At 53.9% G+C, this 228,945-nt stretch carries 210 protein-coding genes, 7 tRNA genes, 1 other RNA gene, 1 riboswitch and 1 other annotated feature (2 of these 220 only partly in view); of the genes, 102 read left to right on the top strand and 116 right to left on the bottom strand.

Going from position 1 to position 228,945, the window contains the following annotated elements:
* On the bottom strand, positions 1-524 hold the 5' portion of the coding sequence (locus ACI2J2_RS13065) for a helix-turn-helix transcriptional regulator (RefSeq protein ID WP_209636661.1). The gene continues 262 nt to the left of window position 1, outside the view; only the first 524 of its 786 coding nucleotides appear in the window; it begins with the start codon at positions 522-524; its stop codon lies off the left edge, out of view.
* A 115-nt stretch (positions 525-639) separates the two neighbouring features.
* Here ACI2J2_RS13065 and ACI2J2_RS13060 point away from each other — a divergent pair, with 115 nt between their 5' ends.
* Positions 640-1,410 (top strand): class I SAM-dependent methyltransferase, encoded by a 771-nt coding sequence (locus tag ACI2J2_RS13060; protein WP_404760193.1) that lies wholly within the window; start codon positions 640-642, stop codon positions 1,408-1,410.
* 102 nt (positions 1,411-1,512) lie between these two features.
* Here ACI2J2_RS13060 and aqpZ read toward each other — a convergent pair whose 3' ends face one another.
* Positions 1,513-2,208 carry an aquaporin Z gene (aqpZ, locus tag ACI2J2_RS13055; RefSeq protein WP_037423302.1) on the bottom strand — a complete coding sequence of 232 codons (696 nt, stop codon included), beginning with the start codon at positions 2,206-2,208 and terminating at the stop codon, positions 1,513-1,515.
* A gap of 444 nt (positions 2,209-2,652) precedes the next feature.
* Between aqpZ and ACI2J2_RS13050 the strand changes: the two genes are divergently transcribed.
* Positions 2,653-4,017, top strand: coding sequence for an esterase-like activity of phytase family protein (locus ACI2J2_RS13050; protein WP_404760192.1), 1,365 nt, complete (start codon positions 2,653-2,655; stop codon positions 4,015-4,017).
* Between the two features lie 32 nt (positions 4,018-4,049).
* Here the strand turns inward: ACI2J2_RS13050 and ACI2J2_RS13045 are convergent, their stop codons facing one another.
* Positions 4,050-5,228 carry a low temperature requirement protein A gene (locus ACI2J2_RS13045; RefSeq protein ID WP_265554686.1) on the bottom strand — a complete coding sequence of 393 codons (1,179 nt, stop codon included), beginning with the start codon at positions 5,226-5,228 and terminating at the stop codon, positions 4,050-4,052.
* 308 nt (positions 5,229-5,536) lie between these two features.
* On the opposite strand from ACI2J2_RS13045, the gene ACI2J2_RS13040 reads away from it, so the two are divergent.
* Positions 5,537-5,821 (top strand): DUF1471 domain-containing protein, encoded by a 285-nt coding sequence (locus ACI2J2_RS13040; RefSeq protein ID WP_209636653.1) that lies wholly within the window; start codon positions 5,537-5,539, stop codon positions 5,819-5,821.
* A gap of 246 nt (positions 5,822-6,067) precedes the next feature.
* A complete protein-coding gene (locus ACI2J2_RS13035; protein ID WP_404760191.1) occupies positions 6,068-6,625 on the top strand; it encodes a class I SAM-dependent methyltransferase in 558 nt (185 codons plus the stop codon).
* Here the strand turns inward: ACI2J2_RS13035 and ACI2J2_RS13030 are convergent, their stop codons facing one another.
* The gene (locus ACI2J2_RS13030; RefSeq protein WP_209636649.1) at positions 6,626-7,087 is read right to left on the bottom strand and encodes a GNAT family N-acetyltransferase; all 462 of its coding nucleotides are present in this window, start codon (positions 7,085-7,087) and stop codon (positions 6,626-6,628) included.
* Positions 7,088-7,307: 220 nt separating this feature from the next.
* Between ACI2J2_RS13030 and ACI2J2_RS13025 the strand changes: the two genes are divergently transcribed.
* The 4 genes from ACI2J2_RS13025 (at position 7,308) to aroL (ending at position 11,788) form a co-directional block, all read left to right on the top strand.
* Positions 7,308-8,423, top strand: a complete 1,116-nt coding sequence (locus tag ACI2J2_RS13025) for an ABC transporter substrate-binding protein (protein WP_404760190.1) — start codon at positions 7,308-7,310, stop codon at positions 8,421-8,423.
* On the top strand, positions 8,416-10,539 hold the full coding sequence (locus tag ACI2J2_RS13020; protein ID WP_404760189.1) for a TonB-dependent siderophore receptor: 2,124 nt from the start codon (positions 8,416-8,418) through the stop codon (positions 10,537-10,539). The genes ACI2J2_RS13025 and ACI2J2_RS13020 overlap by 8 nt, the downstream gene beginning before the upstream one ends.
* A 90-nt stretch (positions 10,540-10,629) precedes the next feature.
* Entirely contained in the window at positions 10,630-11,148 is a 519-nt protein-coding gene (locus tag ACI2J2_RS13015) for a GNAT family N-acetyltransferase (protein WP_404760188.1), read from the top strand.
* Positions 11,149-11,263: 115 nt separating this feature from the next.
* Entirely contained in the window at positions 11,264-11,788 is a 525-nt protein-coding gene (aroL, locus tag ACI2J2_RS13010; protein ID WP_037423282.1) for a shikimate kinase AroL, read from the top strand.
* Between the two features lie 109 nt (positions 11,789-11,897).
* Here the strand turns inward: aroL and ACI2J2_RS13005 are convergent, their stop codons facing one another.
* The gene (locus ACI2J2_RS13005) at positions 11,898-12,647 is read right to left on the bottom strand and encodes a helix-turn-helix domain-containing protein (protein ID WP_209636641.1); all 750 of its coding nucleotides are present in this window, start codon (positions 12,645-12,647) and stop codon (positions 11,898-11,900) included.
* A 101-nt stretch (positions 12,648-12,748) separates the two neighbouring features.
* Between ACI2J2_RS13005 and ACI2J2_RS13000 the strand changes: the two genes are divergently transcribed.
* The 3 genes from ACI2J2_RS13000 to ppnP all read left to right on the top strand — a co-directional run bounded on the left by ACI2J2_RS13000 (position 12,749) and on the right by ppnP (position 13,966).
* Positions 12,749-13,153, top strand: coding sequence for a nuclear transport factor 2 family protein (locus ACI2J2_RS13000; protein WP_404760187.1), 405 nt, complete (start codon positions 12,749-12,751; stop codon positions 13,151-13,153).
* A 46-nt stretch (positions 13,154-13,199) separates the two neighbouring features.
* Positions 13,200-13,400 carry a YaiA family protein gene (locus ACI2J2_RS12995; protein WP_037423273.1) on the top strand — a complete coding sequence of 67 codons (201 nt, stop codon included), beginning with the start codon at positions 13,200-13,202 and terminating at the stop codon, positions 13,398-13,400.
* 275 nt (positions 13,401-13,675) lie between these two features.
* On the top strand, positions 13,676-13,966 hold the full coding sequence (ppnP, locus tag ACI2J2_RS12990; protein WP_044548616.1) for a pyrimidine/purine nucleoside phosphorylase: 291 nt from the start codon (positions 13,676-13,678) through the stop codon (positions 13,964-13,966).
* Between the two features lie 179 nt (positions 13,967-14,145).
* Here ppnP and rdgC read toward each other — a convergent pair whose 3' ends face one another.
* Both rdgC and ACI2J2_RS12980 read right to left on the bottom strand, forming a co-directional pair.
* Entirely contained in the window at positions 14,146-15,057 is a 912-nt protein-coding gene (gene rdgC, locus ACI2J2_RS12985; protein ID WP_006321205.1) for a recombination-associated protein RdgC, read from the bottom strand.
* Between the two features lie 88 nt (positions 15,058-15,145).
* Positions 15,146-17,758: an ATP-binding protein gene (locus tag ACI2J2_RS12980; RefSeq protein ID WP_404760186.1), complete on the bottom strand. Its 2,613-nt coding sequence runs from the start codon at positions 17,756-17,758 to the stop codon at positions 15,146-15,148.
* A gap of 141 nt (positions 17,759-17,899) precedes the next feature.
* On the opposite strand from ACI2J2_RS12980, the gene ACI2J2_RS12975 reads away from it, so the two are divergent.
* The 6 genes from ACI2J2_RS12975 to ACI2J2_RS12950 all read left to right on the top strand — a co-directional run bounded on the left by ACI2J2_RS12975 (position 17,900) and on the right by ACI2J2_RS12950 (position 24,282).
* Positions 17,900-19,420 carry a sugar ABC transporter ATP-binding protein gene (locus ACI2J2_RS12975; protein WP_209636632.1) on the top strand — a complete coding sequence of 507 codons (1,521 nt, stop codon included), beginning with the start codon at positions 17,900-17,902 and terminating at the stop codon, positions 19,418-19,420.
* 32 nt (positions 19,421-19,452) lie between these two features.
* Positions 19,453-20,442: an ABC transporter permease subunit gene (locus ACI2J2_RS12970; protein ID WP_209636630.1), complete on the top strand. Its 990-nt coding sequence runs from the start codon at positions 19,453-19,455 to the stop codon at positions 20,440-20,442.
* Positions 20,443-20,583: 141 nt separating this feature from the next.
* On the top strand, positions 20,584-21,525 hold the full coding sequence (locus ACI2J2_RS12965) for an ABC transporter substrate-binding protein (protein ID WP_265554668.1): 942 nt from the start codon (positions 20,584-20,586) through the stop codon (positions 21,523-21,525).
* Positions 21,526-21,710: 185 nt separating this feature from the next.
* Positions 21,711-22,397: a D-lyxose/D-mannose family sugar isomerase gene (locus ACI2J2_RS12960; protein WP_209636625.1), complete on the top strand. Its 687-nt coding sequence runs from the start codon at positions 21,711-21,713 to the stop codon at positions 22,395-22,397.
* A gap of 11 nt (positions 22,398-22,408) precedes the next feature.
* Positions 22,409-23,269, top strand: coding sequence for a ketose 1,6-bisphosphate aldolase (locus tag ACI2J2_RS12955; RefSeq protein WP_209636623.1), 861 nt, complete (start codon positions 22,409-22,411; stop codon positions 23,267-23,269).
* Positions 23,269-24,282 (top strand): carbohydrate kinase family protein, encoded by a 1,014-nt coding sequence (locus ACI2J2_RS12950; protein ID WP_404760185.1) that lies wholly within the window; start codon positions 23,269-23,271, stop codon positions 24,280-24,282. Before ACI2J2_RS12955 ends, ACI2J2_RS12950 begins: the two co-directional genes overlap by 1 nt.
* Here ACI2J2_RS12950 and ACI2J2_RS12945 read toward each other — a convergent pair.
* Positions 24,257-24,997, bottom strand: a complete 741-nt coding sequence (locus ACI2J2_RS12945; RefSeq protein ID WP_209636619.1) for a response regulator — start codon at positions 24,995-24,997, stop codon at positions 24,257-24,259. The genes ACI2J2_RS12950 and ACI2J2_RS12945 overlap by 26 nt on opposite strands.
* A gap of 210 nt (positions 24,998-25,207) precedes the next feature.
* Between ACI2J2_RS12945 and mak the strand changes: the two genes are divergently transcribed.
* The 3 genes from mak to ACI2J2_RS12930 all read left to right on the top strand — a co-directional run bounded on the left by mak (position 25,208) and on the right by ACI2J2_RS12930 (position 26,835).
* Positions 25,208-26,116, top strand: coding sequence for a fructokinase (mak, locus tag ACI2J2_RS12940; protein WP_404760184.1), 909 nt, complete (start codon positions 25,208-25,210; stop codon positions 26,114-26,116).
* A gap of 102 nt (positions 26,117-26,218) precedes the next feature.
* Entirely contained in the window at positions 26,219-26,452 is a 234-nt protein-coding gene (locus ACI2J2_RS12935) for a type II toxin-antitoxin system Phd/YefM family antitoxin (protein ID WP_209636615.1), read from the top strand.
* Positions 26,449-26,835 (top strand): type II toxin-antitoxin system VapC family toxin, encoded by a 387-nt coding sequence (locus ACI2J2_RS12930; RefSeq protein WP_265554654.1) that lies wholly within the window; start codon positions 26,449-26,451, stop codon positions 26,833-26,835. The genes ACI2J2_RS12935 and ACI2J2_RS12930 overlap by 4 nt, the downstream gene beginning before the upstream one ends.
* On the opposite strand, the gene licT is transcribed toward ACI2J2_RS12930, so the two are convergent.
* The 3 genes from licT to sbcD all read right to left on the bottom strand — a co-directional run bounded on the left by licT (position 26,832) and on the right by sbcD (position 32,354).
* On the bottom strand, positions 26,832-27,680 hold the full coding sequence (licT, locus tag ACI2J2_RS12925) for a BglG family transcription antiterminator LicT (RefSeq protein ID WP_209636611.1): 849 nt from the start codon (positions 27,678-27,680) through the stop codon (positions 26,832-26,834). The two genes, ACI2J2_RS12930 and licT, sit on opposite strands and share 4 nt — an antisense overlap.
* Before the next feature lie 193 nt (positions 27,681-27,873).
* Positions 27,874-31,125 (bottom strand): exonuclease subunit SbcC, encoded by a 3,252-nt coding sequence (gene sbcC, locus ACI2J2_RS12920; RefSeq protein WP_404760183.1) that lies wholly within the window; start codon positions 31,123-31,125, stop codon positions 27,874-27,876.
* Positions 31,122-32,354 carry an exonuclease subunit SbcD gene (sbcD, locus tag ACI2J2_RS12915; protein WP_404760182.1) on the bottom strand — a complete coding sequence of 411 codons (1,233 nt, stop codon included), beginning with the start codon at positions 32,352-32,354 and terminating at the stop codon, positions 31,122-31,124. Before sbcD ends, sbcC begins: the two co-directional genes overlap by 4 nt.
* A 215-nt stretch (positions 32,355-32,569) precedes the next feature.
* Here sbcD and phoB point away from each other — a divergent pair, with 215 nt between their 5' ends.
* The 5 genes from phoB (at position 32,570) to proY (ending at position 38,952) form a co-directional block, all read left to right on the top strand.
* A complete protein-coding gene (phoB, locus tag ACI2J2_RS12910; RefSeq protein WP_004949222.1) occupies positions 32,570-33,259 on the top strand; it encodes a phosphate response regulator transcription factor PhoB in 690 nt (229 codons plus the stop codon).
* Positions 33,260-33,283: 24 nt separating this feature from the next.
* A complete protein-coding gene (gene phoR, locus ACI2J2_RS12905) occupies positions 33,284-34,600 on the top strand; it encodes a phosphate regulon sensor histidine kinase PhoR (RefSeq protein ID WP_209636604.1) in 1,317 nt (438 codons plus the stop codon).
* Between the two features lie 15 nt (positions 34,601-34,615).
* On the top strand, positions 34,616-35,554 hold the full coding sequence (locus ACI2J2_RS12900) for a PstS family phosphate ABC transporter substrate-binding protein (protein WP_404760181.1): 939 nt from the start codon (positions 34,616-34,618) through the stop codon (positions 35,552-35,554).
* Positions 35,555-36,154: 600 nt separating this feature from the next.
* Positions 36,155-37,474 (top strand): branched-chain amino acid transport system II carrier protein, encoded by a 1,320-nt coding sequence (brnQ, locus tag ACI2J2_RS12895; protein ID WP_209636599.1) that lies wholly within the window; start codon positions 36,155-36,157, stop codon positions 37,472-37,474.
* 71 nt (positions 37,475-37,545) lie between these two features.
* A complete protein-coding gene (gene proY, locus ACI2J2_RS12890; RefSeq protein ID WP_209636597.1) occupies positions 37,546-38,952 on the top strand; it encodes a proline-specific permease ProY in 1,407 nt (468 codons plus the stop codon).
* Positions 38,953-39,492: 540 nt separating this feature from the next.
* Here the strand turns inward: proY and ACI2J2_RS12885 are convergent.
* Together ACI2J2_RS12885 and ACI2J2_RS12880 are read right to left on the bottom strand one after the other, a co-directional pair.
* Positions 39,493-39,756 carry a hypothetical protein gene (locus tag ACI2J2_RS12885; protein ID WP_404760180.1) on the bottom strand — a complete coding sequence of 88 codons (264 nt, stop codon included), beginning with the start codon at positions 39,754-39,756 and terminating at the stop codon, positions 39,493-39,495.
* Between the two features lie 131 nt (positions 39,757-39,887).
* Complete coding sequence (locus ACI2J2_RS12880; protein ID WP_404760179.1) at positions 39,888-41,144, bottom strand: mechanosensitive ion channel family protein; 1,257 nt, start codon at positions 41,142-41,144, stop codon at positions 39,888-39,890.
* 247 nt (positions 41,145-41,391) lie between these two features.
* On the opposite strand from ACI2J2_RS12880, the gene malZ reads away from it, so the two are divergent.
* A complete protein-coding gene (malZ, locus tag ACI2J2_RS12875) occupies positions 41,392-43,215 on the top strand; it encodes a maltodextrin glucosidase (protein WP_404760178.1) in 1,824 nt (607 codons plus the stop codon).
* 65 nt (positions 43,216-43,280) lie between these two features.
* On the opposite strand, the gene ggt is transcribed toward malZ, so the two are convergent.
* The 3 genes from ggt to ACI2J2_RS12860 all read right to left on the bottom strand — a co-directional run bounded on the left by ggt (position 43,281) and on the right by ACI2J2_RS12860 (position 46,687).
* On the bottom strand, positions 43,281-45,044 hold the full coding sequence (gene ggt / locus ACI2J2_RS12870) for a gamma-glutamyltransferase (RefSeq protein ID WP_404760177.1): 1,764 nt from the start codon (positions 45,042-45,044) through the stop codon (positions 43,281-43,283).
* Positions 45,045-45,273: 229 nt separating this feature from the next.
* Positions 45,274-45,876: a peroxiredoxin C gene (locus tag ACI2J2_RS12865; RefSeq protein ID WP_012005499.1), complete on the bottom strand. Its 603-nt coding sequence runs from the start codon at positions 45,874-45,876 to the stop codon at positions 45,274-45,276.
* A gap of 229 nt (positions 45,877-46,105) precedes the next feature.
* The gene (locus tag ACI2J2_RS12860; protein ID WP_404760176.1) at positions 46,106-46,687 is read right to left on the bottom strand and encodes an ACP phosphodiesterase; all 582 of its coding nucleotides are present in this window, start codon (positions 46,685-46,687) and stop codon (positions 46,106-46,108) included.
* A gap of 246 nt (positions 46,688-46,933) precedes the next feature.
* On the opposite strand from ACI2J2_RS12860, the gene queA reads away from it, so the two are divergent.
* The gene (gene queA / locus ACI2J2_RS12855; RefSeq protein WP_404760175.1) at positions 46,934-48,010 is read left to right on the top strand and encodes a tRNA preQ1(34) S-adenosylmethionine ribosyltransferase-isomerase QueA; all 1,077 of its coding nucleotides are present in this window, start codon (positions 46,934-46,936) and stop codon (positions 48,008-48,010) included.
* Between the two features lie 381 nt (positions 48,011-48,391).
* Here queA and ACI2J2_RS12850 read toward each other — a convergent pair whose 3' ends face one another.
* Entirely contained in the window at positions 48,392-49,615 is a 1,224-nt protein-coding gene (locus ACI2J2_RS12850; protein WP_404760174.1) for an O-antigen ligase family protein, read from the bottom strand.
* A gap of 538 nt (positions 49,616-50,153) precedes the next feature.
* Between ACI2J2_RS12850 and tgt the strand changes: the two genes are divergently transcribed.
* The 4 genes from tgt to secF all read left to right on the top strand — a co-directional run bounded on the left by tgt (position 50,154) and on the right by secF (position 54,623).
* Positions 50,154-51,281, top strand: coding sequence for a tRNA guanosine(34) transglycosylase Tgt (tgt, locus tag ACI2J2_RS12845; RefSeq protein WP_209636583.1), 1,128 nt, complete (start codon positions 50,154-50,156; stop codon positions 51,279-51,281).
* A 157-nt stretch (positions 51,282-51,438) separates the two neighbouring features.
* Positions 51,439-51,771, top strand: a complete 333-nt coding sequence (gene yajC / locus ACI2J2_RS12840) for a preprotein translocase subunit YajC (RefSeq protein ID WP_004949246.1) — start codon at positions 51,439-51,441, stop codon at positions 51,769-51,771.
* Between the two features lie 25 nt (positions 51,772-51,796).
* Positions 51,797-53,644, top strand: coding sequence for a protein translocase subunit SecD (secD, locus tag ACI2J2_RS12835; RefSeq protein WP_209636581.1), 1,848 nt, complete (start codon positions 51,797-51,799; stop codon positions 53,642-53,644).
* Between the two features lie 10 nt (positions 53,645-53,654).
* Entirely contained in the window at positions 53,655-54,623 is a 969-nt protein-coding gene (secF, locus tag ACI2J2_RS12830) for a protein translocase subunit SecF (protein ID WP_209636579.1), read from the top strand.
* Positions 54,624-54,704: 81 nt separating this feature from the next.
* On the opposite strand, the gene ttrR is transcribed toward secF, so the two are convergent.
* Together ttrR and ttrS are read right to left on the bottom strand one after the other, a co-directional pair.
* Positions 54,705-55,304 (bottom strand): tetrathionate respiration response regulator TtrR, encoded by a 600-nt coding sequence (gene ttrR, locus ACI2J2_RS12825; protein ID WP_404760173.1) that lies wholly within the window; start codon positions 55,302-55,304, stop codon positions 54,705-54,707.
* A complete protein-coding gene (gene ttrS, locus ACI2J2_RS12820; RefSeq protein WP_404760172.1) occupies positions 55,279-57,036 on the bottom strand; it encodes a tetrathionate respiration histidine kinase TtrS in 1,758 nt (585 codons plus the stop codon). Before ttrS ends, ttrR begins: the two co-directional genes overlap by 26 nt.
* Before the next feature lie 153 nt (positions 57,037-57,189).
* Here ttrS and ttrB point away from each other — a divergent pair, with 153 nt between their 5' ends.
* Genes ttrB through ttrA form a run of 3 tightly spaced genes read left to right on the top strand, consistent with a single transcriptional unit; the run spans position 57,190 to position 62,055 of the window.
* Positions 57,190-57,924, top strand: coding sequence for a tetrathionate reductase subunit TtrB (gene ttrB / locus ACI2J2_RS12815; RefSeq protein ID WP_209636572.1), 735 nt, complete (start codon positions 57,190-57,192; stop codon positions 57,922-57,924).
* A complete protein-coding gene (gene ttrC / locus ACI2J2_RS12810) occupies positions 57,921-58,979 on the top strand; it encodes a tetrathionate reductase subunit TtrC (protein ID WP_404760171.1) in 1,059 nt (352 codons plus the stop codon). Before ttrB ends, ttrC begins: the two co-directional genes overlap by 4 nt.
* Positions 58,972-62,055 (top strand): tetrathionate reductase subunit TtrA, encoded by a 3,084-nt coding sequence (ttrA, locus tag ACI2J2_RS12805; protein ID WP_404760170.1) that lies wholly within the window; start codon positions 58,972-58,974, stop codon positions 62,053-62,055. Before ttrC ends, ttrA begins: the two co-directional genes overlap by 8 nt.
* A gap of 39 nt (positions 62,056-62,094) precedes the next feature.
* On the opposite strand, the gene ACI2J2_RS12800 is transcribed toward ttrA, so the two are convergent.
* Positions 62,095-62,649 carry a DUF3251 domain-containing protein gene (locus tag ACI2J2_RS12800; protein ID WP_209636566.1) on the bottom strand — a complete coding sequence of 185 codons (555 nt, stop codon included), beginning with the start codon at positions 62,647-62,649 and terminating at the stop codon, positions 62,095-62,097.
* A gap of 186 nt (positions 62,650-62,835) precedes the next feature.
* Between ACI2J2_RS12800 and nrdR the strand changes: the two genes are divergently transcribed.
* From nrdR to pgpA, 6 genes are all read left to right on the top strand, one after another.
* The gene (gene nrdR, locus ACI2J2_RS12795) at positions 62,836-63,285 is read left to right on the top strand and encodes a transcriptional regulator NrdR (protein WP_037424287.1); all 450 of its coding nucleotides are present in this window, start codon (positions 62,836-62,838) and stop codon (positions 63,283-63,285) included.
* A gap of 10 nt (positions 63,286-63,295) precedes the next feature.
* A complete protein-coding gene (gene ribD / locus ACI2J2_RS12790) occupies positions 63,296-64,405 on the top strand; it encodes a bifunctional diaminohydroxyphosphoribosylaminopyrimidine deaminase/5-amino-6-(5-phosphoribosylamino)uracil reductase RibD (RefSeq protein WP_404760169.1) in 1,110 nt (369 codons plus the stop codon).
* Positions 64,406-64,648: 243 nt separating this feature from the next.
* Positions 64,649-65,119 (top strand): 6,7-dimethyl-8-ribityllumazine synthase, encoded by a 471-nt coding sequence (gene ribE / locus ACI2J2_RS12785; protein WP_037424293.1) that lies wholly within the window; start codon positions 64,649-64,651, stop codon positions 65,117-65,119.
* A gap of 20 nt (positions 65,120-65,139) precedes the next feature.
* Complete coding sequence (gene nusB / locus ACI2J2_RS12780) at positions 65,140-65,556, top strand: transcription antitermination factor NusB (RefSeq protein ID WP_061806788.1); 417 nt, start codon at positions 65,140-65,142, stop codon at positions 65,554-65,556.
* A gap of 176 nt (positions 65,557-65,732) precedes the next feature.
* Positions 65,733-66,716, top strand: a complete 984-nt coding sequence (gene thiL, locus ACI2J2_RS12775) for a thiamine-phosphate kinase (protein WP_209636562.1) — start codon at positions 65,733-65,735, stop codon at positions 66,714-66,716.
* Positions 66,682-67,212 carry a phosphatidylglycerophosphatase A gene (gene pgpA, locus ACI2J2_RS12770; protein ID WP_404760168.1) on the top strand — a complete coding sequence of 177 codons (531 nt, stop codon included), beginning with the start codon at positions 66,682-66,684 and terminating at the stop codon, positions 67,210-67,212. The genes thiL and pgpA overlap by 35 nt, the downstream gene beginning before the upstream one ends.
* A 204-nt stretch (positions 67,213-67,416) precedes the next feature.
* Here the strand turns inward: pgpA and dxs are convergent, their stop codons facing one another.
* From dxs to xseB, 3 genes are all read right to left on the bottom strand, one after another.
* On the bottom strand, positions 67,417-69,282 hold the full coding sequence (dxs, locus tag ACI2J2_RS12765) for a 1-deoxy-D-xylulose-5-phosphate synthase (RefSeq protein WP_209636559.1): 1,866 nt from the start codon (positions 69,280-69,282) through the stop codon (positions 67,417-67,419).
* A 158-nt stretch (positions 69,283-69,440) separates the two neighbouring features.
* Positions 69,441-70,361, bottom strand: a complete 921-nt coding sequence (gene ispA / locus ACI2J2_RS12760) for a (2E,6E)-farnesyl diphosphate synthase (RefSeq protein WP_037424308.1) — start codon at positions 70,359-70,361, stop codon at positions 69,441-69,443.
* A 5-nt stretch (positions 70,362-70,366) separates the two neighbouring features.
* On the bottom strand, positions 70,367-70,630 hold the full coding sequence (gene xseB / locus ACI2J2_RS12755; protein WP_209636557.1) for an exodeoxyribonuclease VII small subunit: 264 nt from the start codon (positions 70,628-70,630) through the stop codon (positions 70,367-70,369).
* A 232-nt stretch (positions 70,631-70,862) separates the two neighbouring features.
* Between xseB and thiI the strand changes: the two genes are divergently transcribed.
* Complete coding sequence (thiI, locus tag ACI2J2_RS12750) at positions 70,863-72,311, top strand: tRNA uracil 4-sulfurtransferase ThiI (protein ID WP_404760167.1); 1,449 nt, start codon at positions 70,863-70,865, stop codon at positions 72,309-72,311.
* A 155-nt stretch (positions 72,312-72,466) separates the two neighbouring features.
* On the opposite strand, the gene yajL is transcribed toward thiI, so the two are convergent.
* Together yajL and panE are read right to left on the bottom strand one after the other, a co-directional pair.
* Positions 72,467-73,057 (bottom strand): protein deglycase YajL, encoded by a 591-nt coding sequence (yajL, locus tag ACI2J2_RS12745; RefSeq protein ID WP_265554600.1) that lies wholly within the window; start codon positions 73,055-73,057, stop codon positions 72,467-72,469.
* Complete coding sequence (gene panE / locus ACI2J2_RS12740; RefSeq protein ID WP_265554598.1) at positions 73,020-73,931, bottom strand: 2-dehydropantoate 2-reductase; 912 nt, start codon at positions 73,929-73,931, stop codon at positions 73,020-73,022. Before panE ends, yajL begins: the two co-directional genes overlap by 38 nt.
* A gap of 182 nt (positions 73,932-74,113) precedes the next feature.
* Here panE and ACI2J2_RS12735 point away from each other — a divergent pair, with 182 nt between their 5' ends.
* On the top strand, positions 74,114-74,605 hold the full coding sequence (locus tag ACI2J2_RS12735) for a YajQ family cyclic di-GMP-binding protein (protein WP_209636547.1): 492 nt from the start codon (positions 74,114-74,116) through the stop codon (positions 74,603-74,605).
* A 51-nt stretch (positions 74,606-74,656) separates the two neighbouring features.
* On the opposite strand, the gene ACI2J2_RS12730 is transcribed toward ACI2J2_RS12735, so the two are convergent.
* The 8 genes from ACI2J2_RS12730 to ACI2J2_RS12695 all read right to left on the bottom strand — a co-directional run bounded on the left by ACI2J2_RS12730 (position 74,657) and on the right by ACI2J2_RS12695 (position 83,683).
* Entirely contained in the window at positions 74,657-76,021 is a 1,365-nt protein-coding gene (locus ACI2J2_RS12730; RefSeq protein ID WP_209636545.1) for an MFS transporter, read from the bottom strand.
* 317 nt (positions 76,022-76,338) lie between these two features.
* Entirely contained in the window at positions 76,339-77,229 is an 891-nt protein-coding gene (gene cyoE / locus ACI2J2_RS12725) for a heme o synthase (RefSeq protein WP_012005526.1), read from the bottom strand.
* Positions 77,230-77,246: 17 nt separating this feature from the next.
* Positions 77,247-77,585, bottom strand: a complete 339-nt coding sequence (locus tag ACI2J2_RS12720; protein ID WP_012005527.1) for a cytochrome o ubiquinol oxidase subunit IV — start codon at positions 77,583-77,585, stop codon at positions 77,247-77,249.
* Positions 77,582-78,199 (bottom strand): cytochrome o ubiquinol oxidase subunit III, encoded by a 618-nt coding sequence (locus ACI2J2_RS12715; RefSeq protein WP_209636543.1) that lies wholly within the window; start codon positions 78,197-78,199, stop codon positions 77,582-77,584. Before ACI2J2_RS12715 ends, ACI2J2_RS12720 begins: the two co-directional genes overlap by 4 nt.
* The gene (cyoB, locus tag ACI2J2_RS12710) at positions 78,189-80,180 is read right to left on the bottom strand and encodes a cytochrome o ubiquinol oxidase subunit I (RefSeq protein ID WP_209636542.1); all 1,992 of its coding nucleotides are present in this window, start codon (positions 80,178-80,180) and stop codon (positions 78,189-78,191) included. Before cyoB ends, ACI2J2_RS12715 begins: the two co-directional genes overlap by 11 nt.
* 5 nt (positions 80,181-80,185) lie before the next feature.
* Positions 80,186-81,133, bottom strand: coding sequence for a cytochrome o ubiquinol oxidase subunit II (cyoA, locus tag ACI2J2_RS12705; protein WP_209636540.1), 948 nt, complete (start codon positions 81,131-81,133; stop codon positions 80,186-80,188).
* A 439-nt stretch (positions 81,134-81,572) separates the two neighbouring features.
* The gene (ampG, locus tag ACI2J2_RS12700) at positions 81,573-83,051 is read right to left on the bottom strand and encodes a muropeptide MFS transporter AmpG (protein WP_400768503.1); all 1,479 of its coding nucleotides are present in this window, start codon (positions 83,049-83,051) and stop codon (positions 81,573-81,575) included.
* A gap of 53 nt (positions 83,052-83,104) precedes the next feature.
* Positions 83,105-83,683: a lipoprotein gene (locus tag ACI2J2_RS12695; protein ID WP_209636535.1), complete on the bottom strand. Its 579-nt coding sequence runs from the start codon at positions 83,681-83,683 to the stop codon at positions 83,105-83,107.
* A gap of 365 nt (positions 83,684-84,048) precedes the next feature.
* Here ACI2J2_RS12695 and bolA point away from each other — a divergent pair, with 365 nt between their 5' ends.
* From bolA to ACI2J2_RS12650, 9 genes are all read left to right on the top strand, one after another.
* Entirely contained in the window at positions 84,049-84,363 is a 315-nt protein-coding gene (gene bolA / locus ACI2J2_RS12690; protein ID WP_004940361.1) for a transcriptional regulator BolA, read from the top strand.
* A 366-nt stretch (positions 84,364-84,729) separates the two neighbouring features.
* The gene (tig, locus tag ACI2J2_RS12685) at positions 84,730-86,034 is read left to right on the top strand and encodes a trigger factor (RefSeq protein ID WP_044548696.1); all 1,305 of its coding nucleotides are present in this window, start codon (positions 84,730-84,732) and stop codon (positions 86,032-86,034) included.
* A 561-nt stretch (positions 86,035-86,595) separates the two neighbouring features.
* Entirely contained in the window at positions 86,596-87,219 is a 624-nt protein-coding gene (gene clpP, locus ACI2J2_RS12680; RefSeq protein ID WP_020825491.1) for an ATP-dependent Clp endopeptidase proteolytic subunit ClpP, read from the top strand.
* A gap of 162 nt (positions 87,220-87,381) precedes the next feature.
* Positions 87,382-88,653, top strand: a complete 1,272-nt coding sequence (gene clpX / locus ACI2J2_RS12675; RefSeq protein ID WP_182821771.1) for an ATP-dependent protease ATP-binding subunit ClpX — start codon at positions 87,382-87,384, stop codon at positions 88,651-88,653.
* A 194-nt stretch (positions 88,654-88,847) separates the two neighbouring features.
* Entirely contained in the window at positions 88,848-91,202 is a 2,355-nt protein-coding gene (gene lon, locus ACI2J2_RS12670; protein WP_209636533.1) for an endopeptidase La, read from the top strand.
* Between the two features lie 216 nt (positions 91,203-91,418).
* Positions 91,419-91,691: a nucleoid-associated protein HU-beta gene (hupB, locus tag ACI2J2_RS12665; RefSeq protein WP_006319790.1), complete on the top strand. Its 273-nt coding sequence runs from the start codon at positions 91,419-91,421 to the stop codon at positions 91,689-91,691.
* 182 nt (positions 91,692-91,873) lie between these two features.
* Positions 91,874-93,760 (top strand): peptidylprolyl isomerase, encoded by a 1,887-nt coding sequence (ppiD, locus tag ACI2J2_RS12660; RefSeq protein WP_404760166.1) that lies wholly within the window; start codon positions 91,874-91,876, stop codon positions 93,758-93,760.
* Between the two features lie 139 nt (positions 93,761-93,899).
* Positions 93,900-94,289 (top strand): ComEA family DNA-binding protein, encoded by a 390-nt coding sequence (locus ACI2J2_RS12655; protein ID WP_400768484.1) that lies wholly within the window; start codon positions 93,900-93,902, stop codon positions 94,287-94,289.
* 156 nt (positions 94,290-94,445) lie between these two features.
* Positions 94,446-94,862 (top strand): acyl-CoA thioesterase, encoded by a 417-nt coding sequence (locus tag ACI2J2_RS12650; protein WP_400768581.1) that lies wholly within the window; start codon positions 94,446-94,448, stop codon positions 94,860-94,862.
* Positions 94,863-94,975: 113 nt separating this feature from the next.
* Here ACI2J2_RS12650 and queC read toward each other — a convergent pair whose 3' ends face one another.
* Both queC and ACI2J2_RS12640 read right to left on the bottom strand, forming a co-directional pair.
* The gene (gene queC / locus ACI2J2_RS12645; protein WP_265554573.1) at positions 94,976-95,674 is read right to left on the bottom strand and encodes a 7-cyano-7-deazaguanine synthase QueC; all 699 of its coding nucleotides are present in this window, start codon (positions 95,672-95,674) and stop codon (positions 94,976-94,978) included.
* Between the two features lie 116 nt (positions 95,675-95,790).
* Positions 95,791-97,518: an SgrR family transcriptional regulator gene (locus ACI2J2_RS12640; protein WP_400768481.1), complete on the bottom strand. Its 1,728-nt coding sequence runs from the start codon at positions 97,516-97,518 to the stop codon at positions 95,791-95,793.
* Between the two features lie 104 nt (positions 97,519-97,622).
* Here ACI2J2_RS12640 and cof point away from each other — a divergent pair, with 104 nt between their 5' ends.
* Positions 97,623-98,447 (top strand): HMP-PP phosphatase, encoded by an 825-nt coding sequence (cof, locus tag ACI2J2_RS12635; RefSeq protein WP_265554571.1) that lies wholly within the window; start codon positions 97,623-97,625, stop codon positions 98,445-98,447.
* 112 nt (positions 98,448-98,559) lie between these two features.
* On the opposite strand, the gene ACI2J2_RS12630 is transcribed toward cof, so the two are convergent.
* Positions 98,560-99,600: a PLP-dependent cysteine synthase family protein gene (locus ACI2J2_RS12630; RefSeq protein WP_209636920.1), complete on the bottom strand. Its 1,041-nt coding sequence runs from the start codon at positions 99,598-99,600 to the stop codon at positions 98,560-98,562.
* A gap of 123 nt (positions 99,601-99,723) precedes the next feature.
* Between ACI2J2_RS12630 and ACI2J2_RS12625 the strand changes: the two genes are divergently transcribed.
* From ACI2J2_RS12625 to amtB, 5 genes are all read left to right on the top strand, one after another.
* The gene (locus tag ACI2J2_RS12625) at positions 99,724-100,185 is read left to right on the top strand and encodes an Lrp/AsnC family transcriptional regulator (protein WP_061806800.1); all 462 of its coding nucleotides are present in this window, start codon (positions 99,724-99,726) and stop codon (positions 100,183-100,185) included.
* Positions 100,186-100,282: 97 nt separating this feature from the next.
* Positions 100,283-102,058 (top strand): SmdA family multidrug ABC transporter permease/ATP-binding protein, encoded by a 1,776-nt coding sequence (locus tag ACI2J2_RS12620; RefSeq protein ID WP_209636518.1) that lies wholly within the window; start codon positions 100,283-100,285, stop codon positions 102,056-102,058.
* Positions 102,051-103,829 (top strand): SmdB family multidrug efflux ABC transporter permease/ATP-binding protein, encoded by a 1,779-nt coding sequence (locus tag ACI2J2_RS12615; protein WP_209636516.1) that lies wholly within the window; start codon positions 102,051-102,053, stop codon positions 103,827-103,829. Before ACI2J2_RS12620 ends, ACI2J2_RS12615 begins: the two co-directional genes overlap by 8 nt.
* A gap of 297 nt (positions 103,830-104,126) precedes the next feature.
* Positions 104,127-104,465: a P-II family nitrogen regulator gene (gene glnK, locus ACI2J2_RS12610; RefSeq protein ID WP_012005549.1), complete on the top strand. Its 339-nt coding sequence runs from the start codon at positions 104,127-104,129 to the stop codon at positions 104,463-104,465.
* Between the two features lie 36 nt (positions 104,466-104,501).
* Positions 104,502-105,788 (top strand): ammonium transporter AmtB, encoded by a 1,287-nt coding sequence (gene amtB / locus ACI2J2_RS12605; RefSeq protein ID WP_209636515.1) that lies wholly within the window; start codon positions 104,502-104,504, stop codon positions 105,786-105,788.
* Positions 105,789-105,881: 93 nt separating this feature from the next.
* Here the strand turns inward: amtB and tesB are convergent, their stop codons facing one another.
* Positions 105,882-106,745 (bottom strand): acyl-CoA thioesterase II, encoded by an 864-nt coding sequence (gene tesB / locus ACI2J2_RS12600; RefSeq protein WP_209636514.1) that lies wholly within the window; start codon positions 106,743-106,745, stop codon positions 105,882-105,884.
* A 229-nt stretch (positions 106,746-106,974) separates the two neighbouring features.
* Here tesB and ACI2J2_RS12595 point away from each other — a divergent pair, with 229 nt between their 5' ends.
* On the top strand, positions 106,975-107,466 hold the full coding sequence (locus ACI2J2_RS12595; protein ID WP_209636512.1) for a YbaY family lipoprotein: 492 nt from the start codon (positions 106,975-106,977) through the stop codon (positions 107,464-107,466).
* A 65-nt stretch (positions 107,467-107,531) separates the two neighbouring features.
* Here ACI2J2_RS12595 and ACI2J2_RS12590 read toward each other — a convergent pair whose 3' ends face one another.
* Complete coding sequence (locus ACI2J2_RS12590) at positions 107,532-107,846, bottom strand: MGMT family protein (protein WP_245209923.1); 315 nt, start codon at positions 107,844-107,846, stop codon at positions 107,532-107,534.
* Between the two features lie 155 nt (positions 107,847-108,001).
* Between ACI2J2_RS12590 and ffs the strand changes: the two genes are divergently transcribed.
* Positions 108,002-108,098: signal recognition particle sRNA small type (gene ffs, locus ACI2J2_RS12585), an RNA gene on the top strand.
* Between the two features lie 123 nt (positions 108,099-108,221).
* Here the strand turns inward: ffs and ACI2J2_RS12580 are convergent.
* Together ACI2J2_RS12580 and ACI2J2_RS12575 are read right to left on the bottom strand one after the other, a co-directional pair.
* Positions 108,222-109,565, bottom strand: a complete 1,344-nt coding sequence (locus ACI2J2_RS12580; RefSeq protein WP_400768473.1) for an NCS2 family permease — start codon at positions 109,563-109,565, stop codon at positions 108,222-108,224.
* A gap of 97 nt (positions 109,566-109,662) precedes the next feature.
* Entirely contained in the window at positions 109,663-111,450 is a 1,788-nt protein-coding gene (locus ACI2J2_RS12575) for an adenine deaminase (RefSeq protein WP_400768471.1), read from the bottom strand.
* A gap of 138 nt (positions 111,451-111,588) precedes the next feature.
* On the opposite strand from ACI2J2_RS12575, the gene ACI2J2_RS12570 reads away from it, so the two are divergent.
* Positions 111,589-112,518 (top strand): LysR family transcriptional regulator, encoded by a 930-nt coding sequence (locus ACI2J2_RS12570; RefSeq protein ID WP_209636506.1) that lies wholly within the window; start codon positions 111,589-111,591, stop codon positions 112,516-112,518.
* A gap of 79 nt (positions 112,519-112,597) precedes the next feature.
* Here ACI2J2_RS12570 and ACI2J2_RS12565 read toward each other — a convergent pair whose 3' ends face one another.
* The 3 genes from ACI2J2_RS12565 to ACI2J2_RS12555 form a co-directional block, all read right to left on the bottom strand.
* Positions 112,598-112,801, bottom strand: coding sequence for an HHA domain-containing protein (locus tag ACI2J2_RS12565; RefSeq protein WP_044548719.1), 204 nt, complete (start codon positions 112,799-112,801; stop codon positions 112,598-112,600).
* Positions 112,802-112,856: 55 nt separating this feature from the next.
* A complete protein-coding gene (tomB, locus tag ACI2J2_RS12560) occupies positions 112,857-113,225 on the bottom strand; it encodes an Hha toxicity modulator TomB (protein ID WP_004940312.1) in 369 nt (122 codons plus the stop codon).
* 162 nt (positions 113,226-113,387) lie between these two features.
* Positions 113,388-113,714, bottom strand: coding sequence for a hypothetical protein (locus ACI2J2_RS12555; protein ID WP_265554883.1), 327 nt, complete (start codon positions 113,712-113,714; stop codon positions 113,388-113,390).
* A gap of 291 nt (positions 113,715-114,005) precedes the next feature.
* Between ACI2J2_RS12555 and ACI2J2_RS12550 the strand changes: the two genes are divergently transcribed.
* The 4 genes from ACI2J2_RS12550 to ACI2J2_RS12535 are packed head-to-tail and all read left to right on the top strand — an operon-like array spanning position 114,006 to position 116,659.
* A complete protein-coding gene (locus ACI2J2_RS12550) occupies positions 114,006-114,191 on the top strand; it encodes a hypothetical protein (protein WP_209636935.1) in 186 nt (61 codons plus the stop codon).
* Positions 114,188-114,901, top strand: a complete 714-nt coding sequence (locus ACI2J2_RS12545) for a metal ABC transporter ATP-binding protein (RefSeq protein ID WP_209636504.1) — start codon at positions 114,188-114,190, stop codon at positions 114,899-114,901. Before ACI2J2_RS12550 ends, ACI2J2_RS12545 begins: the two co-directional genes overlap by 4 nt.
* A complete protein-coding gene (locus tag ACI2J2_RS12540) occupies positions 114,898-115,755 on the top strand; it encodes a metal ABC transporter permease (protein WP_265554563.1) in 858 nt (285 codons plus the stop codon). The genes ACI2J2_RS12545 and ACI2J2_RS12540 overlap by 4 nt, the downstream gene beginning before the upstream one ends.
* 25 nt (positions 115,756-115,780) lie before the next feature.
* Complete coding sequence (locus ACI2J2_RS12535; RefSeq protein ID WP_400768445.1) at positions 115,781-116,659, top strand: metal ABC transporter solute-binding protein, Zn/Mn family; 879 nt, start codon at positions 115,781-115,783, stop codon at positions 116,657-116,659.
* Positions 116,660-116,768: 109 nt separating this feature from the next.
* On the opposite strand, the gene ykgO is transcribed toward ACI2J2_RS12535, so the two are convergent.
* The 4 genes from ykgO to sdeX form a co-directional block, all read right to left on the bottom strand.
* On the bottom strand, positions 116,769-116,912 hold the full coding sequence (gene ykgO / locus ACI2J2_RS12530) for a type B 50S ribosomal protein L36 (protein WP_037425251.1): 144 nt from the start codon (positions 116,910-116,912) through the stop codon (positions 116,769-116,771).
* Between the two features lie 12 nt (positions 116,913-116,924).
* The gene (locus tag ACI2J2_RS12525; protein ID WP_037425248.1) at positions 116,925-117,182 is read right to left on the bottom strand and encodes a type B 50S ribosomal protein L31; all 258 of its coding nucleotides are present in this window, start codon (positions 117,180-117,182) and stop codon (positions 116,925-116,927) included.
* Positions 117,183-117,362: 180 nt separating this feature from the next.
* On the bottom strand, positions 117,363-120,509 hold the full coding sequence (sdeY, locus tag ACI2J2_RS12520) for a multidrug efflux RND transporter permease subunit SdeY (RefSeq protein WP_209636498.1): 3,147 nt from the start codon (positions 120,507-120,509) through the stop codon (positions 117,363-117,365).
* 17 nt (positions 120,510-120,526) lie between these two features.
* Positions 120,527-121,714: a multidrug efflux RND transporter periplasmic adaptor subunit SdeX gene (gene sdeX / locus ACI2J2_RS12515; RefSeq protein ID WP_209636496.1), complete on the bottom strand. Its 1,188-nt coding sequence runs from the start codon at positions 121,712-121,714 to the stop codon at positions 120,527-120,529.
* Between the two features lie 142 nt (positions 121,715-121,856).
* On the opposite strand from sdeX, the gene acrR reads away from it, so the two are divergent.
* The 3 genes from acrR to mscK all read left to right on the top strand — a co-directional run bounded on the left by acrR (position 121,857) and on the right by mscK (position 126,398).
* Positions 121,857-122,540 (top strand): multidrug efflux transporter transcriptional repressor AcrR, encoded by a 684-nt coding sequence (acrR, locus tag ACI2J2_RS12510; protein WP_209636494.1) that lies wholly within the window; start codon positions 121,857-121,859, stop codon positions 122,538-122,540.
* A gap of 11 nt (positions 122,541-122,551) precedes the next feature.
* Positions 122,552-122,905 carry a DsrE/DsrF/TusD sulfur relay family protein gene (locus ACI2J2_RS12505; protein WP_209636492.1) on the top strand — a complete coding sequence of 118 codons (354 nt, stop codon included), beginning with the start codon at positions 122,552-122,554 and terminating at the stop codon, positions 122,903-122,905.
* Between the two features lie 100 nt (positions 122,906-123,005).
* Positions 123,006-126,398 (top strand): mechanosensitive channel MscK, encoded by a 3,393-nt coding sequence (gene mscK, locus ACI2J2_RS12500; protein WP_209636490.1) that lies wholly within the window; start codon positions 123,006-123,008, stop codon positions 126,396-126,398.
* Positions 126,399-126,438: 40 nt separating this feature from the next.
* Here the strand turns inward: mscK and rsmS are convergent, their stop codons facing one another.
* Complete coding sequence (gene rsmS, locus ACI2J2_RS12495; protein ID WP_020825528.1) at positions 126,439-126,618, bottom strand: pleiotropic regulatory protein RsmS; 180 nt, start codon at positions 126,616-126,618, stop codon at positions 126,439-126,441.
* Between the two features lie 105 nt (positions 126,619-126,723).
* On the bottom strand, positions 126,724-127,260 hold the full coding sequence (gene priC / locus ACI2J2_RS12490; protein ID WP_209636488.1) for a primosomal replication protein PriC: 537 nt from the start codon (positions 127,258-127,260) through the stop codon (positions 126,724-126,726).
* Between the two features lie 151 nt (positions 127,261-127,411).
* Here priC and ACI2J2_RS12485 point away from each other — a divergent pair, with 151 nt between their 5' ends.
* From ACI2J2_RS12485 to ACI2J2_RS12430, 12 genes are all read left to right on the top strand, one after another.
* The gene (locus ACI2J2_RS12485; protein ID WP_265554556.1) at positions 127,412-127,792 is read left to right on the top strand and encodes a DUF454 family protein; all 381 of its coding nucleotides are present in this window, start codon (positions 127,412-127,414) and stop codon (positions 127,790-127,792) included.
* A 192-nt stretch (positions 127,793-127,984) separates the two neighbouring features.
* On the top strand, positions 127,985-128,536 hold the full coding sequence (gene apt, locus ACI2J2_RS12480; protein WP_037425226.1) for an adenine phosphoribosyltransferase: 552 nt from the start codon (positions 127,985-127,987) through the stop codon (positions 128,534-128,536).
* Positions 128,537-128,742: 206 nt separating this feature from the next.
* Positions 128,743-130,695: a DNA polymerase III subunit gamma/tau gene (gene dnaX, locus ACI2J2_RS12475; protein ID WP_400768428.1), complete on the top strand. Its 1,953-nt coding sequence runs from the start codon at positions 128,743-128,745 to the stop codon at positions 130,693-130,695.
* Positions 130,028-130,092, top strand: a sequence feature (DnaX frameshifting element). Its footprint overlaps the gene before it by 65 nt.
* A 41-nt stretch (positions 130,696-130,736) precedes the next feature.
* Positions 130,737-131,066: a YbaB/EbfC family nucleoid-associated protein gene (locus ACI2J2_RS12470; protein ID WP_012005575.1), complete on the top strand. Its 330-nt coding sequence runs from the start codon at positions 130,737-130,739 to the stop codon at positions 131,064-131,066.
* A complete protein-coding gene (gene recR / locus ACI2J2_RS12465) occupies positions 131,066-131,671 on the top strand; it encodes a recombination mediator RecR (protein ID WP_209636481.1) in 606 nt (201 codons plus the stop codon). Before ACI2J2_RS12470 ends, recR begins: the two co-directional genes overlap by 1 nt.
* A gap of 212 nt (positions 131,672-131,883) precedes the next feature.
* A complete protein-coding gene (gene htpG, locus ACI2J2_RS12460) occupies positions 131,884-133,749 on the top strand; it encodes a molecular chaperone HtpG (RefSeq protein ID WP_400768424.1) in 1,866 nt (621 codons plus the stop codon).
* 327 nt (positions 133,750-134,076) lie between these two features.
* Positions 134,077-134,721, top strand: a complete 645-nt coding sequence (adk, locus tag ACI2J2_RS12455) for an adenylate kinase (RefSeq protein ID WP_209636911.1) — start codon at positions 134,077-134,079, stop codon at positions 134,719-134,721.
* Positions 134,722-134,884: 163 nt separating this feature from the next.
* On the top strand, positions 134,885-136,018 hold the full coding sequence (locus ACI2J2_RS12450; protein ID WP_209636479.1) for a sugar diacid recognition domain-containing protein: 1,134 nt from the start codon (positions 134,885-134,887) through the stop codon (positions 136,016-136,018).
* 118 nt (positions 136,019-136,136) lie between these two features.
* Positions 136,137-137,402 carry a GntP family permease gene (locus ACI2J2_RS12445; protein WP_209636477.1) on the top strand — a complete coding sequence of 422 codons (1,266 nt, stop codon included), beginning with the start codon at positions 136,137-136,139 and terminating at the stop codon, positions 137,400-137,402.
* A 9-nt stretch (positions 137,403-137,411) separates the two neighbouring features.
* Positions 137,412-138,560, top strand: a complete 1,149-nt coding sequence (locus ACI2J2_RS12440) for a glycerate kinase (RefSeq protein ID WP_400768419.1) — start codon at positions 137,412-137,414, stop codon at positions 138,558-138,560.
* A 146-nt stretch (positions 138,561-138,706) separates the two neighbouring features.
* Positions 138,707-139,669, top strand: a complete 963-nt coding sequence (gene hemH, locus ACI2J2_RS12435; RefSeq protein ID WP_209636472.1) for a ferrochelatase — start codon at positions 138,707-138,709, stop codon at positions 139,667-139,669.
* 91 nt (positions 139,670-139,760) lie between these two features.
* Complete coding sequence (locus tag ACI2J2_RS12430) at positions 139,761-141,065, top strand: inosine/guanosine kinase (RefSeq protein ID WP_209636470.1); 1,305 nt, start codon at positions 139,761-139,763, stop codon at positions 141,063-141,065.
* A 52-nt stretch (positions 141,066-141,117) separates the two neighbouring features.
* Here ACI2J2_RS12430 and ybaL read toward each other — a convergent pair whose 3' ends face one another.
* Positions 141,118-142,809, bottom strand: coding sequence for a YbaL family putative K(+) efflux transporter (gene ybaL / locus ACI2J2_RS12425; protein ID WP_209636468.1), 1,692 nt, complete (start codon positions 142,807-142,809; stop codon positions 141,118-141,120).
* Between the two features lie 245 nt (positions 142,810-143,054).
* Positions 143,055-144,275 (bottom strand): MFS transporter, encoded by a 1,221-nt coding sequence (locus ACI2J2_RS12420; RefSeq protein ID WP_209636466.1) that lies wholly within the window; start codon positions 144,273-144,275, stop codon positions 143,055-143,057.
* A gap of 180 nt (positions 144,276-144,455) precedes the next feature.
* Here ACI2J2_RS12420 and ushA point away from each other — a divergent pair, with 180 nt between their 5' ends.
* A complete protein-coding gene (gene ushA / locus ACI2J2_RS12415) occupies positions 144,456-146,111 on the top strand; it encodes a bifunctional UDP-sugar hydrolase/5'-nucleotidase UshA (RefSeq protein ID WP_400768414.1) in 1,656 nt (551 codons plus the stop codon).
* 120 nt (positions 146,112-146,231) lie between these two features.
* Here the strand turns inward: ushA and ybaK are convergent, their stop codons facing one another.
* From ybaK to copA, 3 genes are all read right to left on the bottom strand, one after another.
* Positions 146,232-146,711 (bottom strand): Cys-tRNA(Pro)/Cys-tRNA(Cys) deacylase YbaK, encoded by a 480-nt coding sequence (gene ybaK, locus ACI2J2_RS12410; RefSeq protein WP_209636462.1) that lies wholly within the window; start codon positions 146,709-146,711, stop codon positions 146,232-146,234.
* A gap of 225 nt (positions 146,712-146,936) precedes the next feature.
* Positions 146,937-147,740 (bottom strand): TraB/GumN family protein, encoded by an 804-nt coding sequence (locus tag ACI2J2_RS12405; protein ID WP_265554539.1) that lies wholly within the window; start codon positions 147,738-147,740, stop codon positions 146,937-146,939.
* 149 nt (positions 147,741-147,889) lie between these two features.
* Positions 147,890-150,610: a copper-exporting P-type ATPase CopA gene (gene copA / locus ACI2J2_RS12400; protein ID WP_400768410.1), complete on the bottom strand. Its 2,721-nt coding sequence runs from the start codon at positions 150,608-150,610 to the stop codon at positions 147,890-147,892.
* 108 nt (positions 150,611-150,718) lie between these two features.
* Here copA and cueR point away from each other — a divergent pair, with 108 nt between their 5' ends.
* Both cueR and ACI2J2_RS12390 read left to right on the top strand, forming a co-directional pair.
* Positions 150,719-151,126 (top strand): Cu(I)-responsive transcriptional regulator, encoded by a 408-nt coding sequence (cueR, locus tag ACI2J2_RS12395; protein WP_209636456.1) that lies wholly within the window; start codon positions 150,719-150,721, stop codon positions 151,124-151,126.
* Between the two features lie 140 nt (positions 151,127-151,266).
* Positions 151,267-153,036, top strand: coding sequence for a hypothetical protein (locus ACI2J2_RS12390; protein ID WP_400768407.1), 1,770 nt, complete (start codon positions 151,267-151,269; stop codon positions 153,034-153,036).
* A gap of 32 nt (positions 153,037-153,068) precedes the next feature.
* On the opposite strand, the gene ACI2J2_RS12385 is transcribed toward ACI2J2_RS12390, so the two are convergent.
* Both ACI2J2_RS12385 and ACI2J2_RS12380 read right to left on the bottom strand, forming a co-directional pair.
* On the bottom strand, positions 153,069-153,539 hold the full coding sequence (locus ACI2J2_RS12385; protein ID WP_400768404.1) for an NfeD family protein: 471 nt from the start codon (positions 153,537-153,539) through the stop codon (positions 153,069-153,071).
* A gap of 2 nt (positions 153,540-153,541) precedes the next feature.
* Entirely contained in the window at positions 153,542-154,447 is a 906-nt protein-coding gene (locus ACI2J2_RS12380) for an SPFH domain-containing protein (protein WP_037417867.1), read from the bottom strand.
* Positions 154,448-154,687: 240 nt separating this feature from the next.
* Between ACI2J2_RS12380 and cfa the strand changes: the two genes are divergently transcribed.
* Positions 154,688-155,839 carry a cyclopropane fatty acyl phospholipid synthase gene (cfa, locus tag ACI2J2_RS12375; RefSeq protein WP_400768401.1) on the top strand — a complete coding sequence of 384 codons (1,152 nt, stop codon included), beginning with the start codon at positions 154,688-154,690 and terminating at the stop codon, positions 155,837-155,839.
* 271 nt (positions 155,840-156,110) lie between these two features.
* On the opposite strand, the gene ACI2J2_RS12370 is transcribed toward cfa, so the two are convergent.
* From ACI2J2_RS12370 to tesA, 3 genes are all read right to left on the bottom strand, one after another.
* Positions 156,111-156,965 carry a co-chaperone YbbN gene (locus tag ACI2J2_RS12370; RefSeq protein WP_209636448.1) on the bottom strand — a complete coding sequence of 285 codons (855 nt, stop codon included), beginning with the start codon at positions 156,963-156,965 and terminating at the stop codon, positions 156,111-156,113.
* A 79-nt stretch (positions 156,966-157,044) separates the two neighbouring features.
* Positions 157,045-157,821: an SDR family oxidoreductase gene (locus tag ACI2J2_RS12365; RefSeq protein WP_209636446.1), complete on the bottom strand. Its 777-nt coding sequence runs from the start codon at positions 157,819-157,821 to the stop codon at positions 157,045-157,047.
* Between the two features lie 25 nt (positions 157,822-157,846).
* The gene (gene tesA / locus ACI2J2_RS12360; protein ID WP_265554879.1) at positions 157,847-158,485 is read right to left on the bottom strand and encodes a multifunctional acyl-CoA thioesterase I/protease I/lysophospholipase L1; all 639 of its coding nucleotides are present in this window, start codon (positions 158,483-158,485) and stop codon (positions 157,847-157,849) included.
* Here tesA and ybbA point away from each other — a divergent pair.
* The 4 genes from ybbA (at position 158,456) to galE (ending at position 164,479) form a co-directional block, all read left to right on the top strand.
* Positions 158,456-159,142 carry a putative ABC transporter ATP-binding protein YbbA gene (ybbA, locus tag ACI2J2_RS12355; protein WP_265554526.1) on the top strand — a complete coding sequence of 229 codons (687 nt, stop codon included), beginning with the start codon at positions 158,456-158,458 and terminating at the stop codon, positions 159,140-159,142. The genes tesA and ybbA overlap by 30 nt on opposite strands.
* Positions 159,139-161,571, top strand: coding sequence for a putative ABC transporter permease subunit YbbP (gene ybbP, locus ACI2J2_RS12350; RefSeq protein ID WP_400768390.1), 2,433 nt, complete (start codon positions 159,139-159,141; stop codon positions 161,569-161,571). Before ybbA ends, ybbP begins: the two co-directional genes overlap by 4 nt.
* Before the next feature lie 417 nt (positions 161,572-161,988).
* A complete protein-coding gene (locus ACI2J2_RS12345; RefSeq protein ID WP_209636439.1) occupies positions 161,989-163,395 on the top strand; it encodes a sugar porter family MFS transporter in 1,407 nt (468 codons plus the stop codon).
* A 61-nt stretch (positions 163,396-163,456) separates the two neighbouring features.
* Positions 163,457-164,479 (top strand): UDP-glucose 4-epimerase GalE, encoded by a 1,023-nt coding sequence (gene galE / locus ACI2J2_RS12340; RefSeq protein ID WP_400768387.1) that lies wholly within the window; start codon positions 163,457-163,459, stop codon positions 164,477-164,479.
* 187 nt (positions 164,480-164,666) lie between these two features.
* Here galE and purK read toward each other — a convergent pair whose 3' ends face one another.
* From purK to ppiB, 4 genes are all read right to left on the bottom strand, one after another.
* Complete coding sequence (gene purK / locus ACI2J2_RS12335; protein WP_265554520.1) at positions 164,667-165,734, bottom strand: 5-(carboxyamino)imidazole ribonucleotide synthase; 1,068 nt, start codon at positions 165,732-165,734, stop codon at positions 164,667-164,669.
* Entirely contained in the window at positions 165,731-166,255 is a 525-nt protein-coding gene (gene purE, locus ACI2J2_RS12330) for a 5-(carboxyamino)imidazole ribonucleotide mutase (RefSeq protein WP_404760165.1), read from the bottom strand. The genes purK and purE overlap by 4 nt, the downstream gene beginning before the upstream one ends.
* Before the next feature lie 165 nt (positions 166,256-166,420).
* Positions 166,421-167,143 (bottom strand): UDP-2,3-diacylglucosamine diphosphatase, encoded by a 723-nt coding sequence (locus tag ACI2J2_RS12325; RefSeq protein WP_209636432.1) that lies wholly within the window; start codon positions 167,141-167,143, stop codon positions 166,421-166,423.
* A gap of 10 nt (positions 167,144-167,153) precedes the next feature.
* Positions 167,154-167,648 carry a peptidylprolyl isomerase B gene (gene ppiB, locus ACI2J2_RS12320; RefSeq protein ID WP_209636430.1) on the bottom strand — a complete coding sequence of 165 codons (495 nt, stop codon included), beginning with the start codon at positions 167,646-167,648 and terminating at the stop codon, positions 167,154-167,156.
* A 300-nt stretch (positions 167,649-167,948) separates the two neighbouring features.
* On the opposite strand from ppiB, the gene cysS reads away from it, so the two are divergent.
* Positions 167,949-169,334 (top strand): cysteine--tRNA ligase, encoded by a 1,386-nt coding sequence (gene cysS / locus ACI2J2_RS12315; RefSeq protein WP_209636428.1) that lies wholly within the window; start codon positions 167,949-167,951, stop codon positions 169,332-169,334.
* 68 nt (positions 169,335-169,402) lie between these two features.
* On the opposite strand, the gene ybcJ is transcribed toward cysS, so the two are convergent.
* Together ybcJ and folD are read right to left on the bottom strand one after the other, a co-directional pair.
* The gene (ybcJ, locus tag ACI2J2_RS12310; protein ID WP_037417915.1) at positions 169,403-169,615 is read right to left on the bottom strand and encodes a ribosome-associated protein YbcJ; all 213 of its coding nucleotides are present in this window, start codon (positions 169,613-169,615) and stop codon (positions 169,403-169,405) included.
* A 10-nt stretch (positions 169,616-169,625) separates the two neighbouring features.
* A complete protein-coding gene (folD, locus tag ACI2J2_RS12305) occupies positions 169,626-170,492 on the bottom strand; it encodes a bifunctional methylenetetrahydrofolate dehydrogenase/methenyltetrahydrofolate cyclohydrolase FolD (RefSeq protein WP_209636425.1) in 867 nt (288 codons plus the stop codon).
* Between the two features lie 209 nt (positions 170,493-170,701).
* On the opposite strand from folD, the gene ACI2J2_RS12300 reads away from it, so the two are divergent.
* The 4 genes from ACI2J2_RS12300 (at position 170,702) to ACI2J2_RS12285 (ending at position 172,216) form a co-directional block, all read left to right on the top strand.
* Positions 170,702-170,911 carry a hypothetical protein gene (locus tag ACI2J2_RS12300; protein WP_209636423.1) on the top strand — a complete coding sequence of 70 codons (210 nt, stop codon included), beginning with the start codon at positions 170,702-170,704 and terminating at the stop codon, positions 170,909-170,911.
* Positions 170,912-170,934: 23 nt separating this feature from the next.
* Positions 170,935-171,201 (top strand): hypothetical protein, encoded by a 267-nt coding sequence (locus ACI2J2_RS12295; protein ID WP_400768373.1) that lies wholly within the window; start codon positions 170,935-170,937, stop codon positions 171,199-171,201.
* Between the two features lie 146 nt (positions 171,202-171,347).
* Positions 171,348-171,424 (top strand) — tRNA-Arg (locus ACI2J2_RS12290).
* 438 nt (positions 171,425-171,862) lie between these two features.
* A complete protein-coding gene (locus ACI2J2_RS12285) occupies positions 171,863-172,216 on the top strand; it encodes a hypothetical protein (protein ID WP_400768370.1) in 354 nt (117 codons plus the stop codon).
* Positions 172,217-172,431: 215 nt separating this feature from the next.
* On the opposite strand, the gene ACI2J2_RS12280 is transcribed toward ACI2J2_RS12285, so the two are convergent.
* On the bottom strand, positions 172,432-173,121 hold the full coding sequence (locus tag ACI2J2_RS12280) for a VIT family protein (protein WP_400768368.1): 690 nt from the start codon (positions 173,119-173,121) through the stop codon (positions 172,432-172,434).
* 289 nt (positions 173,122-173,410) lie between these two features.
* On the opposite strand from ACI2J2_RS12280, the gene ACI2J2_RS12275 reads away from it, so the two are divergent.
* Positions 173,411-174,955, top strand: a complete 1,545-nt coding sequence (locus tag ACI2J2_RS12275) for a glycosyltransferase family 39 protein (protein ID WP_400768365.1) — start codon at positions 173,411-173,413, stop codon at positions 174,953-174,955.
* Here ACI2J2_RS12275 and ACI2J2_RS12270 read toward each other — a convergent pair.
* Positions 174,940-175,875, bottom strand: coding sequence for a LysR substrate-binding domain-containing protein (locus tag ACI2J2_RS12270; RefSeq protein WP_400768362.1), 936 nt, complete (start codon positions 175,873-175,875; stop codon positions 174,940-174,942). The two genes, ACI2J2_RS12275 and ACI2J2_RS12270, sit on opposite strands and share 16 nt — an antisense overlap.
* A gap of 94 nt (positions 175,876-175,969) precedes the next feature.
* Between ACI2J2_RS12270 and ACI2J2_RS12265 the strand changes: the two genes are divergently transcribed.
* The gene (locus ACI2J2_RS12265) at positions 175,970-176,911 is read left to right on the top strand and encodes an MBL fold metallo-hydrolase (protein ID WP_400768359.1); all 942 of its coding nucleotides are present in this window, start codon (positions 175,970-175,972) and stop codon (positions 176,909-176,911) included.
* 22 nt (positions 176,912-176,933) lie between these two features.
* Here ACI2J2_RS12265 and ACI2J2_RS12260 read toward each other — a convergent pair whose 3' ends face one another.
* Both ACI2J2_RS12260 and ACI2J2_RS12255 read right to left on the bottom strand, forming a co-directional pair.
* A complete protein-coding gene (locus ACI2J2_RS12260) occupies positions 176,934-177,095 on the bottom strand; it encodes a YnfU family zinc-binding protein (RefSeq protein ID WP_265554504.1) in 162 nt (53 codons plus the stop codon).
* 314 nt (positions 177,096-177,409) lie between these two features.
* Positions 177,410-178,471 carry an aldo/keto reductase gene (locus tag ACI2J2_RS12255; RefSeq protein ID WP_400768357.1) on the bottom strand — a complete coding sequence of 354 codons (1,062 nt, stop codon included), beginning with the start codon at positions 178,469-178,471 and terminating at the stop codon, positions 177,410-177,412.
* A 97-nt stretch (positions 178,472-178,568) separates the two neighbouring features.
* Here ACI2J2_RS12255 and ACI2J2_RS12250 point away from each other — a divergent pair, with 97 nt between their 5' ends.
* The 3 genes from ACI2J2_RS12250 to ACI2J2_RS12240 all read left to right on the top strand — a co-directional run bounded on the left by ACI2J2_RS12250 (position 178,569) and on the right by ACI2J2_RS12240 (position 182,201).
* A complete protein-coding gene (locus ACI2J2_RS12250; RefSeq protein WP_265554500.1) occupies positions 178,569-179,480 on the top strand; it encodes a LysR family transcriptional regulator in 912 nt (303 codons plus the stop codon).
* Between the two features lie 129 nt (positions 179,481-179,609).
* Positions 179,610-180,161 carry a flavodoxin family protein gene (locus tag ACI2J2_RS12245; protein WP_209636406.1) on the top strand — a complete coding sequence of 184 codons (552 nt, stop codon included), beginning with the start codon at positions 179,610-179,612 and terminating at the stop codon, positions 180,159-180,161.
* A 591-nt stretch (positions 180,162-180,752) separates the two neighbouring features.
* Positions 180,753-182,201: a GGDEF domain-containing protein gene (locus tag ACI2J2_RS12240; protein ID WP_245209918.1), complete on the top strand. Its 1,449-nt coding sequence runs from the start codon at positions 180,753-180,755 to the stop codon at positions 182,199-182,201.
* 5 nt (positions 182,202-182,206) lie between these two features.
* Here the strand turns inward: ACI2J2_RS12240 and ACI2J2_RS12235 are convergent, their stop codons facing one another.
* On the bottom strand, positions 182,207-182,368 hold the full coding sequence (locus ACI2J2_RS12235; RefSeq protein ID WP_245209914.1) for a YnfU family zinc-binding protein: 162 nt from the start codon (positions 182,366-182,368) through the stop codon (positions 182,207-182,209).
* A 215-nt stretch (positions 182,369-182,583) separates the two neighbouring features.
* Positions 182,584-183,063, bottom strand: coding sequence for a cold-shock protein (locus ACI2J2_RS12230; protein ID WP_404760295.1), 480 nt, complete (start codon positions 183,061-183,063; stop codon positions 182,584-182,586).
* A 166-nt stretch (positions 183,064-183,229) separates the two neighbouring features.
* Between ACI2J2_RS12230 and ACI2J2_RS12225 the strand changes: the two genes are divergently transcribed.
* Positions 183,230-183,739 carry a VOC family protein gene (locus tag ACI2J2_RS12225; protein ID WP_400768352.1) on the top strand — a complete coding sequence of 170 codons (510 nt, stop codon included), beginning with the start codon at positions 183,230-183,232 and terminating at the stop codon, positions 183,737-183,739.
* Positions 183,740-183,769: 30 nt separating this feature from the next.
* Here ACI2J2_RS12225 and ACI2J2_RS12220 read toward each other — a convergent pair whose 3' ends face one another.
* The 5 genes from ACI2J2_RS12220 to ACI2J2_RS12200 all read right to left on the bottom strand — a co-directional run bounded on the left by ACI2J2_RS12220 (position 183,770) and on the right by ACI2J2_RS12200 (position 188,755).
* Positions 183,770-184,600, bottom strand: coding sequence for an amino acid ABC transporter ATP-binding protein (locus ACI2J2_RS12220; protein WP_400768349.1), 831 nt, complete (start codon positions 184,598-184,600; stop codon positions 183,770-183,772).
* 9 nt (positions 184,601-184,609) lie between these two features.
* Positions 184,610-185,497: an amino acid ABC transporter permease gene (locus tag ACI2J2_RS12215; protein ID WP_265554494.1), complete on the bottom strand. Its 888-nt coding sequence runs from the start codon at positions 185,495-185,497 to the stop codon at positions 184,610-184,612.
* A gap of 33 nt (positions 185,498-185,530) precedes the next feature.
* Complete coding sequence (locus ACI2J2_RS12210; RefSeq protein WP_265554492.1) at positions 185,531-186,058, bottom strand: GNAT family N-acetyltransferase; 528 nt, start codon at positions 186,056-186,058, stop codon at positions 185,531-185,533.
* A 23-nt stretch (positions 186,059-186,081) separates the two neighbouring features.
* Positions 186,082-187,407 carry an LLM class flavin-dependent oxidoreductase gene (locus ACI2J2_RS12205; protein ID WP_400768345.1) on the bottom strand — a complete coding sequence of 442 codons (1,326 nt, stop codon included), beginning with the start codon at positions 187,405-187,407 and terminating at the stop codon, positions 186,082-186,084.
* Positions 187,408-187,591: 184 nt separating this feature from the next.
* Positions 187,592-188,755 (bottom strand): M20 peptidase aminoacylase family protein, encoded by a 1,164-nt coding sequence (locus tag ACI2J2_RS12200; protein ID WP_404760164.1) that lies wholly within the window; start codon positions 188,753-188,755, stop codon positions 187,592-187,594.
* A gap of 346 nt (positions 188,756-189,101) precedes the next feature.
* Between ACI2J2_RS12200 and cspE the strand changes: the two genes are divergently transcribed.
* On the top strand, positions 189,102-189,311 hold the full coding sequence (gene cspE, locus ACI2J2_RS12195; RefSeq protein ID WP_002210315.1) for a transcription antiterminator/RNA stability regulator CspE: 210 nt from the start codon (positions 189,102-189,104) through the stop codon (positions 189,309-189,311).
* A gap of 67 nt (positions 189,312-189,378) precedes the next feature.
* On the opposite strand, the gene ACI2J2_RS12190 is transcribed toward cspE, so the two are convergent.
* The 4 genes from ACI2J2_RS12190 to ACI2J2_RS12175 form a co-directional block, all read right to left on the bottom strand.
* Complete coding sequence (locus ACI2J2_RS12190; protein ID WP_209636392.1) at positions 189,379-190,569, bottom strand: multidrug effflux MFS transporter; 1,191 nt, start codon at positions 190,567-190,569, stop codon at positions 189,379-189,381.
* Between the two features lie 5 nt (positions 190,570-190,574).
* Entirely contained in the window at positions 190,575-191,171 is a 597-nt protein-coding gene (locus tag ACI2J2_RS12185; protein WP_209636390.1) for a TetR/AcrR family transcriptional regulator, read from the bottom strand.
* A 303-nt stretch (positions 191,172-191,474) separates the two neighbouring features.
* Entirely contained in the window at positions 191,475-191,858 is a 384-nt protein-coding gene (crcB, locus tag ACI2J2_RS12180) for a fluoride efflux transporter CrcB (protein WP_209636387.1), read from the bottom strand.
* 76 nt (positions 191,859-191,934) lie between these two features.
* A riboswitch (Fluoride riboswitch) is annotated at positions 191,935-191,997 on the bottom strand.
* A 99-nt stretch (positions 191,998-192,096) separates the two neighbouring features.
* The gene (locus tag ACI2J2_RS12175; RefSeq protein ID WP_400768326.1) at positions 192,097-193,158 is read right to left on the bottom strand and encodes a diguanylate cyclase; all 1,062 of its coding nucleotides are present in this window, start codon (positions 193,156-193,158) and stop codon (positions 192,097-192,099) included.
* A 219-nt stretch (positions 193,159-193,377) separates the two neighbouring features.
* Between ACI2J2_RS12175 and tatA the strand changes: the two genes are divergently transcribed.
* Positions 193,378-193,587, top strand: coding sequence for a Sec-independent protein translocase subunit TatA (gene tatA, locus ACI2J2_RS12170; protein ID WP_209636903.1), 210 nt, complete (start codon positions 193,378-193,380; stop codon positions 193,585-193,587).
* 95 nt (positions 193,588-193,682) lie between these two features.
* Here the strand turns inward: tatA and lipA are convergent, their stop codons facing one another.
* From lipA to leuS, 13 genes are all read right to left on the bottom strand, one after another.
* Entirely contained in the window at positions 193,683-194,648 is a 966-nt protein-coding gene (gene lipA / locus ACI2J2_RS12165; RefSeq protein WP_020825611.1) for a lipoyl synthase, read from the bottom strand.
* Positions 194,641-195,309 carry a lipoyl(octanoyl) transferase LipB gene (gene lipB, locus ACI2J2_RS12160; protein WP_209636380.1) on the bottom strand — a complete coding sequence of 223 codons (669 nt, stop codon included), beginning with the start codon at positions 195,307-195,309 and terminating at the stop codon, positions 194,641-194,643. The genes lipA and lipB overlap by 8 nt, the downstream gene beginning before the upstream one ends.
* Before the next feature lie 134 nt (positions 195,310-195,443).
* Positions 195,444-195,707, bottom strand: coding sequence for a DUF493 family protein YbeD (ybeD, locus tag ACI2J2_RS12155; RefSeq protein ID WP_020825613.1), 264 nt, complete (start codon positions 195,705-195,707; stop codon positions 195,444-195,446).
* A gap of 236 nt (positions 195,708-195,943) precedes the next feature.
* Positions 195,944-197,155: a D-alanyl-D-alanine carboxypeptidase DacA gene (dacA, locus tag ACI2J2_RS12150; protein ID WP_037417985.1), complete on the bottom strand. Its 1,212-nt coding sequence runs from the start codon at positions 197,153-197,155 to the stop codon at positions 195,944-195,946.
* A gap of 176 nt (positions 197,156-197,331) precedes the next feature.
* The gene (gene rlpA, locus ACI2J2_RS12145; protein ID WP_209636378.1) at positions 197,332-198,423 is read right to left on the bottom strand and encodes an endolytic peptidoglycan transglycosylase RlpA; all 1,092 of its coding nucleotides are present in this window, start codon (positions 198,421-198,423) and stop codon (positions 197,332-197,334) included.
* A gap of 10 nt (positions 198,424-198,433) precedes the next feature.
* The gene (gene mrdB, locus ACI2J2_RS12140; RefSeq protein ID WP_012005638.1) at positions 198,434-199,546 is read right to left on the bottom strand and encodes a peptidoglycan glycosyltransferase MrdB; all 1,113 of its coding nucleotides are present in this window, start codon (positions 199,544-199,546) and stop codon (positions 198,434-198,436) included.
* A gap of 8 nt (positions 199,547-199,554) precedes the next feature.
* Complete coding sequence (gene mrdA, locus ACI2J2_RS12135; protein ID WP_209636376.1) at positions 199,555-201,450, bottom strand: peptidoglycan DD-transpeptidase MrdA; 1,896 nt, start codon at positions 201,448-201,450, stop codon at positions 199,555-199,557.
* A gap of 38 nt (positions 201,451-201,488) precedes the next feature.
* Complete coding sequence (gene rlmH, locus ACI2J2_RS12130) at positions 201,489-201,959, bottom strand: 23S rRNA (pseudouridine(1915)-N(3))-methyltransferase RlmH (RefSeq protein WP_004949595.1); 471 nt, start codon at positions 201,957-201,959, stop codon at positions 201,489-201,491.
* A gap of 3 nt (positions 201,960-201,962) precedes the next feature.
* Positions 201,963-202,280 carry a ribosome silencing factor gene (rsfS, locus tag ACI2J2_RS12125; protein ID WP_037417998.1) on the bottom strand — a complete coding sequence of 106 codons (318 nt, stop codon included), beginning with the start codon at positions 202,278-202,280 and terminating at the stop codon, positions 201,963-201,965.
* A gap of 188 nt (positions 202,281-202,468) precedes the next feature.
* Positions 202,469-203,131 (bottom strand): nicotinate-nucleotide adenylyltransferase, encoded by a 663-nt coding sequence (nadD, locus tag ACI2J2_RS12120; RefSeq protein WP_209636374.1) that lies wholly within the window; start codon positions 203,129-203,131, stop codon positions 202,469-202,471.
* A complete protein-coding gene (gene holA / locus ACI2J2_RS12115; RefSeq protein ID WP_265554423.1) occupies positions 203,121-204,155 on the bottom strand; it encodes a DNA polymerase III subunit delta in 1,035 nt (344 codons plus the stop codon). The genes nadD and holA overlap by 11 nt, the downstream gene beginning before the upstream one ends.
* Positions 204,152-204,712 (bottom strand): LPS assembly lipoprotein LptE, encoded by a 561-nt coding sequence (gene lptE / locus ACI2J2_RS12110; RefSeq protein WP_265554420.1) that lies wholly within the window; start codon positions 204,710-204,712, stop codon positions 204,152-204,154. Before lptE ends, holA begins: the two co-directional genes overlap by 4 nt.
* Positions 204,713-204,726: 14 nt before the next feature.
* The gene (gene leuS, locus ACI2J2_RS12105; RefSeq protein WP_400768312.1) at positions 204,727-207,309 is read right to left on the bottom strand and encodes a leucine--tRNA ligase; all 2,583 of its coding nucleotides are present in this window, start codon (positions 207,307-207,309) and stop codon (positions 204,727-204,729) included.
* 388 nt (positions 207,310-207,697) lie between these two features.
* Here leuS and ACI2J2_RS12100 point away from each other — a divergent pair, with 388 nt between their 5' ends.
* Entirely contained in the window at positions 207,698-208,180 is a 483-nt protein-coding gene (locus ACI2J2_RS12100; protein WP_209636367.1) for a zinc ribbon-containing protein, read from the top strand.
* A 50-nt stretch (positions 208,181-208,230) separates the two neighbouring features.
* Here the strand turns inward: ACI2J2_RS12100 and ACI2J2_RS12095 are convergent, their stop codons facing one another.
* The 12 genes from ACI2J2_RS12095 to miaB form a co-directional block, all read right to left on the bottom strand.
* On the bottom strand, positions 208,231-208,929 hold the full coding sequence (locus tag ACI2J2_RS12095) for an FMN-dependent NADH-azoreductase (protein ID WP_209636365.1): 699 nt from the start codon (positions 208,927-208,929) through the stop codon (positions 208,231-208,233).
* A gap of 132 nt (positions 208,930-209,061) precedes the next feature.
* Positions 209,062-209,997 (bottom strand): pyrimidine-specific ribonucleoside hydrolase RihA, encoded by a 936-nt coding sequence (gene rihA / locus ACI2J2_RS12090; protein WP_400768307.1) that lies wholly within the window; start codon positions 209,995-209,997, stop codon positions 209,062-209,064.
* Positions 209,998-210,115: 118 nt separating this feature from the next.
* Positions 210,116-210,841: an amino acid ABC transporter ATP-binding protein gene (locus ACI2J2_RS12085; protein WP_209636361.1), complete on the bottom strand. Its 726-nt coding sequence runs from the start codon at positions 210,839-210,841 to the stop codon at positions 210,116-210,118.
* Positions 210,841-211,515 carry a glutamate/aspartate ABC transporter permease GltK gene (gltK, locus tag ACI2J2_RS12080; protein ID WP_209636359.1) on the bottom strand — a complete coding sequence of 225 codons (675 nt, stop codon included), beginning with the start codon at positions 211,513-211,515 and terminating at the stop codon, positions 210,841-210,843. Before gltK ends, ACI2J2_RS12085 begins: the two co-directional genes overlap by 1 nt.
* Positions 211,515-212,255: an amino acid ABC transporter permease gene (locus ACI2J2_RS12075; RefSeq protein ID WP_037418020.1), complete on the bottom strand. Its 741-nt coding sequence runs from the start codon at positions 212,253-212,255 to the stop codon at positions 211,515-211,517. Before ACI2J2_RS12075 ends, gltK begins: the two co-directional genes overlap by 1 nt.
* 212 nt (positions 212,256-212,467) lie before the next feature.
* On the bottom strand, positions 212,468-213,364 hold the full coding sequence (locus tag ACI2J2_RS12070) for an amino acid ABC transporter substrate-binding protein (protein WP_265554414.1): 897 nt from the start codon (positions 213,362-213,364) through the stop codon (positions 212,468-212,470).
* 432 nt (positions 213,365-213,796) lie between these two features.
* A complete protein-coding gene (lnt, locus tag ACI2J2_RS12065; RefSeq protein ID WP_209636355.1) occupies positions 213,797-215,326 on the bottom strand; it encodes an apolipoprotein N-acyltransferase in 1,530 nt (509 codons plus the stop codon).
* Between the two features lie 7 nt (positions 215,327-215,333).
* On the bottom strand, positions 215,334-216,212 hold the full coding sequence (corC, locus tag ACI2J2_RS12060) for a CNNM family magnesium/cobalt transport protein CorC (RefSeq protein ID WP_209636353.1): 879 nt from the start codon (positions 216,210-216,212) through the stop codon (positions 215,334-215,336).
* Positions 216,213-216,296: 84 nt separating this feature from the next.
* Positions 216,297-216,770, bottom strand: a complete 474-nt coding sequence (gene ybeY, locus ACI2J2_RS12055; RefSeq protein ID WP_020825630.1) for an rRNA maturation RNase YbeY — start codon at positions 216,768-216,770, stop codon at positions 216,297-216,299.
* Positions 216,767-217,822, bottom strand: coding sequence for a PhoH family protein (locus ACI2J2_RS12050; protein WP_209636351.1), 1,056 nt, complete (start codon positions 217,820-217,822; stop codon positions 216,767-216,769). The genes ybeY and ACI2J2_RS12050 overlap by 4 nt, the downstream gene beginning before the upstream one ends.
* Positions 217,823-218,038: 216 nt before the next feature.
* Complete coding sequence (locus ACI2J2_RS12045) at positions 218,039-218,374, bottom strand: zinc ribbon domain-containing protein YjdM (protein WP_209636349.1); 336 nt, start codon at positions 218,372-218,374, stop codon at positions 218,039-218,041.
* 255 nt (positions 218,375-218,629) lie between these two features.
* A complete protein-coding gene (gene miaB, locus ACI2J2_RS12040) occupies positions 218,630-220,066 on the bottom strand; it encodes a tRNA (N6-isopentenyl adenosine(37)-C2)-methylthiotransferase MiaB (RefSeq protein WP_400768298.1) in 1,437 nt (478 codons plus the stop codon).
* Positions 220,067-220,388: 322 nt separating this feature from the next.
* On the opposite strand from miaB, the gene ubiF reads away from it, so the two are divergent.
* Positions 220,389-221,570 carry a 3-demethoxyubiquinol 3-hydroxylase gene (gene ubiF / locus ACI2J2_RS12035; RefSeq protein WP_400768295.1) on the top strand — a complete coding sequence of 394 codons (1,182 nt, stop codon included), beginning with the start codon at positions 220,389-220,391 and terminating at the stop codon, positions 221,568-221,570.
* Between the two features lie 107 nt (positions 221,571-221,677).
* Here the strand turns inward: ubiF and ACI2J2_RS12030 are convergent.
* The 11 genes from ACI2J2_RS12030 to nagA form a co-directional block, all read right to left on the bottom strand.
* Positions 221,678-221,752: transfer RNA gene (locus ACI2J2_RS12030), tRNA-Gln, on the bottom strand.
* Between the two features lie 19 nt (positions 221,753-221,771).
* Positions 221,772-221,848: transfer RNA gene (locus ACI2J2_RS12025), tRNA-Met, on the bottom strand.
* A 37-nt stretch (positions 221,849-221,885) separates the two neighbouring features.
* Positions 221,886-221,960: transfer RNA gene (locus ACI2J2_RS12020), tRNA-Gln, on the bottom strand.
* A 40-nt stretch (positions 221,961-222,000) separates the two neighbouring features.
* Positions 222,001-222,075, bottom strand: a tRNA-Gln gene (locus tag ACI2J2_RS12015).
* A gap of 28 nt (positions 222,076-222,103) precedes the next feature.
* A tRNA-Leu gene (locus tag ACI2J2_RS12010) sits at positions 222,104-222,188 on the bottom strand.
* Between the two features lie 8 nt (positions 222,189-222,196).
* Positions 222,197-222,273 (bottom strand) — tRNA-Met (locus ACI2J2_RS12005).
* A 220-nt stretch (positions 222,274-222,493) separates the two neighbouring features.
* Complete coding sequence (gene asnB / locus ACI2J2_RS12000) at positions 222,494-224,158, bottom strand: asparagine synthase B (RefSeq protein WP_209636343.1); 1,665 nt, start codon at positions 224,156-224,158, stop codon at positions 222,494-222,496.
* Positions 224,159-224,447: 289 nt separating this feature from the next.
* The gene (locus tag ACI2J2_RS11995) at positions 224,448-225,902 is read right to left on the bottom strand and encodes a carbohydrate-binding protein (protein ID WP_209636340.1); all 1,455 of its coding nucleotides are present in this window, start codon (positions 225,900-225,902) and stop codon (positions 224,448-224,450) included.
* Positions 225,903-226,081: 179 nt separating this feature from the next.
* A complete protein-coding gene (locus ACI2J2_RS11990) occupies positions 226,082-226,834 on the bottom strand; it encodes an HAD-IIA family hydrolase (protein ID WP_209636339.1) in 753 nt (250 codons plus the stop codon).
* A 67-nt stretch (positions 226,835-226,901) separates the two neighbouring features.
* Positions 226,902-228,122, bottom strand: coding sequence for an N-acetylglucosamine repressor (locus ACI2J2_RS11985; protein ID WP_209636337.1), 1,221 nt, complete (start codon positions 228,120-228,122; stop codon positions 226,902-226,904).
* 148 nt (positions 228,123-228,270) lie between these two features.
* On the bottom strand, positions 228,271-228,945 hold the 3' portion of the coding sequence (nagA, locus tag ACI2J2_RS11980) for an N-acetylglucosamine-6-phosphate deacetylase (RefSeq protein ID WP_209636335.1). Its footprint extends 465 nt past the window's final position; 675 of the gene's 1,140 nt are visible here — the last part of the coding sequence; its start codon lies beyond the right edge, outside the window; its stop codon occupies positions 228,271-228,273.

The raw sequence follows: 228,945 nt of genomic DNA, 5'->3' as shown, positions 1-228,945 counted from the left end.
CGATCTTCCCAGTCGCTGACCAGCGTTTTCGCTAACGGATGGAAAAACATAAAGTGCAGCAGATTGGGCGTGTTGGTTTGGCCCAGCCAGCCGCTGAACAGGCTTTCTGCGGGCGCATTCCAGGCCGCGACATTCCAGGTGATATCCAGGAGATAGCAAGGCACCGCTACCTGATGAACGCTTTGTAAAACCGCACTGTTAGCCATTTCCTGATGCTGTTCTTGTTCGGGATCGGCCACCCGCGCCAGGGTAAATAAATAGTGGCGTTCGGCATGCCCCAAACGGAGCGCTTTGGCAATGCGTGCCAGTGTATGCGGAGAGATGGACACCTCCCGGCCCTGTTCAATCCAGGTATACCACGTGGCACTAATACCGCTGATTTGCGCCAGCTCTTCACGGCGCAGGCCGCTGGTGCGACGGCGTGGTGCGCTGGGTAAACCCAGCATTTCCGGTGTAATACGCTCACGGTGGGCACGCAAAAAGGCACCGAGTGCCTTGGGACCGGATAAGGCTTCTGATTGCATAGACTGGTACCCCTTATACTAGGATAACTGCTCATATTGTACCCGTATATTAAGCTGATTATAGTAACAAAAGTCATCCGGCACAGGCGTAAGCCATACAATAAATGGGGCACATATGAGCAAGAGCAACAGCCATAAAAATGCGGTCGATCGTCAGTTTGGCGAGCAGGCCAGCGCTTATCTGACCAGCGCAGTCCATGCGCAGGGGACGGATTTACAACGACTGGGGTTGCTGCTGGAACCCCATGCCGATGCCAGGCTGCTCGATCTGGGCTGTGGTGCAGGACACGCCAGTTTTACGGCTGCGGCAAAAGTGGCGCAGGTGGTGGCTTACGACTTATCGGTACAGATGCTGGCGGTAGTAAGCCAGGCCGCAGCGGATAAAGGCTTTACTAATATCCAGGTGCAGCAGGGCGTAGCCGAATCACTGCCGTTTGATGATGCCAGCTTTGATCTGGTGATCAGCCGTTATTCGGCGCACCACTGGCATGATGTTGGCCAGGCATTGCGCGAAGTGCGTCGGGTGCTGAAGCCGGGTGGAAAAGCTATCTTTATGGATGTGGTCTCACCAGGGCATCCTTTGTTGGATATCTATCTGCAAACCGTTGAAGTCCTGCGCGATACGTCACATGTCCGCAATTATGCACCGGGCGAATGGCTGGGCTTGATAACAGAATCTGGGTTGCAGGTACGAGAGGTGACGTCAGATCGGTTGTATCTGGAATTTAGCAGCTGGGTGGCGCGCATGCGTACGCCAGAGCATTTCGTTACGGCTATTCGTGCGTTTCAACAAGGGGTTTCTGAAGATGTGCTGCGGCATTTCGCCATCCAGCCAGACGGATCATTTACCAGCGATATCATGATGTTTGAAGTGAGCAGGGGATAAATAACGTCAGGGCAACCAATATACCCTTCCTCTTTCCGCGAGAAATACGCGGAAAACCATCGGATATAGCGGCTGCCCTGACAGAGTATTACCGGGTATAAATTACTTTTTGTCTTCCAACAGGCAGCGATAAATCAGGCCACCGATAGCACCGCCCACTAAGGGGACTAGCCAGAATACCCAAAGCTGTTGCAATGCCCAGGTACCTTGGAAGATGGCCACGCCGGTACTGCGCGCAGGGTTAACAGAAGTATTGGTTACCGGAATACTGATCAAGTGAATCAGCGTTAATGTCAAACCAATCGCTAAGGGAGCAAAACCGGCTGGCGCACGTTTGTCCGTGACACCATGAATAACGATCAGGAAAAATGCTGTCAGCACCAATTCAATGACGATAGCAGATTGCAGAGAATAACCACCCGGTGAGTGTTCACCGTAACCGTTGGAGGCAAAGCCGCCAGCAGTGGCATCGAAACCTGCTTTACCGCTGGCGATTAAATACAACACCGCCGCTGCAGCAATCCCGCCAATCACCTGAGCAATCACGTAAGGAATAACATCTTTTGCGGCGAAACGGCCACCGGCAAATAACCCCACGGTAATGGCTGGGTTAAAATGCCCGCCAGAAATATGGCCAACGGCATAGGCCATTGTTACCACGGTAAGACCAAAAGCGAGTGCGACACCGAGAAAACCAATACCCAGCTGTGGGAATGCTGCTGCTAATACGGCGCTACCACAACCACCGAACACCAACCAAAATGTGCCAAAAAATTCGGCAAAAAGTCGCTTTGACATAGATTCCATCCTACGGAAAATACTAACGGGCGTTAGCACTAAAAACTATAGAACACCTTTTTAAGTTAATGCAGGTTTCTATCAATATTTTCTTAATGCACCTTGAATAACGGTGGATATTAAATCCCTGGGAATTAACTTTGTCTATGCGAATACGGCTATATTTTTCTAATTACGGCGCGTTTGCTGTTTTTTTTATCTTTGTTATAAGAATTTACCCTAAGCTTAAGCGACAGGTTTTTTTTGTTGAAAATAGCTAGCGTTAAATTTTCACTCTCCTATGTTTTTTCCATTGGTTTTGTCCGCGTTAATTGTTAATTCCTATTTGCCATCTTTAATTTTCAAGCCAATTCATGGTATTAGTGGGCTTGTCATAAGATTGTCATGTGGAGCGAATACATTGGCAAACTGCCAAGCCTACATTCTTAATTTTGAGCCATAACCATGAAAATAAAATCGGTTTCACTGTTAATCAGTTCGTTATTCCCTCTGTTGTCCTATGCCGCCACTGACGTTGAGGTTGCACGCTATATTGTCAGTTTTCCTGGTGGTGAGCATGTGAGTTACCAGGGCGCCTTCGCTAAGCACTTCCCACAGGGATTGCCGGTAGGTATCGGCTCGGGTCTGGTATTCAATAGTCGTGAAGGCAATGACCTGCTGTTGACGACAGTGACCGATCGCGGCCCGAATGCCGATGCGCCTACGGTCGGTGAACAGGACGCCAAAATTTTCGCTAACCCTGCTTTCGTTCCGCTGTTGATGGATATTCGTGTCGGTGGGGGGAAGGCGGTTGCCAGCAATTCACGCCCACTGCATGACCAGCAGGGGCCGATTAGCGGGCTGCCGCTGCCGGCAGGTCTGATTGGTTCAACCAATGAAGTTGCGTTGAGTGATACGCTGAAAATCTTGCAGGGCGATCCGCGCGGGCTGGATACCGAAGGCATTACGGCGGATGGAAAAGGCGGTTATTGGCTGTGTGATGAATATGGCCCGTTCCTGATCCATATCGACAATCAGGGCAAGATCCTCGCCAAATACGGCCCGACGCCGGAGCAGGGAGAGCACGCGGTGGCAGGCGGATTGCCGAATATCATCAAATGGCGTCAGCCGAACCGCGGTTTTGAAGGCATCACCCGCCTGCCGGACGGGCGTATTCTGGCGGCGGTGCAGAGCACGCTCGACGTGGACGGCAAGACCAAGAACAAAGCACAGTTTACGCGCTTGGTCAGTTTTGATCCGGCCAGCGGCAAAACGGCGATGTACGGCTACCCGATCGATATCGACAGCTATAAAAAGGCCAAAGACGCCAAAGTGGGTGACATTGTGGCTGTAGACAACCAACACATCCTGTTGGTTGAGCAGGGCAGCGATAAAGACAAGCAGATGATCAACAAGATCTATCTGGTCGATCTCAGTCAGGCGACCGATCTGACGGCCTTCGAAGGCAAGGGCAAAGCGCTGGAGTTTGACGATGCGCAAGCGCTCGCCAGGCGCGACGTGAAGCTGGCGCAGAAGCGTGAAGTGGTCGATCTGCGCAAATTGGGTTGGCAGCAGGAGAAGGTAGAGGGCTTATCGCTGATCGACGATCACACTCTGGCGGTGATTAACGATAACGATTTTGGCCTGCAGGCCAAGCTGTTGGACGCACAGCCCAAGGCGAAGAAAATCGGCGACTATCAGTTGGATAAGCAGGGCAACCTGAGCCTGGACGGTAAAACCGTGTCGGCCCGTATTGAGCTACAACCGCTGGAGAAACCGGAGTCGCTCAGCGAATTGTGGGTGCTGACGCTGCCGCAGCCGCTGAAGTAGAGACGGCAACAGGGGGCCGATGCCCCCTGTTTTTATCCGTGAGTGCCGCTGACCTGCGGCGTCCTGCCTCGTGAAATGCTCTCCCACACCGCGACCGCCACCATAATCAACGTGGTCAAACCGTTCACCATCAGTAAATCGGTGAGGTAGGCGATCGGTGCCAGCACTGCCAGCGCAATGAGCCCCACCAGATGCGATAGGGGAAAGCGACGATAAACCAACCTTTTATACAAGGCGTTAGCGAACAGGTAGATTGCAGGACCGAGGAGCAGTACCGCTGCCGTGACGTTGTTAATATGGCCGTCAGGATGAGCAATCACCAGTTCGTTGGCGACGGCGCAAACGATGATGGCACCGACGAGTATCACGTGAACATAGTGGAAGTTGGCGCCCAGTTGGCCCGGGTTTTCCGCCTGGCTAATGGCGTGACTGCCGGCTTTGCTGCTGGTATCGAAATAAACCCACCACATCGCCAGGCTGCCGAGAAAGGCAACCAGCGAGGCAATCAGTACCGGTGGGTTCCAGGACGTCATTTCGCTAAGGGTCGAACCGGTAATCAGAATGGTTTCACCCAGCGCCACGATCACGAACAATTGGCAGCGCTCCGCCAGGTGATGGCCTTCGATAGTCCATTCGCTACTGCTGTCGGAACGACCGAGTACCGGCAAGCGGAAACCGAACATGGGCGAAACGTATTCGCACAATACGGCTATTGCCCACAGCAACAGCCGGTAGTTGCCTTCCGCCAACCCGCCCAGGATCCAGAACACCGCTGAAATGCACATCCAGCCAAGAATGCGGCGGAAATTTTGTTTTAATGGGTGGCCGATGGGCAGTAGATTTAAGATCACCAGTGAACGCCCAACCTGGATAGCCACGTAAAACAGTGCGAACAGCAGGCCACGCTCGCCAAACGCGTGTGGCAGCGCAGAAGAGGCGAACAACCCCAATAGCATGATGCCGAACAGCAGGATGCGGATAGGGCGAGTATCCGGGTTAAACCAGTTGGTGACCCAAGCGGTGTACTGCCAGGCCAGCCAGACGGCGAACCAAAGCAACAGCGTTTCGAGCGCGCCGGTCAGTGTCAGGTGGTGCAATAGATAGTGAGAGAGCTGGGTAACGGCAAAAACGTAAATCAGATCGAACAGCAGTTCTGAAAATGAAACCGAGGCACCATGGCCATCACGCACACGCAGTAAGGTTTGCGACATAGGGAGTCCTTCCATAATGATAACCTTCAGAAATAGCGTAGTTCAGTCGCGGGTGCTAAGAGAAGAATCTTAAAGATGAGGATTTTTATCGCATTTGGCCAAACGGACTTTTAATTGTCATCTGCCAGGGGTAGAGTGGCAACATTACCCCCGCGTTACCCAGCCAAAGACATATCTGCATGCACTTCCTCCTTATTTTCATCACAATGATTGATGTTCTTTACATTGGATTACGTCTGCTTTCATTGCCTGGTAGATAATTAACTCCACTGATACGAGAAAATAAACAAAAACATCTGGAGTTAATCATGAAACTATTACCTGGCATCGCAGCAGTTCTTTTGGCAGCCGCTTCATTTTCTTCATTTGCAGCGCCGCTGTCATCAGTAAAACAGGTGAATACTGAACAGGCCAGCAGCATGCAAAGCCTTGGCGTAGTGTCGGTTTCCGGCGTTAGTGGCTCTCCAGCCGATGCGGTTCACGCGCTGAAAGAAAAAGCGCAGGCGGATGGTGCCAGCAGTATTCGTATTATCGGGCTGGACACCCCGGGGGATTCCAGCAACTGGCGTGGTAATGCAGAAATATACCGTTAATCGCCTGGCAGTAAATAAACCTCGGTCACTGTAAAGGGTGGCCGATAAAACAAACGGCTGTGGAATATAATCTGACCGGTAATGCTGTTTATTGATTACCTGAAGATTATTTTCGCAGCCTTTTTTTATCTTTTCGTCTGTCGGTTGCATTTCATTACAACTGTGTCGGTGGTTTTAGGAAACATGTTAATGAATACTTAAGGAATTGAGTTCAGATTGGTGGCTACTCAACGTAAGGAGGCCCCAATGTTAAATGCGACACGGCTGCAACTGAAGAACCACTTTAGCTATCTCCAGCAGTTTATGGCTTCACCGCGTACTGTCGGTACGCTGGCGCCTTCTTCCCCTTGGTTATGCCAGGCGATGCTGAATCAGATTGAATGGACCGGGGCACTGTCCATTGCAGAATTAGGCGCGGCTGACGGCGTGTTGACCAAGCGTATATTGGGGCGTATGCGCGCCGATGCCTCGCTTGAGGCCTTTGAAATTCAATCTCATTTTGTGCATCAACTGCGGAAAATTGACGACCGTCGTTTGCAGGTAATGGACCGTTCTGCCGAAGAGATGGCCCGCGATTACGACGTGATATTCTCTTGCCTGCCCTTGTTATCCATCCCGCTTAAAATCAGTATTCGTATTTTGCAACAGGCGCAGCAGTGCTTGCGCGCGCGCAATGGCACGCTGGTGTTGTTTCAATACAGCCATTTGTCGGAAAAGCTGTTGTCTCGCTATTTCCATTGGAAACGGCTACGGGTCGTCCGTAATTTCCCCCCGGCGTTGGTCTATATCTGCACGCCGCGTTAACTAAAGCCTTTTTTCCATCACTACCACGTCGCCGCCATATTGCTGGCGACGCTCAATGGTTTGCCAGCCCCAGCCTGAATACAACGCCTCAGATTTATCGGTAATCAGATGCAGGACAGGGTGGTTGCGCTGGCGCGCCAGTTGCACGATGGCCGCCTCCAGGCGCTGAGCGATACCTTGTCGCCTGTGGTCTGGATGAACAAATACGCCTGCCAGCCAAGGGGAAAGATCCATCCGGTGATGATCGTCACTTGGCCATAGGCTAGCCATACCCAGCGGGCATTCCCCCTCGAGCACCAACAGCGTGGTGTAGTCTTCACTGGGTTGTGCGCACTGTGCAAATCGTTGGCGCGTGCGTTCCAGCGAACCGCCACGCTGGGAGCCCCACTGACCAAATGCCCATGCGGCACAGACGTCGCTAAAATGGGGACATTCCACCAATGGGATAATACGTTGGGTCATCGTTGTTCCTCCTGGATTACCTGCCACGCTAGCCCACCTTTTATTGGATTATCGCCCGATTTTTTAACTTTATAAAACCGTATTTACAGCGGTTTTGCATGTATCAGCGGCGAAACAGCGTCATTCAGCGGATTTAGGCCGCCTGGCGCGGGTTGTGATTGAAAGTGTTAATGAGAGTGATTATCATGCGCGCATCTTCTTACCTTGATCCGGCCTGTTCATGCGCAATCCCCTCGTTTTACTGCTGCTTTCTCTGTTGCTCGGCGTTTTTAGCGTTCAGGCGAAAATGGTGACTGACATTACCGGTCGTCAGGTCGAAGTGCCGGATAACCCGCAACGCATCGTGTTGGGCGAAAGCCGCATGTTGTATACGCTGGCGCTCTTGGAGCCGGGGAATCCCGCTCAGCGTATCGTCGGCTGGCCGGAAGACATGGCGCGTTTTGATGCGCAAAGCTGGCAGCTTTACACACAAAAGTTTCCGCAGATCAAAGCGATCCCTTCTATTAGCAAGGGGAATTTCCGTCAGGTTAATAGCGAAAACCTGATCAAGTTAAAGCCGGATCTGGTGATTCTCGCACGTTACGCGCGGGAAGAGGGTGACAGTGACGTGTTGCTCAATACGCTGAGTAAGGCCGGAATCGCCGTGATCTACGTCGATTTACGGGTCGACTTGCTGAATAACACCCTGCCGAGTGTCCGTTTGCTGGGGGAAGTTCTCAATCGTCAGCAGCGCGCGGAGCAGTTCATCAGCTTCTACCAGCAGCATATGGCGGTGATCCAGCAGCGATTGGCAGGCTACAAGGGGCCAAAACCCAAGGTAATGCTGCATTTGCACCTTGGGCGGCGTGAAACCTGTTGCACTACGGCGGCACATGGCAACCTCGGCGATCTGCTGGCTTTTGCCGGCGGGGACAATATCGCCAATGCCAGCATCAAAGGCGTTTATGGTGAGCTGAACCCGGAAACCATTTTGACCGCTAATCCCGATATCTATATTGCTACCGGCATGGCCGGGCCAGAGGGCAAGCGTTTTTCCGATCTGCGCCTTGGGCCCTTGGTCACCCAGAAGGAAGCTGACGAAAGCTTCCGGATGATCATGCAAAAGCAGCCGATGCTCGCCAACCTGAAAGCGGTAAAAAACCACCAGGCCTGGAGCATCTGGCACAACTTCTATCTCAGCCCTTACCACGTTGTGGCCGTTGAGATGTTCGCTAAAGCTTTCTACCCGGATTTGTTTGCAGACATCAACCCGCAGCAGACCTTTAAGCAGTTATATCAACAATTTTTGCCGTTACCTTTTTCAGGGACTTATTGGAGTCAGTTAAATAATGAATAACACCCAGCGTGGCTGGTGGTGCGCATTGCCTCTGGCGGCCTGTGCATCGGCCCCGGCGTTCAGCGTCGACAAAACAGCAGAAAAGAGTGAAACCCTGGTGGTGGTGGGTCAACCACCATCGGACGGTGTAAAAAGCTACCAGCCGCTGACAAGCGTGACCGGTACCCGTAGCGAAACCTCTCTGCTGAACGTGCCGCAGGCTATCGACGTTGTCCCGCAACAAGTGATTACCGATCAGGCTGTCAGCAGCCTGGACGAGGCGCTGTATAACGTCAGCGGCATCACACAGGCAAACACGTTGGGAGGCACCCAGGACGCGGTAATGAAACGTGGCTTTGGCGATAACCGCGATGGCTCCATTCTGCGCGACGGCGTGCGTTCGGTTCAGGCACGCAACTTTACCCCGACCACTGAGCGGGTTGAGGTATTGAAAGGTCCGGCATCTATGCTATACGGCATGGGCGAGCCGGGCGGGATGATCAATATGATCACCAAAAAGCCGCAGTTGCAGCAGCACACGCATGTGGAAGGGTGGGGCAGCAGCTTTAAAGGCGGCGGCGGCCAGTTAGACGTTACCGGGCCGCTGGGCACCTCAGGTTTTGCCTATCGGATGATTGTCGATCACGATGAAACCGATTACTGGCGCAATTTTGGACGCAATCGCCAAACGGTGATTGCGCCTTCGTTGATGTGGTACGGCGAAAGCACCACGGTGCGTGTGGCTTACGAACATATGGAATACCTGGTGCCCTTTGATCGCGGGACCATCATTGATTCACGCACCGGCAAGCCGGTGAATACGCCGCGCGATCGCCGTTTTGACGAAAGCTATAACGCCACGCGGGGCGATCAGGACAGCGTTACGCTGCAGGTCGATCAGGTACTGAATGAAAGCTGGAAAAGCGCGCTGACCTACGCTTACAGCCGCAATAGCTACAGCGATAATCAGGCACGTGCGCTGGCGCTGAACCCTGATACGGGGGTGTTGTCGCGCCAGGCCGACTCTACGGCCCATGCTGTCAGCCATGCCAACGCGGTACAGCTGACGTTCAATGGCGACGTCGATTGGGGCAAAACCAACCACCAGATGCTGTTCGGGTTTGATTTTGAAGATAACCGCACCTACCGCGGCGACATGATTCGCGGCAAAAAGAACAGCGATTTCAACATCTATAATCCGGTGTATGGCCTGATGCCGACCTCGAATGCCGTCAGCGCCAAAGACAGCGATCAGCGTGAAAACCTCACCAGTTATGGCTGGTTTATGCAGGATTCTATCCAACTGACCGAAAAGTGGTTGGTGATGGGTGGCTTGCGCTATGACGCCTTTGACGTTTTCGCCGGGAAAGGGCGGCCCTTTGTCACCAATACCGACAGTTCCGACAGCAAGCTGATACCGCGTGCCGGGGTGGTCTACAAGCTGACGCCGAATGTCTCGCTGTACAGCAGTTACACCGAATCTTTCAAGCCGAACTCTTCCATTGCCAGCCAGATTGGTTCGCTGCCACCGGAACAAGGCAAGGCCTGGGAGGTGGGGAGTAAGGTTGAGTTGCCAAAGGGTATCACCGGCACGCTGGCGCTGTTTGACATCACTAAACGCAACGTGATGGTCAACGAATTGGTAAATGGTGAAACCGTCACCCGCACTGCAGGACGTGTGCGCTCTCAGGGCGTGGAGTTGGATGTTGCAGGCAACATTACCGATTCATTGAGCCTGATCGGTTCTTATGCTTATACCGATGCGCGGGTGGTGGATGATCCCGACAACAAAGGCAAAGAAATGACCAACGTGGCGCGTCATACTGCCTCGCTGTTTATGACCCAGGATCTGGGATCAACGGGGCTATACAGCGGAGATAACGTGCGCGTGGGTGCAGGTGCACGCTATGTGGGGCGCCGCCCTGGTGATGCCGCCAACAGTTTTAATCTCGACAACTACACTGTTGCCGACGCTTTTGCTGCTTACACTCTACCGGTGAAGGGTTACCAGGTGAAATGGCAGTTAAACGTGAAGAACCTGTTCGACAAAACCTATTACCCGTCCAGCGGTGGCAATTTGCGCGTTGCGGTGGGAGAACCACGTGAAGTGGTGCTGCGTGCCAGCGTCGACTTCTGATTTTACGCACAGGAATGTCTGCCCGGCGGCCGGTATCTGCCGCCGGGTAAATCTGATTAAATAGCCGGCCCTGACGTTAAGGAGAACCCGATGAGCCTGCAAATCCGTTTAGCGCAGCCGCAGGATATCGCTCAGTTGATCGCCGTTGAGCGCTCGGCGGCGCAGCTGTTTCATCAACAGCCTGCCTGGCGTTTTATCGCCGAAGGCCCGGTGATGAGTTCAGAACAGCATGCTGATTTTATTCAGCGGCAACACGAATGGTTGGTTGAAGGCGCGTCAGGAGAGATCGCCGGCTTTATTGCCGTCATACCGCAATCACAGGATTGGCATATCGCCGAGCTGTCGGTAGCCGCCAATTGGCAGCGCCAGGGCATTGGCCGACGTTTGATCGCGGAGGTTGCAGCACAGGCGGCATTGCAAGGCGCACAGAGTTTAACGTTGACGACTTTTATTGATGTGCCCTGGAACGCACCCTATTACCAGCGCCTTGGGTTCAGGCCGATCGCCGCCCAGCAACTCAGTGCGTCATTGAAGCATCAATTGGCTGAAGACAGTGCGCAGGGTTTTGCTGCGGACAGCCGCTGTGCCATGGAATTTACACTGTCGTAAATATTGAAATACAGGCTGATGGCGGTATGATGCAGCAACTACGCCATCGCACGATCTGCACGCCAGATTCTGGCATGCAAACGCAATCACGTCACCGTATAAGGGACAACCCGTAATGACACAAACCATTTTCATGGTCGGCGCTCGCGGAGCCGGTAAAACCACGGTGGGCAATGCACTGGCGTTGGCGCTGGGCTATCAATTCATCGATACCGATCTGTTTATGCAGCAGACCACGCAGATGAGCGTGGCGGAAATGGTCGAAAAAGAAGGTTGGCTGGGGTTTCGCCGCCGTGAAAGCATCGCGCTGCAAACCGTGACGCAACCGTCAACTGTAGTTGCCACCGGCGGTGGTGCAATCCTGGCAGAAGAGAACCGCCGCTTTATGCGTCAGCACGGCACGGTGATTTACCTGCGCTCGCCGGCTGACGTACTGGCACAACGACTGGAAGAATACCCACAAGACGCACAGCGCCCAACCTTGACCGGCCGCCCTATTGCCGAAGAGATGTTGGAAGTGTTGGCCGCTCGCGAAGCCTTGTATCAGGAAGCTGCGCATTACGTGATGGACGGTACCGGCAACCCACAACAGGTGGTGGCTCAGATCCTCGCCGCGTTACAGCGTGAAACGGTAAAGTAATACCTAAAGGGTACGTGCGGGCACACTAGGCTGTGCCCGATTCTCTGCATTTCCCCTGCTTTCCCCGGTGTCGAACCGCCTCACGCGTCTGAGTGTTGGGATGAGGACACTACGAGTGTGCCTGATCGGCTGGGTGCGCTGTAAAATACAGCCCCGGCGTGATGCCAAAACGTTGACGGAAAGCGGCAATGTAGGCACTGACATTCTCGTAACCGTAGTCGCCGGCGATCCGATTGACGGACTCGCCGCGCGACAATGGCTCCAGCGAGCGGATCACCCGGGCTTGTTGGCGCCAGCGGGCGAAAGTGACGCCAGTTTCGCCAATAAAACGGCGGCTCAGGGTGCGGACGCTCAGTCCGGCCCAGGCAGCCCATTCAATCTGGCTCCGGTTGTCAGCAGGATCGTTCAGCAGTGCACGCGCAATTTTCAACAACCGCGCGTCCTGCGGTAGCGGCAGTTGGAGCGGGGCGCTTTCCTGAGCACGGACTTCATCTAACAATACATGCAATAGCCGCCGCTGCGGCGCGTTCAACTTTTGCCCGGCGAAGGGCGTTATGCGTTCCACAAGCGCCTGAATCAACCCGGAGGCGGTACTTAGCCGGGGTTGTTCAGGTAATCCGCCACAGTAAGCTTCCGGCACATACAGACTCCAGCCTGCTACGTTGCCGCACGCCACCGCCTGATGTGCGCAATGAGGGGGCAGCCAGCCAATATTACCCGCGGTCATTGCCCATTGCCGCTCGTGGGTTTCCAGCGCGATCATGCCATGGGTTAACAAATAGATTTGCCCCTCGGTATGTTGATGCCAAGGCGTCAGGTGTTTTTTCTCATGCCAGAGTCGCTCGCTTTGCAGGATCATATTGATTGGCCGATTTACAGTATAAAAAGTCCCAGTGCGCTTATTATGCCACGCTCTGGCCGCGCTATGATCTCCGCTTCATTCAATTCTGGAGATTGCTGATGACCTTGAAGACCCCAGCCGCCATTGTGCTCGACGCCTTGCAGCAGGTGGTTGCTGCCCCGCAGCACCAACCGGCGCTGATCGCTGAATTCTTCCATGCGGATTACCACCAGCAGGTGGATGGTAAAACGCTCGATTATTCGCAGTTTGTACAACATATGGCGTTGCTGAAGCAGCTCACCCGTAGCATGACATTGGTGTTTGTCGCGGTTGCCGGGCAGGGCGACGCGGTGTTGACGCACCATCTGGTACGGGTGGAAAAACGCGATGGCGGCAGTAGCTTGGTCAAGGTGCTGGCGCATTTCACTGTGCGTGACGGAAAAATCAGCGCCTGCGATGAACTGACGCAATTGCTGGAGGGGGAGCACGGCGATCGCGACCTGGGGTCATGCGTGTCGGTCTAAATAGCGCTGCTATACTTAAGCTTGTGGAATCACAGGGGAGATGAGCATGCGCGAAAATGACCGACCTGGTTATCCGAGAACCGCCCGAGTGGTCGCCGTTGACCGGGGCGATCCAAGCTTGCATATGCACCGTTTTGAGGTGCGTACCGATGACATTGAGCCGAACACGCTGCTCAGTGAGCATCCTACCGAGCAGGAAGCGCTTGATGCCAAGCATCGCTACGAAGATCCTGCGCTGGAAGATTAATCGACATCCCCAGAAGCCGGCGCAAGGCCGGTTTCTTTTATTCATTTTTTTGCTAATTGACTGATTAAAATAGCGAATAAAGTTGTATGCCACTTTCTGAATCTGGTATGCGGTGCCTTTTGAAGCCAGGATGCAGAAGGGCTATCTGGCACGTCTCCACTCTGCAGAACTTTACTCTGCGTCTCGATCGCATTTCGCGTGAAAAACCAGTGACAGATCAACCTTAATCCCCCAATATGGATTCCCCATAAAGTTGATTACGCGGGTGCCAGTCTATGCTGAAAGTGAACGAGTATTTTGCCGGAAAAGTGAAGTCTATCGGTTTCGATAGTAGCAGCATCGGCCTTACCAGCGTCGGTGTTATGGAAGAGGGAGAGTACACCTTCAGCACCGCCCAGCCGGAAGAAATGACCGTAATTACCGGCGCGTTGAAAGTGTTGTTGCCGGGCTCGCCGGATTGGCAGGTATTTATGCCGGGTGAGAAGTTCTTCGTACCGGGCCACAGTGAGTTCAACCTGCAGGTTGCCGATGCAACGGCCTATCTGTGCCGCTACTTAAGTAAATAATCCTACCCTTTACTTGACGCCACAGCGCTGTTGGCCGCGCGCACTCACCCCAGTCACTTACTTGCGTAAGTCCCTGGGGTTCTCGCACTTGCCACCTGGCTGCAACTCAAATTAATTTGGGTAGGTTGTTTATTTGGCAAAAGCTGCGCATCTGGAGCAAAGGCGCAGTTTTTGCAGGCTCAACGCTGGGCTTCGCCACCCAGAGCTTCGATGGTGTTCTTGATTAACGCCGCCAGCTCGCTGGTCATCAGGATGAAGTCGGCGTCAAAACGCTGGGCAAAATCGTCACGATCGATGTCGTCATTCTGCTCACGCAGTGCATCAGCAAACTTCAGACGTTTCAACGAGCCGTCGTCCGCCAGGACCAGTTGAATGCGTTCTTGCCAGTCAACCGCCAGTTTGGTCACCAGCTTGCCGGCTTCAATGTGCACCGCAATCTCATCGCTGATCAGGTTCTGTTTTTTGCAGCGAATAACGCCGCCATCTTCCAGAATTGCCTTCAGTTCCGCTTCGTCCTGAATGATAAAGCCCGCAGGCAGTTCGCCGGAGCGTACCCATTCAGTCAGCGTCAGTTCAATTGGGCTTTCCATGGTCAACGGCACCACGGGCAGAGAACCCAGACTTTTGCGCAACAGCGCGAGTGTATCTTCCGCACGCTTGGCGCTAGCAGCATCAACCATGATCAGATCGTTGACGGTGTCTATCCACATAAACGTCTGGTTAAAACGGCTGAAGGCACGTGGCAGCAAGCTGTGCAGCACTTCGTCTTTCAGTGCGTCTTTCTCGGTTTTCTTCAGTTTACGGTGTTGCTCACCTTCCAGGCGTTCAATCTTGGCCTGCAACTCTTGCTTGATGACCGGCGACGGCAGGATTTTTTCTTCCTTGCGCGCACAGATGACGATCTGGCCATTCACTGCATGCGTCAATGCGTCGCTGTGCGAGCCCATCGGGGAGACCCAGCCGGTTTTCGCCATGTCCTGGCTGCCGCACGGGGTGAAAGCAAAGGCGCTGAGCTGTTTTTCCATTTCATCCGCGTTTAGCGCAACTTCGCGGCTCAAACGGTAAACCATCAAATTCTTAAACCACAGCATAATGTTATCCCTGGCTGGGCGTGCATCTGGCACGCTTATTCATCAAAAGCAGGGCGGCATAATAACGAATCAGAGGCGAAAAATCGCCTCATTCCCTCTCAATTGCGTCGTCGACCGCGTTTGAACGACGTGCCCGTTGCAACGCCATCGCCAGCTGACGCTGGCTGAAAGGCTTGCGCAGCAATTCCACATTAGGCAGCGTGTCTTCGTGGTTTCGACGTATATCCTGACCGCTGATCAACAAGGCCGTGATGCGCGGATTAATCTCTCGCGCCAGCCCAATCACCTGTGCGCCGTCCAGCTCGCCCGGTAACATCAGGTCGCTTATCAGTACGCCGATATCCGACGTCTGACGTAACAGCGCCAGTGCTTCATGGCTGTCCGCACAGTCCAGCGTCAGGTAGCCGAGCTGGTGTAGATGTTCACACAACGTATGGCGCACGTCGTTTTCATCTTCCAATACCAGTACCAGGTTGCCGCTGTCGTTATCTTCCTCGGTTGGCAGGGCCGGTGCGTCTATCAGTGCTGGCGTGGGCGCTCGTGGCAACTGCAAGCGCACCAGTGTCCCTTGGCCCGGAGTGGTTTCAATCTGTACCCGGCCACCTGACTGGCGAACAAACCCGTATACCATCGACAGCCCCAGTCCACTGCCGCTGCCCACGGCCTTGGTGGTGAAGAAGGGTTCGAACACCTGCGCTTTGACCTCTTCCGACATGCCACAGCCGGTGTCGATCACCTCTAGCGTCACCATGTCCTGTTTCTTGCCGCCGCTGCGCACCACGCGTTGGTTGTAGGTCCGGATCTTCACTATGCCGCTGCGGCCCTCCATGGCGTCGCGGGCGTTGACCACCAGATTGATCAGCGCATTTTCTAACTGGTTAGCATCAACCCACGCCGGCCAGCCAGGATGCTGAGACTCAATGACCAGGGACAGCGTCGTGGGCAGTGAATGACGTAGCAACTCCTGCAGATTTTCCACCAGCAGGTGAAGCGTGATGGCCTGCGGGTGCAGTGCCTGTTTACGAGAGAACGCCAGCAGTCGCTGGGTGAGCTGTGCCCCGCGTTCGGCAGCCTTCAGTGCGCGAGCGATGCGTTGCTCAGTCTGTGCGTCCTGTGTCTGCTGGGTCGTCAGCTCCAAACTGCCGATAATTACCGCCAACAGGTTATTAAAATCATGCGCCAATCCGCCGGTGAGTTGGCCGACTGCCTTCATTTTTTGACTGTGCAACAGTGCTTCTTCCAACGCTTTACGCTCGGTACGCTCCAGCACCACGTTGACCACGCCACGGTTTGGTACTGGGCTAAAACGCAGCTCGACGGTGCGCCCATCGCTCAGCCTTAGCTCCTGCGGTTGCGGCAGTTCGCTGGAGAGGTTGGCCAACACCGCATCCCAACGCTGGCCGGCCGGAGGTGTCACGTGTTGCAGCAGCTCGCGGTAGTGTTGTCCCCGGTGTAATTGGTGTTCGTTTAATCCCAACAGGAGAGGATATTGCGGGTTCCACACGACCAATTGACCGTCGTTATCAAAGAGTGCGAAGCCGTCGCGCATCGCCAGAAACGTGGTTTCCAACTGAGTGCTTTTCTCTTTCAACAGGCGGGAAGTCTGTTCGAGTGAGGCGGTATTACGTGCAAAAACGTTGAATGCGCGTGCCAGTTCGCCCAATTCATCGCGGCGTTGCAGCGCGGGTACGCTGACATCGCGCTCACCCCGTGCCAACCGCGTCATGGCGTTAGCAATTGCGGTCAGGTTCGAGCCGAGGTTGCGGTAGATATACAACCCGGCGAAACCGGTAATCACCAGCGCCAGCAGCGCAAACAGGCCGATAAATACGCTGATGGAACTGAGTTCATGGTGCGTTTGGTGGGTACGTAGCTCCGATTCGTCCGCCACTTTCTGTACGTAAAGATTGATATCATCGTTGAGCATCGCGACTAACGCTTTGATATGGTAGGTGTAATAGGCCAGGGCGAGATCGCTTTGCTCCAACTCCAGTGTTTCAGGCAGCAACCGTTGTTCATTGTCCCGAAATTGCCGCATTTTCTCATCCACCAACGCATCTGGGCTGTTTTGCGGCCAGTAGGCCATCACGCTATCGAGCTGTTGGGCTGCTGCCTTGGGCGTTGGGGTTTGAATGGCAATGGCCAGCAGCCGATCAATTTGGCTCAGAAGCGGCTGCGAAGGTTGGTTCAAGTTATGGCGCTGGTTAAGGCTGGCGATATGCCGCAGCGTGCTTTGTGACTGATACAGACCGCTGAGAAGAATATTGCGTTGTAAATGCCGCGCGTGGCCGAGATCCAGCATGCGGGTTACACTGGTTTCCAACGCGTTACTGCGGCTGATGATGCGTTTGACCAGGGCCGGTTCACTGTGTGCCAGGGGGGCTTCTGCCAACCGACTGAGTGAAGCCTGTAGCGCCAGCTGAGTCTGTTTCAGTCGAGCGGATTCGCTTTGGTACTCCAGCGCGCCAACCACTTGCGAAAGCCGAATCGCGGCGGTCGCCACGTTTGACGTGTCCCGGCTCAACGCCATACTGCCGTTCATCTCTTTCAGCGTCTGCGCCTGCACCTGTTCCTGCAGCTTGCCCGCATGGTTAAAACCGACGATTGCCACCCCACTGACCATGAGCGTCACCGCCACAACCAGCAGGTTGAACATCAGCAAGCGCCCACGAGCACCGGCAAGGAAAGGCAATCTGCGCATCGTATCTCCCGTAACTGACTGTTCGCAGTATAGATCCCCGTTCCATTAACAATATGACAAAGATGAATGGACGCTGACATTTTGCATTTATTTATGCGTGGTTAACTGCTCTCAATCCGAACCCTAACCTGAGGTATGACGATGAGCGCGATCCCGATTCTGGAAATGCACAACATCGCCAAGCGTTTTGGTCAGTTTTATGCGCTTAAAGGCGTCAATCTGACGGTATATCGCGGGGAAATTCACGCGTTGATGGGGGAAAACGGTGCAGGTAAAAGTACCTTAATGAAAATATTGGCCGGCGCTTATATCGCCAGCAGCGGGGAAATTTTTATCGATGGGCAGCCGTTCGCCATTAAAGGGCCAAAAGATGCCCTGGCAGCAGGCATCACGCTGATTTATCAGGAAATGAACCTTGCACCGAACTTGACGGTGGCAGAGAACATATTTCTGGGCAGCGAGATCCAGCGCGGTGGCCTGGTAAAACGCGGACAGATGTTGCTGGACGCGCAGAAGGTGATCGATCGTTTGGGGGCTCAGTTCAGCGCCGGCGATCGGGTGATGAAATTAACCATCGCCGAGCAGCAACAGGTAGAAATTGCCCGTGCGCTGCATCGCAACAGCCGTATCCTGGTTATGGATGAGCCGACGGCGGCGCTTTCTTCACGTGAGACGCAGCGATTGTTCGAGCTGATCAAGCGCCTGCGTGATGAGGGCATGGCGATTATTTACATCAGCCATCGCATGGCGGAAGTGTATGAACTGTCGGACCGCGTCAGTGTCCTGCGCGACGGCCAATATGTCGGTAGCCTGATGCGCGACAAACTGTCCGCCAGCGAATTGGTGCGCATGATGGTGGGCCGCCCATTAAGTGATTTGTTCAATAAGGAACCGGGCATTGCGGTAGGCGAACCACGCCTGACGCTGCACGGCCTGACCGATGGCAAGAAGGTGAAACCCGTCAGCCTGCAAGTGCGCGCCGGTGAAATTGTTGGCCTTGCCGGGTTGGTAGGCGCCGGGCGATCCGAACTGGCTCAGCTGATATTTGGCGTGCGCAAGGCCAGTGGTGGCACGGTGGAGATTGACGGCACGTTGGCCAATATCCATTCACCGCGCGATGCCATTGCCCTGGGTATCGGTTTTCTTACGGAAAACCGCAAAGAGCAGGGGTTATTCCTCGATCTGGCTGCGCATGAAAATATCGTCATGGCGACACTGGAACGTGACGGCCGCTATGGCCTGCTCAATCGCCGCAAGGCACAGCGTATTTCCAGTGACGCTATCAGCTTGTTGAATATCCGCGTGCCGCATGCCCAGGTACGTGCCGGTGGGCTGTCCGGCGGCAACCAGCAAAAGCTGCTGATTTCACGCTGGGTGGCGATCGGCCCGCGCATTCTGATCCTCGACGAACCGACGCGCGGCGTTGACGTCGGTGCCAAAAGCGAAATTTACCGCATCATGAGCCAGATGGCACAGCAGGGTGTGGCGATCCTGATGATCTCCAGTGAACTGCCTGAAGTGGTCGGTATGAGCGACCGGGTCTACGTGATGCACGAAGGCAGCATCGTTGGGGAACTGAACGGCGGTGATATCAGCCAGGAAAATATTATGGCGCTGGCAACCGGCGTCGACTCCCCTCAGCCGCAGGTGACAACCGCATGAATAATTCTATCCCCACGCTCAAGGAGCCTGCCATGACATCAAATTCGCTGCCGCCAGGTGCAAAGAACCCTACGCTAAAACGGGCATTGCTGGGCGATATGATGCAAACCGTCGGTATCTTGCCGATATTGATCTTGATCGTCGCCGTTTTCGGTTTTGTTGCGCCAAACTTTTTCACTGATGCCAACCTACTGAATATCGCCCGGCAGGCATCAATTAACATCGTATTGGCGGCGGGCATGACCTTTATCATCCTGACCGGCGGTATCGATCTCTCGGTCGGTTCGATGCTGGGCACCACGGCAGTGGTGGCAATGGCCGTCTCATTGATGCCGGGCTTCGCCGGAATGTCAATTCCGCTGGCGCTTCTGGCCGGCTTGGGCATGGGGTTGTTTAACGGTTTCTTGGTGGCCTACGCCGGTTTGCCGCCGTTTATCGTCACGCTCGGGACCTATACCGCACTGCGTGGTGCCGCTTATCTGCTGGCAGACGGTACCACCATTATCAACTCCAATATCAGTTTTGAATGGATCGGCAATGCTTATCTGGGGCCGATCCCTTGGCTGGTGATCATCGCTTTTGCCGTCATTGCGCTGTGCTGGTTTATCCTGCGCCGCACCACGCTGGGCGTACATATCTATGCCGTGGGCGGCAACATCCAGGCGGCGCGTCTGACCGGGATCAAGGTGGGTGCGGTGCTGCTGTTCGTCTACGGTATGAGCGGTTTGCTGTCAGGGCTGGGGGGGATAATGAGTGCCTCACGGCTTTACAGCGCCAACGGCAATCTCGGTATGGGCTATGAGCTGGATGCGATTGCTGCGGTGATCCTCGGCGGTACCAGCTTTGTCGGCGGCATTGGCACCATTACCGGCACGCTGGTGGGGGCGCTGATTATCGCTACCCTCAACAACGGCATGACGCTGATGGGGGTCTCTTACTTCTGGCAATTAGTGATCAAAGGGGCCGTCATCATCATCGCGGTACTGATCGATAAATACCGCACCCGTAATTATCAACACTAATACCCGTTGTCTTTCAAGCGACAGCCGTGCTGGCTGCAGCTTGAAAACCCTAGAGCAAGTTTGAGTGAGTGAGAGAAATCAGTTGGTTAGCGCCCACCGGGGCAGGTTTTTCATAGATTAGAAAATAATGAGGAAAACACTATGCGTTTCAAGCCATTGATTACCGCTTTACTGGTTACCGCTGCGCTCGGCAGTGCGTCGTTGGTGCAGGCAAAAGAGTTGAAATCGATTGGGGTGACGGTAGGGGATTTGGCCAACCCGTTCTTTGTGCAGATCACCAAGGGGGCTGAGCTGAAGGCGCGTGAGCTGGCCGGTGACAAGGTAAACGTCACGCTGGTGTCGAGCGGTTACGATCTTGGTCAGCAGGTGGCGCAGATTGATAACTTTATCGCTGCCAAGGTCGATATGATCATCCTGAACGCTGCGGATTCCAAGGGCATTGGCCCAGCCGTCAAACGCGCCAAGGATGCCGGTATCGTGGTGGTGGCGGTTGACGTGGCGGCCGAAGGTGCCGATGCCACCATTACCTCGGACAACACTCAGGCCGGTGCCATGGCATGTAAATACATCAGCGACCGTCTGAAAGAGAAAGGCAACGTGGTGATCATCAATGGGCCACCGGTATCTGCCGTCCAAAACCGGGTGGAAGGCTGCATGACCGAGCTGAAGAAACACCCAGAGATCAAGTTGCTGTCTTATAACCAGAACGCGAAAGGCAGCCGTGAAGGCGGGCTGGAGATCATGACCGCGTTGCTGGCGGCCAATCCGAAGATTGACGGTGTCTTTGCGATTAACGATCCGACAGCGATCGGTGCCGATCTGGCGGCGAAACAAGCACAACGTAGCGAATTCTTCATCGTTGGCGTAGACGGATCGCCGGACGGCGAGGAAGCGCTTAAACGCGGCAATTCACTGTTTGTGGCGACGCCTGCACAGGATCCCCAGGTTATGGCGGCCAAAGCGGTCGAGATCGGTTATCAAATCCTGCAGGGCAAACCTGCACCGACCGGTCCGGTGCTGATCCCGGTCACCATGATCGATAAAAACAATATTGGCAGCTACAAAGGCTGGACGGTGAAATAACCGTTATACCCTTATCCTTCAAGCTGCCTCTTTGTTGGCTGCCTTTGTTAACCCGAATCACTTACCTGAGTAAGCTCATCGGGATTCACTCAGTTGCCGGCTAGACGCATCTTGAATGATTTTGGGTAGATTTACGGGGCCTGCCAGATCGGGCCCCCCATTCCTTAAGCGCTTCCGGAGGCACCATGAACCGTTCCGCCGTGAATCATATTCTGCAGCAAACCCAGCACTTTTTTGCCCGTTTTGACGTTCAGTTACCCCCTTTTGCCCATTTCAGCCCACCCGTTTGGCGGCAGCTTGATCGCCAGCCGTGGCAAGAGGTGTTCGACCTGAAGCTGGGTTGGGATGTTACGGCGTTCGGCGGCGATGATTTTGCCCGTCAGGGACTGACGTTGTTTACCCTGCGCAATGGTTCACCCGGCGGGCAGCCTTATGCCAAAGGCTATGCGGAAAAGATCATGCATTGCCGCGAAGCGCAGGTAACGCCGATGCATTTTCACTGGCGTAAGCGGGAAGACATCATCAACCGTGGTGGAGGCAACCTGATCGTGGAGTTACACAATGCCGACTCGCAGGAAGCGCTGGCCGATAGCGCCGTGACCGTCACGCTGGACGGTTGCAAACAGACCCACGCTGCCGGTTCGCGGCTGCGGCTGGCACCCGGAGAAAGCATTTGCCTGACGCCAGGTATCTACCACAGTTTTTGGGGGGAGGAGGGCTTTGGCGACGTGCTGGTCGGTGAAGTGTCCACGGTGAACGATGACGACAATGACAACCGTTTCCTGACACCGCTCAAGCGCTTTAGCCAGATCCAAGAAGATCAGCCGCCGCAGTGGTTGTTGTGTAACGACTATTTGCGCTTTATCGATTAAGGAGAACCAGCATGGCATTGATTTCATTGGCTCAGGGGCTGGCACATGCGCGTCAGCAGGGTTATGCGTTAGGTGCGTTCAACGTGCTCGACAGCCACTTCCTGCGGGCCCTGTTTGCAGCAGCGCAGGCGGCACGGTCGCCCTTCATTATTAATATTGCAGAAGTGCACTTTAAATATGTCTCGCTGGAATCTCTGGTGGCGGCGATTAAAAGTGAAGTGGCACAGCATGATATTCCCGTGGTGTTGAATCTCGATCACGGCCTGCATTTCGACGCGGTGGTGCAGGCACTGCGGCTGGGATTCAGCTCTGTGATGTTTGACGGTTCCGGTTTGAGTTACGAAGAGAACGTGCGTCAGACGCAAGAAGTGGTACGCATGTGCCATGCGGTCGGCGTTTCTGTAGAGGCAGAGCTGGGCGCGGTCGGCGGTGACGAAGGCGGTGCGCTGTACGGCGAAGCCGACAGCAATAAATTTACCGATCCGCAGCGGGCGCGTGAATTTGTCGAATTGACCGGAATTGATGCGTTGGCGGTGGCGATTGGCAATGCGCACGGCAAATACAAAGGTGAGCCAAAGCTCGATTTTGAGCGGCTGGCGGCTATTGAGCATCAGGCGGGAATTCCGTTGGTGCTGCACGGCGGTTCTGGCATCAGCGATGCCGATTTCAAACGTGCGATTGGCCTGGGGATTCACAAAATTAATTTCTACACGGGTATGTCACAAGCAGCGCTGGGGGCGGTTGAGCAGCGGATAACGCAACGTCACGCGATTTACGATGAGTTTGCTGAAGTGCTGCTGGCGGTGGAACAGTCGATCGCTGAAGTGGTGCAGCAGCAAATGCATATTTTCGGCAGCGCCGGGCGCCTGTGATGATCCGCCGCGGTATTTTTTCGGCAGGCAACATGCTGGTGGATCATGTGCATCAAATTGCCCACTGGCCACAGCCGGGCTGGCTGGTGGAGATTGAACACAGCCAGCGTGCCACCGGCGGCGCGCCGCTTAATGTGTTGTTGACGCTGGCGCGTATGGAAACCGGTTTACCGCTGGCTGCGCTTGGGCTGATTGGTTGCGACGCCGACGGTGACTACATTTTGCAGATGCTGGCGCAGCACCGGGTCGACAGCAGTTTTGTACGGCGCAGTGAAGCGGCGATGACGTCCATGTCACAAGTGATGACTGAACCGGGTGGGCAGCGGACGTTTTTCCATGCGCTCGGCGCCAATCGGCTGCTGGATCTGGCCGATTTTGACGGACTGTACAGCCAACATAAAATTTTCCATTTAGGCTATTTGTTGCTGCTCGACAGCCTGGATCGCCCGGATGAAGAATTCGGTACGCGTAGCGCACGTCTTTTGGCACAGATGCAGCAACGCGGGTATCAAACCTCACTCGATCTGGTGTCACGCCAAGGGGATCCGCGTTATCGGCCATTGGTGCTGCCCGCGCTGCGCTGGCTGGATTACCTGGTGATCAACGAGTTAGAAGCTGGGGAGTTTACCGGGCTGGCGCTGCGTGCGGCCGACGGCGCGTTGCAACAGCCCTTGATGGCCCAAGCCGCAGAACAATTATTACGGGCCGGTGTGCGGCGGCGGGTGGTGATCCACTGCCCTGAAGGTGCCTACGGGCTGGAAACGTCGGGCGAAGCACGTTGGCAGCCGTCATGGCCAGTGAGTGACGCCGAGATTGTTGGCAGCGTGGGTGCTGGGGATGCCTTCTGTGCCGGAGTGCTGTACGCCAGCCATGAAAACGGGTCTTTGAAGGAGACGTTGCAGCTAGCGCATGCCTGCGCGCGTTTCAATCTCTTGTGCGCCAACGCGATCGATGGCGCACGGCCATTGCCGGAATTGTTGGATTACATCAGACGGCAGCCACAGGCTGGCTGACGTCAGCAGCAAAAACATAACCCAGCCCACGAATGGTGCGGATCAGTTCGGGCTGATGTGGATTGTTTTCGATCTTACGTCGTAAACGCATGATCAAAACGTCGATAGTGCGATCGAACACCTCCAGCGTTTCGCTATGGGTCAGTTCCAGCAGGCGATCGCGGGTTAGCACTTTACGTGCATGTTGTACCAACGCCAGCAGCAAGCCGTATTCGCCCTGGGTGAGGTCAACCGGTTGTCGCTGGGGGTTATGCAATGTGCAGCGGCTTGTGTCCAGGCACCAGCCGTTGAACTGCCAGCCTTCGGGCTTACTCGAGGAGAGCAGGGCCGGCTCCAGCGCCAGTGCGCCGGTACGACGTAATACGGCTTTGGCGCGGGCAACGACCACGCGTGGGTTGAAGGGTTTGGCGATGTAATCGTCGGCGCCCATTTCCAGACCGACCACCACGTCGGACTCGGAACCCAGCCCCGTCAGCATCACTACCGGTAGATCCGGGCGCAGGCGATGGATCTGCTGTAGTACCAGCAAGCCATTGGTATCCGGCAGGATCATATCGAGCAGCACCAGTGCAATATCCGGCTGCTGGTTGATCAAGGTGAGCGCTTCACTGCCCCGGTGGCAGGCGTGGACGGTAAACACGTGCTCATTGAGCACGTCGCAAAGTACGTCACAGATAGCGGGATCGTCATCGACGATCAATACGGCAGGTTTCATCGCTGCTCTCCGGATTATATTATGCGGAAAATGTTATCAATAGGTTAACTGCTTAAATGCAGTGTACCCGATGACCAATTAATAAGCGGCAGACGGACGTGTTCGGATGTGGAAATTGCCATCACCGTCACACTCGGCGGTCATTGAGTGATCCTGGCAACTGAATATATTAGGCTGTGGCAACGTTGTGGTGCATTGAGGAGAAAAATCGTGCGCATTGGTATCGACCTGGGTGGCACCAAAATTGAAGTAATCGCGTTGGCCAATGACGGGCAGGAGCTGTTCCGTCATCGTATTGCCACGCCGCGTCATGACTATCAGCAAACGCTGAATGCCATTACCGGCCTGGTGATGCTGGCGGAAGAGAATACCGGCCAACAGGGCTCCGTCGGTGTCGGCATTCCCGGCACATTGTCGCCTTTTACCGGCCTGGTAAAAAATGCCAATTCGGTGTGGCTGAATGGGCAACCCCTGGATAAAGATTTATCACGAATGCTGGCGCGCGAAGTGCGTATTGCAAACGATGCTAACTGTCTGGCGGTTTCTGAAGCTACCGATGGCGCAGCCGCCGGCAAACAAACGGTGTTTGCCGTCATTATTGGCACCGGCTGTGGTGCTGGGGTGGCAATCAACGGACAGGCGCACTCGGGCGGTAACGGCATATCGGGCGAATGGGGGCATAATCCGCTGCCGTGGCTGGATAGTGACGAACTGCGTTTTCGTGCTGAGGTCCCCTGTTACTGTGGCAAACAAGGCTGTATCGAGACCTTTATTTCCGGCACGGGTTTTGCCACTGACTATGCACGCTTGAGCGGCACCCCGCTCAAAGGGCATGAGATCATGTCCTTGGTGGCACAAGGCGATGCCTTGGCAGAGCAAGCCATCAGCCGTTATGAACTGCGGTTGGCGAAATCGCTGGCGCACGTGATCAATATTTTTGATCCGGACGTGGTGGTATTGGGCGGCGGCATGAGCAATGTGGATCGTTTGTATCAGCACGTACCACAGCTGGTGAAGTCCTGGGTTTTCGGCGGCGAGTGCGAAACCCCGATCCGCAAAGCCGTCCACGGTGATTCCAGCGGCGTGCGTGGTGCAGCCTGGCTGTGGCCACAGCTGTAATCGTTGCAAAAAAGCGCGGGCCTGCTCGCGCTTTAATCAATTCTCTGTACAAAAACTAGACTCTCCTTTATGCTTTAGCTAACTTAGCTAAGGAGGTCGCGTATGCCTATCCAGGCCAATATGCACGAAGCCAAATCTAACCTGAGCCAACTGGCGGATAAAGCCGCACAGGGAGAGACCGTGATTATAGCGAAAGCAGGGAAGCCATATGTTCAGTTGACGGCTATCAAGGGGAAAAACCGCCAACCCGGTGCCGCCAAGGGCAAATTTACCGTGCCGGAGAATTTCAATGACGGCGATGCAGACATTACCGCGCTGTTTGAGGGCGATGAATGAGGCGCCTGCTGCTGGATACTCATGCACTGCTGTGGTGGCTGATAGACGATGCCAGCCTGGGGGAAGGGGCAAGAAAGCAGATCGCCGATCCCGGCAATAGGGTGTTTATCAGTGCGGCCAGCATTTGGGAAATGTCGATTAAGCAGGCGTTGGGTAAGTTGGTGCTGCCGGAGGACATTTTCGAGGTGATTGATGCCGAAGATTTCCTGTCGCTCCCAATGACGGCTTTTCACGGCCAGCAGGCGGGCCAGTTGCCACCGCATCACAACGATCCTTTTGACCGCATGCTGATCGCCCAGGCGCAGGCGGAAGGGTTAACACTGATTTCCGCCGATGCCGTTTTTCCAAGATATGGCATCAGGGTATTTGACGCCCGACGCTAACCCTCTTTCGTCTCGCTTTCGCTGCGTACCCGCTCGATGTGAATAGTCAAAAACATCATCTCTTCGCTGGTTAACTGGTGTTGGTAGTTCTTTTCTATGTGCTGATTAATTTTCCCCGCGCAGGCGAAGGACTCAGGGTATTTCTCTTTCACCACCAGATAGAGCGAATCGTCGTCGCTGTCGACGTAGTTTTTCCCCAGCAGGCGTTGGGCGAAGAACTTGAGGTGGGTAACAAAGCGATGATAACTCAGAGCTTCTTCGTTATAGTCAAAGCGGAAGTGGTATTTGACGATGTTCAAAATCTCCTGCATCACGCGGGTGATGTGCAGGGTGTTATGCATTTCATCATTCAGCTGTGCGTTGACCAGGTGCAGGGCGATAAATCCGGCTTCATCTTCCGGCAGGGCGGTGCCCAGCCGCTGGGCGATCAGCGCCAACGCCTCAAGCCCGACGGCAAACTCGGCCGGGTAGAGTTTTTTGATTTCCCACAGCAGCACGTTTTTAATGTCCAGCCCCTGCGCATGGCGCTGCAACGCAAAGTGGATGTGATCGGTCAGCGTGATGTAGACGATGTTGTGCAGCTTACCTGGCAGGCGCTGGCGGGCGAGGGTGATGATTTTGTCGGCGGTGGTGACGCAAGCCAGTGGGATTTCAGACAACAGCGTTTTAAAACGCTCGGCCATTTCGCTGCCGTTCAGCGTAAAGATCTTCTCGATCAGCTCTTCGTCCAGCAGATCCCCCGCCTTCTTTTTAAAGCCAATACCTTTGCCCATCACCACCGTCTCTTCCTGACGGTCGTCCAGCGTAATCACCACGTTATTATTGAGTATTTTAGCGATCTTCATGGTTCTTCCCGGATGTTTCAGCGCGCTGAAAACGAAAAAACCTGACGCCCGGGAGCGATCCCGTGCGTCAGGTTTTGCCTGTATATCTACAGTAGCAATCCTGTTATCGGTAGTATCATAACCCTTGTCCGCGGCGGCTCAACGCTTTTCGCCAGGGAGTGCCACCGCGGTCACATTTCTCAGCCCAGTCAGGCTATTCCAGCCGGAACTGTGGCTCCAGTCTACTGACGCCGAGGCCGTTGACCTTTTTCACCTTAATTTGCACCGGAATACGGTCTTTCATTGCCTCAACGTGACTGATCACGCCAATGGTTTTCCCCGAGGCATTCAGGCTGTCCAAGGCGTCCAACGCGGTATCGAGGGTTTCTGCATCCAGCGTGCCAAAGCCTTCGTCGAGGAAGAGCGAATCGATACTGGTTTTGTGGCTGACGAGATCGGATAGCGCCAGTGCCAGCGCCAGACTCACCAGGAAACTTTCACCGCCGGACAGGGTGCGGGTATCGCGCAGCGCGTCTGCCTGCCAGGTATCCACCACCAGCAGTTCCAGTGCGTCGCTGGCTTTACGTTGCAGCAAATAGCGTCCGTGCAGTCGGCCAAGCTGGTTATTGGCCAAATACACCAGGTGATCAAGGGTTAACCCCTGAGCAAACTTACGGAATTTGTCGCCCTCTTTGGAGCCGATTAACTGATTGAGATAGCTCCAATCGTCGTACTGCTGCTGGCTCTGGCTGATGTGTTCAAACAGTGACTGTTGATTGATTCGGCGCGCTGCGTCACTGTCTAACTGATTACGCACTTCACCCTGTTGCAGCTGCAAGGTTTTTAACCGTTGTGCCAGCGTTTCCAGGCTCTGGCTCAGGATTTGGGGATCGGCCTGGGTCTCATCCAACCCTTGCGGACGCTGTTGTTGGTGCTGTTGCAGGCTTTCAACAGCCTGTGCCAGCAGTGCACGGGCTTCAACGTGTCGCTGTTGTAATTGCTCTTTGCGGTGTTGCAACTGTTGGCGTTGGGCATCATCAAGCAGAGCGGCATTGAACGCGGCCTCATCACTGAATTCACTGGTGGCTAGCGCCTGCAGCCAGTCTTGTTCCGCCTGTTGAAGCCGTTCGTTTTGTTGCAACAGCTGTTGCTGTAATCCAGCAAGTTGGCCGCTCAGACGATCGCGTTGCTCCTGCGCTTTCTGCCAGTGCTCGGCGGCTTGTTGACTGGCCTGTTCGCAAAGCCCTTGTTTGGCGCGCAACTGTTCGCGCTCCTGCGCGATTTGCCGTTCACCAAACAGGGCAAGCCGCTGTGCACGTTGCTCGCCCAGAGCTTGTTCACCGTCCTGCCACTGTTGCTGCAGGCGCTGCTGTTGTAACAGGGCTTCTGCGAGGCTTTTCTCCAGCAGAATGAAACGCTCGTCCAGCCGCGCCTTGTCTTGCTGTGCCTGTTGCTGCTGTGTTTGCAGTGCGGCTAACTGGTCTTTGGCCTGCTGCACTGCGTGCGACGCTTGTTCGTGTTGCAACAGAGCGGCCTGACCCTGACGCTCTTCGTTGTCGCAGGTGGTTAGCCACTGGCACAGGCGATCGCTGTCCTGAAGGGTAAAGTCAAATGCCAGCGGCGCGGTCAAGCGTTGCCAGTTTTGCTGGTGCTCAACAACGTGCTGCTCATCTTGTGCGATGAGTTGCTGTTGGCGCTGTTGTTGTTCTTTCAGGCTTTCGCAACGGGTACGCAGTTCAGTACCCAGGGTGTACAAGGCCTCAGTTTTGATGCGCATCTCTGCCAGGCGCAATGCGGTCTCGGAAGGTTTTACCGTCTGATACTGCTCAATGGCCGGGTGATTACAAGAGCCACAGAGTGGACAGGGTTCGCCGGTTTGCAGGCGGGCGCGTTCGGCTTCCAGGCTGACAATGCGCTGTTCCAGTTCGAGGGTTTTTTCCACGTCCGACTGGTGTGCTTTTTGTTGTTTATATTGCTGTCGCGTCTCTTCGAGCTGTTTTTCATGTTCGCTGAGCTGCGTCTGACGGGCGGCAAACTCTTTACGTTGTTGCTCCAGACGTTCTCTGACCTGACTAAACAGCGAGGAGAGGGTGAATAACTGCTGGCGCACCGGGCGTAACTCGGCCAGCTCAGCCTGACGTTGACGCAGTGCTGCCAGGGGCGACTGGGCTTCCAGCGCATGTTGCTGTTGCTGCTGCGCCGTCAGCGCGGCGGTGAGGGCGTTAAGCTTTTCCTGATGCTGACCGGCCTGTGCGGTCAACTGGGTTCGCTGAACCTCGAGTTGTTCCAGCGCCGTTTTTTGCTGGGCATACTGCTGTGCGGCGCTATCGCACATCTGTTGCAGTTCGGTCTGCGTTTTCTGTAACTGGGCAATCCGGTTATCGAGCGGGACGACGTGATCGTCGATCAACCGCTGTTGTTCCTGCTGGTGTTCAACATGTGCCTGTAGTTGCACACGGGCTTGTTCCACAGCCTGTTGCAACGGTGCCATCTGGTCGAGCTGCTGCGCCTGCTGCTGCGTCAACTGGGCAATCTGCTGTTGTAGCGTCTGGTGATCGTGACGGCAGCGGTTACGTTCGTTAAGCAACGGCCGCAGTTTTTCTGCCGGTTCGCTGCGTGCCAGTTGCTGTAGTTGCGGTTCTGCTGCGGTTTGCTCTAGCTCCACCGTGTCCAGTTGGCGCTGATATGCCTGTTGTTTTTGCTGCGTTTGCTGCCAAAATTGCAACCAGTTCAACGCCTGCTGCTGCTGACGGGTTTGGTCGCTGAGGGTATTTTCTTGTGTCGCCAATTCAACTAACTGGTTTTCCAGCAGCTGTCGTTGTTCATCATTTAGCAGTTCAATACCGCTGGCGCGTTGATGCAGCGCGTCCAGTTCGACCTTGGCCTGTTTGTGCTGTTCGAAAACCCGCTCCGAAAGCTGGCCGTAGATCTCGGTGCCGGTTAGCTCTTCCAGCAGTTCGGCGCGATCATTGGCATCAGCGTTAAGGAAGGCGGCGAACTGGCCTTGGGACAGCATCATCGATTTGGTGAAGCGCCCGAAATCCAGCCCGGTAATTGCGGCGGTAAGATCCAGTTTGTCGCGCACTTTGTCCGCCAGGATCTTGCCATCTTCACGCAGTGCCAATTCGACTTTAGGAGCCTGCAGGTTACCGTCTGGCGCATTTTTGGCGCGGCGCTGGCTCCAGAATGCGCGATAACCGACACCTTTGACCTCAAACTCGACCTCTGCCAGCGACTCGGCGGTATGGCGTGTCATCAGCTCGTTTTGGCTCGGTGTGACATTCAGGCGCGGCGTCTGGTGGTACAGCGCCAGACAGATGGCGTCCAGCAGGGTGGTTTTACCTGCCCCGGTTGGCCCGGTGATGGCAAACAACCCATTGCTGGCAAAAGGCTCCGCAGTGAAGTCGATTTTCCATTCACCTTGCAGGGAGTTGAGATTTTTTAATCTCAGGCTGAGAATTTTCATTGGCTCGGCTCCTGATCTTGGTGCCTAACGGCTTCGACGACCTGCTGGAACATTTGACTCATGCGTTGCCGGCGATCATCGGCCATATCAGGTTCTTGCGCCAGACGACGTTCGAAGACGTCATTGACGCTCAGTTCGTTAAGCGTTTCTTTGTCCTGTTGTTCAATCGCCTGGCGGCGCTGTTCTTTACTGCGGCGCAGCAACACCACCTCTACGGGCAGTTGATCGGCCAGCAGTTGGATACGGCGCTGAATGTCGCTGAGATAATCCTGCGTAGCGACCTCGATATCCAACCACACCGGCAACTCACCTTGATAATCGGCGAACTGCCGTAATTGGTGCTCGATCTGCGCTAAATCACCCTTAATAAGCTGCATAGGTTGGAAGCTGGGAATGTCCAGCGTACTGACCTGTTGCAAAGTACCTGCGGAGAAATCCACCATGAACACGCTTTTTGCTTTGCCCAATTCGTCGAAACTGAGTGGGATCGGCGAACCGCTGTAGCGAATGTGCTCGGATTTTGCGACGTTCTGCGCACGGTGAATATGCCCCAAGGCGATGTAGTCGGCCGGTGGGAAAGCTTGCGCCGGGAAGGCATCCAGCGTGCCGATATAGATATCGCGCACGGAATCGGACGTGGTGACGCCAACCGTTGTCAGGTGGCCCGTGGCAACGATAGGCAGTGCCAGGCCGAGCGCGTCGCGGCGTGCACAGGCGGCGTGATAAAGCGTCTGGTAATGTTCTGCGATGGCCTCTTGCAGCGCCTGCTGTTTTTGCACGCCTGACTCACCGGCTCGGCTGGTAAGCAGATCTCGCGGGCGTAAGAACGGGATGGCGCACAGCACGGCGCCCGGTTGGCCGTCGCGTTGGTTCAGGACCACGATTTGCTGTTCGGTTTCAGCCTGCGCGTTGGCGATCACCGTCGTATTCAGGCAAGAAAGCAATTCACGCGACTCATTTAAGGTTGCCACGGAATCGTGGTTACCTCCCAGCACCACTAATTGGCAGCCGGTATGTTGCAGCTCTACCACGAAGCGGTTGTACAGTTCGCGGGCATAGCTGGGTGGCGAACCGGTATCGAACAGGTCCCCGGCGACGATCAGTGCATCCACCTGATGTTGCTCGATTTGGTCTATCAGCCAGCGCAGAAAAGCCTGGTGCTCGGCGGCACGGCTTTTGGTGAAAAAGTACTGGCCAAGATGCCAGTCAGAGGTGTGGATCAGGCGCATGACACTCCCGGGGCGATAAGCTAATGGCGGTGATTATAAAGGGCACCGCGGCGGCTGTCGTGACGGAATCATTATGACAACTGAATGATTTTTCTTTGACGTTGGAAATAATCGCTATGCTTACTGCCTATAACAGGGTGTTCTTTTCATAAAAGTGTCATAAAACTGACGCATAATGGCGCCCGCAGATAGCTAACACATTGGCAGGATTGACGATGGCAAGACGCATATTGGTGGTGGAAGACGAAGCGCCGATCCGTGAGATGGTGTGCTTTGTGTTGGAACAGAATGGTTACCAACCGTTGGAAGCCGAGGATTATGACAGTGCCGTGACACGCCTGTCTGAGCCGTTCCCTGATTTAGTGTTGCTCGACTGGATGTTACCCGGGGGGTCCGGCATTCAGTTTATCAAGCATATGAAGCGTGAAGCGCTAACCCGCGATATTCCGGTGATGATGCTGACAGCGCGTGGTGAAGAAGAAGACCGGGTTCGTGGTCTGGAAGTCGGTGCGGATGATTACATCACCAAACCTTTCTCGCCGAAGGAACTGGTGGCACGTATCAAGGCGGTAATGCGCCGTATTTCACCCATGGCAGTGGAAGAAGTGATTGAAATGCAAGGGCTGAGCCTGGACCCTTCCTCACACCGCGTGATGGCCAACGAGCAAGCGCTGGATATGGGGCCGACCGAGTTCAAGCTGTTGCACTTCTTTATGACCCACCCTGAGCGAGTTTATAGCCGCGAACAGTTGCTTAATCACGTCTGGGGCACTAACGTTTATGTGGAAGACCGCACCGTTGACGTGCATATCCGCCGACTCCGTAAGGCGTTAGAGACCACTGGTCATGACAAAATGGTTCAAACCGTTCGGGGCACAGGCTACCGATTCTCAACGCGCTACTGATCGCGCCGCGCTGGAGAATATGCCGTGTTAGAACGTCTATCCTGGAAGAGGCTGGCCCTGGAGCTGGCCCTTTTCTGCCTACCTGCCTTATTACTGGGGCTGATTTTCGGTTATCTGCCCTGGTTGCTGCTTGCCTCCGTGCTGGCTGCGCTGGTGTGGAACTTCTACAACCAACTTAAACTTTCTCACTGGCTGTGGGTTGACCGCAGCATGACACCGCCACCCGGGCGCTGGAGCTGGGAACCGCTGTTTTACGGCTTATACCAGATGCAACAGCGAAACCGTCGCCGACGTCGTGAGCTGGCGTTATTGATCAAACGTTTCCGCAGCGGCGCAGAGTCACTGCCCGATGCGGTGGTGATGACGACCGTTGAAGGTAACATCTTCTGGTGTAACGGGTTGGCGCAGCATCTGCTGGGTTTCCGTTGGCCTGAAGATAACGGCCAACACATCCTGAACCTGCTGCGTTATCCGGAATTCAGCCACTATCTGCAACAGCAGGAGTTCTCTCGACCGTTAACGCTGCAGTTGAACAATGAGCATTACGTTGAGTTTCGCGTGATGCCGTATTCAGAAGGGCAGCTGTTGATGGTTGCGCGTGACGTGACCCAAATGCGTCAGCTTGAAGGCGCCCGGCGCAACTTCTTTGCCAACGTCAGTCATGAGTTGCGCACTCCGCTGACGGTATTGCAGGGCTACCTGGAAATGATGAGCGACGAAGAGCTGGATGGTTCGCTGCGGGGCAAAGCGTTGGGCACCATGCAGGAACAGACTCGCCGCATGGATGGTCTGGTCAAGCAGCTGCTGACACTGTCGCGTATTGAAGCCGCGCCAAATGTAGAAATGAACGAGCGGGTCGATATTCCGTTGATGCTGCGAGTGCTGCAACGCGAAGCGCAGTCATTGAGCGGCGGGAACCATGAGATTACTTTCCGGGTGAACGAACAGCTTAAGGTTTTTGGCAACGACGACCAGTTGCGCAGTGCGGTATCCAACCTGGTGTATAACGCTGTGAATCACACGCCAAAGGGCACCAATATTGAGGTGAGCTGGCAACAAACGCCAAGCGGCGCGCAGTTCCAGGTCAGTGATAACGGGCCGGGCATCGCTGCAGAGCATATTCCACGTCTGACCGAACGTTTTTACCGCGTTGATAAGGCCCGTTCACGCCAGACTGGCGGCAGTGGGTTGGGGTTGGCGATCGTTAAGCATGCATTAAGTCATCATGACGCTCGACTGGAGATCCTCAGCGAACAGGGCATGGGTACCCGATTCATTTTTACCTTGCCTAACCGGTTGATTGTTCCCGCAGCTTTATCAGAGAATGCGGTGAAAAATTAACGCGCGAGAGGCTCAATGATCCGAATGACCCGAGGGCTACTGCTTTGCCTGGTGCTGTTGGCGAGTCGTGGCGCGCTGGCGCAGCCGGACGGCATGCTGTCCGGTAATTTGTCGAGCGTCGGTTCCGATACGCTGGCAAATCTCATGGCGCTGTGGGCGCAAGATTTCAGTCAGCATTATCCCAACGTTAATTTGCAGATCCAGGCCGCGGGGTCCTCTACTGCCCCCACCGCATTGGCGGCAGGGGCGGCGCAGCTTGGGCCGATGAGCCGACCGATGAAGGCGGCAGAGGTTTCGGCGTTCGAACACCGCTACGGTTATGCGCCGTTGGCGGTACCGGTCGCTGTCGATGCGCTGGTCGTGTTGGTCCATCAGGACAACCCTCTGCGTGGGCTTAACCTGCAGCAGCTTGACCGAATTTTTTCCGCCACTCTGCGCTGTGGTGAAAGCCAACCGTTGACGCGCTGGGGGGAACTGGGGCTGACCGGTGATTGGCAGCAGCGAGCCTTGCAACGTTTTGGGCGTAATTCTGCCTCCGGTACTTACGGCTATTTCAAGCTGCGTGCGCTGTGCGGCGGCGACTTTATGCCGCGCGTCAATGAATTGCCCGGTTCTGCCTCGGTGGTGCAGGCCGTTGCCGGTTCACTCAATAGCATTGGTTACGCCAGCATCGGTTTTCGTGCCAGTGGTGTGCGGCTACTGCCGTTGGCTGAGTCTGGTGAAAACTATATCACTCCCAATGATGCCAATGTACGCAATGGCAGTTACCCGCTGTCGCGCTACCTGTATATCTACATCAATAAAGCGCCCAACCAGCCGTTGGAGCCGCTGACCGCAGCCTTCCTCGATCGCGTACTGTCTGATACCGGGCAAGACCTGGTTAATCACGACGGTTATCTGCCGCTGCCCCCCGATACCCTGCATAAAACCCGATTGGCATTGGGCTTGAAATAAGTGCTCCAGAAACACGCATCATGATTTGGCGTTGCGCGGGCGGCGGCGAAGCGCCGCGTTTTGCAGCGGCTTGCACGCATGTTAAAGGTTGGCAGACAGCCGCAGTGGAATAAGCTGCAAAAACGTCATGAGCCTCTTTTGGCGGCTTTGATAAAGGCTGAAACCCGTTCATACCGCGCGGAAACTGAGTGTTTATTGGCGTTTTCGCGCGGACATTGGCTATAGGTTTCACGTTTTGTGAGATGGTTGCTCAAAAATGATACAAATCATGTATTGTATATTTATTGATAACCACTATGATCGACTGGTGCTTAAAGATTATCTGGTCGATAGCTCTGCTTTTTGTCATGCGCCTTGCCTTTCAACGCTATAAACGTTTAACTTAGGCCTCGTTGTCGGACTAAACCTCCATTTATAACTCTTAAAACTCTGCCCATCATCATGAGTGGTCACTTTCGAATAAGGACAAAACGCCGGAAAAAATGCGTTTTCTGCTCTTATTGGTCTCGCGATGAAATGGCAAGCCGGCAACCGGGTGGGGCATAACGCCACCACGATATCGGGCACTTTTTTTCATTTGAACAGGCAACACGACATCGTATGAGTCATCGTTTAACGTCAAAAGATATTATTGCATTGGGTTTTATGACCTTTGCCTTATTCGTCGGTGCTGGGAATATCATTTTCCCGCCGATGGTCGGTTTACAGTCCGGTGAACACGTCTGGACAGCAGCTATCGGCTTCCTGATTACCGCTGTCGGCCTACCGGTAATGACCGTGATTGCCTTGGCTCGTGTGGGTGGCGGCATTGACGCCCTGAGCACGCCAATTGGCCGTCGCGCGGGTTTGCTGCTGGCAACGGTCTGCTATCTGGCCGTCGGCCCACTGTTTGCTACGCCGCGCACCGCGACCGTTTCCTTCGAAGTGGGTATTGCACCCCTGACCGGTGATGGCGCCATGCCGTTGTTTATTTATAGCCTGGTGTATTTCGCACTGGTGATCGGCATTTCCCTGTATCCGGGCCGTCTGCTCGATACCGTGGGGCACGTGTTGGCACCGCTGAAAATTGTTGCGCTGGGTGCACTCGGCATTGCCGCGCTGGCCTGGCCTGCGGGTACGCCAATTCCGGCGACTGAGGTTTATCAGAACGTTCCGTTCTCTACCGGTTTCGTTAACGGCTATCTGACCATGGATACGCTGGGTGCGCTGGTATTCGGTATCGTTATCGTTAATGCCGCGCGTTCCCGTGGTGTTAAAGATGCCGGTCTGCTGACGCGTTATACCATTCTGGCCGGTTTGATCGCCGGTGTCGGCCTGACGCTGGTTTACCTGAGCCTGTTCAAACTGGGTTCCGGTAGCGGCGTGCTGGTTCCAGATGCCACCAACGGTGCGGTGATTCTGCATGCTTACGTGCAAAACACCTTCGGTGGGTTGGGCAGTTTCTTCCTGGCGGCCTTGATTTTCATCGCCTGTATGGTAACGGCAGTGGGCCTGACCTGCGCCTGTGCCGAGTTCTTCGCCCAGTACCTGCCGTTCTCCTATAAGACGCTGGTGTTTATCCTGGGGCTGTTCTCGATGCTGGTTTCAAACCTGGGCCTGAGCCATCTGATTCAGATCTCTATCCCGGTGCTGACCGCGATTTACCCGCCGTGTATCGTCCTGGTGGTGCTGAGCTTCACCCTGCGTTGGTGGCACAGCGCGCCGCGTATCATCGCGCCGGTGATGTTAGTCAGCCTGTTGTTTGGTATCCTTGACGCAGTGAAAGCGTCCACCTTCCAGTCTTTGCTGCCGAATTGGACGAATCACTTGCCACTGGCGGATCAGGGGTTGGCATGGTTGCCGCCGTCTCTGTTGATACTGGTGCTGGTCGCCATTTATGACCGGGTTTGTACGCGCACTGAAGTGACCGCGCACTCCTAATCTCCCGGCTAAATTTTGGGCCACGGACTTGTCCGTGGCTTTTTTACGTTTAAAAAACACGGGTTATTTTCATGCAACAACAGTCACCTGCCGCCCCCGCGGCCAATAAGCTAAAACGCGGTCTCAGTACGCGTCACATTCGCTTTATGGCTCTGGGTTCGGCTATCGGTACCGGTCTGTTCTACGGTTCGGCAGACGCCATTAAAATGGCAGGCCCGAGCGTTTTGCTGGCCTACCTGATTGGCGGTATCGTCGCCTTTATTATCATGCGCGCGCTGGGCGAGATGTCGGTCAACAACCCGCAGGCCAGTTCGTTTTCACGCTATGCGCAGGACTACCTTGGCCCTATGGCGGGGTATATCACGGGCTGGACCTACTGTTTCGAAATCCTGATTGTCGCCATTGCCGATGTGACCGCTTTCGGTATCTATATGGGCATTTGGTTCCCTGAGGTGCCGCATTGGATTTGGGTGCTTAGCGTGGTGCTGGTGATCGGCGCCATCAACCTGATGAGCGTGAAGGTCTTCGGTGAACTGGAGTTTTGGTTCTCGTTCTTTAAAGTGGCCACCATCATCATCATGATTGCTGCCGGTATCGGCATCATTATCTGGGGGATAGGCAACGGTGGGCAACCGACCGGGATCCATAACCTGTGGTCCAACGGCGGTTTCTTCAGCAACGGCTTTATGGGGATGATCCTCTCGCTGCAACTGGTGATGTTCGCCTACGGCGGTATCGAAATCATCGGCATTACCGCGGGCGAAGCCAAAGACCCGAAAACCTCGATTCCCAAGGCCATCAACTCGGTTCCGTGGCGTATCCTGGTGTTCTATGTCGGTACGTTATTTGTCATCATGTCGATCTACCCGTGGAATCAGGTGGGCACTAACGGCAGTCCGTTTGTACTGACTTTCCAACACATGGGTATTACCGTGGCGGCGGGTATTCTTAACTTTGTGGTGATCACCGCGTCGTTATCTGCAATTAACAGCGATGTGTTTGGTGTAGGCCGCATGTTGCACGGCATGGCCGAACAGGGCCACGCGCCGAAGATGTTCAGCAAGGTCTCTAAACGCGGCATTCCGTGGGTCACGGTTGTGGTGATGATGTTTGCGTTGCTGCTGGCGGTGTATCTGAACTACATCATGCCGGAAAATGTGTTCCTGGTGATCGCCTCACTGGCAACCTTCGCTACCGTTTGGGTGTGGATCATGATCTTGTTCTCTCAGATTGCTTTCCGCCGTAGCCTGAGTAAAGAACAGGTGAAGAACCTGGCCTTCCCGCTACGAGGCGGCGTGTTCACTTCCGTGGTGGCGATCATTTTCCTGGTGTTTATCATCGGTCTGATAGGTTACTTCCCAACGACCCGCGTGTCCCTGTATGCCGGTCTGGTATGGGTGGTGGTGCTGCTGGCGGGCTATTACTTCAAGGTTAATCGCCAGAAGAAATTGACGTTGCTGGCGCAACAGCAGGATTGAACATAAAGACACCGGCCTGGCGCCGAATGCTGGTCACTTAAGGTGTTTTTTTAGCGGGCTCAGCGTTTTTTTCGGTCGATAAACGAGCAGCGTACCATGACGCTCATACGCCTCGACCGAGCAAGGGACCGTAAGGCGCGGTCCCTTGCAACCCGCGCCTTTGCCCACTCAGACGGTTGGCTGCGCCAACGGCTCTCACTTCATCACGCCGCATCACGGCCGGCTACGACAGGCGTCCCTGCCTGTCTCGCCTGAAACCGCCGTCCATGGCGGTTTCGCCTATGCGTTGTTCTTGCGTTCGACGTCTTCAAGGGCGTCCAACACAATGCTCATCTCATCATTTCCACTGTCTTTCATCTCGCAACGTCACACTGAAGACATAGGGGCCGCGCCCTCGGCCCTTCCAATTGCCGTTCATTGTGGCTACAGAGAAAGATAAGATATTTACGGCAATTCTGGCTGCACTGAACCTACAGAGACCGAATAAAAAATGCCAATCGGGCTTAGCCGATCGGCATTAGGCTTGGCGCCGGTGTTTTTTTATCGCTTATCTTCCGGTTCGTCGTCACCAGAGGCGCGGGCTTCAATGCGCAGGCTGCTGTCATTCAATCGTTCTTCCTGCTCATCGCCTGCGGTGCGTGCCAGTATCTCGCGGATATCCTGCATTTTGTTGCTCAGGGTACTCAGTGCGGGTTGCAAAGTGCGGCTCAGACGGCTTTCGTCCAGTGAGGCGCTGTGCAGGCAGCCGACAAACATCAGGGCAGCCAGTAGGGTAAACAGTCGGGGGCGTAATTTTTTCTGCAATCCTCTTTTCCTTCAGCGGGCGATAATCAGCGCATTAACGCTGTTTTTATGCCGAAAGAAAAGAGGTCTGAGACATCCGTTGCCCATAGGTTGATAGTCATTACCGGCAGAAACAGTTACGTCAGTCTGCGTCAGGAAATCTCTGTTGCCTGCCGCATTTGGCTGCGCATGTCGTTGCCGGTTGGCATCTGATGCACCCGCAGATCGAATTCGTTAATCACCGCCAGAATATGGTCAAAAATATCAGATTGAATACTTTCGTATTCCGCCCAGACCGTGGTGTTGGTGAAGGCGTAAATCTCCAGCGGCAATCCCTCCGGCTGCGGGGCTAGCTGGCGCACCATGAGCGTCATATTTTGATGGATACCTGGGTGAGCGCGCAGGTATGCCACCAGATAAGCACGTAATGTGCCCAGATTGGTCAGACGGCGGCCGTTGAGTGGAGAACTGAGATCTACGGCAATCTGCTGATTATGCTGGCTCAGCTCCTGCGTTTTATCGTTCAGATAACGCTGCAGCAGCGGATTGCGGTTCAGCCGCTGTTGCTCTTCGTCCGACAAGAAATGTACGCTGGTGGTATCGATATTGATGCTGCGCTTAATGCGGCGTCCGCCGGACTCCGACATTGAACGCCAGTTTTTAAAGGAGTCGGAAATCAGGGCATAAGTCGGAATCGTCGTGACGGTGTTGTCCCAATTGCGTACTTTTACCGTGGTCAGACCGATGTCGGTGACCGCGCCATCAGCGCCGTATTTCGGCATTTCCAGCCAGTCGCCGATGGTCAGCATATCGTTGGCGGAAAGCTGAATACCGGCCACCAGACCGAGAATGGGGTCTTTAAACACCAACATCAGCACTGCGGTCATCGCCCCCAGGCCGCTGAGCAGCAGCAATGGCGATTTGCCCATCAATAACGAAACAATCATGATGCCAATCAAAATGGCGGCGACCAGCTTTAGCCCCTGAAAAATACCGCGTAACGGCAACTGGTTTGAGATCGGGCTTTGGCGCAGCATTGCCAACAGCGTATCCAGAAGGGAAAACAGCGACAACAGAGCGAAGCCCATAATCCAGACTTGTGCGGCGGTGACGATAATCGCCTGTGTCTGGCTGCCTGCGTGCAGCCACAGTACCGCTTGCACATTAATGATCACCCCTTGTAGTAACAGAGCCACGCGCTGGAAGAGTTTGTATTGGGTCAGCGCTTGCTGCCATACCCGTTGCGATTGTTGACCACGACGTTGGATCGCCGCCAATACGACGCGATGCAACACCAGGTGGATCACCACCGAGATCAGCACGATCAATCCCAGCACCATGAGCAGAGACATCACCCCACTGAATTCCAGCCCAAACTTCTCCAGCCAAAGGGTTATCTGTTGTTGCATTACGGCTCCTTAAAAAATGCGCAAGAAATATCCAATACACTCAAAAGACGTTAGCCTAATGGCTGCGGGCCATAATGTGCGCCTGTTTACCCTTTTTTACATAGGGTCGCCGCTGACTGACGCTCTCCACCCCCCGGCTCCTCCCCGAGTTTGCAGGCCAGAGAGGAGGGGGACTTGCACTCAACGTGGCATTGTTCGTGGCATTGAATAACGTCGTCGATTTCGTTTTGTACAGCAGGAGAACAGTATGCTTAATGCCTGGCATCAACCGGTCCCGCCCTTTGTGGTGAAAAAGGGACAACGCCTGGATATCACGCTCTGGTTACAAGGGGATGATCTGCCCGAACGCGTGTTTTTACGTGCCGAGCCGGACAATGAAGAATGGCTGTTGATTATGAAAGTGCAGCGCGTTGATGGCATGTCTCGCTATCAGGCCAGTCTGACGCTAAATGAAGGAGAACCGACCCGCCGTTACTGCTTCAAGCTGGTTTGGAACGATCGCCAACAATGGTTTGGGCCACTGGGGGGGTTGGTTACGCCACCTGCGCAATTGGCACAGTTTGCGGTCGATGTGCCTGATAGCAGCCCGGACTGGGTGGCGGATCAGGTCTTTTATCAAATTTTCCCTGACCGTTTTGCCAGTAGCGGTGGTGAGCACGGTATTCAAAACGGGAGCTATCGGCATCATGCAGCGGGTTGTGAGGTTGTGCGCCATGACTGGCAACATCCGTTGGAGGACCGTCATGCCGCGTCCACCTTCTATGGTGGCGATTTGGATGGTATCAGCCAAAAGCTGCCTTATCTGCAGGCGTTAGGCGTAACGGCACTGTACCTGAACCCGATTTTCACCGCACCGAGTGTGCATAAATACGATACCGAAGATTATTATCAGGTCGATCCCTATTTCGGTGGTAATGCCGCGTTGCAACGTTTGCGAGTGAGCACTCACAAGGTAGGGATGAAACTGGTGTTAGACGGGGTGTTTAACCATACCGGCGATTCACATCCGTGGTTTGATCGTCACCAGCAAGGTGAGAACGGCGCTTGCCACCACCCAGACTCGCCGTACCGTGGTTGGTTTAATTTCTACCCGGATGGCCGCGCGCTTGATTGGAAAGGCAATGCCAGCTTGCCAAAACTCAACTTTGCCGAACCGCAGGTTGCGGAGGCGATTTACCGGGGGGATGGCAGCGTGGTGCGCCACTGGCTACGCCCGCCGTACAGCATTGATGGTTGGCGACTGGATGTCGTACATATGTTGGGGGAGAACGGCGGCGCTACCGGCAATTTGCAGCATCTGGCGGGTATTTATCAGGCGGTAAAACAGGAAAATCCACAAGCTTACGTATTGGGTGAGCATTTTGGTGATGCACGCCGCTGGTTGCATGCCGGCGTGGAAGATGCAGCAATGAACTACATGGGGTTCGCTCTACCGGTACGAGGGTTCCTTGCTGGGCTGGACGTCGCACACCATCCGGTGCAGATGGATGCTGCGGACTGCGCCCAGTGGATGGATGGCTACCGAGCCGGGCTGCCACATGGCCGCCAACTGATCCAGTTCAACCAGCTCGACAGCCACGACACCGCACGTTTTCTGACGCTATTGCAAGGCAATCAGGCGCGCATGCAGATGGCGGCGGTGTGGCTGATGAGTTGGATCGGCGTGCCGTGTTTATATTATGGCGACGAGATTGGCCTGGATGGTGCCAATGATCCCTTCTGTCGCAAGCCTTTCCCGTGGGACGAAAGCCAGTGGGACCAGCGCTTGTTGGCCCTGTGCCAGCGTATGGCGGCATTGCGTAAACGGAGCCTGGCGCTGCGCCGCGGTGGTTGTCAGGTACTGCACGCCTCCGGTGAAACGCTGGTGTTTGTGCGCATCTATCAACATGAGCAGGTGCTGGTGGCGTTACAGCGTGGAGGCAGTGGCGCAGTGACCTTGCAGCATAGCCCACTGCTGGCCGCAGGCAAATGGCAGCGGCTGGAAGGGGACGGCGAGTTGCATGACGGGCAGAATGCTGTCTCGCTGCAATTAGGCGAGGAATCAGTGACCCTGTGGCGACGAATCGGTTAACGCTGTACAGGGGCCGGTAAACCGGCCCCTGGCTGGGTTAGTGGGCGTTCACACGCCCAGTGAAATCAATAGCCTACCGCAGAGCCCGCTGGACGACGAACGTCGTTAGCCCCGTACAGGTAGCCTTCACGCACCTTGCCAGAGACTGCTGAGTCGTTGCCGGAGTTGGCCGGGCTGACGCCAACCGCGTCGGGTAAACCGACCAGAATCAATTCAGCTGCACCCCACGGCGTTTGCTCTACCATCTTGTAGCCCATACCGCTGAGAAGTTTTAGCGTATCGGCCGAAACCCCACGCTGTTCGTAGTAAACCTCATCCGGCAGCCACTGATGGTGGATACGCGGCGCATCTACGGCTTCTTGCGGAGCCATGCCGTGGTCGATCACGTTTAGTGCCGTCTGCAAGGTAATAGTAATGATGCGTGATCCCCCCGGCGAGCCAAGCACCATAAAGATTTTATTGTCCTTGGTCACCAGTGTTGGGCTCATTGACGATAGTGGGCGCTTACCGGGGGCAATGCTATTAGCGGTACCTTGCACCAGCCCATAGAGGTTTTTCTCACCGACTTTGACGGTGAAGTCATCCATTTCATCGTTGAGGAAGAAGCCGGTACCCGGAGCAATCACCACCGCGCCAAAGCGACCGTTGACGGTATAGGTGGTGGAGACGGCGTTACCGTCATGATCGACAATCGAGTAATGGGTTGTTTCCGGCTTTTCGTGAGGTTCCATGCCGGGTTGGACATTCTCTGACGGCGTGGCTTTATCGGCGACGATTTTCTTGCGGATCTCTTCGGCGTAGCTTTTGCTGACCAGTCTGTCGATCGGGTTTTTGATGAATTCCGGGTCACCGAGGTAGGTATTGCGGTCCATATAGGCGTGGCGCATGGCTTCGGTCATGGTGTGAATCGCTGCCGCCGAGTTAAAGCCCATGCTTTTGAGATCGTAACCTTCGACCACGTTGAGGATTTCGCACAGTGTCACGCCGCCTGAGCTGGGTGGCGGTGCCGAAACAAATTTATAACCGCGGTAGCTGCAGGTAATCGGCGGGGTTTCGGTGACGTTGTAGTTGGCGAAGTCGGCTGCTGTCAGAATGCCGCCACCTTGTTTGGCTGCCGCTTCTACCGCCTGCGGGATTTTTCCTTTGTAGAAGGCATCAGGCCCCCCTTTGGCGATGGCTTCCAGGGTATTGGCCAGGTCGCTTTGCACCAGACGATCGCCCGGCTGTAGCGCCGTGCCGTCTGGGCGCAAGAAGATCTTGGCGGATTCCGGATCCTGCTTAAAGCGTGCGACAGTGGTGTCGAGGATATCGGTATCGGCACGGGTCAGCACAAAGCCCTCACGCGCCAGTTTGATGGCCGGTTCCATCACCTGTTCGCGGCTCAGTTTGCCGTATTTCTTGCGCGCGGTTTCCATGCCAAGCACGGTGCCGGGGACGCCCGCCGCCAGATAACCGTACAGGCTGGCGCCTTTCTTCACGTTGCCGTCGGCATCCAGATACATATTGGCGCTGGCCGCTGCCGGCGCAGTTTCACGGAAGTTAATAAAGGTATCGGTGCCGTCAGCCAGATGCACCGTCATAAAGCCGCCGCCGCCGATGTTGCCGCAGCATGGGTTAACCACCGCCTGCGCATAGCCAACAGCGACTGCGGCATCAATCGCGTTACCGCCCAACTTAAGGATATCGACACCAACCTGTGAGGCCAGATGTTGTGATGTCACCACCATGCCGTTTTTGGCTTCAACAGCTGGATTGGACGCAGCATACAGGCTGCTGCTGACGAGCAGCGCTGCCATGGTCAGCGGTTTGCTCCATTTTTGTAAAAACATAGTTATTCCTACCCTGTCAGTTTTCTTATTGTGTTTGGCTTGCCATATTTGCACTGCAAAGTGCGGGCCAGCCTATTGATACTAGCTACAGTTAAGGGATTACGCGGGAAACAGCCGGAGAAATGTGAGCGGAAACAAGGAAATGAAGCACAGAAAGTGGGCAGCGCGCCCTCATTTGGCGCAAAAAAAACCGGCCGCAAGGGCCGGTTGATACACTCACAGGCTGAAATTACAGCTTGGAAGCGTTTTCGGACAGGTATTTAGCGACGCCGTCTGGAGATGCGCCCATACCTGCTTTGCCTTTTTCCCACTGAGCCGGGCACACTTCGCCGTGTTGCTCGTGGAATTGCAGCGCGTCAACGGTACGGATCATTTCGTCGATGTTACGGCCGATTGGCAGGTCGTTAACAACCTGAGCACGAACCACACCGTCTTTGTCGATCAGGAAAGAACCACGCAGGGCAACGCCTGCTTCTGGGTGCTCGATGCCGTAAGCTTTCTGAATTTCACGCTTGATGTCAGCAACCATTGCGTATTTCACTTCCCCGATGCCGCCATTCTCGACGGGGGTTTTACGCCATGCGTTGTGTACAAATTCGGAGTCGAATGAAACGCCAACCACTTCAACGCCACGCTTCTGGAATTCTTCATAGCGGTGATCGAAAGCGATCAGCTCAGAAGGACATACGAAGGTGAAGTCCATCGGCCAGAAGAACAGGACAGCTGGTTTGCCGTTCAGGTGCTTCTTGAAGTTGAAGTTTTCAACGATTTCGCCACTGCCCAGTACGGCAGCTGCGGTGAAGTCAGGGGCTTGACGAGTTACCAGGACCATAATTACTCCTGTAATAGGTGTTAAGGGGTTGATGTAAAAGCAAGGGCCAGTATAGGGGCCACGACGTGGTGAATAAAGGGTAAAAGACCAATCGATGAGATAGCTTTTACCTATCAAAGTCGGCAATTAAATTTAGCGAGCTTTAAAAATAACCTTTTCCCGCAAAAGGGCAAGGGTTAAAAAGCAATTTATTGTAAAGCGTCGCATTTTCAACGGTTTTACTTCGGCCTTACAGCTTTTTATCTTTGGCTTGTTGCATCATCAGCGGATAAAACTGCCAGAATTGTATTTCAAGCTGATGATAGTTGCGTTCCACGTCGTCGAAGGAGCCAGCCAGTGCCGCCAGGCGTGGACGACGGCTAGCCATGCCGGCCAGCACGTTGCCGATAAACGGCAGCTCTGCGTAACGCTCCAACCAACGTTCCGGCCATAAATAACCATTTAAATTCTGAAAGCGCGGTGGTGTCATCGGCAGATGCGGGGCGATCTGGTTACGGGCTTGCTGCGTGAAACCTTGCAGGCTAAGAGAGGGCTCCAATTGCTGCCAGTGACGCGCAAGGAAGTGATCCCACACGACGTCGAGTGTGATGGGGGCTACGCGCCGATGCTCATCGGTGAAGTAGTCGCGGCAGGCCTTGACCTGCGGCAGGCTGTCGGTCAACACATCGACGCGACGGTGCATCATAATGCCGGCCACGACCTCGGGAGCGTATTCGCCTGCGGGGTTGCCACGCACGAAGTCGGCCAACAAATTGCCCAGTAGTGAGCTTTCCGCCAGTGAGGCTAAATGGAGATGAGCGAGATAATTCATCGGGCAACTATACCTGAAGTCATGCAAATCCTCCTTATTTCTTGCCGCTGACCGCCCGCAGCTTTAGACTAGGCCGCCTGTTTTTTTATGACCAACATACTCGTCGCCTTTCAAGCCGCAGTGTTGTTGGCTGCACTTGCCCATCCCGGTCACTTACTCAAGTGAGCCTGCGGGGATGCGCAGGCTGGCTGCCTAACTGCAACTTGAAAGCCATCGGGTATAAACAATGAAGAAGTGAATAGAGCCATGCGCGTCGCCGATTTTTCGTTTGAACTTCCCGAGTCCCTGATTGCCCACTATCCCCAACCTGAGCGCAGCGGTTGCCGTTTGCTGCAGTTGGATGGGCCGAGCGGGGAGCTTAAGCATGGCGTCTTCACCGATCTGCTGGATAACCTGGAAGCAGGCGATCTGTTGGTGTTCAACAACACCCGTGTGATCCCCGCACGTATGTTCGGCCGTAAGGTCAGCGGCGGCAAGATTGAAGTCCTGGTGGAGCGTGTGCTGGACGATCATCGGGTGTTAGCGCATGTGCGCGCTTCTAAAGCCCCCAAGCCGGGCACCGACCTGCTGCTGGGTGACGATGAAAGCATCGCGGCGACTATGGTGGCGCGTCACGATACGCTTTTTGAACTGCGTTTCAACGATGAACGCGACGTGTTCACTATCCTGAATGCTGCCGGCCACATGCCGTTGCCGCCGTATATCGATCGCCCGGACGAAGACGCCGACCGCGAGCTTTATCAAACGGTTTACAGCGAAAAACCGGGTGCCGTCGCGGCCCCGACCGCCGGGCTGCACTTCGACGAGCCGCTGTTGGCTGCGCTGCGCGAGAAAGGCATAGAGATGGCGTTTGTCACCCTGCACGTGGGCGCGGGCACCTTCCAGCCAGTGCGGGTCGAAACTATTGAAGAACACGTCATGCACGCCGAATACGCGGAAGTGCCGCAGGATGTGGTTGACGCGGTGCTGGCGTGTAAAGCACGCGGCAAGCGCGTGGTAGCCGTCGGCACCACGTCGGTGCGTTCGCTGGAAAGCGCCGCCAACGCCAGTAAAGAGGCATTAATTGCCCCGTTCTTCGACGACACCAGCATCTTTATCTTCCCGGGTTACCATTACCAGGTGGTTGACGCACTGGTGACCAACTTCCACCTGCCGGAGTCGACGCTGATTATGTTGGTCTCCGCTTTTGCCGGTTATAAAAACACCATGCATGCCTATCAGCAGGCGGTGGCCGAGCAATACCGTTTCTTTAGCTACGGCGATGCGATGTTCATCACCCGTAACCCGCAGGCGGAACAAGAGTCCGTCGGTGTAACTCCTTAATAGACTTCAATATATGGGAGGGTTGTAAACGAGCTAGACCCCAGAAACTTACTGTAGTTAGCGTCTGGGGTTAGAAACTTTCTAGGAGTTAGCTCAAATCACAACTGTTCATTTTTATTTATGTTTTTGTCATAATATTTTTATACGGGTATAACGCCATGATTTTCATGGAATCTAAGCGGCAACAATCACTGATAGATACCCCTTATAAGACCAATAGGTATTATCTGAAAGGAAGCCCCTAAGTTATTATTTTTTAGGTGTTTTAATTCAAAGTGAGAAGTTGAATGTCAATGATTAAATAATTGATATTGCTTTATTTGAATGTTAAAAATAATAAATGTCTGGCAGTAATAAACTGCCAGAGCACCTTAATTTAGTTTACACGGATTGCTCGCGTGTCTCTATTTTTCTATAATTTAATAGAGATGCATACATTCCTAAATATATCCACGGATAAACCATATACAATTGTGCGCCAAGAGAGAATGGGATAATAAAAAGTGAGAAGAAGGCGATCCCAGTAGCATCAAATCTGAAAAATCTAAATGTTATAATTATAAATCCAAGTAGGCCAAATAAACCATTTTCCACAATAAGATTAAAGAAACCACCTAAACCGGTGAGATCCCAGTCTTCCACTCGTGGGAAGTTGCCACTATATTTAGGATCGTTTCTTACAAGAGAATATGTACCAAGGCCTACTCCGAATAAAGGATTGTCAAGAAATATCCTTGGTCCTATATTATATGCGGCAACTCTTCCCATTACAAAACTTTTATCATAGGCCTTTTCATTTATAGTGTGGCTGGATTCTTTTATATCTTCAATGTAATTATAAGCTATGTTATAAGTGGTGAATAGTGCTGCAGAGATGAATAACAACACTGAAATAGAAAACCTAACAATATTTCTAGGATTAAGAAAGCTTGATAATGTTTTGTTCTTTATCATTAAATTAATTATAATGAGTATTATTAAAGCTACTATGGCTGCTTTTGATTGGGCAAGGATAAGAGCGAGGGTAAATATAAATAAGTGGCTTTTTTTATTATTCCCGGAGATTAACTGTAGAAATATCAATGTACTCATGAATAAACCATATGGCCCACCTTCAACATAAAATCCGGTGAGTCGTGCCACACCATAAGTAACCATTTTTGTTTTAAGAACCAAGTCAGCGCAAAATATAAACAACACTGCAATTGTAATGAAGAAGTTATACCTAAGAAACTTAGATATTAAGTCCATCGTGTTTAGTTTGTATTTCTGAGATGCGGAAAAAACCGTCATTGCAGTTAATATACATAACATTAATTCAATGAATCTGACGACGGATATAATATATTTTGATTTCAAACCGCCATAATCATCGAATTTGGCATCGGACATAAATGATGCACCTATTGATGTCATTAATAATAGCGAGAAAAATAAAATATAAGGGATGAACTTTTTATTTATCGTTCTAAGAGATACAGCAAAAATTGTTATGGCAAATACTTCCCAAGCCTTCAGTGGTCCAATGCTTACATCAGTTAGCTGACTGCCGATTGCACAGATAAGCATTATAAATGATGAATATCTAATAGTTGCAGATCCCAAGAGAGAACTCCTATCATATTTATTACTTAAGCTACCTCATTTCTTGCGCTGTTTCTTTCATTACAAATATCGCATTATGATGTAACTGATTTAACTTGTATCATAACGTCTCCCTGCTCCATCTGTACATACTCTAGCTAGATTGTTGGCCGTAGAAATCTACGATATTCGTAGCTTCCTCCTTAGGTTTTTAGCTGAACATTTACAATTACTCGGTGAGACTACCTCTAAATATACCTCGCCTACATCCCTGCCAAGACTGCAATGAGTCTTTAATTGATTGATTTTTTTAGTAAATGTGTATTTTTTTGCGTTTCCTCTGTGATTGATGCCCACAGGTTTCTAACGAGAGGAAAGAAAAATCGATGTTCCACAATAACCTTTTATTAGGAATTATCCCAAGAGGATTGATGTAGACGTACAATTGCGGAACATGGGTGAACCGTTTGGCTGTTAGCTTGTGGTGTGGGTTTGATGGTTGGTAGAATGCGCCTCTTTTTGTATGACATCAGACTGTTTCTCTGATGCTGGAGGCTTTGTGAAGTACGAATTAGACACTACCGATGGTCGCGCCCGCCGTGGCCGCCTGATTTTTGACCGTGGCGTGGTAGAAACGCCGGCCTTTATGCCTGTCGGCACCTACGGCACGGTAAAGGGCATGACGCCGGAAGAAGTGAAAGAGACCGGTGCACAGATCTTGTTGGGTAACACCTTCCACCTGTGGCTGCGCCCAGGACAAGAAATCATGAAGCTGCACGGCGATCTGCATGATTTCATGCAGTGGCACGGCCCGATCCTCACCGATTCAGGCGGCTTCCAGGTGTTCAGCCTGGGGGCGATGCGCAAGATTAAAGAAGAAGGCGTTCATTTCCGTAACCCGATTAACGGCGATAAGGTGTTCCTTAGCCCGGAAAAATCGATGGAAATCCAGTATGACCTGGGTTCTGACATCGTGATGATCTTCGACGAATGTACGCCTTACCCGGCAGATTGGGATTACGCGAAGCGTTCGATGGAAATGTCGCTGCGCTGGGCGCAGCGTAGCCGCCAGCGTTTTGACGAACTGAATAATAAGAATGCGTTATTCGGTATTATTCAGGGCGGTGTTTACGAAGATTTACGTGATGTATCAGTAAAAGGGCTGGTGGATATCGGTTTTGATGGTTACGCTGTGGGCGGCTTGGCAGTAGGCGAGCCAAAAGAGGATATGCACCGTATTCTTGAACACGTTTGCCCGCAAATTCCGGAAGATAAGCCACGTTACCTGATGGGCGTTGGCAAGCCGGAAGATCTGGTTGAAGGCGTGCGTCGCGGTATCGATATGTTCGACTGCGTGATGCCAACGCGTAATGCCCGTAACGGCCATCTGTTCGTGACTGACGGTGTGGTAAAAATCCGTAATGCCAAGCACAAGGATGATACTTCTCCGCTGGATAAAGACTGTGATTGCTACACATGTCGCAATTACAGCCGCGCCTACTTGCATCATCTCGATCGTTGCAACGAAATACTGGGTGCTCGATTGAACACCATTCATAACCTGCGTCACTACCAACGCCTGATGGCGGGTTTACGCGAGGCCATTGAACAGGGTAAATTAGAGCTGTTTGTTGCGGACTTCTACGGTCGGATCGGTAAACCGATTCCACCTTTAACTGCCCAATAGATTTCACGTTGCAGCAAGGCGGCAACCGAATCAATCCCCAGGAGCTTAGATAGCTAAGTGGCTGGGGTGAAAGAGGAAAGCCAACACCGCCGCAGTTTGAAAGATGAAGGGTAGAAACGCTTGAATTAATAATTGATAACTTAATGAGGGAATTTCAATGAGCTTTTTCATTTCTGACGCCGTCGCATCCGCAGGGGCCCCGGCTCAGGGAAGCCCGTACTCTCTGATCATTATGCTGGTGGTTTTTGGTCTGATTTTCTATTTCATGATCCTGCGTCCACAGCAGAAACGCGCTAAAGAGCACAAAAAACTGATGGACTCGATCGGTAAAGGTGATGAAGTGCTGACCACGGGTGGCCTGATTGGCCGCGTAACCAAAGTGGCTGACACCGGCATCATCGCCATTGCGCTGAACGACACCACGGAAGTGATGATCAAGCGTGACTTCGTGGCGGCCGTTCTGCCGAAAGGTACCATGAAGGCCCTGTAATTTTGTTTTCCCTAAGGGAATTGCCGTGCTAAACCGTTATCCTTTGTGGAAGTATCTGATGTTGATCGTGGTGATCATCGTCGGTCTGCTTTATGCGCTTCCCAACCTCTATGGTGAGGATCCGGCTGTACAAATCACTGGCGCGCGCGGTGTCGCCGCCAGTGAAACTACGCTGGACCAAGTCCGTACCGTATTAGAAAAAGACAAGATCGCGAGCAAGTCGATTGCGCTGGAAAACGGCGCTATCCTGGCTCGCTTTAGCAATCCTGACATTCAGCTGCGCGCCCGTGAAGCCTTAATGGCTGAGTTGGGTGACAAGTTTGTCGTTGCGCTGAACCTGGCTCCGGCTACGCCGGCCTGGTTGGCCATGCTGGGTGCAGAGCCGATGAAACTCGGTCTGGACCTGCGCGGTGGTGTGCACTTCTTGATGGAAGTGGACATGGACACTGCGCTGAGCAAGCTGCAGGAGCAGACTATGGATACCCTGCGCAGCGAGCTGCGTGAGAAGGGCATTCCTTATGCGTCTATCCGCAAGCTGGACAACAACGGCGTGGAAGTGCGCTTCCGTGACGATGCTACCCGCGATCAGGCCATCAGCTACCTCAGCCCGCGTCAGCGCGATATGGTGTTCTCTGCCAACGGCACCAACACCCTGAAAGCCAGCTTGACGGATGCCCGTCTGAGCGAAGCTCGCGAATATGCGGTGCAACAAAACATCACTATCTTGCGTAACCGCGTTAACCAGCTCGGCGTTGCCGAACCGCTGGTGCAACGTCAGGGCTCTGACCGCATTGTGGTCGAGCTGCCGGGTATTCAGGATACTGCGCGCGCCAAAGAGATTCTGGGCGCCACCGCGACGCTGGAGTTCCGTCTGGTTAACACCAATGCGGATGCCACAGCGGCAGCCAACGGCCGTGTGCCGGGTGACTCAGAAGTAAAAGACACGCGTGAAGGCCAGCCCGTTGTGCTGTACAAGCGTGTGATCCTGACCGGTGATCACATCACTGACTCGACGTCCAGCACCGACGAATACAACCAGCCGCAGGTTAATATCTCTCTGGATAGCGCCGGCGGTACTGCTATGTCTAACTTCACCAAGGACAACATCGGTAAACCGATGGCGACCCTGTTTGTGGAGTACAAGGACAGCGGCAAGAAAGACGCCAACGGCCGTGCAATTCTGGTGAAACAGGAAGAAGTTATCAACGTGGCTAACATTCAGTCGCGTCTGGGCAACAGCTTCCGTATTACCGGTATTGGCAACCCGAACGAAGCACGCCAGCTTTCGCTGCTGCTGCGCGCCGGTGCGCTGATTGCGCCTATCCAGATTGTGGAAGAGCGTACTATCGGCCCAACCCTGGGGCAACAGAACATCACCCAAGGTTTGGAAGCTTGCTTGTGGGGCCTGGTGGCATCCATCGTATTTATGGTGGTGTGGTACCGTAAGTTCGGCATGATCGCCACCACGGCGCTGGTCGCCAACCTGGTGCTGATTGTCGGCGTGATGTCCCTGTTACCCGGGGCGACACTGACCATGCCGGGGATTGCCGGTATCGTGCTGACGCTGGCGGTCGCTGTCGATGCCAACGTACTGATTAACGAACGTATCAAGGAAGAGCTGAAGAACGGGCGTTCCGTTCAGCAGGCGATCCATGAAGGCTATAAAGGCGCGTTCTCCAGTATCGTTGACGCCAACATCACTACCCTGATTACCGCAGTCATTCTGTACGCAGTGGGCACCGGTTCAATCAAGGGCTTTGCGATTACCACCGCAATCGGTGTGGCGACGTCCATGTTCACCGCAATTGTCGGTACCCGTGCCATCGTCAACCTGCTTTACGGCGGCAAACGCATTAATAAGCTGTCTATCTGAGGAGTGCGTTGTGGCACAGGATTATACTGTTGAACAACTCAACTACGGCCGTAAAGTTTATGACTTTATGCGCTGGGATTACGTGGCCTTCGGCATCTCGCTGGTGCTGCTGATCGCGTCAATCGCCATTATGTCGGTGCGTGGTTTTAACTGGGGTCTGGACTTCACTGGCGGTACCGTCATTGAAATCAGCCTGGAAAAACCTGCCAACCTCGATCTGATGCGCGATACGCTGGAAAAAGCCGGGTTCCAGGACCCGGTTATTCAGAACTTTGGCAGCAGCCGTGACGTGATGGTGCGTATGCCACCTGCGACAGGTACCGCAGGCCAGGAACTGGGTAACAAAGTGATCGGCGTGATTAACGAGTCGGTCGATAAAAACGCGAGCGTAAAACGGATTGAGTTCGTCGGCCCGAGCGTGGGCACCGAACTGGCGCAAAACGGCGGCATGGCGCTGCTGGTTGCGCTGATCTGTATTCTGATTTATGTCGGTTTCCGCTTCGAATGGCGTTTGGCGCTGGGGGCGGTTATTGCGTTGGCGCACGACGTGATCATCACCATGGGCGTGTTGTCGTTGTTCCATATCGAGATTGACCTGACCATCGTCGCTTCATTGATGTCGGTTATCGGTTACTCGTTGAACGACAGCATCGTGGTTTCTGACCGTATTCGTGAGAACTTCCGCAAGATCCGCCGCGGGACGCCTTACGAAATCATGAACGTGTCGCTGACCCAGACGCTAAGCCGTACGTTGATGACATCCGGTACGACCTTGATGGTTGTTCTGATGCTGTACATCTTCGGTGGCGCGATGCTGCATGGCTTCTCTCTGGCTATGTTGATCGGTGTGTCTATCGGTACCATATCTTCTATCTACGTGGCGTCCGCGCTGGCGTTGAAACTGGGTATGAAACGCGAACACATGCTGCAGCAGAAAGTGGAAAAAGAAGGCGCAGATCAGCCTTCGATTATGCCGTGATTTGCCCGTGAGTTGAAAATACACTGCCGGTCGGTTTATTCCGACCGGCATTTTTTTGCCTATAGACCATGACTTTTGGGTTTACGGGCGCTCAATCGACGTCAGTTGGTTGAGTGAGTTCACCAGTTCCGCAAGGCTGGCTGCCTGCATTTTTTCCATCACTTTGGCCCGATGAACCTCTACGGTACGAACCGCAATAAAGTGCCGGTCGGCGATCAGTTTATTGGTCATCCCGGCGGCCACAGCACGGGCAATCTCACGCTCGCGCGGCGTCAGCGCACTGAAACGCTGTTGCAGTTGGTGGCGCTCAACCTGGCGTTGGGAATGGGCTAACCCGCGTTCGAGCGCTTCAATCAGCGGGGCGGCGGCGATCGGTTTTTGCAAGAAATCCAATGCGCCCAATTTCATTTCCGCCACCGCCATAGAAATATCACCGTGACCGGTGACAATCACCACCGCCAGCGTACTTTCCTGCCGGCGCAGTTGCTGATGAACTTGCTGCCCGTCCAATCCTGGCATGCGGATATCCAACATGACTACGCCACATTGGTAAAGATCGACCTTGTCGACAAACCTTTGGCTGTCGTGCCAGATCTGTACCCGGTAGTTCAGTCCCTCGAGTAAAAAGCGGCAGGCGTCGGTAACCGCAAAATCGTCATCGACCAGATGTATCAGCGCCATGGCGAGTTTCCTTTTGAATAACAGGGAAGTGCAAGGTAACGCGCAGCCCTTGCCGTTGTGAGGGAGCCACATAATTTTCCAGCGTCAGATCGCAACCCTGGCTCTTGAGCAGTTTCTGACAGATCACCAGCCCCAACCCGAGGCCTTCCTGCTTAGTGCTGCGGAAAGGTACAAACGGCAGTGCCAGTTGTTCTGCGCTCAGGCCGCCGCCATCATCTTCTATGATTAGCCGTTGTTGATGTTGGTCGGTTTCCTGCCGCAAGAAAATGTGTTGGGCACCGGCTTGCAGGCTATTACTCAATATATTGGTGAGCACTTGCTCCAACAGCGTTGCCTGGCTGTACAACTGACTTTGGGCCGGGATGGCAAGGGTTAAACGGCACTGCGGGTATTGTTGTTCGATCTGCATCAATTTTAGAAGGTGTTCCACCAGTGGGCGCAGCAAGAGTGGCTTCGCGCTTTCATGTTGCGGTGTTTTACTCGCCCAGCGTCGCAAATTGACAATGCTTTCCGCACCACGTTGCGCCTGCTGGCCAATCTGTTCGAGTATCGGCAGCAGCGCATGTTGGCTATCGCTACGTTCAAGACGAATGCGGCACCCCTCCGCATAATGACGGATTGCGGCCAGCGGTTGGTTCAGCTCATGAGCAAAGCCAGAGGCCATCTCGCCCAGCGTGCTGAGCCTTTGCGCTTGAGCCAGGGCTGCTTCTCTGGCGCGTAACGTCTGATGCATCTGTTCGATCTGACGTCCACGCCGGTGTACCAAATGACCAATCCACAGATGGTTGGCGCCCAGCAACACCATCGCGCCGATAATGGCGCTGAGTAACAGCAGGTGCTGTTGCGCCCAAAGAGACACGTCCTGCCAGAGTGAGCGCTGCGTTGGGTGAATATTCAGATCATGCAGCAACTGATTGACCTGATGAGATGATGCTGGGGCACCCCAAACAGGTAAACGGGGTATGTCCATTTGCAGTAACTGGCGGGTCAACTCGTCGGCCAGCCGATCTGGCACGTGGTTTAAGGCTGCAAATGACCAATTAGGGTAAAGCTCAGTGCTCGTCAGGCAGTGCTGGTCACTGTGTTTTTCCAACAGGGCGCGGTAGTCACTGGCTTGCAGCAACCCTTCCGTTTGCATTTTTTCCAACAGGCAAACGGGCATAATCACGGCGTCCAGTGCGCCATCGCGCAACTGATACAGCAAGGCATCCGCCGGATAACCGCTGAAGTGCAGCGTCAGATCTTTTTCCGGGCGCAGACCCGCGCCAAGGAGTTCTTTATATCCCAGCAGGTAACCGCCAAATGCGTCAGCGGCGACTGCGCCAACTTTTCGACCGACGAGCTGGCTGGCTGTGGTGACAGGGCTGTCGCGCTTCACCAATATGACGCTGCCGACCACGTTGTTTGACGCTTGTTGCGACGATGGGGAGGAACGCAGTGAAACCAGCCAACGCAATGGGTAGCGGTTATCCAACTGGACGTATTGTGCCGGGTTGGTGAGCAAAAAATCGACGCGTTCGCTGCGGACTGCTTCACCCATACCGGACAGACTCACCGGCGACAATTGAAAGCTGTCCTGGGGAAACTGACGATTGAGATGGTCGACCAAGGGTTGCCATTGGGCCAGTGCATGAGCATCACCACGCAGTGCGAGTACTGCGATAGTCCATTGTCCCGCCCAAGCCGCGTTTAACCAACTGCTCAGCAACAGGAATAGCGCCGCTCTTTTCACATCATCTCCGCTTTTATGACCTGTATCACCAGGTTGAATTGTCCTGGATCAAGCCGATGCCGGGAATGTGGTAAACCACAATATTGGCGATCGGTTGCCGTTTTTACACTCCGTTGTATCAATTCCCCGGCGAATACTTATTGGGAGAAATCAATGGACAGTGGGAAACGGCAATTTTTACAACGACTCGGTGCGCTGACCGCCGGTGCCGCACTGGTGCCATTGGCACAGTCAGGGTGGCAGTTGCAGCCAGCTCGGCGGGAAGGTGACGGTAAAAGACGCATGGCGATGTTGATTGACCTGCGCCGCTGCATCGGTTGCCAGGCCTGTACAGTCAGTTGCGCAGTAGAAAACCGGCTGCCGCAGGGGCAATTTCGCACCAGTGTACTGCAATACCAGGTCACTCTTGAAGGACAGGATTCGACCACCAACGTGCTGTTACCGCGGTTGTGCAACCATTGTGATAATCCGCCTTGCGTGCCGGTGTGTCCGGTACAGGCCACTTTCCAGCGTCAGGATGGCATTGTGGTGATCGATAACACCCGTTGCGTCGGCTGTGCCTATTGCGTACAGGCTTGCCCTTATGAGGCACGGTTTATCAATCATGAAACCCAGACTGCCGATAAATGTACTTTCTGCGTGCATCGGCTGGATGCCGGCCTGCTGCCTGCGTGCGTCGAGTCTTGCGTTGGTGGTGCGCGAATGATCGGTGATCTCAACGATCGCCAAGGTGCACTAAGGCGTGCTCTGGATGAGCATCAGGCGCAGCTTAAGGTACTGAAACCTGAACAGGGAACCCATCCTCAGGTGTTCTATCTGGGGCTTGATGAGGCATTTGTCAGTCACGTTCGGGGACAGCCGGCACTGTGGCAGGAGGTGCACGCATGATCCGCGAAATTATGGCCCGCCCGCAGGAGATCGCCTGGTTACCTTGGGCGGTACAGTATTTTTTCTTTATTGGCCTGGCATGCGGCTGCATCATTATTGCCGTTTGGCTGCGTTGGCGCGATCCAAATAAGACGTCACGTCTGGAATTGGCTGCCGTGTCGTTGGCAGTGGTAAGCGGTACCGTTGCGCCCTTGGCCTTGAGTGCCGATTTGCATCAACCCGCGCGCATCTGGCATTTCTACGCGTACTTCGCCCCCTGGTCGTGGATGTCACTCGGCTCGCTGTTTTTACCGCTGTTTACCCTGTTAGTGGTCAGCTATTTCGTCTTGCTGCTGCGTAATCAGTTAAGGCCAAAAACCTTGCCGCTTTGGGCACGTTGGCTGATGGTCCGACCGGCATGGCGTGAGGAAGCGTGGCTGCGGTGGGTGGCATTGGCGACCTTGGTGTCGGCGGCCAGTATCTTGCTCTATACCGGGCGTGAGGTTTCCGTTCTTCGGTCGCAGCCGCTGTGGTTCAGCCTTTGGCTGCCTTGGTTACTGCTGCTTACCGCCATGCAGGCCGTTTCGCCGCTGCTGGCCTACTGGCTACGACAGGAACCTCAATGGCAGCCACGCCTGGCACGTTATCAGGCCGTCACGCTTGTGCTGTTATGTCTTTCTTGTCTTGGTTGGTGGGTGGATGGCAGCACCTCTTCTTCTGCGTTACACACGTTGGCGGCTCAGGGCATTGCCTGGTGGGTGGCCGGTATCGCCTTTATCGCGATGACGTTATTGCTGTTGATGTTGGCATGGCGAATGTCTAACCAGCGGCTAAGTCCCCATGGGCTGCTGATGCAGTGCATGGCGGCGCTGTTGCTTTGCTGGGGTACGCGTTGGATGTTGCTGATGCAAACCCAAACGTTGCCCAAATTCAATGCAGTGGCTAATCCCTATGTGTTGCCGCTGGACAGTGAAGGGCTGTTGGCGATTCTGGGCACCCTGGGTTTGTGGATTGCGTTAATCATTGGAATTCGTGAATTGCAGCATCAGCTGATGGAGAAAAGACACTATGGCTAAGTCAACGCGGCGTCAGTGGTTGAAAGGCGGGCTCGCTCTGGGTGGATTGACGCTGTTTGGTGCCAGCTACAGCGAGATGGTGCAAAAAGTCTTTACCGGCCTGCGCGACGGCAGCAGCGGTAAATTGACGCTGGACAGAATCAGTGCCAACGCGCTACCGACAGAGGGGACCCGGCATCCTGATGGCTGGCAGGCCAACCCGCAGCAAGCGGTGTCCATGACGCAATGTTTTGGTTGCTGGACGTTGTGTGGCTTACGGGTCCGGGTGGATCGCGAAAGCCAGCAAATATTACGCGTGGCGGGTAACCCGTATCATCCGTTGTCTCATGATCACCACTTTCCTTATTCGCTGCCGGTGAGTGATGCGCTCAACCGCCTGGGGGGCGATGCGGGTCTTGAACAGCGCTCGACGGCCTGTGCACGTGGGGCGACGTTGTTGGAAGGGCTGACCAGCCCTTATCGCGTCCTGGAGCCGATGAAGCGGGTAGGGCCACGTGGCAGTGGCCAATGGCAACGGATCAGCTTTGAACAGTTGATCCATGAGGTGGTGGAGGGCGGTGACCTTTTTGGCGAGGGGCCAGTTGAGGGATTACGGGCGATCCGCGATCTTGAAACTCCGCTTGATCCGGAACAACCTTCACTGGGGCCAAAGGCCAATCAGCTGCTGGTCACCAATGCCGGTGATGAAGGCCGAGATGCTTTTATCAAGCGTTTTGCACAGAATGCGTTTGGGACGCGCAACTTCGGCCATCATGGGGCTTATTGCGGGTTGGCTTACCGCGCGGGATCCGGGGCCTTAATGGGGGATTTGGAAACGAATGCGCACGTCAAACCCGATTGGGATCATTTACGTTTTGGGCTATTTCTCGGTACGTCCCCTGCGCAGTCTGGCAACCCGTTCAAGCGACAGGGGCGACAGTTAGCCAATGCCCGCATGCGTGATGAATTCCGCTACGTGGTAGTGGCGCCGGCGCTGCCACTGACCACCACGTTGGCCAATGATCACAACCGTTGGGTGCCGGTGTTGCCGGGTACGGACTCTGCATTAGCGATGGGCATGATCCGTTGGATTATTGAGCAAGAACGCTATAACGCCGACTACCTGGCATTACCTGGCGAGGTGGCGATGCAGGCCGCCGGCGAAAAGAGTTGGACCAACGCCACGCATTTGGTTGTGACCGATGAGGATCACCCGTTGTGCGGGCAGTTTTTACGTCAGGTGCATTTGGACGGGGGGGCAACCGGGGAAGCCGAAAGCCCGCCTTTGGTCTGGGATACGCAGCGGGCTAAGCCAGTGCCGGCGAATGAGGCTTTACAGGGGCCGTTGCGGGTGGAGCAACAGTTACGTCTCGCCGACGGTTCACAGGTTCAGGTTCGCTCGAGTTTTCTTTGCCTGCAACAGGCCGCTGAACGCTTCACGTTGGCCGAATACGGCACCCGGTGTGGTGTCAGCGCCGAGACCATTGCCGCGTTGGCCAAAGAGTTCACCTCTTACCAGCGGCAGGCAGCGGTGATTGCGCACGGCGGTATGATGAGCGGCAACGGTTTTTATAACAGCTGGGCGGTGATGATGCTCAATGCGCTGATCGGTAACCTGAACCTTAAGGGCGGCGTCTCGGTCGGCGGCGGTAAGTTCAAGGAGTTTGCCGATGGGCCGCGTTATGACTTAAAAACTTTCCCGGGCATGGTGAAGCCAAAAGGGTTGGTATTGTCGCGCAGCAAACAGGCGTATGAACAATCAGACGAGTATCGCCGCAAGGTTGAGCAAGGCGATAAGCCGTACCCGGCCCGTGGGCCTTGGTACCCCTTTGTTGCGGGGCAGTTCACTGAGCAGCTTGCTCCGGCGCTGATGGGGTATCCTTACCCGCTAAAGGCCTGGATCAGCCATATGGGCAACCCGCTCTACGGTGTTGCCGGCCTGCGCGAAGTGGTCGAAAGCCGGCTTAAAGATCCTCGGCAACTGCCGCTGTTTATTGCAGTGGACGCGTTTATTAACGAAACCAGCGCATTGGCAGATTATATCGTGCCGGACACTCACAACTTCGAAAGCTGGGGATTTACGGCGCCCTGGTCCGGCGTGATGGTGCGATCGAGCACTGCGCGTTGGCCTGTCGTCCCGTCACGCACCCTGAGCACCGCAGAGGGGCAGCCGGTGGCACTGGAAAGCTTCGTCATTGCGTTGTCGAAGGCGATGGCGCTGCCGGGGTTTGGTGATGCCGCTTTGCAGGATACGCAAGGCAATGCTTTTGGGTTGCACACTGCCGAGGATTATTACCTGCGCGCAGCGGCCAACGTGGCTTTTGCCGGGGAGCCAGTGCCTGAGGCGACAGAAAGCGAACTACGGTTGACGGGTGTTGATCGCCTGCAACCGGCACTAGACCGGGTGCTGAAAGCGGATGAGCGGCTGCGGGTGGGTTATATGTTGGCTCGGGGGGGACGTTTCGCGCCGTATGAGCAAGCCTGGCGAGGCAATGAAACCGGCCCGCAATGGAAGAAGGGGCTTAATATCTGGAATGAAGAGGTGGCACGTCACCGCCATGCAATGACAGGAGAGCGTTACAGTGGGTGTCCGACGTATTACCCACCGCGTTTTGCCGACGGTTCAGACGTGGGGAAACACTATCCACCGGACGAGTGGCCGTTCCGTTTGATGTCGTTTAAGTCGCATCTGATGAGCAGTTCAACAGCGCCCATTGATCGCTTGCGTGCGGTGAAGCCCGTCAATCTGGTGGCGCTTAATCCGGTCGACGCTGAGCGCTATGCATTGCAGCATGGCGATCGGGTTCGGTTGCAGACCCCGGGCGGCAGCGTTGAGGCGCAAGTCAGCTTACTCGATGGCGTGATGCCAGGCGTTATTGCTATCGAGCACGGCTATGGCCATCGCGAGATGGGGGCCCGTGCACACCTGCTGGATGGGCAGCCGATGGCGGCAGATCCACGCATTGCCGCCGGCATCAATCTGAATGACCTTGGGTTGCCGGATCCGACCAGAGAGATCGGTAATAGCTGGCTTGATTGGGTCAGCGGTGCGGCGGTTCGTCAGGGATTACCGGCAAGGCTGCAACGCTTGGAGTAACCTGAGGGCCCAACCATCGGAGGTTGGGCCTTTTTGCTGTTAGTTTTGCGCTGGCGCGGCTTTAACGGGCTCTACGCTATGCAGCCGTACAAAACCCAGTTGTTCAGGTGTCAGGCCGCTGAAACGCAGCTCAAAAGTATGTTCAGTTTTAGGCAGCAGTGAATCTGCACTGGCAATAGGTTGCGAGAGGGAATCTGCCGCCAGGGGTTTACCGGTGACAGGATCCAACTGGCCCCACTCCACTACTGCGTTGAACGCGGGCAGGGATGCCTGTGAAAGCGTTCGGACGTGCAATAAGGCTTGGGTGCCGTTAGCTTCGGCTTTCACGTGGCTCAGTGACACGCTCAGCTCGCCGAGGCTGCTCTGCAAGCGTGCGGCATTATTGGCCGCCGGCAGCAGATAAACACCGCTGGTGGAGTTTTTGTTCAGCTGATTTTGCTGTTCCAGCGCCGTAGCCTGGGTAGTCAGAGTGGTTAACTGTTGATTCAGCGCAACCACCTGATTGTGCAATTTCGGCACCTCGCGAGTTTGTGCACAGCCTGCCAGCAGGGCCAGGGTGCTCAGCAGGATAATCTTGGGGTAATGGGTTGTCATAGCGGGGATTTCCTATTCAACATCTCCTTTTATCAGCTTAGCCCGCCTGGCAGGGAAAGTCATGCCAGTCCGTTTTTGTCCTGTTGTTCCGCAGGTGGGCTCGCAACAAATGGCCGACGGCCTTTGTTGTGGCCGCACTTCGGGGTAAACTGCTCTTAACTATGAAAACGTTTATCAGGACGTGTTATGCATTGCCCTTTCTGCGCCGCTGTTGATACCAAAGTCATTGATTCCCGTTTGGTGGGTGATGGTTCGCAGGTGCGCCGTCGTCGCCAGTGTTTGGTTTGTAATGAACGTTTCACCACCTTTGAAGTGGCTGAACTGGTGATGCCACGGGTGATAAAAAGCGACGATGTGCGCGAGCCATTTAACGAAGACAAGCTGCGTCGCGGCATGCTGAAGGCGTTGGAAAAACGCCCGGTCAGTTCTGACGACGTGGAAAACGCGATTAACCACATTAAATCCCAATTGCGTGCCACCGGCGAGCGTGAAGTGCCAACCAAATTGGTTGGTAACCTGGTGATGGATGCGTTGAAGAAGTTGGATAAAGTCGCCTATATCCGCTTTGCCTCTGTGTATCGCAGCTTTGAAGATATTCGCGAGTTCGGCGAAGAGATCGCCCGTCTACAGGATTAAGGGACCCCTCATGCATAACGATGAATTCTACATGGCACGCGCTTTCGAATTGGCGCGGCTGGGGCGTTTCACTACCGCACCGAACCCGAATGTCGGCTGTGTTATTGTGCGCGATGGCGAAATCGTCGGTGAAGGGTACCACCTGCGAGCCGGTGAGCCCCATGCGGAAGTGCATGCGCTGCGCATGGCGGGCGAAAAAGCACGTGGTGCTACTGCCTATGTCACGCTGGAACCTTGCAGCCACCATGGTCGTACACCGCCTTGCGCCGATGCACTGGTTGCCGCCGGAGTCGCTCGTGTCGTGGCCGCCATGCAAGACCCGAATCCGGAAGTGGCGGGGCGGGGTCTGTACAAATTACAGCAGGCGGGGCTGGATGTGCGTCATGGTTTGATGCTGGCTGAAGCCGAAGCGGTGAATTTGGGCTTTCTCAAGCGGATGCGTACCGGTTTCCCGTATGTACAATTGAAACTTGGCGCCTCTCTCGATGGCCGTACGGCGATGGCGTCCGGTGAAAGCCAATGGATCACCTCGCCCGAGGCGCGCCAGGACGTACAGCGGTTGCGAGCGCAAAGCGCGGCGATTCTCAGTACCAGTGCCACTGTACTGGCTGACGATCCATCACTGACGGTGCGTTGGGATGAGTTGGATGCTGAAACTCAACGCATTTATCCACGTGAAAACCTGCAGCAGCCATTGCGCATTATCCTCGACAGCCAAAATCGTGTCACCCCGCAGCACCGGGTGGTGCAACAGCCGGGGGCAACCTGGCTGGCGCGTTTGCAGCCGGATGACCACGTTTGGCCGCAGGATGTCGAACAACTGACCTTCCCGGCCCATGGCGCCGGGATTGATCTGGTCGTGATGATGATGCAATTGGCCAAACGACAAGTGAATTCCATCTGGGTCGAGGCTGGCGCGCACTTGGCAGGGGCTTTACTGCAGGCCGGGTTGGTGGATGAGCTCATTTTGTACATCGCGCCAAAATTGTTGGGCGATAATGGCCACGGTTTGTGCCACCTACCGGGCCTGGAACATTTGGCTGATGCGCCGGAGTTTGTCTTCAGCGAAGTGCGGCACGTCGGGCCCGATTTGCGGCTGCGATTGAAAGCAAAATACTGATTTTAATGTCTGTGTGTCGGGGGGATGGGTCTTTTACAACACCGACAGCACGGTCTGGTGCCCGTCAATAATTGGTGTTACATCAAGGCAGCAAGCGCGCGTACCCCGGTGAGCTTACACAAGTAAGCCACTCGAGTCGGCGGGCGTCGCCAACACAGATGCAGCTTCAAGTATGACGGGTATAAAGAATATGATAGAATCCGCCCCCCTGCGGGGTACTGAACCCATTTTTAAGGAAAGCCCATGAAAGTTATCGAAGGTGTTGTTGCTACTCCAAATGCCCGTGTGGCGATTGCAATTGCACGTTTTAACAATTTCATCAACGACAGCCTGCTGCAAGGTGCCATCGACGCACTCAAGCGCATTGGTCAGGTTGCTGACGACAACATCACCGTTGTCTGGGTCCCGGGCGCTTACGAGTTGCCACTGACTGCACGCGTGCTGGCTAACACCGGCAAATATGATGCAGTGATCGCACTGGGCACCGTTATCCGTGGGGGCACCGCGCACTTTGAATATGTCGCGGGCGAAGCCAGCTCTGGCCTGGGCAGTGTTTCTATGAACACTGAAATCCCGGTTGCCTTTGGCGTGCTGACAACCGAAAGCATCGAACAGGCTATCGAACGTGCTGGCACCAAAGCAGGCAACAAGGGCGCTGAAGCGGCTCTGACCGCACTTGAAATGATTAATGTTATCAAAGCTATTAAAGCCTGAATTTAGTTAAGGGGAATTCCGTGAAACCTGCTGCTCGTCGCCGCGCTCGTGAGTGCGCTGTTCAAGCGCTTTACTCTTGGCAGTTGTCTAAAAATGACATTGCCGATGTTGAACACCAGTTCCTGTCGGAGCAAGATGTCAAAGATGTAGACATCGCCTATTTTCGGGAGCTGCTGTCCGGCGTGGCGGTGAATGCAGGTCTGCTGGATAGCCTGATGGCACCTGTCCTGTCGCGCCAGCTCGAAGAGCTGGGCCAGGTCGAAAGAGCCGTTCTGCGCATTGCGCTGTTTGAGCTGAAAATGCGTGAAGATGTCCCTTACAAAGTGGCCATCAACGAAGCGATCGAGCTGGCGAAAACCTTCGGCGCTGAGGACAGCCACAAGTTTGTGAATGGTGTGCTGGATAAAGTAGCACCCAGCATTCGCAAGAAAAAATAAAGCATTAAGGCCGGTATCCCCGGCCTTAATTTTATCTATACACAAAATAATTGGGGTTGGATCAAGGCGGTAAAAGCGTGAGTTCCCCGGAGCTTACTTAAGTAAGTGACTGGGATGAGCGCTTGCAGCCAACACAGATGCAGCTTCAAGTATGAAGAGTATATTGGAATATGACCATGGCATGCGGCGAATTTGACCTCATTGCCCGCTATTTTGACCGGTTTAAGAGTCTGCGCCGGGACGTACAGTTGGGCATTGGAGATGACTGCGCACTTCTGACAGTGGCAGAAAAACAGCTTTTGGCCGTCAGTACCGACACGCTGGTTTCGGGCGTTCACTTCCTGTCGGATATCGATCCGGCCGATCTCGGCTACAAAGCACTGGCCGTCAATCTGAGCGATTTGGCCGCTATGGGCGCCGATCCCGCTTGGCTTTCACTGGCATTAACCCTGCCGGACGTGAATGAACCTTGGCTAAAGGCGTTTAGTGACAGCCTGTTCGAACAACTTAATTATTACGGCATGCAGTTGATTGGCGGCGATACCACACGCGGCCCATTAAGCATGACGTTAACTATTCACGGGCTTATCCCTGCCGGCCGTGCGTTGACCCGCAGCGGTGCGCGCATTGGTGACTGGATCTACACCACCGGAACGCTGGGTGACAGCGCCGCCGGCCTGGCTGTTCTGCAGGATCGTCTGCAGGTGGCGGACGTTGACGCACGTAATTACCTGGTTGGCCGTCACCTGCGGCCGCAACCGCGGGTATTGCAGGGGCAGGCACTGCGCGATCTGGCCAGTTCGGCGATTGATATCTCGGACGGTTTGATTTCGGATCTGAAACATGTGCTTAGCGCTTCCGAGTGCGGTGCGCGGATCAACCTTGATGAGCTGCCGTTGTCACAGGCGTTAAGCAGCAATGTGGACGTTGAGCAAGCATTGCGCTGGGCGTTGACCGGTGGTGAAGATTACGAATTGTGCTTCACCGTGCCGGAGATCAATCGTGGCGCTTTGGAAGTGGCGCTGAGCCATCTGGGTGCGGATTACACCTGCATTGGTCAAATTGGCCCGCTCTCCGAAGGTATTAAGTTCTACCGCAACGATGAAGCAGTGGAATTGCCGTGGCATGGCTTCGACCATTTCAGCGAAGGGCAGGCGTAACATGGATGACGCTAAACGCCGCTTGCGGATGAGTAATCCTTGGCACCTGCTGGCAACCGGCTTCGGCAGCGGCTTGTCACCGGTAATGCCTGGGACGATGGGATCACTGGCTGCGATTCCTTTTTGGCTGCTGCTGATCCAACTGCCTTGGCAACTGTATTCACTCTTAGTGATGTTCAGTATCTGCATCGGTATTTATCTGTGCCATCAGACGGCCAAAGACATGAAGGTGCACGATCATGGCAGTATCGTCTGGGACGAGTTTGTCGGGATGTGGATCACGCTGATGGCGCTGCCGGTCAATGATTGGCAGTGGGTAGCGGCAGGCTTCGTGATTTTCCGCATTCTTGATATCTGGAAGCCGTGGCCGATTCGTTGGTTTGATCGCAACGTTCATGGTGGTATGGGCATCATGGTTGACGACATCGTCGCTGGGGTATTTTCCGCCGGTATTATCTACCTGATTGGCCACCACTGGCCGGTTGGGTTGTTCTGATAACAAGGGCGCAGTGCAATACTGCGCCCTTGAGCACCACTCACCCGACTATTCAAATCCTGGCACGCAACGCGGCACACAGGGCGTTCCCCCCTCGGCATTTCTTCCTGCGTTAGCACAGAACGTTACCTGTAGCGGATTTTCAGACGGCAGAAATGCAAACGCCCCCGCAAAGCGGAGGCGCCTGTCAGTGTGGCGTGAGGATTACTGCGCCAGCCAGACTTCGATTTGCCGCTGGATGCCTGCAGCGTCCAGGCCAAGATCAACACGGACTTCTTCCTGACTGCCCTGGGAGATAAAGCTGTCCGGCAGGCCGATATTCAGCACAGGTACGACTCGGCGCTTGGCCATCAGCAACTCGTTCACACCGCTGCCAGCACCGCCCATAATGGCATTTTCTTCCAGCGTAATCAGTGCGTCGTGGCTGGTTGCCAGCGCCAGTATCAGCTGTTCGTCAAGTGGCTTCACGAAGCGCATGTCCACCAACGTAGCGTTCATGGTTTCCGCTACCTGTGCCGCTTCCGGCAACAGTGTACCGAAGTTCAGGATCGCCAGCTTTTCACCTTCACGGCGGACCACGCCTTTGCCTATCGGTAGCGCGCTGAGCGGTTCCAGTGGCGCGCCGGTGCCGTTGCCGCGTGGATAGCGTACGGCGCTTGGGCCTTCATTGTAGTGATAACCGGTGTACAGCATCTGACGGCACTCGTTCTCATCGCTTGGCGTCATGATCACCATGGTTGGGATACAACGCATGAATGACAGATCGAATGCACCTTGGTGAGTTTGGCCGTCGGCGCCGACAATGCCGCCACGATCGATAGCAAACATTACCGGCAATTTTTGAATGGCAACGTCGTGGATCAATTGATCGTAAGCACGTTGCAGGAAGGTGGAATAAATGGCCACCACCGGCTTGTAACCACCAATCGCCAGGCCAGCGGCGAAGGTCACCGCATGCTGCTCGGCGATAGCCACATCAAAATATTGCTGTGGATAGTCACGGGAGAATTGCACCATGCCTGAGCCTTCACGCATTGCGGGAGTGATGGCCATCAGCGAGCTGTCTTTGGCGGCAGTTTCGCATAGCCAATCACCAAAGACTTTTGAATAGGTTGGCAGGCCCCCCGCGCTTTTTGGCAGAGTCCCGCTGGCTGGATCGAATTTGGGTACCGCATGGAAGCTGATCGGGTCTTTTTCCGCAGGGGCGTAACCACGGCCTTTTTTGGTCATGATATGCAGCAACTGCGGGCCTTTCAGGTCACGCATGTTTTTCAGCGTGGCAACCAGGCCCTGGACATCGTGACCGTCTACCGGGCCGATGTAGTTAAAGCCCAGCTCTTCGAACAGCGTGCCTGGCACGACCATACCTTTCAGGTGTTCTTCGGTGCGTTTGACCAATTCTTTGATTGGCGGCAGGCCAGACAGCACTTTTTTTCCGCCTTCGCGCAGGGTGGAGTAGAGCTTGCCGGACAGCAGTTGGGCCAGGTGATTATTCAACGCACCGACGTTCTCCGAGATCGACATTTCGTTGTCGTTCAGAACCACCAGCATGTCTGGGTTAATGTCGCCGGCGTGGTTCATGGCTTCAAACGCCATACCTGCGGTGATTGCGCCATCGCCGATCACGCAGACAGTGCGGCGATTTTTACCTTCACGTTCCGCTGCCACAGCCATGCCGAGCCCGGCGCTGATCGAGGTGGAAGAGTGGCCAACTGACAGCACATCGTATTCGCTTTCCGCACGCCACGGGAAAGGATGCAGGCCATTTTTCTGGCGAATAGTGGAGATTTTGTCACGGCGACCGGTCAGAATCTTATGTGGGTAGGCTTGATGGCCCACGTCCCATACCAGGTGATCGAACGGGGTTTGGTACACATAGTGCAACGCCACCGTCAGTTCGACGGTACCCAGCCCAGACGCAAAGTGGCCGCTGGAGCGACTGACGCTGTCCAGGAGGTATTGCCGAAGTTCGTCACACAGTTTCGGCAGGCTCTCTTTCGGCAACGAGCGGAGTTCATCGGGATTTTCCGCTAGCGCCAAGGTCGGGTATTTGGCTATATCAAGACTCATTCGATACTCATATCAGAGGATGTTACCCTTCATCTTTCAAGGTGCAGCGGTATTGGCCGCCTTCTCTCACCCCAGTCACTGGGATTGCCCAGTTCCGGGGGATTCGCTCAGTTGCCGCCTGGCTGCAACTTGAAGTCAATTGGGTATTACGTCACACGTTAATTGTCGCGTTCAATAATGAAGCTGGCTAACGCTCGCAATGGCGCTGTGTTATAAGATTGTGCTGCCAAAGTATCTAATGCAGCTAAAGCTTCCTGATAGAGATCCCACGCTTTTGCTTTCGCGCTGTCAAGCCCGAGCAAAGCTGGATAGGTGCTCTTTCCATGTTGCTGGTCTGCGCCTTGGCGTTTGCCAATTTTTTCGGTTTCGCCGACCACATCTAAAATATCATCCTGCACCTGGAACGCCAGGCCAATTGCAGCCGCGTAACGGTCGAGCTGTGGCAGCGCGGCACGACCAGGTTCTCCGGCGGCCAAGGCCCCGAGACGGACTGCGGCGCGGATTAATGCGCCGGTCTTGTGGCGATGGATCTGCTCCAATGCTTCCAGACCAACCTGCTGATCTTCGGCTTCGAGATCCAGCGACTGACCGCCACACATTCCCGCAACGCCGCTGGCGGTTGCCAATTCAGACACCATCGCTAACCGATCGCGCAACGCCACATCGGGCATGTCGGCATCGGCCAGAATGGAAAAGGCCAGCGTTTGCAGGGCATCGCCGGCTAAAATTGCGTTGGCCTCACCAAATTTGATGTGGCAAGTCGGTTGACCACGACGCAGGTCGTCGTCGTCCATGGCCGGCAGATCGTCATGGATCAGTGAGTAGGCGTGAATACATTCTACCGCAGCTGCGGGCGCATCCAAATTATTCAGTGATACGCCAAACATCTGCCCAGTGGTGTACACCAGGAACGGACGCAGGCGTTTGCCGCCCAGCAGCGCGCCGTGGCGCATTGCCGCCACCATATTGCCATTGTTGAACGGCAAGGGTGCGATAAAATCCAGCAGCGTGCGGTCGGCCCGCTGGCGCAACGCCTGCAACTGGTCAGAAAAAGCGGTTTGTTGGACGGTCTCGGACATGGTGATTACTCGGCATCCGGTGTAAAAGGTGCCAGCGCAGTATCATCGGCACTGTCGTTAAGCAGAATTTGTACGCGTTGTTCCGCCTGCTGAAGCTTCTGCTGGCCCTGACGCGCGAGCTGTACGCCACGCTCGAACTCATTGAGCGCGTCTTCCAAAGGCAATTCACCCGATTCCAGACGCGTTACGATGTTTTCAAGCTCGCTGAGTGAGCTTTCAAAGCTGATGCTTTGCTCTGTACTGTCTGATTGTGCAGGTTTTTTCGGCATAGTTTTCTTTTTACATCATCATGTGAACAGTAGCGCCAGAGCCTATCCTAGCGGATTTTGATTAGCAAATCATGGCGCGCATGTGTGGTTTTGTGCACCGAGCCCCACCAGATGATGGTATACTCTGCGCCGCAAATGCGATTGATAAAACATTCGGTAGCCCCGAGGGCTTTATCAATCGCATATACATTGTAAATCCTTTTCCCACGTAATTCTGACAATAAAGACCGCCATGAAGTTTATCATTAAATTGTTCCCGGAAATCACCATCAAGAGCCAATCTGTGCGCTTGCGCTTTATCAAGATCCTCTCGACCAGTATCCGCAACGTCCTGAAGCAGTATGATGAAACACTGGCGGTTGTCCGTCACTGGGATCATATCGAAGTTCGCGCCAAAGATGAAAACCAGCGTCCGGTTATTGCCGACGCACTGACGCGCATTCCCGGTATACACCATATTTTGGAAGTGGAAGACCGCGACTATACCGACATCCACCATATTTTCGAGCAGACGCTGGAAGCCTATCGCGAGCAATTGGAAGGTAAAACCTTCTGTGTGCGGGTTAAACGCCGTGGCAAACAGGACTTTAATTCTCAGGACGTGGAGCGTTACGTCGGCGGTGGCCTGAACCAGCATATCGAAAGCGCGCGCGTTAAGTTGTCGCACCCGCAGGTGACGGTCAACCTGGAGATTGAAGACGACAAGCTGATGTTGGTGAAAGCCCGCCGTGAAGGCATCGGCGGTTACCCGGTGGGGACACAGGAAGACGTACTGTCGCTGATTTCTGGTGGTTTCGACTCGGGCGTTTCCAGCTATATGCTGATGCGTCGTGGTTGCCGCGTGCATTATTGCTTCTTCAATCTGGGTGGCGCTGCGCATGAAATTGGCGTGCGTCAGGTGGCTCACTATCTGTGGAACCGCTTTGCCAGTTCGCACAAGGTACGGTTTATCGCTATCGACTTTGAACCCGTGGTTGGCGAGATCCTGGAAAAGGTCGAAGACGGCCAGATGGGTGTAGTGCTCAAGCGCATGATGGTACGTGCTGCTTCGCAGATTGCTGAACGTTATGGCGTGCAGGCACTGGTGACCGGTGAGGCCTTGGGCCAGGTGTCCAGCCAGACGCTGACGAACCTGCGTTTGATCGACAATGCGTCCGATACGCTGATCCTGCGTCCGCTGATCTCCCACGATAAAGAGCACATCATTAAAGTAGCGCGTGAGATTGGCACCGAGGATTTCGCCAAGACCATGCCGGAATACTGCGGTGTGATCTCGAAAAGCCCGACGGTAAAAGCAATTAAAGCGAAGATCGAAGAAGAAGAAGCTAACTTTGATTTCAGCATTCTCGATCGTGTGGTGAGCGAAGCCAAGAATGTGGATATTCGTACTATCGCCGAGCAAACGCAGGAACAGGTTACCGAAGTGGAAACCGTGGCGGCGTTTGGCACTGACGAGGTGATTCTGGATATTCGTTCCAACGACGAACAGGAAGATAAACCGCTGAAGCTGGATCAGGTAGAGATAAAATCCCTGCCGTTCTACAAGCTCAGTACCCAGTTTGGCGATTTGGACCAGAGCAAAACCTACCTGCTGTACTGTGAGCGTGGCGTGATGAGCCGCCTGCAGGCGCTGTACTTGCTGGAGCAGGGGTATAGTAACGTCAAAGTCTATCGCCCTTAAATCCACTTCATACTTGAAGCTGCAACTGTGTTGGCTGCATGCGCTCACCCCGGTCACTTACTCAAGTAAGCTCTCGGGGATTCCCGCACTGGCCGCCGGGTTGCAGCTCCAATTATTTTGTGGATTATATATTTTAACCTCAGAACTGATGCTTGCTAATCGCGGAAGTCATACATCCCCGGTATCAGCACTAATTGCGCCGCGATTTCCGCCGCTTTCGCTTTACCCAACAGCAAATCAATCAGCTTCAGCGCAAACTCCATAGACGTTCCCGGCCCCTGGCTGGTGAGCAGGTTAACGCGTGCATCAAAGACCACACGGCGCTCCATCCATTTGTCCGCAGGGATCTGTTCTTTCAATCCTGGGAACCCGGTCATATTCCCGATGGGGAACAGGTCGTGGTGCTGTAACACCAGTGCAGGTGCTGCACAGATAGCCGCGACGATATTGCCTTGCAGATGCATTTGACGCACTTTCTCCACCAGCAGCGGGCTGTCACGGAAACATTCGGCACCTTTCAAGCCACCGGGCAGCACGATGGCATCAAAAGGCTCGTCCACAATCGATACCAAGGGCGCATCCGCCAACAGCTTAACGCCGCGCGAACAGACAATGGTCAGGTCGCCATCACTGGCCACACTGGCCGTAGTGACGTTAACGCCCGCTCGTACCAGCAGATCGATGGTAGTGACGGCTTCGGTTTCTTCGCTACCAGGTGCCAGGCAGACCAGCGCCGATACGCTCATATTCATTTTCCTTTCGCTTAATCAATTCAAACAGCCGCGCATTTTCTGGCAGGGTGATGCCATGGCTACGTGCGCGGCGCAGGAGGTAGCCGGTAATGTAGTCGATCTCCGTGTGCCGTTGGGTACGGATGTCTTGCAGCATCGAAGAGATATTGTCTGCGGTACTCTGGATCACGGCCATGACGTACTGCAGCAACCCTTCACAAGAGGTGTGGTAGCCCTCCATTTCCATCACACTGGAGACCTCGCGGCAGATAACTTCAATTTGCTCTGGATAGCGCTGAAGATCACCATTACGGCAGTTATACAGCGCCGTCAGCGGGTTGATTACGCAGTTGACGGCCAACTTACGCCAATTCGCAGAGGCAATATTATTGTGCCAGGCGACATCAGGCAGGGCTTGATGCAGCACCTCTGCCAGATGGCTGAGGGATATTGCCGGCGGGGAGGTTGGGCCAATATGCGTGGTGCCCCCCGCGACGTGGATAATCGTGCTGCCGTCATGGCGTGCTGCATGGGTTGTGGTTCCCTGCAATATCGGCTGGTTGTTTGCCGGGAGTTCATCCTGAGTACCCATGCCGTTATGCAGTAACAGGATGGCGCAGCGCGGGTTCAACTTCGGCAACAGCGCACTGACTGCGCCGGATACCTGCCAGGCTTTCAGGGTGACCAGCAGCAGTTCACTCTGCGCCAAATGTTCGGGATCGTTGGTGGGCAAATTACGGTTGAACGAGGGGCCATTAGGCTCAATCACGTTCACTGCGCAGAAGGGTTGTGGCACTCGCAACCATCCCTGTACGTCATGGCCCTGCTGATAAAGTCGAGAGAGCCACAGCTGTCCGAGCGCACCGCAACCAAGAATAGTTATTTTCATCCAGACTCCTTGGGGTAACGGGAATATCGCTCTATTACTGTCGTATAATTATAGACTTTTCCGTTGTTCGACGGGTTATTCGCCAACAGGTTAGGCAGATTTTGCCTGAGGCCTTAAAGCGGTTATCATGCTCGGCATCGAAATCGCCTATCGCATTAGGCTCTCATTCAGGAGGAAGAAGTATGCCATCTTTCGACATTGTTTCCGAAATTGATATGCAGGAAGTGCGTAACGCCGTTGAGAACGCCACGCGCGATCTTGGCACGCGTTGGGATTTCCGTAACGTGCCGGCCAGCTTCGAGCTGAACGAAAAAAATGAAAGCATTAAAGTTGCCAGCGAATCTGATTTTCAGGTGCAGCAGTTGCTTGATATTCTGCGTGAAAAGCTCAGTAAACGCAGTATCGAAGGCAGCGCGCTTGAGATCCCGGACGAAATGACCCATAGCGGAAAAACCTACAGTGTGGAAGCCAAGCTGAAGCAAGGTATCGAAGCCAGCCAGGCGAAGAAAATCGTCAAGTTGATCAAAGACAGCAAGCTGAAAGTTCAGGTGCAAATCCAGGGTGAAGAAGTCCGGGTAACCGGTAAGTCACGTGACGATCTGCAAGGCGTGATGGCGCTGGTACGCGGTGCCGATCTGGGGCAGCCGTTCCAGTTCAAGAACTTCCGCGATTAAGGTTTTTGCGAAGGCGAAGATCGTGAGGGGCCAGCTTGCTGGCCCTTTTCTTTACAGTGAATTCACCAGCGCTTCCAATTGGCCGCGGTTGGTTTGTTTGGTATCGACCTTTACATAGGCGCTGCGCTCTTCCGGGACCACTATTGCCTCCGCCACGCCCGGCTGGGCTTTCAGGCGGCTTTCCAAGGCTGAATCTTTCACTGCCAGTTCCGACAATGTAATACGTAGGCTACTGACGTATGGCGGTTCTTGCATGGTACTGCTGACCAAGAACCAAATGGCCGCCAGCACCGCGCCGGCGATAAATACCAGCCCAGCGCCCTGCAGGCCATACAGGAAACCGCCCAGACTGCCACCTATCGCGACGCCAATAAATTGGCTGGTAGAGTAAACGCCCATCGCCGTGCCTTTATAGCCAGCAGGGGATTCTTTACTGATCAGTGAAGGCAGGATTGCTTCCATCACGTTAAAAGCCATAAAGAATAACTGTACACCTGCAATGATGCCCCACAGGTGCGCGCCGGACAGCCACAACAGTATTTCAGCGCAGAACAGCACCGCCACGCAGCCCATAAAGACTTGCTTCATTCGGCGTTTCTTCTCAGCGTAAATGATAAAGGGCACGACGGCGGCAAAAGAAACCAGCATGGTGACCAGGTAGACGATCCAGTGTTCGCTCGGGGCCAAACCTGCTTTTTCCATCGCCAATGGGAGTGCCACGAAGCTGGACATCAGCAGAATATGCAGGCACATAATGCCGATGTTCAGTTTTAACAGGCGGGAGTTACTCAGCACTTTGCTGAAACTGCCGCGCACTATGCTGGATTCACGGTTCAGCACGTGATGGCTTGCGGAAGGCACGACCGTCAGAGTGATTACGATACCCGCCAATGCCAGCACGGCAATCATCCAAAACAGCGCATGCAGGCCAAAGGCGTGGGTGACAATCGGGCCGACGACCATAGCAATAGCGAAAGTTATACCGAAGCTCACGCCGATAAACGCCATGGCCTTGGTACGGTTCTGTTCCCGGGTGAGATCTGACAGCAGCGCCATGACTGCCGCCGCGATAGCGCCAGAACCTTGTAATGCCCTGCCAAGAATAACACCCCAGATAGAGTCGGTTGCGGCGGCAATCACGCTGCCCAAAGCAAAGATCAACAGGCCGCCGACAATCAGCGGTTTGCGGCCGATGCGGTCGGAGATCAGACCAAAGGGGATCTGGAAGACAGCCTGTGCCAGGCCGTAAATGCCGATAGCAATACCGATCAATGTTTCGCTGGCACCGTTCAATGCCATGCCGTAGGTGGTCAGTACCGGCAGCACCATAAACATGCCGAGCATGCGCAGTGAAAATACCGTTCCTAATCCCCAGGTCGCCCGGCGCTCCAGCGGGGTCATTGCATTATCGTTCATTAAAACCTCATTAAAAGCCATTCCGTCAGGTTATCGGTGATAACGCCTGATGGGATAGCTTCTGTTAAAACTGCGTCATTTTAGTGTGAAGGGTAGGGGGGGTAAATCTAATGTTGTTTAGCAGATATTACAGCTTCCCCTTGAAGCTACAGCGCTGTTGACCGCGAGCACTTACCCCGGTCACTTGGTTGGTCAAGCTCCCGATGATTCGCACTCTTGCCGCCTTGTTGCAGCTCCGATCATTTCGGGAGTAAACGGATTTCTGAACTGACAAATAAAATGGGCCGCTTACGCGGCCCATTTACAGACGATTTGGCTTACCAGACGTACGTCATCAGGGCTTCCGGCGCCGCGGTGGCGCTGAAGTCGATAGACATCATGACGCTCAACGAGGTGATGGCAACGATCGAGAACACGAATAGCTTACGTGCCCACACGCTGTCATTTTCGGTTTTGTAACCACGCAGTGCCATGCCCAACCACCATACGCTTACCGCCGCAGCGACGATCAGGTATTTGTAGCCAGCGTAGCCGCCCAGGGTCAACATCAGGGTGGCAATCATAAACGCCACAATGTAGACCGTGATGTGGTTCTTCGCCACCGAAATGCCTTTGACGACCGGCAATACCGGGATGTTCGCCGCTTGGTAATCTTTAAAGCGGAAGATGGCAATCGCATAGGAATGCGGCATCTGCCACAGGCTAAAGATAGCCAGCAGGATCAACGCACCAGCATCGAACTCATTGGTCACCGCGCAGTAACCTATAACCGGTGGCGCAGCGCCCGACAAGCTGCCGATCAAGGTGCCGTATACCGAGTGACGCTTCATGTACAGGCTGTAGACGCCGACATACACCACGAAACCCATCACCGCCAGCCACATGGCTAACGGGTTGGCACCGATATACAGCAACGCAAAGCCCGCAATACCCAGAGCGGTAGCATAAACCAGGCTTACACTCGGCGCGATCAGGCCTTTAACCAGCACCCGATTCTTCGTTCTCTCCATTTTCTTGTCGATGTCACGGTCAATGTAGTTGTTAAACACACAGCCCGAAGCGACAACCAACGAGACACCCACGAGGGTGGCGAGAAACAGGGGATAGTCGATGCTCCCTTTGGAGGCGAGCAAAAATCCCCCGACGACAGAAATTAAATTGCCGAAAATAATTCCTGGTTTAGTTACTTGCAGGTATTGCTTAATCATCACGTCCAGCTCTGCTCTTAATCGACCATCATATTGATGTTGAGGTTGTACATAATCCAGAGTGAACCTACAACAACGATACCGATGATCATAGCGGTGAACAGCAATGCCACCAGGTTCCAGCGCTCTTCCGATGAGGTATTCATGTGCAGGAAGTAAATCAGGTGAACAACAACCTGAATCACTGCCATGCCAACGACAACCGCCAGAATGGTTGAATGAGAGGCTGTACCACTCATGACCATCGCAAATGGAATCACCGTCAGGATGATCGACAGAATAAAGCCGATCAGATAGGTCTTGACGCTACCGTGGCTTGCGCCGCCGTGAGAAGTTTCATGGGATGAATGACTCATGACATAACCCCCAGCAGGTAAACAACGGTGAATACGCAGATCCAGACCACGTCCAGGAAGTGCCAGAACAGGCTCAGGCACATCAGACGGGTTTTGTTGGTTGACGTCAGGCCACGCTTGCTGACCTGAATCATCATGATGACGATCCACACCAGGCCGGTAGTCACGTGCAGACCGTGGGTAGCAACCAGTGCGAAGAAGCCGGACAGGAACGCACTGCGATCCGGACCATAACCTTCAACAATCAGGTGATGGAATTCATAGATTTCCATCGCTACGAAGCCCAGACCAAACAGGAAAGTCAGGAACAGCCAGGTATTAACGCTGCCAACCTTGCCTTTGTTCATGCCGATCATCGCCATACCGTAGGTGATGGAGCTGAACAACAGCAGGAAGGTTTCAACCAGGACAAACTTCAGATCGAAGATGTCTTTGCCAGAGGGACCGCCCGCGGTCCCGTTCACCAGTACTGCATAAGTCGCGAACAAGCTCGCAAACAAAATACAGTCGCTCATCAGGTAGATCCAGAATCCGAAGACTTTGGTCTCTCCTGCGTCGTGGTGCCCATGCTCTGCATGGGCTGCGTTATGGTTAGTCAGAGTATCAGTTGACATGTTTCACGCCTGCTTTGCTGATTTGTTCATAGTGTTGGTTTTCAATGCGCTCGATTTCATCAACCTGCACATAGTAATCAACATCTTCATCGAAGCTCTTGGCAATCCAGGTCACGATCATACCTACGAAGGCAGCGATCGCCATCCACCAGATGTCCCAGATCATCGCGAAACCAAATACCAGGCTGAAGCCAGCAATAATCACACCGGCGCCGGTATTTTTCGGCATATGAATGGGTTCGTATTTCGCCGGCTTCTTATAAGCTTCGCCTTTTTCTTTCATGTCCCAGAACTCATCACGGTCATGAATCTGTGGCACTACGGCAAAGTTATAGAACGGCGGTGGAGACGAGGTCGCCCACTCCAGCGTACGAGCACCCCATGGGTCACCGGTCAGGTCACGGTTCTGCTCACGGTCACGCACACTGACGTAGATCTGAATCAGTTGGCACAGGATACCGCAGGCAATCAGAGCCGCGCCGCCAGCCGCTACGAGCAGCAGTGGGTGGAACTCTGGGTTGATGTTCTGGCTGATACGACGAGTCATACCCATAAAGCCCAGAGCATACAGCGGCATGAAGGCCACGAAGAAACCGATGATCCAGAACCAGAACGCACGGATACCCCATTTTTCGTTCAGCGTGAAGCCGAAGGATTTAGGGAACCAGTAGGTCAGGCCAGCGAAGCAACCGAACACCACACCACCGATAATCACGTTATGGAAGTGGGCAATCAGGAACAGACTGTTGTGCAGCACGAAGTTCGCGCCCGGCACTGCCAGCAGAACGCCGGTCATCCCACCAACGGAGAAGGTGATGATGAAGCCGATGGTCCACAGCATTGCGGAGTTGAGCTGAATGCGGCCTTGGTACATGGTGAACAGCCAGTTGAAGATTTTCACCCCGGTAGGGATGGAAATGATCATGGTGGCGATACCGAAGAAGGCGTTAACGTTCGCGCCGGACCCCATGGTAAAGAAGTGGTGCAGCCATACGATGAACGACAGAACGGTAATCGCGATGGTTGCCCATACTAGTGAGGTATAGCCGAACAGGCGTTTTCTTGAGAAGGTCGCGGTGACTTCAGAGAACACACCAAACACTGGCAGAACCAGGATATACACCTCTGGGTGACCCCAGGCCCAAATCAGGTTGATGTACATCATCATGTTGCCGCCCATATCATTGGTAAAGAAATGGAAGCCCAGGTAGCGATCCAGGGTCAGCAACGCGATAGTCACGGTCAGAATTGGGAAAGAAACGATGATCAGGACGTTAGTACACAGCGCCGCCCAGGTGAACACCGGCATCTTCATTAAAGGCATGCCAGGAGCACGCATCTTCATGATGGTTGCGAAGAAGTTCACACCGGTCAACAAGGTACCCAGACCAGAAATCTGCAGACTCCAGATCCAGTAATCGACCCCGACACCAGGACTGTATTCCTTGCCCGACAGCGGCGGATACGCCAACCAGCCTGTCTGCGCGAACTCACCGACACCCAGAGAGATGTTGATCAGCACGACACCCACCACGAAGAACCAGAAGCTCAGGGAGTTCAGGAACGGGAAGGCAACGTCACGCGCACCGATTTGCAACGGTACGACCACGTTCATCAGACCGACCACGAAAGGCATCGCCATGAAGAAGATCATGATCACGCCGTGAGCGGTAAAGATTTGGTCGTAGTGGTGCGGCGGCAGGAATCCGGCCTCGCCGGCGGACGCAAGCGCCTGCTGGCTACGCATCATGATGGCATCGGCGAAACCACGCAGCAACATAACCATTGCCACGATGATGTACATGATACCAATTTTTTTATGGTCGACCGAAGTCAGCCAGTCTTTCCATAGCCACTTCCACTTGCCGAAATAGGTTATCAGGGCCAGCAGAGCCAAGCCCCCAATAATAATTGCAGCAACGGTGACTACGATGATTGGTTCGTGGTACGGAACCGCATCAAGCGTTAATTTTCCCAACATCAGTTTTATTCCTCGGCTCCGGCGTGAGCATGTTCACCCATGTCCATACCCTGGCTCATGTCCATACCTTCGTGCGCGGAAGCGCCTTTGTGCATGTCCATATCGCCCATGAATTTGCCAATAGTTTCTTTGAACAAATTCGGTTTGACACTGGAGAAGTACTCGACCGGGTTATTTTCACTCGGCTCTGCCAGTTTGTTAAAGTCGCTGGTGGCGTTAAGGTTAGTCGACGATGCTTTCACCTTGGCAACCCACTGATCGAAGTCGCCTTCGGTTGGGGTGACAATGGCGGTGAATTTCATGCCGGAGAACCCGCGACCGCTGAAGCTGCTGGAAATACCGTCGTATTTGCCTGCTTCATTGCCGATCAGGTGCAGTTTGGTCTGCATCCCGGCCATCGCATAAATCTGCCCACCTAACTGAGGAATAAAGAACGAGTTCATTACCGAGTTAGAGGTGATCTTGAATTCGACTGGAACATCTTTCGGGAAGGCCAGCTCATTAACGGTTGCGATGCCTTGTTCTGGGTAGATAAACAGCCATTTCCAGTCAAGCGACACGACTTCGATCGTCATTGGCTTTTTGTCAGTGACAATCGGCTTGAACGGGTCGAGTTCGTGCGTCGTTTTCCAGGTAATGGTGCCAAGGATGGCGATGATAATGATAGGAATGGTCCAGACGACCGCTTCGATCTTGTTGGAATGTGACCAGTTCGGACTGTATTTGGCATCTTTGTTGGAAGCACGGTACTTCCAGGCAAAGGCGAACGCCATAAAGATAACTGGTACCACTACGATCAACATTAATGCGATTGCGGTGATAATCAGTGTCCGTTGCTCAACACCAATTGCTCCTTTGGGATTCATCAATACCATATTGCAACCACTGAGCATTACAGTGGAAGCAATTAAGGCCAACATCCCAATACTTTTATTGTATTTCTTAAGTCTCATCTAACGACCTCAATTACAAAGGCTCTATTGTCGTTTCATGTGTGCGGGCATTTTACGGGAAGGTTGCAGTACTGTAAACATGCTTAAGGGAGTGTCAGCGGCTTGTTGACACTTTCTGTTAAGGGGGTCACAGATGTCACGCTGCGTGACAATTTACTAATGGCAACAACGCGTTGGCACGCTGAATCGTGCCGGGTAATTCGTATGTTAAGGAAAACTAAAGGTATGATGAATCTTGCAGGTAGAAACCCTTTTTTGAAATACGAATGAAAGGTTTATTTAATGTAAAATTATTGTGTCTTAAAAGTGAATTTAATTTTATTTCTGACTACCGCACTCGGATAAAAAAATAATTTGGACGGGAATTATATTTTTTAACTAAATAAATACATCACTCTGATGCATTTTTGCCGACCGGCGCGATGACCGGTCGGCGATATCACGCCAATTTAGTACGGCGTAACGCCAGATAATCCAGCACACTGCCCATTGCAATGCCCACCAGACTCAACGCGGCGCCTAACTGCAACAGCCGATCGGCCAGATTTGGCAAGGCACTCCAGTCAAGCGCGTTCGTGATCAGTAGAACCAGCCACAGGCCCAACAACGAGCAGCCCAGCGTCAGCATGCGTAATGCCCAACGGTAATACTGGCGGAACTCGGTGCGCGGCATGAAATTATCGGTACGTTGGGTATATTCCAGCGTCTGACGGCACAGGCGCAGCAGCAACAGGCCCGGCAGGGCAGCGGCGATTGAGAATAAATAAAACAGCGGCCAGCCGTGTGCTTCGACAAACCAGCCGGCAATCGGGCCAACATAAACGCGCCCAACGGCGGACAGTGCAGACAAAAGTGCAAACTGGGTGGCGGAAAATGACTTGTTGCACAGCGTCATCAGTAATGCGACGAAGGCTGCGGTCCCCATTCCTCCGCACAGATTTTCCAGGAAAATGGCGCTGCCCATGGTCATAAGGTTTTTATCGGTAACGGCAAGGATCCAATAACCGAGATTGGAAACCGCCTGCAGGATACCGAACAGCATCAGCGCGCGGAACAAACTCAGGCGCTGCATCAGCACGCCGCCAAACAGGGCGCCGACGATGGTGGCGAACAGGCCCAGCGTTTTATTCACCAGACCGACTTCCCCGGCATCGAAGCCAACGCCGCGGATCAGGAAGGTGGTGCTCAGGCTGCCGGCAAAGGCATCCCCCATCTTGTACATCACGATCAACAGTAAAATCAGCCAGGCGTTGTTACGCGCAAAGAAATCACGCAACGGGGCAACCACCGCTTGTTCCATGGTGCGTGGCGCAGGAATGCTGTCGTCCGGTTCGGGAGCCATCAAGGTGGCGGCAATACCAATCAGCATCAGCCCAGCCATCAACCAATAGGTTGACTGCCAGCCAAAATAGCGATCGGCCAGCCACAGCGCTAACCCACCGGAGACCAACATCGCCAGGCGATAACCCAGAACCGAGATAGCGGCGCCGGCACCGCGTTCTTCAGCACTCAACAGGTCAGTTTTATAGGCGTCAAAAACGATATCCTGCGATGCAGAACAGAAGGCGACCAGTACTGCCAACGCCGCCAGCCACCACAAGTCTTGCGCCGGCTGCATAAAGCCCATCGCAACAATTGACGCGACCAGCAGTAATTGGCTGATCAGCAACCAGCCACGCCGCCGCCCAAGGAATGGCGGGGTATAGCGGTCCATAAAGGGGGACCACAGGAATTTGAACACATAGGCCTGGCCAACCAGAGAGAAAATACCAATGGTTTTCAGATCGATGTTTTCGACGGTCATCCAGGCTTGTAGCGTGCCGGAGGTCAGTGCCAGTGGCAGACCCGACGCAAAGCCCAGCAGCAGGAGGATGGCAGAATTACGCTGGGTGAAAATATTCAGATACTGTTTCGACATGAGTTCCCTGTCTGCACCGCCCGATGATCCGGGCGGCACAAGGCGAGCGCGGCTTAACGCGCGTTTTGCTTGATAAAGTCGTTGACGCTGGTGTCTTGCGCCATATCGGCAATAACGTCACCCAGCACGCTATTAACCGCGTTGGTGATTTTCTCGTTGGTTGCGGTGAAGGCGCCCTGGACGTTATACGTGGAGCGATAGTTCTTCACCTGCTTGCTGCCGTTCTTCGCCTGAGCGATGATCGAAATATCCGCCTTGGTGGTGATGTTGTAGCGGAGGTTGCCTTCAGAGACGTCCGCATACAGGTTATTGACGACGATTTGCAGGTCAACCGCACCGTCTGCGCCAATCATGTAACCGCGAGCGCCCATTTGTTTCTCCAGCACTTCTTGCAGCAGGAAGCGCAGATCACGTGATGGCGTCAGCGTCACGAGCTGGCCGTCGCGGTTCACTTTTGCCAGCGCCTGATCTTTACGCTGATCCGCACCGTTAATGCTGATGGTTACGCCTTGCAGCGTAGGATCTTGCTGCGGCAGCACAATTTTTGGCGTCACGTTCAAGGTGTTGCTGCTGGTAGCACAGCCAGCCAGCATCAGTGCGGCCAACAGTGGAAGGCAAAGTTTTTTCAACATAGTTACTGTCTCATTCTCGATGGATTTTAAGCTGCTGCAAACCGCCAAAGGCTGAGCGGCGGGTTTGAGCACGCTTTCTGTAATAATCAGAGCGGGATAGCCAACAACAAATTGTCGACATCATAGCATCGCCGCCAGCCGGAGGAAGCGCAGAACGCACCGGAGTGACAAATTTTTACCTGCCGTTGATAAAAACATGCTTTTTTGACCGCCTCAATCAGATAAACCTCAAGCGGCGGCGGATGTTGACCATTTTTTGCCCGCAGAAAAGAGAAATTTACCTGAGGAATGGTCTAAAAGGGGGGAAAGCGGCTAATATTGAAATAGATGGGGCGGTCCTCTGCCGGTGTAGTAAAGGAGATCCTATGATTCGCGAGCAAATAGAAGCAAAGTTAAGGGCGGCGTTTGAGCCCGCGTATCTGGAAGTCGTTGATGAAAGTTATCGTCACAACGTTCCGGCGGGTTCAGAAAGCCATTTTAAAGTCGTATTGGTCAGCGATCGCTTCGTCGGCGAACGTTTTCTGACTCGGCATCGTTCAATTTACGGCGTGCTGTCTGAAGAGTTGGCAGATGGCGTCCATGCGTTGGCATTGCACACCTATACCCTGAAAGAGTGGGAAGGTTTGCAAGATACCGTGCCAGCATCACCCCCATGTCGTGGGGCCGGTACCTTAGCCTGATGGCTAAATTTGCGGTATCAGTGGAACTTTGACCACGAATTGGGGTATTACTACAGACGAATTTTGGAACGGCCTGCGGGCCGTTTCTGTTTTTGACGACGACACAGCCGATGCGCCATGCAGCTAAGGCCGGGTCGGTTTCGGCGGCCTTTTGGCGATCAAATCGACAAAAGTGTGAGTTTTAGCGCGCCGCCGCCGCCTTGCTTTCCTCGACTCGCTCCGCATGCGCCGCTATAATGTCGCGTCTTATTTTTCCGGAATGGTTTCGGGACGCTTCTGTCATCAGGAAACTCGGTTCTGTAATGTAGCCGTCCTGGTTCTTGGAACGGAGTTGACCGAGCACTGTGATTTTTTTGAGGTAACAAGATGCAAGTTTCAGTAGAAACCACTCAAGGCCTTGGGCGCCGTCTCTCTATTACTGTACCCGCTGATACAATCAAGCAGGCTATCAAAAAAGAGCTGATCAACGCGGCAAAAAGCGTTCGTATTGATGGCTTCCGTAAAGGCCATGTACCGATGAACATCGTTGAGCAGCGTTATGGCGCTTCCGTTCGCCAAGACGTGCTGGGCGAAGCGATGCAACGCAGCTTTGTTGATGCGATCATCAAAGAAAAGATCAATCCGGCTGGCGCACCAAACTATGTGCCGGGCGAGTACAAAGAAGGTGAAGACTTCACCTTCGCCGTTGAGTTCGAAGTGTATCCAGAAGTTGAGCTGAAAGGCCTGGATGGCATCGAAGTTGAGAAGCCAGTTGTCGAAGTTAACGACGCTGACGTTGACACTATGCTGGACACTCTGCGTAAACAGCAGGCGACCTGGAAAGACAGCGATCGCGCAGCGCAAGCTGAAGACCGTGTGACTGTTGACTTCTCTGGTTCTATCGACGGTGAAGAGTTTGAAGGCGGCAAAGCCTCTGACTTCGTACTGGCTATGGGCCAGGGCCGCATGATCCCAGGCTTCGAAGAAGGTCTGGTCGGTCATAAAGCCGGTGAAGAATTCACCATCGACGTTAACTTCCCAGAAGATTACCACGCTGAAAACCTGAAGGGCAAAGCGGCTAAGTTCGCTATCGTTCTGAAGAAAGTAGAAGAGCGTGAGCTGCCAGAGCTGACTGAAGAGTTCATCAAACGTTTCGGCGTGGCTGATGGTTCTATCGAAGGCCTGCGTGCTGAAGTGCGTAAAAACATGGAGCGCGAGCTGAAAGGCGCAGTGCGTAACCGCATCAAGACTCAGGCAATCGACGGTCTGGTCAGCGCTAACGAAATCGACGTTCCAGCTGCGCTGATCGACGGCGAAGTTGACGTTCTGCGCCGTCAGGCTGCACAGCGTTTCGGTGGCAACGAGAAGCAAGCGCTGGAACTGCCACGTGAACTGTTCGAAGAACAGGCTAAGCGTCGCGTTGTTGTTGGCCTGCTGCTGGGCGAAGTGATCAGCACCAACGATCTGAAAGCTGACGAAGATCGCGTTAAAACGCTGATCGAAGAAATGGCTTCTGCTTACGAAGATCCAAGTGAAGTTGTTGAGTTCTACAGCAAAAACAAAGAGCTGATGAACAATATGCGCAACGTTGCTCTGGAAGAACAAGCGGTTGAAGCCCTGCTGGCAAAAGCGAAAGTGACTGAGAAAGCCACTACCTTCAGCGAGCTGATGAACCAGACTCAACAGGCGTAATGTCTGTACGTCGGGGCGCACAGGTTGCGCCCTTGGGAACGGCTTGCTGAGTCCCGGCGTTAAAAAAGCCCGTAACCTTCGGTTGCGGGCTTTTCTTTTGGCCACGTTGCTGATTAATCTCAGGTTAAGCGTGACAATATGCACTATATTTACACTGTTGCTCTTGGAGCCGTCTGGCATGATGTTTACAGTCAGTACGTGGGTGCGCAGGGTAACTGCTAAAAATACGTTGCCGGGCTTGAAAATCTCTCAGCGGCCCCAATCTGTAAAAAGTATATGTATACCCTATAGCTTTCAAGTTGCAGCTAGGCGCCCAACTCGCTCATCCCCAGGCGCTTACTCGAGTAAGTAACTGGGGTGAGCAAGTGCAGGTAACAACGCTGTGACTTGAAAGATGACGGGGAAAGGCTATTTGCCAGAGTGCGCGGGATAAGAAAAACCGTCGGGTACGTGTGGCGTGGGTCGAATGCTTGAGCATAGTCATCATGACCGTTCTCAAGTAGAATCGGTGTAATAGGGTGTAACCCTGGCCGCCAAGGCAATTTCTATTAGGAGACGGTAATGTCATACAGTGGCGAACGAGATCAATTTGCACCTAACATGGCCCTGGTGCCGATGGTGGTAGAGCAGACTTCACGCGGGGAGCGTTCTTACGACATCTATTCCCGCCTGCTGAAAGAGCGCATTATTTTCCTGACCGGCCAGGTCGAAGATCACATGGCCAACCTGATTGTGGCGCAGATGTTGTTCCTCGAGGCAGAAAGCCCGGAAAAAGACATTTACCTGTACATTAACTCCCCGGGTGGCGTGATCACCGCTGGCATGTCAATCTATGACACCATGAAGTTCATCAAACCGGATGTCAGCACCATTTGTATGGGCCAGGCATGCTCGATGGGCTCGTTCCTGCTGACTGCCGGTGCTAAAGGCAAACGCTTCTGCCTGCCAAATTCACGAGTGATGATCCACCAGCCGCTGGGCGGCTATCAGGGCCAGGCGACGGATATCGAAATCCATGCGCGTGAAATCCTGAAGGTGAAGGCTCGCATGAATGAGCTGATGGCAGAACATACCGGCCAGTCATTGGAGCAGATCGAACGCGATACCGAGCGTGATCGCTTTATGACCGCGGAAGAAGCAGTAGAATATGGTCTGGTTGACGGCATTCTGACGCACCGCAAGTAAGACCACGCGGCTGGCGAGGTAATATGTGCGAGCCGATAGACTATAGTAATCAGAGCGGGCGCGGCTCGCTCTGGTGAGCATTATCGGCATTCCCGGTATGAATTGGGGCGCACGATCGCCGTGATTTTCCTGCGGAACAAAGACTAAAGAAGAGGTTTACTGATGACAGATAAGCGCAAAGACGGTTCAGGAAAGCTGCTGTACTGCTCTTTCTGCGGCAAAAGCCAGCATGAAGTGCGTAAGCTGATTGCCGGTCCGTCAGTGTATATCTGCGATGAATGTGTTGACCTGTGTAACGACATTATTCGCGAAGAGATTAAAGAAGTTGCCCCGCACCGTGAGCGCAGTGCGCTACCGACGCCGCACGAGATCCGCCACCACCTGGATGACTACGTCATTGGTCAGGAGCAGGCGAAGAAAGTGCTGGCTGTTGCGGTGTATAACCACTACAAGCGCTTGCGCAACGGCGATACCAGTAACGGTATTGAGTTGGGCAAAAGCAACATTCTGCTGATTGGCCCGACCGGTAGCGGTAAAACCTTGCTGGCGGAAACGCTGGCGCGCTTCCTGGATGTCCCTTTCACCATGGCCGATGCCACCACGCTGACCGAAGCCGGTTATGTGGGTGAGGACGTGGAAAATATTATCCAGAAACTGCTGCAGAAATGTGACTACGATGTGCAGAAAGCACAGCGTGGCATTGTCTACATCGATGAAATCGATAAGATTTCTCGTAAGTCAGACAATCCGTCTATTACCCGTGATGTTTCGGGTGAAGGCGTGCAGCAGGCACTGTTGAAGCTGATCGAAGGCACTATTGCTGCCGTTCCACCGCAAGGGGGTCGTAAGCATCCGCAGCAGGAATTCCTGCAGGTTGATACCTCGAAAATCCTGTTTATCTGTGGTGGCGCATTTGCCGGCCTGGATAAGGTGATCGGTCAGCGCGTCAATACCGGTTCCGGTATCGGCTTCGGCGCAACCGTGAAGGGTGAAGCAGAGAAAGCAACGGAAGGCGAATTGCTGCTGCAGGCTGAACCGGAAGATCTGATCAAGTTTGGTTTGATCCCAGAGTTCATTGGTCGTCTGCCGGTGGTCGCTACGCTCAGCGAGCTGAGCGAAGATGCGCTGATTCAGATCCTGAAAGAGCCGAAAAATGCCCTGACCAAACAGTATCAGGCGTTGTTCAATCTGGAAGGTGTCGAGCTCGAATTCCGTGAAGAAGCGTTGAATGCTATCGCCAAGAAAGCCATGACACGTAAAACCGGTGCACGTGGCCTGCGTTCTATCGTAGAAGGCGCGCTGCTGGATACCATGTATGACCTGCCCTCTATGGACAGCGTCGACAAAGTGGTGATCGACGAGTCGGTCATTGCCGGTCAGTCCAAACCGTTACTGATTTACGGCAAGCCGGAAGCGCAGGCTTCAGGCGAATAATTCGCCAGTCAAACCAGAAAGTTAATACCAAAATGGGGGATTTTATCCCCCATTTCTTTTTCCTGCATTCTTGCCGTTGAATGTAAGAGATTCATCCCCATATACTCATTAACCAGATTTTATGAAACGTTTGATGCTTGCGTCTCATGAGATTCCCCTCAACCTGGCGGAAGTTAAACTTAAGAGAGAGCTCTATGAACCCTGAGCGTTCCGAACGCATTGAAATCCCCGTCTTGCCGTTGCGCGACGTGGTGGTTTATCCGCACATGGTGATCCCGTTATTTGTTGGCCGGGAAAAATCGATTCGGTGCCTCGAAGCAGCAATGGATCATGATAAGAAGATCATGCTGGTGGCACAGAAAGAGGCCTCAACGGATGAACCTGGCATTAATGATTTGTTCTCTGTCGGCACCGTAGCGTCGATCCTGCAGATGCTGAAATTGCCCGATGGCACGGTAAAAGTGCTGGTAGAAGGTCTGCAACGGGCACGTATTACTACGCTTTCCGACAGCGGTGAGCATTTTGCTGCCCAGGCAGAATATCTTGAGTCGCCGGCAATTGATGAGCGTGAGCAAGAAGTCCTGGTGCGTACAGCCATCAATCAGTTTGAAGGCTACATCAAACTGAACAAGAAAATTCCACCGGAGGTGCTGACGTCATTGAACAGCATCGACGATGCTGCACGCCTGGCGGATACCATCGCTGCGCATATGCCGCTGAAACTCAGCGACAAGCAGTCGGTACTGGAGATGTTCGATATTACTGAACGTCTGGAGTACCTGATGGCGATGATGGAATCGGAAATCGACCTGCTGCAGGTTGAGAAACGTATCCGTAACCGCGTCAAAAAACAGATGGAAAAAAGCCAGCGCGAGTACTATCTGAATGAGCAGATGAAGGCGATTCAGAAAGAACTGGGTGAAATGGACGACGCACCGGACGAGCATGAAGCGCTGAAGCGTAAGATTGAAGCGGCCAAAATGCCGAAAGAAGCGCGCGAAAAAACCGAAGCGGAACTGCAAAAGCTGAAAATGATGTCACCGATGTCTGCGGAAGCGACCGTGGTACGCGGGTACATCGATTGGATGTTGCAGGTACCGTGGAATGCGCGCAGCAAGGTGAAAAAAGACCTGGTTAAGGCGCAGGAAGTGCTCGATATCGATCACTACGGCCTGGAACGCGTCAAGGATCGTATCCTTGAGTATCTCGCAGTGCAGAGCCGCGTTAGCAAAATCAAAGGGCCGATCTTGTGCCTGGTAGGGCCTCCAGGCGTGGGTAAAACCTCGCTGGGGCAGTCGATCGCCAAGGCGACCGGCCGCCAGTACGTGCGTATGGCACTGGGCGGCGTGCGCGATGAAGCGGAAATCCGCGGGCATCGACGCACCTATATCGGCTCAATGCCGGGCAAGCTGATCCAAAAAATGGCCAAGGTGGGGGTGAAAAACCCGCTGTTCCTGCTCGATGAGATCGACAAAATGTCTTCGGACATGCGTGGCGATCCTGCTTCTGCACTGCTTGAGGTGCTGGATCCAGAACAGAACGTGGCGTTTAACGATCACTACCTGGAAGTCGATTACGATCTGTCCGACGTGATGTTTGTTGCCACCTCAAACTCGATGAACATTCCTGCGCCGTTGCTGGATCGTATGGAAGTGATCCGCCTGTCAGGCTATACCGAAGATGAGAAGCTTAATATTGCCAAGCAACACCTGTTGCCGAAGCAGCTTGAGCGCAATGCCCTGAAGAAAGGTGAACTGACGGTAGACGACAGCGCCATTGTCGGCATTATCCGTTTCTACACCCGTGAAGCTGGGGTGCGTAGCCTGGAGCGTGAAATCTCCAAGCTGTGCCGTAAAGCGGTGAAAACGCTGCTGATGGACAAGAAGACCAAGCATATTGAGATCAACGGCGACAACCTGAAGGATTACCTGGGTGTGCAGCGCGTCGATTATGGTCGTGCGGATACCGAAAACCGTGTGGGTGAAGTTACTGGCCTGGCGTGGACGGAAGTGGGTGGCGATCTGCTGACCATTGAAACCGCCTGCGTACCGGGCAAGGGCAAGCTGACCTACACCGGTTCTCTGGGTGAAGTGATGCAGGAATCGATTCAGGCTGCACTGACCGTGGTGCGTGCGCGCGCGGACAAATTGGGGATTAATCCTGATTTTTACGAGAAGCGTGACATCCACGTGCACGTGCCGGAAGGCGCTACGCCGAAAGATGGCCCAAGTGCCGGTATTGCGATGTGCACAGCGCTGGTTTCCTGCCTGACAGGCAACCCGGTTCGCGCAGATGTGGCAATGACCGGTGAGATCACGTTGCGTGGTCAGGTGTTACCTATTGGTGGTCTGAAAGAGAAACTGCTGGCGGCGCATCGCGGCGGTATCAAAACCGTGCTGATTCCTTTTGAGAACAAGCGCGATCTGGAAGAGATTCCGGACAACGTTATCGCCGATCTGGATATTCATCCGGTGCAGCGAATCGATGAAGTTTTGAACCTTGCGTTGCAAAACCCGGCCTTCGGCGCACTGCCGGTAGCGGCAAAATAGTGACGAATCGCAAAAACCATTGATAAAACTTATGCTGGCAAGTCATTTCGGACTTGCCAGTCTTTTTTTGTACCGCTAAGTTAGAAAGCTATCGGCCCGCGTTTTGTCATGCTTTCGGTGGCTTGCCAAGGTTCGATGGGATTGATATAACAGCTGCGCTGTCGCAACCGTAGGGATTTTTCGGTGCGACGATTGAATTCTAGAGGGGATGATAGAGTGAATAAGTCACAACTGATCGACAAAATTGCCGCAGGTGCTGATATTTCCAAAGCGGCAGCTGGACGTGCTTTAGATGCAGTCATTGCATCTGTTACCGAATCCTTGAAGGAAGGGGATGACGTGGCTCTGGTTGGTTTCGGTTCTTTTACAGTGCGTGAGCGTTCAGCCCGTACTGGCCGTAATCCACAAACCGGTAAAGAGATCAAAATCGCGGCAGCCAAAGTTCCGGCCTTCCGTGCAGGGAAAGCGCTGAAAGACGCAGTAAACTGATTGTTTGCGTCTAACCGTTTAGCGTTACAGGGTTTTGTAATAAACAATCACCTGACGCAACGGTGCTGGTAAGGTAAGATATAAGGCGCATCAGATTGATGCGCTTTTTTTATTTTTGTCGCAGGGAACGCGCCTGCGCAAGGGTGTTTTTAATCCACATCACAGCGGAGTGTTGTCACACTATGATGGACAATTTACGCGCGGCTGCTAATAACGTCGTGCTCAAAATCATCCTGGCCCTGATCATCTTGTCATTTATTTTGACCGGGGTGGGTAACTACCTGATCGGCGGTTCCGGCGATTATGCAGCGAAAGTAAATGGTCAGGTGATCGAGCGCGCTCAGCTGGAACAGGCTTTCCAAAGCGAACGCAGCCGTATGCAGCAACAGCTGGGTGACCAGTTCTCCGCGCTGGCGGGCAATGAAGGCTACATGCAGCAGATGCGCCATCAGGCGTTGTCACAGTTGATCGACAACATGCTGTTGGATCAATACGCCAAGAAATTAGGACTGAGCGTCAGCGACGATCAGGTGAAGGACGCCATCCGCAAGGCGCCTTATTTCCAAACTAACGGCCAGTTCGATAACGCTAAATATCTCGATCTGATTAGCCGTATGGGTTACACCGCCGATAACTTTGCGCAATCAATGCGCCAGCAATTGGTTAATCAGCAAGTGATCCAAGCCTTTGGTAGCTCCGGCTTCATTTTGCCCGCTGAAGCGCAAGGCATGACAGCACTGGTATTGCAAGAACGCGATGTGCGCCTGGCTACGCTGGATCTGAAAGCGTTGCAGACCAAGCAAACCGTGACTGACGACGAGCTGAAAGAGTTCTACAACCAGAACAAGAACAGCTTCATTGCGCCGGAGCAGGTCAAAGTAAGCTATATCCCGATGGATGCGGCCTCTATGCAGGACAAGGTGACGGTAACCGACGCGGATATCAGCGCCTATTACGACCAGCACAAAAGCAGCTACGGCCAACCTGAACGCAAGAACTACAGCGTTATCCAGCTGAAAACTGAGGCGGAAGCCAATGCAGTGCTGGATGAACTGAAAAAAGGCGGCGATTTCGCCACTCTGGCGAAAGAAAAATCCACCGACATCATTTCACGCCGTACCGGTGGTGAGTTGGGTTGGTTGGAACCGGAAACCACAGCAGACGAATTGAAACAAGCTAACCTGACCGAAAAAGGCCAGCTGTCTGGCGCGGTGAAGTCTTCCGTAGGTTATCTGGTCGTGCGTCTGAACGACATCGAACCTGAGAAAGTGAAACCTTTGAGCGAAGTGCATGACGCTATCGCCAAGCAGGTTAAGCAGGAAAAAGCCGTAGATGCGTATTACGCGCTGCAGCAGAAGGTCAGCGAAGCTGCCACCAGCGATAACGAGTCCCTGGCATCAGCAGAAGAGGCCGCGGGCGTGAAAGCGGCACACACTGACTGGTTTACTCGCGATAACATCCCGGCAGCACTGAACTTCAAACCTGTGATTCAGTCGATTTTTGACGGTTCACTGATTGGTGAAGCGGGTGCTCCGGGCAGCAACTCTGATGTGATCACCGTTGATGGTGACCGCGCCTTCGTGATCCGTGTTTCTGGCCATAAACCAGAAGGCATTGAACCCTTCGACCAGGTGAAAGATCGCGTAGCTGAATTGGTTAAACGCAACAAAGCGGAACAGGAAGCGAAACTGCAGGGCGAGAAACTGCTGGTGGAGCTGAAACAAGGCAAAGGCGACGAAGCAATGAAAGCGGCGGGTCTGAGCTTTGGTAGCGTGCAGAAGATGGCACGTGCGCCGGAAGATAGCCAACTGGTGCAGAGTGTATTCGCGCTGGCGCATCCGCAGGAAGGTAAACCCGTTTACGGCATGTCGCAGGATAATCAGGGCAACGTGGTGCTTATTGCACTCGATGCTGTGAATCCTGGCACCTTGCCAGCGGAAGAAATGAAAACCTTCGTCAGCAAAATGGAAGAAGGTGCGACCGGCGTGTCCTTTGACTCTCTGCTGGCTAGCTTGCGTAAAGAAGCCAAAATCACCATGGGTGCCTCTGAGCAGCAGCAACCTCAGTAAAGTACCGCAATTTTCTGCAACGCAATGTAATCCTCAAAGGCCGCTTTCGCGGCCTTTTCCACATCTGGAATCCGTGAATTGCTGAAGATCGCCCGTTGCGGCAAGGTGAGCTTGCTGTTAAACACAAGGAGGATACAGCATGCAACTTACAGAAATAAAAGCGGCTAATGGCCGTGGCTTGAGCATTAAAGCGTTGTTGATGGCAGCCCTGATCTGCCTTGCAGGGCCGACACTGGCGGCGGAAGAGAAAGCGGCGATCGGGCAACCGGTGTTATCAACACAGCCGGTTAAAGCAGGGCAAAGCACCGAGCCCGGTGTGACTGCCAATAAAGAGGCGTCGGTCAGTATTAATCAGGGGGATGCCGAACAACTGGCGAGCGTGCTGAAGGGCGTGGGGCTGAAGAAAGCGGAGAGCATAGTGCGCTATCGTGAACAGCATGGCCCCTTTACACAGATTGAACAGCTCCAGGAAGTGCCGGGCATTGGGCCTGCCTTATTTGAAATGAATCGTGCACGGCTCAAAATGTGATGTTACTCACAGCTGAGTGGCAAAGTGCCCATACAGCTCTTTTTCCTCTGCTACATTTTACAGGTCTTACCAGTTTGGCGAGTTGACCAAACGCGTAAAGGAGCCGCCAGCGGCTCCTTCTTTACTGTAATCACCAGGCAGGAGCGGCCGTACACTATGCACCATACCTTTATCAAAGTCCGTGGTTATCATCTTGATTTTTATCAGCATGTTAATAACGCCCGCTATCTGGAGTTTTTGGAAGAGGCGCGCTGGGATTGGCTGGAGGATCAGGAAGGCTTCCGTTGGATGACGCAAAACAACATTGCTTTTATCGTGGTGAACATCAATATAAACTACCGCACGCCGGCGTTGTTAGGAGACAAACTGCGTATCGACAGCCAGATGGTGCAGCTAAACAGCAAAAGCGGAGTGCTGAGCCAGAAGGTGATACAAGATGCTACAGGCTCGCCGGTTGCAGACGCAATGCTGACCTTTGTTTGTGTGGATCTTAAAACTCAGCGGGCGCTGCCTATTGAAGGGCAACTGCGCGAACACTTGCAGGTATTCACGCAGCCGGAAGAGGATCAGTAAAATAACGGGCGGCAATGCTGCCGCCGTTCTACCCATCATGCGGCAAGTTGCATCCATAGTAGCGGCGCTTGCTAGCCGCCTCGATGCAACTCACCTATTCAGGTTATCTTCCTTCAGACCAGGCCGGTCTTCTGTTTCAGACTTGCCATGACTTCGGCTTTGTTGATTTGGTACTGCTGCAGGCCGTTAGCGCGCAGATGGCAGGCTGCACATTCGCCACAGCCGTTGCCTTTAATGCCGTTGTAGCAGGTCAGCGTTTCTTGCTGCACCAACGCCAATTGATGATAGTAATCCGCCAGCGCCCAGGTTTCTGCCTTGTTCAACCACATCAGCGGTGTTTCAAAACGGATATCACGCGCGATACCCAGCACTATCGCGTGATTCAATGCTTTGACAAATTCGTCGCGGCAGTCCGGGTAGCCGGAAAAATCGGTTTCACACACGCCAGTGATCACGGCTTCGGCTTCAACCTGATAAGCATAGATAGCCGCTAGCGTCAGGAACAAAATGTTGCGGCCCGGCACAAAGGTACTCGGTAGCGCATTCTTTTCATCTGGGTTGTAGGCGGGTACCGGGATATTGTCACGGGTCAGGCTACTGATCGCCAATTCGTTGAGAAGGCCGACATCCAGCAGTTTGTGCGCTTTGGCTCCCAGAGCTACCGACAACGCCTGAGCCACCTCAATCTCAGCGCGATGGCGCTGGCCGTAATCGAAGGTAACGCAGTGAACTTCGTCATACTGTTGTAATGCCTGGATCAAGCAGGTCGTGGAATCTTGTCCACCGCTAAAAACGACAACCGCGCGCTTCATAAAATCACCTTATTGGATTTGGCCTTTCCCGACACACAATCGGGCGGCAGGATAAAAATGCGTTGCGGCAGCAATGGTAGCAGAAATAGCTGGATACCGCAGGGCCGCACCCATGTTCAGTCTGCTGAGAGCGGCTCTGTATCCTCCACCGGTGGTGGTAACCAGGCTTGGCAGAAGTCGAACCAACCGTGGGCGGTCAATGTGACGCCATGGATACGCGGTGGCGCGCTGATCTGATATTGGTAGTGGAACAGGGGAGTGATGATCGCCGCTGTCATCAGTTGCCGATAATAATCTTTTAACTGCTCATGACGTTGTTGTTGTGCTGGTCGTTGTTGGATCTGTTGCAGCGTCTGTTGCTGATGTTGCCAGCGAGAGTCGGGCAGGATACCGCGCCACAGCGTATCTTGCCGTAGCCAGCTTTCTAACGTTGCCTCCGGCGACTCCCCAATTAAGTTGTCCGCAAGCAGCAGGTCGGCCTGCTCGATTTGCTCGGCGCTTTGCCAGCGTTTGCCCGCGTAGTAACACACCTCCAGTTCGCAACCGTGTCGTGCCAACAGCTGTTGTAACGCAACGGTGACCGTTTCCAGCTCCACAGGGGGCCGGTACAGCAGCTTCAGTTTGGCCGGCAGGGTAATACCCTCCTCAACGTGATGTTGTGGGATCGCCCAACCGGGAAGCATTTCGTGGCTGGGGGTGATGACACTGTTTGGAACCGGCAGATTGGCCAGTAAGCCGGATTGTTGGATCAACATCAGCAGCTTTTTTCCTTGCGCCTCACTGAGCTCGCCATGTTTTAAATTCACCGCCAGATAGCACCAACCCAGGCTCATACTGCGCTGTACCGGCCGCGCCAGCGCCAAGTCTTCCTGCTGGCCAATGGTAATACGTACGGGGTGTTGGCAACTGGTATATGCATCGCCGTTTTGCAGTTCCGGTGTGATCCAATATTCAATGCTTTCCAGATAAGGATGCTGCAAATGGTAAAACGCGTGTTGTTCCAATCTCACCAGATGGGGTTCGTTGAGCGTTAGCTTAAATGGGCCTGCGCCCATGCTCGGCGTATCGGGGTGGGTGAGCAGGCAAGGCAGCTCTGCCAGTCGGTGCGCCAACCAGTAATCTGGGGAGTGTAAATCAAACTGCAGACACAGCGCATGCGGCAGACTGAGCGTGGCGACGTTGGCCAGACTGGGTTGGCTACGCGGATGCTTCAGCAGTTTTTCCAGTGTTTGTAACAGTTGTTGCCCGGTCAAGGGTTCGCCGTTGTGCCAGCGCAATTGGCTGCGCAGAAAGAACTGCCAACGTAAACCGTCATGGCTGGTTTGCCAGTGATGAGCCAGATCTGATTGCGGTTCGGTATTACCGGTAATAAAGCGCGTCAGGCCGGCATGCAGAGTGGCAACCAAATGCTGTTCGGCACGGCCAGTGAGCGTCAGCGGATCCAGAGACTCCAGCGTACGGTAGTAGGGGATACGCAACGTTGGGCTACCTGCCTGCCATTGGCCGCCGAGGTGTGGATTGAGTAATTCCTGCAAATGTTGTGGGTCCAGCTGCGCCATTTCCAATGCACCCTGATGATCGCCGTCCTGTAATAGCCTTTGCAGGTGGGCGGCGCGGAGTTCATCAGGTGTTTTCAGGCAATGCAGCCGTGCACGCTTTCCCCGCCCAGGCTGCGACTGCCAACTTAGCCAGCCTTGATCCTGCAACTGTTGCACCAGCGTGCGGGCATGGCGCTCACTGCAATAGAACATGGCCGCCAGTTCGCTGATGGTGATGGCGACTGGCGTACCGCCAAGTTGCTGGTACAGGCGTTGATATTGGCTGAGGCGGTGGGTCAGGCGCATGAGGGGAAATCCGGAACAGTTTTCCAGAATTGTTCACTATTACTTCCGCAAATACCATCTCATACTGCAGGGACTGTAATCGCGTTCACATTCACGAGGTCTTTATGTATCGCCTGGCGGCTTTTGATATGGATGGCACTTTGTTGACACCGGATCACCGGGTTGGGCCGGAAACTCTGGCGGTGCTAAAGCAGCTTGTTGAGCGAGAGATGTTTGTCACTTTCGCGACAGGGCGTCACTACCTGGATGCACAGCCGATCATGGCGCAGCTGGGTCTGCAAGGGTATCTGATTACGGGCAACGGTACACGGGTCTATGATAATCAGGGGCAGCAGCTGCACGCCACCGATTTGCCTGCCGATATTGCTGAAGAGGTCTTGCATACCCATTGGTGCACCGAAGCCAGTATGCACGTATTTCGTGACGAAGGCTGGATGACGGAGTTCGCGGTGCCGGAGGCGATGCTACGGGCGCACCACTTGAGTGGTTTCCATTACCAACTTACCGAAGTGCGGCGCTTGCCGGCGTTTGGCAACAGCAAGGTCTGCTTTGTTGGGCCGCATGAAGAACTGCTGAAGCTTCAGGTACAACTGCGGCAACATTTTGCCGCCCGCGTTGATCTTTGCTTCTCCGCGTATGAATGCCTGGAGGTTTTGCCGTTGGGCTGCAATAAGGGCTCAGCGCTGGACACCTTAAGCCGTCATCTGGGGCTGAAAATGGCGGACTGCATGGCGTTTGGTGATGCGATGAACGACAAGGAGATGCTGGCGGCAGTAGGGCACGGTGTGGTGATGGGCAACGCGTTGCCACAGCTGAAGTCGTTATTGCCACAGCTACAGGTTATCGGCCACTGCGAACAGCAGGCGGTGGCTCACTATTTGCAACATTGGCTGCGTTCACCTTGCCTCACCTATTCCCCCGAATTATGAGGTTTTATTGGCGGCCGCCGGGTAAGACTTACCCGGCTTTTTTTATACCCGGCATCTTTCAAGCCGCAGCGTTGTTGGCTGCAACTCGAAAGCCATTGGGGATTATTGCTGATTACAAATCTGCCAACTGCGCCAGATAGGGGGTCAGATCGCCGATATTGTTGCTGACCCATTCTTCGTTGTAGTAGGTATCCAAATAACGTTCGCCACTGTCGCACAGTAAGGTGACGATGGAACCCTGCTCGCCGTTTTCCCGCATCTGTTTTGCCAGCTGTAATGCGCCCCAGACGTTAGTGCCGGTGGATGCGCCCACTTTGCGTCCCAGGACCGTCTCCAGCCAATGGATAGTCGCAACACTGGCGGCATCAGGCACGCGCAACATGCTATCGACCACGGAGGGGATAAATGATGGCTCGGCGCGAGGGCGGCCAATGCCTTCAATTCGGCTGCCGCAACTGCCAATCAGGGTACGGTCACGCTGGTGGAAACAATCATAGAAGACCGAGTTTTCCGGATCGACCACCATCAGGCTTGTGTCGTGCCCCTGATAGCGGATGTAGCGGCCCAGCGTTGCTGAGGTACCGCCGGTGCCGGCGCTCATGACGATGTGTTTAGGGACCGGGAAAGGTTCGCGAGCCATTTGGCGGAAAATACTGTCGGCGATGTTGTTGTTGCCACGCCAGTCGGTAGCACGTTCTGCGTAAGTGAACTGATCCATGTAGTGGCCGTTAAGCTCTTTCGCCAGTTGCTCGGAGACGGCGTAAATCTGCGCTGCATGATCGACGAAGTGACATCGGCCACCATAGAAGGCAATCTGCTCAACTTTGCGGCGCGCGGTACAGGAAGGCATCACAGCAATAAAAGGCAAGCCAATTAATCTGGCGAAGTAGGCTTCTGACACCGCTGTACTGCCGGATGATGCCTCGATTATGGTGGTGTTTTCGGTGATCCAGCCGTTGCACAGGCCGTACAGGAACAGCGAGCGCGCCAGGCGGTGCTTCAGGCTGCCGGTCGGGTGCGTACTTTCGTCTTTCAGGTACAGGCAGATACCAGGAAATTCAGGCAGGTTCAGGCGGATCAGGTGCGTGTCGGCGGAGCGTTGAAAATCCGCTTCTATTTCACCGATAGCATATTTTACCCAAGAATTTGTCATCATCTGGCCTCAGAATAGGGGAGCTTATTTACCGCATAATATAGCCCGCCGCTGAGAAAAAAGGATTGCCATTTTTCCTGTTTAATCGCCTAATGGGAGAAAATTATTCTCCTGGTTGTCGATATGTTAGATAAAACAGACCGTAAATTACTTTGCATGCTGCAGCAGGATTGCACGCAGCCGTTACAGGCACTGGCGGATGCGGTCAATCTGACGTCGACACCCTGCTGGAAAAGGCTCAAGCGGTTGGAAGAGGAGGGCTATATCCGTGGACGGGTTGCGCTACTCGATAACGAAAAGCTCGGTTTGGGTCTGACGGCATTTGTACTGATCAAAACGCAGCAGCACAGCAGCGAGTGGTATCAACAGTTTGTGCAACTGACCAAGCAGATGCCGGAGGTGCTGGCGTTTTACCGCATGGCGGGAGAATACGATTACCTGATGCAGGTAGAAGTGGCAGATATGAAGAGCTACGACAGCTTTTACAAGCGCCTGGTGAACGGTGTGCCGGGGCTGATCGACGTGACTTCCAGCTTCGCGATGGAAAAGATCAAATACACCACTGCACTGCCGGTTCCTGAGTGAAAAGTTCACCAAATCGGCGAAGTAACGGTGGTATCCTACTCTGCTGAGGCAGATCGAGAGAAAAAACGATTACATCTACATCTTGGAATAAAACTGCGTGAGACTATTTGCTCAAATCGGCTGGTATTTCCGCCGCGAGTGGCGCCGCTACTTAGGGGCGGTGGTGCTGCTGATCATCATTGCCATACTGCAATTGTTGCCGCCCAAGCTGGTGGGGATCATTGTGGATGGCATCACCGAAAAACAGATGTCCGGTGGGGTGCTGATGGCATGGCTGGGGCTAATGCTCGGCACCGCGGTGGTTGTTTACCTGTTGCGCTATGTGTGGCGGGTATTGCTGTTTGGCGCGTCCTATCAGCTCGCCGTTGAACTGCGTGAAAACTTTTATCGCCAACTTAGCCGTCAGAACCCGGCCTTCTATCTGCGTCACCGCACGGGCGATCTGATGGCGCGTGCCACCAACGACGTCGATCGGGTGGTGTTCGCTGCCGGTGAAGGTGTATTAACACTGGTGGATTCGCTGGTGATGGGGTTGGCTGTATTGGTGGTAATGAGCACCCAAATTAGCTGGCAGCTCACCCTGATATCGCTCATTCCCATGCCGATCATGGCGATCGTTATCAAGTATTATGGCGATCAGTTGCACCAACGCTTTAAATCAGCGCAGGCCGCGTTCTCCAGCCTGAACGATCAGGCGCAGGAAAGCATGACCAGTATTCGGATGATCAAGGCGTTTGGCCTGGAAGATCATCAGTCCAATCAGTTTGCTGAAGTGGCAGCCCAAACTGGCGCCAAAAATATGCATGTGGCGCGGGTGGATGCCCGTTTTGACCCGACGATTTATATCGCCATCGGTACCGCCAATCTGTTGGCGATCGGCGGCGGCAGTTGGATGGTGGTAAACGGTTCTATGACGCTGGGGCAACTGACCAGTTTCGTCATGTATCTTGGCCTGATGATTTGGCCCATGTTGGCGCTGGCCTGGATGTTTAACATTGTCGAGCGCGGCAGCGCGGCCTATAGCCGTATTCGCAGTCTGCTGGACGAAGCACCCGCGGTAACCGATGGCGAGCATAGGTTGCCAGCAGGGCGAGGCAGTCTGGCTGTCGATATCCGGGCTTTCCACTACCCGGGCAATACGCATTCGGCACTGCACAATGTGGTATTGAAACTGGAGCCAGGACAAATGCTTGGGCTGTGTGGGCCGACCGGTGCCGGTAAATCGACGTTGCTGTCGTTGATCCAGCGTCAGTTTGATATTGATGATGGCCAAATCAGCTATCAGGGGTTGCCGTTGACGCAGGTGAAGCTCGACGATTGGCGTTCACGCTTGTCTGTGGTTAGCCAGACGCCGTTCTTGTTTTCTGACAGCGTGGCAAACAACATTGCGCTGGGGAATCCGGGTGCGACGCAGGAACAAATTGAGCGAGCAGCTCGGCTTGCCAGCGTACATGAGGATATTTTGCGTCTGCCGCAGGGGTATGAAACCGAAGTGGGCGAGCGTGGCGTGATGCTGTCCGGCGGGCAGAAACAGCGTATTTCTATTGCCCGAGCCCTGTTGCTGGATGCGGAAATCCTGATCCTTGATGATGCGCTGTCGGCAGTGGATGGCCGTACTGAACATCAAATTCTGCATAACCTGCGTAGCTGGGGACAAAACCGGACGGTGATTATCAGCGCACACCGGCTCTCGGCGTTGACCGAAGCCAGTGAAATTCTGGTGATACAGCACGGTAGCGTGGCGCAACGTGGCCAGCATGCGTCGCTGGCGGCTCAACCCGGTTGGTATCGCGATATGTATCGTTATCAGCAACTGGAAGCGGCACTCGATGAGGCTCCTGAAAGCGGTGAGGAGATGTTACCCAATGAATAAGGTGCAAAAGCTGTGGCCGACGCTGAAACGGTTGCTGGCTTATGGATCGCCGTACCGGAAACCGCTGGGGTTGGCGGTGTTAATGCTGTGGGTCGCAGCAGCGGCGGAAGTCGCCGGACCCATTCTGGTCAGCTACTTTATCGATAACTATGTTGCCAAGGGCCAGCTGCCGTTGATGATCGTCTGTGGGCTGGCAGCCGCCTATATTCTGTTGGAACTGCTCGCAGCAGCGCTACACTATTTTCAGGCGTTGCTGTTCAACCAGGCGGCAGTCGGGGTGGTTCAACGCCTGCGTACGGACGTGATGGATGCCGCGTTACGCCAGCCGCTGAGTGCTTTTGATACGCAGCCGGTCGGGCAGTTAATCTCGCGGGTAACCAACGACACGGAAGTGATCAAAGATCTGTACGTGATGGTCGTGTCCACCGTATTGAAAAGTGCTGCGCTGATTGGCGCCATGCTGGTGGCGATGTTTAGCCTCGACTGGCGTATGGCACTGGTGGCGATCTGCATCTTTCCTGCGGTGTTTGTGGTGATGGGGATTTATCAATATTACAGCATACCGATTGTGCGGCGGGTACGTAGCTATCTGGCAGACATTAACGATGGCTTTAACGAAGTGATCAACGGTATGGGGGTCATTCAGCAGTTCCGTCAGCAGCTTCGCTTTGGCGAACGCATGAGCGCCGCCAGTCGTTCTCATTATACCGCCCGCATGCAAACCTTGCGGTTGGATGGTTTTCTTTTGCGTCCACTGCTCAGCCTGTTTTCGGCGCTCGTGCTGTGCGGCCTGTTGATGCTGTTCGGCTTCAGTGGTGAGGGAGCGATCGGCGTTGGGGTGTTGTATGCCTTTATCAACTATCTGGGGCGTCTGAATGAGCCGCTGATAGAGCTGACGGCGCAGCAATCTATCTTGCAGCAGGCAGTTGTCGCCGGCGAGCGTATTTTCGAATTGATGGATCGTCAGCAGCAGAGTTACGGCACGGATGAACGCCCGCTGGAAAGCGGGCGCATAGATATAGACGATCTGAGCTTTGCCTACCGTGATGACAAAAAGGTGCTGCAGCATATTTCGCTGTCGGTGCCGTCGCGTGGTTTTGTGGCGCTGGTCGGGCATACCGGCAGCGGTAAGAGTACGTTGGCCAATCTGTTAATGGGCTACTACCCCGTTAACCAGGGAGAGGTGCGTCTCGATGGGCGTCCGCTGGCCAGTCTGTCACACCGTACGTTGCGTCAGGGCGTGGCGATGGTGCAGCAGGATCCGGTAGTGATTGCCGAGTCAGTGCTGGCTAACGTTACCCTGGGGCGCAATATCAGTGAGGAAGCCGTCTGGCAAGCGCTGGAAAGGGTTCAACTGGCTGAGCTGGTGCGCGGCTTCCCGCAGGGTATTCATACGCGCCTGGGTGAGCAAGGTAACAATCTTTCTGTGGGCCAGAAACAGCTGCTGGCGATGGCCAGGGTGTTGGTGCAGGCACCGCAAATCTTGATCCTGGATGAGGCGACAGCCAACATTGATTCGGGAACGGAACAGGCGATTCAGCGCGCACTGCGCTTGATTCGCGAACATACCACGCTGGTGGTGATCGCTCATCGTCTGTCGACCATTGTGGATGCGGATACTATTCTGGTGCTGCACCGTGGTCAGGCCGTCGAGCAGGGCAATCATCAGCAACTGCTGGCGCAGCAGGGACGTTACTACCAGATGTATCAGCTGCAATTGGTGGGGGAAGAACTGGCCGCCGCTAACCGCGAAGAAACACAAACGGCGTAATGCCTGGGGCCGCTTTGGCGGCCTCTTACTTTTCCCACGCCTACGCACCACAAACAGGCATCACGGCTTTTTAAATCCCTTTCTCTGCACTTTTTCGACGCGTCACGCACCAAAATAGTGCGCAATATTTAATCAATCTTCTGTGCGCTGGCGCATTGGCGGCGACCTGCAGTGCAACGGATCGCCGTCCTGCCGGTTAATTTGCTGAATTAGCGTACAAAATCATTTGTGGCATAGCCTTTGCTTTATAAGACTCGTACCCGGGGTGAGTTTGGGCTTAATTCGTGGAGAGGCAATATGAAGCTGGTGACCGTGGTGATTAAACCATTCAAGCTGGAGGACGTGCGTGAAGCCCTATCCTCTGTAGGTATTCAGGGGCTGACCGTAAGCGAAGTGAAAGGCTTTGGTCGTCAGAAAGGGCATGCTGAGCTGTATCGCGGAGCCGAGTACAGCGTCAACTTCTTACCCAAAGTAAAAATCGACATTGCTATCGCTGACGACCAGTTAGATGAAGTGGTTGATGTCATTAGTAAAGCGGCCTACACCGGCAAAATAGGTGACGGCAAAATTTTCGTTGCCGAATTGCAACGTGTCATTCGCATTCGCACCGGCGAAACAGATGAAGCAGCACTGTAATCACAGGCTCAGTAAAGTAATGGGGATGGATTGATAATGAAAAAACTTTTATCCATGTTGGGCCTGAGTACGGTAACCATGGTTCCTTCTTTGGCCCTGGCCGCTCCGGCGGTCGCAGACAAGGCTGACAACGCCTTCATGATGATTTGCACCGCTTTGGTGCTGTTCATGACCTTGCCGGGCGTCGCGTTGTTTTACGGCGGTTTGCTGCGTTCCAAGAACGTGCTTTCCATGTTGACCCAAGTGACAGTCACCTTCGCATTGGTGTGCGTGTTATGGGTGCTTTATGGCTACAGTCTGGCTTTCAGCGAAGGCAATGCGTTCTTCGGTGGCTTCCAGACGGCGATGCTGAAGGGCATTGGCATCGACAGCGTTACCGGCACCTTTAACCAAATGATCCACGTGGCATTCCAGTGCTCATTTGCCTGTATTACCGTTGCGCTGGTTGTGGGGGGCTTTGCCGAACGAATCCGTTTCTCTGCGGTAGTGATCTTCGCGGCAATTTGGTTCACCATTTCTTACCTGCCAATTGCCCATATGGTGTGGGGCGGTGGTTTGCTCGCTACAGATGGTGCACTGGACTTTGCCGGTGGTACCGTCGTGCACATCAACGCGGCCAGTGCCGGCCTGATTGGCGCTTACCTGCTGGGCAAGCGCGCGGGTTTCGGTAAAGAAGCCTTCAAGCCGCACAACTTGCCAATGGTGTTTACCGGTGCGTCCATCCTGTACATCGGTTGGTTTGGCTTTAACGCCGGTTCTGCCAGCGCGGCTAACGGTGTTGCGGCCCTGGCGTTCCTGAATACCGTGGTGGCTACTGCGGGCGCGATTCTCTCATGGACCTTCGCTGAGTGGATTGTGCGTGGCAAACCTTCACTGTTGGGTGCTTGTTCCGGCATGATCGCCGGGCTGGTTGCGATAACACCGGCTGCGGGCACCGTGGGTGTTGGCGGGGCGTTGATTATCGGCCTGGTCGGCGGCATTGCCGGTCTGTGGGGTGTGGTCACGCTGAAGAAATGGCTGAAAGTTGATGATACCTGTGACGTGTTCGGCGTGCATGGCGTGTGTGGCATCGTCGGCTGTCTGCTGACAGGTGTGTTCACCTCTGCTTCGCTGGGCGGTACGGGCTACGCAGAAGGCGTTACTATGGGCCATCAGGTGTGGATCCAGTTGTTGAGTGTCGTGATAACCCTGGTCTGGTCTGGAGTGGCTGCCTTTATCGCTTTCAAAGTGGCAGGGGCTATTGTCGGTCTGCGCGTGCCGGAAGAGCAGGAGCGCGAAGGTCTGGACGTCAACAGCCATGGCGAGAGCGCCTACAACCAATAAGCCTTGAAGAAGGGCAGTGCGCTAAATAACTCGAAAAATAATGATGATGCAAAAAGGGCGATGGTGACATCGCCCTTTTTCTTTGGTGGGCGATTAGGCTTCGCGTTGGCGGATCACGCCTTCCTGAACCGTCGTCGCAACCAGCTGGCCATCACGGGTATAGAATTGGCCGCGTACAAAGCCACGGGCGCCGGAAGCAGAAGGGCTTTCCACTACGTACAGCAACCAGTCATCCATGCGGAATGGACGGTGGAACCACATTGAGTGGTCGATCGTCGCGACCTGCATGCCCGGTTCCAGGAACCCGACGCCGTGCGGCTGTAGCGCGGTTGGCAGGAAGTTGAAGTCAGACGCATAGCCGAGCAAATACTGATGGATACGCAGATCGTCCGGCATGGTGCCATTGGCGCGGAACCACACGTAGCGGTGCGGTTCTTCCACGCTGCCTTTCAATGGGTTATGGAATTTGACCGGGCGCATTTCAATCGGTTTCTGGCCGATAAACTTCTCGCGCACTTTATCCGGTAACATGTGCGACAGCTTCTGGGCAATCTCCGATTCAGACATCAATCCTTCCGGAGGCGGCACATCTGGCATGGTGTTCTGGTGCTCAAACCCTTCTTCTGGGCTTTGGAAAGAGGCCGTCATATAGAAGATCGGTTTGCCGTGCTGGATAGCGCTGACGCGGCGGGCGCTAAAGCTGTTGCCGTCACGCAGGATTTCCACGTCATAAATAATCGGCTTACTGCTGTCGCCGGGGCGCAGGAAGTAGCTGTGGAATGAATGCACACTGCGTTCAGCCGGCACGGTTTGCTTGGCAGCATACAGCGCCTGGCCAACGACTTGGCCACCGAATACCTGACGTAGTCCCAGGTCTTCGCTTTGACCACGGAACAACCCTTCTTCAATTTTCTCCAGATCCAGCAGATCAAGGAGGTTTTGCAGTGCCTGGCTCATAAAATTACTACCCTTTTATAATCATTTTGAGCAGTGTGCGGAATATCACGGCAAGACGTCAATATATTGCGTTAAAGCACAGGGAAAATGGACTGAATACTGAGCGTTATTAGAGGGCTAAATGATTAATAGGCAGGACTAAATGGATTTTTCAGTATTTTGTGCTAAGTTTAATGAGTGCGGTGGTGAAAGCCACCAACATGTTGATAATAAAAAAGGAGACCGATCCATGAAACTCTGGCAAATCGTAGGTGGAGCAACAGCATTAACGATCGCCCTGGCGGGCTGTGCCCAAAAGAGCGCGAAAGTGCCTACACCGACCGCGGGAAACGCAGCGATTGCGCAAACGCAGATTCAGGGCCCGGCGGTGACAGGTTCGGTTAACATTCGCCAGCGCATAGCGCTGCCGCCGGATGCGGTACTGACCGTTACGCTCTCTGATGCCTCACTGGCGGATGCGCCATCTAAAGTGATCGCCCAGCGCGCCGTTCGCACCGAGGGCAAGCAGGCACCGTTTAATTTTGTACTGCCGTACAATCCGTCCGATATACAGCCTAATGCGCGCATTATCCTGAGTGCGGCAATTACGTTAAATGGTCGGATGATGTTCATTACCGACACCATTCAGGAAGTGGTGAATCGTAACGGCACCCGTGCTGACTTGGTGATGGTTCCGGTGCAGGGTATGGCCGCACAGGCTGCCCCGACAACGATGCCATAATCCGGCAAGTCTGAAGCAGTAAACGATGAACAGCCTTTGCGCTCTGGCCAAAGGCTGTTTTGTTACTACCAGCGCCAGCCGTAGACCTGCAGATCAATCGTGCTGTGTTTGCCGAAGATAATCCCCTCCTCAAGCAATGCCTGCCGCTGGCGTTGGAAATCCTCTCCCTGCTGCGATATTTGCCCGTGCCGGTTAATAACCCGGTGCCAAGGGAGGCTGCTGCCTTCAGGCAAACGTCTGAGTACGCCGCCGACTTGCCGAGCTGCGCGCGGTGAGCCGGCCAGCTGTGCGACTTCTCCATAGGTCGTGACCTTGCCATAGGGGATGGCGGCCACCACGTGGAATACGCGTTGGCTGAAGGAGGCGTCTTCTGGTTCCATAGTGTCTTCCTGCGCGAGTAAAATCCCAAGCGAAGAGTGTGCCACAGGCGAGGTGGGTAAGAAAACAGCGGTTGGCCGGGGTTGGCTTGCTATTTGGCGGGGCATAGCCGATAATGCCCACCGCTTCAGAGTACAGAAGCCGTCAATGGGGGCCCTGTTGGTTCTCCCGCAACACTAACTTGTGAACTCGGTCAGATCCGGAAGGAAGCAGCCGTAGCAGGTGACGTGTGTGCCGGGATGTAGCTGGCAGGGCCTCCACCAATTTCAGCGTCACGCCAGCCTCTTTAACCTTCATCCCGCTCGTTTGCCATTGCCAGGCTAATAATGTCGCAGCAGAAATACTGCCGGCGCCGACGGCTCGCCAGCTTTTCCACCTCAGTGCCTAACCAGCGTGGCGAAGTAGTACGCCAGTGGGATCGCCAGCAGATAAAGACCTACAGGTACTTCACGCCACTTACCGGCAATCACCTTGATAATAATATAAAACAACAACCCACCTGCGATGCCTGTGCCAAAGCTGTTGGCGATCAATGTGATCATTACCATCATCAGTACCGGCAGGCCGTCGGTAAAGTTGGTTAAGTCGACTTTGCGCAGCCCGCTGAACATATTCAGGCCGATCAAAATCAGCGCTGGTGCAGTGGCTTCTTTCGGGATCATCAGGGCAACCGGTGTGAACAGCAGCATCAGTAAAAACATCACCGCCGCCGCCAGTGCGGTTAGCCCGGTTTTTCCGCCGGCTTCAGCCGCTGCAGAGGACTCGATCAGCGCTGTGGCAGCAGGAATACCGACACAGGGACCGAGGGCTGCGGCAATAGAGTCCACCATGAATGGTCGGTTGATGTGCGGCATATTGCCGTGCTCGTCCAACAATCCGGCTTCACCCCCCACAGCCAGCGTCGTGCCCATGGTTGAGAAAAACTCCGAAGCGAAAAACACGAACAGATAGGGTAAGAAGGCAATATTCAATGCGCCGACCAGATCGACATGGCCGAGTACCGGGGCCAATGAATGCGGCATGGCCATCAGGCTGGTTGGCAAATGCGTGACGCCGAATGGGATGCCGACCAGAGTAGCGACCAGGATCGCCCAGAGAATAGCGCCGGGGATGCGGCGGGCCTGCAGAGCAATCGCCAAAAACAGGCCACACAGCGCAATCAATGCACCGGGCGCAGTGAAGTCCCCCAGCATTAGCGCGTTGGATTTTGCGTTGGCCAGTACCAGCCCGGCGTTGCGGAACCCCAGTATTGCAACAAACAGCCCGATCGAGGCCGTTAGCCCAAGCTTGATCGACTGTGGTACCGAACGGGTGACCACTTCACGTAGCCCTAGCCGGGTCAGGACAAAAAATAAAATGCCGGACCAACAAGCGATACCCAGACCAATTTGCCAACTAATGCCTTCACTGCCTGCCAATGTCACACCGACCAGCACCGAACCACCGATACCCGGCCCAACAATAAACGGCAGATTGCCGTAAAATGCCATCAGCAAGGTACCCAGCACGAACACCAGAATGGTGCCTGTGGTGACGGCGCCTTTATCCATGCCTCCGACAGCCAGTAACCCGGGGATCACGACCAGCAGATAGGCCGCAGCCAGAAAACCGGTGATCCCGGCCAGGCATTCGGTTTTGACATTACTTTGCCGCGCGTGCAGTTGAAAACGCCGCTGCAGCCAGCTCCCTGGTGTTGGAGCAGGTACTGAATTTTCTGCCATAATGGCAATCTCCCGTCGCTATACCTATCGTATTTCATGTTGAACGGCTGGCCGTAGCTCGAAATCTATAGGTTATCTGTTGTTATTATGTTTGTGTTTATGCTGGTGTTTCCCAGCAGGCGATCAGTGGATCGACAATCTGGCGCGTTGTGCCGTCAGTCAGGCCGAGATCGGTCAGGTGTGGTCCGGCGTTGCATGCCAGACAGGTGCCTTCTATTGCTTTGAAAACCCGGTAAGGCGGCTCCCAGTCAGCGATCAGTGCGCTCATGGCGCGCAGGTTTTTAAACTGTTGTGCCAATTCGCTGGCAGGTAGATCCGAAAGCATGCCGGCAATCGGCATTGCCACCTGTGCCAGGATCTTACCGTTTTGACTTAAGGCCATGCCGCCGCCCGTGGTGATGAGGGTATTGGCGGCCAGTGCCATGTCGGCAGGATCGCGGCCCAGCACCACGAGATTGTGTGAATCATGCGAATAGCTGGTGGCGATAGCGCCACGCAGTTCACCCCAACCTTCCAGTAGCGCCAGTTGTGGCGTGGCTTGGTGACGTCCATGACGATGCTGAACCCAAATCAGGCTAAAACCCTCTGGAATCTGTACGTTACCGTCACGTACTTCGACCGTTTTTTCTCCCCACTGGGTAAAACGGGCACCCTTGATGTGGCGCAGAGTCGCTTGGCCATGGCGGATCGAAGGAACCTTCAGGATGAAATCGTCTGCAACTCGCGGTTGCAGCTGCAAGGTGTTACGCGGAGCCGTGACATCCGGGTTAGCGTTGAGGGGAGCCAGCATTTTGCTGTCTTGTGCCATCAGCTTTCCTGCGACGTAAACCTGCCGGGCATTAAGGTGTTTCAGAGAATCGAATACCACCAGATCTGCGATACGGCCTGCGGCAATCAGCCCGAGATCGTTACGCTGCAAGCGGATGGCGGCATTGAGCGTAGCCATGCGTAACACATCAGTCGCCGGTAACCCTTGTTCGATCAACATATTAAGCAATGCCACGATGCCGCCTTTTTCCAACAGCATATCGGGTGGTACATCGTCGGTGCACACTGTGACTTGTGAGGACAGATGCGGGAGCGTTTTCAGTGCTGCGACGATCTCCGGCAGCAGGTAAGGGTGAGAGCCTCTTATTTCTAACGTCAGACCTGCGCGTAATTTTTCCAGCGCATCTGCCCCTGAGGTCAGTTCGTGGTCAGAAGTAACACCTGCGGCCAGGTAAGCTTGTAGTTGAGCACCGCTCAATCCACGTGCATGTCCTTCAATCAACTTGCCGCTGTTTAACCCGGCATTAAGGATCTCGAGCATACGGTCGCTGCCGTTGAGTACGCCATGCATATCCATGACTTCGGCAACGCCGCCGACCTCCGGCCATGCCAGCATGGTTTCCATCTCCTGGCCGCCAAAGTCGGCCCCGGACATTTCTAATCCTGGTGTGGAAGGTACGCTTGAGGGCGCAGCGCAAATCACCCGGAGCGGTAAGCCTCGGCTGGCATCAACGGCATAACGCACGCCAGCAACGCCGAGCACGTTGGCCAGTTCGTGCGGATCCCAGAAGATCGTTGTGGTCCCCTGGGCGACGACGATCTCAGCATAGCGTTCTGGTGGCAAGTGCGAGCTCTCAACATGCACATGGGTATCGATCAACCCAGGGCTCAGATACGCACCAGCCAAATCCTGTGTCAGCAAGGCGTCAGTCATTGTGGTGCAAGGGTGAACGCTGGCAATCAGCGAGCCAACGATGCCGACATCAACGTGGCGAACCTCACCGGTTGCCATGTCAATGAGTGCAGCGTTTGTCAGCAGTAAATCAAAAGGATGTTGGCCTAGTGCGGCTTTCACCGCACGCTGGCGTTCGCCCGTGCTGGTGCAATGAGTGGTCATGGTGATTACCCGGCATAATGACAGGGTTGTTACTCTAGGCGGGCGTACGGGCTTTGCACAGATGATTTAATTTATCGCCTGATAAGAAACGTTTATGCTGTCGCAAACGTTTACTTTGTTGGCTGACGGAAACCTGACATGTCTGAACCCTGGCGCCGGTTGCCCGCGCTTTCTCTGAAACAGATCCAATATTTCGTTACTTTGGCGAGGTTGCGGCATTTTACCGATACGGCAAACCGACTGGCTATCAGTCAGCCGGCATTGAGCAGTGCGCTGCGGCAGATAGAGTTGGTGTTAGGGGGCAAGTTGGTGAATCGCACCGCCTCGGCGGTGACCTTAACTGAACAGGGCGCGGCTATCTTGCCACATGCTGAACGGCTGCTGAATGTGGCGCAGGCCGCGTTTGACGATATGCAGCGTATTATGTTGGCAGGTGGCGACGGGACTGTGCGTATCGGGCTGGTGCCTTCAGTCAGCGGGTTATTATTTCCGGCGGTGCCGCAATTGCTGGCGACGCACTTTCCCCGTCTGCGTATCGAGTTTCATGATCAAACAAATGACTCGCTGTTATTACAGTTAGATAACGGGTTAATCGATTTTGGTATTGGTGCACTGGATAGCTCGGTGCCAGAATCGCTGGAGATATATCCGTTGCAGGAAGACCCCTTTGTGGTCGTCATGCGATGTGACGATCCTCTGGCGGAATCACATCACCTACCGTGGCGGCAATTAACCCGGCGGGATATCGCCGTTTTTTCTAAAGGGAATATCAGCAGATTGGTGTTGGCATTGGCGGAAAGCCACCGTTTGAATTTAACCGCACGTTACCAGGTGGATTTTTTAGAGACGTTATATGGTTTAGTGCGTTCAAAATTAGCCGTGGCAATTTTACCGCAACTTTACACCACGCATTTGAATGATGAAGAATTAACCGTGGTTCAGCTACAGCAGCCAATGCTCAGCCGCACCGTAGCGTTAATGCGCAGCGCACACCGAAACCATCCGGTATTAATTGATGATTGTTTCCAATTGTTATTGCAAGAATTCCAAAAGCGAATGAAAGTCTAGGAAGTCAATGAGATAAATACGCTAGCAGGGGAACATTGAAGCCGATGAATGTATCGGCTCAACGCATTTTACGCTGGGACTATCGTACGAACTTCCAAACGGCCGTTGGGATTTTATCGTACAGTTTATTCATGGTGAGCTCAGCCAGGCGATGGTCGGCTGCAGAGTAAAACAACTCAAGCTCATCATCTGAAAGCTCATATTTGTTTTTTTCAATGACGCGTTCCAGTGTGTCAATTGTGGTGCATTTACGTAAACGCATCAGATAATCAATTTTAGTCATGATAACCTTTGGTGTTATAAACCGTAGAGAAGAATAATTTGGGGATAATTATCCCCTAAGTTTTCATTGTCGTACAGATGTCCTCTCCTGAGAACATTCTGAATAATCGCGCCTTGGTTTTTTGCCAACGACGCAAATCGGAATCATTTATACCGTAACTGCTGAACAGCGTGTAGGTATCATCGAGATACTCTTCGACTAACTCCGATAAATCACTTTCGTCCATGTATTTAATTTTATAACTCATCACAAACGAAGCAATATGTTCTATCAACTCATTAAGCTGAAGGTTGACGGAAGATGTCGGATCGTTCACCCAGCCGTGATGGCTGTCGCCCAGCGTGGCAATGCCTTCATCATACAGGTTTTCGCACAAGAATTTTAGCTGAGCAATATCGTGCCTTTTAGGCGAATACTCATCCATATCATCCCCTCCGTAAGTCTTAATTTCGGTGTTGATAACACTCTGTGAGTAAGCTGATTTACATCATAGACGGAGACAGCTTAATGAAGGTGACAGAATAAACTTTCCGTATAATGAATATAAATCATTTCTTCGCATCTGGCCTGCTGTTATTACGTAAACTTACAATTCATCTGCTGTAGATGGCCGAGAGTTATCAATGATGTCAAAGATGAGTCCCTGTTCGGCAACGCGAAAAGTGACACTATCGCTGATGTATTCCTCGGCGTTGATATCCAGACAGGCATTGAAAATTGTCCATTTATAGCGGTAACTCATTGAATACTTATCGTTGCTCAGTGCTTGAATATCAAGTATCTCTAATGAACCCTCAGCATAATGCGCACTTTCTGAATAAAAACTCAAGCCGCTGGTCAATGCCGGTTCCAACTCTGACATTTTATCGAGGATCGCTTTCTTTAGTTTTTTAACAGAAAGTGCTTCCGTCATTGTTCGACAGTGGAGAATTAGATCCATTTAATGCCTGACCTTATGGCGTTCCCGTCTAATTATCTTACTCCTTTTTGGACACTTCGTCGGTAAACTTTTCGTTAACTAAAGGCTTTTTTACACTAACCCAACGTTGCTTATCAGTTAATAACCCTGACGCTACCCAGCATACCTCTAAAGAGTCGCTCTCGTTTTCGAAAAAGTGTCACATGTCGGTAGGTTACTCACTTTATTGTTACGTTCGGTTGCATTAATCACCGGGTCGGCGCTTGAGCTGTTGAAGTGTTTGTGATGTTATACTATAACAATTTAATTTCCTGTCGTCTGACCATGAAACTGACATCCACATCACACGATGACGCTACGCCGTCATTACATTCACTGTTCACGGCCTCTGCAGGGTTGCGCTGTGGCATTGCCGCATTGCTGTTGGTTTTACTCTGGCTAGGCATACTCTGGGCGGTGGCATTGCCATGATAACGTTACAAGAGGCCGTGATCGGTTACGGTGGTGCACCTCTGTTCCCACCGCTCAGTGGTCACTTTGCTACGGGGTCTCTGACCGCCGTTGTCGGGGTAAACGGGGCCGGAAAGTCCACGTTGCTGAAAACGTTGGCTGGGCTTTTGCCGCTACAGAACGGCAGTCTGTCCTTCAGCGGTCATTCATTACCGCGGATGGCGTATTTGCCGCAACAGGCTGAATTGGACCGCCAGTTTCCGATCGTGGTGAGCGATCTGGTGGCGATGGGAAGCTGGCCGCAGAGCGGCATGTTTGGTGGATTGCGCAAACGCGTTGTACTGCAAATTGCTGAAGCGTTAGAGACCGTGGGTATGACGGCGATGGCACATAGCCCGGTTGGCGAGCTTTCTGGGGGCCAACTACAGCGGGTATTGTTCGCACGTCTGCTGGTCCAGCAGGCGCCGCTGATTTTACTGGATGAACCTTTTACCGGCATCGACAGCGCAACGACGCAATTGTTGTTGCAGGTGATCGCGCAGTTGCATCAACAAGGGCGAACCGTCATTGCGGTACTGCATGACATGTCGATGGTGGCTAACCATTTCCCTCAAGCGTTGTTACTGACACCAGAATGCTGCCATTGGGGAGCCGCCGGTCGAGTGTTGGAGCATATTCCCGCGTTGAATGTCGCCAGCCCACCGGTATGTCGTATGGCGGTGGCGCAATGATGTTACTTGATTCACTTATTGATCCCTTTGCTTCATTCGGCTTTATGCGTCGTGCGTTGGTTGCCTGCTTTGCGTTGTCGCTGAGCGCCGCACCGCTAGGGGTTTTCCTGTTGCTGCGGCGCATGAGTCTGGTTGGTGATGCGTTATCTCACGCGGTGCTGCCAGGGGCCGCGATCGGCTATCTGATTTCCGGCATGTCGCTGGTCGCAATGGGCGTCGGTGGGTTTATTGCCGGGTTGGCGGTAGCGATGCTGTCCGGATTGGTCAGTCGCCGGACATTGCTGAAAGAAGATGCCAGTTTTGCAGGTTTCTATCTGGGATCTCTGGCGCTGGGGGTGACTTTAGTTTCGCTACGGGGGTCCAGCGTTGATTTACTGCACGTGTTGTTCGGTTCGATCCTGGCGGTGGACACGCATGCCATTTTAATGGTGGGGGCGATAACCAGCTTCTCTCTGCTGGTGTTAGCCGCATTGTACCGTGCGCTGGTGATTGAATCTTTTGACGCCACCTTTTTACGCGTCAGCGCACCCCGTTGGTTGGCGCTGATACACGGGATGTTTCTGGCTTTGGTGGTCATCAACCTGGTCGCCGGTTTCCAGATCCTCGGTACCCTGATGTCGGTTGGGTTGATGATGTTGCCCGCTGCCAGCGCCCGTTTTTGGGCGCGCAATCTGCCGCACATGTTGGCGGTTGCTATGGGGATCGGCATGCTTTCGAGCTTTATTGGGCTTGAATGGTCGTACTACGCGTCATTGCCCGCCGGTCCTGCAATCGTGCTGAGTGCCAGCGTAATCTTTTTTGCTTCGATTCTGTTTGGGACGCGTGGGGGAATCTACTCTCTCGCGCGCCGTTGAGAAGTGCTATGTGCAAGGAGAAAGTATGAAACGTTTACCTATATCGCTGGCAGTGGCTGCTCTGCTGTCCAGCCCATTGGCTATGGCGAAGACTGTCGACGCTGTTACCAGTTTTTCTATCCTCGGTGATATCGTCAAGCAGGTGGGGGGAGAGCATGTCAGTGTCTCTACATTGGTAGGCCCGGACGGCGACCCACACAGTTTTGAGCCGTCACCGAAAGACAGCAAGCTGCTTTCACAAGCGGATGTGGTGTTTGTCAGTGGCCTGGGGTTGGAAGGGTGGATCGATCGCCTGGTCAGCGCATCAGGGTACAAAGGGCAGGTGGTTACGGCATCGCAGGGGGTTAATTCGCGGAAGATGAATGAAGATGGTAAGGAAATCACCGATCCCCACGCCTGGAACAGTATGAAGAATGGCGTGCTGTATGCGACTAACGTGATGAATGCGCTGATTGCGGCAGACCCTGAAGATGCCAACTATTTCCGCCAGCGAGGCGCGGAGTATATCCAGCAGTTGCAAAAGATGGATCTGTGGGCAAAAACAGAATTTGCCGCGGTGCCTCAGCAAAAGCGTAAGGTGCTGACCAGTCATGATGCTTTTGGCTATTTTGGGCAAGAATATGGCGTCACCTTCCTTGCCCCGGTCGGTTTCTCTACCGAGGCAGAAGCCAGCGCCAGCGACGTGGCCGGTTTGATCAAGCAAATCAAACAAGAAAAGGTTAATGCTTACTTTATTGAAAACCAGACCGATCCACGCCTGGTGAAGCAAATTGCCGCTGCCACGGGTGCCAAAGCAGGGGGCGAACTGTATCCAGAGGCCTTATCCAACGCCAACGGGCCAGCAGCCACTTACGTGCAGGCGTTCAAGCACAATGTCGATACTCTGCTCGGCAGTATGAAATAACGGATTTGCCCTGTCTGTCAGGCAGGGCATTTTTGCTGTTTCAGCTTTCTCCATAAAAAAAGCCCCGTTGAGCAGCAACGGGGCTTTGCGACAGACAGCGGGTACTGCATTACTTACGTTTTTTCTTACGTCCCTGTACCGCTTTAAAGCGTGGGTTACTTTTACAAATCACATAGATACGACCTTTACGACGCACGACTTTGCAATCTGGATGGCGATTTTTCGCAGAACGCAACGAGCTCAAAACCTGCATATCGATTCCCTTTTACTTGCTGCCAGTAAAGAAGCGGCCAAAACGCTGCTGGAAGCGTGCGGTGCTGCCTTCTTTCGAGAACTCTTTCTGCTTGCCCGTGTAATACGGATGAGAAGCGGAAGAGATGTCGAGAGTGACGTACGGCCAGCTCTCACCTTCAAGCTCAATGGTGCGGTCGGTCTTAATCGTCGAACCCACCTTAAAGTAGGTATCGGCACTGAGGTCGTGGAACACGACGGTGCGGTAGTTTGGGTGGATGCCTGCTTTCATGATGCGCTCCAATGTAATGTTATACTATAACAATAATTATGCGCTGCACGGCATCACGGATCAAGTACAAAATGCATTTGTAGATAAATTAATGAGAGTGATTTGCATTAAGCGGATGAACCAAAAGGAAAAGGCCGCATAAGCGGCCTTTGTATTCAGAGGTAAGCACTCACCGTGTTATCAGTGATGCTCGACCGGATGGCTGTGTTCCACATCCTCAGACTTCTTGCTGAAGCGGCGACGAACCACCACGAAGAAGACCGGAACAAAGAAGATGGCCAAGACGGTTGCGGTAATCATCCCGCCCATCACGCCGGTACCTACTGCGTTCTGTGCACCGGAGCCTGCACCGCTACTGATAACCAGCGGCAGTACCCCGAGGATGAAGGCCAATGAAGTCATCAGAATTGGACGAAGACGCATACGCACCGCTTCCAACGTGGCTTCTATCAGACCTTTACCTTCTTTATCCATCAGATCCTTGGCGAATTCCACAATCAATATGGCGTTCTTCGCTGACAGACCTATAGTGGTCAACAGCCCCACCTGGAAGTACACGTCGTTGTTCAGACCGCGCATCGTCGCTGCCAACAGCGCACCGATAACCCCCAGTGGCAGAACCAGCATAACTGAGAACGGAATTGACCAGCTCTCATACAACGCTGCCAGACACAGGAACACCACCAGAATCGAGATGGCGTACAGCGCTGGGGCCTGATTACCGGACAGACGTTCCTGATAAGACATACCGGTCCAGTCGTAACCAATGCCGCTCGGCAGTTTCGAAGACAACTCTTCCATCATGTTCATTGCTTCACCGGTACTCTTACCCGGTGCAGCCTGACCCAGAATCTCCATGGAAGGCAGGCCGTTATAACGTTCCAGACGCGGGGAGCCGTATTCCCACTTCGCTGAAGCAAAGGCGGAGAACGGAACCATCTGGCCGCTGGTGCCACGAACAAACCATTTATTGATGTCTTCTGGCAACATACGGAACGGTGCGTCAGCCTGTACGTATACTTTCTTCACACGACCGCGGTCGATGAAGTCGTTAACGTACGAACCACCCAGTGCCGTTGTCAGCGTGCTGTTAATGGTGGTGATGCTGACACCCAGCGCCTTGGCTTTCTCTTGGTCGATAATCAGCTTGAACTGCGGCGTATCTTCCAGGCCGTTTGGACGCATGCCCACCAGCAAGTCGGGATGCTTGGCTGCCATGCCCAATAGCTGGTTACGTGCTTCAGTCAGTTTTTCGTGGCCCAGGCCACCCTGATCAATCAGCTGGAAGTCGAAACCGGTCGCGGTACCCAGTTCGATAATCGCTGGCAAGTTGAACGGGAATACCAAGCCGTCTTTGATTTGCGAGAACGCACCCATGGCGCGGCCTGCAATCGCGGGCACTTTATTTTGCTCACCTTTACGCTCGGACCAGTCTTTCAAACTGACGAACGACAGACCGTTGTTCTGACCATTACCGTTAAAGCCGAAGCCCGCTACGGTAAACACAGAAACCACGTTATCTTTTTCTTTGGTCAGGAAGTAGTCTGTGACTTCTTCCAGTACCTTAGAGGTACGTGCTTCGGTCGCACCCGCTGGCAACTGCACCATGGTTAACAAAATACCCTGGTCTTCTTCCGGCAGGAACGAAGACGGCAGACGCAGGAACAACAGCCCCATACCGACGACGATCAGCAGGTAGATCACCAGATAACGACCTGTGCTGCGCAGAATGCCCGCGATGCTGTCGGTGTAGTGGTGGGTGCTCTTTTCGAACATGCGGTTAAACCAACCGAAGAAGCCGGTTTTAACCCCGTGATCGCCCTTCGGCACCGGTTTGAGCATGGTGGCGCACAGCGCGGGTGTCAGGATCAACGCAACCAGGACTGACAGTGCCATCGCAGAAACGATAGTGATGGAGAACTGACGGTAAATGGCACCCGTTGAGCCGCCAAAGAATGCCATTGGTACGAATACCGCTGACAGCACCATAGCAATACCGACCAACGCGCCCTGGATCTGTTCCATCGATTTCTTGGTGGCTTCTTTCGGCGGGAGTCCCTCTTCGGACATCACACGCTCGACGTTCTCTACCACCACGATGGCGTCATCCACCAACAAGCCTATCGCTAGCACCATGCCGAACATCGTCAGGGTGTTTATCGAGAAGCCAAACGCCGCGAGAATAGCGAAGGTCCCCAGCAATACCACCGGTACCGCAATCGTTGGGATCAACGTTGCGCGGAAGTTCTGCAGGAACAAATACATCACCAGGAACACCAGGATGATGGCTTCGATCAGCGTTTTTACCACTTCGTTAATGGAGATTTTAACGAACGGGGTCGTGTCGTACGGGTAAACCACTTTCATCCCTTGAGGGAAGAAAGGTTGCATCTTGGTCAACGCGTCTTTAACCGCTTTCGCGGTGTTCAGGGCGTTGGCACCCGTGGCCAGTTTGATACCCAAGCCAGCAGCAGGTTTACCGTTGTAACGCGCCGTAACGGCATAGCTTTCCGCACCGCGTTCAATGTGCGCTACATCGCTCAAGCGAACCTGAGAACCGTCAGCATTCACCTTCAGCAGAATTTTACCGAACTCTTCTGGAGAGGTCAGACGGGTCTGCGCAATGATGGAGGCGTTAAGTTGTTGACCTGGCACCGGTGGCATCCCACCCAGCTGCCCTGCGGCGATCTGGTTGTTCTGCTCGGTGATGGCGGACGTCACATCCGTCGTGGTCAGTTGGAAATTGTTCAGCTTGTTCGGATCCAACCAGATACGCATGGCATACTGGGCACCAAACAGTTGCACTTCACCTACGCCGGATGAACGGCTGATAGGGTCTTTGATGTTAGAGGCCACATAGTCCGCGATATCGTCCTGAGTCATGCTCGGATCGTCGGAAATGAAGCCGGCAACCATCAGGAAGCTGCTGCTCGATTTTTCAACTTTCAGGCCCTGCTGCTGTACTTCTTGTGGCAGCAGCGGTGTAGCCAGTGACAGTTTGTTCTGAACCTGAACCTGTGCGATATCAGGGTCGGTGCCAGAGTTAAATGTCAATGTAATGGTGACGCTACCAGAGGAGTCACTGGTGGAGGACATGTACATCAGATTATCGATACCGTTCATATTCTGTTCGATAATCTGAGTGACGGTATCCTGAACCGTTTTTGCATCCGCGCCCGGATAGTTTGCGGAAATACTGACCGCAGGTGGTGCAATAGTTGGATACTGCGCTATAGGCAGTTTCATTATTGCAAGCACCCCCGCCAACATGACGATGATGGCGATTACCCAGGCGAAAATCGGGCGATCTATAAAGAACTTAGCCATGTCTTACCGGCTCCTTTTTATGACTTCTGCGCTTCAGACTGCGGCTGCTTTTGCGCCTGAGTGTCAACTTCCTGCACTTTTACCTGAGCGCCTGGGCGGGCTTTCATTTGGCCAGTGACGATCACGCGGTCGCCGGCTTTCAAACCGTCGGTAACCAGCCATTTGTCGCCAATCGCCTGATCCGCTTTCAGCGTGCGCATTTCGACTTTGTCGTCAGCGCCCACGACCAGAGCCGTCGCTTCGCCACGTGGATTACGTGTCACACCCTGTTGTGGAACCAGCAACGCATCGCTACGCACGCCTTCATCCAGACGGGCGCGAACGAACATGCCCGGCAACAGGATATCGTTCGGGTTCGGGAACATGGCACGAATAGTGATGGAGCCCGTGGTTTCATCAACGGTGACGTCAGAGAATTCCAGCGTGCCTTCCTGCTCGTACTGCACGCCGTTTTCCAGCAGCAGTTTCACCTTGGCTTTACCGTTTTCCTGTTTCAGCGCACCGCTGGCCAGTTCTTGCTTCAGGCGCAGGAAGTCGTTGCTCGACTGCGTGACGTCAACGTACATCGGATCAAGTTGCTGCACGGTGGACAGGGCAGTGGTCTGGCCGTTAGTCACCAGCGCACCTTCAGTTACGGCAGATTTGCCGATACGCCCGGAGATCGGTGAAGTCACTTTGGTGTAAGCAAGATTGATGCGTGCGGTTTCCACTGCGGCTTTTGCAGCGACCACTGCGGCCTCTGCCTGCTGCAGTGTGGAGACAGCGGTATCGTAATCCTGCTTACTGATGTAACTGGTACCCAGCAATGGTTTATAGCGGTTTACCGTGACGCGCGCGATCGATGCGCTGGCCTGTGCTTTGGCCAAATCGCCTTTGGCACTGTCATAGCTTGCCTGATAGGTAGCAGGATCGATCTGATACAGGGAAGACCCTGCTTTGATATCACTGCCTTCAACGAAGTTGCGTTTCAGGATAATACCGCTAACCTGAGGGCGAACTTCGGCGATACGATACGCAGCGGTACGGCCAGGAAGATCGGTAGTAATGTTGAGAGGCTCTGCCTTCAACGTCACTACACCCACTTCGGGAGCCGGTGGTTGGGCGCCTTGCTGTTGGGTTTCTTTATCGTTACATCCTGTAAGCATTAAGCTGCCTGAAAGCATCAGAACTGCCGCCAGAGGCGTTAACCCTCTGTTTTTGTTCATAGAAAAACCTCAAGTGTCCGATTTCAAAATGATCAATGGATCACAAGCTTTAAAACCCATTGCTGCGTTAATTATATGTGCGTGCTATGGTACATACATACGCGAATGTATGTAAATCACACTCCCCCTAAAAAACAACGTCATGGCACGAAAAACCAAACAGCAGGCGCTAGAAACTCGGCAGCACATACTTGATGCTGCAGTGCAAGAATTCTCTGAACGTGGCGTTTCTGCAACGTCACTGACAGATATTGCCACCGCTGCTGGGGTTACGCGTGGTGCAATTTATTGGCACTTCAAGAACAAGGTAGACCTGTTTAACGAAGTTTGGGAATTATCAGAGTCGAAAATAGGCGATCTCGAACTAGAGTATCAGGCAAAGTTCCCCGAGAATCCACTGCGTATTTTACGAGAAATTCTGATTTACATTCTGACGGCTACAGTCGATGACAGCCGCCGCAGAGCCCTGATGGAAATCGTTTTCCACAAGTGCGAATTCGTGGGTGAAATGATGCCGTTGCAGGAAGCGCGTAAAGTGCTGTACCTGGCCGGTTACGAACGCATCGAGTCGGTACTGCGTGACTGCATGAGCCATGGCCAACTGCCTGCTGATTTACATACCCGCCGTGCGGCGATCATCCTGCACGCCTATATTACCGGCCTGATGGAAAATTGGCTGTTTATGCCGGAGAGCTTTGACTTGAAAGCAGAAGCCACGATGCTGATCGATTCTTTCCTCGAAATGGCTCAGTTTAGCCCCACCTTGCGTATCAAGCCGGAAGAGCTGGCGGCACTGCCGTGCAGCGTCGAAAGTCATCCTTTATAAGGAGAAGCACTATGTCATCTGTTGTGTTGATCGCCAATGGCGCCGCCTATGGCCACGAATCGTTATTTAATGCATTACGCCTGGCGATTGCGCTGAAAGAACAGCAAACCGACCTCAATCTGAAACTGTTCCTGATGTCCGATGCGGTAGTGGCGGGCCTCGCCGGGCAACAGCCGCATGAAGGCTACCATTTGCAGCAGATGCTGGAAATTCTCACAGCGCAGCAGGTGCCGGTGAAGCTGTGTAAAACCTGCGCGGATGCGCGCGGTGTCAGCCGGCTGCCGTTGGCAGATGGCGTAGAGATTGGCACGTTGGTTGAGTTGGCGCAATGGACGCTGGCGGCCGAGAAAGTGCTGACGTTCTGATCCCGGCACATCTGTACATCACCAGCAATGCTTTTCTTATTCTTTGGCTATCTGCGATCGTGATAATCTTTCTGCTTCTTTATTGATTCGAAGCTAAATCATGCATCGCAGGTTAGTTAAACGCCTTTTTTCAGCGTTACCCCCGTTCCTGGGTGTGGATCTCTACCGCACTCTTGCCCTATTTTTGCTGATCGCGGTTTGCGCGGTCTGCCAGCCCACGGCCTATGCCACACTGAATGGCGATCTGCCGTCACGCAGCGAAATTCAAAGCCAACTGGATGCGTTGAATAAGCAAAAAACGCTGACGCCGGTGAATAAACTGACCCAGCAGGATTTGACCCGCACGCTTGAACTGCTGGAGGCTATTGAACGCAGCAAACAAGATGGGGCTCAGCTTAAACAGCAGCTGCAATTGGCACCGGGTAAATTGCGGCAGGTCACTGCCGATCTGGAGGCGCTGAAAGCGCCGGTAGACAGTGCGGCTGCCAGAGCTGAACTGTTGCCGCTTTCCCTGCGACAGTTAGAAACCCGCCTCTATCAGACGCTCGACGACTTGCAGGCAGCGCAGGAAAACCTGTCGACATATAACAGCCAACTCGTTTCATTGCAGACCCAGCCAGAGCGGGTACAAAGCAGTATGTATACCGCTTCGCAACGCCTGCAGGAAATCCGCAATCAAATCAACGATCAGACGCCGGGTCAGAGCTCATTGCGCGACAGCCAGTTGGTGATGCTGGCCACTGAACAGACCTTGCTCAATGCGCAAATTGATCTGCAACGGAAAAGTCTGGAAGCCAACACCACCTTGCAGGATCTGTTGCAGAAGCAGCGTGACTACACCACCGCCCACATTGATGCTCTGGACCACAACGTGCAACTCCTGCAAGAAGTGGTCAACAGTAAGCGGTTGACGTTATCGGAAAAAACCGCAAAAGAAGCACAGAACCCGGAAGATGCCACAGACATTCAGCACAATCAGTTGGTCAGCAAAGAACTGGACGTTAACCGTCAGCTCAGTCAGCGGCTGATCGCGGCGACTGAAGAGAGCAACGTACTGTTCCAACAGAATATTCGGGTAAAGAACTGGCTCGATCGCGGCTTGCAGGCAGAGCGCAATCTGAAGGAGCAAATCCAGGTGCTCAAAGGCAGTTTGGTGCTGTCGCGTATTTTGTATCAGCAGCAACAGAGTTTGCCTCAAGGAACGCTGGTGGCTGATATGGGGACACGCATTGCCGATCTTCGCCTGGAGCAATTTGATATCAACCAGCAGCGCGACGATCTGTTCAAGGGTGATGACTACATCAATAAGTTGGTGGCCGACAGCAAAGAAAAAGCCAGTGCGGACGTGCTTGATGCCTTGAATGAAATCGTCGATATGCGGCGTGAGCTGTTGGATCAGTTGAATAAACAGCTCAGTAATCAGTTGGCGCAGTCGATCAGCTTGCAGATCAATCAGCAACAGTTGACCAGCGTAAACACTTCGCTGCGAGATACGCTAACCCAGCAGATTTTCTGGGTTAACAGCAACAAGCCGGTCGATTTGGCGTGGTTGAAAGCATTGCCGGGAGCGGTCAAAGATCAAATCGCCGCGCTCGATTTCAAAATAGACCTCCGCAAAATGCTGCAGGGTGGGTTGAATTCATTAGTCATCCTTATTCCGCTGTTGCTGTTACTGGGTCTGTTACGCTGGCGCTATAAGCTGATCGACAACCATTTGCAGAAGCTGGCGAATGATGTCGGACAGTTAAAGCGCGACAGCCAATTGCATACGCCAAAAGCCATTATTTTGACCCTGCTGAAGGTATTGCCGGGGTCGGCGTTACTGCTCGGCGCTGGTTTTTGGTGTTACCGCGCGGATATTGGCCTCAGCGACTTTATTTGGGCGTTGTCGCAGCAGCTAGCAATGTTCTGGCTGGTGTTCGGTTTTACCTACCGCTTATTGGCACGTGGCGGCATTAGCGAGCGGCATTTCAACTTTTCTGTTGAACTCTGTGCACACTACCGGCGTCAGACGGTGCGTTTGGGCTTGGCACTGCTGCCGCTGATCTTCTGGTCAGTGCTGGGTGAGAAAGCCCCGTTACGGCTGGTGGAAGATGTTATTGGCCAGGTCGTGGTGATGCTGACATTGGCGCTGTTAGCCGTGCTGGTGTTCCCAATGTGTCGCGACAGTTGGCGTGAGAAAGGCTCACATGCGGTGCGGTTGGTGATCGTCACCGCTATTGCAGCGACGCCGCTAATCTTGCTCGGGTTGATGTTCGCCGGTTACTTCTACACCACACTGCGTCTGGCTGGCCGCTGGATCGACAGCCTCTACTTATTCTTCCTGTGGAACATTGTTTATCTGACCGCTATTCGCGGTTTGAGCGTTGCGGCGCGACGGTTGGCATACCGGCGTGCGTTGGCTCGACGCCAGAGTTTGGCGAAGGAGAAAGAGGGGGCCGAAGGGGTCGAGCCGGTCGAAGAGCCGCCTTTGGCGCTGGATCAGATCAACGAACAGTCGTTGCGTCTGACCACAATGGCGCTATTTATTATCTTCGCCAGCGCCTTGTACGGTATTTGGTCGGATCTGGTGACGGTAATATCGTATCTGGACAGCATCACGCTCTGGCATTATACCGCGACTGTTGCCGGCAGCAGCGTGGCGCAGGCGGTGACGCTGGGCAACATGATGGTCGCGATAGCTGCGGTGATCGTCGCCTACGTCATGACCCGCAACTTACCTGGCTTACTGGAGGTAGTGGTGTTGTCGCGGTTGCAGTTGCGGCAGGGGACGTCTTACGCTGTTACCACCATACTGACTTATCTGATTACCACCGTGGGTGCCGTGACCGCACTCGGATCGCTGGGTGTCTCTTGGGATAAGTTGCAATGGTTGGCTGCGGGCTTAACGGTGGGGTTAGGGTTCGGTCTGCAGGAGATTTTCGCCAACTTTGTTTCTGGTTTGATCATCCTGTTCGAACGGCCGATCCGCATCGGCGATACCATTACTATCGGGAGTTTCTCAGGCTCGGTCAGCAAAATTCGCATTCGCGCCACAACCATCACCGACTTTGACCGCAAGGAGGTGATCATCCCGAACAAAGCCTTTGTGACCGAGCGGTTAATCAACTGGTCACTGTCAGACACCATCACCCGCGTATTGATCAAAGTGGGTGTGGCCTATGGTTCAGATCTGGATAAGGTGAAAGCTGTGCTGTTAAAAGCGGCGCATGACAATCCACGGGTAATGACCGATCCAGAACCGCAGGTGTTCTTCCTTAATTTTGGCGCCAGCACGCTGGATCATGAACTGCGCCTTTATGTGCGGGAATTGCGTGACCGCAGCTATACCGTTGATGAACTGAACCGTTCGATCGAACGCCTATGTCGTGAGAACGACATCAATATTGCCTTCAACCAGCTTGAGGTGTACTTGCACAATCAGCAGGGCAATGAAGTGCAGGAGGTCAAACGGACGCTATCACCGGGGGAAGGTGGAGTATCGGCAGGGTAGTGGGATGAGAATCAAGGGTTCAGCGCAGGCTGAACCCTTTTTACTGCCCGACGGGCAGGTAGGGAGAGGTCACGCCATTGCGTTGCAGCTTTTCCTGGTAATCCCGTTTGACGATATCCAACGCCGCCAGTGCGGTGGCTGGATCGATTTCATTGCATTCCAACAGGTAAATCAGGTCTACCGCCAGTTGCAGTTCTGGAGAGGCATTTTCTAGAGACATAAAACCCACGTTTAATTGAGATGAATGAGTGATGCTTCGCTTCGGCTGAGTATAGTGAACAAGATCCTCAGAGGGGAATAATCATTAAAATATTGTGATAAATCTTCAAAAACCGTTTTCTTTGCGCTCAATACTGCGTTCAATGCGTGCCAACGCTTGGCGACAACGCATCAAGCGACCTTCCAGCGCCGCGAGTTCATGCTGTAATTTTTGCTGTGCGGCCAACGTCGTTTGTCTTCCTAAAAGACTTTCCCGATCTTGAATCATTGCAATGATTCGGCGCTCATAATCCTGATGCTCAGCCAGCTTGTGGTACAAATCGACTGCCGCCACTTCCTTGGGTTGATTCTTGCGGCGCAGTGCCTGAGTCGCCAGCTCACGCTGTAGAGCGGTGATCTGCGCCACCAGCCGCTCGGCTAAGAAGGCAACCTGCGTCGTGCGATTGTCGTTGGCTGCGGTCTGCAATTGCGTAAAATTCTTTTGCACTTCCGTCAGGTAATCGCGCAGACGCGTGCCGCGATTGGCAAACAACGCTGTGTCAAAGCGTGCCTGCGGAATGGGGGCATCACCGCGCGGTGTGATTTCACCGGCGAGTACGGTGATCTGTTGTTCTAACACCTGTAAAAGACGCTGAGTGCTCACGTTGGCTCCATGACAATGAGATTGGGTTCAGCTTGCCCGCGATCACGCCGTGAAACAAGCGTCACGCGCATATTCCGGCTGCAGTGGCTGGCGATGCGGCAGATGCCGGTGGTAAAGTAGGCGGCAACAGGATGAAGCACTAAGGGGTGGCATGACGCGTTGGTTATTGATTGTCCTCGGTTGGCTGGCGGTGGTGTTGGCAACGCTGGGCGTGGTATTGCCGTTGTTACCGACGACGCCGTTCCTGTTGCTGGCCGCTTGGTGTTTTGCACGTTCGTCGCCGCGATTCCATTCTTGGTTGCTGTACCGTTCATGGTTCGGGCCTTACCTGCGTCATTGGCAGCAGCATCGCGCATTGCCGCCGGGGGCGAAATGGAAGGCCGTGTTGGTGATTGTGCTGACTTTTTCGGTTTCGCTGTGGTTGGTTAAAATCTGGTGGGTTCGTGGATTATTGTTATTGATGTTGGCCATTCTGCTGGCCTTTATGCTGCGTCTACCTGTTGTTGACCTGTCGCAACAAAAACAGCGCTGATTATGGCTTATGATGGCCAGTAGCTTTTCGGCTGCAGCTTGAAAGATGCAGGCGACAGTTGCATTTGTCCGCCAGTTTGCATAGATTTGGGCGTTTTCGTGCGCGGGGTGCTCCCCTTTTCCTGTTTATCGCGGGATTGGGTTTAAGACGACCTGCGCGCAAGTCATTAGGCAGTTTTATCAGGCAATAATTATGACCGCTACTGCGCAGCAGCTTCAGTTTATTAAAGACAGTATCAAAACCATCCCGGATTACCCTAAGCCGGGCATACTGTTCCGTGACGTCACCAGCCTGCTGGAAAACCCGCTGGCCTATGCTGCCAGTATTGAATTACTGGTTGAGCGCTTCCGCGAAGCGGGCGTCACCAAAGTGGTGGGCACCGAAGCGCGTGGCTTCCTGTTTGGCGCTCCTGTTGCGTTGGCGCTGGGCGTGGGGTTTGTGCCCGTACGCAAACCAGGCAAGCTACCGCGTGCGACCCTCAGCGAAAGCTATGAGCTGGAATACGGTACTGACAAGCTGGAAATCCACACCGATGCTATCAACGCAGGTGATAAAGTGCTGGTGGTTGACGATCTGCTGGCGACAGGTGGCACCATTGAGGCAACGGCAAAACTGATCCGCCGCCTGGGTGGTGAAGTTAAAGACGCAGCATTCATTATCAACCTGCCGGATCTTGGCGGTGAAGCGCGTTTGAATGGCTTGGGTATTGAATGCTACAGCCTGGTCAATTTCGCCGGCCACTGATCTAAAATTGATATCCCCGAAAGATTTCGTGTCACCGTCAGGCGGCAAGCGCGTGAGTTCCAAGCGCTTACTCAAGTAAGCGACTGGAGTGAGGCCTGAAGCTAACAACGCGATGGCACGAAAGATGAAGGGGATAAACGGTCTCGCGGATCGGCGCGGGCCTGTGTTAGCATGACCCTCCAGATTACTCGACTTTTCCGGTATTAATGAGCTATCAGGTTCTTGCCCGTAAGTGGCGCCCTCAAACGTTTGCAGATGTTGTCGGACAGGAACACGTCCTGACTGCGCTGGCTAACGGCCTCTCGCTGGGGCGGATTCATCACGCCTATCTGTTCTCGGGAACGCGTGGCGTGGGTAAAACCACCATTGCGCGCCTGCTGGCCAAAGGCCTGAACTGTGAAACCGGCATCACCGCCACACCGTGCGGCCAATGCGATAACTGCCGCGAGATTGAGCAGGGGCGTTTTGTCGATCTGATCGAGATTGATGCCGCGTCCAGAACCAAGGTGGAAGATACCCGCGATCTGCTCGATAACGTCCAGTATGCGCCCGCTCGTGGTCGCTTCAAGGTCTACCTGATTGACGAAGTGCACATGCTCTCGCGCCACAGCTTTAATGCGCTGTTGAAAACGCTGGAAGAGCCGCCTGCGCATGTCAAATTCCTGCTGGCAACCACAGATCCGCAAAAATTGCCGGTGACCATTCTGTCACGTTGCCTGCAATTCCATCTCAAGGCGTTGGATGTCGATCAGATCCGCAGCCAGTTGGAAACGGTACTGCAGGCAGAACATATCACCAGCGATCAGCGTGCATTGCAGCTTTTAGCGCGCGCCGCTGACGGCAGCATGCGCGATGCATTGAGCCTCACTGACCAGGCGATTGCTATGGGGCAGGGGCAGGTAACCACCGCTACGGTCAGCCAGATGCTTGGCACACTCGACGACGAACAGCCACTGGCTATTCTCGAAGCGTTGGTGAGCGCCGATGGTGAAAAGGTGATGGCACAAGTCGCGCAGGCCGCTTCGCGCGGGGTCGATTGGGAGAATTTGCTCGTCGAAACCCTGGCGTTGCTGCACCGTATCGCGATGGTGCAACTGCTGCCATCAGTGCTGGACAACCATTACGCCGCTATCGAACAGCGGCTGCGTGAGTTAGCGCGTACTTTGCCGCCGACTGACGTGCAACTTTATTACCAAACGCTGCTGGTCGGGCGTAAAGAGCTGGCTTTTGCACCGGATCGCCGTATGGGGGTTGAAATGACCTTACTGCGTGCGCTGGCGTTTCACCCGAAAGCGGTGATCCCAGAGCCGGTGGCAATGGTGCAGACGGCGCCTGTGCAACTGGCACAACCGCAGTCTCAACTGGCTCAGGCACCACAGTTTCAGGATGCGCCGCCGCCGTTAGGGCAGGCTGCACCACAGACCAATCAATCGGCAAATCTACCGGATGCCACCGCGCAATTATTAAAGGCGCGAACCCAACTGTTACGGCAGCGGGGAGCATCCACACCAAAAAAGAGTGAGCCGGCAGCGCCAGGAAAAGCGCGGCCGGCAAACTCAGCACTGGAGCGGTTAGCTTCCGTGACTGAGCGCAGCCAGCAGCGCCAGGCGGAAAAGCTCGTAAATGAAAAACCGGCCAAGCCGGAAGCTTATCGCTGGCGTGCACTGACCGAGCCAGAGGCCGAACCTGAGCCGCTGGCGACGCCAAAAGCGCTGCGCACCGCGCTTGAGCATGAGAAAACGCCCGAACTGTCAGCTAAGCTGGTGGTTGAGTCGCTGGAGCGCGATGCCTGGGCAGCGGAAATCGATAAGCTAAAAATTCCGAAACTGGTACAGCAACTGGCATTAAACGCGGTTAAACAACGGCTGGAACCGGGTAAGATTTGTCTCCATCTGCGGTCGTCACAGCGTCATCTGAACTCGCCTTCGGCGCAGAAGGTGCTGGCGGATGCGCTCAGCGAGCTGTATGGCAGCCCGGTTGAGTTGACCGTGGTGGAAGACGATAATCCGGCGGAGCGGACTCCGCTGGAGTGGCGACAAGCCATTTATGAAGAAAAACTGGCGCAGGCGCGTCAGTCGATCGTTGCGGATACCAATATCCAGACGCTGCGTCGTTTTTTTGACGCGGATCTGGATGAAGAGAGTATTCGCCCCATTTAAACGCCGCGTAAAGTGCGCGGCCCTAGCGACGAGAGACGACTATGTTTGGTAAAGGCGGTCTGGGCAACCTGATGAAGCAAGCCCAGCAAATGCAAGAAAAAATGCAGCAGATGCAGGAAGAAGTCGCCAAATTGGAAGTGACGGGTGAATCTGGTGCTGGCCTGGTGAAAGTCACCATCAATGGCGCGCACAACTGCCGTCGTGTGGAGATCGATCCGAGCCTGATGGAAGACGACAAAGATATGCTGGAAGATCTGATCGCGGCGGCAATCAACGATGCGGCACGCCGTATCGACGAAACCCAGAAAGAGAAGATGGCATCTGTGTCCAATGGCATGCAACTGCCGCCTGGCTTTAAGATGCCGTTCTGATGCAAACCAGCCCGCTCCTTGAAACACTGATGGAGGCGTTGCGTTGCCTGCCGGGCGTAGGCCCTAAATCGGCGCAGCGTATGGCATTCCAGCTGTTGCAGCGCGATCGCAGCGGCGGAATGCGCCTGGCGCAGGCGCTGACCCGTGCCATGTCGGAAATTGGCCATTGTGCCGATTGCCGCACGTTCACCGAGCAAGATATTTGCACCATCTGCGCCAATCCGCGCCGTCAACAAAACGGCCAGATCTGTGTGGTGGAAAGCCCGGCTGATATTCACGCCATTGAGCAGACCGGCCAGTTCGCCGGCCGCTATTTTGTGCTGATGGGCCATTTGTCGCCGATGGACGGCATTGGGCCTGGCGATATCGGTTTGGACAGGCTGGAGCAACGGCTGGAAAAAGAAAGCATTACCGAAGTGATCCTGGCCACCAACCCGACGGTGGAGGGCGAGGCGACCGCCAACTATATTGCCGAAATGTGTGGTCAGTATGGTGTGGTTGCCAGCCGCATAGCCCACGGCGTGCCGGTGGGTGGCGAGCTTGAGATGGTTGACGGCACCACGCTGTCACATTCATTGGCAGGTCGCCACGTCATTAAGTATTGATGTTTTCCTCTGACGGGGCTATCCGGCCCCGCCAGTTATTCTGCAAAAATTTCCCGCCAGTCGCTTGAAAAACAACACCCTTATCCCCACTTGATCCTCATTGTCCGCTTTTATTAGTTATACCCTATGAATTTCAAATTGCAGCGAGTGCAGGTAGCAACGCTGTGGCTTGAAAGGCGACGGGTAAATTGTCTTTGAGGTAATCAATGAGTATGAAAGGTCAAGAAACCCGTGGTTTCCAGTCTGAAGTAAAACAACTGCTTCATTTGATGATTCATTCGCTGTACTCCAATAAAGAAATTTTCCTGCGCGAGCTGATCTCCAATGCCTCAGACGCCGCCGACAAACTGCGTTTCCGCGCGTTGTCTACGCCTGAGCTGTATGAAGGTGACGGCGAGCTGCGCGTACGTCTGTCCTTCGATAAAGACAAGCGTACGCTGACCATTGCTGATAACGGCATTGGTATGAGCCGTGAAGAAGTGATTGAGAACCTCGGCACTATTGCCAAATCAGGTACCAAGGCCTTCCTGGAGTCTATCGGCTCTGATCAGGCTAAAGACAGCCAACTGATCGGTCAGTTCGGCGTGGGCTTCTACTCCGCGTTCATCGTGGCGGATAAAGTGACCGTGCGCACCCGCGCTGCCGGCGCCGCGGCCGATCAGGGCGTGTTCTGGGAGTCCGTTGGTGAAGGTGATTACACCATCGCTGACATTAGCAAAGAAGATCGCGGAACTGAGATCACCCTGCATCTGCGCGAAGGCGAAGATGAATATCTCGATGCCTGGCGTCTGCGTTCGGTGATCGGCAAATACTCTGATCACATCGCACTGCCTGTTGAGATTGAAACCAAAAACGAAGAAGACGGCACCGTTACCTGGGAAAAAATCAACAAAGCGCAGGCTTTGTGGACCCGCAGCAAGGCTGACGTTACCGACGAAGAATACAAAGAATTCTACAAGCATATCGCGCACGACTTTACCGATCCGCTGAGCTGGAGCCATAACCGGGTTGAAGGTAAGCAGGAATACACCAGCCTGCTGTATATCCCGGCACAGGCACCTTGGGATATGTGGAACCGCGATCACAAGCACGGTTTGAAGCTGTATGTGCAGCGCGTATTCATCATGGATGACGCCGAGCAGTTCATGCCGAATTACCTGCGTTTTGTGCGTGGTTTGATAGATTCCAACGATCTGCCGCTGAACGTTTCGCGTGAAATTCTGCAAGACAGCCGCGTGACGCAAAACCTGCGCGGTGCGTTGACCAAGCGCGTATTGCAGATGTTGGAAAAGCTGGCTAAAGACGATGCCGAAGGCTACCAAAAGTTCTGGCAGCAGTTCGGTCTGGTGTTGAAAGAGGGTCCAGCGGAAGATGGCGGCAACAAAGAAGCCATTGCCAAACTGCTGCGTTTTGCTTCCACTCACGGCGACAGCTCGGCGCAAACCGTTTCGCTGGAGGAATACGTTGGCCGGATGGCGGAAGGGCAGGAGAAGATCTATTACATCACTGCTGACAGCTATGCTGCCGCCAAGAGCAGCCCGCACCTGGAGCTGTTCCGTAAGAAAGGCATTGAAGTACTGCTGCTGTCCGATCGCATTGACGAATGGATGATGAGCTACCTGACTGAGTTTGACGGTAAGCCGTTCCAGTCGGTCAGCAAGGCGGACGAGGCGTTGGACAAGCTGGCGGATGAAACCGAAGAGCAGAAGGCCGCTGAGAAGCAGTTGGAGCCGTTTGTTGATCGCGTGAAAACGCTGCTGGGGGATCGTGTGAAGGATGTGCGCCTGACGCACCGCCTGACGGATACGCCGGCTATCGTGATCACCGATGCCGACGAAATGAGTACCCAGATGGCGAAACTGTTTGCCGCTGCCGGCCAGGAAGCACCGGCCGTAAAATACATTTTCGAACTGAATCCGGAGCATGCACTGGTCAAACGCGCATCCGACGTGGGTGATAACGAACAATTCGCTGAATGGATTGACCTGTTACTGGATCAGGCGCTGCTGGCTGAACGTGGCACACTGGAAGATCCAAACCAGTTTATTCGCCGCATGAATAAGCTGTTGTCCGCATAATTCCGATTGTATACGCCCCTGGCCTGCGTGTTAGGGGCGTATTTTTTTGTTTTATCACTGATTTTCCGCGTTTTATCCTCTGTTTTACGCCCTGTGTTCCGCAATCGATTTCCTCGCGTATCTTGAGCCAGCCCCCCCTGAAATGGTATGGTTGAGCGTTTTCGCAATTTTATAAAAACTTAATACCCAAAAGATTTCAATTTGCGGCCAGACGGCAAGCGCGTGAGACCCGGGAGCTTACTTTGGTAAGTGGCTGGGATGAGTGTGCGCAGCCAACAACGCTGCGGTTTGAAAGACGAAGGGAATAATAGCAAGGGGATTTACGCAATGCGTATCATTCTGCTGGGCGCTCCGGGCGCTGGTAAAGGTACTCAGGCTCAATTCATCATGGAGAAATACGGTATTCCGCAAATCTCTACTGGTGATATGTTGCGCGCAGCCGTGAAGGCCGGCAGTGAACTGGGCAAGCAGGCGAAAGAGATCATGGACGCCGGCAAGCTGGTGACCGATGAACTGGTAATTGCACTGGTTAAAGAACGCATCACCCAGGAAGATTGCCGTAATGGCTTCCTGCTTGACGGTTTCCCACGCACTATTCCACAGGCTGACGCGATGAAAGAAGCCGGTATCAACGTGGATTACGTGCTGGAATTTGACGTGCCAGACGAGCTGATCGTTGATCGTATCGTGGGTCGTCGCGTACATGCGCCTTCTGGCCGCGTGTATCACGTTAAATTCAATCCGCCGCAGGTGGAAGGTAAAGATGACGTGACCGGTGAAGAACTGACGACACGTAAAGACGATCAGGAAGAAACCGTACGTAAACGTCTGGTGGAATATCATCAGATGACTGCACCGCTGATTTCCTATTACAGCAAAGAAGCTGCAGCAGGTAACACCCAATACCGTAAAATCGACGGCACCCGTAAAGTGACCGAAGTGAGCGCAGAACTGGCGACCATCCTCGGCTGATCGGTTTTTATTGCTGTGCGTAACGCCAGGCCTTAGGCCTGGCGTTTTTTTTGTCTTTTGCCGCCGAAGTGTGATCGCTACGGCTTGTTGCGGCACCGATCTTTAATAACGCCGGGAAAATGGCGTATAACTGCCAGCATTTCCATGCATAGCAGGAGCCGGTATGCACAGACCCACTAATTTGCTGGCAGAATCCACCGCACGCCAGATCGTGCAGCGGGCGATGGGCATCATCAATCATTCCGTCAACGTGATGGACAGCAATGGTGTCATCATTGCTTCCGGCAATCCCTCACGACTGTTTCAACGCCATGAAGGCGCAGTGTTGGCACTGACAGAGGATCGCGTGGTGGAAATCGATGCGGTGACCGCTACGCATTTGAAAGGTGTTCGGCCCGGCATCAACCTGCCATTCAGTTTTCGTCGCCAGCAGGTGGGAGTGATCGGCATTTCCGGTGAGCCGGCACAGGTGCGTGCCTATGCCGAGTTGGTGAAAATGGCGGCGGAGCTGATGGTGGAGCAGGCGGCTTTGCTGGATCAAAACCAGTGGGAAAAACGCTACCGCGAGGAACTGGCGAATCAGTTACTGCAACCGCAACCGGCATCGGCCTCACTGGAGGCGATGGCTGCCTATTTGGGGTTGGATCTGCAACAACCGCGTATTGTCTGGATAGTTGAATTGCAGGATCCCCAGCCGCATTTTCTGCGTGAACTGCTGACAGAGTTGGAACACACCCAACGTGAAGCACTGATCGCAATGACGGGCTTCAATGAAATGATCCTGCTGCGGCCTGCCTGCCTGGTGCAAGGCAAATGGAGTTTGAAACAGGAGCGCAAGCAGGCTCAGCAGTTGCAGGCACAGCTTCAATCGCGCTTTAACCTGCGCCTGATCATCGGCGGTTTTTTTAACGGTGAATCGGGGCTGCATCGTTCAAATCTGACGGCACGCGCTACGCAGGCGATGGCGCAGCGACTGAAGTTGCGCCATAAAACGCTGTTCTATCAAGATTTTCCGTTGCCCTCATTACTGTGTGACTTAGGTGAGGATTGGCGTGCCCAAGAGCTTTCTCGGCCTTGGCAGGTATTAGGTGCCAGCGATGAAAAAGGGGTATTGCGTAGCACCCTGCGGCACTATTTTTCGCGGAATTGTGATCAGACGCAAACCGCCGCCGAACTTCATATTCACGTCAATACACTCCGCTACCGCTTGCAGCGCATTGAGGCTATTACGGGGCTAAAAATCAATCAGTTAACTGATGCGTTGCAGTTGTATATCGGCATGTTGATGCACGACTGAATTGTGTAAAGCCACAACTTTGTGGCGGACAGCCGCGCACGTTTTTGTGGCTTTCTCTCACGCTAATGCCTGAGGCTCAGGATATGTTTTCCCCACACCAACAACGGGGAAAATAATAATGACAACGGTATCCACGCTTGGGGCACTGGTCGCATTGATCGTCGCTATTGTCCTGATTCTACGCAAGGTCCCACCTGCCTACGGCATGATTGCCGGTGCATTGGCCGGTGGGTTATGCGGCGGCGCCGATCTGGTGCAGACCGTGACACTGATGATTACCGGTGCTCAGGGCATCACCAATGCCGTGATGCGCATTCTGGCGGCCGGTGTGCTGGCCGGGGTGCTGATTGAGTCCGGTGCTGCACACACGATTGCTGAAACTATCGTTCGTAAAGTCGGAGAAACCCGTGCGCTGCTGGCCCTGGCGGTGGCTACACTGATCCTGACTGCGGTCGGCGTATTTATCGACGTAGCGGTGATCACTGTGGCACCCATCGCACTTTCAATCGCTCAAAAGGCCGGGATATCACGCGCCGCCATTTTGCTGGCGATGATCGGGGGGGGTAAGGCCGGTAACGTGATGTCGCCAAACCCAAACACCATTGCGGCTGCCGACAACTTCCACGTACCGCTGACCTCTGTGATGATGGCCGGTATCGTGCCTGGCCTGTGCGGGTTGGTGGTGGCTTATCTGCTTGCCCGGCGTTTGAGTAACAAGGGTGACAAGGTGATGGCGGAGGAGTTGACTCAACATGCCGAAGGGTCTCGCCCGGGCTTTGCGGCGGCGATCAGTGCGCCGTTGGTTGCCATTGTATTGCTGTCGTTACGTCCCATTGCGGGCATCGCCATTGATCCGCTGATTGCGCTGCCGGCCGGGGGGCTGGTGGGGGCATTGCTGATGGGGCGAATCCGCCAGTGCAATCAGTTTATGGTTTCTGGGCTGTCCCGTATGGCTCCAGTGGCAATTATGCTGCTCGGTACCGGCACGCTGGCCGGTATTATCGCCAACTCGGCGCTGAAGGATGCATTGATTAACGGGCTGACCCACACCGGTATGCCGGCCTGGCTGCTTGCGCCGCTGTCGGGGGCACTGATGTCGATGGCGACTGCGTCGACGACGGCGGGTACCGCGGTGGCATCTGGCGTATTCAGCAGCACATTACTGGAACTGGGCGTCAGTGGTCTGGCTGGGGCGGCGATGATCCATGCCGGTGCGACAGTGCTGGACCATCTGCCACACGGCAGTTTCTTCCACGCCACAGGTGGCAGCGTCAATATGGCGGTGCATCAGCGGTTGAAATTGTTGCCGTATGAAACCTTGATCGGCTTCACTATTGCAACCGTCTCGGCGTTGATGTTTGGCGTATTTAATCTGGCGGGATAAGGAATACTGATGAAAACGCTGAAAAAAGTGGTTATTGCCCCGGACTCGTTTAAAGAGAGCCTGAGCGCGCTGGAGGTGGCCGAGGCGATTGAGCGCGGGTTCCGCCAAGTCTACCCTCACGTGCAGTATGTAAAGCTGCCGATGGCAGACGGCGGTGAAGGTACGGTGGATTCAATGGTCGCCGCTACCGGTGGGGAAATCGTCAGGGTTGAGGTTACGGGTCCGTTGGGCCAACCGGTACAGGCTTTTTACGGGTTGCTGGGGGATGAGGAAACCGCCGTTATTGAGATGGCTGCGGCCTCTGGCCTGCACCTGGCACCCAAAGCGCAGCGTGATCCACGGATCACCACCAGCTACGGTACCGGTGAACTGATACTGGCAGCGCTAGAACGCGGTGTGAAGTCGATTATTCTTGGCATCGGCGGCAGTGCCACTAACGACGGTGGCGCCGGTATGATGCAGGCGCTGGGTGCCAAGCTGCTGGATGATCAACAAAATCTATTGCTACCGGGCGGCGCGGCACTGGCGCAGCTGGCGCATATCGATCTTTCAGCCATGGATCCACGTTTGCAGCAGGTCAGTGTGACCGCGGCCTGTGATGTAGATAATCCGCTGTGTGGTGCGCATGGGGCCTCTGCAGTGTTTGGCCCGCAAAAGGGGGCAACACCAGAAATGGTTGCGCAGTTGGACGCGGCGCTGCGTCATTACGGCACCTTGCTGGAGCAAGCAACCGGCCGTGAGGTGATCAATATGCCGGGGGCCGGTGCGGCGGGCGGCATGGGGGCCGCATTGCTTGGTATGCTCAACGCCAGGCTGCGACCGGGCATCGAGATCGTGATTGAAACCTTGGGGCTGGACGAGGCATTGCGCGATGCCGATCTGGTGATCACCGGCGAAGGGCGGCTCGATAGCCAATCAATCCACGGTAAAACGCCGATTGGCGTTGCGAGGGTAGCCAAGCGTTATGGTTTGCCGGTGATCGGCATTGCCGGCAGCCTGTCGAAAGATTATCAGGTGGTGCACCAACATGGCATTGACGCGGCCTTTTCGGTGCTCGATCGTGTCGTCTCGTTAGAGGACGCATTGGCGGAGGCGGCCAATAACCTGGAAGTCACTGCGCGTAATGTAGCCGCCGTCTGGCGCTTGGCACAGGGCTAACTGCTATTCCCTTTATCATGGGCAACGCCTGTTGCTGATATCGGTTCCGACGAGGCGCTTTTCCGTTACAATAGGCGCCATTAATCGACGTTAACCCCCTGACCCAGAACGGGGGGTTAGCTTGCAAGGAATCAAGGGGAACTGAGATGAAGCAAGAGAAACACGGGGTATTGCTGGTGAACCTGGGCACGCCGGATGCTCCGACCTCGTCGGCGGTAAAACGCTATCTGAAGGAATTCCTCAGTGACGACCGCGTTGTGGATACCGCCCCACTGATCTGGTGGCCGATCCTCAACGGTGCGATCCTGCCAATCCGTTCGCCGCGGGTGGCAAAGCTGTATAAGTCGGTCTGGATGGACGAAGGCTCACCATTGCTGGTCTACAGCCGTCGTCAGCAGCGTGCGCTGGCCGCTCGTATGCCAAATACGCCGGTTGAATTGGGCATGAGCTACGGCTCACCGAGCCTTGGGGAGTCGATAGACAAGCTGTTGGCGCAGGGGGTAACCAATCTGGTGGTGCTGCCGTTATACCCGCAATACTCCTGTTCCACCAGTGCAGCGGTATGGGACGGCGTGGCCCGCATATTGAAGGGGTACCGTCGCCTGCCGTCGATCAGCTTCATCCGCGACTATGCCGAACACCCGGCCTACATTTCTGCTTTGCGTGAAAGCGTCGAACGCTCGTTCGCCGAGCATGGTCAACCGGATCGTTTAGTGTTGTCGTTTCACGGTATTCCCAAGCGCTATGCGCGCCTGGGCGACGATTACCCGCAGCGTTGCGAAGACACTTTGCGCGCGCTGACGGCCACCTTACCGCTGGCGCCGGATCGGGTAATGATGACCTACCAGTCGCGCTTTGGTCGCGAGCCCTGGTTGACGCCTTATACCGATGAAACGCTCAAGAGCTTACCCGCGCAGGGCGTTAAGCATATTCAGCTTATCTGCCCCGGTTTCTCGGCGGACTGTCTGGAAACGCTGGAGGAGATCAAGGAACAAAACCGCGAGATCTTCCTTCATGCCGGCGGTGAGAAGTTCGAGTATATCTCTGCGCTGAACGACGATCCGGCGCATATTGATATGATGCAGCAACTGGTGGCACAGCGCTTCTGATCCTCAATGCGCAAAATGGTGACAGCCATCATCAATCGGGCAGGAATGTGCTAACATTCTCTGCCTGTTAACTGCCACTGCCGCCAATTAAATGAAATTTCCTGGTAAACGTAAGTCCAAACACTATTTTCCGGTGAACGCACGCGATCCGCTTTTACAGCAGGTTCAACCTGAAAATGAAATCAGCACCTCTTATGTCGTCGGTATCGACCAGACGCTGGTGGATATTGAGGCAAAAGTGGATGACACTTTCGTCCAGCGCTATGGCCTGAGCCTGGGGCACTCTCTGGTGATTGAGGATGACGTCGCCGAAGCGCTGTATCAGGAATTGCTCGACAACAATCTGATCACCCATCAATTTGCCGGCGGCACCATCGGCAATACGCTGCACAACTATTCGGTACTGGCAGATGACCGTTCGGTCCTGCTCGGTGTGATGTGCAGCAACATCAAGATCGGCAGCTATGCCTATCGCTATCTGTGCAACACCTCCAGCCGTACCGATCTTAACCACCTGCAGGCGGTTGACGGTGCCATTGGCCGCTGTTTTACGCTGATTAGCGAAAGCGGTGAGCGTACCTTTGCTATCAGCCCTGGGCAGATGAACCAACTGCGACCGGAAAGCGTGAAGGAAGAGGTGATTGCCGGCGCTTCGGCGCTAGTGCTGACATCTTACCTGGTGCGTTGCAAGGAAGGTGAGCCGATGCCTGCTGCCACCATGCAGGCGATCGAATTTGCCAAAAAGCACGATGTACCTGTCGTACTGACGCTGGGAACCAAGTATGTCATTGCCGACAATCCACAGTGGTGGCGTGATTTCCTAAAAGAACACGTCTCAATTCTGGCGATGAACGAAGATGAAGCGTTGGAGTTGACCGGGTTGAGCGATCCACTCACCGCTTCTGACATGGCGCTTGAATGGGTGGATCTGGTGCTGTGCACCGCAGGGCCAAATGGCTTGTATATGGCGGGTTACACCGAAGAGTCCAATAAGCGGGAGACCCAGCATCCGTTGTTGCCGGGGCATATTGCCGAATTCAACCGCTATGAGTTCAGCCGTGCCATGCGCCGGGAAAGCTGTGAAAATCCGTTCCGCATCTATTCGCATATCGCGCCATACATGGGCGGGCCTGAGAAAATCATGAACACCAACGGTGCCGGTGATGGGGCCTTGTCGGCACTGCTGCATGATATCGCGGCCAACGGTTACCACCGTAATAACGTGCCTAACTCCAGCAAGCACGTTCGCAGTTATCTGACCTACTCTTCGTTGGCGCAGGTGTGTAAATACGCTAACCGTGTCAGTTATCAGGTGCTGAACCAGCACTCACCACGTTTGACGCGTGGCTTGCCAGAGCGGGAAGATAGCCTGGAAGAGTCTTACTGGGAACGGTAAAAAGCAAAAGGTCCGGCATGCCGGACCTTTTTTATCTCGATGACCCGTCACATCAGATCGGACAGCCGCCCATTTTCTCTTCTTCGGTCAGTGTATCCAACTTGAGGATATTCAGCATGCTGTTGGCAATTTCCCGCTCACCCATCACCACCTGATTTGCGCCGCGATCGGAGATATACGCGACTTCATCATCGTAGTGCGCACGGGCGATAATTTCGATGTTTGGCCGTTTGGTCCGCGCAGAGGCCACGATTTCACCGGCCTCATAACCATTAGGTATGGTCAGCAATAACCAACGTGCGCAGTCGAGCCGTGCCAGATCCATAATTTCTGGATTGGCGGCATTACCCAGCACCGTTTTGATGCCTTGTTCACGGAGTGCCTCAACCCGTGGGCGCGAATTCTCGATTACCACCAGCGGAATGCCCGCTTCGGCTAATTTGGCCCCCAGCAGGCTGCCAACACGGCCATAGCCCACCACTAGCGCGTGGTTGCACATATCCACCGGGATCTGCTTCTCTTCTTCTACCGCTTCTTCCAGTATCTGATCTTCAATGGTTTCGGTTTTGGCCAGATAACGCTCGAGTAGCGTGAACAGTAACGGATTCAACATAATCGACAAGATGGCCCCGGCCAGCACCAAATTACGACCGTGTTCTGACATCATGCCCAGCGTGATCCCAAGGCCAGCCAGAATGAAGGCGAACTCACCGATTTGTGCGAGGCTGGCAGAAATGGTCAGCGCGGTGCGTTTGGAGTGACCGAACATTTTCACCAGCAGGAAGGCTGCTAGCGATTTACCGAACACGATAATTGCCAGCGTTGCCAATACCGCCAGAGGCTCGTTGATCAAAATCATTGGATCAAACAGCATGCCGACCGATACAAAGAACAGGACGGCAAAGGCATCGCGAAGCGGTAAGGTGTCGTGGGCCGCTCGATGGCTCAGCTCCGACTCATTTAGCACCATACCGGCAAAGAATGCCCCCAGTGCAAATGAAACGTCGAACAGTTTCACTGCGCCATAGGCAATGCCGAGTGCCAGCGCCAATACGGCCAGAGTAAACAGCTCGCGGGAGCCGGTACTGGCGGTTTTCGCCAGGATCCACGGCACCAGGCGACGGCCAACCACAATCATCAGCGCGATAAAGGCGATAACTTTACCAATGGTCATTGCCAATTCAATCAGCAACTGGCCGCTGCTGGCGTTGTTATTGCCCAGCATATTGCCGAACGCGGGCAGTAACACCAGCGTCAGCACCATCGCCAGATCTTCGACGATCAGCCAGCCGATGGCGATTTGCCCGCGTTGGCTATCGATCAACTGGCGTTCCTCCAGTGCCCGCAGTAGCACCACGGTACTGGCTGTGGACAGACAGAGACCAAACACCAGACCGGAAATCAAATCCCAGCCCAACAGCTTCGACAATCCCATACCCAGCAAGGTGGCGACGGCAATCTGTGCCACGGCACCGGGAATGGCAATATGTTTTACTGCGAGGAGGTCTTTAAGAGAGAAATGGAGGCCAACACCGAACATCAACAGAATCACGCCGATTTCCGCGAGTTCCGGTGCCAGCGAGGTGTCGGCAACAAAACCGGGGGTAAAAGGGCCAGCGAGCACACCTGCGGCAAGGTACCCCACCAGCGGGGAGATGCGCAGGCGATTCGCCAGCATACCGAGGAGGAAGGCGAGTACTAACCCTCCGACAATGGTGGTGATTAACGGTGTTGAATTATGCATCCAGACTCCTTCTAGCTATGCATGGCAGCAGAGGGGAAACGCAACAAAGTTACGAAAAGATACATTTAGTTTATTGCATTTGTTCGCGTTGCGCTTAGCTAAATTGAGCTATTTTGTGAAAAAGCAGAGGATTCCGTCTTTTACTAGCCAATGAGGGGATTTAACACTTAATAAGTCAAATAACATGGATTTGTGTTGAGGAAGACCCGGTTGAATGGCAGCATTCAACCGGTGTTAAAGCAGGGTTATTGCGAGTTATGGTCGATATTGGGCAGTAATGCAGTGATAATGCCGATTAACGGCAGGAAAGCGCATATTTGATAGACTAACTCGATGCTGGTCAAATCTGCGACATAACCAAGAACTGCCGCGCCTAACCCGCCCATACCAAAGGCAAAGCCGAAGAATAAACCGGAAACCATGCCGACTTTACCCGGAATAAGCTCTTGGGCATAAACCAGAATGGCGGAGAACGCTGACGCGAGGATTACTCCTATAAACACCGTCAAAATGCCGGTCCAATAGAGTGATGCGTAGGGTAAAACAAGTGTGAAGGGGGCTGCGCCGAGGATTGAGCCCCAAATGACACGTTTTCTTCCTATCTTGTCACCTATCGGGCCACCAATAATGGTTCCTGCCGCCACGGCGAAGAGGAATGCAAATAAATGGAACTGGGCATTTTGCACTGAAACACCGAACTTATGCATCAAATAAAAGGTGTAATAGCTGCTTATGCTCGCCAGGTAGAAGTATTTGGAGAAAATCAGTATCAGCAGAATGCCAATGGCATAGGTAACGGTACGTTTTGGCAGCTGTTTCACTGAAGAGGCCGTTTTAGGCTGACCTTTTGTTGCCCGATGCTGCAGCTGGTACCATTTGCTGACCTGCAATAACACGACGATAGCTAACAGTGCCGCTAATGAAAACCAGGCGACGTTACCCTTGCCATAAGGCGCGATAATCAACGCTGCCAGCAGTGGCCCAAGGGAACTGCCAAAGTTACCGCCAACCTGGAACAGCGACTGCGCCAGGCCATGTCGACCACCGGAAGCCATGCGTGCTACGCGAGAGGACTCCGGGTGGAACACCGAAGAGCCGGTGCCAACCAGTGCCGCTGCCAGCAGAACCAGCGGGAAGGTATTGGCGACAGACAGCAACAGTAACCCGCACAGGGTAAAGCCCATGCCGATCGGCAGCGAATACGGCTGCGGATGCTTATCCGTGTAGTAGCCAATCAGGGGTTGCAATAAAGACGCCGTTAGCTGATAGGTCAGCGTAATCATACCTATCTGTACGAAACTGAGGCTGAAGTCGGCTTGTAGAATCGGGTAAATCGCCAGGATCAGCGATTGAATCATATCGTTAAGCAGGTGAGAGACGCTGATGGCACCAAGAATCGAGAATGCAGTCCCTTTAACCGCGCTGCCTTTGGCCGGTGGCATGGCAGTATCGCTACGGTCGGTCATTTTATTATTAGCCTGGTAAGTTTTAGAGGACAGAGCAGATATCTTAGCAAGTTGGTCAATATTTGCCATATCCGACATAATTTGACGCACATCGCAAAAAATTGAAATTAGTTGCCTTCGTTTCGCGCTACACTTTCGTCCATCTCAAAAAAACAGTTAATAATCATATGGAGTTCCGCCATGCGCTTTTCGTTCAAGACCACCGCATGCGCCTTGGCTGTGTCCCTGACTTTCCTGTCGGGAGCCGCCAGCGCCTGGGAAAAGGATAAGACCTACGACATCACCATTTTGCACACCAACGATCACCACGGTCATTTTTGGCAGAACGATCACGGTGAGTATGGCTTGGGCGCTCAGAAGACGTTGGTCGACAGCATTCGCCAGGATGTTGCAGCCAAAGGCGGGAGTCTACTACTGCTGTCGGGCGGTGATATCAATACCGGTGTACCTGAGTCAGACCTGCAAGATGCCGAGCCGGACTTTCGCGGCATGAATCTGGTGGGCTACGATGCGATGGCGATTGGCAACCATGAATTCGACAATCCACTCAGCGTATTGCGCCAACAAGAAAAGTGGGCGACCTTCCCGCTGTTGTCGGCCAACATTTATCAGAAAAGCACCCAACAACGCTTATTTAAACCCTATGCCTTATTTGATAAGCAGGGCATCAAGATCGCAGTTATCGGCCTGACGACCGATGATACAGCCAAGATTGGTAACCCGGAATATTTCACCGACATCGAGTTCCGCGTGCCAGCGCAGGAAGCCAAACAGGTGGTCGAGCAATTGCGTAAGGACGAAAAGCCGGACGTGATTATCGCTGCGACCCATATGGGTCATTATGATGACGGTCAGCACGGTTCCAACGCGCCTGGCGACGTCGAAATGGCGCGCAGCCTGCCTGCCGGCTATCTGGACATGATTGTCGGTGGCCACTCGCAGGATCCTGTGTGCATGGCCAGTGAGAACCACAAGCAGGTGGATTATGTGCCGGGCACGCCGTGCTCGCCGGATCGTCAGAACGGCACCTGGATCGTGCAGGCGCATGAGTGGGGTAAGTATGTGGGCCGCGCCGATTTCCAGTTCCGTAACGGCGAGCTGAAGCTGATGCATTATCAACTGATCCCGGTCAACCTGAAGAAAAAGGTAGAGAAAGCCGACGGTACCAGTGAACGCGTGTATTACACCCAGCAGATCGCAGAAGATCCGTCGATGATGAAGCTGCTGACGCCGTTCCAGGAGAAGGGCAAGGCGCAACTGGACGTGAAAATTGGCAGCGTGAACGGCAAGTTGGAGGGCGATCGCAGCAAGGTGCGTTTCGTACAGACCAATCTGGCGCGCGTGCTGCTGGCTGCGCAAATGGAACGTGCTGAAGCTGACTTTGCGGTGATGAGTGGGGGTGGTGTACGTGACTCGATTGAGGGGGGCGACATTACCTACAAGAACGTGCTGAAGGTACAGCCATTTGGCAATACGTTGGTCTACGTCGAGATGAAAGGCAGCGACGTAGAGAAATACCTGGCGGTAGTGGCCAATATGAAAGTGGATTCCGGGGCCTACGCGCAGTTTGCCAATGTCAGCTTGACGGCGGACGGCCAACAGGGTGTCAGCAATGTCAAAATCAACGGTGAGCCGCTACAGGCTGATAAAACGTACCGCATGGCGACCCTGAACTTCAATGCGTTGGGCGGTGATGGCTATCCGAAGCTGGATACCCTGCCGAGCTATGTTAATACCGGTTTTATCGATGCTGAAGTGCTGAAGCAATATATCGAGAAGCACTCACCGCTGGATGCGGCGGCGTATGAGCCGAAGGGTGAGATCGTCTATCAGTAAGTTTTACCCTTCATCGTCAACGTTGTCTCTGCGGTGGCTGTGCCCGCTCGCCCCGTCTCATCGTTATATCTATGAGACGGGGGACTTACACGGGGGGCTGGGGCAGATGTTCCCGGCTGTTCAGTCGCGTTTGGCGATATCGGCGAAGCTACCTGAAAGTAATCGACACAGGTCTTCTGCGGCTAGCTCGATATCCAACCCGCGTTTGCCGCCAGAGACGTAAATGGTGGCGAACTGTTGCGCAGGGCTGTCGATTACCGTCGGCAGCCGTTTTTTCTGCCCCAGTGGGCTGATGCCCCCCACCAGATAACCTGTAACACGCTGAGCCAACAGCGGATCGGCCATTTCAGCTTTCTTCGCACCCAGCGCGCGGGCGACCTTTTTCAGATCTAATTGAGTGGCGACCGGGGTAACCGCGACGGCCAGGTGCTTGGCATCGCCATTCAGTGCTACCAGCAGCGTTTTATAGACGCGGTCGGCATCCAGCCCAAGCTTCTGTACTGCTTCATCGCCGAAATGGGTTTCTGCACTGTCGTGATGGTACGGATGAAGGGTAAATGCGACCTTTTGTTTCTCAAGCAGGATCACTGCGGGCGTCATGGTATTTTCCTCTTTCCCCCTGAGGGGAAGTTGTAAGGCGAGGCAACAAAATTACAAAAATATAACGGTAACAGCAACCTGAGAGACTGTTACGTAAAGCGGGTTGCCAATATGTTCACTAGGTTGCTACCCTGTCTATTGTAACCGTTAACACGGTTGCTATGCGTATAACTAAAATACAAGAAATTCCTCTTTGACTGGCCAGTAGCGATATTGGCCACTTTTTTACTCTGCTTGCAGCATCGCTGGCAGGTTATCTTCGCCGTACAAATGCAGCGCACCTACCGCTACCACGTAATTACCCGCCGGCAATCTCTCCAGTTTTTGTCGCCAGTCGCGATTGCGCTGATGCATCAACACATCATACAAACCCGCGCTGAACGTAGCGGGCAGGGTTTCCAGTGCGCCTCTGGGTTTTGCATCCAACCACCAACTCACCATGGTTTGCAGCAGGCGGGCGTTGGTGTGCCAGTGTTCCAACGTATCGCGCAACAACGCCATGCCGCCTTCCGGTAACTGTTCCAGCATCGCCAACTGTTGCTGTGCACCTTCTAACTCGATCACCTTTTTATGCTGCGCCCTGGCGGCCTGCAATAACTGATAATCCACCCCGTACTCGGCACGCAGGCCAAGCCGCTGAGCCTGTCGTGCCTGCATCATCAGCGCCACTTGCCAGCCGGGCAGAGTAGAGAATGCTTCTGCATCCGTGCCCAATTCCTGGCATAGCGTTAATAACTGCTGGAACTCGGGTTCGGAGAGTCTTTGTTCAAGTTCCGGTTGCCGTTCAACGTGGTCAAAAGGAGAGGCGGAGTCGGTGATATCGGCTTCAACAATCAAGGCATCTGCTTGCTTGAGGCGCGCGGCCAGTTTAGCGGGCAGCGGGGCCATATCCACCGTGCCCATATGAATACTGCCGACCAAATGGAACTGGCGATCGCCAGGCAAGCGGATGTCGAGTGCCGGGTAAGCGTAGGTCATGGGGGAAATCAGACCGAAAAAGGCAGCGATACGACGTAACAGTTGACCCATACAACGTGACTCCTGGAGAACTTGTTCGCCTTTCAGCTTGAAAGGGAATTTTCCCCATGCTAAACGCTAACCGGCATACAAGAAAGCCTGAAGAGTGAAGGAATTATCTCAAAGGAAACGGGGCGCAGTGATTTGCGCCCCGCCGGCATTCAGCGTTTGGGTTTAAAACGCAGCAACCGGTTGGCGTTACTGACGACGGTGATAGAAGACAACGCCATCGCGGCACCCGCGACCACCGGGCTGAGCAGGGTACCTGTCAGCGGATACAGGACGCCGGCGGCAATAGGAATGCCGAGCGTGTTGTAAATAAAGGCCCCGAGCAGGTTTTGCTTCATATTCCGCAGCGTGGCTTTAGACAGTTCCAGCGCATCGGCAACGCCGTTCAGGCTGTGACGCATCAGGGTGATGGCGGCGGTTTCAATCGCGATATCGCTGCCACTGCCCATTGCGATGCCGACATCGGCCTGCGCCAGCGCCGGGGCATCGTTGATGCCGTCGCCGATCATGGCTACCCGGTGGCCCTGTGCCTGCAACCGTTTAATGGCCTCGGCTTTACCGTCAGGAAGCACACCGGCAATGACCTGGTCGATACCGGCCTCTTTGGCAATGGCGTTAGCCGTCACCGGGTTATCACCGGTCAGCATCACCAGTTGATAGCCCTGACGATGCAAGCGCTGCAGCGCCTCAACGCTGTCGTTACGCAGGGGATCACGGATGGCAATCAGCGCAGCGGGTTTACCGTCGACAGCCAGCAATACTGGCGTAATACCGCGTTCCGCTTGTTGCTGCATCTGAGTATCCAGCTCAGCGGTGATCGCAACCTGATGCTGTTGCAGCAGTGCCGCATTGCCTAGCAGGAGCTTCACGCCGTCCACTTCGCCACTGACGCCGGCGCCGCGCAGGGTGCGGAACTTCTCAACCTGCGGCAACGCTTGTTCACCGGCATGATCCACGATGGCCCGTGCCAAAGGGTGGCTGGCACCTTGTTCCAACGCGGCAGCCCAAGACACCGCCTGTTGCTCGCTTATCGGGGCAAAGGTGCGGATCTCCACTACGCGTGGCTGGCCTTCTGTCAGAGTACCGGTCTTATCGAAGACCAATGTGTCCAGCTGGCTGGCTTGCTGCAATGCATCGGCATCGCGTACCAGCACGCCAAATTCCGCAGCGCGTCCTACGCCAGAGATAATCGACATCGGCGTTGCCAGCCCTAGCGCACAAGGGCAGGCAATAATCAGCACCGTGGTGGCGATCACCAGCGTGTAAACCAATTGCGGCTGCGGGCCAAAGATGTACCAAACTGCGGCGCTTAACAGCGCGATGGCGACGACTGCGGGGACGAATACCGCAGAAATACGGTCCGCCAGTTGGCCAATCTCTGGCTTGCTGCTTTGCGCCTGACGTACCAACTTAATGATGCGCGCCAGTGTGGTTTTGCTGCCGATAGCGCCTGCTCGAAACAAGACGGTGCCATCATCGACTACCGTACCGGCATGAACGGTGTCGCCAATGCTTTTCTGCTGGGGGACTGCCTCGCCGGTCAGCATCGCTTCGTCCAGCCAGACTTCACCTTGAATGATCTCACCGTCAACCGGGACACGATCACCGGTAGTCAGCCGCAATGTCATACCAAGCTGCACTTGCGCTAACGGAATACTCTTCTCACCCTCTTCGGTTACCTGTCGTGCCGTCGGCGGTGTCAGATCCAACAGCCGTTCCAACGCCTGTGATGAACGCTGGCGAGCGCGCTGTTCCAGCGCATGACCCAGATTAATCAAACCGATGATCATGGCGCTGGCTTCGTAATACAGATGCCGCGCCGCCATTGGGAAGAAATCTGGCCACAGGTTTACGCTGATCGAATATAACCAGGCCGCACCGGTACCCAGCGCCACCAGCGTGTCCATGGTCGCGCTGCCGTTCATCAACGCGCGCCAGGCATTACGGTAGAAGTGCCCGCCGGCAAACACCATGACGGCCAGGGTTATGAGGCCGACCAGCAACCATGGGCGCTGCGTTTCCGGCGTCAGCGACATGCTGCCACCGAACACCCCCCATGCCATCAACGGAATACCCAGCGCCAGCCCCAGCGCGGCCTGCCAACGGAAGCGCTTCATGTTAGCCTGCACAGTCTGCTGTTGGCGTTCGCGGCGTTCGGTTTCGTCCTGGATCATTTCTGCGCCGTAGCCGGCTTTTTCGACTGCGGCGACCAGTGTTTGCGGATCGGCACTGCCAGTGATTAACGCACTGCGCTCTGCCAAGTTAACGCGTGCTTGCGCTACGCCCGGTACGTTCTGCAGCGCATTTTGAACTTTACTGACGCAACTGGCGCAGCTCATGCCGCTGAGCAGCAGCTGCACGCTGTCATCATCATCATTGTGGGTTACCGGAAGGGAATGCGGGGCCGCTGCCTGGGTTTCCGGCAAAGTTGGCGCTGTTTCAGTCAACGGCTCAGATTTTGGGGGGATGATGGCTCCGGTAACGCTGGCATGATATCCGGCGTCCTCAACCGCGGCGATCAGCGCCTCGGGAGCGGCATCGCCATAAACCTTAGCGCTATCAATGCTGACGTCGGCGGCGATCACACCCGGCACGGCTTCCAGCGCTTTGCGCGTGCTGGCGGCGCAGTGCATGCAGCTCAGGCCATTCAACTGCAGTTCGGTATCTGCCTGTTGCGCCACAGCGGCCTGATAGCCGGCGGCAATCACGCTATCAATCAGTGCCTGACTTGGCGCATCGCCAGTGACCTTGGCGTAATGGACATTAACCTCTGCCTGTTCAACATCGTTGCGGCTTTCCAGGGCTTTTTTCACCCGTTGTGCGCAATTCATGCAGGTTAGCCCCTGCAATGCCAGCACGGTAGTTTGTGACATGATTCGATTCCCTCGCTCAAGTGCGGTGTTTAAAGGTTGACCGCTTGACCTGTTTTCACTAAGAATGAAGCTTAAACCTTCCAGCAAGGGGAAGGTCAAGGGGGAAGAATGAATATCAGCGACGTGGCAAAAAAAACCGGCTTAACCAGCAAGGCAATTCGCTTTTATGAAGAAAAAGGCCTGGTGACTGCACCAATCCGAACCGATAACGGGTATCGCAGCTACAGCCCGAAGCACATCGAAGAGCTGACGTTGCTACGCCAGGCGCGGCAGGTGGGGTTTAACCTGGACGAGTGCGGCGAACTGGTCGGGTTGTTCAACGATCCGGGCCGTCACAGCGCCGATGTGAAAGCGCGCACGTTGCAAAAGGTGGCGGATATTGAAAAGCACATTGCCGAATTGGGTGAGATGCGCCAGCGTTTATTGGCGCTGGCGGATCAATGCCCAGGCGATGACGGAGCAGACTGCCCAATCATTAATAATTTAGCGGGGTGCTGCCATACAGAGAAAAGGTAAAAGAGGCAGTGACTATCAGCTAGATTACTGAGATTTTGTCCGCTGAACAGTCATACAACCTATCTACATTCTTCCCTGCTGAAACACCTCTTATTGTTGCTATGTCCATGAGGACTTCACTCACTAAGAGGTTTTCTGTTATGAATACTTGCCCTGATATCGCAACATTACGAACCCTTATCCCAGCCACTGCTGGGGAGTCCATCGAGGTTGTCTCTTACTATCCTGATTGGCACGGAGAAGATAAGTTACAATCTGGCGGCGGGGTTTTCATCGCATCTAATGATCCCGGCCTTATTGATGATGCAGGTATTTATATAAAGCCTAATTCACAGTGGACATGGATTCGTGTATTGAACAGCCACTCTCTGGTATCACCAAATATGTTTGGTGCGCGAGGGAATGGTATTGCAGATGATACCCGTGCGCTAACCGCGGCTTTTTTGACGGCGTATGACACCGTTTGCCAACAGGGTGCGACCTACATGACGTCCGACACCGTGCGGATTAAAAATGGGACGCCTAATAAGAAAGTTATTAATCTTAATGGGGCAACCATTAAGGCTAAACCCGGTCATCTGAAACCATTTTTTGCCAACCAAACCTCTACACCTGAAGCCTATGATTATTTACATGGCGTGGAAATGTTTGGCGGTATGTTATATGGCTGGGTAAAGCGTGAAAGTGTTTATCATCAGGTGTCTGCACATAACGGCTTTGTTGCTGGGGATAAAAGTTATTTTTACCATATGACTGTGCGGGGATTCTGTGACGGTATGGTATTGATGGGCAACTCCGTCGCTTTTGATGTGAATATTGATGAGTGTCGAGATAATTTAGTTGTCGTTAAAAACAATGACAATGTGGTCAGTAATATCACCGGTGGTTATTGTCTTGGTGATGGTATTTTAGTGAAAGGTAGTAAAAATATTGTAGCTAAAGTCACTATTGTTGGGGCCGGGATCCCGGCCAGTACTTTTGAACCGGGTTATTTATCTGGTGCTATTATTGCCTTTGGGCAGGATAGTAAATTCGATGGAACCACTTCAGATTGTTATGTCATTGATGTTAAATGCGGGACCTGGGGTGGGGGTGGTGTCATTGTAGATGGTGAAAATAATTTTTGTGAAAATGTTGAGGCCGGGGACTGTTACTATCTTGAACAAACAAATGCTTCTGCGATTTTAAATGGCGCGCCGGCGGTGTATACCGGCGGTAGCAAACACCGTATTAATAATGTTACTGTGGGGCACTGTATTCGAGGGGTGGAAATACATGACGGCTCAAAAAATAATCTCATTGATAATATTTCTATCGCATCATGCCGAGTACACCCAGGATTAAGTGCATCTGGTACGCAGTCGGGTAGTCGCATCGGAAAGTTAACTTTTGAGCGTCTTGTTGGCAATAAGGCTTTAGATCTTAATATGAGTGATCTGGTTATAGATTTGTTGACGGTTAATGAATATGCAAGCCCCTTCGGCAGTGGCGGAAGTCTTTGCAGTATTAAGAAACCAGTGTCAATTGGTAGCTTGATATTTAACAGCAAGTCGGCAAATAACATGCTGCCGTTAGTGTTGATGGAAGCGAATGCTAACATTGATAATCTTATTGTGACTAATAACAAGTCCGTTTGTTTGCAAACTACAGCAAGCGTCACCCAATTGCCGCAGAATTTGACCATTCATCAAACGACAGACGCCATTGACTCAGCGGTTAAATTATTTGGAGACGGGGATTCGCTTGTTAAAACTTGGCAGATTAAAGGGAATCCCACAGTTCTTCCGAGTATTCGAGGTGCAGATACAAAATTAACTATTGAACACTATCCATCTGACAGTCTACCGTGGAGGGTAACTTATCCTGCCACCTCAAAAGTCATCATTCTCAGTTCGGAATTAATAGTATAAATAAAGCAAGCCGGGGTTACCCGGCTTGTTCGTTAACGAGATTGTTGGGGCAGTGCACGGATCGCCAGAGTGATGCCTTCGACGGCGATCACTTCTACCTCGGTGCCTACGGCCAGGTCTTCACTGGCTTGTGCGCGCCAACTGCTGTCGCCGATGTTAATGCGACCCATGCCATTGTGCATCGGTTCTGTCAGCGTGGCGCGGGTGCCAATCAACTGACGGTTACGCTGATTTAGCACCTGTGAACCGCTAGAGGGCGCCGATGGGCGTTGACGCAGCCAGTACCACCACAGGTAGGCCACGACCACCGTCAGCACCGAAAAAATAACCCCCTGCCACTCCCAGGCCAACTGCGGTAACAGCCAGACGATTGCACCGACCACTACCGCAGACACACCGCTCCATAACAGGTAACCACTGGCACCAAGCATTTCTGCCGCCAGCAGCAGCCCACCGAGGGAAAGCCAGAACCAATGCGGGTTTGCTGCAATTTGCTCAAGCATGATTACTTGCCTTTGGTCTCTTTCAACAGTTCGGCAATGCCACCTATTGAACCAAGCAGGCTGCTGGCATCCAGCGGCATCATGACGACCTTACTGTTGTTAGCGGAGCCGATTTTCTGCAACGCATCGGTGTATTTCTGCGCCACAAAGTAGTTTACCGCCTGGATATTACCGCTGGCGATCGCGTCGGAAACCAGTTGCGTAGCGCGAGCCTCGGCTTCTGCGGCACGTTCACGCGCTTCCGCCTGCAAGAATGCCGATTGACGTTCGCCTTCCGCTTTCAGAATTTGGGACTGTTTGTCACCTTCTGCGCGCAGGATCGCGGCCTGACGCACGCCTTCGGCTTCCAGAATGTCTGCACGCTTGGTGCGCTCGGCTTTCATCTGGGCGTTCATTGACGCAATCAGTTCCGCCGGTGGGCGGACATCGCGGATCTCGATACGGGTGATTTTAATGCCCCACGGATTGGTGGCTTCGTCGACGATGTGCAGTAAACGGCTGTTGATGCTGTCACGTTGCGAGAGGATTTCGTCCAGCTCCATGGAGCCGAGTACGGTACGGAAGTTGGTCATGGTCAGGTTGACGATCGCCAGTTCCAAATTGCTGACTTCATAGGCGGCACGCGCTGGATCGACGACCTGAATAAAACACACTGCATCGATGGCGACGTTGGCGTTATCGCGCGAAATGATTTCCTGTGAAGGAATGTCCAGCACCTGTTCCATCATATTAATTTTTCTGCCGATGCGATCCATAAACGGCACCACAAGGTTCAAACCGGGCATCAGCGTTTTAGTGTATCGACCGAAACGTTCCACCGTCCATTGGAACCCTTGCGGAACAATTTTGACGCCGGCGAATACGATGATTAGCGCGACGACAATCACGATGGGGATAAGGGTAAACATGGCAAACCTCCTGTCAGACATATGTAAACAGATATTACGCCAGCTGCAGTGTAAAGACTAATAAATCAGTGGTACTGAACAATTAACATTCCAAATAGGCATGTTTGTAATAATTTTAATTCATTTCATGATGTTGTCTGCCTTGGCTACAGTAAAAAGCATTGTCGCTTTTCACTTCGAATATTTGTCATTTTTATTTGCGACTATGCTTTTTGAAATGACATCTTGCCAAGGATTGTTATGGACTCAATCAGTGTTGATGAACTTGCCCCGAAAAAAGATCGTTGGTATCGCATTGTGGAAGAATTACTGTCCGCAGCTGGCATTACTATCAACGGCAGCCGTGCCTGCGACATCAAGGTGCACAACCCCGCCTTGTTTAAACGTATTTTGCAGGAAGGGTCGCTCGGGTTTGGCGAAAGTTATATGGACGGCTGGTGGGATTGCGAGCGGTTGGATGCGCTGTTTACCCGCATTCTGCAAGCCGGTGTTGATGAGCGGTTGCCGAAAAACCTGAGTGATATTGCGCGCATCGCCTATGCCCGATTATTCAACCGCCAGTCTCGTAAACGGGCCTGGCAAGTGGGTAAAGAACATTATGACATCGGCAATGACTTGTTCCGTGCGATGCTCGACCCCTATATGCAATATTCCTGCGGTTACTGGAAAGACGCCGATACGCTGGAACAGGCGCAGTTGGCCAAGCTGAAAATGATCTGCGAAAAGCTGCAATTGAAGCCGGGGATGTCACTGCTGGACATCGGCTGCGGTTGGGGTGGGTTGGCGCAGTATGCGGCGGAAAATTACGGCGTATCCGTGCACGGCGTGACCATTTCGGCCGAACAGCAAAAATTGGCGCAAGACCGCTGCGCGGGCCTGGAGGTCGAAATACTGTTGCAGGATTACCGGGACTTGAACCGTCAGTTTGATCGCATTGTTTCTGTCGGCATGTTTGAACACGTGGGCCCGAAAAACTACGACACTTATTTCCGCGTTGCGGCGCGTAATCTCAAACCCGACGGCTTGTTCCTGCTCCACACCATTGGCGCCAACCAAACTAATCTCCACGTCGACGCCTGGATAGACAAGTATATCTTCCCCAATGGCTGCCTGCCTTCGGTGCGCCATATTGCCGAAGCCAGCGAAGGGCGTTTTGTGATGGAAGATTGGCACAACATCGGTGCTGACTACGATCGCACGCTGATGGCGTGGTATGAGAATTTTAAACAGGCCTGGCCGATGCTGTCCGAGGGCTATTCCGAACGTTTCGAACGGATGTTCACCTATTATCTGAATGCCTGCGCGGGCGCTTTCCGTTCGCGTGATATTCAGTTATGGCAGGTGTTGTTCAGTCCGAAAGGGATCGACGGCGGCGTGCGGGTTTACCGCTAAATCCCCTTCGTCTTTCCAGCCACATCGTTGTTGGCTGCACGTTCGAACCCTGGTCACTTAGTTATCTAAGCTCCCAGGGATTCTCGCGTTTGCCGCCTAGATGTGACGGGAAATCCATAGGGGATTTGCCCCAAATAACGAAGGGTATACCCTAAATAATTGGCGTTGCATCAAGGCGGCAAGTTTGTGAGTCCCCAGTCACTTACTTAAGTAAGTGACTGGGGTGAGCAAACGCAGCCAACACAGATGCAGCTTCAAGTATGACGGGTATTTAGTAGAGTAGTGAGTAGAGCTGACGACGGTACTTGGCCGCCAATGCGTCGCCGGTACCCAATGCAGCCAAAATATCCATCAGCGTTTTACGCGCATTACCGTTGGCGGCCGCGAGATCTTTCTTCAGATGCCCCATCAACAGTTCCAGCGCCTCTTCATTGCGCCCAACCTGATGCAGTTGCAATGCTAATTGCACGGCTAAATCGACGTTCTCTGGTTGCTGCTCGACCTGCTGTTGCAACAGTTGAATTTCCGGCGTGTCGGCGGCTTGCTTCAGCAGCTCAATCTGTGCGATCAGACCCTGATAACGGGTATCTCGATCTTGCAGCGGAATGGTTGCCAGCACCGCTTCGGCATCTTCAGAGCGGTTGAGTGCGATCTGGGTTTCCGCCAGCGTCAGGCCAATATCACTGCGTTGTTGGCTCGCTTGCCAGGCGTCTTTCAACAGCGGCAGTGCTTCTGCCGCATTGCCTTCAGCCAGCAATTCTGTCGCTTGCGCCAGCTTCAAGTCCTCTTCCTTTGGCAGGAAACGCTGCAGGAACTCACGGATCATCTCTTCCGGCTGTGGCCCCTGGAAACCATCGACCGGCTGGCCCTCTTTAAACAAATACACGGTTGGGAGCGAGCGCAACCCGAACTGGGCGGCGATGGCTTGTTCGGTGTCACAATCTACCTTTGCCAGTAAAAACTGACCGGCATATTCCGCCGCCAGCTTATCCAATATCGGGGTGAGTTGCAGGCAGTGTTGGCTGCGATCCGACCAGAAGTAGAACACCACCGGCATGGACATTGACTGTTCCAGCGTCTGGTGCAAGTTAGTTTCGTTAATATCAACAACAGCTTGAGCTAGCATGTAATTTTCTCTCTGATCTTTCGGAGCCATTGGCTTTTAAATGGGGGCGGAGCGGCATTCTTCAACCCCGCCAGCCAAATTAACCGTTGCTGCGTAACACCCAGTCCAGACAACGGCCTGGCAGGATCCGACGTAATACGCTGAGTGCGTGCGCCAGCAGGGTGACCGGATAACGCAGTTTGGCCCTTGGGCTTTCCAACGCATGGCGCAATTTGGGTAAAATGGCCTCTGGCGGCAGCGTCAGACGCTTGGCAATGCCGGGGTTATGCACCGGCTTATCACTCTGCGCCTGATTGACGTTTTGGGTAAAGTGGGTGGAAATTGGGCCGGGTTCAATCAGGCTGACCTGAATGCCCGTGCCATGCAATTCCATTCGCAGTGCGTCAGACCAGGCTTCCAGCGCAAACTTGCTGGCGGCATATGCTCCTCGCCCGGCGCTGGAAACCAGACCCATCACCGAACTGGTCTGAATAATGCGGCCTTCGCCGTGCGGCAGCATCGCCGGCAACAGCAGCTGGGTCAACTGATGGGTACCAAACAGGTTGGTGGCGAACTGCCGTTCCAACTGCTGGCGGGAAATACTGCTCAACGGGCCGTAAACGCCAAATCCACCGTTATTGAACAAGCCATACAACCGACCACCGGTCAGTTCGATCACCTGCGCAGCGGCGCGTTCGACGCTATCGCTATCGTCCAGATCCAACTCAACGCCTTCGAGCCCAAGCTGACGCATATTCTCCACGTCTTGTGGTTTACGACAGGCGGCCAGCACCCGGTAACCACGATTACGCAGATCCTGCGCTGCAATTAATCCAATCCCGCTGGAACAGCCGGTTATCAACACTGCTTTTTGCATAACTTTACCTAGTGTGCAGCCCTATTTAATTAGACTCGTGTTTTACTAGAGGTTCCAGGCGTTCCGCCATCCAGGTGGCGATAAACGGTTGGGCATCCTTATTGGGATGCAATCCGTCATCCTGCATCCATTCCGCTTTAATCACCACCTGTTCCATGTAGAACGGCAGAAGCGGGATGTTGAACTGTTTAGCCAGCGCTGGGTAAATGGCGCTAAAGGCTTCGGTATAACGGCGGCCATAGTTAGGGGGAATACGGATCTGCATCAGCAATGGCTGTGCGCCGGCTTTCTGCACCAAAGTGATAATCTGGCTGAGATCGCGCTGCAGGTCCTGCGCTGGGAAACCACGCAGACCGTCGTTGGCACCCAGTTCGATCAGCACCCAGCGTGGCTGGTGTTGTTTCAATAACTCGGGCAGACGTGCCAACCCCTGTGCGGCGGTGTCGCCGCTGATACTGGCATTGACCAGTTGCGGATCACCCGGTTTTTTCTGCCACTGCTCGGCCAGCAACGTCGGCCAGGCCTGCGCCACCGGCAAGCGGTAACCGGCGCTTAAACTGTCGCCTAAAATCAATAATGTATCGGCGGCGATAGCGCGTAAACTGAATAATCCCAACAGCAAAAGGAAGGGAAGATGCCAGCGGAAAACGTTCTTGAAGTTCATCATCTTAGTAAACACGTTGGTCAGGGTGAGCATCAGCTCTCCATCCTTACCGGAGTCGAGCTGGTTGTCAAACCCGCACAGACAATTGCCTTGATTGGCGAGTCCGGCTCGGGGAAATCAACGTTGCTGGGGATCCTCGCCGGGTTGGATGACGGCAGTGAGGGGGACGTGCATTTGTTGGGCGAGTCGCTGACCGCGTTGGATGAAGAGGGCCGGGCCGCGCTGCGTGCTAAGAATGTCGGCTTTGTGTTTCAGTCATTTATGTTGGTACCCACGCTCAATGCGCTGGAAAACGTGCAGTTACCGGCGTTATTGCGTGGTGAAAGCGATCGCCAAAGCAGAGACCAGGCGGTGCAGTTGTTGGAACAGCTTGGGCTGGGCAAACGCCTTACTCACCTGCCGGCGCAGCTTTCCGGTGGCGAGCAGCAGCGTGTCGCGCTGGCGCGGGCGTTCAGCGGTAGGCCGCGGGTGCTGTTTGCTGATGAACCGACCGGCAACCTTGATCGCCAGACGGGTGAACGCATTGCCGATTTACTGTTTTCCCTCAACCGCGATTTTTCCACCACGCTAATCCTGGTGACCCATGATGAAACGTTGGCGGCGCGCTGCCAACGTCGGTTGCGCCTGCGCGAAGGCAAGCTGTGGGAGGAAGTATGATCTGGCGTTGGTTTTGGCGAGAGTGGCGATCGCCGTCACTGCTGATCGTCTGGTTAGCGCTCACGCTGTCGATGGCCTGTGTGCTGGCTCTGGGTAGCATCAGTGATCGTATGGATAAGGGCCTGAGCCAGCAGAGTCGTGACTTTATCGCGGGCGACCGGGTATTGCGCAGCGCCCGACCGGTACCGGATGGCTGGTTGCTGGATGCGCAGCAACAAGGGCTGAAAGTCAGCCGGCAGCTGTCGTTTACCACCATGACCTATGCCGGGGACAGGCCGCAGTTGGCAGACGTGAAGGCCACCGATCTGGCCTATCCGCTGTACGGCAAACTGGAAACGCGTCCTGCCAACGTCAAGTTGACGCCGGGGAGTGTATTGGTCGCCCCGCGCTTGCTGGCGCTGTTGAACGTGAAGGTGGGGGATACGCTGGATGTTGGCGATACCCGCTTGCGTATCGTCGGTGAAATCCTTCAGGAACCCGATTCTGGCTTCAACCCGTTCCAGACCGCGCCACGCATCATGATCAATCTGGCGGACGTGGATAAAACCGGGGCGGTGCAGCCCGGCAGTCGGCTGACCTATAGGTATATGTTTGCCGGCGCCCCGCAAGATGTCCAGCGTTACGAGGATCGCCTGACGTCACAACTTACACCCGATCAGCGCTGGTTTGGGCCGCAGGAGTCTGGCAGTGCGTTGGGCAAATCACTACAGCGTTCGCAGCAGTTCCTGTTGCTGTCGGCGTTGCTGACGCTGCTGCTGTCGATTGCCGCCGTGGCGGTGGCGATGAGCCACTATTGCCGTAGCCGTTACGATCTGATCGCTGTGTTAAAAACGCTGGGCGCGGGCCGTAGCGCGTTGCGTAAGTTGATTGTTGGCCAGTGGCTGGCCGTGATCCTGCTGGCCGCCGCCTGTGGAGGGCTTATCGGGCTGGGGTTTGAGGCCGTGTTAATTCGGTTGCTGGCCCCCGTTCTGCCAGCTGAACTGCCCGCGGCGGGTACCTGGCCGTGGCTGTGGGCAATCGGCGCGTTGCTGATGATTTCGTTGCTGGTGGGGTTACGCCCGTACCGTCAGTTACTGGCGACTCAACCGCTCCGGGTATTGCGGCGCGATGTAGTGGCCACTGTCTGGCCACTGCGCTATTTCCTGCCAGCGACGGCGTTGATTGTCGTGGTGTTATTGACCGCGCTGATGGGGGCCAGCACGCTGTTGTGGTCTATCCTCGCCGGTATTTTGGTGCTGGCCTTATTGTTGGGCGGTATTGGTTGGGGCAGTTTGTTATTGCTACGCCGGATTACGCTGAAAAATCTTGCACTGCGGTTGGCGGTTAATCGGCTGCTGCACCAACCCTGGGTCACGGTCAGCCAGCTGGCAGCCTTCTCTTTGTCGTTCATGTTGTTGGCATTACTACTGGTTCTACGCGGTGATTTGCTCGACCGCTGGCAGCAGCAATTGCCGCCGGATAGCCCGAACTACTTCCTGCTGAATCTGACAGAAGCCCAGGTGCCGCAGGTGAAAACCTTCCTGCAGCAACATCAAATTAACCCGGAGACTTACTACCCGATTGTCCGCGTACGTTTGACCGAGATTAACAAGCAGGTGGCGACCGAACGGGTGCATGAGGACGATCCGGGCGGTGAGGCAGTGAATCGTGAGCTGAACCTGACCTGGCTGGCTGATCTGCCCGCGCACAATCCTTTGCTGGCAGGCAACTGGCCGCCGAAGACTGGGGAGGTCTCGATGGATCAAGGCATTGCCGGGCGGCTCAACGTCAAGCTGGGCGATACCCTGACCTTTAGCGGTGATACCCAGTCTTTCAGCGCGAAAGTCACCAGCCTGCGGCAGGTGGATTGGGAAAGCCTGAAACCGAACTTTTACTTCATCTTCCCGCCGGGTGCGCTGGACGGTCAGCCACAAACCTGGCTCACCAGTTTCCGCTACGACGGGGACGGCCAGATGTTGACCCAGCTTAATCGCCAGTTCCCGACGCTCAGCCTGTTGGATATAGGTTCGATCCTCAAACAGGTTGGCGGTGTGCTGCAGCAGGTGAGCCGCGCACTGGAAGTGATGGTGGTGCTGGTGGTGCTTTGTGGTGGTTTGCTATTGATGGCCCAGGTGCAGGTAGGCATGCGCCAACGGCGTCAGGAACTGGTGGTGTATCGCACGTTAGGAGCCGGCAAACGCCTGTTACGCAGCACGTTATGGTGTGAGTTTGCCTTACTGGGGCTGGTCGCGGGCATTGCTGCTGCGGTGGGCGCGGAAGCTGCCTTGTGGCTGTTGCAAAGCCAGGTGTTTGACTTCCCCTGGGCGCCAACGCCTGTGCTGTGGTGGGCGCTGCCGTTACTCAGTGCGCTGCTGCTATCGCTATGTGGTGGTTGGCTGGGCGTGAGGTTGTTGCGCGGTCAGGCACTGTTCCGCAGTTACGACGGGTAACTCGCCCTCATTATCAGGCGGCCCTGATTCCGGGGCCGCCTGAACAAAATATTGCTCCTGCCACCATGCCCCTCGTGTGTCAAAAACCTCCCGTATGTCATTTCCGTTCCTTGCCAATGGGTTCTGGCGCTTGATAGATTTATTGTGAAATCGATTACATTTATGGTTCGGATTATTAAAATGCACACCGCGCATTAGGGTAAGGAGATGTTACCTGTCTCGTCATGGTAAAAGAGTAAATGTTGTTATTATTCATTAAAATCAATGCTATTTAGTGGTTTTACAGGCTGGCTTGTTTTTGTGTATCGAAAATAAAATAATGTAATCGTTTCCACTAATGTGATCGCACTCACTTCTCTTGGATGGATTGCCTCCTATCATAACGACAACTTAAGAACGTTATTCATCGGAGGCAGTATGAGTACTACCGTCAACGTTGCAGCGGCGGATAAAAGCCAAAACAATGCAGGTATGACTTTTTTCGTCTGTTTTTTGGCTGCGCTGGCCGGGTTGCTGTTTGGTCTGGATATCGGCGTCATTGCGGGTGCCCTGCCATTTATTACGGATTCGTTCCATATCACGAGCTCCCAGCAGGAGTGGGTGGTTAGCTCAATGATGTTTGGGGCTGCTGTCGGTGCCGTGGGCAGTGGTTGGATGAACTTCCGCATCGGGCGTAAATACAGCCTGATGATTGGCGCAGTCTTGTTTGTCGTGGGTTCGCTGTGCTCAGCTGCGGCACCCAACGTGGAGATCTTGTTGATTTCTCGCGTGCTGCTTGGGCTGGCGGTGGGTGTTGCATCCTACACCGCCCCTATTTATCTGTCTGAAATCGCACCAGAAAAAATCCGTGGCAGTATGATTTCCATGTACCAGCTGATGATTACCATCGGTATCCTGGCCGCTTACCTGTCGGATACTGCATTCAGCTATACCGGTGCCTGGCGCTGGATGCTGGGGGTGATCACGATTCCTGCCGTATTGCTGCTGATTGGGGTATTTTTCTTGCCGGATAGCCCACGCTGGCTGGCTTCACGTAATCGTCATGAGCAGGCGCGCCAGGTATTGGAAAAACTGCGCGACAGCAGTGCCCAGGCACAGCACGAACTGAACGAAATCCGTGAGAGCCTTAAGCTGAAACAAAGTGGCTGGACGTTGTTTAAGGACAATAAAAATTTCCGACGTGCCGTTTTCCTCGGCGTTCTGCTACAGGTAATGCAGCAGTTCACCGGGATGAACGTCATCATGTATTACGCGCCGAAGATTTTTGGCCTGGCGGGTTTTGCCAGTACTGCGCAGCAGATGTGGGGCACGGTTATTGTTGGCTTGGTTAACGTGTTGGCCACCTTTATTGCCATTGGTTTGGTTGATCGCTGGGGACGCAAACCGACGCTGACGCTGGGCTTTATCGTCATGGCCGTGGGCATGGGGGCGCTGGGGACGATGATGAATGTGGGGATGAGTTCACCGACGGAACAATACTTCGCCATTATCATGTTGCTGATGTTTATTGTCGGGTTTGCCATGAGTGCCGGCCCACTGATCTGGGTACTGTGCTCAGAGATTCAGCCACTGAAAGGCCGCGATTTTGGTATCACCTGTTCCACAGCAACCAACTGGATCGCCAACATGATCGTCGGTGCGACATTCCTGACCATGCTGAATTCGCTGGGCAGTGCACACACCTTCTGGGTGTATGCGGCACTCAATGTCGTGTTTATTTTCATCACGCTGGCATTGATTCCAGAAACGAAGAATATCTCTCTGGAACATATTGAGCGCAATCTGATGGCCGGTAAGCCGTTACGTAACATTGGCTCACGTTAAGCGCTCACGTGTGGCTCGCCATAGGACGAGTTTTGCGTCAGGCACAGATTAAGGGAAAATTATGACGATTCTGGTTACCGGCGGTGCCGGATATATAGGTTCGCACACCGTACTGACATTGTTGGAACGTGGTGAAGATGTGGTGGTGCTGGACAATTTGATTAACGCATCTGAAGAGTCTTTACGCCGTGTGGAACAGCTGACGGGCAAAGCCGTGAAGTTCTACCAGGGCGATGTACAGGATGCCGACTGCTTGCAGCGGATCTTTAAGGAGCAGCCGATCGCCTGCGTGATCCATTTTGCCGGTCTGAAGGCGGTGGGGGAGTCCACCCAAAAGCCACTGGAGTACTATCAAAACAACGTGGCGGGCACGCTGGTGTTACTGGAAGCTATGCGTCAGGCGGGCGCTCATCGGTTTATCTTTAGCTCCTCCGCCACGGTGTACGGCGAGCATGCACCGGTACCTTATCGGGAAGATATGCCGATCGGCGGCACCACCAGCCCCTACGGTACGTCCAAGTGGATGGTAGAGCAGATCCTGCAGGACTTTGCCAAGGCGGAGCCGGCATTTTCGATTATCGCTCTGCGCTACTTCAATCCGGTGGGCGCTCACGAGTCCGGCTTGATTGGTGAAGATCCGAGCGGCATCCCTAATAATTTGCTGCCTTACATTGCCCAGGTGGCGATTGGTCAGCGGAAAACGCTGAGCGTATTTGGCGGCGACTATCCCACTAAAGATGGGACGGGCGTGCGTGACTACATTCACGTGATGGATGTTGCTCAGGGGCACCTGGCGGCGATGGATCACTTACCGCAGATCGCTGGTTTCAAAGCGTATAACCTGGGCTCCGGGGTCGGTTACTCGGTGCTGGAGATGGTGAAAGCGTTTGAAAAAGCTTCGGGTGTCACCATTTCTTATCAGATTTTACCGCGCCGGGCGGGCGACTTACCTGCCTTCTGGGCTGATGCCGGGTTGGCAAAACAGGAGCTAGGTTGGCAAGTGCAACGCGGGCTTGACGTGATGATGCGTGATACCTGGAATTGGCAGAGCAAAAATCCGCAGGGCTATACCCGTCATACTTGAAGCTGCCTCTTTGTTGGCTGCGCTTGCGTGCCCCAGTCACATAGTTATCTATGCTCCAGGGGCTTACAAGCTTGCCGCCGCGATGCAACTCCAATTATTTAGGGTACAGCGTGATTAGCTTTTCATCGGCAGTAAAAAAGGGTTCAACCCATTGAGTTGAACCCTTTTTTTTGGTGCGGCGTAACGCTTAAGCCAGCTTTTGTTGCGCCCAGGCCAGGCCGCTTTGGTATTCGGCTGGCAACAGCGGTGCCAGAGCCAGTAATGACTGTTGCAGAGCGACGGCATCAGGATCGTTCAGGTTCAGGTGCCCGACCTTGCGACCTTCACGTACTTCTTTTTCGTACCAGTGCAGATGTACCAGCGGTAATGCCAGCCATTGCTGATTCACTGCGGTGCCAATCAGGTTAACCATCACTGACGGCGTACTCACCACCGGCTTTGGCAACGGCAGGGCCAGAATGGCACGTAAATGCAGTTCGAACTGGCTGATGGACGCGCCGTTCTGCGTCCAGTGGCCGCTGTTGTGTACGCGGGGTGCCAGTTCATTAATCAACAGACGATCGCCAACGATAAAGCACTCCATCGCCATCACACCGACGTAGTTCAGCTCATCAAGGATGGCGGTTAGCATCTGCTCGGCCTGATGCTGCAAGGCTGGGTTAGGCTGCGGCAATGCGACGCTGGTGCGCAGAATACCTTCTTCATGCAGGTTATGGGTCAGCGGATAGAACACGGACTTGCCATCGTGCCCACGCGCACCAACCAAAGACACCTCGCCAGAGAAGTTAATACCTTGTTCGACGATGCATTCACCGTAGGCATCTGCCGGCAACTCGGCTTCCTGGCCTGGGCGTAAACGCCATTGGCCGCGACCGTCGTATCCGCCCACACGGCGTTTGACAATGGCCAGCTCACCGAGGGTGGCAAATACCTGCGGCCATTCGGCGGCGTTGGCCAGCAGCTGCCAAGGTGCGGTATCCAGACCCAGTTGATCGAGCAACTGTTTTTGCGTCAGACGATCTGCCAAACGCGGGAAAATATCGCGGTTGACGAAACTATTATGGGTCGCTAATTCGCGCGTCAGTGCCGTTTCCGGCCAGCGTTCGATCTCGGCGGTGATCACACTGTTTTGATAAGGCACAGCTTCCGGTTCGGCGTCGATGCCAACCGGATAGACGGCGATACCCAGCGGTTCACCGGCCTGGCGCAGCATGCGCCCCAACTGACCATTGCCCAGTACGCAAACCGGCTTCATGCTTCCTCCCGCGGATCCGGGTTGTTCAGTACGTCGTCGGTCTGCGCTTGACGCCAGTCTGCCAGGCGTTGTGCCAGCAGCGGGTCGTGCAGTGCCAGAATTTGCGCTGCCAAGAGTGCGGCATTAGCGGCGCCGGCTTTGCCGATCGCCAGCGTACCGACGGGGATACCACGTGGCATTTGTACGATGGAGTACAGGCTATCTACGCCACTCAATGCGGCGCTTTGCACCGGCACACCCAGCACCGGTACCAGAGTTTTCGCGGCCAGCATGCCTGGCAGATGCGCAGCACCGCCCGCACCGGCGATGATCACGTCAAAGCCATTGGCACTTGCCTGTTCGGCGAAGCTGAACAGCTTATCTGGCGTACGATGAGCGGAAACGACTTCGACATGGAACGGGACATTGAGCGAGGTCAGGACGTCGGCCGCAAACTGCATGGTGGCCCAGTCACTTTTCGATCCCATTACAATTGCGATTTTAACCCCAGCGTGGGTGGCTGAAGCGGCGTTGGCTCCCATGGGTGTAAGGCTCCTGTAATTGTACAAACGACGGCCGGTTGCCTGCGGCGGGAGGCCGAATGAGGGCGTAGAGCATACCATGAGCGCACGGCAAGGAAAACGGTTGCGTCGCCAGTTTTCACCGTCAAAAGCGCGAATTTTTTACTCGCGCAATATGTCAGGAACTTAGAAGGGGAATTGGATCAATTCGACGGCGTCAGCGCTGACTTTGATCATTGAGCCTTCAACGTGCCAGGCACCCAGTACTGCGCGGTGGGCTTTACCGTTGCTCAGCGTCAGATCATGCACGGCTGGACGGTGTGTGTGACCGTGGATCATCCAGTGAACGTTGTGTCGTAACATTGCCTGTTCAACCGCTTGCGGGTTGACGTCCATAATAGATTCAGACTTGTATTGGTTGCTCTGTTGGCTACGTGCGCGCATTTTGGCGGCGATCTTAAGACGCCAACGCAACGGCATTGCCAGAAACAGCCGTTGGATCCAGGTGTTATGCACTTTGCTGCGGAATTCTTGGTATGCATGATCGTCGGTACAGAGTGTGTCACCGTGCAGGATCAGTATTTTGCGGCCGTACAGGTCCAGCACCTTTTCTTCCGGCAGCAGCTGCATACCGCTGGCGCGGGCAAAGCGTTTGCCAACCAGAAAGTCACGATTACCGTGGATAAAATAGCAGGGCACACCAGCCTGTTGCAGCGCCTTCAACGCCGCGGCGATTTCACCGTGCAGCGGCTCGGGATCGTCATCGCCGATCCAGGCTTCGAACAGGTCGCCAAGAATGTACAGGGCGTCGGCGTGAATGGCATCTTGCCGCAAAAAGCGCAGAAAACCGGCAGTGATTGCCGGTTCCTGTGCGCTTAAATGCAGATCTGCGATAAACAGCTGGTGCATGCAGCCGCGATTACTCGCTGACGGTAACGCTGGTGATGATCACGTCTTCTACCGGCACGTCCTGGTGCATGCCGCTGCGGCCAGTTTTCACGCCTTTGATCTTGTTAACCACGTCCATGCCTTCAACAACTTCAGCAAACACGCAGTAACCCCAGCCTTGCGCGTTTTCGCCGCGGAAGTTCAGGAAGTCGTTGTCAGCTACGTTGATGAAGAACTGTGCAGTCGCGGAGTGTGGATCGTTGGTACGCGCCATTGCCAGGGTACCGATGGTGTTTTTCAGACCGTTGTTGGCTTCGTTCTTGATGGTAGCCTTGGTGTCTTTCTGAGTCATGCCAGGCTCAAAACCGCCGCCCTGAACCATAAAGCCATTGATAACACGGTGGAAAATGGTGTTGTTGTAGAAGCCGTCACGGCAGTAGTTCAGGAAGTTTTCAACGGTAACCGGCGCTTTGTCAGCAAAGGTGTTGATAACGATGTCGCCGTGATTAGTGTGGAAAGTAACCATAGTTTTAGTCCTAACAAGATGAAGTGAGATGTCACGTAGAGCGAGTGAACAATCAGACCGTCGTTATAACATATCTCCTTTAATGAGTCAGCAGCGGCTAAACCGCGCACAGTCTGTGGTAAAAGTGTTTTTGTTATATTATAACACTGGTTGTATTCCCTGATTTATCGCCGTTTTCCACGGTTCAGCTCAGCAAAGCGTGGCCTTAACCTTGCATTAGATCAGGCTTCGGGTTTCAATATGCTACTGGGTTAACCCCTAATGACCTTTTTGTTATCACGCACACCACGGAATGTCCCGATGCTAAAGATTTTTAATACCCTGAGTCGTCAAAAAGAGGAATTCAAACCCATTCATGCCGGTAAAGTTGGCATGTACGTGTGCGGGGTAACCATCTATGACCTGTGTCATATCGGCCACGGGCGTACCTTTGTTGCTTTCGACGTGGTGGCGCGTTATTTGCGTTATCTCGGCTATTCGCTGAACTACGTGCGTAATGTTACCGACGTTGATGACAAAATTATCCGTCGCGCGACAGAAAACGGCGAAAGCTGCGATCAACTGACCACGCGTATGCTGGCAGAAATGCATGCCGACTTTGATTCCCTGTTGATCGAACGCCCGGACATCGAGCCACGTGCGACCCAGCATATCGCTGAAATCATTGAGATCACCCAGCGTCTGATCGACCGTGATCATGCGTATGTGGCCAGCAACGGCGACGTGATGTTCTCCATTGACAGCGATCCGCAATACGGTTTGTTGTCACGCCAGGATCTGGATCAACTGCAAGCCGGTGCACGCGTAGAAATCGACGACGTGAAGCGCAACCCAATGGATTTCGTGCTGTGGAAGATGTCCAAGCCGGGTGAGCCAAGCTGGGAATCCCCGTGGGGCGCAGGCCGTCCGGGTTGGCACATTGAATGTTCTGCCATGAATGGTAAGCAGTTGGGTACCCACTTTGATATCCACGGCGGCGGTTCCGATCTGATGTTCCCGCACCACGAGAACGAGATTGCTCAGTCAAGCTGTGCGCATGACGGCCCGTACGTGAACTACTGGATGCACTCCGGTATGGTGATGATCGACAAAGAGAAAATGTCCAAGTCATTGGATAATTTCTTCACCATCCGCGACGTGTTGGGTTACTACGACGCCGAAACCGTCCGTTACTTCCTGATGTCTGGCCACTATCGTAGCCAACTGAACTACAGCGAAGAGAACCTGAAACAGGCACGCACGGCATTGGAACGTCTGTACACCGCGCTGCGCGGTACCGATGCCAACGCTCAACCGGCGGGCGGTGAAGTATTTGAAAGCCGTTTCCGCGAGGCGATGGACGACGATTTCAATACGCCGGAAGCGTATTCAGCCCTGTTTGATTTGGCGCGTGAAGTTAACCGCCTGAAGGCTGAAGACCTGAATGCAGCTAATGGGTTGGCAGCGGAATTACGCAAGCTGGCGAAGGTGCTGGGCCTGTTGCAGCAAGAACCAGAATTGTTCCTGCAAAGCGGTGCACAAGCTGACGATGCTGAAGTGACAGAGATTGAAGCCTTAATCAAGCAACGTAACGATGCCCGTAAAGCTAAAGATTGGGCGCTGGCGGATGCTGCGCGCGATCGCTTGAACGAGATGAACATCGTGCTGGAAGATGGCCCGCAGGGGACGACCTGGCGCCGTAAGTAATTCGCGTTAGGTTAACAAACAAAAAAGGCGCTGGGGTTTACTCAGCGCCTTTTTCTATGGAGCGGGGTTTACGGCTTAACAACCACCTTGCCGCCGTTAAACTCCACGACCTGATCGGCAACGATTTTGCAGCGCTTACGCGTTTCAACTTTACCGTTCACTTTCACCTGCCCATCGGCGATGACTTCTTTGGCGGCACCGCCGCTTTCGCACCAGCCCTGGAACTTGAGCAGATCGCACAGTTCGACGTGCGGGTGATTTTCCAGATTAAAAGTTTCCATACTGCCTTACTTATTTAGGTTGAACGTCGTGATAAACCTCGCAGGCCTGCAAGGTATTTTGGATCAGTGTAGCAACGGTCATTGGGCCAACGCCACCCGGAACCGGCGTAATATAGGCAGCTCGCTCACTGGCGGCATCAAAATCTACGTCCCCGACCACTTTACCACTTTCCAGACGGTTAATGCCGACATCAACGACGATGGCACCCGGTTTAATCCAGTCGCCTGGAATAAAGCCCGGTTTACCGACCGCAACGACCAGCAGATCGGCGTTTTCAACGTGGTGGCGCAGATTTTTGGTAAAGCGGTGCGTCACCGTCGTCGTGCAACCCGCCAGCAGCAGCTCCATGCTCATTGGGCGACCGACGATGTTGGACGCGCCAACCACCACGGCATTCAGACCGTAGGTATCGATGTTATAGCGCTCTAGCAACGTCACGATACCGCGTGGCGTACATGGACGCAGCTTAGGCGCGCGTTGGCACAGGCGGCCGACATTGTACGGATGGAAACCGTCGACGTCTTTATCCGGATGTATGCGTTCCAGCACTTTGACGTTATCGATGCCAGCGGGCAGCGGCAACTGCACTAAAATGCCGTCGATCTCGCCGTCGGCATTCAGCCGATCGATCAGCGCCAGCAATTCGGCCTCACTGGTGGTGGCAGGTAGATCGTAGGAGCGGGAGATAAAGCCCACTTCATCACAGGCGCGACGCTTGCTGGCGACGTAGATTTGTGAGGCTGGATTTTCGCCAACCAGCACTACCGCCAGACCTGGAGCACGTTTACCGGCAGCCAGACGTTGTTTAACTTGCTCAGCCACTTCGTTTCTAACCTGCTGCGCAATCGTTTTACCATCAATAATCTTTGCTGACATCAGTGAGGAAATCCATCAATTAAGAAAAGCGGGGAATGACGCTATTTTGTCAGAAGCGGAGCGCGCTGTCAGGCGTTGAATCGCGATCGATGGCGTTTGCTGGGCGTGATTTACGCTTTTTTTATACCAACAGAATGATCCTCTACGCCTTTTTTACCTTGTGCCACGTAAGCTGCAATCAGTGAGATTGCGGTACGGGAGGAGAAATCATGATGGTCATCACTCGGTTACACTCTTTGCACCAGCCCATCGATAGTCTGGCGTATCCACCAAGACACGTGGGGGAAACCGTGTTCGATTCGTCATTACACCCGGCAGACGTTGCGCAGTTGATTGCGCTGCATCAACGTGCTGCACACAAAGCACCGTCCTCATGGATAACGCGTCTGAACGCACTGTGCCGGAGGTTGCACGCATGATAAGCATCAGAGGGGTGGGGCTTATGCTACTGGCATGGGCCCCGATGGGTCAGGCTTCACTCAATGCCGCACCGGTGAGTGCTGCGTTAAGCCAGCCGCTGTCGGTTGCCTGCAATCTACTGGCGACTGAACATGCTGATTGGGGCAATATCAATGCAATGGTGCATTCAGCACGCATTTGCCTGCAGCGCCCTACGGAGCAACAATCAGAACGTCTTATCGAACCGGCCAATTCCGGCCTGGCTCAACGCAGCGCTGACTCGCCGCTGGATTTAATACAAAACAAATGATGATGTTAACGCCGTGGGCGGGGGCAGTAATGGTTGAAAAAACGCCATAAAGCACGGCTGCCGCCGTAACGTTATGAAAAGGCATTGACTCAGTAACCCCTGACCGTATAATCCCACTCCGCAACTTCCGGTTGCCGCATCCCCATGCGCCCTTAGCTCAGTTGGATAGAGCAACGGCCTTCTAAGCCGTAGGTCACAGGTTCGAGCCCTGTAGGGCGTACCATTTCGATTCAATCAGTTACGCAAAACCCCCTCACTAAATCATCGGCTTTGATAACCGACAGGATGAGATCCAGCTCAGAGAGAATATTGCGATATAGATATTCATATTCTTTATCCCGTTGCTCACTCTCACCTACACCTGGCAGATCTACCAGTATCAGGCTATGGTCACCAGTGTTCAGACGAAATCGCAGTACGTCACGGGGTCAGGTGTCGTTGAGAGCGACCCCTATCGCACGGCCAGACAGACTCGATATTGCTAGAGCGACGCAGCCGTTTGTTAGTGCAGATTAAACAGTGGATTTTAGTGGCTCAGGACACTCATCTATTCATCGTTGTGTGACCTTTGAGACAACGATCACCAAGTGATGCTCAGCTTCTTAATAGATAACGTTCATGGGCTGTATATGGATACAGTGTCAATGACAAGGAGCCTCACATGGCAAATCTGATTATTAGCGAAAACAACGACATTACTTTGACCCCAGAGCAAGCTAAGACTCTTACTAAGGTTGAAGTCGCAGGCCAGTTTGAAAATGCTGTATTGCTGAACAAATACCTTGGCCGCATGTCAGTGCCAATGGAACCAGGTACTGAATTCGATGAGGTTCTGAACACAGTTCCTGCATACTCGCTGGCTATCTCTGTCGATGGGCGTTGTTTTTCTGGCGTAGGTGCTCCGACAGTATCAGCCGCAGGAGACACCTGGGAATTCAAGTATCCATTTATCCTGCTCGAAAGCTACGCAGAGCAGGTAACTACCCAACACATTCCGGTTTCGCAACCGGCATAACCAAAGTAAATCAATCCCGGCTTATGTCGGGATTTTTTACGTTCATTATCCGCTACCGGGTAATGAACCCTGCAAGGGGGAGGCATGGTGATTACGTCAGCCTTGGTATTCGGTCGGTCCTTTTCTACTTCTACGGCGGTAAGATCCGCACAGTCTTGATGGATGCATTTCTCACCGGCTTCATAAGGATATTAGCCGAGGCTGAGGAGCAGTATTTAGCCGGCCATCGAACCAAAAAGTGCACCGACGCCTGATGAAACACCCATCGCCAGAGCACTCCAGAAAGTAATGCGAATAATGCCGGGGCGTATGGGTGCACCGCCTGCTTTAGCGGCAACGCCACCCAGAATGGCCAGAGATAGCAATGCTGAAAGGGCAATTGCTGGGATCGCCCACGGGCCCGTGACAATCACGGCGACCAATAAGGGTAAGATTGCCCCAGCCGAGAAACTCGCAGCAGAGGCCAAAGCCGCCTGCAAGGGGCGGGCTGTAGTGATTTCCGATATGCCTAACTCCTCACGCGCATGTGCGGCTAAAGCGTCATGGCTCATCAGTTTTTCAGCCACTTGTTTTGCCAGCGTAACGTCCAGACCACGATGGACATAAATTGAGGTTAACTCGCGAAATTCACCCTGAAAATCGGCATCCAACTCGGCCTGTTCTTCCGCCAGGGCGGCTTTCTCGGTGTCTGACTGAGAGGATACGGAGACATATTCGCCAGTTGCCATCGACATCGCCCCGGCAACCAAACCGGCAATGCCGGTTAGCAGAATACTTTGGTGGGTGACGTTGGCCGATGCTACCCCGAGCAGCAAGCTCGCAGTAGATACGATCCCATCATTAGCGCCAAGGACTGCGGCTCTGAGCCAACCTATCTTCTCTATGCTGTGTCGTTCTCTGTGCATGATGGCGTTCCCTTTTTACGGCGCTGCCTGTCAGCGGGTTGTGTTCGGCCTCTTTAGTTTAGCGTGGCTTTTCGGGCGGCTGCCGGCAGGACAATGCGTGAGTATTCTCTGTCTGGGTTCAGGTATCTGAAGGGGGAACCCGTGGTTCACGGGCGGAGTACGCAGAATGTAATTTTTCCGGAAAAGATTCACGGACTTTTTCGCGATGATTGAGTCGCCATTTACCTCTTCTCGGCAATGATGACACCGCGTCTCCACATTGTGTGGAACAACTCGGTGGAATGTGGCTATGTCACTGCAACAAATATCAAATACTCCCTTGATGAACAACAGGGTGAAGGGCATCGGCTATAGGCATTATGCGTATCTGATCGTGATATTCGCGGCGGTTATTCGGTTTATTTCTTTAACCGACAAATATTTTTGGTGTGACGAGGCATCCAGCGTTCTGACCAGTCGTTATGACGTGGGGGCATTGTTGTACCACGCTTCTTTTGACGTTCATCCCCCGCTTTATTATCTGTTACTGCATGGTTGGATGTCCCTGTTCGGTGACAGTATCCTGGCGGTCCGTTCGCTCAGTTTGGTATTTGGCGTCATTACGGTCGCATTGACGATCAAACTGACCCGCTGGATTGCCGGCAAACGGGCAGCGCTACTGGCGGGTTGGTTAGTCGCGATCATGCCGATGGCAGTGCGCTACAGCCAGGAAGCGCGAATGTATGCGCTGATGGGCATGTTGACGATTGCAGCCACCATGGCGTTGATGATGTGGCTGAAAAAACCGGACAACCGCCGCTATTTGTTCGCCTATGCGTTGCTGGTGACGCTGAGTTTTTATACCCATTACTTCACCATTTTTGCTTTATTCAGTCATTGGATAGTATTGCTGGCTTTATCGTTCCAGCGTGATGAGCCAGTGAATTATCTCAAACAACCGGCCTGGTGGTTGGCCAACCTGGCGATAGGGTTGGCCTATATCCCATGGCTGTTAGTGCTGTTCGATTTGTTGACTCATATTGCAGAATTGAGAGTTGGCGGGGATGTGGGGTGGATACCTCAGGTTGAGTGGAGCGACTTACCCGCTATGTATTGGCGCTTTTTCGCCGGTAATGATGGCCGAGGCTATCCTGGGATAATTTTTTGGCTATTGCCGCTGTGCTTCGCCGGGTTGTCGTATTTGTGGCTGCGGGGGCGGCAAAGCGACAGGAAATATCCTTTGCTGTTGCTGTGCAGCGTATTTCTTCCGGTGACCCTGCTGTTTATCATTTCATTGCGTACACCCTTGTTCGTCGACCGTTATTTGTTTTTCGCCTCATTAGGTATTCCGATCATCCTGGCCATTTTAATTACGGAAAGCGAAAATAAAGCCTATAGGATCTCATTACTGTTGCTGGTCGGTTTGTTGTTCGGTAGTGGGCTACAGAATGATTATTCGTCAGACAAAGATCAGTTTAAGGGGATGGTGCACTATATCAACAACGGCTACCAGCCTGGGGATGCCGTTGTTGTCAGTAATATGTTTAATTACCTGAGCTACGTGTATTACAACAAAAAAGATTATCGTGCATTGTTGTATACGCCGGCCAAGCCCAATGGGCTTTCCGGTAAACCCAATGCCTACGGGTTCGGTACCTTTTTCCACGATCGGGCGGCGCAAACTTACGTCGATAATCTGAAGTCCTTGTCTGCGACCCATCGTCGGGTTTGGTTGGTCAGCGGCGGTGATTTCAATCAGGATTTTGGTCGCACGCAGCCGGGGTGGGTCAATACAAGCACCTTTAAAAGCGGCGGATTCGAGTCACGGCTGTTTGTGGTTCACTCCGCCAGATAATAAGTGGATGCCACCAGCGCACGTATCCGCTCCATCAGCCACAGTAACGCGGGGTCCTGACTGCGCTTGTGATGCCACAGCATGGCCACTTCGAAAGGTGGGAGATCTAGCGGTAGCTCGCTGTGCTTCAGGCCGTAATCCTGACTCCAGATTTTGCCCAGCCCTTCAGGTACGGTGGCCAGTGCCGGGCTGCGCTGCAGGATCAGCGGCAGTGTGGCGAAGTGCGGGCTGGTGTAACGCACCATACGCTGCAGCCCATGAAGGGTCAGTTGTTCATCGATAGCGCTGGTGTTTGCGCCACGGTAGGAAACCAACAAGTGGTCGTTAGCAATGTAATTCGCCAGCGGCAGCGGGGTAGGCAGGTTTAGCTGTCCCGGATGCCACAGAGTGCAGAAGCGCATCTTGGTCAACACTTCTCGCTGCAGCCATTTAGGCCCGGATGGTGCGACGGAAATGGCCAGGTCAATACGATCCTGTTCCAGTGCATCACTGTCCTGGAATGGATCGGTGGCCACCACGTTTAGAGTGATACCGGGTGCCTGCTGTTTCAGGTCAGCCATTAGCGCGGGCATCAGCCACATTTCGACCCAATCGGCCATGCCTATCCGGAAGCTGTATTGCGCCGTGGCGGCAACGAAATTGGGTGGCTGGAATAGCACCTGCTGCATCTCTTCCAGCAGGGGTGTCAATGCCAGCACCAGCGTTTGCGCCCTTGGGGTGGGTTCCATACCCTGAGCGGTACGGATAAACAGTGGGTCATTGAACATGTCACGCAGACGTGCCAGTGCACCGCTGACGGCCGGTTGCCCCAGATACAGCTTTTCTGCTGCCCGCGACACGCTGCGTTCACGAAACAGTACCATCAGTACCGTCAGTAGGTTCAGGTCGATACGACTAAAATCATTTTCTCTGATGTTCATAATCATTCCAATCAATTTGAATGATGTTAACTGCCGCTACCATAATCTCCGTCAGCGTTAAAGGCGACGCATTTTTCTAACTGAAGGGGATGTTATGAAGCTGCTTTCTGCGCTGGCATTTGCCGGCTTACTGTTGACGGGGGCCGCCGTGGCGGAGCCGCAGGTCCAGGCACCGGGTTATTACCGCATGCCACTGGGTAAATTTGTCATTACCGCCGTGTCCGACGGCACGGTGACCATTCCGCTCGATAAATTGTTGACCCATATCTCGCCGCAGGCGCTGAAGCAAAGGATGGCCCAGGAGGCGATGACGCCGCAGGCGGAAACTTCAATCAACACCTTTGTTATTGATACCGGCAAGCAGCGAGTATTGGTTGATACGGGGGCCGGACCGTTATTCGGCAAAGCCGGTGGGCACTTGTTGGAAAATCTCCGTGCGGCGGGGTACCCAGCGGAAACCCTGGACGCGGTGCTGTTGACCCACATACATGGCGATCACTCTGGCGGAGTGTCGTTAAACGGCAAACCGGCATTTCCTAATGCGCTGGTTTATGTCGATAAAAAAGACGTGGATTTTTGGTTGAACACGGCCAATCTCAGCAAGGTGGAGGCGAGCCAGAGGCATACCTTCAAGGAGTCGGCAGATTCGCTTAACCCGGTGATCGCCGCCGGTAAGCTGAAAACCTTCACTGCGCCACTAAAAGTACTGGACGGTATCCAGGCGCTACCGGCACCGGGCCACACGCCGGGTAGCGTGGTCTATCGGGTCGAAAGCGAAGGGCAAACGCTGGTATTGTGGGGCGATATCATTCACGCCAAGGCGGTGCAAATGCCGGACCCTGAGGTGGCGATCCACTTTGATGTGAACCAGCAGCAGGCAGTGCAAACCCGAGAGCGTATTTTGGCACAGGTGGCGCGTGAGGGCGATTGGGTGGCCGCAGCCCATATCTCATTCCCCGGACTGGGCCATGTGAAGGCCGAGGGCAACGGCTACCGCTGGGTTGCCGCCAACTATACCACTCAGCTTTCGCACTAAAGGCGGTGAGGTGTTGAAGACACTATTTTTCGTCAGGAAGGAAATAGTGGCCGCATTTAGGGCAAATCATGGTGATGTTTTTACGCACTTTCCGGCGATTTTGTTCAGAAACGTGAGCGCACTTTGGACAGGTCATTTTTACTGATGTGTCGCTGAACATCTTAAGGGCTTCAAAGATAGACATATCTTTCACCGGGTCGATGTAGGGAAACTCACTCTACCATTCAGCGTCATCAATAGCCCTTTACTGATGATTTATTCATCATTTCTGTGAGCGCGATGGGGGAATTTTTGCTGCCATGAACACAGGGCGCTGCAGTAAAAATGTCACATTTCCATCCGGCGTTACATCTGCCGGATCAACCTTACGCAGGGATGACAGTTCTATACATTGAGGCTGGTAGTTTAACAGCTACCCGATGATGTTGTGTGTTATCCATTCCCTGTAGTGTAGTACCCATCCCTGTTAAGTTTATCCCGCCTTGAGCGGGATTTTTTTTATCTGCATGAAATCACGAGTTCTCCAAACATAATGTCGCGTGAGGCCTGCAACGCCAAAAAATCATGAGGGAAACCTAGCTCAACGGCGCTGGCGATTTCCAGCCGTTGCCATTGATCTTCCGTTAGTCTGACATCCAACGCCCCCAGATTATCTTCCAGCTGCGCCTGTGTGCGTGCGCCAATAATGGGGGCGGTTACCGCCGGATTTCGTAACGTCCAGGCCAGGGCCACTTGCGAAGGACTGAAGCCGGACGCGTCGGCCAATGATTGCACTGTTTCGGCAATAGAAATATTGCGTTCGGTGAGCATACCTTTATTGCGTATCATAGCGCGTCGGGTACCGCTTTCTTCCTCCAATGGCTGCAGGTCTTGTCGGCTGTATTTACCGCTTAATATACCCCCAGACAGCGGCGACCAAGGGATAACACCCAAACCTAATTCACGTGCCATCGGGATCAGCTCGCGCTCTACGGTGCGTTCCAGCAGGCTGTATTCGATCTGTAGGCCAATCAACGGTGACCAACCGCGTAAATCGGCCAGTGTTTGCATTCTGGCAGCTTGCCAGGCAGGAAGATCCGAAACCGCCAGGTACAGCACCTTACCGGCATGCACCAGATCATCCATGGCGCGCATAATCTCTTCTACCGGAGTGGTGAAGTCCCAGGCATGCAGATACAACAGATCGATATAATCGGTGTTCAGGCGCCGCAGACTTTCCTCCACCGAGTGGATCATACTTTTGCGGTGGTTACCGCCCGAATTAGGGTTGTCTATCTGCATGGGGAGCGTGTATTTGGTGGCAATCACCAAGCGATCGCGGCGTCCGGCTGCGAATTTTCCCAAAAAGCGCTCGGCGCTGCCTTCGGTGTAGCGGTTGGCGGTATCGATGAAATTGCCGCCGCGTTCGACATAAACGTCAAACAGACGGCGAGCCTCTGCCTGTTCCGCCCCCCAGCCCCAGTCGGTGCCGAAGGTCATGGTTCCAAGAGCTAATGGGGAGACTCGCAGGCCGGAACGGCCGAGTAGGCGGTAGTGGTTTAGGGCCAGTGATGTTTGCATCAGGTGTTTCCTCTGTGGTTTTTCTCAAGGATAGGCCCCGTCGAGCGTGTATTGAATACGCTATAATCTTCATGAATTATTAAGGATGGAGAGCATAATGAGAGGGAGTGACTTTGCAGAACTGCGCGCCTTTGCTGCCATTGTTGAATATGGCAGCTTTGCCCGTGCGGCCGCGCAATTGGGTATGTCCGCTTCAGCGCTTAGCCAAACGCAGCGTAATCTGGAAGCTCGGCTGGGTGTGCGCCTGTTGAATCGCACGACCCGCAGTGTGGCTCTGACTCAGGCAGGGGAGCAGCTGTTGGCCCGACTAAGGCCGGCGATGGCTGAGATTGAGTCTGCTGTTACACAGACTGCGGCATTACGGTTGCAGCCTGCAGGCACCCTGCGGCTCAATGCGTCCAGTCTGGCGGCTATCCATTATTTGGCCCCGTTGTTGGCCCCGTTTAATGCACACTATCCTGACATCATTGTGGACCTGAGCGTGGAGGATCGGCTGGTAGACATTGTGGCAGCCGGTTTTGACGCGGGTGTGCGCCTGCATGAGCGGCTGCCGAAAGATATGGTGGCCGTAGCACTGGGTGACAAACAGCGGATGTGCGTGGTGGCTTCTCCCACTTATTTGGCACGCTTCGGAACACCGCAAACACCCGATGCGTTGCGCCAGCACCGCTGCCTGAATACTCGCTGGCCGACCAACGGCAATCTTTACCGCTGGGAATTCGAGCGTGATGGGGAAGTATCGGAGATCGCAGTGGAAGGCCCGCTAATTGTGGACGATCCGCAGGTTCTGATTCGTGCGGCAACTGATGGGCTGGGCATTGCCTATTTATTTGAGAGCCAGGCTAGCGAAGCCTTGCGAGCGGGGCGGCTATTATCGTTGTTGACGGCCTGGACGCCGCCGTTTCCTGGTTTTTACCTTTATTATCCTGCCAATCAGCAAATGCCACGCCCACTTCGCGCGTTTATCGATTTCGCACGGCAGCAAAGTGTGACGGTTGTGGGGGGATGAGCAGCGTCCGGTTTTTTTGAATAACTCTGTCAGATAAATTTGGTATTCACTCCAGGGCCAGTTGATTAGATTGGATCAGAGTAACTTCGAGTGCCGTCGGCATTCTAATGCAATGACCTGGAGTCCATTATGGCGAAGACAGTGGTTATCTTTCATTCCGGCTACGGCCACACCGAGCGTTTGGCAAAAGTTGTCGCGCAAGGGGCAGAGGCAGAACTGATCGCTATCGATCAGGAAGGCAATATCAGCGATGAAGCCTGGCAGAAACTGGATGAGGCGGATGCAATCATCTTTGGTTCACCGACCTATATGGGTGGCCCATCCTGGCAATTCAAGAAGTTTGCTGATGCCAGTTCAAAAGCCTGGTTTAGCCGCAAATGGCAGGACAAGGTTTTCGGTGGGTTTACTAACAGTGCCAGCCTGAATGGCGACAAGCAAGTGACGCTGATCGCGTTGCAAACGCTGGCTTCGCAGCATGGTGGTCTGTGGGTCAGCCTGGGATTGATGCCTGCTAATACCAAATCGGCACAGCGCACCGACGTAAACAATCTGGGTGGGTCAGTCGGGCTATTGGTGCAAACACCCGCCGACGCCAGTGTGGATGAGATGCTGTCGGGCGATTTGGAAACTGCCAGCTTATACGGCCAACGTGTTGCGGGCTTTGCTGCCAAACTGGCGTAACGGTTAATCCCCTTTTCGTCAACGAAGGGGGGGTATTGCCCTCGCATTGTGCTTTTATAGGCATGGCCTTGCTCATTTTCTCTACACAATTGACGCGTAAAATGCTGCGTGTTATTAGCCTGCTTGGGCTAACACTGCATTTCGTACAAATATTCCCGGTTCCTAGACCGGGTTTTTTGTTGCTAAGGTGTGCTTAAGCTTCTGGCGATACAATGAGCAGCAACACAGGCATGCAATGGCTGTGTCGTAACTGTCGATTAGCTGCTCTTCAAGCGAGCCCGCACTGTGCGGGCTTTTTTTATGAATTGCGCTTCTGGGCGAGTTACAGGAAAATATTGGCCAGCAGAACAGCAAGGTGGCAAATAATACCCTCCTTTATTTTATGGTTTTTGTGTTAATGCTGTCTGACATGGGTTTGCGCTATGCTGATAGATATCTCTGGGTATTATTGTCGGGCGAGCTGCCATTTATTTCGTTTTGAATTGTCTCTATTTTTTACGTTAAGGTCCGGTTGTCATGTCTTCCTCATTATGTTTGTCGGGGGAATATGCGTAGAATTTCTCTGGTTATTATCAATATATGGGTAAGGCGATGAACGCCAGAATAAACACCAAACATAGCCTGCCTGCCGCCGTCCAGTTGATCACACTTTTTCTGCTGGCATTTTTACTTTCACTGCTGGGTATTTTTACTCGCCCAATAGGCTCACTTTCCCTGTTTTGGCCGGTGAATGCGATTTTGCTCGGCCTGTTATTACGCAAGCCTGCTTATGCCACCCCGGCGGGGTGGGTCATCACCTATCTTGGGATGATTGCGGCTGATTTGGCTAATGGTGAAAGCCTGTCACTGGCTATGTGGCTTAATGCTTGCAACATGTCGCTGATTGGTACTGGTTATGCCGTAATGCTGATGCTGCCGAAGTCGCAGCGCCGGATGGGTAAACCTCAGGCAATACTGTATATGTTTACCGCTAGCCTGAGCGGGGCGGCCGTGGCTTCGACTTTGTCGATATTGCGTAACGAAAGCCTGTACAACAACACGGCGGTGATCGCCTGGCTGGCGTGGTTCAGCGAACAATTCTCAACCAATTTACTGTTATTGCCGGTGCTGCTGGCGGCACCGCGGCTCAAGCAACTGCTGCGAATGCAGATCAACTACCGACTGCGTGGCAGTATGCCGCTGTTTGCCCTGTTGTTTTCGTTGGCGTTCAGTGTGTATATCGGTGGGCCGGGCGCCATTGCCTTCCCTATCCCGGCGTTGTTGTGGTGCGCGGTGCGTTACCAGCTGTTCACTGTGACCTTGCTGACACTGCTGACGGGCATGACCGAGATCAGCAGCATCTCCGCCAACCTGATGCTGTATGAAACGCCGAACAACCACAATGCGTTTCTCGATACGCTGATGTCGGCCCGCCTGGGGATCGCCATGTTGGTTATGGGGCCGCTGATCCTGGCGAGTTCGATCGCCGTTAATCGCAAGCTACTCCGGCGGCTGGAGCACAGTGCTAATCACGACTTCCTTACCGGGGTACTGGCGCGTAACGCACTGACGCGCAAGGCGGGCGAGTTGTTGGAGCATAAACATAAGTCGAAAGAGGCGGTGTCGCTGCTGCTGATCGATATCGACCATTTCAAGCAAATTAACGACACTTACGGCCATTTGGTTGGCGATCAGGTATTGGCTTCCTTTGCGCATGTCGTTCGGCGCGAGCTGCGTCACGATCAGCTCTTTGGCCGCTTGGGTGGGGAAGAGTTTGCCATCATGCTGCCGCGTGCGCTGGCGGCGCAAGGGTTGGCTTTGGGGGAGCATTTGCGGCAATTGGTAGAAAAGGCTGATGTGTATCCCAGAGGGAAAACGCCGTTAAACATTACCATCAGCGTCGGCGTTGCCAGTTTGGCGATGAACGAAGTGAAGTCGCTGGAACAGCTCATGAATATGGCTGACATCGCGCTTTATCGCGCCAAATCGCAAGGGCGTAACCGTGTTGAGTCGTTTAATGTGGTCAGTGGCAACAGTGTTGGCCACATTATGTTCAAGTAGGTTTTTTAGTTCTGTTTGGGTTCAAATTCCGTGCCGCAGTTTGGGCAGATCAGCATGACATTTTTTCGTAGCGTGGCGCATTTTTGGGTGGTGACGTAAGCGCATTTAGGGCAGGCGATTTTAGTCGAGCGGTTAATGAAGCTTTTAACACTACTGGTATCAGACATAATGAATGGCCTGTGTCAGGTGAAAACCCACGCTAACACAGGTGATATCAAATTGCTTTGAATGTTTTATACCCGTCGCCTTTCAAGCTGCAGCGTTGTTACCTGCACTATTTCCCCCCAGTTACTTACTGAAGTAAGCGCCTGGGGATGAGCTAGCTGGGCGCCTAGCTGCAACTCGAAATTCATAGGGTATATGCGGCTGGCGGGGGGTGTGATTACAGGCTTTTCAGCACTTTCAGCGTTTCATCCATGTCGATCTCGTGCTCCGAGAAAGTGTAGGTGTCGTTCTGGAACGTGGTGATTGTCAGCATACGCAGCGTCTGCATGGTTTGCGCCGCATCTTCGGACTGTGGACGAATGCGATTCATCAACAGGCCTACAGACAGCACCGTGTTTTCTTTATCCACGTCCGCTTTCACCGGCACTTCTTTGGTGAAGGTGTTGAAGGATTTAATGCTGGTGATTTTGATTCTTTCGTTGGCGATGATGATGTACTTGCTCGATGCCAGTACCTTGACCGCAAACGCCGAAGGGCCCTTGGTATTGTTGGTCGGCTCGAAAGTCACCGCCGCGTTTTTCTTGATCAGCTCCGGATTCTGCACTTTAATCACGTGAAAATAACGATTTTCCCCGTTCTCATCGGTAATAAAGCCGAAGCCTTTGTCTTCAAAAAAAGTCGTTATCTTGCCGTTCATCATCATTCTCATAAAGTCGTTCAATACAGTGCTTATGATAGCGCGGAATGCCTTGCAGTGACAGATTGTGTGCCCAGCATTTGATAATGCAATAACGGCATTTAGCGGGTTTCTGCCCGCATGCTATTTTCAGCCTGACGTTATTCATTTCTGACAAGGAAAATAGATGGGAATTAAACGGCTAAATCATGCGGTTCTGTATGTCAGCGACGTGCAGCAGAGCGCGGATTTTTATCATCAGGTTCTGGGTTTTAAGCTTAAAGCCACCGATAACCCTGACAAAGCAGTGTTTACCCAAGCCGCTGATTCAGAAAACGATCACGACCTGGCGTTGTTCAGCAAGAATCTGGGGCAGCAGCGAGCGGGGGTATTTCGTGCGAACGGTGAACCGCCGGCGGAAAATGAGCCACCTGCCGGGCTGTACCATTTGGCGTGGGAAGTCGATAGCCTGGAAGAACTGGAGCGCATTCGCGATCAGTTGGCACAACGCGGTATTCTTGGGCTTGAGGAAGACCATGGCGTGCATAAGAGTATTTATGGCCACGATCCGGACGGGTTGCTGTTTGAAGTGACCTGGTTTATTCCGGCTGCGTTGCTGACGGAACAAGATCGTAACCAGCGGGGTATCAAACCGCTGGATTTCGATGCCGAAAAACGCCGTTTCGCAGTGGCATGAATAAGTGGGGCGCGTTTTGCGCCCCACCGGTTACAGCACCTTGTTGAGAAAATTGATGGTGCGATGATGCTGTGGATGGTTCAGTACTCGACGCGCATCGCCCTGTTCGACAACCTTTCCATCGACCATAAACACAATCTGATCCGCTGCCTCGCGCGCAAAGCCAATCTCATGGGTTACCACCACCAGCGTTACGCCCAGATCCGCCAGTCCTTTGATCACATCCAAGACTTCCCCAACCAGCTCTGGATCGAGTGCGGAAGTGGGTTCATCAAATAGAATGACTTTGGGGTTTAATGCCAGTGCGCGGGCAATGGCGATGCGCTGTTGTTGACCGCCGGACAAATGGCGTGGATAAGCGTCGGCTTTGTGGCGCAGACCAACAGTGTCCAGCAGCTGATAGGCGACGTCTCTGGCCTGTGCTCGCGAGTAAATTTTATGGACTACCGGCGCCTCAGTGATGTTTTCCAGTACCGTTAGGTGAGGGAACAGATTGAAGTTCTGGAATACATAGCCGACATTGATGCGCTGTTTGAGAATGGCCTTCTCTTTTAGCTCATACAGCTTGTCCCCCTTGCGGCGATAGCCAACGTAATCACCGTCGATACGGATAAACCCTTCGTCGACGCGCTCCAGGTGGTTAATAGCGCGAAGCAGCGTAGATTTTCCTGAACCTGATGGCCCGAGAATCACCGTGACGGTACCCGGTTGCAACGTTAGGCTGACGTCGTCCAGAGCCTTGTGCTTACCGAAAAACTTGCTCACGTTACTGATTTCAATCAGGCCACGAGCAGGCACTGGCGCGATGCTGCGGACCGACGCTTCTTCGCGCAGGGCATAATAATCAATGGCTTCGGACATGGGATTCTCCTAACGTTTGAACCAGCCAGCCAGTTTCTGCCATGGCGTTGGCGGCAGTTCGCGCACCGCGCCACGGGCGAAATAGCGCTCAATGTAATACTGGATGACTGACAGCGCCGTGGTAATGAACAGGTACCAGATGGTGGCGACCATCAGCAGCGGAATGACCTGCTGGGTGCGGTTATAGATAACCTGGATGGTGTAAAACAGCTCTGGCAGTGCCAGTACGTAGACAATGGACGTTCCCTTCGCCAGGCTGATGATTTCGTTGAAGCCCGTCGGGATGATGGAGCGCAGCGCCTGTGGCAAAATAATACGGAAAGTACGGCGGTAGCCTGGCAGGCCGAGTGCGGCAGCAGCTTCATGCTGGCCGTACTCCACGCCAATAATGCCGCCGCGGATGATTTCTGCGGTATAGGCAGATTGCACCAGCGTGAGCCCGAGTACGGCGACGGAAAATTGGCTGAGGATATCAATGGTCGGGTAGCTGGCGAACACCACGGAAGTAAAGGGGATCCCCAGTGAGATGGCATCATACAGGTAAGAGAAGTTATACAGGATGATCAACACCAGAATCAGGGGGAGCGAACGGAACAGCCAGATGTATCCCCATGCCAGGGACGCCAACAGGTAAGATCGCGACAGTCGCGCCAACGCCAGCAGGGTGCCAAGGATGATGCTGAACAGGGTGCCGAGCAACGTCAGTAGCAGAGTCTGCCCCAAGCCCGACAACACTGCAGGTGCAAAGAACCATTCGGCAAATACACCCCATTCCCAGCGCTCGTTAACCGCGACTGACTGCACAATAGCCGCCAGAATAAAGACCGAAAACAGCGCGCCTACCAGCCGGAACGGGTAGCGTGCGGGCACCACTTTTAAGACTTCTTGTTTGGACATTACGGGTCTCCTGAAACAGAAAAAGGGGGAGCTTTAGGCAATCTTCCTTTCGGGTGCACAACAGAGCGCATCCGCTGTTATCAGGCTTTTACGAAACGGTAGCCGGCCGTCATAAGGCGGGCGGCTGTAGACTTCGCTGTCGATCGTGGTGTCGAACTGTGGTTGATAGCCATTGCTTAAATACAAGCCCACGGCCTCAGGCTGACGAAAACCGGTGGTCAGATAGAGTTGGCGATAGCCTTGTTCCCCCGCCAGCGTTTCCAACTGCTGCAAAACCCGTTGTGCCAAGCCCTGGCGGCGCAGATCGGCCCGCGTCCAAATGCGTTTGAGTTCAGCGGTTTGTTGATCGTAGCGTTTGAACGCCCCCATGGCGATCGGTTCCTCTGCGCGAAGCAGCACGATAAAGGCGCCCTGTGGGGGGGCGTACAGGCTCAATGGTTCCTGTTCTTGGTCACCAAAATAGTCGCCATAGCGTTGGCGGTACTCACCGAACAACCCTGCGATTACCGGCTCGATCAGCGGGTCGTCCGGCAGCGTTTGGATAAAAACGTCATTTGCCATCGGTAGGCTCCTCATCAGCCAGGTCATTGCGTAAATTGGTTGAGTGGCTGTTTCAGACCAAGGTGCTCGCGCAGCGTATCGCCGCTGTAATCGCTGCGGAACAGGCCGCGTTGCTGCAGGATCGGCACCACGCGATCCACAAAGTGGCTGAATGAATTTGGCGTGCCGCCGCTGATGATGAAGCCGTCGGCAGCATGGGTGTCGAACCAGTTTTGCAGGCCGTCCGCCACCGCTTCTGGCGTACCGCCAAATACTGGGCGCGGTGAAGCCGCCTCCAGCGCGACTTCACGCAGCGTCAGGTTACGTTCGCGAGCATTGCGCTTGATGGTGTCGGTGGTGCTGCGGAAACTGTTTTGTCCGAGTTCACCAATATCCGGGAACGGCGCATCCAGAGGGTGGCGGGAGAAGTCATAGTGTTCAAAGTAGCGCCCAAGGTAGTTGAGTGCGTTTTCGATGCTGACCAGACGTGCGGTTTCCCAATACTGACGCTCCACGTCTTCATGGTCGTCTCCGACGATCACGCTGACACCCTGGAAGATCCGCAGGTCATCCGGTTCGCGCCCTTGCTCTACCAGCTGTTTTTTGACGTCACGATAAAACGTCTGAGCTTGTTGTTGGGTATCATGGTGGGTGAAGATCGCGTCGGCGTGTTTGGCTGCTAATTGCTTGCCGTCTTCCGAGGCGCCCGCCTGAAACAGGATCGGGCGGCCTTGTGGTGTACGACCAATATTCAGTGGCCCCTGTACCGAGAAAAACTCACCCTGGTGATTCAGGGTATGGAGTTTATCGGCACGGAAGAATTCGCCGCTGTGTTTGTTGCGCACAAAGGCGTCGGCTTCCCACGAGTCCCATAATCCTTTGGTGACGTCGAGGTATTCGCTGGCAATGCGGTAGCGCAGGCTGTGCTCGGGGTGCTCTGCACGTGAGAAGTTCTTTGCCGATCCTTCCAGCGGCGAAGTCACCACGTTCCAGCCTGCACGCCCTTTGCTCAGGTGATCGAGGCTGGCGAATTGGCGTGCAACGGTAAAGGGATCGCTGTACGAAGTTGATAGGGTGCCCACTAACCCAATTTTACGCGTGGCGGCAGAGAGGGCGGCAAGCAGGGTTAGCGGTTCAAAACGATTGAGAAAATGCGGAATGGATTTCTCATTGATATATAAACCGTCAGCCACAAACACGAAATCTAATTTACCCTGTTCGGCTTTCTTTGCCGTGGCAATATTAAAATCGAGATTAATGCTGGCATCGGCGGTGGCATCGGGATGCCGCCAGGCAGACATATTTCCTGATGCGCCATGCAAAATGGCGCCAAGGCGCAATTGTCGTTGATTCTTCGCACTGTTGCTCATTGCTATCACCCTGTTAAGTGCCCCTGTGGCGCTATCTCTAGAGCACCACTATTGATGAGCAACATCAGGATGTAAAACAACAAAACAGCATATTCAAATGTTGAAAATAGCAAATATAACAGCGCAAAAATAATAAGCCGCAGCGCAGAATACACTGCGCTGCGGCTTATTCCTGGGTGAGTTTTTACACCTTGCTGGTGGCTTTTTCTGGTGCGGTAGCTAATTGTTGCAGAGTGCGTTCTGCCAACAGGTCGAAATATTGTGACGCAGGGAAAATGGCCTGTTCATCCGGGTTAAAGCGTGGATGATGCAGACCGAACTCACTGGCTGAGCCGATACTGACGAAGACGCCCGGTACGTGGTGCAGGTAAAGGGCGAAGTCTTCACCGCCCATCTGCAATTCGGCTTCTTCTACCCGGTAACCTGCTTCAGCAGCGACCGTTTTACTGAACGTTGCCCAGCGCGCGTCATTCACGACGGCAGGTGGACCGGCCTGCCAGCGCAGTTCCGCTTCTGCGCCAAGCGAAGCGGCTACGCCGTTAATCACCTGGCGGATTTTATCCGGTACCTGTCGGCGTACTTTATCGCTATGGGTACGCACTGTACCTTCCAGCTCCACGGTTTGTGGCAGGACGTTCCAGGTATTGCCGCCTTCAATGCGCGTAACGCTGACGACCAGCGATTCCAGTGAGCTAAAGCTACGGCTGGGCAGGGTTTGCAGTGCGTTGACAATCTGGCTGGCGGTCACAATGGTGTCGACGCCTTGCTCCGGTTTGGCGGCGTGAGCACCCTTGCCGGTGATCAGGATCTGGAAGCGATCAACGTTTGCGTAAAACGCACCTGCGCGGGTAGCAAAGGTGCCGGTCGGCAGTTCCGGTGCATTGTGCAAGCCGAACACGGCGGCTACGTTATCCAGCGCGCCAGCGTCGATCAGATGTTGAGCACCGTTGAAGGTTTCTTCTGCCGGCTGAAAGAAAATACGAACCGTACCGGGCAGGGTGGCCTCACGTGCTTTCAACAAGTGTGCGGCACCAAGCATGACCGAGGTATGAAAATCATGCCCACAGGCGTGCATCACCCCGCTGTTTTGCGAACTGAACGGCACGCCGGAAATTTCCTCGATCGGCAGGGCGTCAATGTCACCGCGCAGCGCAATGATTGGCCCCTTTCCACTGCCGATTTCGGCCACTACGCCGGTCTTCAGCCCCAGCGGTAAAATACGGATACCGGCCTCTTCCAGCCAGCGGGTGAGGCGGGCGGTAGTAGCAAACTCGTGATTGGACAGCTCAGGGTTCTGATGCAGTTCACGGCGGTAGGCGACGATTTTTTCGGCCAGTTGGCGGGTCATAGTCTTGGCTCACAGTGGTTAGTAAGCTTTAACCCTAGTGCAGGGCAGCCGGAAGCAAAAAGACTATCTGGTTATATTTCATAGCGATTGTGTCTGCATCACGGTGGCAACGTGCGTTGACTGTTCGTGAAACAGGCGTTCGGTCGTTGTTCGCCAGGGTTTAAAGAGGATCGGACTGCTCAATACGGTAATGGCCAAGAGGACACAGGCTTTACACCGTTCGAGATGGATTTTTTCACTTTTTATCGATTTTATGTGATCCAGGTTGTGGACAAAATCCCGTCTAATTGCTGTACTGTACTGGACACACGTTTTGTGTCTTACATTCACGTTAAAGGTAAGTTTGATGTCTAAGATTAAAGGTAGCGTTAAGTGGTTTAATGAATCCAAGGGCTTCGGCTTCATTACTCCGGAAGATGGCAGCAAGGACGTTTTCGTTCACTTCTCTGCTATCGCTAGCAATGGTTTCAAAACTCTTGCTGAAGGCCAGCGTGTAGAATTTGAAATCACGAACGGTGCCAAAGGGCCATCTGCTGCTAACGTTATCGCTATCTAAGCTACAGTAGCCGAAATTCTTAAAACCCGCTCCTTGAGCGGGTTTTTTATTATTATTTTTCGGTAACTCAGGCCGGTTGTTTACGTACCAGTAAGCTAAACAGCAGGATGGCAATGGCGTAACAGCCAACAATAGTCAGTGCCATCGACACGCTGGAAGTACCGCCCAACCCGGTGAGTGGCACACTGCATGCCCCGAGCGCAAACATGCTCACGCCGATCAACGCAGATGCGCTCCCCGCCTTGTCCCCCTGGCTTTGCATCGCTAAAGATGATGCTGTCGGGCCGACAATCCCGATCACCGCTACCGAGAAGAACAGTGGCACCATTAGCAGTCCTAGCGGTGCATGCAAACCGGCAGCCAGCAGCAACAGCAGCGATGAGATAGCCGCTAATGTTAAGCCGCCTTTCAGTACCTTTCTTTCACCAAAATGCATGCTTAGACGGCTGGCGACTTGCGCAGAAATGATCAACCCAACGCCATTGACGGCAAAGCACAGGCTGAACATTTGTGGGCTGAGGCCATAAATCTGCTGTAATACGAAGGGAGAGGCGCCGATGTAGGCGAACATGCCGGCCATGACAAAGCCTTGCGTCAGGCACAGGCCCATGAATTGGCGCTGAGTGAGCAACCCCCCCAAAGATTGCAACATTGCCAAGATCCCACCCTGGCTACGACGCTCCGCGGGCAGTGATTCGTGCAGTTTCAGGCTGGCGAGAGTAAACAGCAGTACCGCGATGGCCGCCAACGCGCCGAAAATGCCACGCCAGTCCATAAACTGCAGCATCGCGCCACCCAATACAGGTGCAATGATCGGTGCCAGGCCGTTGACCAGCATCAGCAGGGCGAAGAAGCGCGTGAGTTCGTGCCCGGAATAGAGATCGCGGGCGATGGCGCGGGAGATAACGGCACCACCTGCCCCTGCTAACCCTTGTAACAGCCGGGCTATCAGTAACTGGTCGATGTTGGGTGCCAGAGCACACCACAGGGAAGCAACCAACAGCAGTACCAGAGAAAGCAGCAGCGGACGCATGCGGCCAAGTTTGTCGCTGTAGGGGCCAAAAATCAGCTGACCGACCCCCAGCCCGAGCAGACCGGCAGTGAGGCTGAGCTGTGCCGTGGATGTTGACGTATTCAACTCTCCGGCCATTTCCGGCAGGGCAGGTAAGTAAAGATCGATGCACAGCGGCCCCAGTGAGGCAAGCAGGCCAAGTACGAGTGCGTACACCAGACGTTGTCTGGCTATGTGTCTGGTCATGAGGATTATGGTTTCCTGAACAGGTGAGAGATAGCTTGCTGGTATAGGCCGCTGAGCAGGCTGATATCGGCTTTTTGGGTGGTAAGAATGCGATAGCCGGTACCTTCGCTTAATACGGCAATAAACTCTACCCTGGCGGCGATTTCCTGCTCGCTGAAGTGTGGGTAGATCCGCTGTAGGTTCTGGCAAACATGGTGGAATAACCGTGTTTCCGCATCGCTGAGCATTTTCGCCACGCTCGGGTTACGTGTGGCCTCGGCAGTAACCTCCAACATCAACATGTGGTCGGTTTCGCTTTCACCGGGTTGTTGAAACAGGGTGCGTGCTGCCAAAGTGCCGGCGATCAGGTTGATATGATCGCCGAGATCCTCGAGCCGCCGCATTTTACTGGTGATGATACGATTAACGATCTCTTCGATGATCGCATCTTTGTTGTCGAAGTAGCGATAGATCTGGCCGACGCTCAGTTGGGAGTTTTGTGCGATTTCCGCCATGCTGGCGGCGTGAAAACCGTGCTGGCGAAAACAGAGTTTTGCTGCGTCGACAATCTGGTCGCGGCGAGCCTGTACTTTAGCCTGCCTGCTGTCGCTGGTGGATATCATGTCCCGATCCTTTGCCAAGAGAAATGCGTTTCACTTTCTGGGTGTGAACGTTCATTCTCAATTGTAATGCAACAACGGCAATAGGCAATATCACAACTGTAAAGGTCGGTGTCGGGGCGCTGAACGTCAGGCGAACAGATAAACCTTGATGAAGGTGCCAACAATCAGCAGGCACAGCAGAGTTGCGGTAACTTCAGTGGCGGTTCTTGGCAGACTAAACATCTGAGTTCTCATCCAGTGGGGGATACTGGATGAGATTATGGGCTGGGCAGATTAAGGAAACATTAAGGCAACGAAATTAGCTCATTGCCCATTAATCCAAATGACCAGCATAAACGCCAGCAGGGTCATCGCCAGCGAGCCCGCCAGGTTGAGTAACATATTGGCCAGAGCCCAGGCGAAACGCCCATCTTGCAGCAAATAGACCACTTCCAGCGAAAAGGTGGAGAAGGTGGTCAAACCGCCGCAGAAACCGGTGGTAATCAGCAGCTTCCAGGTAGGATCCAGATGCGTCATTCGAGAGAAAATGGCGATAGCGGCGCCGATGATAAAACCCCCCAGCAAATTCACCGCCAGAGTACCCAGGGGGATATGGGCATTCAGCGGGTTCATCTTCATACTGATGGCCCAGCGCAGTACGCTGCCCACACCGCCGCCAATAAAAACTGCCAGTAAAGAACTCAACATGGTCAAAACTGCCTTTCATTAAATGGGAAGTCAAACTCAGAAAGGTCCAGGCACAATGCTACGTACCCCTCTGAGAGGTTACGTAGACATCATCAGCCTGTGAAGGCGGTTATGGAGGAATGTCATCTCCGTGATTCGACGCCGCTGTTTTTGCCGCGCAGGTGGGATCTTACACCCAGCGCCGACGGTTTTGTAGTATCAAAAGTGACGTGGAAAGCAGAAATTGTCACTCTTGGTATTAATGATTGGGCACCGCGAGTTCCAGACGATTGCGGCCGTTGTTCTTCGCACGATACAACGCGTTGTCAGCGGCTTTTAACCAGTCCAGATAGCCGGTCATTTCACCGTGATAATCGGCGATGCCGGCGCTGATATTCAATCTTAGCTGTGGCGCCTCACGGAAAATAATGTCGTTCAGCCGCTCCTGAATGCGTACCAGCGCAATACTGGCTTGTTCAGCACTGGTGTTTGGCAATACGGCTCCAAACTCATCCCCGCCGTAGCGCCCAACAATATCCACTGCACGTAATCCAATTAACAGCTCTTCGGCCAACACCGCCAGGGCCTCGTCCCCCAGCGCATGCCCGAAGGTGTCGTTGATGGTTTTGAAACGATCGATATCCATCAAAATCAGTGTTGCGCTGTGCTGATAGCGCCGGCAACTGTCAAATTGGTGATGGAGCAAATGTTCCCAATGACGGCGGTTATACAGCCCTGTCAGGCCGTCACGCATGCTGATACGCAGCAGTTCCTGTTTTTTCTCCGCCAGCCGTTTGGCGGTGCGGTACGTCACCAACCCCAAGAGTGTGGGGTAGAGATAGATCATCGGCAGGCACAGATAGATCTGCAGCGCTGTGCTTTGTGGTTGAAAGGGAAAACCCAGCACGGCACCGATCGCCAGGGCACTGAACACTTGCACGGCCAATCCTTTGAGGAACAGTGATTTTCCGGCGGAGGCAATGTTGTTCATGCCCATCATCGACAGGATAACGACTGACGGTAAGGCATTGAATGCCATCATCGCCACCCACAGCCCACCAAAAAATGAATCGATCAGCAGGTTGCGGATCTCAGCCTTGAAAGGCATAGCGGAACGACGTGCCCATTGATAGGCAAGGTGTGGCCAGATAAAACCGTGGAGAACCAGCAGGCCCCATATCCAAGAAGACGTCTGCTGTGAATAAAGCACCGAGAATACACAGATAAAACCGACCCCAAGGCCGACAATGCGAGGCAGATAGGTGCGTCTGGCGAAGCTGAGGCCGGAACGTCTGGTATCAATGACTGAAGGCGTGTACATCCGGCAACTCCACAGTAAGTAGAATGACAGCGTAGCATGCAGCTAAGAAACTCAGAATAGTCTGATTAATGTTCAATGCATTTAAAATAGCATCTTGGCTCAAGATCTCACTCTGTTACATGTTGATGTTGTTTTGGCTCAGGGAAAGTAGGTAAATATTATCAGGCAAGCTTTGTTGTTTCGCTGCGTCCGCAGCGCTATATGAATAAGAAGGTGAGTATGGAAGGTCTCAGTATTACCAAACTTCTGGTGATTGCGGTGTTGATCATCTTGCTGTTCGGTACCAGCAAGCTGCGTTCTTTGGGCGCAGATTTAGGCGCTGCGCTGAAAGGCTTTAAAAAGGCGGTCGGTGATGATACGACACCGCCAGCAGCGAACACCGCTGAAAGCCAGTCCAACCCGCAGAGCGTGGAAAAGAAAGACCAGTAATGACGCTTTTGGTTGGGCAATAAAAAACGGATGCCGCAAGGACATCCGTTTTTTGGCGTTTCCGTGATGAGAAACGTAACAATTCATTGCTGCGATTACTTCACTTCCATCCCTTTTGCCTGCAAATCGGCATGGTAGGATGAACGAACAAACGGACCGCATGCGGCATGGGTGAAGCCCATAGCCATCGCTTCTTCTTTCATTTCGTCGAACTCTGCCGGGCTGACGTAACGCTGTACTGGCAGGTGATGACGGCTTGGCTGCAGATACTGGCCCAGAGTCAGCATGGTCACACCATGGCGACGCAGATCGCGCATCACTTCAACGATTTCCGCATTGGTTTCACCCAGACCGACCATCAGGCCTGATTTGGTTGGGATGTGAGGATGTGCTTCTTTAAAGCGTTCCAGCAGCTTCAGTGACCACTCGTAGTTAGCGCCCGGACGAACCTGACGATAGACGCGCGGTACGTTTTCCAGGTTGTGGTTGAACACGTCTGGTGGCGTTTCGGTCAGGATTTCCAGTGCGCGATCCATACGGCCACGGAAGTCCGGTACCAGGGTTTCAATCTTGATGGTCGGGTTCTTGGCGCGGATGGCAGCGATACAATCGGCAAAGTGCTGAGCACCGCCGTCACGTAGATCGTCGCGGTCAACCGAGGTAATGACCACATAACGCAGGCCCATATCGGCGATGGTCTGAGCCAGTTTCTCCGGCTCGTTAGCATCCGGGGCAACAGGGCGACCGTGTGCCACGTCACAGAATGGGCAGCGGCGGGTACAGATAGCGCCCAGGATCATAAAGGTGGCCGTACCGTGGTTGAAGCACTCAGACAGGTTTGGGCAAGAAGCTTCTTCGCACACCGAATGCAGACCGTTTTTACGCATTGCGGCTTTAATGCCTTGAATGCGGGTAGAGTCGGCAGGGAGTTTGATTTTCATCCACTCGGGTTTACGCAACAGCTCCTGCCGTTCGGTGACCACCGTTTTAATCGGGATCAACGCCATTTTGTCTGCATCGCGGTATTTGACGCCGCGTTCCATCTGAATTGGTTTACTCATAATCGTGCAGGTTCCAGTTACGAAGCTCGACCTTCGGGTAGCCGAGTAAATGAACAAATTCCTGTACCAGGACTGGGTGTACGTCTTCAATACCAACGCCAGGCACAACCGCGCTGACCTGTGTCATCTGCATGCCGGCGTAACCACAAGGGTTGATACGCTGGAAGGGGGTAAGATCCATGGCGACATTCAGGGCTAAGCCGTGGAATGAACTGCCTTTGCGGATCCTCAAACCCAACGAACAAATTTTTTGCTCCCCCACGTAAACACCGGGCGCATCCGGACGGGCGCGTGACGCGATGTTGAAATGGGCAAGGGTATTAATAACGGTATCTTCAATAGCCGTGACCAGCTGCCGAACGCCAACCTTGTTGCGTTTCAGATCAACCATCACATACATCACCTGCTGCCCCGGGCCGTGATAGGTCACCTGGCCGCCGCGATCGCTCTGAATCACCGGAATGTCACCCGGCATTAACAGATGCTCGGCTTTACCGGCTTGGCCTTGGGTAAACACCGGCTGATGCTGAACCAGCCACAGCTCATCTGGCGTGGTCTCGATTCGGCGATCGGTGAAGTTGTGCATGGCTTGGGATACAGGCTCGTAGGGCTGCAACCCCAGCTGACGCAAAATGATCTTGTCTGGTTGCAAAAGAGTCATCGCCAGGTTACAGAAGTGGTAATGCCATTATACCGGGCGCTCTGGCCCGCGACCAGCATTTCGCTGACCAAAAATGCGCAACCCGGGCAGAGAATGCTCTGGCCCGGGCTGAAAAGCAGGTTTTTGTGCTGGAATTACAGCACCATGCGGACAATTTCAAGGTTGCCCAGCTCATCATATAAGGTTTCCACCTGGTCTATATGAGTCGCGTTAATGGTGATGGAAACGGAGTGGTAATTGCCTTTGCTGCTCGGTTTAACCTGTGGGTTATAGTCCCCAGGAGCATGGCGCTGCACCACTTCAACCACCTGGTCTACCAGCTCGGGTTGTGCCAAGCCCATTACTTTGTAGGTAAATGAGCAAGGGAATTCGAGCAGTTCGTTCAGTTTAGTTTTCATGTGCGCTCCAGAGTGCGGCTATCAATATAGTCCCGTCATACTTGAAACTGCCCCTTTGTTGGCTGCCCTTACTTAGCCGAATCACTTACTTGAGTAAGTTCATCGGGATTCATACGGTTGCCGCCTCGACGCAACTCCAATTATTTAGGGTATCGCTAATCTATAAATTATAACTCCCGCCGGAGCGGGAGTTAAAGTTAATCAGTATATGGGGGCGATTTCGCCCGTTTCAACTGTTAACCGAACCAGTGGTGGAACATCAGTTTGATGTAATCCACGATACGGCTGAAGAAACCACCTTCTTTCACTTCGTTCATCACCACCAGTGGGCGCTGATCGATGGTTTTGCCATCGAGCTGGAAGTTGATGCTGCCGACAACCTGGTTTTTAGCCAGAGGGGCATGAATTTCTGGTGTGTTCAACACGTAGCTGGCTTTGAGGTCTTTCATGCGGCCGCGTGGAATGGTCAGATAGACGTCTTTGTCTACGCCCAATTCAACGCGGTCTGTATCGCCGAACCACACTGGCTCAGAGGCAAACTCTTTACCCACTTTCAGTGGCGCAACGGTTTCGAAGAAGCGGAAGCCCCACGTCAGCAGTTTTTTGCTTTCGGTTTCACGGCCTTTATAAGTACGACCACCCAGCACCGCAGAGATCAGGCGCATCTGGCCTTCTGTTGCAGAGGCAACCAGGTTATAACCTGCTGCATCGGTATGACCGGTTTTGATGCCGTCCACGTTCAGGCTGGTGTCCCACAGCAAACCGTTACGGTTCATCTGACGGATATTGTTGAAGGTGAACTCTTTTTCTTTATAAATCGCGTATTCATCTGGTACGTCGCGGATCAGCGCCTGGCCGATCAACGCCATATCGCGTGCTGAACTGTACTGACCCTGTGCATCCAAGCCGTGTACGGTTTGGAAGTGGGTGTTCTGCAGGCCCAGCTTGCTGACGTAAGTATTCATCAGATTAACAAACGCGTCCTGGCTGCCTGCCACGTAGTCGGCCATGGCCACACAGGCATCGTTGCCGGACTGCAGGTTAATGCCGCGGGTCAGCTTGGAAACCGGTACGCGGTCGCCTGGCTTCAGGAACATCAGCGAAGAGCCTTTGAATACCGGGTTGCCGGTTGCCCAGGCATCTTGTCCGACGGTAACCAGGTCTTCCTGGCCGATTTTACCTGCTTTCAGTGCCTGGCCGATGACGTAGCTGGTCATCATTTTGGTCAGGCTGGCTGGGTCGCGGCGCGCATCGGCGTTCATTTCGGCCAAAACTTTACCGGAGTTGTAATCAATCAGGACGTAGGCTTCCGCGTCGATCTGCGGTACCCCTGGGATCATGGTCTTGATATTAACGTCATCGGCATGCGCAACAGTAGTTGCACTCATCGCGATAACGGTGCCGAGCGCTATGCTCTTGATTAAGCGGAAAGAAGTTACTTGTTTCATGATCGAGACTACAACATCCATGAGGGTAAAGTTAAAAACGAGCCACACTATAACAGATGAGATCCCGGCAGGCATTAGCCAATCCTCTGACTCATCGCGCTTTACTGGCTTTAGCTGAAAGAAAATGTTTCAGCTAAAGGAAGGAGTATCAGTCGCGATATCTGCCGGAACTCTGTTTAAGGTGCAGCAGTGACAAAAGATTGTTGCTGCGCTTCGCTAGCGAGGCGCTGCTGCAGCTGAGTCGCTTGTTGGCGGCTGCTGAACGGGCCTAACTGTACGCGATAAACGTTGCCGCTGGCAGCCACTTTACCGGGCACGCCAAACTTTTGGCTCAGGCTTTGTTGCCAGGTCTGTGCACGTTCGGCACTGCTCAGTGCACCAACCTGGACGACATAGCTTCCGCCAGAAGCCATGCTGCCTGCACCAACGGCTGCTGTGGCAGCTACAGGGGCCGCAATGGCGGCAGCGCTGACTGCAGGTTCAGGCTCTGAGCCTTCCAACACGCCAGCCGGTACGGCACTCGGCGCACCAAGGAAACCGCTGCGGCCGCTGTTGCTGGTGGCCGCTGCTGGGGCGTCATCGCCGTTATTCAGGCTGCTGTTGTCAATGGGGCGAACTGCTGCGCCGCTGGCGACAGGAACGTCCTGCTGTACCGGGGTGCCCATGCTGCTGGAGCCAAGATCCGGGCGTGAAGGCAGGGCGTAGCTTTGTTTGGCGACGGTAGTACCGATGGTGCCAGGACCGCTCAGGGTGCCGTCCGGTGCAACATTGATGAAATCAACCTTGACCTTGGTGTTGTTGGACAGGTTCAGGCGATCGGCCACGGCTCTCGACAGATCGATAATGCGACCTTTGGTGTAAGGGCCGCGATCGTTAACCCGAACCACCAGTTGGCGGCCATTGGCCAGGTTGGTCACGCGTACGTAGCTTGGGATCGGCAGCGTCGGGTGTGCGGCGGTCAGACCGTTAGGATCGAACTGTTCACCCAGCGCCGTGGTGTTGCCTCGGGCTTCTTCACCATAGGAGCTCGCCAGACCGGTTTGCGAGAAGTTCTGCGGATCTTTAACAATGCGGTAAGTGTCGCCATTAACCTTATAATCCTGCAAGTTATTAGGGTTATAGGGTTCATATTGAGGCTCAACGCCACCGATTTCCACCACCGGCCCGTTATACGGCTGCTGCGGCGGTGCTTGCTGTTCCGAGGTCGGGGCGGTACAGGCGGAAAGTAACACCGCGACTACGCCGACCCAAAGCCATTCCTTACGCATTACTCACCTCTTATAAACTTTTAGACATCATTTTCCGATGCGTGTGGATCGACATGATGATGCCGAACCCGGCCATAAGCACAATCAGCGCCGAACCCCCGTAGCTGACCAGAGGCAAAGGTACGCCAACTACCGGTAAAATGCCACTGACCATGCCAATGTTAACAAACACATAAACAAACAAAATCAGCATCAGGCCGCCGACCATCACTCGGCCGAAGGTCGTTTGTGCCTTGGCGGCAATCATCAGACCGCGGATAATCACCAGCAGGTACAGTGCCAGCAGCACCAGCACCCCGATCAGCCCTAACTCTTCGGCCAACACCGCGAAGATAAAGTCGGTGTGGCGTTCCGGCAGGAATTCCAACTGCGACTGTGTACCGTGCAGCCAACCCTTGCCTGACAGACCACCGGAGCCAATAGCGATTTTTGACTGAATAATATGATAGCCGGCACCAAGCGGGTCGGTTTCCGGATCGAGCAGCATCATGACGCGGTCGCGCTGATAGCCGTGCATCAGGAAGAACCACAGTACGGGGATAAAGGCAGCCAGCAATACCGCAGCCACGGCGATCAGTTTCCAGCTCATGCCGGACAGAAACAGCACGAACAGGCCGGAGGCGGCGATCAGAATTGAGGTCCCCAGATCCGGTTGTGCGGCAACCAAAAGCGTTGGCAGGAAAATGAGCACCAGTGCGATGGCGGTATTCTTCAGCGAAGGCGGACAGACGTCGCGGTTCATAAAGCGCGCCACCATCAGCGGCACGGCAATCTTGGCAATCTCGGACGGCTGGAAGCGCACAAAGCCGAGATCAAGCCAGCGCTGAGCCCCTTTACTGATTTGGCCGAAGGCATCCACCAAAATCAGCAGGATTACGCAGAAGATATACAAATACGGCGCCCAGCTTTCATACACCCGCGGTGGGATTTGTGCCATGACGGCCATCACGATCAGCCCCATGACGATCTGGCCGATCTTGCGCTCCATCATGCCAATGTCCTGCCCGCTGGCGCTCCACATGACGAACGCGCTGTAGACCAGCAGGGCCAGAATGAGTAGCAGGAATGTAGGATCGATGTGGATTTTGGTCCAGATCGACCCTTTTTGTTGGCTTTCAGTCATGTTCTACCTTAATCACCCTCTACGCCTGGTGGCAGTGGGGCTTCAGATGGTAATTGCGTATTGTTATCGCCCAACAGGATATGGTCGAGGATCTGACGGGTTATTGTCCCGACCGCCGGACCGGAGCCGCCGTTTTCCAGAATGATGGCGACCGACACCGTAGGGTTGTTGTACGGTGCAAACGCCGTCATCAATTTGTGGTCACGCAGGTGCTCCGCCAGTTTGTGGGCGTTGTAGGTTTCGTAGCCGAATACCTGTGCGGTACCCGATTTCGCCGCGGCTTTGTAAGGTGCATCCGCGAAGTACTTACGCGCCGTCCCGTTCGGACGGTTGGCTACACCATACATGCCGTCTTTGGCAATTTCCCAGAAGCCGGAATGAATATCGCCGATCTGCTTGCTTTCTTCTTGGCTAAATGGCACCAGTGCCCCATTGATTCTGGTGCTCTGCAACAGATGTGGCGTTTTGACGTTGCCGTCGTTTATCAGCGTGGTCAGTGCCTTGGACATCTGGATAGGCGTAGCCGTCCAGTAGCCTTGGCCTATGCCTACAGGAATGGTATCGCCCTGGTACCAGGGTTTTTTATAACGCTTGAATTTCCACTCGCGGGTCGGCATCAAGCCAGAACGCTCTTCGGACAGATCGATACCGGTATATTCGCCGTAACCGAACCTGGTCAGCCAGGTCGACAGGCGATCGATGCCCATATCGTAGGCGACTTGATAGAAGAAGGTATCCGCCGATTCTTCCAGCGCTTTGGTCACATTCAGGCGGCCGTGGCCCCATTTTTTCCAGTCGCGGAAGCGTTTTTCCGAACCGGGTAATTGCCACCAACCGGGATCGAACAGCGTCGTATTTTTGGTGATCACCCCGGCGCTGAGTGCCGAGACGGAAATGTACGGCTTCACCGTGGAGGCTGGGGGATAAAGCCCTTGCGTTGCACGGTTGATCAGCGGCCGGTTCGGATCGTTCAGCAGCCCCTGGTAGTCTTTGCTGGAGATACCGTCGACGAACAGGTTCGGATCATAGCTGGGGTTGGACACCATCGCCAGAATGCCGCCGGTGCGCGGATCGCTCACGACTACCGCAGCCCGGCTGCCCACCAGCAACTGTTCGATATAGCGTTGCAGGTTGAGATCCAGTGTCAGGTAAACGTCCTGCCCGGCGGAAGGCGGCTGTTCGTGCAGCTGGCGAATGACACGCCCGCGGTTGTTGACTTCAACCTCTTCGTAGCCGGTTTTGCCGTGCAGGGTATCTTCGTAATAGCGTTCGATGCCCAGCTTGCCAATATCGTGTGTGGCAGCGTAGTTGGCCAACTTGCCATCTTTATCCAGCCGTTCAACGTCACGGTCGTTGATCTTCGACACGTAGCCGATCACATGGGTCAGGGCAGATCCATAAGGATAGTAGCGGCGCTGATAGCCTTTAACTTCGACACCGGGGAAGCGGAATTGGTTAACGGCAAAACGCGCCACCTGCACTTCGTTCAGGGCGGTTTTGACCGGGATAGAGACAAAACGGCGCGAGCGTTTGCGCTCTTTCTCGAAATTGGTGATGTCGTCATCGGTCAGATCGACCACGGGCCGCAATGCCTGTAGCGTAGCCTTAAGATCGTCGATCTTTTCCGGCATCAGTTCCAGTTGGTAAATCGTGCGGTTGAGCGCCAGCGGGGTGCCGTTGCGATCGTAAATGATGCCGCGGCTGGGCGCGATGGGCACCAGTTTGATGCGGTTTTCGTTGGAGCGGGTGCGGTAATCCTCAAAGCGGACGATTTGCAGATTATACAGATTGGCGATGAGGATGCCGGTCAGCACCAGGATGACCAAGAACGCCACCAGGGCGCGGCGTACAAACAGGGCCGATTCAGCCGTATAGTCGCGAAAAGGGTTACGTTCTATTTTCATCCCGCTGCTTTATTTCACTCTGTCACGGTTACCACCGATTATTCCCGGTGGTAAGGATGATTTGTTGTAATACTCCAGGCGCGGTAGAGGCTTTCAGCCACCAGAACGCGCACTAAAGGATGCGGCAATGTCAACGGCGAGAGTGACCAACTTTGTTCGGCTGCGGCCTTGCACGCGGGGGCTAGCCCTTCTGGGCCGCCAATTAACAGGCTGACGTTGCGGCCATCCTGCTTCCAGCGTTCGAGCTGTTGCGCCAACTGCGGTGTTTCCCACGGCGTTCCGGGGATATCCAGCGTGACAATACGATTGCCTTTGCCCACCGCCGCCAGCATCTGCTCGCCTTCCTTTTCCAGAATGCGTTTGATATCGGCATTCTTGCCGCGCTTGCCCGCCGGGATTTCGGTCAGCTCAAACGGCATGTCTTTTGGAAAGCGGTGCAGATAATCCATAAAGCCGGTCTGCACCCAGTCTGGCATTTTAGTGCCGACCGCTACCAGTTGCAGTTTCACCGCTTAGCTCCAGAGTTTTTCCAGCTCGTACAACTGACGGCTTTCTTCCTGCATCACGTGAACAATCACTTCGCCTAAATCGACAACCACCCAGTCAGAAGCTTCCTGACCTTTCATGCCGAACAGTTCCATACCGGCGTTGCGCGCTTCCTGCACAACGTGGTTGGCGATCGACATCACGTGACGGGTAGAGGTGCCGCTGCAGATGATCATGCAATCGGTGATGCTGGATTTACCCTGTACATCCAGAGCGATAATGTCTTGGCCTTTCAGGTCATCAATTTTATCGATGACGAAATCTTGGAGCGCTTTACCTTGCAAAGGTTCCCCCTCGGGTGTGTTCGGTTTATTCGACTGCGGCGGGCAACTGCCCGTATTGCGGCCTGAATCAATGATAAGTCGGCAGGATGCCGCTGAAAGCCAGCTGGTGACTGCCCGGCCAGCTAAGGTTTCCGGGGTTTTCAGCGAATACCTGAAAAATAGCGGCGCAGTATATCATGCAGCTCTCGCTAGCGATATAAACCCTGTAACTCGATATAGCGTTGTACTGAACGTGGCAACAGGTCATCACAGTTGAGGCCCTGATGGCGGCGCTGGCGGATTTCCGTGGCAGAAATTTCCAACTGCGGTGTGTCTGCCAGATAGATATAGCCCTGAGGTTTCAGGCTAAGCTGTGTTGCATCGGTCACCCGATGCTGTTCCAGCCACTGCTGCAGTTCTTGCGTATCCATCCGGTCATTGTAACCGGGACGGGCCAGCACCAGCAGATGACAGGTATCCAGCAGCGATTGCCAGCGATGCCATTTGTGCAACGACAAGAGCGAGTCCTGGCCAATAATAAACGCCAGAGGCAATTCAGCGCCACGTTCTTTACGAATGGCTTCCAGCGTCTCTATGGTATAGGACGGCGTTGTGCGGTGCAGCTCACGGTCGTCTACGGCAAATAACGGATTGCCGGCGATTGCCAGCTCTACCATTTTCAACCGTTGCTGTGCATTAGCCTCGGGCTGAGGGCGATGCGGGGGAACATGGTTTGGCAGTAGCGTGACTCGGCTCAGGCCAACTTCTGCAGCGAGGGCCTCCACCGGCCGTAAATGGCCGTAGTGGATTGGGTCAAAGGTACCGCCAAACAGGGCGTGCAGAACGGTGGTGTCTTGCGTTTTAGTGGGCATCTGAAAAACTCGTGGCCAGAGGTTTGCCGCACAGCAGCATTGACAGGGTTTCCAGTTCCGACCAAACCGATTGGCCGTAATCCTGTTTAAGGGTGATTTCAATCTGCGCCAGCAGATGCACAGCTTGCCGCAGTTGGGTACCGGATAGCCGCTGTAATGCCTGAGTGACCAGATTGCGGCGGTTTTGCCACACTTTGTACTGATCAAACAACGTGCGCAGCGGCACTGATGCCATGCGTCGTTGCAAATTCAGCAATTGCAGTAATTCGCGCTGCAGGGTACGTAGCAAAATGACCGGTTCGACATCTTCCTGCTGCATCTGTTGCAGGATATGCCAGGCACGTTTGCTTTTACCTGCCAACAGAGCATCTAGCCAGTGGAATGGCGTGAAGTGTGCGGCGTCGTTTACCGCCAGTTCAACGCGCGGTAGCGTGAGTTTACCGTCTGGATGCAGCAGTGACAGCCTTTCGAGTGCCTGCGACAACGCAAGCAGGTTGCCCTCGTAGCAATAGCACAGCAACTGATTGGCCGCGTCGTCCAATTCCAATTTCATGGTTTTGGCGCGCTGCGCTACCCAGCGTGGCAATTGGGCTTGCTCAGGTGTTTGGCAACTGACATAAGCACCATGCGGAGTGAGAGCCTTGAACCAGGCGCTGTTTTCTTGCGCCTTGGTCAGGCGCGGCCCACGCAGTATCAGCAAAATATCGTCATGCAGCAGGGCGGCCAGCTTGATTAGCTGTTCACCGATAGGCGCGGTGGGTCCGTTCTCCGGGAAGATCAGCATCAGCGTCTGGCGACTGGCAAACAGGCTCATGGCCTGACAGATGCTGAAAATGGCGTCCCAGTCGGTATGGGCATCAAGTGAAATGCTGTAATGCTCGGTGAACTGCTGTTGTTGCGCCGCCTGACGGATCAGATCCTGGCTTTCCTGCAACAGTAACGGTTCATTGCCACTCAATAAATAACAAGCGCGCAGCCCTTCTCGGAGCTGCGCGGCAAGTTGTTCAGGATAAATACGAATCATTGATCTACACGGCTGGCCGCTTTTTCACCGGCGGCAGCGGCTTTCTGTTGCGTTTCTTCTTCCGCCGCGTGCACGGTCAGCAGTTTGCGCACCAGTTGCTGCGCGGCCTGCTCACGCATTTCCTGACGAATGATCTCCTGTTCGGAGTCTTTAGCCAGTGCGGTCAGTGGGTTATCGAAGAACGAACGGAACACTTTCACGCTCAGCGGATACAAATCGTGACCCGGGAGCAGCACCTGTGCCTGAACGGTCAGCACCATCTGGTACTCAGCGGTTTTACCGTCCTGGAAGATAGACGCGGTATCCTGGCTTTCGGTTGCGCCAATGATGCGTAGGGAAGGGAGATCCTTACGTTTCGCATCTTTGACAATGGTCACGCCGCTTAGACGCAACTGTTCACGCACTGCACGGGTCAGCGGGCCATAAGGGTCTCCACTATCCAGCAGTAGCGTTTTCATTTCTGAGGGTACCTGCGTGGTGCCACGCAGGTGAAAACCGCAGCCAGCGGTGACCAGCACCGCCAACCCCAGCAACAACGTCAGAATACGATGTCGCACAACGCCTCCTTGTGTTAACCCACAACCAGGTTAAGCAATTTGCCAGGAACATAGATCACTTTGCGAATCGTAACCCCGTCCAGATATTTAGCGACCAGATGTTCCTCGGCAGCGCGCGCGCGCACTTGCTCTTCGGTTGCATCCGCTGCCACAGTGATTTTAGCGCGAACCTTGCCGTTTACCTGCACAACCACCAGCTTGGAATCTTCGACCATCGCTTGCTCGTCGGCTTGCGGCCAGACTGCGGTATCCACATCACCTTCGCCACCCAGAGCCTGCCACAGAGAGAAGCACACGTGTGGAGTGAACGGATACAGCATCCGAACCACGGACAGCAGTGCTTCTTGCAACAGCGCACGATCTTGCTCGCTTTCTTGCGGTGCACGGGCCAACTTGTTCATCAGTTCCATCACCGCGGCAATCGCGGTGTTGAACGTCTGACGGCGGCCGATATCGTCGGTCACTTTGGCGATGGTTTTGTGCAGATCGCGGCGCAGTGATTTTTGTTCTTCGTTCAGTGTCGCAACGTTCAGCGGCTGAACTGCACCTTTTTCCAGATGTTCGTAGGCCAGTTTCCAGACGCGTTTCAGGAAGCGGTTTGCCCCTTCCACACCGGACTCCTGCCACTCCAGCGTCATTTCTGCCGGTGAAGCGAACATCATGAACAGGCGTACGGTATCGGCGCCGTATTTCTCAACCATCACCTGTGGGTCGATGCCGTTGTTTTTCGACTTCGACATTTTGCTCATGCCAGCATAGACCAGTTCACGACCTTGTGGATCGGTGGCTTTAATAATGCGGCCTTTGTCGTCGCGTTCAACATTGGCGTCGACGGGAGAAACCCACACGCGCTCACCGCTGTTACCGGTGTAATAGAAGGCATCTGCCAACACCATACCCTGACACAGCAGGCGTTTTGCCGGCTCATCGGAATCGACCAGGCCTGCGTCACGCAGCAGTTTGTGGAAGAAGCGGAAATACATCAGGTGCATGATGGCATGTTCGATGCCGCCAACATACTGATCGACCGGCAGCCAGTAGTTGGCGGCGGCTGGATCCAGCATCCCTTTGTCGTACTGCGGGCAGGTATAACGCGCGTAGTACCAGGATGACTCCATAAAGGTGTCGAAGGTGTCTGTTTCACGGAACGCTGGCTGACCGTTTACGGTGGTTTTCGCCCACTCAGGATCGGCTTTAATTGGGCTGGTGATACCGTCCATTACCACATCTTCCGGCAAGATCACCGGCAGTTGGTCTTCAGGTGTTGGCATCACGGTACCGTCTTCCAACGTCACCATTGGGATTGGCGCACCCCAGTAACGCTGGCGGGAAACGCCCCAGTCACGCAGACGGTAATTAACCTTGCGCTGACCGACGCCTTTGGCGACCAGTTTGTCGGCAATGGCGTTGAAACCGTCTTGGTGATCCAGACCGTCAAATTCACCCGAGTTGAACAGTGTGCCTTTTTCAGTCATGGCTTCGGCTTGCACGTCGGGTTGGCTGCCGTCGAGTGCCAGCACAACCGGTTTGATCGGCAAACCGTATTTGGTCGCGAACTCCCAGTCACGTTGATCGTGAGCGGGTACTGCCATCACGGCGCCTGTGCCGTATTCCATCAGCACAAAGTTGGCAACCCAAATTGGCACTTGCTCGCCGGACAGCGGGTGGATGGCGAACAGGCCGGTCGGCATGCCTTTCTTCTCCATCGTCGCCATTTCGGCTTCGGCCACTTTGGTGTTACGGCACTCTTCGATAAATTCAGCCAGCGCAGGGTTGTTCACGGCGCCTTGCTGCGCCAGCGGGTGGCCCGCGGCAACGGCAACGTAGGTGGCACCCATAAAGGTGTCAGGACGCGTGGTATAAACCGTCAGTTTTTCATCGCTGCCCGACACGTCAAAGGTGATGTCCACCCCTTCAGAGCGGCCAATCCAGTTACGCTGCATGGTTTTCACCTGCTCTGGCCAGCTTTCAAGCGTGTCCAAATCGTTCAGCAGTTGATCGGCGTAATCGGTGATTTTGATAAACCACTGAGGGATCTCTTTACGCTCAACCTTGGTGTCACAGCGCCAGCAGCAGCCGTCGATAACCTGTTCGTTAGCCAACACGGTCAGATCGTGCGGACACCAGTTCACCGCGGAGGTCTTCTTGTAGACCAGGCCTTTTTCGTACAGCTTGGTGAAGAACCACTGTTCCCAGCGGTAGTAATCCGGATCGCAGGTGGCGATCTCGCGATCCCAGTCATAGCCGAAGCCCAGCAGTTTCAGCTGGTTCTTCATGTATTCGATGTTGTCGTAGGTCCACGGAGCCGGTGCAGTGTTGTTTTTCACCGCAGCGCCTTCAGCCGGCAGGCCGAACGCATCCCAGCCGATCGGCTGTAGGACGTTTTTACCTAGCATGCGCTGATAGCGCGAGATCACGTCACCGATAGTGTAGTTACGAACGTGCCCCATGTGCAGACGGCCTGATGGGTACGGCAGCATGGATAGGCAGTAATACTTTTCCTTGCTCGCATCTTCGGTAACCTTGAAAGTTTGCTTCTCTTCCCAGTGAAGCTGTACGTTCGATTCTATGTCTTCTGGACGGTATTGCTCTTGCATAGCGGCTGGTGGTCCTGTAGGTGTCAAACAGCTACCCCCTTCATCTTTCAAGCCGCGGCGTTGTTGGCTGCGTACACTCAACCCAGTCACTTACCTTTGTAAGCTTCTGGGTTTCCCGCACTGGCCACCTGGCCGTGACTCGAAACCTATCGGGGTATTTCTGTAGCATTCTGTTGAGTACTTATAGATCCGCATAGCATAGCTGATAAGACCTCTTGGCAACAACACCCAGCGCCCGACTCGGCGTATTTAAAAAATCTTCGCCATGATATGACTCACAACCTGAGGATCTCACCCCTTGCCAAGTGACATCAGCAATTTACGGCTAAAATGATAAGGGATAGTTTAAGAGGTAAGCCCTGTCACGTAAGTTCATCGAGGAGAGATTATGAACAAGGTTGCTCAGTACTACCGCGAATTGGTGGCATCTCTGACCGAACGTTTGAAAAATGGCGAACGTGATATTGACGCACTGGTCGCGAGCGCTGAAAAACGGCTGAATGAAGCCGGTGAGTTGACGCGCGATGAAGTGGAGCAGGTCACTCTGGCGGTCAGGCGCGACTTGGAAGAGTTTGCGCGTAGCTACCAGGAAAGCCGGGACGAGTTTACCGACAGCGTTTTTATGCGGGTGATTAAAGAGAGCCTGTGGCAGGAACTGGCAGATATTACGGATAAAACCCAGTTGGAATGGCGAGAAGTCTTCAAAGATGTCAGCCATCACGGTGTTTACCACAGCGGTGAAGTTGTTGGTCTGGGCAACCTGGTGTGTGAACAGTGCCACCATCATTTGGCATTTTACACACCGGAAGTGCTGCCGCTATGCCCGAAATGCGGTCACGACCAGTTCCAACGTCGGCCTTTCGAGCCTTAAAATTTCACGCCCCGGTCCTCTCTTGTCGAGATAGAGCCGGGGCATTGCTATCAACCAAAGAGTTTCTTCATCAAGTTACTGAGAAAACCACCGCTGGCTGGGGCTGTCGCTGTTTCAACCTGGTTGGCAACCGCAGCGTACTGCGCAGCAGGCACTTTCTGCGCCACGGCAATACGGCTGTCCTGTGCGGTTTTTTCTGCCGCTTCTGGGCCATAGGCAAAGCCTTCTGCCAACACGAACTCCACATCAGTAATGCCGATAAACCCTAAGAACAGCTTCAGGTAAGGTGTGATCAGGTCGCTTGGTGTATCTGCATGGATACCGCCGCGGCTGGAGATCACTATCGCTTTTTTGCCGGTGACCAGGCCTTCTGCGCCTTCGGAGGTGTAACGGAAGGTTTGACCGGCACGCGCCACCAGGTCGAAATAGATTTTCAACTGAGTGGGGATGTTGAAGTTGTACATCGGCGCACTGATGATAATGGTGTCGTGCGATTTCAGCTCGGCAATCAACGCATCTGAAAGTGCCAGCGTCTCTTGCTGGTGTGGCGTTAAAGGCTTGTCACCGGCGTTAAAACCGCCAATCACTTCGCCATCCAGCTCAGGTAGGGTCGGGTTGGCTAAATCGCGAAAGGTAAAACTGTCGCTTGGGTGGGTTTCACGCCACTGTTGAACAAAAAAATCGACCAATTTTCCAGACTGGGAGTAATCACCCAGGATACTTGATTTCAGGACCAGTATACGACTCATTGGGTATTCTCCAGGCTAGGTCTAAGGTGTCAGCGGTGTTGTGCATTTGATAGCATCTTAGAGGCAAGCCTGGAGCAGTGATAGCGTAAAAATTCGCTGGGTTAAATCAAAAAAATTGAACGTTGAGAGGCGCTATTGGTAACCTGCCACGCGTTCGGCTAACAGATTGATAAACCCTTCGCGGTCAATGCCGGTCAGCACTTCCACGTTGGCCGCGTTGCCGTTTTGCTGGAAGACATCCACCACCGTCATCCCTTGGGTGTATTCCCCTTTGGTTTCTACACCGACCCAACGTTCTATACTGCTAAACAGCTGTGGTGCCAGTAGCCAAGCGATGGTGCAGGGATCGTGCATCGCGGCACCGGGCAATCCTCGCGGGTGGCTGAGATACAGCGGCAGGTAGAAGTCGAGCATTTCTGCCACGGCCTGCGCTACCGGATTTTTGATGTTGCGGATACGTTCGATATCCTGCGGCAGCACCAATGCCTGGTGAGTCACATTCAATCCCGCCATGGTCATTGGCACACCGGATTTCAGAACCATGTCGGCGGCTTCCGGGTCGACAAAAATATTAAATTCCGCCACGGGAGTCGTATTACCGGCGTTCATCCCGCCCCCCATAAATACGATACGCTCAATGTTACCTTTCAACTCAGCGTGTTGAGCCAATAGCAGCGCAATATTGGTCATTGGCCCGGTGACTACCAACGTGATTGGTTCTGGGCTGTTCCGTAACAGGTCAGCGATAAGCTCCACGGCGGTTTGTTTGACCGGTGCGATCGTCGGGGTCGGCAGATGGGTATTACCCATGCCGGTTTTGCCATGGACGTAGTCGGCAATCACCAGTTCACGCATCAGTGGAGCGGCGGCACCTGCAGCGACAGGAATGTCTTCACGCTTCATCAGCGTTAGCAGGCCGAGTGCGTTATGCAGGGTTTTCTCTGGCGTTTGGTTGCCGGCGGAGGTGGTGATCGCTTTAACGTCCAGTTCCGGTGAGCTGAGTGCCATAGCAAGGGCAATGGCATCGTCCAGGCCGGGATCGCAATCGATAATGATAGGGCGGGGCATGTTTATCTCCTTTTGTTGTTATCCAGTGAGCATCGGATCAAAACAGGGGAGAAACAAGTGCTTTTAGTGCCGGGGGGGGGAAATAAAATTGCGCCCCAGGCGGGGCGCAGAGTCGTCATCAGTGCAGGATTTTCGCCAAGAAATCTTTAGCACGCTCGGATTCTGGGTTGTTGAAGAAGTCGTCTTTGTTACGATCTTCGACAATTTTGCCCTCATCCATAAAGATCACCCGGTTTGCCACTTTGCGGGCAAAGCCCATTTCGTGGGTTACCACCATCATGGTCATGCCTTCGTTCGCGAGTTCCACCATAACGTCCAGTACTTCGTTGATCATTTCCGGATCGAGCGCAGACGTGGGTTCATCGAACAGCATGGCGATAGGATCCATACACAGCGCACGGGCGATAGCCACACGTTGCTGTTGGCCACCGGAAAGTTGCCCAGGGAATTTGTTGGCATGGGCGGTCAAACCGACACGCTCCAGCAACTTCAGGCCTTTATCGCGTGAGGCGGCCTTATCCCGTTTGAGTACTTTTACCTGTGCCAGCGTCAAATTGTCGATGATCGACAAGTGCGGGAACAACTCAAAGTGCTGAAACACCATGCCGACTTTTGAACGCAACTGCGCCAGATTGGTTTTTTTGTTGTTGACCGGGGTGCCGTTCACCAGGATATCGCCTTGCTGGATCGGCTCCAGGCCGTTGACGGTTTTGATCAGGGTGGACTTGCCTGAACCTGAAGGACCACAGACTACCACCACTTCGCCTTTTTTTACTTCAGTGGTGCAATCGGTCAGAACCTGAAAGTGACCGTACCACTTAGAAACATTTTTCAGGGATATCATCAAACAGTCCTTTTCTTCAAATAGCTTACCAGCGCCGAGGCGGCGAGACTGATAACAAAGTAGACAAAACCGGCAAACAGGATCATTTCGACCTGCGTACCGTCGCGCTCACCGATGGTGGAAGCAGTACGGAAGAAGTCAGCCAGGCTCAGTACGTATACCAGAGAAGTATCCTGGAAAAGTACGATGCCTTGGGTTAGCAGCAGCGGCACCATGGCGCGGAATGCCTGCGGCAAGATTACCAGCTTCATGGATTGCCAGTGAGTCATGCCTAATGCCAACGCAGCGGAAGACTGACCGCGCGAAATACTGATAATGCCGGCACGGATAATTTCCGAGTAATAGGCCGCTTCAAACAGGGAAAAGGCTACCATAGCCGAGATCAGGCGAATATCGGTTTTCGGTGATAAGCCTAGAACCTGTTGTAATAAGCTTGGAACGACAAGATAGAACCACAACAGCACCATAACCAACGGCACCGAGCGGAACAGGTTGACGTACACGGCGGCGAACCAACTGATTGGCTTGAACGATGACAACCGCATGACGGCCAGAATGGTGCCCCAAAGGATACCGACAACGATGGCGGTCACGGTGATCTTCAGCGTAATGAGCAGACCCTGAAGGAGATAAGGGAAGCTTGGGACAATGGATGCCCAGTCAAATTCGTACATTATTTACTCCCCATATTGCCGGGTAACTGCACTTTTCTTTCGACCAAACGCATTAGCAGCATGATGACGGCATTGATGCCGATATAGGCCAGTGTAATCGCGGTAAAGGACTCATAGGCATGCGCGGAGTAATCCAGCAGTTTGCCTGCCTGGGCTGCCATGTCGACTAACCCGATAGTGGAGGCGATGGCGGAGTTTTTGACCAGGTTGAGCATTTCCGAGGTCATCGGCGGCACAATAACCCGGTAAGCATTCGGCAACAGCACGTAGCGATAGGTCTGCGGCAACGTCAGGCCCATGGCCAGCCCGGCAGCTCTCTGGCCACGTGGCAGCGACTGGATGGCGGCACGAACCTGCTCGCACACACGTGCAGCAGTAAAGAGACCAAGGCACAGCATCGAAGAAACAAAGAACTGCACGTTAGGATCGAGTTCGGTTTTGAACCACATGCCGATGTTGGTGGGCAGCAGTTCCGGGATCACCAGATACCAGGTGAAGAATTGCACAATGAGCGGCACATTACGGAACAATTCAACGTAACAGGTGCCAAGGGTGGAAAGAAAGCGGTTGGGTACGGTACGCAAGATACCGAATAGCGAACCGACAAAGAAAGCGATAATCCATGCACAGACGGAGAGGGCTACCGTTACCTGGAAGCCAGACCAAATCCAGCCAAGGTAGGTGGTATTCCCAAACGGGGCCTGCTGCAGAAAGATACCCCAGTTCCAATCTATTGACATAACAAACTCCGTTAAGCGGGCGCAGAGCGCCTAAAGATTGATGACTATTCAACGCCGATGGCACCGCGGCCAGTCGGGCTGACTTATGTGTGCGGGCATCGGTAATGTGCAATGGGGAAAAATACGGGAGGGGAACGGCCTCCCGTATTCCTGTCTGTCCCAGTCATCAACAGAGCTGGCTTGGCCTGATGGCCGCCCCAGCCCTTGTTCTATTAGTTCAGTGCTTTATCGTTAGGTTCTTTGAACAATTTCTTCATGTCGTCCGACAGTTCGAAGTTCATGTTGAGATTCTTAGGTGGGATAGGTTGTTTGAACCACTTATCAAACCATTTCGTTGCCTCACCTGAAGTCTGTGCCTGAGCGATGGTGTCATCGACCAGTTTTTTGAACTCAGGATCGTCTTTACGCAGCATACAGCCGTAGGCTTCTTGAGATTGCGGCGTTCCAAGGATTTCCCATTGATCCGGCTTCTTCGCTTTTGCGCGTTCGCCGGCCAGCAGGGCGTCGTCCATCATAAAGGCCACGGCACGACCGCTTTCCAGGGTACGGAATGAGTCACCGTGGTCTTTGGCGCTGATGATGCGCATGTTCATTTTGTTACTGTCGTTCAGCTTATTGAGCAGCACTTCAGAGGTGGTACCGGACGTTACGACGACAGGTTTCCCGGCCAGATCTTTGAAATCTTTAATATCAGAGCCTTTTTTTACCAACAGGCGGGTACCGACCACGAAGATGGTGTTGGAGAAGGCGGCCTGTTTTTGACGCTCAAGGTTGTTGGTGGTTGAGCCACATTCGAAGTCAAAGGTACCGTTTTGCAGCAGTGGGATACGGTTCTGTGAGGTGATTGGCAACATTTTTACCTGCAGGTTAGGCAGGTTCAGCTTTTTCTTAACAGCATCAACGATTTGGTTGGAGTAGTCCTGGGAGTAACCCACAACTTTCTGCTGGTTGTCGTAGTAGGAGAACGGCACTGACGATTCGCGATGGCCGACAACGATCACGCCGTTATCTTTGATTTTCTTCAGCGTACCGGTCAGTTCTTCCGCATGGGCTACGCTACCTGCCATACCGATCAGCAGTAACGATAACGCCAATTTACGCATTTGCATGGTCCAACTCCTTTGCTGTTGTGGTGGCTCAAATTCAAAGAGCATCAGATTCAAAATGGAGGTTTATTGCTTAAGTTATAAAGATAGTCTTAGTACCGATAACCGTTAGAAAATAGCCGATTGTGAACGGCTTGAAACTAAAATGTTTCATTTTTTGAGACGCCACGCGCACCAAATTAATGCAACAAAATCTCAATGCACCTATATGGTGCCGGTCATGCCCCTGAGTTGTGCATAAGTGCGACAAAGCGTCAGTAAAAGTAAATCGGTCATCAATCACAGAATAATTAAAGCAAGGAGTGTGCCAGAAACGCTGATTTAGCAATGGTTTATGCTGGCTGAATGGCAAACGCTGGCGATGCGGGAGGCAATGTTAAGTTTATAGGGGGGATGAATTGAAGCGGGGCGTGCCAGCGGCAACGCCCCAAAGGATTATTTACGACGCAGACTGAGGATCAGCGCCAGACCGCCGAGCAGTAAAGTGACGATCCACAATGGCGTAGCGCCAAAGCGGGCATAAGGCGTGATGCCGGTGGTTGGCGTCATTTTCACCTCAAGCACCTTACGAGTGAACTGCGGAATCTCTGCGATGACCTCACCGTTGGCATCTACCGCGGCGGTGACGCCGTTGTTGGTGCTGCGCAACAGTGGCCGGCCCAACTCCAGTGCCCGCATACGCGCCATCTGGAAGTGCTGCCACGGACCGATGGAATGGCCGAACCAGGCGTCATTGGAAATGGTCAACAGGAAGTTGGTATCTGGGCGGAAGTTGTCGCGAACCTGTTGGCCCAAGACAATCTCATAACAGATCGCCGCAGTCAGGTTGTACCCCTTCACACTGAGCTGTGGCTGGACATAATCGCCGCGGCTGAAGGAAGACATTGGCAGATCAAAGAACGGTGCCAGTGGGCGTAACAACGTCTCCAGCGGGACAAACTCGCCGAAGGGCACTAAATGGTGCTTGTTGTAGCGGTCTTTGGCTGGGTAGCTGTAGGGGGCGGGCTCGCCCAATACAATGGCGCTGTTGTAAATTTGCTGGCCCTGCGGTGTCGCACGTACGTCAACAATGCCGGTGATCAGGCTGCTGTTTTTGGCACGCATCAGATCATCCATCATAGTCAGGAAACCATTCTGGCTGGCTTCATAGTCCGGGATGGCGGATTCCGGCCAGATGATGATCGGCGCTTTGCCCACATAGGGGCGCGTTTCATCCAGGTAGGTTTGCAGCGTGCTGACCAGGGCTTTCGGGTCCCACTTCATCGACTGAGCGATGTTGCCCTGAACCATGGCGACGTTGACCGCTTTGTCCGGTTGTGGGGTGAACCAGTGCAGTTGGCGCAAAGGCCACGGCAACAGCAGCAGCGCGACGGCAACCACGGCCGGCGTGATACGGCGTTGATTCACCGCGTACACAAGTAGCCCGGCGATCGCCATCAGCATAAAGGTGATGGTATCTACCCCCATCAGCGGGGCAATGCCTTTTAACGGCCCGTTGAGCTGGCTGTAACCGAACTGCAGCCAAGGGAAACCGGTCAGTACCCAACCACGCAGAAACTCGGTCACTTGCCACAACGCGGGCGCGGCAATCGCCAAGCGGTACCAGCTGGTAGCAGGCCACAGCCGTGCCAGCAATCCGGCAAACAGCCCGGTATACAGTGACAAATAGGCGGCCAGTAACGCGACCAGGAAAATATTAACGGCGAAGGGCATGCCACCGAAATCGGCAATGCTGACGTAAACCCAGTTAATGCCGGTACCGAACAGACCGAAGCCCCAGCAGAAACCGAGCAAGGCGGACTGTTTAGTCGTGCGATTGAGGGTAACGGCCAACAGGCCAAACAAGGAGACAATGGCCGCAGGCCAGATATCGTACGGAGAAAATGCCAACGTACCGCTGGCACCGGTCAACAGCGCCAGTAGGGCGCGAACCCACTGGCGTTCAAGGAAAGAGGCTTTAGCCATGTTTAATTTAGTCTTCCAGTTTCGGTTGCGGAGAATCGTCCGGAATTTTTACATGAACCTGGATGATACGTCGACTGTCGGCCATCGCAACTTTAAATAGGTAACCTTCGATTTCAATGGTTTCCCCGCGCGCAGGCAAATGACCGAAGGCTTGCATCACCAGACCACCGATAGTGTCGACCTCGTCATCACTGAAATGGGTGCCGAAGGCTTCATTGAAGTCTTCAATCGGTGCCAATGCGCGCACGGTATACATATGACGGCTGAGCTGGCGGATATCCAGATCGTCTTCGTCATCATATTCATCTTCAATCTCGCCGACTATCAGCTCCAGAATGTCTTCGATAGTGACCAGACCGGATACGCCGCCGAATTCGTCAATGACAATCGCCATATGATAACGCTGGGAGCGGAACTCCTTCAGCATCCGGTCTACTCGCTTGCTTTCAGGCACCACCACGGCGGTACGCAGCACCTTGTCGATGCTGAACTCCTCGGATTCTGCGCGCATAAACGGCAGCAGATCCTTGGCCATCAAAATGCCTTCGATGTGATCTTTATCTTCGCTGATCACCGGGAAGCGCGAGTGGGCGGATTCAATGATCACGTCCAGGCACTCTTCCAGCGTTTGGTTACGCTTGAGCGTTACCATCTGGGAGCGCGGGATCATGATGTCGCGCACGCGCTGCTCGGCGATATCCATCACGCCTTCCAGCATGTCTCGGGTATCGGGATCGATCAGGTCGTTTTGCTCGGAATCACGGATCAGCTCTACCAGATCACCACGGTTTTTAGGTTCGCCGTGGAACAGCTGGTTAAGGATAAGAGTAAAGAACCCCTTCTTGGGACTGGGGCTGTCATTGCTTTGTGAATGGTCGTCGCTCATGGCGTTTTAGTTAACATCACTCATGTCAGAGTTAGGGGAGTCAGCGACAGCCCCATAGAGGGGCTGTGGGGAAATCAGCTGACGTCAGAGAGGGTCTTTTTCCGCCAGGTACGGGTCCGGATAGCCCAGGCCGTGCATGATTTCGGTTTCCAAAGACTCCATTTCTTCGGCTTCATCGTCTTCGATGTGGTCATACCCTAGCAGATGAAGGCTACCGTGAACAACCATATGCGCCCAGTGGGCCTCCAGCGCCTTCTCTTGCTCAACCGCTTCTTGTTCAACGACCTGTCGGCAGATGATCAAATCGCCGAGCAGCGGCAGTTCAATACCCGGGGGGGCTTCGAACGGGAATGACAGCACATTGGTGGGTTTGTCCTTGCCGCGATAAGTCAGGTTCAATTCGTTACTTTCGGCCTCGTCGACCAAGCGAATGGTCACTTCGGCTTCTTCTTGAAACTGCGGTAGCACGCCTTCCAGCCAGCGCTGGAAAGTGGCCTCGTCCGGCAGACCATTACTGTCTGCACAGGCAATCTGCAGATCCAAAATCACCTGACTCATGGTATCTCCTGCTCGGAGGCGATAGTCGCCTCGCGCTTACGTTGTTCGTTAATGGCGTCTTTGCGTTTCTGTTCGGCGGCTTCCCAGGCTTCATAGGCGATTACCACACGGGCAACGACCGGATGACGAACCACATCTTCGCTGTGGAAGAAGTTGAAGCTCAGCTCTTCGACGTCCGCCAGCACTTCCATCGCGTGGCGCAGGCCGGATTTTTGGTTGCGTGGCAGGTCTACCTGCGTCACGTCACCGGTAATCACCGCTTTTGAGTTGAACCCGATACGTGTCAGGAACATCTTCATCTGTTCGATAGTGGTGTTCTGGCTCTCATCAAGGATGATAAACGCATCGTTGAGGGTACGGCCGCGCATATAGGCCAGCGGCGCAACTTCAATCACATTGCGTTCAATCAGCTTTTCTACACGCTCGAAGCCCAGCATTTCGAACAGGGCGTCGTACAATGGGCGCAGATAAGGATCGACCTTTTGGCTCAGATCCCCTGGCAGGAAGCCTAGTTTTTCACCGGCTTCGACCGCGGGGCGGGTCAGCAGTATGCGACGAATGTCCTGACGTTCCAGCGCATCTACCGCGGCAGCAACCGCCAGATAGGTCTTGCCGGTACCTGCCGGGCCAATGCCAAAGGTAATGTCATGGTCGAGAATATTGGCGATGTACTGCGCCTGGTTCGGCGTACGCGGTTTCACCATGCCACGCTTGGTTTTGATGGTGACGGCCTTGCCGTAATCCGGCACGCTGTCGGCAATCTGTTCCAGCACCCGGCTTTCTTTGATGGCCAGATGGATCTGTTCCGGATCGATATCTGGGATCACGCCGCGGATGGGGGAGGTGTCCACGTACAGGTGGCGCAGGATATCCGCGGCGGCAACCACACTCGGGTTTTTGCCAACCAGTTTAAAACGGTTGTCACGGCGGTTGATCTCAATGCCCAACCGGCGTTCGAGTTGTTTGATGTTCTCATCAAACGGGCCGCACAGGCTGAGTAATCGCTTATTGTCTGCCGGCTCTAACAAAATTTCTTGTGTTGCGACGTTCAAACTATTCCTCAAGGCTCATATCGGGCCTGGTTGATTTTCGGTACGCGCATTCAGGGCAAAATCTGAGGTTCTCTACCTTGAATTATTCATGGTGCGACGCACTGGCGCAAGTTTACCCATGATCTATCTGTGCGCCGACGGCGAAATTCAAGGGCTGATAGAGGAAAAACGCGGCCTAAACAGCCGCGTAAGAACGTGAGAGCAAAGTCTGCGGGATCAGTTCTTTTTCACGAACTCGGATTTCAGCTTCATTTGACCAAACCCATCGATTTTACAATCAATGTTGTGGTCGCCTTCCACCAGACGGATGTTCTTCACCTTGGTGCCAATTTTCAGCATTGAAGAGCTGCCTTTGACCTTCAGATCTTTTACCACGGTCACCGCGTCGCCGTCGGCCAGCAGGTTGCCGTTGGCGTCTTTGACAATCAGCGCATCGCTGTCTTCTGCCGGGGCGCTGTCGCTCCACTCGTGGGCACATTCAGGGCAGATGAACATCGCGTTGTCCTGATAAGTGTATTCGGAGTTGCACTTCGGGCAGTGTGGGAGTTGCATGTTATGTCGCCTCTTAAAATAGAAAAAAGAACCGCAACGGACGCACGCGCCCGGCGGAGAAATAAATGTTTTTGTACTGGATGTCATTCCAAAATAATTGGAGTTACATCACAACAAAGCCACGGCTTTGTTGAACAGCGCTTCCGCTGGCCCCTAACGGGGCGAGGCTTTGCCGAGTAACGCGGCAGTGAGCCCCCAGTCACTGAGTAAACTAAGTGACTGGGGGGAGCGTGCGTGGCCAACACAGATGCAGCTTCAAGTATGAAGGGAGGGCTGGTAAATACTGACACCTAACGCATTTTCTTTGCGCGTCCGGGCGATGACTGACTGCGGGGATTCATGTACGCGCAGGTCCATCTGCTGTTCGGTACGTACCACTGCGCCACGCAGGGTGTTGGTCAAAACGTCGGTGATTTCCACATCAACGAACTGGCCGATCATGTCCGGCGTGCCTTCAAAGTTCACCATGCGGTTGCATTCGGTACGGCCGGCTAATTCCATCACGCTTTTGCGAGAGGTACCTTCCACTAAAATGCGTTGTACGGTGCCGAGCATCTTACGGCTGAACTGCATCACATGCTGGTTGATGCGATCTTGCAGAATGTACAGTCGCTGCTTTTTCTCTTCTTCACTGACGTCATCGACCATATCGGCTGCCGGGGTTCCCGGGCGTGACGAATAAATAAAGCTGAAGCTGGCGTCGAAGTTAATTTCGGCAATCAGGTTCATGGTCTGCTCGAAGTCAGCCTGGGTCTCGCCTGGGAAGCCGATGATGAAGTCTGAGCTAAGCTGAATGTTGGGACGCGCCTTGCGCAATTTGCGAATGATCGCTTTGTATTCCAGCGCGGTGTGCGCGCGCTTCATCATGGTCAGGATGCGGTCTGAGCCACTCTGCACCGGCAGATGCAAGAAACTGACCAGCTCCGGCGTATCTTCATACACGGCGACGATGTCATCGCTGAACTCGATCGGATGGCTGGTGGTGAAGCGGATGCGATCGATACCGTCGATGGCCGCGACCAGACGCAGCAGTTCGGCGAACGAACAGATGTTGCCGTCGTAAGTGGCTCCGCGGTAGGCGTTAACGTTCTGACCGAGCAGGTTCACTTCCCGCACGCCCTGCGCTGCCAATTGCGCGATTTCGAACAGCACGTCGTCACTCGGGCGGCTGACTTCTTCACCGCGCGTATAAGGCACCACGCAGAAGGTGCAGTACTTGTTGCACCCTTCCATGATAGAGACAAAGGCCGTTGGGCCCTCAGCGCGCGGCTCCGGCAGGCGATCGAATTTCTCGATTTCCGGGAAGCTGATGTCGACCACCGGGCTGCGAGTGCCCTGCACATGGTTGATCATTTCCGGTAGGCGGTGAAGAGTCTGAGGACCGAATACCACGTCTACGCAGGGGGCGCGAGTACGGATCAACTCCCCTTCCTGGGAGGCGACACAGCCGCCCACACCGATGATCAGCGCAGGGTTTTTCTCTTTCAACAATCTCCAGCGGCCCAGCATGGCGAAAACTTTTTCTTGCGCTTTTTCGCGGATCGAGCAGGTGTTCAGCAGCAGCACGTCCGCTTCTTCGGCGTTTTCGGTCCACTCGAAGCCGTGCGTGCTGTTCAACAGGTCTGCCATTTTTGATGAATCGTATTCATTCATCTGGCAGCCCCAGGTTTTGATATGTAGTTTCTTCGTCATTGACTTGCCATTACTCAGTGCGGAGCGAAAGTTGCGATACACGACGTGCAGAGCGCTTATACCTTATGGCTTTCAAGTTGCAGTTAGGCGGCAAGTTCGGGAGTCCCCAGGCGCTTACTCAGGTAAGTAACTGGGGTGAGCGAAGGCAGCCAACAACGCTGCGGCTTGAAAGACGACAGGTATATTGTAAACATTTGACGCCGTTGTGACCAGCGCGGGGAAAACGGTATGCAACCTGAAGCCAAATTAAAAATCCGTTACACTGATGCCAAACGCCATGCCGGTGGGGATGGCGATAATCCACTAAGAAAATATAGCCAATATGAACACTTCTCAAAAACGGTATGACGCCGTGGTGGTCGGGGGCGGAATGGTCGGCGCAGCCGCCGCTCTGGGGCTGGCACAGGCGGGTTGGTCCGTGGCATTGCTGGAGCACCAGGCTCCGCAGGCGTTCGATGCCCACAGCACACCGGATCTGCGCATTTCTGCGATTGGGTGCACATCGGTGGGGTTACTCAAACAACTGGGTGCCTGGCCAGCGGTGCAAGCCATGCGTACCGCACCCTACCGTCGTTTGGAAACCTGGGAATGGGCGTCTTCACGGGTGGCGTTTGATGCTGTCTCGCTCGGACTGCCGGAACTGGGTTTTATGGTGGAGAACCGCATTCTGCAACTGGCGCTGTGGCAGCAATTGGAACAGTGCGAAAATCTGACGCTCTGTTGCCCTGCCAAGCTGCGTTCTCTGCAACGCGTTGATGACCATTGGCAGGTGACGTTGGACTCTTCTGAGACGCTAGAGGCGCGTTTGGTGGTGGGGGCCGACGGTGCGAACTCGCAGGTACGGAACCTGGTGGCTATTGGTACTAACGGTTGGCAGTATCGCCAGTCTTGCATGCTGATCACCGTCGATACCGGTGCACCGCAGCAGGATGTGACCTGGCAGCAGTTTTTCCCTTCTGGGCCACGTGCTTTCCTGCCGCTGTATGATCAATGGGCTTCATTGGTATGGTACGATAGCCCACAACGCATCCGTCAGTTGCAGGCAATGCCGTCAGCGCAGCTGGAGCGAGAAATCGCCGAAGCGTTTCCTGCACGTTTGGGGGCGGTAAAAGTGCATGCTGCCGGCTCGTTCCCACTGGCCCGTCGACATGCGCAGCGTTATGTATTGCCAGGGTTGGCATTGATCGGAGACGCGGCTCATACGATTAATCCGCTGGCTGGACAGGGCGTGAACCTGGGCTATCGCGATGTGGAAGCGTTGTTGGCCGTGGTGGGTGATGCGCGGGAGCAGGGCGAGGACTGGAGCAGCGAAGCGGTGCTCATGCGTTATCAGCGCCGCCGCCGTACCGACAATTTGCTGATGCAAAGTGGTATGGATCTCTTTTATACCGCCTTCAGTAATAATTTGGCGCCGCTCAGCGTGGCACGCAATATTGCATTGATGGCAGCTCAGCGGGCGGGTAAGTTGAAGGAACATGCGCTGAAATACGCACTGGGGTTGTAATTGCCCCTTGTTCGTAGGGGCGCTGCATGTTGCGCCCTGATAAACAACCTTCATATCGCCCAAACGTCAGACAGCAAAAAGCCCGCCGAAGCGGGCTTTTCTAAATGTGGCTGGGGTGCCAGGATTCGAACCTGGGTATGCTGGTATCAGAAACCAGAGCCTTACCGCTTGGCGACACCCCAATGGTGTAACAGTAAAATATGGTGGCTACGACGGGATTTGAACCTGTGACCCCATCATTATGAGTGATGTGCTCTAACCAGCTGAGCTACGTAGCCATTTGTCGATATTTTACTTTAAAGTCAAAGTAGATGATGGCTGGGGTACCTGGATTCGAACCAGGGAATGCTGGTATCAAAAACCAGTGCCTTACCGCTTGGCGATACCCCATCAACATGTCTAACTTTTTTTTGCATCGACCATTTAAAAATGGCTGGGGTACCTGGATTCGAACCAGGGAATGCTGGTATCAAAAACCAGTGCCTTACCGCTTGGCGATACCCCATTAGATGCCTGCAACTCGATGAATGAAATGGTGCGGGAGGCGAGACTTGAACTCGCACACCTTGCGGCGCTAGAACCTAAATCTAGTGCGTCTACCAATTTCGCCACTCCCGCAAAAAAGATGGTGGCTACGACGGGATTTGAACCTGTGACCCCATCATTATGAGTGATGTGCTCTAACCAGCTGAGCTACGTAGCCATCTTTTTTCGCGCAACCTTCATCGGCGTTGCGGGGCGCATTATGCGTATATGGCCGTTTTGCGTCAACAAGTTTTTTCCCAAAAAAGCGACCTGATGTGTTGTTTGTCTGGGTTGTGAACAGTATGGCGATAAAATCATCAATTCGGCCGATTAATGGTTGAAAACATCAACAAAAAGGCGGGCCCGAAGGCCCGCCCAAAGAATAAAATGCCGGACGATTATTTGTAGGCAGCCTGGTGAACGCCGACTGCACGACCAGAAGGATCGTCCATCTTTTTGAATGACTCATCCCATTCGATGGCTTTCGCTGAAGAGCAAGCCACTGACGGGCCGCCTGGCACGCACTCGGCTGCGCTTGGCAGAGGGAACAGCTCCTCGAAGATTTCGCGGTACAGGTAACCTTCTTTAGACCCTGGCGTGTTGTACGGGAAACGGAAACGTGCGGTTTCGAGCTGTTGATCGCTAATTTGCTTGGCAGCGACTTCTTTCAGCGTGTCGATCCAACTATAGCCCACGCCGTCGGAGAACTGCTCTTTCTGGCGCCAGGCCACGCTGGCGGGCAGATAGGACTCAAAACATTCACGCAGGATATGTTTTTCCATTTTGCCATTGCCGCACATTTTGTCTTTCGGGTTGATACGCATCGCCACGTCGAGGAATTTTTTATCCAGGAAGGGCACGCGTGCTTCTACACCCCAGGCAGACATTGCTTTATTCGCGCGAGCACAGTCAAACATATGTAATGCCAGCAGCTTGCGTACGGTCTCGTCATGGAATTCGCGGGCATCCGGCGCCTTATGGAAGTACAGGTAGCCGCCGAACACTTCGTCTGCTCCCTCGCCAGACAGCACCATCTTGATACCCATCGCTTTAATCTTGCGTGACATCAGGTACATCGGGGTCGAGGCACGAATGGTGGTCACGTCATAGGTTTCGATGTGGTAAATCACGTCGCGAATGGCATCCAGGCCTTCTTGCACGGTGAAATGAATCTCATGGTGCACGGTGCCCAGGTGGTTCGCCACTTCCTGCGCGGCGCGCAGGTCTGGGGAGCCTTCCAAACCGACAGCAAATGAATGCAGCTGCGGCCACCAGGCTTCGCTGCGCTCTTGATCTTCCACTCGGCGAGCGGCGTATTTTTTGGTGATAGCGGAAATGACGGAAGAGTCCAGGCCGCCAGACAACAGCACGCCATAAGGCACGTCAGACATCAGGTGACTTTTCACCGAGTCCTCCAGCGCGTTGCGCAGGGCATTGGCGTCTGTCACGTTGTCTTTGACATTGTCGTAATCGAACCAGTCACGCTGGTAGTATTCGCGGATCTCACCGTCCTGGCTCCACAGATAGCTGCCTGCCGGGAATTCTTTAATGGTGCGGCAAACCGGCACCAGCGCTTTCATTTCAGAGGCGACATACAGGTTGCCGAATTCATCATGACCCATATACAGCGGGATAATACCCAGATGGTCACGGCCAATCAGGTAAGCGTCTTTCTCTGAATCGTATAGTGCAAAGGCGAACATGCCTTGCAGGTCGTCGAGGAAGTCAGTGCCTTTTTCCTGGTACAGCGCCAGGATCACTTCACAGTCAGAGCCGGTCTGGAACGCATAGCGATCGCTCAGTTGTTGGCGCAGCGCCTGGTGGTTGTAAATCTCACCGTTAACGGCCAAAACGTGGGTGTGTGCTGCGTTGTACAACGGTTGTGCGCCATTGTTAACGTCGACAATCGATAGACGCTCATGCACCAGAATGGCTTTATCGCTGGCGTAAACACCGGACCAGTCCGGCCCGCGGTGGCGCATCAGACGGGACAGCTCCAGCGCTTTTTTACGCAGTTCAACGGGATCGGACTTCAGATCGAGCACACCGAAAATAGAACACATATAACGACTCTCCTAACGACTTTTATAGACTGTGATGTTGTTTTTGCTGTTATAGGCAGCGTCCCGGCTCATCAATGATGGCGCGGTGTTGCTGCGTTGTGTTTATGAAAATGCGTCAAAACCAACAGGGGATGCAAGCGTTTTAGCGCAGTGCCAGAAAATAGTTGTTTGGGGTAGGGTGATTATTAGCGGATGTTCAGTTTTTGACGTCAATAATTAATGATAATGCATTTTTTTTGACAAATAGATGAGTTGCCGGAAAGTTTTACCGGCAACTCATTGCGGACTATCAGGCAGTCAGCTGCCAGAGTGTGAAGGCTGCGTCCGGTGTCCATCCGGCGTTAGAGGTGTGTGCTTGCAGGCAGGTGTATTTCTTTCCTTTGTAGGTCACTACATCACCGACCTTGTAGCTGTGGCTGTTTTGCCACTCATTGACGCCAGGGTCCGGCGGTGTGCCGCCGTCTGCCGTTTTCACTGCCAGTGCACTGCTCGGCAGGGAGGTGTTGCCTTTGTTGTCGGTGGCGGTGACAAAATAACTGTATTGCGTCGCCGCCGTCAGGCCGCTGTCTTGCAGCGACAGACCACCGGTCTGGCCGATCGCGTTACCGTTACGGTAAACCGTATATTGGCTTATCGGATTGGCGCTGTTAGCCGCAGCCCAGTTTAACGTAAGCGAGGTTGAGGTGATCGCGCTGGCGTTCAACGCCGTGGGTGCCTCAGGCTTTCCCGGCGGTGGTGTTACACCTCCTTGAATGAGCGCGGCGTAACGTGTTTTGAATTCCCAGTTGTAGGCCACGCCGGCCTTGCTCTTGCCGTTGTCCCAGTTAACCGACCAGGTCATCAGGCCTTTGATCGACAAACCTTTGGCATCAAGGCGCGCGAAGGCGTTATAGACAGCTTGCTTGTCGACCACATACCCGGTAGCAGCGGCGTCATTGTTGGTTGGCAGGCCGATAACAAACTTGGACGCTGGGATTTTGGTATAACCGCGGGTGCCAGTAACCAGACTTTCCGTCAGGTAATACAGAAAGTCTTCTTTCATGGCGTCATTATTTTGAGTGATCCAGGCGCCTTTACCGCCATTGGCTTCATCGACCCAGATACCGTCACCACCCTGGTTATAATATTGCGGTGCAATGAAATCATAATAACCTTCGAGTGCGGTAATATAATCCAGGTAAGTGCCGTTGGTACGTAAATAAGGGAACTCTGGCGCCATGCTGACAATAAAGTTTTTACCTTCAGCGGCATAATGTGTTTTTACTTTTTTCAATGCGGCCGGTAAGACCGTCTTATTATTAGCTGCGCCGATGGCGGCTTGTTCCAGATCGATGTCCAAGCCATCAAAACCGTAGGTTTCCACCAAACGAATAATTTCATTAGCCAACCGGTCTTCGTCGCCGGTTTTCAATTCGATATGCGCGTCAGCACCGCCCAGAGAAATCAGTACCGCACGGCCCTGGCTGTTCAGAACGCCAACCTGGCGGCGGAACTCGGTATCGGACAGGTTGTAGGGCTTGAAGGTTGGGATACCGTCGCCCTTCATAAACGCCACGGCAACCACATTATATTCAGCAGGAATATCGGTCAGGTTCATATTAGCGAACTGGCCCTGTTGGTAACCGTCGCTGGCACCCGCTGCCCAGTTATGCCAAAAGCCCATCATGATTTTTTTATTGGACATATCCGGCATGGCGGCTGCAGCATCTGCAACCTGTGCATTGATAATATTATCGGAGCTCATAGTAACCTCGTTATTTTAGGTAAGAGTATTTCCACTTGCCGTCAATAGGGTTTATTGGCGGGGCGTAAATATATAATGCGGGTTTTTAACGAGGGCGGGGTGAAACCTTTTCCTGCCAATAATAAATTTAATTCAAATTGACGGGGAGATAAAGGTGGCCGCAATGGCCACCTTAGGCATTAGAAAATATTGATATCCGCAACGGAAGGGAAGATGTAGCTCGGGCGGAATGGCATGGTTTCGACATCGTTCAGCGTCGAAACGCCAGACAGGACCAAGACGGTTTCCAGACCGGCCTGGAAGCCCGCCAGGATATCGGTGCGTAGGTTGTCGCCAACAATCACCGTTTCTTCCGAATGCCCCTGCATTTTATTCAGCGCGGCGCGGATAATCCACGGGCTTGGCTTACCCACGTAAAAGGGTTTGCGCCCGGTGATCTTTTCAATTGGGGCACAGAGTGCGCCGCAAGCCGGTGTAAAACCATGGCCATGGCTGTCCGGGTTGGTGGCAATGAAGCGGGCGCCATTGTTCACGAAGTAGGCGGCTTTGTGCATCATGTCCCAGTTATAAGAGCGAGTTTCACCGACGATCACAAAGTCCGGATTGATATCGGTAATGGTGAAGCCAGCTTTATACAGTTCGTGGATCAGGGCACCTTCACCGACCACGTAGGCCTTTTTGCCTTCTTGGCGGCGCAGAAAATCGGCGGTGGCCATGGCTGAGGTATAAAACGCGCTTTCCGGCACTTCAAGCCCGGCGGCAGAGAAGCGGTTCGCCAGATCCTGCGCGGTTTGTGACGGATAGTTAGTCAGAACGACCAGCGGCATGCCCTGTTCCTGAATACGCGCCAGGAAAAGATCGGCACCGGGAACCGGCGTGTTGTCATGTAGCAGCACGCCGTCGATATCACATATAACGTTTTTGATTGTCATTGTTGCTGTTTCTCATGATTTGCGGCAGGCAAAACGCGAAGATAGCACACCTGCCCGAGGCGGCGGATCAGCTTTCCAGCAATCGCTGCAATAGCACGCCGTTGAGCATCGCCCGTTTGGCCAGGGCGAAAGCGCCGATTGCCGAGCGATGATTAAGTTCGGAGGTGACTACCGGCAGGTTCTTGCGGAAGTCCTTCAGCACCTGAGTATTGATGCAGCTTTGGATTGCCGGCAACAGCACTTTTTCCGCTTCGGTGATTTCACCGGCGATCACCACTTTCTGCGGATTAAACAGATTGATGGCAATAGCCACGGCTTTCCCGAGATAACGACCCACGTGCTCAATCACTTCGCTGGCCAGCAGATCGCCGCGGTTAGCGGCTTTGCAAATGGCGGCGATGCTACAGTCGTCGAGCGTCAGTTTGCTTGGGTAGCCCTGAGTCAGCAATTGACGAACGCGGTGTTCAATCGCGGCGTTGGCGGCAACGGTTTCCAGGCAACCGAAGTTACCACAGTGGCAGCGCTCGCCCAGCGGATCGATTTGAATGTGACCAATTTCACCGACGTTGCCGTTGTTACCCAGGAAGATCTGGCCATTAACGATAATGCCAGCACCGGTACCCCGGTGCAGACGCACCAAAATAGAGTCTTCGCAGTCGCGGGTGGCACCAAAATAATGCTCAGCTAATGCCAGACTACGAATGTCATGGCCGACAAAGCTGGTGACATTAAAACGTTGTTGTAGGTTGTCGACCAGCGCCCAGTTATTGACGCTGATGTGCGGCATATAGCGCACCACGCCTAGCGCGGGGTCAACCAGGCCGGGCAGGATGACGGCAATGGCGATTAACTCGCGCAGCTTGCGTTGATAGCTTTCGATAAACTGTGAAATGGCAGTGAACAGCGCATTTTCCAGTGTCTCCTGGGTACGCTCCGGCAGTGGGTAGTGCTCTTCACCGAGCGATTTACCGCTCATGTCGTACAGCGTGATGGTGGCATCGTGACGACCCAGGCGCACCGCCACGGTATGGAAATGCCGGGTTTCGGAGACAATGGAAATGGCGCGGCGGCCGCCGGTAGAGGCTTGCTGATCGACTTCTTTGATCAGCCCGCGCTCCAACAGCTGGCGAGTAATTTTAGTGACGCTGGCGGGCGCTAGCTGGCTCAGTTCGGCTATTTGAATGCGCGAGATCGGACCTTGTTGGTCGATCAGACGGTAAACCGCCGCGCCGTTGAGTTGCTTGACTAAGTCAACATTCCCTATCTGTGCTTGTCCGCCAGTACTCATCAATAATTTTACTCTCTGTCTACCCTTCATACTTCAAGTTACAGGGGGCTGCCTTTACTCACTCAAATCACATACCCGAGTATGCTCATTGAGGTTCGTTCAGTTGCCGCCTACCTGCGACTCGAATTATTTTGGGTACATATGTTAGTTAAACCTCGTTACCGTTAACGAGCGTTTTGGTGATCTTAAAATCACGGGTAAATGCGGTCAGGTTCGCCACCTTACCGGCTTCGATCGTGCCTAAACGGTGATCCACGCCGATGGCACGCGCTGGATACAGCGTTGCCATACGCAGCGCTTCGTCCAACGCGATACCGACGTGTTCAACGCTGTTCTTCAAGGCGTCGATCATGGTCAGCGCGGAGCCGCTCAGGGTGCCGTTTTCGTCCACGCACAACCCATCGCGATAGTATATTGTTTTACCGGCGAAAATAAATTGGTCAATATCGGCCCCCGCCGGGGCGGTGGCGTCGGTGACCAACACCAATTTATCACCTTTCATGCGTTTGGCGTTACGGATACTCGCCCAAGCGACATGATGACCGTCGGCGATAATGCCGGTATAGACTTCTGGCGTGTCGAAGATCGCCCCCATCAGCCCCGGTTCACGCCCGGTAATATACGGCATGGCGTTATACAGGTGAGTGGCGAAAGTGATACCGGCAGCAAATCCGGTGCGGGCCTGTTCGTACGTCGCATTCGAGTGACCGGCGGACACGACAATGCCGGCGGCGGTCAGCTGCTTGATAAAGTGCGGCTCTACCATTTCCGGCGCCAGCGTGACCTTGGTGATCACATCGGCGTTAGCACACAGATAGTCGAT

The sequence above is a fragment of the Serratia sp. NPDC087055 genome, from assembly GCF_044900985.1.
Lineage (GTDB): Bacteria > Pseudomonadota > Gammaproteobacteria > Enterobacterales > Enterobacteriaceae > Serratia.
Note: the sequence above shows the minus strand (reverse complement) of the source record. Positions and strands in the feature narration are given on the sequence as shown.

Excerpts from the sequence above, each read along its gene's own strand:
- dxs (WP_209636559.1), bottom strand. The coding sequence starts at position 69,282 with ATGAGTCTTGATATAGCCAAATACCCGACCTTGGCGCTAGCGGAAAAT.
- ACI2J2_RS12085 (WP_209636361.1), bottom strand. The coding sequence starts at position 210,841 with ATGATATCCCTGAAAAATGTTTCTAAGTGGTACGGTCACTTTCAGGTT.
- ACI2J2_RS12565 (WP_044548719.1), bottom strand. The coding sequence starts at position 112,801 with ATGACTAAAATTGATTATCTGATGCGTTTACGTAAATGCACCACAATT.
- brnQ (WP_209636599.1), top strand. The coding sequence starts at position 36,155 with ATGAGTCATCGTTTAACGTCAAAAGATATTATTGCATTGGGTTTTATG.
- ACI2J2_RS12630 (WP_209636920.1), bottom strand. The coding sequence starts at position 99,600 with ATGACAAATTCTTGGGTAAAATATGCTATCGGTGAAATAGAAGCGGAT.
- ACI2J2_RS12270 (WP_400768362.1), bottom strand. The coding sequence starts at position 175,875 with ATGAACATCAGAGAAAATGATTTTAGTCGTATCGACCTGAACCTACTG.
- ACI2J2_RS12300 (WP_209636423.1), top strand. The coding sequence starts at position 170,702 with ATGATGGTCATCACTCGGTTACACTCTTTGCACCAGCCCATCGATAGT.
- ACI2J2_RS12240 (WP_245209918.1), top strand. The coding sequence starts at position 180,753 with ATGAACGCCAGAATAAACACCAAACATAGCCTGCCTGCCGCCGTCCAG.
- tig (WP_044548696.1), top strand. The coding sequence starts at position 84,730 with ATGCAAGTTTCAGTAGAAACCACTCAAGGCCTTGGGCGCCGTCTCTCT.
- tatA (WP_209636903.1), top strand. The coding sequence starts at position 193,378 with ATGGAAGGTCTCAGTATTACCAAACTTCTGGTGATTGCGGTGTTGATC.
- ACI2J2_RS12385 (WP_400768404.1), bottom strand. The coding sequence starts at position 153,539 with ATGCTTGAGCAAATTGCAGCAAACCCGCATTGGTTCTGGCTTTCCCTC.
- ACI2J2_RS12295 (WP_400768373.1), top strand. The coding sequence starts at position 170,935 with ATGCTACTGGCATGGGCCCCGATGGGTCAGGCTTCACTCAATGCCGCA.
- ACI2J2_RS12595 (WP_209636512.1), top strand. The coding sequence starts at position 106,975 with ATGAAACTCTGGCAAATCGTAGGTGGAGCAACAGCATTAACGATCGCC.
- ACI2J2_RS12860 (WP_404760176.1), bottom strand. The coding sequence starts at position 46,687 with ATGAATTATCTCGCTCATCTCCATTTAGCCTCACTGGCGGAAAGCTCA.
- ACI2J2_RS12695 (WP_209636535.1), bottom strand. The coding sequence starts at position 83,683 with ATGTTGAAAAAACTTTGCCTTCCACTGTTGGCCGCACTGATGCTGGCT.
- glnK (WP_012005549.1), top strand. The coding sequence starts at position 104,127 with ATGAAGCTGGTGACCGTGGTGATTAAACCATTCAAGCTGGAGGACGTG.
- ushA (WP_400768414.1), top strand. The coding sequence starts at position 144,456 with ATGCGCTTTTCGTTCAAGACCACCGCATGCGCCTTGGCTGTGTCCCTG.
- lon (WP_209636533.1), top strand. The coding sequence starts at position 88,848 with ATGAACCCTGAGCGTTCCGAACGCATTGAAATCCCCGTCTTGCCGTTG.
- ACI2J2_RS12655 (WP_400768484.1), top strand. The coding sequence starts at position 93,900 with ATGCAACTTACAGAAATAAAAGCGGCTAATGGCCGTGGCTTGAGCATT.
- ACI2J2_RS12735 (WP_209636547.1), top strand. The coding sequence starts at position 74,114 with ATGCCATCTTTCGACATTGTTTCCGAAATTGATATGCAGGAAGTGCGT.
- cfa (WP_400768401.1), top strand. The coding sequence starts at position 154,688 with ATGGACTCAATCAGTGTTGATGAACTTGCCCCGAAAAAAGATCGTTGG.
- ACI2J2_RS12945 (WP_209636619.1), bottom strand. The coding sequence starts at position 24,997 with ATGAAACCTGCCGTATTGATCGTCGATGACGATCCCGCTATCTGTGAC.
- ACI2J2_RS12545 (WP_209636504.1), top strand. The coding sequence starts at position 114,188 with ATGATAACGTTACAAGAGGCCGTGATCGGTTACGGTGGTGCACCTCTG.
- ACI2J2_RS13005 (WP_209636641.1), bottom strand. The coding sequence starts at position 12,647 with ATGATCCTGCAAAGCGAGCGACTCTGGCATGAGAAAAAACACCTGACG.
- aqpZ (WP_037423302.1), bottom strand. The coding sequence starts at position 2,208 with ATGTCAAAGCGACTTTTTGCCGAATTTTTTGGCACATTTTGGTTGGTG.
- ACI2J2_RS13035 (WP_404760191.1), top strand. The coding sequence starts at position 6,068 with ATGTTAAATGCGACACGGCTGCAACTGAAGAACCACTTTAGCTATCTC.
- ACI2J2_RS12965 (WP_265554668.1), top strand. The coding sequence starts at position 20,584 with ATGCGTTTCAAGCCATTGATTACCGCTTTACTGGTTACCGCTGCGCTC.
- corC (WP_209636353.1), bottom strand. The coding sequence starts at position 216,212 with ATGAGCGACGACCATTCACAAAGCAATGACAGCCCCAGTCCCAAGAAG.
- nadD (WP_209636374.1), bottom strand. The coding sequence starts at position 203,131 with ATGCCCACTAAAACGCAAGACACCACCGTTCTGCACGCCCTGTTTGGC.
- ACI2J2_RS12980 (WP_404760186.1), bottom strand. The coding sequence starts at position 17,758 with ATGCGCAGATTGCCTTTCCTTGCCGGTGCTCGTGGGCGCTTGCTGATG.
- ACI2J2_RS12075 (WP_037418020.1), bottom strand. The coding sequence starts at position 212,255 with ATGTCAATAGATTGGAACTGGGGTATCTTTCTGCAGCAGGCCCCGTTT.
- ggt (WP_404760177.1), bottom strand. The coding sequence starts at position 45,044 with ATGTTTTTACAAAAATGGAGCAAACCGCTGACCATGGCAGCGCTGCTC.
- hemH (WP_209636472.1), top strand. The coding sequence starts at position 138,707 with ATGAAGCAAGAGAAACACGGGGTATTGCTGGTGAACCTGGGCACGCCG.
- ACI2J2_RS12485 (WP_265554556.1), top strand. The coding sequence starts at position 127,412 with ATGACGCGTTGGTTATTGATTGTCCTCGGTTGGCTGGCGGTGGTGTTG.
- copA (WP_400768410.1), bottom strand. The coding sequence starts at position 150,610 with ATGTCACAAACTACCGTGCTGGCATTGCAGGGGCTAACCTGCATGAAT.
- ACI2J2_RS12190 (WP_209636392.1), bottom strand. The coding sequence starts at position 190,569 with ATGACCAGACACATAGCCAGACAACGTCTGGTGTACGCACTCGTACTT.
- ACI2J2_RS13020 (WP_404760189.1), top strand. The coding sequence starts at position 8,416 with ATGAATAACACCCAGCGTGGCTGGTGGTGCGCATTGCCTCTGGCGGCC.
- folD (WP_209636425.1), bottom strand. The coding sequence starts at position 170,492 with ATGTCAGCAAAGATTATTGATGGTAAAACGATTGCGCAGCAGGTTAGA.
- ACI2J2_RS12230 (WP_404760295.1), bottom strand. The coding sequence starts at position 183,063 with ATGAACGGCAAGATAACGACTTTTTTTGAAGACAAAGGCTTCGGCTTT.
- xseB (WP_209636557.1), bottom strand. The coding sequence starts at position 70,630 with ATGCCGAAAAAACCTGCACAATCAGACAGTACAGAGCAAAGCATCAGC.
- cspE (WP_002210315.1), top strand. The coding sequence starts at position 189,102 with ATGTCTAAGATTAAAGGTAGCGTTAAGTGGTTTAATGAATCCAAGGGC.
- ACI2J2_RS12420 (WP_209636466.1), bottom strand. The coding sequence starts at position 144,275 with ATGACCGACCGTAGCGATACTGCCATGCCACCGGCCAAAGGCAGCGCG.
- ttrR (WP_404760173.1), bottom strand. The coding sequence starts at position 55,304 with ATGGCGCTGATACATCTGGTCGATGACGATTTTGCGGTTACCGACGCC.
- ACI2J2_RS12715 (WP_209636543.1), bottom strand. The coding sequence starts at position 78,199 with ATGTCAACTGATACTCTGACTAACCATAACGCAGCCCATGCAGAGCAT.
- yajL (WP_265554600.1), bottom strand. The coding sequence starts at position 73,057 with ATGAGCGTATCGGCGCTGGTCTGCCTGGCACCTGGTAGCGAAGAAACC.
- miaB (WP_400768298.1), bottom strand. The coding sequence starts at position 220,066 with ATGACGAAGAAACTACATATCAAAACCTGGGGCTGCCAGATGAATGAA.
- ACI2J2_RS13045 (WP_265554686.1), bottom strand. The coding sequence starts at position 5,228 with ATGTCGCAAACCTTACTGCGTGTGCGTGATGGCCATGGTGCCTCGGTT.
- ACI2J2_RS13025 (WP_404760190.1), top strand. The coding sequence starts at position 7,308 with ATGCGCAATCCCCTCGTTTTACTGCTGCTTTCTCTGTTGCTCGGCGTT.
- ACI2J2_RS12570 (WP_209636506.1), top strand. The coding sequence starts at position 111,589 with ATGTCTGAACCCTGGCGCCGGTTGCCCGCGCTTTCTCTGAAACAGATC.
- ACI2J2_RS12970 (WP_209636630.1), top strand. The coding sequence starts at position 19,453 with ATGACATCAAATTCGCTGCCGCCAGGTGCAAAGAACCCTACGCTAAAA.
- acrR (WP_209636494.1), top strand. The coding sequence starts at position 121,857 with ATGGCACGAAAAACCAAACAGCAGGCGCTAGAAACTCGGCAGCACATA.
- gltK (WP_209636359.1), bottom strand. The coding sequence starts at position 211,515 with ATGTACGAATTTGACTGGGCATCCATTGTCCCAAGCTTCCCTTATCTC.
- leuS (WP_400768312.1), bottom strand. The coding sequence starts at position 207,309 with ATGCAAGAGCAATACCGTCCAGAAGACATAGAATCGAACGTACAGCTT.
- ACI2J2_RS12095 (WP_209636365.1), bottom strand. The coding sequence starts at position 208,929 with ATGAGTCGTATACTGGTCCTGAAATCAAGTATCCTGGGTGATTACTCC.
- ybcJ (WP_037417915.1), bottom strand. The coding sequence starts at position 169,615 with ATGGAAACTTTTAATCTGGAAAATCACCCGCACGTCGAACTGTGCGAT.
- ubiF (WP_400768295.1), top strand. The coding sequence starts at position 220,389 with ATGAACACTTCTCAAAAACGGTATGACGCCGTGGTGGTCGGGGGCGGA.
- ybbP (WP_400768390.1), top strand. The coding sequence starts at position 159,139 with ATGATCTGGCGTTGGTTTTGGCGAGAGTGGCGATCGCCGTCACTGCTG.
- asnB (WP_209636343.1), bottom strand. The coding sequence starts at position 224,158 with ATGTGTTCTATTTTCGGTGTGCTCGATCTGAAGTCCGATCCCGTTGAA.
- ACI2J2_RS12185 (WP_209636390.1), bottom strand. The coding sequence starts at position 191,171 with ATGATATCCACCAGCGACAGCAGGCAGGCTAAAGTACAGGCTCGCCGC.
- ACI2J2_RS12625 (WP_061806800.1), top strand. The coding sequence starts at position 99,724 with ATGTTAGATAAAACAGACCGTAAATTACTTTGCATGCTGCAGCAGGAT.
- ACI2J2_RS12720 (WP_012005527.1), bottom strand. The coding sequence starts at position 77,585 with ATGAGTCATTCATCCCATGAAACTTCTCACGGCGGCGCAAGCCACGGT.
- ribD (WP_404760169.1), top strand. The coding sequence starts at position 63,296 with ATGCATAACGATGAATTCTACATGGCACGCGCTTTCGAATTGGCGCGG.
- ribE (WP_037424293.1), top strand. The coding sequence starts at position 64,649 with ATGAAAGTTATCGAAGGTGTTGTTGCTACTCCAAATGCCCGTGTGGCG.
- ACI2J2_RS12210 (WP_265554492.1), bottom strand. The coding sequence starts at position 186,058 with ATGGCAAATGACGTTTTTATCCAAACGCTGCCGGACGACCCGCTGATC.
- purK (WP_265554520.1), bottom strand. The coding sequence starts at position 165,734 with ATGAAGCCGGTTTGCGTACTGGGCAATGGTCAGTTGGGGCGCATGCTG.
- tomB (WP_004940312.1), bottom strand. The coding sequence starts at position 113,225 with ATGGATGAGTATTCGCCTAAAAGGCACGATATTGCTCAGCTAAAATTC.
- ACI2J2_RS12800 (WP_209636566.1), bottom strand. The coding sequence starts at position 62,649 with ATGACAACCCATTACCCCAAGATTATCCTGCTGAGCACCCTGGCCCTG.
- ACI2J2_RS11995 (WP_209636340.1), bottom strand. The coding sequence starts at position 225,902 with ATGAGCTCCGATAATATTATCAATGCACAGGTTGCAGATGCTGCAGCC.
- aroL (WP_037423282.1), top strand. The coding sequence starts at position 11,264 with ATGACACAAACCATTTTCATGGTCGGCGCTCGCGGAGCCGGTAAAACC.
- ACI2J2_RS12900 (WP_404760181.1), top strand. The coding sequence starts at position 34,616 with ATGATCCGAATGACCCGAGGGCTACTGCTTTGCCTGGTGCTGTTGGCG.
- ybbA (WP_265554526.1), top strand. The coding sequence starts at position 158,456 with ATGCCAGCGGAAAACGTTCTTGAAGTTCATCATCTTAGTAAACACGTT.
- ACI2J2_RS12535 (WP_400768445.1), top strand. The coding sequence starts at position 115,781 with ATGAAACGTTTACCTATATCGCTGGCAGTGGCTGCTCTGCTGTCCAGC.
- ACI2J2_RS12265 (WP_400768359.1), top strand. The coding sequence starts at position 175,970 with ATGAAGCTGCTTTCTGCGCTGGCATTTGCCGGCTTACTGTTGACGGGG.
- ACI2J2_RS12220 (WP_400768349.1), bottom strand. The coding sequence starts at position 184,600 with ATGTCCGAAGCCATTGATTATTATGCCCTGCGCGAAGAAGCGTCGGTC.
- ACI2J2_RS12430 (WP_209636470.1), top strand. The coding sequence starts at position 139,761 with ATGAAATTTCCTGGTAAACGTAAGTCCAAACACTATTTTCCGGTGAAC.
- ykgO (WP_037425251.1), bottom strand. The coding sequence starts at position 116,912 with ATGCAGGTTTTGAGCTCGTTGCGTTCTGCGAAAAATCGCCATCCAGAT.
- ACI2J2_RS13040 (WP_209636653.1), top strand. The coding sequence starts at position 5,537 with ATGAAACTATTACCTGGCATCGCAGCAGTTCTTTTGGCAGCCGCTTCA.
- malZ (WP_404760178.1), top strand. The coding sequence starts at position 41,392 with ATGCTTAATGCCTGGCATCAACCGGTCCCGCCCTTTGTGGTGAAAAAG.
- adk (WP_209636911.1), top strand. The coding sequence starts at position 134,077 with ATGCGTATCATTCTGCTGGGCGCTCCGGGCGCTGGTAAAGGTACTCAG.
- ACI2J2_RS12215 (WP_265554494.1), bottom strand. The coding sequence starts at position 185,497 with ATGTCCAAACAAGAAGTCTTAAAAGTGGTGCCCGCACGCTACCCGTTC.
- ampG (WP_400768503.1), bottom strand. The coding sequence starts at position 83,051 with ATGTCGAAACAGTATCTGAATATTTTCACCCAGCGTAATTCTGCCATC.
- ACI2J2_RS12730 (WP_209636545.1), bottom strand. The coding sequence starts at position 76,021 with ATGAACGATAATGCAATGACCCCGCTGGAGCGCCGGGCGACCTGGGGA.
- ACI2J2_RS11990 (WP_209636339.1), bottom strand. The coding sequence starts at position 226,834 with ATGACAATCAAAAACGTTATATGTGATATCGACGGCGTGCTGCTACAT.
- ACI2J2_RS12235 (WP_245209914.1), bottom strand. The coding sequence starts at position 182,368 with ATGTCTGATACCAGTAGTGTTAAAAGCTTCATTAACCGCTCGACTAAA.
- ACI2J2_RS12045 (WP_209636349.1), bottom strand. The coding sequence starts at position 218,374 with ATGCAACTCCCACACTGCCCGAAGTGCAACTCCGAATACACTTATCAG.
- ACI2J2_RS12880 (WP_404760179.1), bottom strand. The coding sequence starts at position 41,144 with ATGCAACAACAGATAACCCTTTGGCTGGAGAAGTTTGGGCTGGAATTC.
- ACI2J2_RS12345 (WP_209636439.1), top strand. The coding sequence starts at position 161,989 with ATGAGTACTACCGTCAACGTTGCAGCGGCGGATAAAAGCCAAAACAAT.
- rihA (WP_400768307.1), bottom strand. The coding sequence starts at position 209,997 with ATGCCCCGCCCTATCATTATCGATTGCGATCCCGGCCTGGACGATGCC.
- ACI2J2_RS12550 (WP_209636935.1), top strand. The coding sequence starts at position 114,006 with ATGTTATACTATAACAATTTAATTTCCTGTCGTCTGACCATGAAACTG.
- ttrC (WP_404760171.1), top strand. The coding sequence starts at position 57,921 with ATGATCCGCGAAATTATGGCCCGCCCGCAGGAGATCGCCTGGTTACCT.
- ACI2J2_RS12950 (WP_404760185.1), top strand. The coding sequence starts at position 23,269 with ATGATCCGCCGCGGTATTTTTTCGGCAGGCAACATGCTGGTGGATCAT.
- ACI2J2_RS12275 (WP_400768365.1), top strand. The coding sequence starts at position 173,411 with ATGTCACTGCAACAAATATCAAATACTCCCTTGATGAACAACAGGGTG.
- mrdB (WP_012005638.1), bottom strand. The coding sequence starts at position 199,546 with ATGACTGAAAGCCAACAAAAAGGGTCGATCTGGACCAAAATCCACATC.
- ACI2J2_RS12260 (WP_265554504.1), bottom strand. The coding sequence starts at position 177,095 with ATGTCTATCTTTGAAGCCCTTAAGATGTTCAGCGACACATCAGTAAAA.
- ppiD (WP_404760166.1), top strand. The coding sequence starts at position 91,874 with ATGATGGACAATTTACGCGCGGCTGCTAATAACGTCGTGCTCAAAATC.
- ispA (WP_037424308.1), bottom strand. The coding sequence starts at position 70,361 with ATGTCCGAGACCGTCCAACAAACCGCTTTTTCTGACCAGTTGCAGGCG.
- ACI2J2_RS12285 (WP_400768370.1), top strand. The coding sequence starts at position 171,863 with ATGGCAAATCTGATTATTAGCGAAAACAACGACATTACTTTGACCCCA.
- ACI2J2_RS12405 (WP_265554539.1), bottom strand. The coding sequence starts at position 147,740 with ATGGGTCAACTGTTACGTCGTATCGCTGCCTTTTTCGGTCTGATTTCC.
- tesB (WP_209636514.1), bottom strand. The coding sequence starts at position 106,745 with ATGAGCCAGGCACTGCAAAACCTCCTTGATCTGCTGGATCTGGAGAAA.
- dnaX (WP_400768428.1), top strand. The coding sequence starts at position 128,743 with ATGAGCTATCAGGTTCTTGCCCGTAAGTGGCGCCCTCAAACGTTTGCA.
- cyoB (WP_209636542.1), bottom strand. The coding sequence starts at position 80,180 with ATGTTGGGAAAATTAACGCTTGATGCGGTTCCGTACCACGAACCAATC.
- purE (WP_404760165.1), bottom strand. The coding sequence starts at position 166,255 with ATGGGAGCCAACGCCGCTTCAGCCACCCACGCTGGGGTTAAAATCGCA.
- mrdA (WP_209636376.1), bottom strand. The coding sequence starts at position 201,450 with ATGAAAATAGAACGTAACCCTTTTCGCGACTATACGGCTGAATCGGCC.
- rdgC (WP_006321205.1), bottom strand. The coding sequence starts at position 15,057 with ATGCTGTGGTTTAAGAATTTGATGGTTTACCGTTTGAGCCGCGAAGTT.
- thiI (WP_404760167.1), top strand. The coding sequence starts at position 70,863 with ATGAAGTTTATCATTAAATTGTTCCCGGAAATCACCATCAAGAGCCAA.
- pgpA (WP_404760168.1), top strand. The coding sequence starts at position 66,682 with ATGGCTTCGACCATTTCAGCGAAGGGCAGGCGTAACATGGATGACGCT.
- ACI2J2_RS12175 (WP_400768326.1), bottom strand. The coding sequence starts at position 193,158 with ATGTACACGCCTTCAGTCATTGATACCAGACGTTCCGGCCTCAGCTTC.
- ACI2J2_RS12505 (WP_209636492.1), top strand. The coding sequence starts at position 122,552 with ATGTCATCTGTTGTGTTGATCGCCAATGGCGCCGCCTATGGCCACGAA.
- nrdR (WP_037424287.1), top strand. The coding sequence starts at position 62,836 with ATGCATTGCCCTTTCTGCGCCGCTGTTGATACCAAAGTCATTGATTCC.
- crcB (WP_209636387.1), bottom strand. The coding sequence starts at position 191,858 with ATGTTGAGTTCTTTACTGGCAGTTTTTATTGGCGGCGGTGTGGGCAGC.
- ACI2J2_RS13060 (WP_404760193.1), top strand. The coding sequence starts at position 640 with ATGAGCAAGAGCAACAGCCATAAAAATGCGGTCGATCGTCAGTTTGGC.
- sdeY (WP_209636498.1), bottom strand. The coding sequence starts at position 120,509 with ATGGCTAAGTTCTTTATAGATCGCCCGATTTTCGCCTGGGTAATCGCC.
- ybaK (WP_209636462.1), bottom strand. The coding sequence starts at position 146,711 with ATGACGCCCGCAGTGATCCTGCTTGAGAAACAAAAGGTCGCATTTACC.
- ACI2J2_RS13030 (WP_209636649.1), bottom strand. The coding sequence starts at position 7,087 with ATGACCCAACGTATTATCCCATTGGTGGAATGTCCCCATTTTAGCGAC.
- queA (WP_404760175.1), top strand. The coding sequence starts at position 46,934 with ATGCGCGTCGCCGATTTTTCGTTTGAACTTCCCGAGTCCCTGATTGCC.
- cof (WP_265554571.1), top strand. The coding sequence starts at position 97,623 with ATGTATCGCCTGGCGGCTTTTGATATGGATGGCACTTTGTTGACACCG.
- ACI2J2_RS12325 (WP_209636432.1), bottom strand. The coding sequence starts at position 167,143 with ATGCACCAGCTGTTTATCGCAGATCTGCATTTAAGCGCACAGGAACCG.
- tesA (WP_265554879.1), bottom strand. The coding sequence starts at position 158,485 with ATGAACTTCAAGAACGTTTTCCGCTGGCATCTTCCCTTCCTTTTGCTG.
- ACI2J2_RS12100 (WP_209636367.1), top strand. The coding sequence starts at position 207,698 with ATGAACAAGGTTGCTCAGTACTACCGCGAATTGGTGGCATCTCTGACC.
- yajC (WP_004949246.1), top strand. The coding sequence starts at position 51,439 with ATGAGCTTTTTCATTTCTGACGCCGTCGCATCCGCAGGGGCCCCGGCT.
- panE (WP_265554598.1), bottom strand. The coding sequence starts at position 73,931 with ATGAAAATAACTATTCTTGGTTGCGGTGCGCTCGGACAGCTGTGGCTC.
- ACI2J2_RS11985 (WP_209636337.1), bottom strand. The coding sequence starts at position 228,122 with ATGAGTACTGGCGGACAAGCACAGATAGGGAATGTTGACTTAGTCAAG.
- amtB (WP_209636515.1), top strand. The coding sequence starts at position 104,502 with ATGAAAAAACTTTTATCCATGTTGGGCCTGAGTACGGTAACCATGGTT.
- ACI2J2_RS12365 (WP_209636446.1), bottom strand. The coding sequence starts at position 157,821 with ATGCAAAAAGCAGTGTTGATAACCGGCTGTTCCAGCGGGATTGGATTA.
- ACI2J2_RS12200 (WP_404760164.1), bottom strand. The coding sequence starts at position 188,755 with ATGACCCGCCAACTGGCCGAAAAAATCGTCGCCTACCGCCGTGAACTG.
- ACI2J2_RS12865 (WP_012005499.1), bottom strand. The coding sequence starts at position 45,876 with ATGGTCCTGGTAACTCGTCAAGCCCCTGACTTCACCGCAGCTGCCGTA.
- phoB (WP_004949222.1), top strand. The coding sequence starts at position 32,570 with ATGGCAAGACGCATATTGGTGGTGGAAGACGAAGCGCCGATCCGTGAG.
- clpX (WP_182821771.1), top strand. The coding sequence starts at position 87,382 with ATGACAGATAAGCGCAAAGACGGTTCAGGAAAGCTGCTGTACTGCTCT.
- ACI2J2_RS13000 (WP_404760187.1), top strand. The coding sequence starts at position 12,749 with ATGACCTTGAAGACCCCAGCCGCCATTGTGCTCGACGCCTTGCAGCAG.
- cyoA (WP_209636540.1), bottom strand. The coding sequence starts at position 81,133 with ATGAGACTTAAGAAATACAATAAAAGTATTGGGATGTTGGCCTTAATT.
- ACI2J2_RS12380 (WP_037417867.1), bottom strand. The coding sequence starts at position 154,447 with ATGTTTACCCTTATCCCCATCGTGATTGTCGTCGCGCTAATCATCGTA.
- ACI2J2_RS12650 (WP_400768581.1), top strand. The coding sequence starts at position 94,446 with ATGCACCATACCTTTATCAAAGTCCGTGGTTATCATCTTGATTTTTAT.
- galE (WP_400768387.1), top strand. The coding sequence starts at position 163,457 with ATGACGATTCTGGTTACCGGCGGTGCCGGATATATAGGTTCGCACACC.
- mscK (WP_209636490.1), top strand. The coding sequence starts at position 123,006 with ATGCATCGCAGGTTAGTTAAACGCCTTTTTTCAGCGTTACCCCCGTTC.
- ppnP (WP_044548616.1), top strand. The coding sequence starts at position 13,676 with ATGCTGAAAGTGAACGAGTATTTTGCCGGAAAAGTGAAGTCTATCGGT.
- ACI2J2_RS12580 (WP_400768473.1), bottom strand. The coding sequence starts at position 109,565 with ATGGCAGAAAATTCAGTACCTGCTCCAACACCAGGGAGCTGGCTGCAG.
- ACI2J2_RS12555 (WP_265554883.1), bottom strand. The coding sequence starts at position 113,714 with ATGACGGAAGCACTTTCTGTTAAAAAACTAAAGAAAGCGATCCTCGAT.
- ACI2J2_RS12205 (WP_400768345.1), bottom strand. The coding sequence starts at position 187,407 with ATGAGCAACAGTGCGAAGAATCAACGACAATTGCGCCTTGGCGCCATT.
- ttrA (WP_404760170.1), top strand. The coding sequence starts at position 58,972 with ATGGCTAAGTCAACGCGGCGTCAGTGGTTGAAAGGCGGGCTCGCTCTG.
- ACI2J2_RS12525 (WP_037425248.1), bottom strand. The coding sequence starts at position 117,182 with ATGAAAGCAGGCATCCACCCAAACTACCGCACCGTCGTGTTCCACGAC.
- ACI2J2_RS12540 (WP_265554563.1), top strand. The coding sequence starts at position 114,898 with ATGATGTTACTTGATTCACTTATTGATCCCTTTGCTTCATTCGGCTTT.
- ACI2J2_RS12450 (WP_209636479.1), top strand. The coding sequence starts at position 134,885 with ATGCACAGACCCACTAATTTGCTGGCAGAATCCACCGCACGCCAGATC.
- ACI2J2_RS12955 (WP_209636623.1), top strand. The coding sequence starts at position 22,409 with ATGGCATTGATTTCATTGGCTCAGGGGCTGGCACATGCGCGTCAGCAG.
- ACI2J2_RS12390 (WP_400768407.1), top strand. The coding sequence starts at position 151,267 with ATGAATACTTGCCCTGATATCGCAACATTACGAACCCTTATCCCAGCC.
- ACI2J2_RS12930 (WP_265554654.1), top strand. The coding sequence starts at position 26,449 with ATGAGGCGCCTGCTGCTGGATACTCATGCACTGCTGTGGTGGCTGATA.
- recR (WP_209636481.1), top strand. The coding sequence starts at position 131,066 with ATGCAAACCAGCCCGCTCCTTGAAACACTGATGGAGGCGTTGCGTTGC.
- proY (WP_209636597.1), top strand. The coding sequence starts at position 37,546 with ATGCAACAACAGTCACCTGCCGCCCCCGCGGCCAATAAGCTAAAACGC.
- ACI2J2_RS12590 (WP_245209923.1), bottom strand. The coding sequence starts at position 107,846 with ATGGAACCAGAAGACGCCTCCTTCAGCCAACGCGTATTCCACGTGGTG.
- ACI2J2_RS12470 (WP_012005575.1), top strand. The coding sequence starts at position 130,737 with ATGTTTGGTAAAGGCGGTCTGGGCAACCTGATGAAGCAAGCCCAGCAA.
- ACI2J2_RS12995 (WP_037423273.1), top strand. The coding sequence starts at position 13,200 with ATGCGCGAAAATGACCGACCTGGTTATCCGAGAACCGCCCGAGTGGTC.
- ACI2J2_RS12640 (WP_400768481.1), bottom strand. The coding sequence starts at position 97,518 with ATGCGCCTGACCCACCGCCTCAGCCAATATCAACGCCTGTACCAGCAA.
- ACI2J2_RS12280 (WP_400768368.1), bottom strand. The coding sequence starts at position 173,121 with ATGCACAGAGAACGACACAGCATAGAGAAGATAGGTTGGCTCAGAGCC.
- htpG (WP_400768424.1), top strand. The coding sequence starts at position 131,884 with ATGAAAGGTCAAGAAACCCGTGGTTTCCAGTCTGAAGTAAAACAACTG.
- ACI2J2_RS12575 (WP_400768471.1), bottom strand. The coding sequence starts at position 111,450 with ATGACCACTCATTGCACCAGCACGGGCGAACGCCAGCGTGCGGTGAAA.
- ACI2J2_RS12440 (WP_400768419.1), top strand. The coding sequence starts at position 137,412 with ATGAAAACGCTGAAAAAAGTGGTTATTGCCCCGGACTCGTTTAAAGAG.
- ACI2J2_RS12070 (WP_265554414.1), bottom strand. The coding sequence starts at position 213,364 with ATGCAAATGCGTAAATTGGCGTTATCGTTACTGCTGATCGGTATGGCA.
- ybeY (WP_020825630.1), bottom strand. The coding sequence starts at position 216,770 with ATGAGTCAGGTGATTTTGGATCTGCAGATTGCCTGTGCAGACAGTAAT.
- rsmS (WP_020825528.1), bottom strand. The coding sequence starts at position 126,618 with ATGTCTCTAGAAAATGCCTCTCCAGAACTGCAACTGGCGGTAGACCTG.
- lipB (WP_209636380.1), bottom strand. The coding sequence starts at position 195,309 with ATGACTCTTTTGCAACCAGACAAGATCATTTTGCGTCAGCTGGGGTTG.
- ACI2J2_RS12615 (WP_209636516.1), top strand. The coding sequence starts at position 102,051 with ATGAATAAGGTGCAAAAGCTGTGGCCGACGCTGAAACGGTTGCTGGCT.
- dacA (WP_037417985.1), bottom strand. The coding sequence starts at position 197,155 with ATGAAACAAGTAACTTCTTTCCGCTTAATCAAGAGCATAGCGCTCGGC.
- sbcC (WP_404760183.1), bottom strand. The coding sequence starts at position 31,125 with ATGAAAATTCTCAGCCTGAGATTAAAAAATCTCAACTCCCTGCAAGGT.
- bolA (WP_004940361.1), top strand. The coding sequence starts at position 84,049 with ATGATTCGCGAGCAAATAGAAGCAAAGTTAAGGGCGGCGTTTGAGCCC.
- ybaL (WP_209636468.1), bottom strand. The coding sequence starts at position 142,809 with ATGCATAATTCAACACCGTTAATCACCACCATTGTCGGAGGGTTAGTA.
- lnt (WP_209636355.1), bottom strand. The coding sequence starts at position 215,326 with ATGGCTAAAGCCTCTTTCCTTGAACGCCAGTGGGTTCGCGCCCTACTG.
- ACI2J2_RS12225 (WP_400768352.1), top strand. The coding sequence starts at position 183,230 with ATGGGAATTAAACGGCTAAATCATGCGGTTCTGTATGTCAGCGACGTG.
- cysS (WP_209636428.1), top strand. The coding sequence starts at position 167,949 with ATGCTAAAGATTTTTAATACCCTGAGTCGTCAAAAAGAGGAATTCAAA.
- thiL (WP_209636562.1), top strand. The coding sequence starts at position 65,733 with ATGGCATGCGGCGAATTTGACCTCATTGCCCGCTATTTTGACCGGTTT.
- ybeD (WP_020825613.1), bottom strand. The coding sequence starts at position 195,707 with ATGAAAACTAAACTGAACGAACTGCTCGAATTCCCTTGCTCATTTACC.
- queC (WP_265554573.1), bottom strand. The coding sequence starts at position 95,674 with ATGAAGCGCGCGGTTGTCGTTTTTAGCGGTGGACAAGATTCCACGACC.
- lipA (WP_020825611.1), bottom strand. The coding sequence starts at position 194,648 with ATGAGTAAACCAATTCAGATGGAACGCGGCGTCAAATACCGCGATGCA.
- holA (WP_265554423.1), bottom strand. The coding sequence starts at position 204,155 with ATGATTCGTATTTATCCTGAACAACTTGCCGCGCAGCTCCGAGAAGGG.
- apt (WP_037425226.1), top strand. The coding sequence starts at position 127,985 with ATGACCGCTACTGCGCAGCAGCTTCAGTTTATTAAAGACAGTATCAAA.
- ACI2J2_RS12250 (WP_265554500.1), top strand. The coding sequence starts at position 178,569 with ATGAGAGGGAGTGACTTTGCAGAACTGCGCGCCTTTGCTGCCATTGTT.
- ACI2J2_RS12370 (WP_209636448.1), bottom strand. The coding sequence starts at position 156,965 with ATGCTAGCTCAAGCTGTTGTTGATATTAACGAAACTAACTTGCACCAG.
- sdeX (WP_209636496.1), bottom strand. The coding sequence starts at position 121,714 with ATGAACAAAAACAGAGGGTTAACGCCTCTGGCGGCAGTTCTGATGCTT.
- cueR (WP_209636456.1), top strand. The coding sequence starts at position 150,719 with ATGAATATCAGCGACGTGGCAAAAAAAACCGGCTTAACCAGCAAGGCA.
- sbcD (WP_404760182.1), bottom strand. The coding sequence starts at position 32,354 with ATGCGCCTGATCCACACCTCTGACTGGCATCTTGGCCAGTACTTTTTC.
- ACI2J2_RS12255 (WP_400768357.1), bottom strand. The coding sequence starts at position 178,471 with ATGCAAACATCACTGGCCCTAAACCACTACCGCCTACTCGGCCGTTCC.
- ACI2J2_RS12935 (WP_209636615.1), top strand. The coding sequence starts at position 26,219 with ATGCCTATCCAGGCCAATATGCACGAAGCCAAATCTAACCTGAGCCAA.
- licT (WP_209636611.1), bottom strand. The coding sequence starts at position 27,680 with ATGAAGATCGCTAAAATACTCAATAATAACGTGGTGATTACGCTGGAC.
- ACI2J2_RS12245 (WP_209636406.1), top strand. The coding sequence starts at position 179,610 with ATGGCGAAGACAGTGGTTATCTTTCATTCCGGCTACGGCCACACCGAG.
- ppiB (WP_209636430.1), bottom strand. The coding sequence starts at position 167,648 with ATGGTTACTTTCCACACTAATCACGGCGACATCGTTATCAACACCTTT.
- cyoE (WP_012005526.1), bottom strand. The coding sequence starts at position 77,229 with ATGATTAAGCAATACCTGCAAGTAACTAAACCAGGAATTATTTTCGGC.
- ACI2J2_RS13050 (WP_404760192.1), top strand. The coding sequence starts at position 2,653 with ATGAAAATAAAATCGGTTTCACTGTTAATCAGTTCGTTATTCCCTCTG.
- ACI2J2_RS12975 (WP_209636632.1), top strand. The coding sequence starts at position 17,900 with ATGAGCGCGATCCCGATTCTGGAAATGCACAACATCGCCAAGCGTTTT.
- ACI2J2_RS12960 (WP_209636625.1), top strand. The coding sequence starts at position 21,711 with ATGAACCGTTCCGCCGTGAATCATATTCTGCAGCAAACCCAGCACTTT.
- clpP (WP_020825491.1), top strand. The coding sequence starts at position 86,596 with ATGTCATACAGTGGCGAACGAGATCAATTTGCACCTAACATGGCCCTG.
- ACI2J2_RS12445 (WP_209636477.1), top strand. The coding sequence starts at position 136,137 with ATGACAACGGTATCCACGCTTGGGGCACTGGTCGCATTGATCGTCGCT.
- ACI2J2_RS13015 (WP_404760188.1), top strand. The coding sequence starts at position 10,630 with ATGAGCCTGCAAATCCGTTTAGCGCAGCCGCAGGATATCGCTCAGTTG.
- ttrB (WP_209636572.1), top strand. The coding sequence starts at position 57,190 with ATGGACAGTGGGAAACGGCAATTTTTACAACGACTCGGTGCGCTGACC.
- rlpA (WP_209636378.1), bottom strand. The coding sequence starts at position 198,423 with ATGCGTAAGGAATGGCTTTGGGTCGGCGTAGTCGCGGTGTTACTTTCC.